Below are 230686 nucleotides of genomic sequence, written 5' to 3' on the forward strand. Positions count from 1 at the left end.
CGGTCCGTCGAGGTCAGAATGCTCGCCGGCATGACCGAGACCGAGCAGTCAGACGCGTTCCGGATCCTGCAGAGCATGATCCATTCCCTGCGCGACGGCAACGACGGCTCATAGCCCGTTCCCCGGCACACGTCTCGTCGCGCCCGGACAGGAGTGCGGGCGACCTCGAGAACCGACGGACCCCGACTACACCCTCTTCCGTGATGAGCCTCTTTGGCGAGGGGTCCGGGGTCGGCCGTGATGTCAGGGGCGATGTGCGGTCCGGAGAATGGCCTCCATGTCTTCCAGGGCGGCCAGAGTGTCGGGCAAGGGGGCGTTCCCAAGAAGCAGCCGGTGACGGATCGTCGTGCTGGATCCGGACCTGGAGGAGACCTGGCGCCGCATCATCCGCCCGCAACCCCGGCACCAGAGAGGGCATGCTCAAAGCCCTCTCCGCCACCGGTGGAGTCATCACCTTGGCAGGCCTGGTCCTGGCGGCCACGTTCGCGGTCCTCGCCACACTTCCGCTGGTGATGCTGATCGAGGTCGGGTTCCTGGTCGCCTTCGGCGTGCTGCTCGACGCCCTGCTGGTGCGGTCGGTCCTGGTGCCCGCCCTCACCTTGCTGATCGGCCGCCGGATCTGGTGGCCGAGCCGGCCGTCCCGTCCAGCGGCAAAGCTGCCGGACGGTCAACAGCCGCTCGCCGACGACGAGGAGCCCGCGCTGCAACGGTGAGCGCGGCGGCACGGACGAGATCCGAGACGGGGACCCAGGCCCGTCCCGGACTTTTCTCATGGGCCCGACAGTCGCCGCCCTTGATCCTGCGCCACACGCCGGGGCTGGGGTCGGCGCACCGCGGTGTCCAGCCCCGACGGTGAGCCGCGCGGGGCCGTGCCCGAGGGCCGCCGTCCTTTGTCCTGCGCCGCGCCGCCGGGGCGGGTCAGCGCGCCGCGGCGTCCTCCCCGGCGGTGAGCCGCGCGATCGGGGCGGGCGGGGCCGCGGCCGGAAGGTCGACCCGAAGCAGTGCGCCACCGCGTGCGGAGCGGGCGACGGTGGCCCGGCCGCCGTGGGCGTCGACGACCCGCTGCACGATCGACAGCCCCAGACCGGATCCCGGCAACGCCCGGGCGCTGTCGGCACGGTAGAACCGGTCGAACACCCGCGGTACGTCGGCGGCGTCGATGCCCGGTCCGGCGTCGTCGACCTCGAGCACCGCCGACGCGTCCTCGGCACGGAGCCGGACCTGGACCGGCTGGTCCGCGGGGGACCACTTGCCGGCGTTGTCGATGAGGTTGAGCACCGCCCGCTCGAGCGCAGCGGGACGCCCGCTCACCCACACGGAGGTCACGTTGAGCACGACCTCGATGTCGGGCACGCGGGAACGCGCCCGGGTCGCGGCGGCCACCACCACGTCGGCGAGGTCGAGCACCTCGGTGCTCTCGTCGCTGACGTCACCGCGCGCCAGGTCGGTCAGCTCGGCGACAAGGGTGCCCAACTCGGCCACCTGGGCGCCGAGATCGTTGAGCAGCCGGGTCCGGCTCTCCGCTGGCAGTGCGCTGTCCAGGGTGCCGCGCCGATCGAGCCGGATCAGCAGCTCGGCGTTGAGGCGCAGGCTGGTGAGCGGGGTCTTGAGCTCGTGGGCGGCGTCCTCGGCGAGCAGTCGCTGGGCCCGCCGGGAGTCCCGGAGCGCGGCGAGCATGTCGTTGATCGACTGGATCAGCCGCCGGATCTCCCCGCCGCCCTCATCCGGGATGTCGGCGTCGAGATCCCGGGTGTGCGCGACACGTACCGCGGCGGCGGTCAGCCGGTCGATCGGTGCCAGCCCGGTCCGTGCCACGGTCCGCCCGACAAGGGTGCCGCCGGCCACGCAGAGCAGCCCGATCAGCAGCATGCCGAACCCGAACTGGTTGATCGGGCTGTCGTCGGCGACCTGGGCCACCTGGACCGCGCCGTCGCCTGCCCGCAGCGTGTAGATGAGGTAGCCGTCCTCGTCGCTGTCGTTGGACTCCATCAGGTCGGCCGACGCGCCCTGCGCCACGCGCCCGGCGTGCTCGCTGACGGGGGGCAGCGCGGGTTGGCCGGCCGGCGTCCGGGTCGAGCCGTCGGGCAGGATGACCCGCACCAGGCGACCGGATCCGGGATACGGCGGTAGCCGGACCTGCGCCAGACCGGCGCGCTGCGCGTTCGTCGCCAGGACGCGGGAGTCGGCGCGCAGCTGATTCTCGGTGGTGTCCCGCAGCTCCCAGTCCAGTAGCTCGCTGGCCACCTGGAAGGCCACGAACACGCTGACCGCGATGGCCGTCGCCGCGATCACCGTCAGCCTGGTCCGCAGGGACCGCCGGCGCCACCATCGGGTCAGCCGGCGGGGTTCCCGGCCGGCGGGCCTGCTCACGGAGGAGTCTCCCGCAGCACGTAACCCAGGCCGCGCAGCGTGTAGATCAATCGCGGCTCACCCTCGGCCTCCATCTTACGGCGCAGGTAGCTCACGTATACCTGGAGGTTGTTGGCGGTGGCGCTCATGTCGAAGCCCCAGATCGCCTCGAACAGCGCGTCGCGGGTCAAGACCCGGGTCGCGTTGCTCATGAGGACCTGCAGGAGGGAGAACTCGGTCCGGGTCAGGCGCAGCGGCCGCCCGCCCCGCCACGCCTCGAACCTGTCGGGATCGAGCCGGACGTCGGCGAACGACAGGATCTGCGACTCCCCGTCGGTCGGCGCGCGCCGGCGCAGCAGGGCCCGCACCCGGGCCAGCAACTCCTCGGTGGCGAACGGCTTGGGCAGGTAGTCGTCGGCGCCCGCGTCCAGCCCCGTGACCCGGTCGGAGACCTGGTCACGGGCGGTCAGCATCAGCACTGGCAGATCCCGACCCGCGGCCCGTAACCGCTGGCAGGTCTCCAACCCGCCGAGGCGGGGCATCATCACGTCGAGGATCAGCAGATCCAGCGTGTCGCCGCTGGCCCCACCGACCCCGTCGAGCACGGCGAGACCGTTGGCGACGGTGCTGGTGTCGTAACCCTCGACCTGGAGCACCCGCTCCAGCGAGTCACGGATGGCCGCTTCATCATCCGCGATCATGATCCGCACGTCGGCCCCGCCCCCTTCCAGTCGATGTTTTTGCCGCTCATTGTCCCCGATCAACCTGAGGCCAGGATTAGAGCGTCGCTGGGGATCGCGCTCTGATGCCGGCGGCCGGCCTGGGGTGAACCGCACTCGTGGCATTTGAGGCCGGAGCCCGGTCAGTACAGCAGGCGCTATCCGTTCCGGGGTGAGTGCACCCCCATCGGTCGGCCCGCCTGCTTGATCGTGGCGCAGGGCCGCAGTTCCTAGCGTGGTGGTCATGTCAGGGCAGTGGCCTGAACGAACGCAAGGAGTCCGTGACTGATGAAGACCAGACCTGTCTCCCGTGTGGTGACCACGACATTGGCGACCACGCTGGCCGGTATCGCCCTGGCTGATGTACTCCGGCTTTCGTGGAGTCGCTTTGGTTGACTTGCATGCCTCCGCCCCCTTGGAGAGGTCGGCATGTCGAAGAGATATCCCCCTGAGTTTCGTCGTAAGGTCCTGGACCTGTTGAAGGCCGGTCGAACGGGGCGACGAGAGCCATATGCGACAGCGTCGGCCGTCGAGCATCCGTCCGGCCTCTGCATCGCGACGGTTTAAGGACGGGTTCTAACGTTCGTTTCAGGTTCGCTCGGTAGGAAGTAGGCATCCAAATAAGCGATGCAACCCGTATGTAGGAGGCTAGTGATGGCAGTCGACGCAGCGCCGTCAGGGAAAGCGCCGCCCGGGCGGTTGAGGTTCGGGGCGGCCACCATGGTGCTGGCGACGGCGTTCGCTGTCGTCGCCTGCGGGTCGGACGCCGACAACAGTGCGGCGCCCGCCGCGACCGGATCGCACGGCGCGCACGCGAGCGGGTCGTCGGCTCCACCGCAGCCGCTGCGCGCCGGCGAGCGGTTCGTCGACCTGAAGATGGCCGAGGCATACACGCCCGCGCCGCCGGAGGGCGGCACGGACGAGTACCGGTGCCAGATGATCGATCCGGGGCTGACCAAGGCGGCGTTCCTGACCGGGACCCAGTTCACGCCGGAGAACGTCGCCATCGCACACCACGCCATCGTGTACGCGGTGCCGCCGGGCGGCGCTGCCGCGGTGCGCGAGAAGGACGCGAAGACCCCCGGCCTCGGCTGGCAGTGTTTCGGCGGGACCGGCGTGGACGGCGCCGAGGTGGAAGAAGGGGAAGCGGCGTGGGTGGACACCTGGGCGCCGGGCGCCGAGGAGACGCTGCTCGACCAGGACGCCGGCTACAAGCTGGAGCCGGGCGGCCTGCTCGTCCTCCAGATCCACTACAACCTGCTCGCGACCGACGGCAAGTCGGCCGGGTCGGACCGCTCGGCGGTGCGGTTGCGGCTGACGGACGGCACGCCGCAGACCCGGGAACTCGAGACGTGGTCGCTCGACGCGCCGACCGACCTGCCCTGCGCCGCCGACGAGTCGGGTCCGCTCTGTGACCGGGCGGCCTCGATCGCGGACGTGACGAAGCGGTTCGGGCCGGATGTCGGCGAGATGGCGGACCGTCAGGTGGAGGAGTGCAACCAGGGCGGCGCGCCGAAGCCCGGTGACACCCAGACCTGCGACCACAAGGTGGAGGCGCCGATGACGCTGTTCGCCGGTTTCGGCCACATGCACATGCTCGGGCGGGCCATGAAGGTCGAACTCAACCCGGGCACGCCGAAGGCCAAGGTCGTGCTGGACGTGCCGCAGTTCGACTTCGACAACCAGCGGCTGATGAAGCTGCCGTCGCCGGTGGAGATCGGCCCGGGAGACACCCTGCGGGTGACGTGCACGCACGACGCGGGGCTGCGCAAACGCCTGCCGCACCTGAGCAAGCTGCCGCCGCGCTACGTGGTGTGGGGCGACGGCACCAGCGACGAGATGTGCATTGGCATCATGGCGGTCTCCCCCCGCAAGTCCTGACGAGGCGTCGAACGTGTGTGAGCTCACTGAGGTCAACAAGCCGAAAAACAGCTCTGAGTTCACACATGTCCGCACTGAACTCACACCCGTGCGGCGTCGTGGCGGTCGGACGGGCGGTGACGTGGGCGGCTGACCCGGCAGCGGAGCGGTCGATCACCTGCTCGGACGCTCCATGAAGGTCGAGGTCAACCCCGCCCCCACCGATGCCCACACCATTCTCGACGTGCCGTCGTTCAACTTCGACGACCAGAAATACGAGCAGTTGGGCACTCTCTTCGTCCTCAAGGCCGGAGACAACCTCCGGGTCACCTGCACCCACGACGCCGGGCTGCGCAAACTCCTGCCGCAGCTGAAAAAACTCCCGCTGCGATACGTCGTGTGGGGTGACGGCACCAGCGACGAAATGTGCACCGGGATTCTCGTCGCCACACCTGCGACATGAAAGGCGACTTCTCTTGTCCCCCACGCCCTCCCCCGGCGAAACAACGCCACGGGCCGATGCGCCACTACGGACACCGATCTGGGCGCTCCTGCCGCTACGCGTCTTCCTCGGCGGCACATTCCTCTATGCAGGCCTCTCCAAAATCCTCGACACCCACTACCTGGACCACACCTCACCCCTTGGCGTCCACGCTCAGATGCTGCACGCCGCGACAACCTCCCCGATCGGCCCGCTGGTGTCATTCGCGGCCGAACACCCGACCGTCACCGGCCTGGTTATCGCCTTCGGCGAGGTCGCTGTCGGGCTGGGTACTCTGCTCGGGCTGTTCACCCACATCGCCGCACTCGGCGGGTTTCTCCTCGCGCTGAGCTTCTTCCTCACCGTGAGCTGGACGACCCGCCCGTACTATTTCGGCGCCGACATCGTCTTCGCAGCCGCCTGGACCCCGCTGCTGGTTGCCGGCGACGCAGGCCTGTTCTCCACGACGGCCCGCCTGCGCGCCGCGATACGCCGTCGTCGCCAGCCGAACTCCACCCCAGGCGACGTCAAGCGACGCATTTTGCTCTGGGGCGGCCTGATCACCGCGACGACCGCCGCCCTCGGCGGCGGCGTCATCGCCCTTACCCGTCGCACCACCACCAACCCGAAACCAAGCCAGCCAACAGACCCAGGAACGAACTCCCCGACAGTGATCGCTGCGGTCTCTGCCGTCGCCGTCGGTTCGTCGACAAGCTTCACCACACCGAACGGTTCCGCCGCATACCTGTTACGCCCCTCGACCGACACCTTCATGGCATTCCTCGCCACCTGCACACACCAGGGCTGCCCCATCACGCCCGCAGGCTCCGGCTTCCGCTGCCCATGCCACGGCTCCACTTTCGACGGCAACGGCCAAGTCACCGGCGGGCCGGCAACAAAACCCCTGATCAACGTGCCAGTGCAAGTCGTCGACGGGCAGGTCACCACCGCATAACCGGACCCAAGCCCGGTGTCAAGCGTCCCAAAGGGATGGCGCCGGAAATACCGTCGAAGTTGAGCGATGGCCGCAGCGGCGAGACCGACAAGTCCAGAGTCCGGCTGCGCCTCACCGACGGCACCGCCGCCACCAAACCGCTGGCAACACCGGTGGTGCAGGCTCCGATCGAACTACCTTGCGCCACGACGAATCCGGCCCGCTGTGCGACCGGGCCGCTGCCGTCGCCGATGTCACCAAACGCTTCGGCGCCGAGGTCGCCGAACCCCTCCGTGTCAGGCTCAAGTGAGACAAAAAGGAACTAAATTCCTTAACTGGCATGAGTAGGGCGAGAATGGATATCGAGCACAGTGACCATGACCAGCCACGACCTTCAGCGCGGTAACGGCCCCCGAGGCGACCGGCCCAAGCGGAGGCACTTCTCGGCGGAGTACAAGTTGCGGATCGTCGCGGAGTACGAGGCCGCCCCGGCGGGGACAAGGGCGCGGTACTGCGCCGGGAAGGCCTGTATGACTCCAGCGTCCAACTGTGGCGGCGCCAACGGGACAACGGTGAGCTGACCTCGAACCCGGCCACCTCGCCACGCGTCCGCAAGACGCCCGAGTAACTGGAGTTGGAGCGGCTGCGCAAGGAGAACGCGGCGCTGACCAGGCAGAAGGCCAAGGCCGAGAAGAAGCTCGCCCAGCATCGGGCTGCCCTTGAGGCGGGCGCCGACCCGGCGCTCGTCGCTGGATGGATCCAGGAAGAGCTTGTCCGCAAGACCGCGGCCGAGCAACGCCTCGGCCGCGCGCACGTACTGCCTCAGAGGCGGATGGGGCGTGATGAGCTGGCGGAGATCACGCACAGGCTTGGAGACATGGTGCGAGTTCTCTCGAATGCCGACCCGATCCGGAAGGCCAAGATCTACGCGAACATCGGACTGCGGCTGATCTACCACCCGTCAAAACAGAAAGTCCTGGTCACGTCTACACATGACCAGGACCCCATAGGTGACCGGTTTGTGTCCGAGGGGGGACTTGAACCCCCATGCCCCGCAAAGGGCACTAGCACCTCAAGCTAGCGCGTCTGCCTATTCCGCCACCCGGACGTGGTGCCTGCACGTGGGACCGTCATCCCGCGTCGGCGGACTTAGGTTAGCAAACTCTTGAGCCGCCGTCATATCGGTAAGAGGGCAGGTGCGGGCGGGGTGCCGGGAAGGGGCGCTCGGCGGCAGGATGGGAGACGGAAGCCGTACCGAAACCCCAAGGAGTCCACCATGACGGCGATCAACGCTGAGGACGAGGTCGTCGGGCTGTGCCGCGACCTGATCAGGATCGACTCGACCAACGCGGGCGACAATTCGGGGCCCGGTGAGCGTGCCGCCGCCGAGTACGTGGCCGAGAAGCTGGCGGAGGTCGGGCTGGAGCCGAAGATCCTGGAGTCGGACAGCCGCAGGGCCAACGTGATCGCCCGCATCGCGGGGGAGGACTCCTCCCGTGACGCCCTGCTGCTCCACGGCCACCTGGACGTCGTCCCCTTCAACGCCGCCGACTGGACCCAGCACCCGCTCAGCGGCGAGATCGCCGACGGCTGCGTCTGGGGGCGCGGAGCGGTCGACATGAAGAACATGGACGCGATGATCCTCGCGGTGGTGCGGCAGCGGCTCGCCGAGGGGCGCAGGCCGCCGAGGGACGTGGTGCTGGCCTTCACCGCCGACGAGGAGGCGGGGGGCAAGTACGGCGCCCAGTGGCTCGCCGAGGAGCACAAGGACCTGTTCGACGGGTGCTCGGAGGCGATCGGCGAGGTGGGCGGGTTCAGCGTCTCCATCGACGAGGCGCGCAGGCTCTACCTGATCGAGGCCGCCGAGAAGGGCATCGCCTGGATGCGCCTGACCGCCACCGGCAGGGCCGGGCACGGCTCGATGCTCAACGCGGAGAACGCGGTCACCGAGCTGGCCGAGGCGGTGGGCCGCATCGGCCGGTACGAGTGGCCGGTCCGGATGACGCGGACGGTGAGGACGTTCCTTGAGGAGACCTCCAGGGTCCTGGAGCTGGAACTCGACCTGGACGACGCGGAGAAGACCGTCGCCAAGCTGGGGCCGCTCGCCCGGATGATCGGCGCCACGCTGCGCAACACCACCAATCCCACGATGCTGGAGGCGGGCTACAAGGCCAACGTGATCCCCCAGACCGCGACCGCGCACGTGGACGGCCGCTTCCTGCCGGGATACGAGGACGAGTTCTTCGAGACGCTCGACGAGCTGCTCGGCCCCAACGTGACCAGGGAGTTCGTCTACCACGACATCGCCATCGAGACCGGCTTCGACGGGCCGCTGGTGCGCGCGATGGCCGACGCGCTCCTCGCCGAGGACCCGGGCGCGCTGGCCGTGCCCTACACGCTGTCGGGGGGCACGGACCTCAAGGCGTTCAGCAGGCTGGGCATGCGGGGATTCGGCTTCGCGCCGCTGCGGCTCCCCGCCGACCTGGACTTCTCCGGGATGTTCCATGGCATCGATGAGAGGGTTCCGGTGGATTCGCTCCGGTTCGGGGTCCGGGTCCTTGACCGTTTCCTGGACGGCTGCTGAGCCTTTACCGGGAAAACCGTTGAGTTGACTCGGTGTGGTGCTACCGTAACTCTCCGTTGAGGGATGGTCCGCGTCCAAGCGGGCCCGTCCAGGAGTTTGGGGAGGTCACGTGGCACGCGTGCCGCACGAGCAGTGGAGGGCGTCATCGCCCGCTGTTCGACGCGCGCCCGTGACTCCTCCCGTCGACGACACGATCCCCGGCCGGGCTGACCGGATGGCGCGGTTCGCGGCCGGCACTCGGTGGGGTTTCATGCGAGCCCTCGCCATCGGCGGTCTCCTGGCCGTCGCATGGCTGCTCGCGGTCGTCTTCGGGCTCCTCGGCGCCGCTCCCGCGGTCGCGGACGCCACCGCGACGACAGGAGAGGCCCGCTCCCAGACCCCTCACACAGCTCACACCGCCGCCTCCGGACCGGCCCTCGGGGCCGGTGTCTTCCCCACGGTCGGCGGCGGGCCTTCGGCGACGGAAAACGCCGAGGCCATGGCGGGGCGAGGTGTGGACGGGCTCACCAGCCAGTCCCAGCCGGAGTTCCCGGCGCCCGCCCCCGTCGAGCACGGCTCTGGCGCGAACGGATTCGTGCCCCAGAGCGGTAGTGGATCCGGCACCCCAGGGCCGGGTCCGGGGGATGTCGCGTGGTTCGCCTACGACCCGCGGCCGACGACGCAGCGTGTCCCGCCCGCGTTCGTGCTTCCCCCTGTCGTCCGCACAGCGGCGGACGACCCTTCTTTCTCTCCTGACTGATCGCGTCTCGCGGACCGGCCCATCCCCTTTCTGGTGATCCGCCGGTCGCGGAGCCTGCCTTCATCCTCCGTCCCCAGGAGAACCGCTCCGTTCGGTGAGCGATCAGCAGGCCGAAGAAAAGGCAATTGCCATTCCTCGTGACGGCCCTCGGGGCCTCCGCTGTGCGGGCCTTTCCGGCCCTCCCATGGCCTCGCACACCCTCACGAGGGTCAGGTCCCCCCCGAAATGCTAGGAGCTTCAATAATGCGTACGTGGGTTACGGGTACGGCCCCCGCGGCACTGCTCGCACTGGGCGTCATGGCGATGGGCGGCGGTACGGCCTTCGCCGACACCGACGGTGACCATTCGATCGGCGGCGGCAACCAGGTCAACCTCCCGATCACCCTGCCGATCGACATCAGCGGCAACTCCGCCGCCGTGGCCGGGGAGTCGTCCGCCTCCTCGGAGGGCGGCGCCGCCGTCGAGAGCGACGGCGGCGGTGCGGGCGCCGGTGGCAACCGCACATCCGGCCGGGGTTCGGTGCTGGGCGGCAACCAGGTCGTCGCCCCCATCACCGCACCCGTCAACGCCTGTGGCAACGCGGTGTCGGTCTTCGGCCGCTCCGAGGCGGGCTGCCGTGGCGGCTCCTCGGTGCGGAACGAGGGCGGGAGCGGCGGCGGGGCCGGCGGCAACCGTACGAACGGCGACCACAGCATCGGCGGCGGCAACCAGGTGGTCGCGCCGATCACCGCGCCGATCAACGCCTGCGGCAACTCCTTCGCGATCTTCGGCGGGGCGACCGCCGGGTGCCGGGGCGGTGCCTCGGTGAGCGGCCAGGGCGGTGCCGGTGGAGCCGGTGGCAACCGCACGTCCGGCCGGGGGTCCGTGCTGGGCGGCAACCAGGTCGTCGCGCCGATCACCGCGCCGATCAACATCTGCGGCAACGCGGTCGCCGTCGTCGGCGAGGCCTTCTCCGGTTGCGAGGGCGGCGCCGAGGTCGGCGGCGGCACGCCCGGTGGCCCGGGTGGCCCGGGAGGTCCCGGTGGCCCGAGGAACCCTGGCGGTCCTGGCCACCCTGGCGGTCCCGGTCACCCCGGTGGGCCTGGGCACCCCGGCGGTCCTGGACACCCGGGTGGTCCGGGATGGCCGGGTAAGCCTGACGGTCACGGCGGACCCGGCCACGGCGACCACGGGAAGGGGCCGCGTCCCGGTGGCGGCTGGGACCACGGCCCGCGTCCGGGTGGCCACGGCGACGACTGGGAGCGCGGTCCCCGTCCCGGGGGCTACGGCCGGCCGGGGAACGACACCGACGGGCGCTTCGGCGCCGGTAGCGGCAACCAGGTGGTCGCGCCGATCACCGCCCCCGCCGAGGTCTGCGGCAACAGCGTCGGCAACGGCCCGGCGGGCTGCCCGGGAGGGGCGTCGGCCGGGACGGGCCGGGGTGGCGGTGCGGGTGGCGCCGGTGGCAACGTCACGTCCGGCCGGGGTTCGGTGCTGGGCGGTAACCAGGTGGTGGCGCCGATCACCGCGCCGATCAACGTCTGCGGCAACGCGGTGGCCGTCCTGGGCGGGGCGTTCGCCGGTTGCCAGGGTGGCGCGTCCGTCGTGGGCGGTGGCGCCGGCGCGGGCGGCAACGTCACGTCCGGCCGGGGTTCGGTGCTGGGCGGTAACCAGGTGGTGGCGCCGATCACCGCGCCGATCAACGTCTGCGGCAACGCCGTCGGCGTGCTCGGCCAGGCCGCGGCCGGGTGCAGGGGTGGCGCCTCGGTCTCGGGCGGTGCGGGCGCGGGTACGGGTGCCGGTGGCAACCGCACCTCGGGCCGGGGTTCGGTGCTGGGCGGTAACCAGGTGGTGGCGCCGATCACCGCGCCGATCAACATCTGCGGCAACGCCGTGGCGGTTCTGGGCGACGCCGCCGCGGGCTGCCTCGGAGGCTCCCGCGTCGGCGGCCCGTCCGGGCGTCCGGGCGGCGGCCAGTGGGGTGGCCCCGGTGGCCACGGCGGCCCTGGTGGGCACGGTGGGCACGGCGGTTACGGCAAGGGCCACGGTGACTGGGACTCCAAGCCCGGCAAGCACAGGACGAGCGGTCTGCTGCCCGCGTTCCCGGCCGTCCCGGCTCTCGGCGGCGCGGCCGGACAGGCGTCCGCCTCCGGCATGTCGTCGACGACCGCGGACCGGTCGCGCTTCCCTGCCGCCGAGAGGCTGCCCGAGTTCCCCGCCGCCCCCGCCGTTCCCGCGGCGCCCGCGAGCGAGGTGGGCGACCGGGCCACGAAGGCCGGAAAGGGCTCGCTGTCGGCTCCCGTCGCCGACCTGACCTCCTCGACCCCGGCCGGAGCCCTGCCGGTCGGTGACCTGGGCCTGATGAGCGCGGCCCAGCCCGTCGGCGTGACCGGGATGAACGTCGGTTCTCTGGTCACTCTCCTGGTCGGTGCGCTGGCCGCGGCTGCCGCGACGGTCTTCGGCACCACCCGCCGGATCCGTTTCGGCAAGAAGTAGGGGAACGGGAAGCAAGGCGAGAAGTAAGACATTAGTAACCCATTGGACATGCTTTCCCAGAGCCGCTGAGGAAGGCGCCTGAACGCCTCGAAGGCGGCGAGACAGGACGACCGCGCCCTCGTGGCGCGGCGTCCGCTCGGCCTGCGAGGCACCGAAGCTTTGCCCGTTCCGGGGGCGCGGCCCGGAGCGGGCAAAGCCATGTCCGGAGTCACCCGGAGTCACATCGTCCTGGTCACACGTATTATCTTTCGGCGCAGTCGAACGTCTCGGCGGCCGTCGGGATACAGTCGCAGGCGGTCGAGCTCCCAGTCGCCGTATTCTGCATGTTCGGTCAGTATCCGCCGGGCTGCGTCCCGGGATGTGCCACGCGGAAGGTGGAGGACCAAGTAGGAGTAGTCGAGCACAGCGATTAGTCTCCGAGGGTGAGCTGGGGGACGTCGACACTCATAGGGCTTTATTCTGCGTCCTTGCGGCTTCCCTTGGGAGTGTTCCCGGTCGAGACCGGGTAACCCGAGGGGAAGAAAACGGGGAACGAATGCGAACAGCGAGGTAGGAAGCAGCGTGCCAGCCAAGAACGGCAACGCCGGTGGAACCCGCCTGGTGATCGTCGAGTCGCCTTCCAAGGCGAAGACCATCGCCGGGTACCTCGGCCGCGGCTACGTCGTGGAGTCCAGCATCGGACATATTCGCGATCTCCCTGAGAAGGCCGACGACATCCCCGAGAAGTACAAGGGGGAGTCCTGGGCACGCCTCGGTGTCAACGTGGATCACGAGTTCGAGCCGCTCTATGTCGTCAACCACGACAAGAAGGCGCAGGTGAGCAAGCTCAAGCAGCTGCTCAAGGACGCCGACGAACTCTATCTCGCCACCGACGAGGATCGCGAGGGCGAGGCGATCGCCTGGCACCTTCGTGAGGTGCTCAATCCCAAGGTGCCGGTCCACCGCATGGTGTTCCACGAGATCACTCCCCGGGCGATCCAGGAGGCGGTGGCCAACCCCCGCGCCCTGAACCTGAGGCTGGTCGACGCCCAGGAGACCCGGCGCATCCTCGACCGCCTCTACGGCTACGAGGTCAGCCCGGTCCTGTGGAAGAAGGTCAAGCCCCGCCTGTCCGCCGGGCGGGTGCAGTCCGTGGCGACCCGGCTCGTCGTGGAGCGCGAGCGCGAGCGCCTCGCGTTCACCAGCGCGAGTTACTGGGACCTGCAGGCACTGCTCGACACCGGCCGCGACGAGATCCCGCACGAGTTCACCGCCATGCTGACCGGCGTGGACGGCAAGCGCGTCGCCCAGGGCCGTGACTTCGCGAGCAACGGCACCCTCAAGAGCGCCGACGTGCTCCACCTGGACGAGCAGGCGGCCCGTGCCCTGGCCGGGCGCCTCGCCGGCGTCTCGTACAAGGTCAAGTCCGTCGAGCGCAAGCCGTACACCCGCAAGCCGTACGCGCCGTTCAGGACGACCACGCTGCAGCAGGAGGCGAGCCGCAAGCTGGGCTTCTCCGCGAAGTCGACCATGCAGGTCGCCCAGCGCCTGTACGAGAACGGCTTCATCACCTACATGCGAACCGACAGCATCACGCTGTCGGAGACCGCCGTCGCGGCGGCCCGCAGCCAGGCGATCAAGCTGTACGGCGCGGCGTACGTGCCCGACAAGCCGCGCGTGTACGCGAGCAAGGTCAAGAACGCGCAGGAGGCGCACGAGGCGATCCGTCCCTCGGGCGAGGAGTTCCGCACGCCGGGCGAGACCGGGCTGAGCGGTGACATGTTCCGCCTGTACGAGCTGATCTGGCAGCGGACCGTGGCCTCCCAGATGAAGGACGCGGTCGGCGAGTCGGTCACCGTCAAGGTGAACGGCACGTCGAGCTCGGGCGAGCTGGCCGAGTTCACCGCCTCCGGCCGGACGATCACCTTCCACGGCTTCCTGAAGGCCTACGTCGAGGGCGCCGACGACCCGTCCACCGACCGGGACGACTCCGAGAAGCGCCTGCCGAACCTCACCGAGAACGACCCGCTCACCGCGTCCGCGCTCAACGTGCTGGCGCACGCGACCAAGCCGCCCGCGCGATACACCGAGGCGTCGCTGATCAAGGAGCTGGAGGACCGGGAGATCGGCCGCCCGTCGACGTACGCGTCGATCATCGGGACGATCCTGGACCGCGGTTACGTCTTCAAGAAGGGCACGGCCCTGGTGCCGTCCTTCCTGGCGTTCGCGGTGGTGAACCTGCTGGAGCGGCACTTCGGAAACCTCGTCGACTACGACTTCACCGCCGACATGGAGAAGGTCCTCGACGACATCGCGAACGACCGGGCGGAGCGGGTGCCCGAGCTGCGCCGGTTCTACTTCGGCGCGGAGGGCGACGAGGGCCTGAAGGAGCTGGTCACCGACCTCGGTGAGATCGACGCCAAGGAGATCAGCTCGTTCCCCATCAGGGGCACCGACATCATGATCCGGGTGGGTCGCTACGGTCCGTACCTGGACCGCGACGGCGCCCGGGTGAACGTGCCGGAGGACCTCGCGCCCGACGAGCTCACCGCCGAGATGGCCGAGGAGCTGTTCTCCCGTCCGACGGGTGACAGGGAGCTGGGCAAGGACCCGGTGACCGGGCACGTGATCGTGGCCAAGGACGGCCGCTACGGCCCGTACGTCACCGAGATCCTTCCCGAGGAGGCGCCGCCGGCCGACGGCGCCAAGAAGAAGACCAAGAAGGCCGACGCCGTCAAGCCGCGCACCGGCTCGCTGCTGAAGTCGATGTCCCTGGACACCGTCACCCTGGAAGACGCCCTGAAGCTCCTCTCGCTGCCCCGCGTGCTCGGGGTGATCGACGACCAGGAGGTCACCGCCCAGAACGGCAGATTCGGCCCGTACGTCAAGAAGGGCACCGACTCGCGCTCGCTGGCGTCCGAGGAGGAGATGTTCACGATCACCCTTGAGCGGGCCAAGGAGTTGTTCGCCCAGCCCAAGGCGAGGGGCAGGCAGGCCGCGGCGGCGCCCCCGTTGCGCGAGCTGGGCGAGGATCCCGTCTCCAAGAAGCCGATCGTGGTGAAGGAGGGGCGGTTCGGGCCGTACGTCACCGACGGCGAGACCAACGCCTCCCTGCGCAAGGGTGACGAGGTCGAGCAGATCACGACCGAGCGCGCCGCCGAGCTCCTCGCCGACCGTCGCGCCCGCGGCCCGGCGCCCAAGCGTCCCCGCACCACCCGTGCCAAGGCGAAGGCCTGACGTCCCGTTTCCAGGGTTTCGGGAGCTTCCAGGCACCTGGAAGCTTCGGGTCGTTGGAGCCCTCAGGCACCTGAGCTTCCGGGTTTTCGGGAGCTTCGGGGCTCCTGAGCCTCGGGAATCCGGACTTCTGGATTCCTGGGCTTTGGGGAGCCTGCGGGCTCCCGGGTTTCGGGGGCTCGCGGGCTTTTAGGGGCTTCCTGGCTTTTGAGCTTCCGGGCACCGGAACCCTTCTGGGTTTCTGAACTTCCGGCTTCCGGGAACGCATTCGTCGGCCCGGGCGTTCTTCGGAGCGCACCGGGAACGGCCGGTGGGCGCGGGAGGGGCGAGTGACGGTTGTGGGTTTCGTGTCGCTGGTCATCTGCGCGATCACGCTGGTCCACTTCTACCTGTGGCGTCGCCTGATCGGCTCGACCACGAGGCCCGGCCGGACCCGCCGGGTGCTGACGTGGGCTCTCGTCGCCCTGGCCGTGCTCGCCCCGGTGACGTTGGTCGCCTCCCGCAGTGAGTGGGGCCATTTCCTGGCCTGGCCGGGGTTCTTCTGGATCGCGGTGATGTTCTACCTCTTCGTGTTCCTGGTGATCCTGGAGATTCCCAGGAGCGTGGCCCTGCTGGTCCTGAGATGGACGGAGCGGCGGGCGGAGGGCCGCCCGGTTCCGCCGGACGCGACCGACGCTCGGGGGAAGCGGACCGCGTTCATGGCCGCCCAGCCGGTGCCCGCCGCCCGGTCGGTGCCCGCCGTTCGGCCCGATGTCGCCGACCGGTCCGATGCCGACGGTCGGTCCGGGTTCGAGGCGGGGTCCGGGAGGAGGGCCGAGGCGAGTTCGAAGCCGGGGACCGAGATCGGTGGCGTGATCGTCGTTCCGGGTGCCGGGGACGCGCGGCGCGACGGAGGGTTCCCAGGAGGGCCGTACGGCCCGGCAGGGATGAGCAGGAGGCTGTTCATCGCCCGTACGGCGGCGGTCGCCGCCGGGGCGGGGGCGCTGGGAACGGTCGGGTTCGGGGTGAGGACGGCTCTCGGCGACCCGGTGATCGAACCGGTCAAGGTCGTCCTGCCCAGACTGGATCCGCGCCTGAGCGGCCTGCGGTTCGCGGTGGTGAGCGACATCCACCTGGGGCCGCTCACCGGCACGGAACACGCCCGTCGCCTCGTCCGCATGATCAACTCACTGGAGGCCGACGTGGTCGCCGTCGTCGGTGACCTGGTCGACGGTACGGTGGCCGAACTCGGCTCGCTGGCCGTGCCGCTGAAGGACCTCGAATCCCGCTACGGCGCCTACTTCGTCACCGGCAACCACGAGTACTACACCGCCAACGGTCCGCAGGAGTGGATCGAGGAGTTGCGCGGGCTCGGCATCCGCCCTCTCGGCAACGAGCGCGTCGAGATCGCCCACCGGGGGGCCGTTCTCGACCTCGCCGGGGTCAACGATCTCGGCGGTGTCGTCTCGGGTGACGGTCCCGACTTCGAGCGGGCGCTGGGCGGTCGTGACCGTTCCCGGTCCACCGTCCTGCTCGCCCACCAGCCGGTCCAGGCCGTCCAGGCGGCGACGTACGGCGTGGACCTCCAGCTGTCCGGGCACACGCACGGAGGCCAGATGGTCCCGTTCAACCTGGTCATCCCGATGCAGCAACCGGTCGTCTCCGGCCTCGGCGAGGTGGACGGCACCCAGGTCTACGTGACGCGGGGCGCGGGCTTCTGGGGGCCGCCGGTCCGGGTGGGCGCACCGCCCGAGATCACTCTTCTGGAAGTCCGGAACGAGTGACCCCGGACACCCGGTCTTGGGCACACCTTTCAGGAAGTCCGCGGTGAGCACCCGGGGAACTCGGACAGGAGTGCTCCTCCGGGAGTCCGTGGCGAGCACCTACGGAAATTCCAGCGGAGAAATCTTTGGGAGCTCCAACGGCAGCACCTCTGGAAACAGTCGTACCGAGCGCCTCTTTTCGCGGGTGTGACCTGCGGGGGGCGGTGCCGGCGTATTACCCTCGTGCGACGGGCAGCCGGGTATTTCCGCCTGGCTCGTGTTTTCCCAAGCCCAGCGAGCATCTGGATACGCTGACACTATGACCACCCTTGGCCGGAGCACCGCGCGACGCAAGACCCCCCACGTGCTGGCCAACGCCCCGTTCCGCAAGCTGTGGACGGCGATGTCGGTATGCAGCCTGGGAGACTGGCTCAACCTCCTCGCGCTGACCGCCCTGGCGGGCAATCTCACCGCGGCGTCGGGCTACCAGGTTCAGAGCCTGGCCATCGGCGGCGTCTTCGTGGCGAAGATGCTTCCGGCCATCCTGCTGGGGCCGCTCGCGGGGGCGTTCGCCGACCGGTTCGACCGGCGGCTGACGATGTTCTTCTGCGATCTCCTGCGCTTCGCGCTGGTGCTGTCGATCCCGCTGGTCGGCAGCTACCAGTGGGTGATCATCGCAACGTTCCTGGTCGAGTGCGTCAACCTCTTCTGGGTTCCGGCCAAGGACGCCACGGTGCCCAACCTGGTGCCCAAGGAGCGGCTGGAGGAGGCCAACCAGCTCAACCTCCTGGTCACGTACGGCACGGCGCCCGTCGCCGCGCTGCTGTTCGCGCTGCTTTCCGTCGCCGACGACGTCCTGGGCAGGCTGGTGCCGTTCCTCGCCCAGCGCGAGACCTACCTGGCGCTGTTCATCAATGCGCTCGCCTACCTGGTCTCCGCCGTCATCATCTTCTCGCTCAAGGACATCCCGAAGAGCGGAGCGCGGGCCACCTCCACGCCGTCGGTGCTGCGGCAGATCTTCGAGGGCTGGCGGTTCGTCGGCGGCAACCGGCTGATCCGCGGTCTGATCATCGGCATGTTGGGCGCGTTCGCCGCCGGTGGCGCGGTGGTCGGGGTGGCCAAGATCTACGTGGAGGCGCTGGGCGGCGGTGACGCGGCGTACGGCGTGGTCTTCGGCGCGGTCTTCGTCGGTATGGCCTCCGGTATGTTCTTCGGGCCCAGGCTGCTGAGGGAGCTGTCGCGGCGGAGGTTGTTCGGCCTGTCGATCGTGGTGGCGGGGCTCGTCCTCGTCGCGGTCGCCCTCGTCCACAACCTGGTGATCGTCGTCCTGCTGACCGTGCTGCTCGGCGCGTGCGCGGGAATCGCCTGGATCATCGGCTACACCATGATCGGGCTGGAGGTGGACGACAGCCTGCGGGGCCGTACGTTCTCCTTCCTGCAGTCGCTGGCCCGGGTGACCCTGCTGCTGGTCGTCGCGGTCGCGCCGACCCTGGCGGGCCTGTTCGGCGAACGCCAGATCAGGGTCGGCCTGGAGCCGGTCTACCGGTTCGACGGCTCGAACCTGGTCCTGCTGGTCGGCGGGCTGCTCGCGGTGATCGTCGGGATCGTCGCGCTGCGGCAGATGGACGACCGCAGGGGCGTCTCGATCGTCGCCGACCTGTTCGCCGCGGTGCGCGGGGAGCGCTTCGCCCCCGAGAGCGCCGAGCAGGGGCGCGGGATGTTCATCGCGTTCGAGGGGGGTGAGGGGTCGGGGAAGACCACCCAGTCCAGGTTGCTCGCGATCTGGCTGCGCGACCAGGGCTTCGACGTCGTGCAGACCCGTGAGCCCGGCTCGACCAAGGTGGGGATGCGGCTGCGGGCGATCCTGCTCGACGCCGTGCACCAGGGACTGTCGGCGAGGTCCGAGGCGCTGCTGTACGCGGCGGACCGGGCCGAGCACGTGGAGAAGGTCATCCGCCCGGCGCTGTACCGGGGTTCGATGGTGATCTCCGATCGCTACGTCGACTCGTCGCTCGCCTACCAGGGCGCGGGCCGTGCCCTGGACACCGAGGACGTCACGATGATCAACAATTGGGCCACCGGGGGGCTCGTTCCCGATCTCACCGTGCTCATCGACACCCCGCCTTCGGTGGGGCTGGCCCGGCTGGGCGGGGCCGCCGACCGCATCGAGTCGGAGCCTCTGGAGTTTCACGAGCGCGTCCGCCGTGAGTTCCGGGCACTGGCCGCCGCCGAGCCCGACCGCTACCTGGTCGTCGACGGGACCCTGCCCCAGAACCAGATCTCCTCGATCGTCCACGACCGGATCCGCGAGATCCTGCCCGACCCGGTGCCGCAGGAGTCGGAGGACGTCACCGGGACGATGCCCGCGATCCGCGACTGAGCCCGCGTCCCCGGCGGTAGGTTGGGGGCGTGGGAGTCTTTGACGATCTTGTGGGGCAGGAGCGGGCCGCCGCGACGCTCCGCCGGGCGGCGGCGGCCGGGGCCGATCTGCTGGCCGGGGGGCGCGGCGCCGGGATGACCCACGCGTGGTTGTTCACCGGGCCGCCCGGATCCGGTCGTGAGGAGGCCGCGCGGGCGTTCACCGCCGCGCTGTTCTGCCCGGACCAGGGGTGCGGCCACTGCGACATGTGCCACCAGGTGGCGGTCGGCTCCCACCCCGACCTGGAGATCGTCCGCCCGCAGGGGCTCTCGTACGGCATCAAGGACACCCGGCGGCTCATCCTGCGCGCGGCCGGGGCGCCGACGCTGGGCCGCTGGCGGGTCGTGCTGTTCGAGGACGCCGACCGGGCGACCGAGGGGGCGTCCAACGCGCTGCTCAAGGCCATCGAGGAGCCGCCGCCGAGGACGGTGTGGCTGCTCTGCGCGCCCTCCCCGGACGACATGATGATCACCATCAGGTCCCGGTGCCGGATCGTCACGCTCGTCACCCCGCCCACCGCGGCGGTCGCCCACGTGCTGGCCACCCGTGAGAACGTGCCGCCGGCGATGGCGGAGTTCGCGGCGAGGGCCGCCCAGGGGCATATCGACCGTGCCCGCAGGCTCGCCCTGGACGGGGACGCGCGGGCGCGCCGCGAGGCGGTGCTGTCCATCCCCCGGTCGCTGACCGGTGTCGGGGATTGCGTGATGGCCGCCGAGCGGCTGGTGAAGACCGCCGAGGACGAGGCCGCCGCGGTCACCGCGGTGCTGAACGAGTCGGAGATCACCGAGTTGCGGCAGGCCTACGGAGAGGGCTCCACGGGCAAGGGGCTCAACAGGGGCCTGATCCGCGGCGGCGCCGGGGCGCTCAAGGATCTTGAGGACCGCCAGAAGTCCCGGGCGACCCGTACCAAGCGCGACGTCATCGATGCCGCTTTGCTCGACCTGGTGGCGTTCTACCGCGATGTGCTGGCGGTGCAGTTCGGCGCGTACGTGGAGCTGGCGAGTGAGGACCGCCGCGCCGACCTGGACGAACTGGCCCGTGCCTCCACACCGGAAGACACCCTGCGCAGGATCGACGCGATCATGCGCTGCCGGAGGCGACTGGCGTCCAACGTCAGTCCGCAGATGGCGGTGGAGTCGATGACCATCTCGCTGCACCGGCCCGGGCTCTGAGCCTCGGCCGTCCCCGGACCGTACCGGATGGGGTTCGCCGCCCCCGAACCGGCTTAAACCAGCCCGAACCGGCTTAAACCGGCTTGAATCGGTCCTGAACCAGCTATGAACCGGCCCTGATCGTCGTACCGGGTCGATTCCGGACCGGTCTTATCCGGTTGTACGGGGCCGGCGGACCCGGCTGTGAGATCGCGCGGGGCTCGGGGTGCCGCTTTCAGGGACTCCGTCCACGGGGCCGGTTCCACGCCGCGAGGGCCCGATTACCGCCCGCCGTCCCCGGGGCGCGGATCGACGGCGCGATGCTCGCTCGTTCGTCGCGACACCCGGGCCGGGGCCGTTCGGGGAAGGCTCTGGCCGACATCGGACATTTTCCAGTTTTCCTGGTCGGTGACTGAATATCTGCTGGTAGGAGGGTAGTTGGTAACCCTCATCAAGTAGTCGCTATCCGTCTGTTTCCGATTAGGTGGAACCATTCATCGCTAAGTCACCTCAAAGTACGAGTACGGGTCGTTAAGATTAACCGGCAAAATAGGTTATTTCGTTATAAATCGGTGGACAGTGTCCTGCTCTATGGGGATGTGAGCAGCGAGGACCGGGGGACTCTTGGTGAGCATTGGGGCACGTTACGGCGGGATTCCGCCCGCGAAGGAGCGGGCCGTCACGAGCCGTGTGGGCGACGACGACACGCTGAGAATCGAGTGGCCGCAGCCGGTCCACGGGGCCGACGGGAACGATCCCGGGATCGTTCTGCGGCACGTGGAGACCGGCGAGGAATGCGAGGCCACGAATCTGAAGGCACTCTCCGCGGGCATCTGGACGGCGTCGCGAGGCGGTGAACCCATCGCCACCGACGACCCGGGATTCTCGCTCGATGGCCTGTGGGCCTACGCGGAGACCCCCAGAAACCGAGAGATCAGGGCGTTTCGCACCTCTGTCGGGACGCTGGCCCTGCGGGTCCGCGAGGTCGAGCCGTACGTCGAGGTGATCCGCGTGACCGCGGAGGATGGGGTGATCGAGGTCGAGGGCGCCGTCGCGTACGGTGAACCGATCCGGGGGGCGGCGAAACTCGTGGCGGTGGCCCGCCGGGGACCCGAGCCCGTGAGCGGGCCCGCGAACTTCCAGGGGCGGTGGTTCGACGGCGGGATCGAGATCGCGCCGATGGCCGAGGCGCAGGTACGGCGCCGGGTCTTCTGGGATCTCTACGCGGAGTTCTCCGGAACCCGTCTGCCGCTCGCGACTCGCCTTGATGACATAACGGATAAGAAGACCAAAATTCGGTTCCCGGCCCAGCGCGTGGGACAGGTGAGGGTCCGGCCGTACTACACCGATACCGACAGCCTCGCCGTCGCGCTCAGCGTCGAGGAGGAGAGCGCGTGAAGATCTCCTTTCTCATCCTCAACGCCTACGGCATGGGCGGAACCATCCGCGCCACCTTCGACCTGGCCACGGCGATGTCCGAGCGGCACGAGGTCGAGATCGTCAGCGTCTTCCAGCACACCGACGTCCCCTTCCTGCCGTTGGGCTCCCAGGTTCGCCTGCGGTCGCTGGTGGACCTGCGGGAGGGGGCCAGGGTCCGCTGGCCGTACACGAAGAAGGCCGAGCGGCTGAGCGCGCGGGAGAGCGCGCTGATCCACCCCGAGGAGCGCGCGTACGCCTCCTTCAGCGCCTGGAGCGACGAGGTTCTCGTTCGCGAGCTGCGCAGGCTCCGTAGCGACGTGCTGATCACCACCCGCGCGGGGCTCAACATCATGGCCGCGAGGTACGCGCGCAAACGGGTCATCACGATCGCCCAGGAGCACCTGCACTTCGAGGCACACCAGCCCGGGATCTTCGAGGAGATCCGGACGTGGTATCCGAAGCTCGACGCCGTGGTGACCCTCACCGAGGCCGACGAGCACGACTACCGGAAGATGCTCGACGGGGCGCCCACCCAGGTGTTCACCATCGGCAACGGGCTGCCCGGCGGCCCGCGTCCGCGCTCCCGGCAGGAGAACCGGATCGTGCTGGCCGCGGGCAGGCTGGTGCCGGTCAAGGGGTACGACCGCCTGCTGAAGGCGTTCGCCCGGGTGGCCAAGGAGCGCCCGGACTGGAAGCTGCGCATCTACGGCGAGGGCCGGGTCGGCGACAAGCTGATCAAGCAGTCCGTCAAGCTGCGCCTGCACAACAACGTCACGTTCATGGGATCCACGGGAGACATCGAGGGCGAGCTCGCCAAGGCCTCGATCCACGTGGTCAGCTCTCGTTTCGAGGGCTTCGGCATGACCATCATCGAGGCGTTCGCCTCCGGGGTGCCGGTGGTCAGTTTCGACTGCCCCCGCGGGCCTCGCGAGATCATCACGCCCGGGATCGACGGGCTGCTCGTCCCCGCGGACGACGTGGACGCCCTGGCCGCCGGGCTGATCCAGATGATCGACGACGAGGAGGGCCGCCGCCGGATGGCCGAGAACGCCCTCCAGACGGCCAGGAGCTACGACATCTCCATGATCGCCGACCGCTGGGAGAAGTCCTTCGCCGAACTCGGCCGCTGAGCCGAGCCCGCGCGCCGGGCGGAGCGCACCGGACGGGACACGTGGGCCGGAAGGGGGCCGCAGGCGGGGAGAGCGCGGACGGGGCGGAACTCGTGGGCCGGGCGAAGCAGCAGAAGGCCCGGCACGGCGTCTCTGTGATGTGGAAGTCGAACTGCTCTCCCACGGAGAGCCCCGCGCCGGGGACCACGTCGACATCGCGACGCTGTTCGCCGAACATCACCTCGGGCTGGTACGGCTGGCGCTGCTCATGGTGGGCGACCAGGCCACCGCCGAGGACGTCGTACAGGAGGCGTTCACCCGCACCCACGCGGGACGGCGCCGGCTGCGTGACCCGGACAGGGCGCTGACCTACATCCGTTCGGCGGTACTCAACGGGTCGCGGTCGGTGCTGCGCCGTCGCGCGGTCGCCTTCCGACGGGCCGCGCCGTACGAGCCGCCGGTCTGGTCCGCCGAGCACGCGGCGCTGCTCGGCGAGGAACGCCGCGAGGTGCTCGTGGCCCTGCGTGCGCTGCCCAGGCGGCAGCGGGAGGCGCTGACCCTCCGTCACTACCTGGACCTGTCCGACCAGGAGATCGCCGAGACCATGGGTGTCGCCGCCGGCACCGCCCGTTCCACCCTCGCGCGTGGGCTGGCCGCCCTCGCCCGGATGCTCAAGGAGGAGTCATGACCGACATCGAGAACCGCCTCCGCGACGCCCTCTCCACCGCCGCCGCGACCGCCGCGGACGTTCGCCCGCTCACCGTCCCCGCCCGCCGCCGCTCCAGGACTCCCTTCAGGGGCGCCGCCGTGGCCCTGGCCATCGCCGTGACGGCCTTCGGAGTCGTACGGCTCGACAATGCCTCCTCGCTGTCGAGGGAGAACATCGTCGCCATGGCGATGAGCGGCCCCGAGCAGTCGGGATACGCCGATGTGTCGGTCTTCCTCTGCAAACAGGACGACCCCATCCCCACGTGCGGCCATGCGACAACCGAGGACGAGAAGGCGGAGATCCGACGGACACTGGAGGCCAGGCCCGAGGTGGACAGGGTCCTTTTCGAGGATCGCCGGCAGGCGTTGGAGAAATTCCGGCGCCAAAACGCGGACGATCCCACGTTGCTGAAGGCGATAGCCGTCGAGGACATGCCGGAGTCCTTCCGAGCCTGGCTCAGGCCGGAGGCGGACTCCAAGGCCGTCGCCCGCGCCATGGGCGAACAGCCGGGGGTGTCCAACGCGATCGATACGCCCTGCATGCTGAGAAACGCGTCGCTGTGGTCGCTCGTCGAGTACGTCCTTCCGTGGTCGGAGCCGGAGCAGTGCTCGTTCCCGGCGTTCGAGGTGCCGGAGCCGAGCTGAGCCGGCGACGGGGGTACGGATGGGTCGCGACCCACGACCGGGACGAGCCTGGTGTGCGGCACCGTCAGGCTCGTCCGGCATTGTCGGGTGGCTTGTCCATGATCGCCCTCGGATGGCACCCCACATCCGAGGGCATGACGCATAAGGTGAGCACGAGCCGTACCCCCAGGTTTGGAGCCATATGGGCATGATCATGGCGGTGAGTTTCACCCGCTACGGCAGGTTGTACTACCTCGATCCCGGTGAGCACACTCCCAAGGTCGGAGACAAGGTGCTGGTTCCCACCGATGCGGGCCCCGAGGTGGCCGAGTGCGTCTGGGCGCCCCAGTGGACGAGCGAGGAGGTCGGCGGGCTGCCGGTGTGCGAGGGCATCGCGACCGAGGAGCACCTCACCCGTGACGAGGGCAACAAGCGACGCCGCGCCGAGGCCCGCAGCGTCTCCAAGCGTCTGATCAAGCGGCACGCGCTGCCCATGAAGGTCGTCGGCGTCGACTACACCGACGCCGAGAACGTCTACACGGTCTATTTCTCCGCCCCACAGCGGGTCGACTTCCGTGCCCTCGTCCGCGACCTGGCCCGTAACCTGCGCGCCCGGGTGGAGCTGCGCCAGATCGGCCCCCGCGACGAGGCCCGCCTCCAGGGCGGCATCGGCCCCTGCGGCCGCGACCTGTGCTGCGCCACCTTCCTCAAGGACTTCGAGCCGGTCTCCGTCCGGATGGCCAAGGACCAGGACCTGCCGGTGAACCCGCTGCGCATCGCGGGGGCGTGTGGACGGCTGATGTGCTGCCTGAAGTACGAGCACCCCCTCTACCTCGACGCGCACAGCAGGATGCCCCGCCTCGGGCTGAAGGTCGACACCCCCGAGGGGGCGGGAACCGTCGTGGGCCGCAACGTACCCTCCGACTCCGTCGTGGTCCGCCTTGAGGAGGGCGGCCGCCGCTGCGCGTGCCCGTCCGCGTCGGTGTGCTCCCCGCGCAAGCAGCACGACGCGGCGTACGGGGACGCGGTGAAGGCCGCCGACGGCGGCCCTGAGGGATGACCGGAGGTCGCGTGGGCGCCCGGGTTTCAGCGGCCGCCCGAGCCCGTGCGGTCGCCGATCGCTCGAGCCCGCGCGAGGGTTCGCGTTTCGATGACCGCTGAGCCCGTGTGGCGCTCGGGTTCGACGGCCGACTGAGCCCGCGCGGGCGTAGGATGCGAGCGGTCAGCCTCTCCGCGCGCGTCGGCTCCCCCCGCCGGACCCGCGTGCGATCCCGACCCACGGACTACGGAGCGGACAAGGCGTGAGATCCCATGTGGCCGCCGTACTGGCGGCGGTGGCCCTGCTGGCGAGCGCGTGCACCGGAACCGGCGCCAACGCCGGCAGCGGCGACGGGGGCAGCGGTACGGGCGGTGGCGAGGTAGGGGGGTCGTCGCTCGTCTGGAAAGACTGCGGGGACGGATTCGAGTGCGCGAAACTTCCCGTTCCCCTCGACCACGGCAAGCCGGACGGCGAGAAGATCGAGATCAGCGTGATCCGGCTTCCCGCCTCCGGTGACCGGGTCGGCTCGATCCTCATCAACCCCGGCGGCCCCGGCGCCTCCGGGGTCCAGTACGCCCGAAGTGCCCGCACGGCGGTGAGCAAGGCCGTACGAGACCGCTTCGACGTCGTGGGCTTCGACCCGCGCGGGGTCGGCGACTCCTCGCCCGTCCGGTGCCTGTCGTCGAGCGAGCTGGACACCTACGTCGGCCTCGACAGCTCGCCCGACTCGCCGGGCGAGGTCACCATGCTGGAGGAGGGCTCGCGGAGGTTCGCCTCCGGCTGCCAGGCCCGCTCGGGCAAACTCCTGCCGTACGTCGGCACGGCCAACGCCGCCAGGGACATGGACCTGCTCCGCGCCGCCGTCGGCGACGACCGCCTCACCTACCTCGGCAAGTCGTACGGCACCCAGCTGGGCGCCGCCTACGCGGACCTCTTCCCCGACCGCGTCCGCGCCCTCGTCCTGGACGGCGCCGTGGACCCCTCGCTCGGCCCGCTGGAGATGAACACCGCGCAGGCACGCGGTTTCGAGGTCGCCCTCGACGCGTTCCTCGAAGACTGCCTCGCGGCCACCGACTGCCCCTTCCGCGGCTCCGTCGCCTCCGCCCGCGAGGAGATCGCCGCCCTGCTCCGCCGCGCGGACACGACCCCCCTGAGCAACGGGACGGGCGACGGCCGTACGGTGACCGAGGCCTGGACCACCCTCGGCCTGATCACCCCGCTCTACGACCGGCAGGCCTGGCCGGTGCTCAGGCAGGCGCTCGATCGGGCGCTGAAGGGTGACGGCACCACCCTGCTCCGCATGGCCGACCTGTTGATCGACCGCGAGGCGAGCGGCGAGTACACCAACCAGACCGAGTCCAACCTCGCCGTCAACTGCGTCGACGCCCCCTACCCCGCCGACTCGGCCGCCTACGCCGCGGCGGCCCGCGAGGCGGCCAAGGAGGCCCCTCTCTTCGGCGCGTACGTGATGTGGAGCTCGCTGCCCTGCGCGTACTGGCCGGTCAAGGGAGGCCCACGGGAGAAGATCGACGCCCCCGGAGCCCCGCCCATCATGGTCGTCGGCACCCTACGCGACCCGGCCACCCCCTATCAGTGGTCCGAGGCCCTCGCCTCCCAGCTCTCCTCCGGCGTCCTCGTCGGTTTCGACGGCGACGGGCACACCGCGTACCTGACCGGTTCGGCATGTGTGGACCGCCTGGTGGACGACTACCTGATCGATCTGGCCGTCCCCAAGACCGGGACCCGCTGCCCCAAGATCGGGTGATTCCAAGGCGCGAGAAGGCCCCGGGAGCCTGTAGACTGCCGTAGGCCGTGGTGAACACGGCACGCCGCCTTAGCTCAGTCGGCCAGAGCACTTCACTCGTAATGAAGGGGTCTGGGGTTCGATTCCCCAAGGCGGCTCCAGGTCAGAGGCCCCCACCGGGTTCCGGTGGGGGCCTTTTGCTAACACCCTTGCTAACAGCGGTAAGTCTGTTGGCATTGATGGTGTCACCGTTTAGAGCAGATGATCATCTGTCACGGTAGGTGCGGCATTGCCTACGCGCTTTACGCCATGACGGGTCTTACTTAGGAGGTGGAGCCTCGCTAGGCGTACCTGTACGCGAGGCTCCAACCTCACTCATCTCATTCAGCAAGCGGGTGGTTCAGGACACACGCTGCTGCCAGGGCTACAAGCGAAGCCACAACGATGGTGAGGATCTCCCCAACCTGCTCCGGGGTGTATTCGGCCTGGAAGCCGAGAACCAGAACGAGGACGATGATCAGCAAGGGGCGGGGAGCTTTGAACCTGGGTGAGGGTTCGGGGCGTGGATCGGTCATCATAGGTAGTGCACCTGTTCTTTGAGGATGGGTGAGCCGTCGGTCCCTGTGTTGCTGTGAGAGGTGGCCAGGGGCCGACGGACTCTGAGGTGGATGATCAAGTAGGCGTGTCGGACTCCGTTTGATCGATTACGGCCTGCCCTAGGCGGCGTGCTATGGCAGTTCGCTGATCGGGACGAAGGCGCCGATACAGCGCCCAAGCCTTCTCTGCGGGGGTGGGTGGCTTTTGATCTATGGCTATCCAGGCGAGCAAGCGAGCCCGATTCTGCGGAGAGAGCACGCTCACCAGGTTCCATACATCTTCCGTGTCGAGAAGCTTGTCTCGTTCCCGGTCAAAAACCATGTGGCAGTTGGCACAGAGCGTGATCAAGTTCTCGGGAGAGTTGCTGCCGCCAGCAGTGAGGGGCTTCAGGTAGGCAAGCTCAAGTACGGCTGTAACGGGTGCTTCGATGAATCCTTCGACGACTGAGAGCCCGCAGTTGGTACAGCTGTAGCCGTCGCGTGCAAGGACTTCGTCTCGGATTCGTCGGGTTGGGATACGCCTCGTGTGGACGGCGGGATCTGGCTCCCAGACGGGTTCGCCTGCTTTCGCAAAGAGCATCTCTGAGCCGCCCAGCTCCGAGGAGGTTCTGGAAGTTTGGATTACCCATCCTGACCTGCGAAGGTCCCGTAGACGCCGACTGACGTGCCCATCTTCAGGGAATGCCTCTTGTAGCTGATCAGTCGTGAAGGTCTTTCCTTCGCCAACCTCATCTAGAAGCCAGAGGGCAACCCGAACTCTCGTACCCAGCTTCCTGCTGCGCCAGCTAGGGCGCCCGCGAGAAGCGATGGGGTGCATCTGTCTCTCCTGTGACGATCGTGTTGAAGGTTGCCGGTTGAGGCTGTCTTAGAACAGCGTACACCAACCCTTGCCGCGGCATGCCGCGGCAAGGGTTGGTGGTTGACGAAAATTAAGAGCCCTCTACTTAAGGACGAGGCTTATGGGGTGCACGTATGTATTAAGTTCCTTCGTTGAGCTGGAGGCTATGAGCGAAGACGTCAGCGGCGGCGGTTTCCGCAGAGCGGATCACATGGGCGTAGACACGGAGGGTGATCGCCGGATCGGCATGGCCGAGGCGGGCGGCGACCACATGGACCGGGACGCCGGCTAATAGGAGCGTGGTCGCATGGATGTGCCGGAGGTCGTGAAGACGGGCGTAGGGCAGAGGTTCGGCCGGAACCTGGCTCTTGTTCTCTGGCTCGTTGTACGCCTTGATGAGCTTGCCCGGTAGCGCCGTCACGGTGGTCGGGTAGATGGGGCCGCCCCAGGCAGTCGTGAAGACGTGGCCATTCTCCTCGCCCTTCCAAACGTCACCGACCCGGAGCTTCTCGGCTTCTTGCGCTTCCAAGTGCGCCCGAAGGACGTTCACCGTCCCCTCGTCGAGGGTGATCACGCGAGTTCGGCCACTTTTCGTGGTGCCTGAGATGTGCTCACCGTCGACAACGCCCGTTGAGCCCTTGATGATGATTTGTCTTCCGTCCAAGTCGATGTCAGTCCACCGCAGATTCAGCAGCTCACCCCGCCTTGCGCCCGTATAGGCGGCCAGGTGAAAGAAGGGGAACAGCCGATGCGAGCGGGCTAGCCCCAGGAATGTCCGGAGCTGGGCCGGAGTCCAGATCATGCCTGGTTCCCGCCATTCCCCACGAGGACGCTTGGCCTTGTCGACGGGTGAACTGCTGAGGTACTCGTGGACTTCGACGGCGTCACGGAAAGCACGCCGCAGAATCGCGTGAGTGTGGACGACGGTGGAGACCGCCAGCGGCTTCCCGCCACGTCCACCCCTGGCAAGCAGATCCCGGTAGAGCTTGGTGATTGTGGAGGGCCGGACCGCCTGAAGCTTCGTTTTCCCGATGTGGGGCTTGATGTAGAGGCGGATGGTGATCCGGTAGTCCTCAAGCGTCCCCGGCTTGATCTCCATGGCGTGATCCTCGATCCAGTCATCGAGGTACTCACTCACGGTGATCTCGTTCCGGTCGACGTACTCGCCGCGCCGAGCGTTCACACGTGCCTCGTCGCGAGCGGCCTTGGCGGCTTCCTCGGTGGCGAAGCCGCCCACCCACTTGGGCTTGCTCTCGCCCGTCTCCGGGTCCTTGACGCGGATCACGTAGGACCAGGTGTTTCCGCGCTTCATGACGCCGTCGCGGAGTTTGGGCGTGCTCTTCTTGTTCGGCTTGTCAGGGGTGCCGACGAGGGACTTGGTCATGCCGCACGCTCCGCCGAGGTCAGGTGAGTGATGTAGTCCTGCAGAGCCGAGACCGGGACCCGTCGGGAGCCGTCGATCCGGACTGAGTCGACCGCGCCGGAGGCGATCAGCTGGTAGAGCTTGCTTCGGGAGACCGCCAGGGCAGCCGCGGCTTCGGGAACGGTGAGAAGGAGCCGAGTCATGAGCCACCCCCGGAGAGAGCGGACAGGCGATTTCCGGTGAGGGCGCTTACCAAAAGCGTCACCGGCTGAGTGGCCCTGTCCGGCGTACTCCCAGTGCGAGACGACGAGCACGGTGTCCTCGTCGAAGAACGGAAGCCGTCCGGTGGTGATCGCTTCGGCGCGCATGTAGTCGGTGCGTTCCTGGCGGATGTCGCCGAGGGTGGTGGAGTAGCGGCGGCTCTTGGTGGAGAAGTGGCCCCGGAAGCCCAGCATGTTCGCCCATTTGATGAGCCGGAGTTCGGCCAGTTCGTCGAGGGCGCCCAGGCGCAGGCACTCGGCGATGAGCCGTCGGGCGTGGTCGCGGATCGGGAGCGCGTCCAGGTTGTCGAGGGGGTTGATGCGCCGGTCCAGGGTGCCGACGCATTCGGCGGCTTTGGTGGCGTACTTGGCGATGTAGGCGGCTACGGCCTGCTCGGTGAGATCACCGGTCATGGTGATTTCGCGGACGTCGAGTTGGGCGCCCCACTGGAAGGCCCGCGCGGGTTCACCAGGCACCGCAGGGACGGTGACCGCCACGGCCGAGGCGGCGTGCCGTACGGCGTCGGTCATCAGGTCGGCCGTCGCCCAGGCCGGTGGAGGAGTAGCCGGCCCCTCGGGGCCGTCGACGCGGATGACCGCGTGAAAGTGGACGACGCCGCGCCGCTGGTACTCGGCGACTTTGGCGAAGGAGATCACGGCCTGTTGGCGCAGCTCCCGCTGGGTCAGTCCGGCGAGCTTGGCGAGGCGTCGGCGAAGAGCTTCGGTGAAGCGCCGCCACAACTCCGGGGACATGGCGTTGAACAGCACGCTTCCCGCGTAGTCGTAGCAGTCCGGGCACAGCGGTTCACCGAGGCATTGTTCGTCGGCCCCGTGTCGGGCGGTGCAGGACATGACGCGCCCGTGCGGGCAGGTGGTCGCATCGCGTCGAGCGTGACAGGGCAGGATTTTGCCGTTCTTCTCTCGGCGGGTGTGGACGGTGCCGAAGGAGGGAGCGGTGAGGGTGACGAACAGGCAGGGGTGCGCGGTGACCGTCTCCGGGACGCCCTTGCCTCCGACGAGGCCCGCGCGGATGAGGTGGTAGGTGTCGGCCCGGTAGGTCTCGGCGCAGGCCGGGCAGCGCGAGGCGCGGCGGGTCTTGCAGGGGACGCGCAGGATGCCGTCCGGTTCGGTCGCGGTGCTGTAGCTGTGCAGCCGGTTGCCGGTGGCGGGGTCGAGGTGGTGGACGTGGCCGCGAAGGTGGATGGGCTGTCGGCAGCCGCCGGTCCGGCGGATCTGGGCGGCCCAGCGGGCGTATTGGGGGTCGTGGAGCCGGTCGATCATCCCGGCTACCGCGTGGCTGCTTGGCATGATGGGGGTGTCCCTTCCGGGCTTTTCGGGTTCGGTGCGGGATGGCCCCCGACGTGGCGGACGTCTTGGCGGATGTGTGGTCACGCCGGGGGCGCCGAGGACTCTCAGGTGAAGCCGAGGCCCTCGCAGTGCTCGCAGGTCTGGCCGTGGCCATCGACGCCGGTCCCGCCGCAGCAGCACAGCCAGCGCTTGGGGACGATGTCGACGAGCGGGGAGTCTGAGGTGTCGGTCACGTGATCCACCTGCTTTCGGGGCGCTTGGGCGCGGTATCGAGGAACACACGCCAGGTGTGGGGCCGCTGTAGCGGCAGAACCGGGGAGACCGAGCCGATGGGGAGGATCGTGCGGATCTTGTTGACGGAGTGGACGATTTCGGCGTAGGTGCCGTCGATGCGGATGCGCATGGGGTCTCTTTTCTGGTCAGGCGGTACGGGAGGAGGGGACGGGGTCGGGGGTGATGCACCCCTCATAGGAGGTGTTGGCCCGGTGGCGAGCCCGAGAGGCGGCGAAGATGCCCACGGCCGTGTACTCGACCGGCCCGAAGGTGCGACAGGCCCGGTAGTGGGCGTGCTCGGAGTCGCCGGGGTCTGCCTGGGTGTCGAGGAGTTCGGCGATGGTGTCGATCTCGGCGCGGATGTCGAGGTCGGTTCCTTCGGCGAAGTAGGTGAGCCCGGCGAACGAGGGGACCGGGACGGTGCGGTTGGCCTCCAGGAAGGTGGCCAGTTCGCGCAGTCCCTTGATGAGAGCGGCGCGGGCAGTGGTGTCGGGCATGGGGTTCCCCTTCGTGGTCAGGCGGGGGTGGGGCTGTCGCGCAGGTTGCGCAGCAGGTCGGGGGCGAGCTGACTGGACACCCCAAGTCGGGTGCGCAGGGCATCGCGGGTGATGGGTCTGCCGTGCCGGGCGTGGTGTTCGTCGGCGACGCGACGCGCGTAGTCGAGGAGCTCGCTCGTTGGCGCTGTGCCGTTCTGGCCGTTCCCGGTGCCGTTCTGAGTCGGTACGGCGGGAGCGGGCGACGGGGAGAGTGCGGCAGGTTCGGCCGGGGGTTGCGGTACGGCGTCCGGAACGGGAACGGGTGCCGGGGACGGTTCGGAACGAGGGGCGGAGGAGCGGCGCTCCAGCATGGAGACCGCGATCAGGAACGCTCCGGCCGGGGTCGCGGCGGTGATCCAGCCCCAGGGCGACGGGTGGGCTTGGGCGAGGTTCGCGGCCAGGGAGAGGGTGATCCCGCCGATGAGGACGAGGGTTGGCCAGGAGATCCAGCCTTGTCGCATGCGTTCGTTCTTCTTGTCGCGCTGTCGTTCGCGGGCGGCCATGACACAGGTGAGATCGACGCAGACCGCTATGGCCCAGGCCATCCATCCGGACTGGCCGTGTTCGGTGGCGGTGTCGCGGATGTGGGTGAAGCTGCCGGCCCCGGCGATCGCGGCGAGGATCAGCACCGGTGCGGAGTCGGCCAGCCGTACGGCCAGACGAGGCGCGGTCGCGGTCACGGTGGTTCTCCCTTCCGAATTGCGGAGGTCAGGCGATGAGTTCGGGGATGTCGTCGACGCTGGGCAGTTCGTGACCGAGGCCGGAGGCGGCGACCTGGTTCCACGACGGGGTGATGTCCGCGTAGGTGTCCGCGGCTTGCTCTGCGGCAGTGGTGGAGACGTAGCCGGACCGCGCCCGGTACCACCGGCCGTCAGAACCGGTGATCACAGCCACCCCAGGCAGTTCCGGCGCGATGGACCGGGCGGCAACCAGCGCGTCGGGGTCGAGGTCGCCGAGCGTCATCACGGCGGTCTCGGGATCGTTGACCCGGTGACAGACCCGTCCGCCGATCTGGGCACGCAGCGCGGTCACGCCGGGACCCAGATCGGAGCCGATCCGTTGGCCGGACAGGATCAGGTGGATGCCGAACGCGCGGCCGAGCTGGGCGATGCGCAGCAGCGCGGTAGCGGTCCGGGTGACCTGATCCTTCTCGGCCTTGTCGGCGGTCAGGTACAACTCGGCGAGTTCGTCGACCAGGACCACGACCGGGATCGGACGGGAGGCGTCAGGCAGTTGCCAGATGTCGCGGACCCCGTAGCGGCGACAGGCCAGCATCCTCGCGCCCATCACCGCGATCAGGTCACCGAGCAGGTCGAGGCACTCGGCGCGACTGGTGGCCAGCGCGGTCAGCCGAGCGGCGTAGGCCGACAGTTCCACGCCGCCTTTGAGGTCGAAGCCGACCAGGGCGACCGGTTGCGGAGCCAGGCCGACGATGAGCGCGTTGATCAGGTTGGACTTGCCCGACTGAGTGGCGCCCGCGTTCATCCAGTGCGGGATCAGGCGCAGGTCCATGCGCCAGGCCGCGCCGGTCTCCAGCACTCCGACGATGGGGCGGAGCAGGTCCTCGGCCCGCCAGCCGTCGCGCGGTTCGGTCGGAGGGGAGGCGGGGGCGACGTGGGTTAACGGGTCTTGGGTGATGCCTTGGAGGGTGACGCGGCCAGGCCGGGAGGCGACGACGCGAACGGCCTCGATGCGCCAGGCGTGCGCGAGCCGTTCACAGACCTTGGCGTAGTCGTCGGGCACCTGGCCGTCGAGAAGGTGGAAGGTGATGCGGAAGCCGTGCCGTACGGGGCGGGGCAGGCCCATCCACGGTTTGGTGTCGACGGCGACCCGCTGGAAGCGCCGCTTGACCTGTACGACGCCGGTCGAGGCGACCAGGCCGGGGACGGTGGTGAACCACCAGCGGTGCCGCTTCTTGGTCAGGCCGCAGCCGGAGGCGACGTGCCGCCAGGACCAGCGCAGCCAGATGGCTTTACGGGGGAAGACCAGGGCGTACCAGTAGGAGGCCGGAGCCCAGCGCCGCCAGGCCAGCAGCACGAGCACGACGGCGAGGACCTTGAACAGGGGGTGGTCGAGGGTGATCACAGGTCCGCCCCCATTCCAGCGGAGAGGGAGGTGCCGACGGGGCGGAAGGAGGCGGCCCGGTAGGCGATGCCCCAGCGTCCGCCCTGCTCCCACACGTAGCCGACCAGGTCGACCGGGACGACCTCCTCGCCGGGGGTGATCTGCGGCTCCGGGGTGGTGCTGACCTTGACCAGCTCCATGCGGCCAAGCTCGTCCTCGAACAGGAAGGTGAGTTCGTACATGACGTTGCCGTCCTTGTCGCGCTTGATCTCGCCGGTGTCCTTGCTGACGAGGCGGGGCTTGGCGGCCTTGACGCAGGTGATCTGAAGCTTGGTGACGTCGACGGGGATGGGGATGGCGCGCATGATCGTTCCTTTGCTAGCTGGGATGCCTGGAACACATGGAACACTTGGAATTCTAAGTTGTCAATGAGTTCTTCGGCGGCTTGGTTGGTTTCTTTACGGGGGTGTGCTGAACTGGAGTCGTGGTGCACCATGCGGTACACGTCACGGTGCACCGTGTGGTGCAAGACGGTGCAGCAGACGCGACGAGACGAGACGTAGATGGTGGAGAAGACCGGCCAGCCGGCCTACTTGCAGATCGTCGACGAGCTGCGCGGCCAGATCCGCACCGGCTCACTCGCCCCCGGTACGGCCCTGCCCTCTATCGCCCAGTTGGGTGAGCGCTTCGACGTCTCCGCCAGCGTGGTCAAAGCCGCGATCAGCGTGCTTCGCACCGAGGGGTTGGTGATCGGTCAGCAAGGCAAGGGCGTGTTCGTCCGCCAACCCCCCGCCGAGCCCTCCAGGCCCGAGGCGCCGGATGTGAACGCCGAGATCCTGGACCAGCTTGCCCAGACACGCCAGAGCGTCAAGGAGCTGGGTGATCGACTCGCCGCTCTGGAGGCGGCAGTCTTCGCAAAGCCGAAGTGATCTCACCGATCCGGCATGCCAACTCGTCCAGCTCTGAGCGAATCGCGGTCAATTCCCAGATGATCCGCTGCGGGTCGACGTTCACCGGTTCCTCCCTTGCTCTGCGGTGCGTTGCGCCTTTCGGCATGGCTTAAGTTCACCGTGAGCTGGGGGTTTCCGGTATCACACCGATCTAGTTAAGCTTCTTCAGTTCCACTCAACGCCATTTACACAAGCGTTTTCATATGCACGACCGCACACCGCGCCACCTCCCCGAAGCGTGAAGGCGAAAGTATGCAACTGAAGACGACCCAGCGACCCGGCTGGAACCCCTCCCGCCTGCGCGAACACCGCGAAGCTCACGGCCTTACGCTGGAGGCCGCAGGCGAGCGGCTCCGCCAGGCCGCAGGCCGCCACGGTCTGGACCGTGCCCGCCGCGAACTTCCAAACGCTCTGGGGACATGAGCAAGGAAGCGTGTTCCCCGGACCGCATTACCGGCGCGCTTACTGCCTGCTTTACCAGGCCACCGAACCCGAACTAGGGTTTCGTCCCCCTCTGCCCGGTGAATCACAGAAAGCGGAAATCGTGATTTCCGATTTGCCTACGCCCGCCGATCCCGCAGCCGACAACGCCGCCGCCCAGGTCATCGAGGAGACGTTCACCAAGGTCTCCGTTGGCGGCATCGAGTCCAGCGATTCCCCGCCGGGGCTGCTGCGTAGCCGAGTGGTCGACGCCTGGCGCAGACGACATGGCGGAGGCAACCCCCGCCCCATCCTCACCTTGGTCGGCGGATACGCCGGATCGGGCAAGACGGAGTTCTCCCGCTTCTTGTCCGACATCACCGGATGGGCGTTCCTGGACAAGGACTCCCTGACCCGCTCCATCGTGGAGCGGCTCCTCGTCTCCCTCGGCGGCGACCCCAACGACCGCCACACCGATCTGTACCTCAAGGAGGTCCGCCCCCTGGAGTACCGGTGCCTGATGGAAACCGCGTGGGACAACCTCAACGTCGGCACCTCGGCCATCCTGGCGGCCCCGTTCATCACCGAACTCAAAGACGAGGCATGGTTCGCCCGCCTGGAGAACCGGTGCGCGGCCAAGGGAATCGATGTCGCGGCGATCTGGGTCCGCTGCGACCCCGAGTCGATGCGCGAGTACATCGAGTTCCGCGGAGCCGCCCGCGATGCGTGGAAGCTGAGCAACTGGGAGGAGTACGCCGCGAGTCTGAATGTCGAGGCCAGCCCGCCCACCGCACACGTCACCATCGACAACCGACTCGGCGCCGCGATCAGCCTTGCCGACCAGACCCGCGAAGCCCTCAAACGGATCTTGACGTGAGCCCGCAGGGAGTCGTCATCTACGGGCCGCCCGCCAGCGGCAAGGACACCATTACCGCCGCCCTCACCCGCTTGGATGCGCGGTTCACGTTGCTGCCCAAGCTGAAGGTCGGCGCCGGCCGCGCCGACGGCTACGAGTTCGTCAGCGCCGAGCACCTGGACAAGCTCCGCGACGCGGGCAGACTGGTCGCCGAGACCCACCGCTACGGCAACGTCTACGCCATCGACCGCCAGAGCATCGAAGACCGCCACGCCGCCGGCTACGTCCCCGTCGTGCACATGGGCAACCTCGACGACCTGCGCCGCCTGATTGGCCGCCCCTCGAATTCCTGGCTCACTGTGCTGCTGTGGGTGCCGCGCGAGGTCACCGAACAGCGCTCCCGAAGCCGCGGTGACCTCGACACCGGCAAGCGCCTTGCCGCATGGGACGAGACACTCACCGACCTGGAGCAAAGCCCTCTCGGCGCCGAGTTCTTTCAGCTGCGTATTCACACCGACCGTCGCAGCGCCAACGCCGCAGCACACGAGATCATGGGTGCCTACGATCGACTACGGCAGGCCGGTTGTCCTCAGCCGCAGGAGTGCCGCCCTTGAGACGAGCCTCCACCTCCGCCGGGATCAGGTCGAGCCGCCACCAGGTGTCGCACTGTCGACAACGCGCGCCATCGGGCAAAGGGTTCGGCCGGGTCCACTCCACATCATCGTGGGGACAGTCCGTCTCGGTGGCGTAGCTTCGGGCGCATTGCTCAGCGGTGACCGACTCGTTCATTGTCACGATCAGCGGCGCGTCTCCCTGACCGCGCCCGCAGTACGGGCACACCGGCGGTGTCTCGTTCAGCTGGGCCTCGATACGGCGCTGTTCGTCGGCTAGGTGGAGGAGTTCCTCGGCGGTTTCGGCGACCAGATGTGCGGTGAGTCCGGCGAGCGTCTCCTGTTCGGTCAGTACGCGGTCGGGGTCGCGGTGCGCGGAGAAGACGCCCCAGCCACTTTTTTCGGTTCGCCACCCCTCGATCACCGGCCCACCGGCCACCGCGGGCAGCGGCCAGGCCAGAAACCGGTCAGCACTGCGTTTGGGCATCGCGCGTCCTCGTTTCCGTTCCGTTTTGAGCCGGGCCGGTGTGGTGAGGCGTGACGGCGCCACCCCTCCCAGAGCCAACGCCGTCACGCCCGTTCAAGGGAGCGCCCCGCCCCGATGCGCGCGCCTGGGCCACAGCAGCACGGGGGACTGGTTGAACAAGGTGGTGATGATGGAGGCATCGCAGCAAAACGAGCAGGACACCGAGAGCAAGAACGTCGGCGGCCTCCACCAACGGCCGCCGCTACCCAAGCGGTCCAGTCCGGTGACCTGCCCCCACACGAGGTCGACCCCGCGAGGGTCGCGCTCGTAGTCGTCACCCCGGACCGGAGTGATCCGAAACGGCTGGTCGTCATCGCGCTCGAAGGCCAGCCAATCCCCGAGGCGAAGATGCTGCGCAGGCCGCACCAACGCCCCGACAACCACCCCGGGCGAACGAGGCGGCCACACCAGCGATCCCGTACGTCGGTCAGGCGCCGTCATAACGGATGCCCCACCCTCGATGCCGACTCCGGCTCCGGCAGCGGGTGAGTCTGCCGCAACTCCGCATATCGCAGGGCAACGCGGTAGGCGGCCCGCTCCGGTTCGTCCAGCGGGTGACGAGCGTAGACGGGACGACGCTGGCGAGGATTCCAGCCGGTACGCCACCAGAACTGATCCCCACGACACCACACGATCAGATCCACCCAGACCGACACGAGCGCCAGCCCGTACCCGTCATGCACATCAGCCACGATCCCGTGATGGCTCAGAGCATCCCGGAGTTCCTCGGCAGCGGTCAGCGTCATGTCGCCCGGAGAGAGCGCGGTCACCTCCCGCCCTTCTGCTGTGCTGGTCATCGCGTCGTGTCTCATCACGTCCCCAAGGTCGAGAGCATCGGGTACTGACGGCCGAGTCGAAGCCCACGCACCTCAGGGACCTCATCGACGGCTACGCGACAGCATAGGCAGGCATCATCACCCCTGCCTACCCCTCCACGCTTTTTCCTACCCATCACGACCGGTACGCACCGTAACGTCTCTTGACCTGGGGCTACCGGTCGCTTCCTATCGTTTTTCGTGTGATCCACTTCCGGCCTGATCAGCCCAAGTCAGAGCAGGTCCTCAACGAGATCCGCCGCCGCATCCAGGCCGGCGACTACAAGCCCGGCTATCCCATCCCGGGCGAACCCCGCATGGCGGAAGAGTTCGGGATCGCTCGACGCACCGCCCGCAAGGTGATCAACGCCCTCATCGCCGAGGGTCTGGTCTACACCGTCAGGAACATCGGAACCTTCGTCGCCGACCCCAAGACCGGCAAGGCACCCGAGCACATCGAACCCGAAGACGACCAGGACCACCCCGAGGCCGAGCCATCACCAGCCGAATGAGAACTTTCCATACGTCTTTAAAGGCGATCCGCCTACGGCGTCTCGCCGCGCGTCGGGCGGTCGCTGGCCGCGCTGCGGCTCTTCGGCCGGTCGCGGCCAGCGCCACCCACGCGCGAGGGACACCACGCAACCGACTCCAAACGGAAGATCACTGGCAGGCCCGAAGGAGATCCCTCTACTCCAGGCCCGCCGAGCCTCGACCCAGCGGAAGGGGCGAGACATCCATAACCTACCGGCGTATCCGCAACGGTCAAGAGCCCTCTGGACTCGCGGCCACTGACTCGGTAAATCGTCCTGTGCGCGATGTGGGCGAACTCGGCCGTCGGCACCAAGACGACCTGCCAGTTGGTATGCGACATCGAGTATTCGCGTAGTTAGCGACCACACTTCCGCCCGCCAGTGAGCCCTTCGATGAGCCTCACTGTCTTGTGTAGCCCGTCAGTGTGCTCCGCACTTTGAGCCGTTACGCTCTACGCGTGGATCCGCTCACCAGCACTGAGACCCGGCGCCAAGCTGCTCTCGGCAAACTAGACCCGAGTACTCAAGCGGTGCTAGGGCAGTTCTTCACTCCCGTGAAGGCCGCCACGCTGATGGCCTCAATGCTTCGAGTCGACGACCTCAGCGGCACAGTCCGGGTGCTCGATCCAGGCGCTGGCGCCGGGTCTCTGACCGCCGCACTCGTTGCTCGACTGCATGCCGAGCGCCCCGACGTTGCAGTCCACGTCGTGGCCGTGGAAACCGACCCCTTCATCACGCCCTACCTGCGCGCCACTCTGGAGGAATGCCAGACCGCCTATGGCATCTCCTACGACCTGGTCGAGGGTGACTACTTGCTTGACGAGGGCGCCAAGTTGGATGGTCCCTTCGACCTCGTGATCGCCAATCCGCCGTATGGAAAACTTTCCGCAGATTCGCCCGCACGGCTTGCAACGGCAGCGCGCGCCGTCGATACCCCCAACGTCTACGTGGCCTTTTGGGCACGGGCAGTCGCTTCACTCAAGGAGGGCGGGCAGGGATTGTTTATCGTTCCCCGCTCATGGGCAAACGGGACTTATTATCGTCCATTCCGTCACTGGCTACTATCGACCGCAAGTCTCGACATGCTCCATGAATTCGAAAGCCGTACCAAGATATTCGCGGACACGAGGGTAAAGCAGGAAAACGTCATTGTCGTTTTCAGTTTGAGGCCTCAAGATTCCAACGTGATCCTCTCAAAATCGGTTGCGCACGACGAGGATCCCATCGCACGTTCCGTGCCGTTCTCCGCGATTGTTCAAGGTAAAGACGACGACAAAGTCGTACACTTTGTCGAAGGAGCATCAGTGCCCTCGGCTGCGGGATTCACTTTGTCCGACCTCGGCATCGACGTCAGCACGGGAAAGGTGGTCGATTTTCGCAATCGCCAATACCTGACCGATAACCTCGATGCCCTCGGTGTCACCCCAATGATTTATCAGTCAAACATTCGATCTGGCGGGATCGAATGGCCGCAAGTAAACGCGAGAAAGCCGCAGGGATTCGTAGCCCTCGACGATGCTGCAATCCGTCAACTCCTCCCTCAAGGCCCGTATGTTGTCGTAAAACGGCAAACTGCGAAGGAGGATCCTCGACGTATCATTGCTGCGCTCTGGGATGGACCCAGTAGAGTCGCTTTTGACAACAAGACGAACTATCTACATGAATCGAATAATCCGCTTGAGATAAACCTTGCCCGCGGTCTTATGCTCTGGCTTAACTCGACCGTATTGGATCGATACTTCCGAGCATTCTCGGGCCATACCCAGGTCAACGCGGGAGATCTACGGCGCCTCCCGTTCCCCTCTCGTGAGGACCTAGTTCTTCTCGCCAAGACCGCACCTGATGGCCTGCCCAACCAGGAGGCGTTGGATGCCGTGGTAGCCAAACTCTTCTCGGAGATGCCAGACTCCACCGCGTGACCGACGGCAACAACATCGACGAGACGGTAGCGACCATCGACACCGCACGGGCGCTGCTGAAGAGCTTCGGGTTCGACGCACAACGACACAATGTCCGCAGTGCGGTGACGCTGCTCGCGCTTGCTGGCCTGAAGCCGGGAAACCGCTGGGCCGACTCGACCACCCCGCGTCTCGGTGTGCAGAAGATCATGGACTGGTCTGGCGCGCACTGGGCCAAGCCCTACGCCACCGGTAGTCGGGAAGATTTCCGCAAGAAGACCCTGCGTCAGTGGGTTGATAACGGATTCGCGATCCTTAACCCGGACAACCTAAATATCGCCACAAACTCGCAACTCAACGAGTACTGCCTGTCCGACGAGGCGGTTCAAGCAGTCAGGTCATATGGCACGGACACGTTCGAGAACGCTCTTGTGAGCTTTCTCAATGAAGCGTCGGAGGCAGTTAAAGCGCGGGCGGAAGCCCTCCACGCCGCGATGATCTCTGTTGATCTGCCTGACGGGGAAGCGTTCCTACTCTCTCCTGCTGGGCAGAATCCGTTGCTGAAGAAAATGGTCGAGGAGTTTGTGCCGCGCTTTGCGCCCGACGCAAAGGTACTCTACCTCGGAGATACCCGGGGGAAGCACGCTCTCTTCGAGGAAAGGATTTTCGAGGAGAGGTTTGGGCTGACTTTTGATCCCCATGGGCGAATGCCGGACCTCGTCCTATATGACGAAGTTCGTGAGTGGCTCTTCCTTATGGAAGCTGTAAAAAGCAAGGGTCCGTTCGATGATGAGCGCCACCGTACCCTACGAGAGATATTCGCAAATCCTGTAGCGGGACTCATTTTTGTAAATTGCTTCGAGAATCGTGAGGCGATGCGTCAGTGGCTCCCCGAGCTCGCTTGGGAGACTGAATCTTGGGTGGCGGACGACCCTGATCATATGATTCACCTAAATGGCTCACGCTTCCTCGGCCCTTACGAAGGTTAGCGCGACAGCTAGACTTTTGTGGATATCGGAGCGGCAGCGCATGACTGGCTGGTGCGGGCGCGATGTTGGTGTCGCCGGATGCAATCGACGAGGCGCTAGCACTGATCTGGACGGATATGGATCTTGTTCATGTGATTCGTAATGAAATGCTGCCGCACCGCTTCCGGTGCTCGGGCCTAGCGGCCCTGCGCTCCGGGTCGGCTTGCCACCGGATGACGCGGTGACCGTGGGCAGTGGGCGACGCGGGACATGCACGGGATGATCAAGCCATCCGCATGAGCCCGTGCCCGTGTTTCAGCAGGTAAACCTATCCATATGGCCGAGTCAACCCGCGTTCTCCTAATGCGGGTGTCTCGGGATCAAGTATTCCCTCATAAGGTGGGTTGCCGTGCAGCAACTCGTGCTCTTCGACTTGGACAACACGCTCATCAACCTGGACGATGCATTCCAGGTATGGGCCGAGGAATTCGCTGAGGAACACGAATTGGAGAGCGAGGCGGCTGACTGGTTGCTCTCTCTCGATCGCGCCGGCTACCCGCACCGTGAGATCTTCTTCACCGAGGTTCGTGACCGCTTCGCCCTGCCCGTGTCGGTCGATGAGCTGTGGAGCCGTTACCGCCAGCGCATGCCCTACCTCGTTCGCTGTCGACCCGAGGTGATGAACGGGCTGTCTCGACTCCGCGCGTCCGGCTGGAAGGTAGCGATCGTCACCAACGGCACCGCGGACAACCAGCTCGGCAAGATCCAGCGGACGGGACTGGCCGAGGCCGTCGACGCCTACGCGCTCTCAGGAGTCGACGGCATGCGTAAGCCCGACATTGATCTGTTCGAGGTCGCGGCCAAGCGCTGTGGCGTGGCTCTGGCCGATGGGGGGTGGATGGTCGGTGACCACCTCGTTGCCGACATCGGCGGAGGACGCGCAGCCGGTTTGCGTACGATCTGGGTCGACCGAGGCACGTGGCCCGACCACGATCACAACGCTGATCATGTCGTCACTGACGTGCTCCAAGCCCTGGAGATCCTGCACGCCGAGCGGTGATCGAGCGGCTGTGCGTAGGCCCGAGGAGACATGCTGTGGCCAGCCTTGGATGATGGCTGAGTGAATCACATTGTTCTTCAACGGTGTCCAGGCTGCAGGAGAAGCTCATAACTCTGGGGTTCGTTCACCACGAACTGCCCGAAGCTCAGATGAGTGGCTGGGCCTGCTTCCACCGCTCAACGAATTCCCTGCCAGCCTCGGTCACTTCCCAGAACTGTGTGATTGGGACTTCGAGGGAGAAAACGCCCTGAGTGCGCGTGTAGAAGTCTCCTTTAGGGTCGGATTTCTTGATGAATCCATCCTTCTTTAAATACAACAGTAGGAAGCCAATGTAAGGGGGCAGGCCAATGATGGTCTTTTCGGGGTTCTCGGCCACGTAGTCCAAAATGCGTCTCTCCAAGTCGCCATAACGACCGTTTACAACGGCCAGGTTGGCCTTGTACTGGCGAAGCGCCTTCCGATCGATCTTGCCGGGGCCGCTACCTTTACGTCCGTGACAATTGCGACACAGGACGATCATATTGTGAAACTCGTGCCTTCCAACTTTCGCCCAATCATTGATGTGCTCGAACTCCAATGGCTCCGCCGCCCGACACGCAGGGATGGCGCAGCGGTGGCCAGCCTCGATGAGGAGATCATTCTTGAGCTGAGCAGGGATGGCGGGGCGTCCGTTGGGCATGCAGTAATTCTATGGCTAGCAACCGACACCCTCTGAAATGCCGGTTTTCGCATTAGTTGGGTAGTTGGCGACGCGCCTCTTCCTTCCCAGCCGACACAAGGCCAACTCAGGCGAGGTGTCTATCCTGCGGGGGAAGCTCAGCGGCAATCGGCCAGGCGACTGGCCACGCGAATGGTGATCTTGCTAACGCGGATGCTAACAACGGGTCTGGACGGACCTGGACGACCGTGGACTGAGGGACCTCATGAAGCCCGCCCGAGCAGGCCCGGAAGACGGCTGTGGACGGCCCTGGACGGTCGTGATCTAACTCGTAATGAAGGGGTCTGGGGTTCGATTCCCCAAGGCGGCTCCCGAGTCAGAGGCCCTTCCGGTTCGTCCGGGAGGGCCTCTGTCGTGTCGCGTCCCGATCGTGCGCATGGGAAATATCGGCAACCTGCGCCGCCTCATGGCGCTCATTGATCGTTTGGGTCGAGAAACTCTAGGATGCCGTTCCATGCCCCCCGCGATCTTAGGCGGCCTCGCCGCCGCTCTTCTGCTGGCTTCCACCGCTCCCGCCATGGTCGCAGCCCCCGTCAAGCCTCTGGCTTCGGCCCAGCTGCGCGCCGCCCTCATCACTCCTGAGGACCTGGGCGATGATTACACCCCCAACTCGAAGCGCAACCGCGAGGCGCTGGACTCTGAAACGGCCCGCACAAAAAAGTGCGTGAAGGTTATCAAGGCGCTGAAACCCCTCCTTGGAAGTAAGGCGGCGGTCTTCATCGACGAGGAGGGCAAGCCGTCGGGCGTCAAGCAGTTCGCCATAAGCGGCACTCCCGCCCAGATGGCTCGTTGGCAGACGGTGGGCAAGGTCATGGTTCGTGACTGCACCAGGGGCAACACGAGTGCCGACGGTGTCAGGGAGAGGATCACCAAGCTCTCCATCGGCAAACTCGGGGACTGGGTGTATGGGATCAGGTACAGCGAGACGGTCCCGGAGGCGAAAATCAGTCCGGTCCACGCGATGGACGTTGTGCTCATCAGAGTCAAGAACACCGTCACGCTGCTGGTGAGCGACGGTTTTTTTGCGACGTTCGATCCCGGCCTCAGCAAGCGGGCCGCGAGGGTGGCGGTACCAAAACTGCGGGACGCCCAGTAAACGGTCTCGAAGTCAACGTTGAATCGACTTACGCAAACCTTCCAGGTGAAAGCCCGAGGCTAGGTTGAGGTCGTCGTGGGGAGAAGGAGGGTGGGGGAGGCTTCGGTGAATCGCAGGGGGACGGGGCCGTAGCGTTCGGGGAGTTCGGCGGTTGCCTTTCGGAGGTCGGTGGTGCCTATCTCTACGGCGGCGCCGTCGAAGCGGGCGGCCACCGTGGTGATGGGGACCCCCTTGCGGGTCCAGTAGTCGATGTCGTCGGTGATGCGCTGAGCCAGGGCCTCCAGGCGGCGAGCGGAGTGGGCAGCGTCACGAAGTTCGACGGGGGCGGCGGGGAACCTGCTACGCAGAGCGCTGTCCAGGGTGGAGGACGGGACGCGGTAGACGATCAGCTTGGAGCCGTCGACGGTTATCCCGGCATACTGGTCGGGGTAGGTCCGGCGTAGGTACTCGCTGACGCGGTCGGCCAGGAAGGGCGCCTCGGCCTGGCCCGTGGGTGTGGAACTCGCGGCGGTGAGGTGGGGAACGGAGGGCGTGGGGCCTTCGGGGGGCGCGGCCGTGTCGCCGCCGGGAGTCGCGCATGCCGCCGTGGTGGTGGCCAGGCAGAGGGTCGCGCCCAGGACGGTGGCCGTGGTGCGGATGTGATTCCTCGCATTCATGAGGACGCCTCCGATCATATTGTCCGACAAACAGTTAGAACGAAAAGCGGACGGGATGCGTTCGAACCGGGACTGAAAAGATGACCCGCCGTTTCCGGGGAACGATCGGCTCATGGCGCGAAAAAGGGGTCGGCGCTGAGCGCCGATCCCTTTCGGTCATCGCATGTCCCACCCAAGCTCGCCGATCATCCGGTGACGATGGTCATTCCAGGGAAGGCCGCGATCACGTTGCTCCACGGGGAGTGGTACATGCGCCAGGCGCGGGTACGGCCGGCTTTCACATGACCGGTGCACGGTACGGAGGTGCCGTTGTCGTGGGCGGAGGCCACACCGGCGGCGTACACCTGGGTGTTGCCGCCGGGGTTCACGACCTCGACCGGGCCGCCGCTGTCGCCCTCGCTGATCGCGTTGGTGAACGTCCGCTGCTCGGCCCGGACCATGCCGAAGAAAAATCCTCCAGGGACGCTCGGAATATTGAGAGTCACACCCACCGTGATGACCCGGATGTTGCAGTTGGTCTCGGAATAGGCGCTGGAGGGGCAGACGAGAAGGCCGACGTGGAAATTCTGAGTGCCGGTCACCGGGTTGCTGTCTTCCGTGAATATGTTGCCGGCCGGATTGAGGTCCTCCCTGCGGGAGTCGATGAAACGAAAGCGTTGGGGGGAACGACAAAGGGGACCGGAGCCTTGGCCCCGGTCCCGATCACTCGACTCAGAAAGGTGTCAGGTCGGTCATCCAGGGATGATGGCGATGCCGGGGAACGCCGTGGTCGCGTTGCTCCACGGGGAGTAGTAGATGCGCCAGGTGCAGACGCGGCCGGTGGGCCGGTAGCCGGTGCAGGGGACCTGGGTGCCGTAGTCGGTGGCGGCGATGGTGCCGGCGGCGTAAACCTGGTCGGTGTTGGCCGGGTTGGTGACCTCGACCGGGCCGCCGCTGTCACCGCCGCCGGCCGCGTTGGTGAACGCCTGCTGCTCGGCGCGGACGGTGCCCTGGATCAGCCAGCCCACGTTGATCGTGACGTTGACCGCAATGATCTTGATGGTGCAGTTGGTACCGGAGAAGCCGCCGGAGGTGCAGACGAACTGGCCGACGATCGAACCGGTGGTGCCGATCACGCTGCTGCTGAACTCCGTGGCGACGCTGCCGACGGGGTTGTTGAAGACTCGGCCCCCGGCGTTGGTGCCGATGAGGAGCACGTCACGGGAGGAGTTGCTGTGCGTGACGGTGCCGATGACCTGGCCGGTGGGGTCCACAGCGGTCTGGCCGACCGACGCGCAGTGCGCCGAGGTCAGCATCTTGGGGACGCCCTGGTAGGTCACCGCGAAACCGGTCGTGCAGGCGGGTGACGGAGTGCCCCACACCGAACCGCCCCACCACGGAGGGCTGTCGTTCCAGCGGCTGGCCACCTTGGGTTGCACACCGTGCTCAAGGGTGACCGGCACCGCCGCGCCGGAGATCGCCGTGCGGGTCGCGCCGACCGAGGCAGTGGTGGCCTTCAGGCCCGAGCCGTCCTGAAGGGGCTCGATGGAGGTGATCAGATCGCGGTTTGCCCGGATGAGGCGATTCGCCTCGCCCTCCAGCTCACGCGCCGAGTACCGCGCCGGCAGGACGCTGATCGCCACGTCGCGCCGCAACCGGTCCACGAGGTCGTTGATCGCCTTGGCAGGCTTGCCCTTCCAGTACACGCGCAGCTCGCGGTCCTCCGGCGCCGCGATGACGCCCGCGTAGCCGTCGCCGTCGTCCGCCAGCGCGGCGGTGATCCGGTCGGCGGCCTTGACCATCTTCTGCTGATCGAGCAGCAGGTCCTTCCACGAGGCGTAGCCACCCGGCACCGGTCCGGTGTGCTCCACGGATCCCGTGGTCCGGGGCTTGGCCGGGTCCGGTGCGCCGGCGGCCTGGGCGGTGCCCGTCCCGGCGGCGGCGATCATGACGACGACCGCCGTGGCCAGGTGACGGAATCGAGTTGACCTGCGGGTTCTCAGGGGGGTGCGCACTTTGGATCCTCCTAGGCGACGACCTCGGCACTTCCGGCAAGCGACGGCCGATCAGTACTTCGTCCACGTCGGCTGGGGTCTGGCCGGCCGCGTGCGGGCGACGATCAGGGACCGGCGCCTGCGCGCCGGTCCCTGATCGCTCGAATCAGATCTCGTCGATCATCCGAGGACGATGGCGATACCGGGGAACGCGGCGGTCGCGTTGCTCCACGGCGAGTAGTACATCCGCCAGGCGCAGACGCGGCCGCTGGTCACGTAACCGGTGCAGGCCACCGCGGTGCTGCCGTCGATCGCGGTGTTGACGCCCGCCGCGTACACCTGGGAGGTGTTGGCCGAATTGATGACCTGCACCGAGCCGCCGCTGTCGCCCTGGCCGACCGCGTTGGTGCGCGCCGACTGCTCGGCCCGCACCGTGCCCGTGATCAGGTAGCCCACATTGATCGTGACACCGACCTGCTGCACCTGGATGCTGCAGTTGGTGCCCGAGTACGCGCCGGAGGTGCACACCCACAGGCCCACGTAGGAACTGGAGGTGCCGATGACCGAGTTGCTGAACTCCGGCGAGGTGGAGCCAGGGTTGTTGTTGAAGACCCGGCCCGCGGAGGAGCCGTTGATCAGCAGCACGTCAAGGCCGTCGTTGTCCGGCGAGATCGAGCCGATCACCTGGCCGGTCGGGTCGGTGGCCGTCTGACCGGCGTTGCCACAGTGGCCCGCGGACAGCATCCTGCTCGTCCCGCCGTAGGTGACGGCGAAGCCCGTCGAGCAGCCGCCGCCGGTACTGGCGTTACGCCAGGCCGCGCCGCCCCACCAGGGCGGGGAGTCGTCCCAGCGGGTGGCCAGCGTCGGCTTGACGCCGGCCTCCACGGTGACCGGCACCGCCGAGTCGGCGACCTTCGAGCGGGTGAGGCCGAAGTCGGCGCCCGATACCGTGAGGCCCGAGCCGTCGACGTTCGGCGCGATCGCCGTGATCACGTCGCCGGACGTGCGGGTCAGGCGGTTCATTTCCCGCTCCAGCTCGCGGGCCGAGTAGGCGGCGGACAGGACGCTGACGGGCACCTCTTGGCGCACCTGGCCCAACAGGTCGCGGATGGGCTTGGGGGTGTTCCCCTTCCAGTAAACGCGCAGCTCATGGTTCTCCGGCGCGGCCACGATGCCGGCGAACCCGGCGCCGCCCTGAGCCTTGACCGCGGCGGTGACGCGGTCGGCGGCCTTGACCAGTTTCTCCTGGGTGGCCAGCAGGTCCTTCCAGGAGGCGAAACCGCCCGGGATCGCGCCGGCCGGCTCGATGGGCCGGGTGGTGGTGTCCTTGACGGGGGCGGGGGCGGGGGCGGGGGCTGCGACGGCCTGCCCGGCGCTCATCCCGACAAGGACGAGGGTGGTGCCAAGCGCCACTGCCAGACGACGGAAGGACCGTGGGGATCTTGCGGCAGTTGGGGGGATTTCCACCGGAATACTCCTCTGTGGGACGCTTGATCGGATGCATCCGGTATTCCATGTATTAAGTGGTTAATCAATGACTTGACTCTAGTTATTGTGGCTGGTAAAGCATCGGCTGCATGCCGGTTTTCCGGCTTTGTGCCCACAGGGAAGTGATAGCGCTAACTGCGACTTGACCTGCGGATATACATTTACAGGCCGTCATAATTCCAGCCAATAGCACATGTCATTAGTTGTCCGCTTTTGGACATGACGGAAAAGCGACGATCATCGGTTGAGGGCGCCCTTGGGTGGCCCGGCGCATAAGAAAGCCGTTACCGGCGGGTAGGCCTGGCGCACCGGCCTCGATGTTTCGTGAGGGTGTTTTGGGTCGCGTACTGCGTGCTTTTCAGCCTGCTTCATGGATCCGCGGGACGTGAATTTCTTGATCGGCCGACCTGCTCTTTTGGGAGGCAGCGTGACTTCCGCGGTATCCGCCGGCTCTTCGGCTGCGCATTGAACGATTTTCGTCCCCCTGTGACGGTCTGCTGATCACGGAGTGACCGTAGACTCGGTGTTCGCCTGAAGAATGTGGAAAGCTCCTGGTAGGCGGATTGATCATCACAATCAGGCCGTCGGAACCAGGAGCTTTGAGTGCTTTTCCAGCGCGCCGCCGTGGGTTTGTCGCGTTCGACGCCGAACTACGTGGCTGGGCTGATACGCCGGCGGCGGTGACCAGGACGGCGAGCGGTAAGCCGAGCGTGTCGGTGGCGATGCTGCGTTTGCGGCCGACGATCTCCTTGGCCGCTTCTGTGCCCTGACCGGTGGCAGGGACGTTGGTGGAGGTCTTGACGCTTTGCGCGTCGATCACGCACGCCGATGCTTCGGGGTTGCGTCCTTCGGCCTGGCGTACCTGGCGGCGTAGCAACCCGTTCGGCTCGGTGAACACCCCCTCGTCGCGTCAGGCGGCGCAGCACCTCCTGCACCGTGGCCCACGGCGGGTGGTCGCGCGGCAGGTAGCGCCAGGGGACGCCGGTGCGGTCCACGTACATGATCGCGTTCATGACGGTACGTAGATCGTGCTCGGCGGGCCGCCCAAAGCCCGGGGTGCCGGCCTGGCGGCGGGCGCGCCAGGCGGTCAGGACGGGTTCGATCAGCTGTCGGCGGGCATCGGACAGATCGCTGGGATAAGGGGGAGGCCCAGCCACGGCAGTGGTCTATCGCCGACCAGATCGTCGAGCCTGGAAACTCGCAGGTCACGACAGCGAACTACAGCGCCACCGTCGGCCACAAAAAACCCACAACAGATCATCTTTGAGCCAGACAGGAGAAAAGCCGTAAATCACTGTCGCATCCACAACAGATCACTATGGGTACCGACTTCTCCAGACGTTTCACTCCCTGTACTTTCCGCTGCTTGCAGAAACAAGCACAAAACACCCTACTTATCGGCCAAACGCTCTCGGAGAGGTCAGCCGAAGGCGGCGTGCGGTGCGTTGGTGCCCTGGGGTACGCGGAATGGGCCGGACGCGCCGGGGCGGATGTCGAAGTCGAAGATCGCGGTTGGCAGGTAGACGGTGGCGCAGGAGTTGGGAATGTCCACCACCCCCGACAGCCGGCCCTCGATCGGCGCGGCGCCGAGCAACAGGTATGCCTGTTCGGGGCTGTAGCCGAACGCCGTCAGGTAGTCGATCGCGTGCAGGCAGGCCCGCTGGTAGGCCAGCTGCGAGTCGAGATAGCGCTGCTCGCCGTCCAGGGTGACGGACACCCCGGAGAAGGCGAGCCACTCGCTGTACTGGGGGGCGGTGCGGCCCGGCATGAAGATGGCGTTCTCGTCGACACGGTACGTCCGCATGCCCTCCTTGATGACGTCGACCCGCAGATCGATGAAGCCGCCCATCTCGATGGCACCGCAAAAGGTGATCTCGCCGTCGCCCTGCGAGAAGTGCAGGTCGCCGACCGAGAGGTTCGCACCGGATACGTACACCGGATAGAACACGCGGGATCCCCGGGTGAGGTTTTTGATGTCCTGGTTGCCGCCGTTTTCTCGCGGTGGCGCGGTGCGGGCCGCCTCGGCTGCGATTCTGTCGAATTCGGAGGAGGAGACAGAGCCGAGGACGGCGTCCCGAGGCTCGGGAGGCAGGGCCAGCGGCGGCACTCTCTCCGGGTCTGTGGCCCTCAGCGCCGACTCTCGTGCGTTCCACTTCGACAGCAGCGCCGCTGACGGCGCGGTGCCCATGAGTCCGGGGTGGGTGATGCCGGTGAACGACACCGCCGGGACATGGCGTGATGTGGCGACCTGACCGGAGAAGTCCCAGATCGCCTTGTAAGCGTCGGGGAACTGCTCGGTGAGGAACCCACCGCCGTTCTTGGTGGGGAAGATCCCGGTGTAACCCCATCCTTGACCGGCCAGCGGGCCGCTGTCCTCCTGGAAGATGGGCCCCAGGTCGAGGATGTCCACGACCAGCAGGTCACCCGGCTCGGCCCCCTCGACCGCGAACGGGCCGCTGAGCGCATGCACCTTCGTCAACGGGGCATCGCGGATGTCCTCGGCGGAGTCGTCGTTGTGGATCGCACCGTCGAACCACTCCCGACAGTGGACCCGGAAGCTGTCGCCAGGCTTTACCCATGCCACAGGCGGGATCTCGGGGTGCCAGCGGTTGTGACCGATCTTGGCCTGATCGGTGAACCTTCTGGATGAGTCGAGCGGGAAAATCAGCTCCGGCACGGTTCGGATTCCTTTCGGCGCTGTGAGACAGAGACGGTCACGGCCGCGGCAGGCGGCTGGTAGCGGGATGGGCGGTCACCGCGCGTCCGGTGCGGCGCCGCGGCAGGGACGTGACGACTTCGGGCTCGTGGGCGCTGCGCTCCGCGTGCTGCAACAGGGTGGACACGGCGTCCGGGGAGCGCGCCAGCATCGGCGCCGAGAACATCCGAGCCGAGACCGCGCCGCAGTCTGGGCACCGCACCGCGGCGGATGCGGTTCCGATCGGAAAAGCGACCTCGATTTCGGAGCAGTGAGGGCACCGATAGGCATATACCGTCATAACGTGCGCCCTTCGAGCGACTTCGAACCTGTCCTCTTCGGTCGTGCATCCCGCCCTGTCGCCGTCACCTGGGAAAACAGTCTCAGAGTCGGATGTATCCGCAACTTAACGCGTGAATGGAACGCAATCCATCTCGCTTCCGTCAACTTGCCCGCACAGTAAGGTAGATATCTTGGTTTCCGGGCAAAAGTGCGAGGATATGTTCCCTTGCGATAAACGCATAAATATATTTCTGTTTGCCGACCGCCCCTCCTGGAGCGGGTGCCTCGCCGGCTACCTGCGAGATTCCCCGGGTAGTCCGGCACCGGCGTTGACCCCGGCCGCCCGACATCCGTCGTGCCGACCTTGAGTCAAGCGACAGTCGGCCCGATGTGCTCCAAGCCGCGCGCCGAACCGCCCGATCGGCTCTCGCCACACGGAGAGAAGTCCCTGGTCCCGCCGGAACGACGGGACCAGGGACTTCTTCAAGAGTCCGAGCCGTCTATTTCTTTGTCCGCTCAGCCGATCCACCGCTTTCCCGTTCGACCCCGAAGGTACGCGGTGGATCGCAGCTGGTTCGCGGCCCCGTTGCAAACCAGACTGTCTCTCCGATGCCGGCCCGGGTCCTGCGGGAGATCCGAGCCGGCACGACGGTGGCCGGTCCGGGTCCCGCGGCGGAACCGGACCGGCACGAGGGCGCCGGTCCGAGTCCTGCGGGAGATCCGAGCCGACGCCGTGGTGCTGTGAAGGATTCTGCGGTGACCCGGTATAGCGGCGGTATAACAGCCGTGCATCGCGCGTCCCCGTCGTGGACCCGCAGGTCGGAGCCATTCTCGCCGGACTGTTTCCGGCTCCGGGTTCCGGCTTCGAGGTCCCGGCCGGAAAACGGGACCAGGGCGCTGTCGGGAAAGCCGGATTTGTCGGGAAAAACGGGTGTGGGGAGGTCGCGCCAAGGTTCCGCTCCCCAGAAAACCCTCGCTGAGCAGGTGATATACCGCCGATATACACATGCTCCGTACTCTGGCGCAGCGTTTCGCTGGCGGGGCCTGGCGGCGCGTCGAGCAAGGAGACACTCATCATGTTGCGTAAGCGCTGGGCGACGCTCGCGATGCTGACCGTATTGACCACGTCGCTGTCCACCGCGGTTGTCGGTTTGTCCGCTCACAGCGCGGTCGCCGAGATTCCTCCCCTCGATTATCCCGACCCGTACGACTGGTTCAGGCCCATCATCGCCGAGAACCGGTCCGGTCCGGTCTTCGACGACTGCTACCTCTACGGCATCTGTCCCTGATCCGAACCAGTGAAGAGCCTGCCGTCCTCCGGGGAAGGGCGTCGGCTGCGCGGTTTCGCCGCGTTCGCCGACGTCGAGGACGCGCACTCTCCGCTCCAGGGTGCGGAAACGGCCCAGGGCACGGGAAAGACCCAGGGGATGGAGACGGTCCGGAGTACGGGAAAAGCCCGAGGCGCGGGAACGCCGGGATCAGCCGGTCAGCTCCCGCGAGAAGGGGGCCCCGATCTCCGCGTACAACTCCGTGGCGAGGCGTTCCTGGGTTTCCGCGGTGGGTGTGTCGCCGTTGTCACGCGAGATCGCGGAGAGTACGACCCAGGTCTGGGCCTCGCCCATCCGGTGCCCGGTCGCCCGGTGGTTGTCCAGGGCGCGACGGCCGTACTTCTCGGCTTCCGTCAGGAGCCCCCGCCGGTGACAGGCGTAGGCGAGCACGGTGAGCGCCCGTCCTTCGACGACGCGGAAATGGGGTTCGCCGACGAGTTCCAGCGCCTGCTCGGCGAGGTCGGCGGCGGCGGTGTGGTCGCCCGCGCGGTGGTGGGTGATGCCCAGCGCGAGGAGCGCCTCGCCCACGAGGTGGCGGGCGTTGATCTCCCTGGCGATGCCCAGCGCGGTCCGGTGGAGACGCAGGGCCTCCTCGGGGTTCCCGGAGTGGTCACGGATGGAGGCGAGCGTGTTCATCGCCTGGACCTCGGTGAATCGGTCGCCGATGTCCACCGCTATCCCCAGCGCGGCCTCGGCGGTGTCGTGGGCCTGCTCCAGCCGGCCGGAGTCGCGGCGTACCAGGGCGAGCCACGCCAGCGTGTCGGCCTCCAGATATCGGTCACCGAGCTCCCGGTGACGGACCAGGGCGGCGGTGAGGTGGTCGGCGGAGGCGGCGAGGTGGCCGAGCTGGCGGTGGAGTTCGCCGATGGTGGTCATCGCGACCGCTTCGGCTCTCGGTGCCGAGGTCTCGCGGATCAGCGTCAACGCCTGGACGGCGTGGTCGAGCCCTTCGCGGAGCCGGCCGGACTCTCTGCAGGCGTTCGCGAGGTTGTTCAGGATCTTGGCGCGTATCTGCTCGGAGCCGAGACGGCCATGGAGTTCGAGCGCCCTGGACAGGGGGCGGGTGGCCTCGTCGGGGAGCCCGACGAACATGAACGTGGTGCTCAGATTGCTCAGGGCGCTCGCCTCGCCCTGCGTCCATCCCGTCTCGTGGCTGAGGGCGATCGCCCTGTTCAGGTAGGTGATCGAACGGTTGTAGCGGGCGAGGCAGTGGTAGGCGTGGGCGAGGTTCAGGAACGCGGACGCCATCGCCCGCCGGTCCCGTTCCGCGTGGGCCGCGGCGAGTGCGGCGCGACCGGTGGCGAGCCAGTCGACCATGCGTCTGGAGAAGTTGTGATAGCCGCGGAGCCGGTCGGCCAGGAGCCAGGCCATGGGTCTGGGACCGTACCGGACCGCGTGACCGATCGCCGCGACCACGTTGTGGTGTTCGGCGCTCAACCACGCCATGGCGGCGGCGGGGTTGTCGATGACCGGCGTTCGCGCGGCGGCGGTGGTGTCGACGGTCGCCGTTCGTGGGGCGGCCGGGTCGTCGATGGCCGCCTGTGCCGCGGCCGGGTCGTCGACGGTCACGGTTCGCGTGGTGGCGGGGGTGCCGGTGGTCGCGGTCCGTGCCACGATCTCGTCGGGCGCGGGCAGCTGGAGCATGTCCGGGTAGAGCACCTTCGCGGCGTCGCCGGCCATTGACAGGTACCACTCGAACAGCCTGCCCGTCGCCTTCGCCCGTTCCTCCGCGCCGTCCTCGGCGGACGAGAGGTCGTCGGCGTACCGGCGGAGCAGGTCGTGCACGGTGAAGCGGTCGGGGCCGTGCTGGTCGACCAGGTGGACGCCGGTGAGCCGCTCCAGTGCCGCCGCCGCCTCCTGCTCGGAGACGTCCGCGAGGGCCGCCGCCGCGGCCGGGGTGAAGTCGGGGACCGCGACCGGACCGAGCCGCCGGAAGATCCGCCGTACGTGCTCGGGCAGGAGCCGGTACGACAGGTCGAAGGTGGCGCGGACGGCGGTCTCCTCGTCGCCCTCGATCGTGAGCGCGTTCACCGGGCTGCCGGTGCTCAGCTCGGTGACGTAGTCCCCGATCGGGAAGTTCGGGCGGTCCAGCAGGCGCGCCGCCGCTATGCGCAGCGCGAGGGGCAGGTGGGCGCACACCTCTCCCAGCCTGGCGACGGCCTCGGGCTCGGCCCGTACGCGGTCCGCGCCGAGAAGGTGGCCGAACAGGGCTTCGGTCTCGGCGGGGGCGAGCGTGTCGAGGGTGATGCGCTGGGCGCCCTCGCGGACGACCAGCCCGGTGAGCCGGTCACGGCTGGTGACGAGCACCGCGCAGCCGGCGTTGCCCGGCACCAGGGGCCGGACCTGTTCCGCCGAGCTCGCGTTGTCCAGCAGGATGAGGATCCGCCGTCCCGCCATGAGCGAGCGGTAGCGCGCGGCGGCCTCCGTCGCCTCGACGGGCACCTGTCCCGGCGAGACGCCCAGCGCCCGGAGGAAACCGGCGAGCGCGTCCGCGGGGTGTACCGGCGCTCCGGGCGAATACCCCCGCAGGTTGAGGTAGAGCTGCCCGTCGGGGAACCTGTCGGCCACCCGGTGTGCCCACCGCACCGCGAGTGCGGTCTTGCCGACGCCTCCCATCCCGGTGATGGCGGAGATGGTGATCGGGTCGGCGGCTCCGCCGGGCAGCATCCTGTCCAGAGCCTCGAACGCGTCCTGACGCCCGATGAAGCCGGGAATGTTCGTGGGCAGTTCTCTGGGCACCGGCGGTGTCGTACGGGCGGCGTCCGACGCCGTGACCGTCGTCGCGGGCGCGGCGCGCTCGGGTGCGGGGGGTCGGTCGTCGCCGCGGAGGATGTCCTGGTGCAGCCGCTGGAGCGTGGGGCCCGGCTCCACCCCGAGCTGCTCGTGGAGCAGGGCGCGCGTCTGCTGGAAGACCTCCAGTGCCTCGGCCTGGCGACCGCTGCGGTTCAGCGCGACCATGAGGTGGGCGCGCAACCCTTCGTGGTACGGGTGCGCGAGCGCGAGCCGGGTCAGTTCGCCGATCAGTTCGCCGTGCCTGCCCAGGGTGAGCTCCGCCTCCGCCCACCGTTCGTGGGTGACGAGCCGGAGTTGTTCCAGCTGCGCCGCCTCCTCGGCGATCGGCTCGCAGTCGCCGAACTCGGCGAACGCCGGACCTCGCCACAGGTCGATGGCGTCGCGCAGGATGCGGCCGGCCCGCGCGGGGTCGCCGTCGAGCGTCCGGCTCCCCTCCGCGGCGAGTTCACGGAAGCGGGTGGAGTCCAGTCCGTCGCCGGTGACGATCGTGTATCCGCCCGGCTGCCGGACGATGCGGTCGTTGCCGAGCACGCTCCGCAGCCGGTGCACGTACAGCTGGATGTTGCGCCGCGCGGAGGCCGGAGGGCTGTCGTTCCAGACGGTGGTGACGAGCTGGTCGACCGAGACCGTCCGCCCGGCTCCGCGGGCGAGGAGGACGGCGAGCACGAGCCGGGGCTTGTACGCGGCACCGACGAAGACCTCCTGACCGTCGCGGATCACCTGAAGCGGTCCCAGCACCTGGAACTCCATCAACGGCCACCCCGCTTCCTGGCTTCACCTGGTGGTCGGTCTTCAGGTTCGACGGCCCCGATCGTCTCTCGGAGGGCGTCGGTGTCCATGAGGCGTGATCATGGCATTTACCACCATCCGTGTACAGCTCATCCTGATGTGCGAAACAGCACCTCGCGCACCTCGGCCCTGCGGTCGTGGTGCGAACCCGGCGGAAAACCGTGCCGTGGTGACCGGGAATCACCGCCGTGAGGGGGATCGGGTATCGCGGATTACGGCGAGGAGCACCTGGAAAATCCCATAATCTATGGCTTATGTCTGAACGGGGTGAAGGACAGTCAGGGGTCGCGTCCAGTGTCGGGCGTCTCGCCGCCATCGCGGCGGCGGCGGGTCTGCTGGTCGCGGGGATCGCACTACCGGCGGTGGGAGGCGCGGGCCTCGGCATCGTCTCGGCGACCAACGAGCTGAACCTCAGGCCCGAGGATCTCAAAGAACCTCCGCCGGCGGAGGTCTCGATCGTGCAGGACGCCAAGGGCAACGAGATCGCGCGGTTCTACGAGGAGTATCGCGAGGTCGTCAAGCTCGACCAGGTCGCCGAGATCATGAAGACCGCGATCATCTCGATCGAGGACTACCGCTTCTACCAGCACGGGGCGATCGACCTTGAGGGCACGATCCGCGCGTTCGCCAAGAACCTGCACGCGGGCGGGGTGAGCCAGGGCGGCTCCAGCATCACCCAGCAGTACGTCAAGCAGGTCCTGCTCAACTCCGCGGCCACCGACGAGGAGAAGAACAAGGCGCTGGAGGCCAGCTACGCGCGCAAGCTCAACGAGCTGCGCTACGCGATGGCGGTGGAGGAGAAGTACTCCAAGGACGAGATCCTGGAGAAGTATCTGAACATCGCCTACTTCGGCGCGAGCGCCTACGGCGTGGAGGCGGCGGCGAAGCGGTTCTTCGGCGTCAAGGCCGAGAAGCTCACCCTGCCGCAGGCGGCGACGCTGGCCGGCGCCGTGCAGGATCCCAACGCCACCGACCCCAACCGGGGCAAGCAGTATCGCGAGCGGTTGCTGCACCGGCGCAACGTCGTGCTCGACCGGATGGCCGAGCTGGGCAAGATCACCCCGGAAGAGGCGCAGAAGGCGAAGAAGGCGAAGCTCGGCTACAAGGGGACGAAGCTTCCGGGCGGCTGCGAGTCCAGCGACTACCCGTACTTCTGCATCTACGCGCGCAACGAGGTCCTGAACAATCCCGACTTCGGCAAGACGGCCAAGGCCAGGGGACAGTTCCTCAACCGCGGCGGCCTGACGATCAGGACCACGCTCGACCCGTCCATGCAGGCGGCGGCGGACAAGGCGATCAGGAAGTTGGTCTTCCCCTCCGACAACCCGGTGGCGGCCGAGGCGCTGGTCCAGCCGGGCACCGGGGCGATCAAGGCCATGGCGGCCAGCAGGAAGTACGGCCGGAGCAAGGCCAAGAACGAGATGTCCTACAACCTCGTCGCGGACGCCGCGCACGGTGGCGGCGTCGGCTTCCAGGCGGGCTCGACCTTCAAGACGTTCACGCTGCTCACCGCGCTGAAGCAGGGCATGAAGGTGAACGACGGCTTCAGCGCGGGTGCCGGTTTCCGCGCCTCCGGCTACTCGGCGTTCAAGAACTGCAAGGGCGAGAACATCGGCGACCCGAGCCACACCGTCACCAACGACGAGGGCGCCCCCGGCTGGAAGACCCTGCAGACCGGCACCTGGGGCTCGGTGAACACGTTCTTCATGGAGTTGGAGCAGCGCGTCGGGCTCTGCGAGACGATCAAGACCGCGAAGTCGCTGGGCATCCACCGCTCCGACGGCCTCAAGCTCCTTGAGTACTCGACGTTCACGCTCGGCACCAACGAGATGGACCCGGTGACCGTGGCCAACGCGTACGCCGCGATCGGCGCGCGCGGCAAGTACTGCGCGCCGATGGCGATCACCCGGATCACCGACAGGAACGGCAAGGTCACCGACTACAAGCCCAAGTGCCGCCAGGCTCTCGACCCCGAGGTCGCCGACGCGGCGGCCCACGTGCTGTCCGGCGTGTTCACCAAGGGGACGATGCGGGGCGTCGGCGGCATCGGCCGCGATGCGGCGGGCAAGACCGGCACCACCGACAGTTACGCCACCGCGTGGTTCGCCGGGTTCACCCCCGACCTGGCCGGCGCGGTCAGCATCGGTGACCCGCGAGGCTCGCAGAAGTACAAGCTGAACGGCGTCACGATCGGTGGCCGCTACTACGGCTCGGTCGTCGGCGCCAGCATCTCGGGCCCGATCTGGAAGGAGACGATGCTGGCGGCGCTGAAGAACGTCGAGCCGACGTCCTTCACCCCGCTCAACACGGAGCGGTTCGGCGGATGTGGCCAGAGCTGCCAGCCCGCGCCGCCCCCGTCGAACAACGACGGCCCCGACAACAACGCCGACGGCCCCGACGGCGGCGGCGATGAGGTGCAGGTTCCCATCGGCCAGGGCGAGTAACGGCCGACGGCAGAGCGGGGGCGGGGCGGCCGTCCCGACCCCGCTCGGAGCGCGTCGATCAGGCGGTGCCAGGCTCCTCGTCCCGGCCCCGCTCGGAGCGTAGTGCCGGGCCCTTCGTCCCGCCCCCGGGAGCGCGTCGATCAGGCGGTGCCGGGCCCTTCACGGCGCCACAGACGCAGTTGCAGGTCGAGCACCACCCTGTCGTCGGGGTCGTCGAGGCGGTAGCCGCCCACCTGCTCCAGCCGTGCCACGCGATAGCGAACGGTGTTGGGATGCACGAGCAGTGAACGCGCCGTGGCGCCCACGTCGCCGAGCGCGCCGAGGTAGGCGGCGACGGTGTCGATGAGACTGCTGCCGTGGCTCCGGTCGTATTTGACCAGGCGAAGGAACCGGTCGTCGGCCAGCAGATCCGTCTCCCCCAGTGTCGTGAGCGCCTCCGACAGCAACACCGCCGTGCGCTGGCCGTCGAGACTGATCACCGGCCGGTCGGGTGTGTGGGCGACGGTCTCGCACACGCGGTCGGCCTCCGCGCGGGCCGCGGCCACGGTCGGCACCGACAGGGACGAGGCGATCGCCGCACGGAAGGTGGCTCCCCGGTGCCGCTCGAACGCCACCAGGGTGCGGCGGGCCCACTTCAGGTAGCGGTCCACCTCGACCTGGCCGGGGAGGACGGCGTACAGGCGGAGTCCGACCGGGGCGACCATCGACTCGTCACGGACGGAGTGGGCGTGCACCGTCAGCATCGTCACCGCCTCGGTGGAGGACAGCCACTGGCGCGCGTCGGCGTCACCGACCGCCTCGAAGGCGACCACGGCGAACTCCCGGGGAGCGTCGAGGCTCAACTGCCGCACGAACCCGGTCTCGTCGCGTTGGGAGCCGGGGGCGAGCATGCGCTGGACGAACTCGGTGCCCATGGTGTGGATGAGACGGCTCTGGCCGACGAGTCGCGCGGCGAAGATCGAGGCCGCGACGAGGTGCTCCTCGGTCTGTTGGGAGAAGGGCCGGTTCGTCTCCTGCATCCAGATGGTGCCGAGGTACTCGCCGGACCGCGGATCGTGCATGCCGACCCCGAGCCTGCGCCGGAACCCGTCCTTCTCGTTCAGCGTCACCGTGGCACGAGGACGCCGTAGCCGGTCGTAGACCCGCATGGCCTGCAGTTCCGCCATGTGTTCCGCCGGGGGTTCGCGCCCGAGGATGGTGAGACGCCGGATGTCGTCGGCCTGGTCGCTGTAGGGGGAGAAGGCGAGCACCCGTCCCTGCACGTCCTCGATGGAGATCAGCGTGCCGGTCATCATGCCGAGCGCCTTGGCCAGTCCGAAGAGGTCGTTGTGCTCGCCGAGCGCGGGACCGGTCCTCCGCGCCAGTCGCTCGTATCCATCGGATTCCCGGACGAAGCGTTCGACCATGGTGACCAGGCGCCACCACGGCGTCCGGTCGATGATCCCGATGATCGGGACCGGGAGTTCGCGCAGCGACCGCGGGTCGGCGTCCTTGAGCTTCACGACGAGCGCGGCGGGCCGGTGGCGGGCGAGATCGACGGCGGCCTCGACCGCGTCACGGCCGCGGACGCCGAGGAGCAGGACGACGGCGCCGTCCATTTCGTGGTCATCGGGCGGGGTCGTGCCGTCGGACACGTCGAGGGTGACGCAGCCGCCGATGGGAACGTCCAGGCCGCCGGGGGCGTGGACCACCGACACGAAGGGGTCGCGTACGACGTCGATGAGTTCGGCCAGGGTGGATGACCAGCGCGGATACACAGATTTCACAGGACCCCGCACTCTGTGACATGGGCGTGATCTACTTGTCCAACTATCTATCAAACAGGACAAAAATATATACATCCCCACAAAGCTTGTGAACAGTTCGTCGTTTTAAGGTGACAGCACCCCCAACGGTCGACCAACCGAAACTCCCAGAAACCAGGAGGACCAACATGGCGTTGGTTCGCATCCGACGCGCCCTCGGCGTTGTCGCCGTAGGCGTGCTCGGCACCACCGTCCTCTCGGCGTGCGGCGGTTCCTCGACGGAATCCGTGTCCGCCTCCGCTCCTACCTCCGGTACCTCCGAGTCGCAGGTCTACGTCATCCCTCAGCAGGTCGGTGTCCCGCCGTACAGCTTCCTCGACGACGGCGGCAAACTCGTCGGACTCCTGCCCGACCTGTCCACCGCGCTCGGCGAGGAGATGGGGGTGACCGTCAAGAACGAGCAGGCGTCGTTCGAGAACTCGCTCCTGGGCCTGCAGCGCGGCGCCTACGCCTGGGTGCCGGGCGCCGACGTCACGGCGGAACGGCTGAAGAAGTTCGACTTCGCCACCACCCTCGTCGAGAGCTACGGCTTCCGCGTCAAGGCCGACGGCATCACCATCGGCGACTCACTCGACGACCTGTGCGGCGTCTCCGTCGCGGTGACCGCGGGTTCGAGCCCGGTGTCGACACTTAAGGATCAGTCCAAGAAGTGCGAGGCCGCCGGGAAGAAGCCCGTCGACGTGCAGACCTTCGCCGACCAGGCGACCGCCGACCTCGCCGTCAAGAGCGGCAGGACCGACGCCTCCACGGCCACCTCCAGCGGCCTGGGCTACCAGACTCGCACCGAGCCCGGCGTGTGGAAGATCACCGGACCGATCTATCAGGCGATCGACATCGGGTTCGCCTCGATGAAGGGCGACGGCATGGCGGCCAAGCTGCAACAGGCCACCGAAGCGCTGATCAAGAACGGTACCTACGCCAAGATCCTCGCCAAGTACGGTACCGAGAACATGTCGATCAAGGCTTCCGTGATCAACCCAGAGCCGCACGCATGAGTGAGGTCAGCACGGCCGGGTCCCCCTCGGAACAGGCGGGAAAGGACGGGACGCCGGAGGACTGGCGCCGGCGGATGGAATCGATCTCACGGCTTCCCCACGGACGTCCGCTCCACCTCGGTCGGCTGACCTTCGCGGTACTGATGGTGGCCGCCGTCGTCGGCCTCGCGATCAGCGTCGCCCGCAACCCCGCCTTCGAGTGGGGCACGGTGGCCGACTACTTCTTCTCCGAGCAGGTCATGAACGGCCTGGTCAACACCATCACGCTGACCGCCCTGTCGATGGGGCTCGCCCTCGTGGTGTCGGTGGTCATCGCGAACATGCGGCTCTCGGCGAACCCCGTCCTGCGCGCCGTCAGCGGGACGTACGTCTGGTTCTTCCGATCCATCCCGCTGCTGGTCCTGCTCATCCTGTGGTTCAACGTCTCGTTGATCTATCCGACGTTCAGCCTCCCCAACCCCTTCGGCGGCGACCTGTTCGCGCTGGACACACGCAACCTCATGACCGCCTACTGGTCGGCCGTGCTGGCCTTCGGCCTTCAGCAGGCCGCCTACACCTCGGAGATCATCCGATCGTCACTGCTCGCGGTTCCCCAGGGGCAGCGCGAGGCGGCGCTCGCCCTGGGCATGACGCCGCTGGACACGTTCCGTCGCATCGTCTTCCCCCAGGCGATGAAGATCGCGGTGCCGCCGGTGAGCAACGACCTCATCAACCTGCTGAAGGCCACCTCCCTCGTCGCCTTCATCTCGGTCTCGGACCTGCTCTACAGCGTCCAGCAGATCTACAACCGTACGTTCGAGGTCGTCCCGCTGCTCATGGTGGCGACCATCTGGTACATGATCCTCGTCAGCCTGCTGTCGGTCGCCCAGTACCACCTGGAGCGCACGCTCGGCCGCAGCACCGCCACGACGCGCCGCACCGGGTGAACCGGGATGAGTGAGAGCCAGGTCATGACGACACCGCTGATCAGCGCACTGAACGTCCGCAAGTCCTTCGGCCGGCACACGGTCCTGCACGACGTGTCGCTGGACGTCCACCAGGGGGAGACGGTCTGCCTGCTCGGACGCTCCGGCAGCGGCAAGAGCACCTTTCTGCGCTGTCTCAACCTGCTCGAACGCACCGACTCGGGGGTGATCATGCTCGACGGTGAGCTGCTCGGCTACGAGGAACGCGGCGGCAAGATCCACCGGCTGTCGGCGCGACGGGAGGCGAGGCAGCGCCGACGCCTCGGCATGGTGTTCCAGCAGTTCAACCTGTTCTCGCACAAGACCGTGTTGGAGAACGTCATCGAAGCGCCCACCCGGGTGCTACGACGCCCGGGGGCGGACGCGCGCCGCCAGGCGCGCGAACTGCTCGCCAGGGTCGGCCTGGCCGAGAAGGCGGACGCCTATCCGGCCCAGCTCTCCGGCGGCCAGCAGCAACGCGTCGCGATCGCCCGTGCCCTCGCGATGAAGCCGCAGGTGCTGCTCTTCGACGAGCCGACCTCGGCGCTCGATCCAGAGATGGTCAACGAGGTGCTGCAGGTCATCCGCGAACTCGTGCTCGACGGGATGACCACCATCATCGTCACCCACGAGATCGGGTTCGCCCGCGAGGTCTGCGACCGGTTCGTGTTCATGGAGGACGGCCGCATCGTCGAGGAAGGCCCGTCCAGCCGGCTGTCCGGCGAGGCCGAGCATCCGAGCACCCGCGACTTCCTCAGCAAGGTCCTCTAGCCCCGGCGCCCGTGGGCGCCGCACATCGTCGTGCGCAGGCACGAGCTCGACAGCATCATCGTGCCCAGGCACGAGCCCGACAGACATCATCGTGCCCAGGCACGAGCTCGACAGAGAGAGGCAGTCATGCCATCGACGGGCGGAGCCATGCCCTCTGTGGCCGTGATCGGTGGCGGGTTCGCCGGACTCGCGGCGGCCCACCAACTGAAGCGGAACGGGTACTCGTTCACCGTGTTCGAGACCGAGGACGGGCCGGGCGGCACCTGGCGCGTCAATCGTTTCCCCGGTGCCGAGGTCGACACTCCGGCCCCGATGTACTCGTTCTCGTTCGCCCCGTACGACTGGTCACGCTCCTACCCCGGCCAGGCGGAACTGCAGTCCTACCTTGAGCACGTGGCCGACCGGTTCGGGCTCAGGGCCCACTTCCGGTTCGGCACCACCGTCCGGCGGCTGGTCTGGGAGGAGGACGGTCAGAGGTGGGCCGTGCACCTCGACACCGGTGAGGTGCTGCGTTTCACGGCCGTGGTGACCGCCGTCGGACTCCTGAACGTCCCGAACGAGCCCGCCTGGCCGGGCCGCGAGCTGTTCACCGGCGACATCTTCCACACGGCGCGGTGGCGCTCCGACGTGACGCTCGACGGACGCCGGGTGGGAGTAGTCGGCACCGGTTCGACGTCCGCCCAGATCGTCGCGGAGCTCGGCGGCCGAGCCAGGCATCTGACGGTGTTCCAGCGTCAGCCCGCATGGGTGGACCCGAAGGTCTCGCTCCCGTTCACCGAGAAGGAACGCGCTCGACGGCGTCACCCGGTGACGCGGCGACTCATCCGGTGGCGGTTGTTCCTGCAGCTGGAACGCAAGTGGCTCGGCGGCAGGATCATCCGGCCCGGCGGGACCGTCGACACCCGGGCGGTCAAGATCTGCCAGGACTACCTCGCAGAGGTCTTCGCCGACCACCCCGACCTCAGGGCGGCTCTGACACCGACCTCGGCCTACCTGGGCAAACGGGCGATCCACAGCTCCACCTTCTATCCGACCCTGCTGCGTGACGACGTCACCCTCGTTCCGCACGCCGTGGAACGAGTGACCGAGACCGGCGTGGTCGACGCCACCGGCCAGGAGCACGAACTCGACGTCGTGATCACCGCGACGGGATTCCGCGCGGCCGAGTTCCTCTGCGGCCTGGAGGTCCACGGGCGCGCGGGCCGTGACCTGAAGGAGAAGTGGGGCGACGACCCCATGGCGTTCCTCGGCATCATGGTGGACGAGATGCCGAACCTCTTCATGATGTACGGCCCCAACACCAACTACTACGCCCCGGTGTTCAACTTCGAGCAGCAGGCGAAGTTCGTGGTGCGCTCCCTGCGGGAGATGCGCCGCCGCGGTGCCAGCGCGGTCGAGGTCAGGCCGGAGGCGGTCAGACGGCTGAACCGCTGGCTGAAGCGTCGCCTGGACGCCAGCTCGTTCGCCCAGGCACCGAACTACTTCCGCTCGGCGAGCGGCCGGGTGGTCACCCAGTGGCCGGACGGCGCCTCGGTCTACTGGCTGCTCACCCGGACCCTGCACGCCCGCTCCGCGCGGTTCTTCCGCGCCCCCAGCGCGTCGGCGTCACCGGACAACCGGCACCTCTCCGTGCCGTGATGGCCTGTCCCGCGGATCCTGGGAGGGCGACGTCCCGGCCGTGAGAAGAACCGAACGGCCTCCGCGGCCCATCGGGCCGTCGCGATACACAGACGCACCCCGGACGACGTTCCCCGCATGCTCGTCGGGGACACCGTCCGAGCCCGCTGACCGGTTCCCCGTCCGGTTACGTCTGAACGCGTTCCGCTGTGCGGCGTTCGTGGACGGGTCAGATCTCTCCGCTGCGGATGCCCGTCAGGAAGTCGTTCCAGGCTGTCGGGGAGAAGGTGAGCATCGGACCGGACGGGTCCTTGCTGTCGCGTACGGCGACGAGGCCCGGCAGGTTCATGGCTACTTCCACGCAGTTGTCGCTGCTTCCGCCGCTGTAGCTGCTTTTACGCCATGCGGCACTGGTCAGGTCAGAGGGGGGCATGGTCACTCCTTATCGCAGCAATGAACGCCGCAGACTCCTCGGGGGACAAGCACGCACCAGCAAGACGCTCGAACGTCAGCTTAAGGTTCTCCACCTGATCTGTCGCCTCTACATAGACGTCTCCGCCTGGGCAGCCGGTGTAGCCCACCTCTGGATCTTCGGCATCGAACCCCAGCAGAGAGAAAGCGCCCTCCAGGCCACAGTGCGCACCGATCTGAAGCGGAAGAATCTGAACGGTGATATTGGGCCAGTCCGTGACCTGGAGGATGTCTCCAAGTTGGCGGGCCATGATGGCGGGCGAGCCGACAGGGCGACGCAGCGCGCATTCGTCCATGAGTACGTGCAGCGAGGGCGCCTTTGAGCTGAGAAGGCTGATTTTGCGTGCCATCCGAGCTGCCACATACCGCTCCAACTCTGTGACGGCCAGTCCGGGACGTGACGTGCGGATAAGTTCACGCGCGTAGTCCTCGTTCTGCAGGAGGCCCGGCACCAGCAGTGGTTCCCAGGTGCGGATGGTTATGGCCTCGGATTCCAGGCCGACGTAGGCGCCGGCGAACACGTCGCTGTAGGCGGTCCACCAGCCACGTTGACCGGCATCCTGGCCGAGTTGGATCAGCCCTGCCTTCGCCGAGGGGTCCACGGCGTACAGATCGCAAAGATCAGCGATGTCCGTGCTGCTGGGCATGGTTCGGGCGTTCTCGATGCGGCTCAGCTTGGCCGTGGACCAGCGGAGCGGAGTGGACACCTCCTCCAGTGTGAGTTCCGCTCTCTCGCGAAGTCTTCGCAGCTCACGGCCGAGGCGGCGGTGCCGGACGGTAGGACTCGCGGAAGCCATGCCGACCAGCATGCCTGATCACTGTCGTCGTGCGCCGAGCAAATTCCTAGAAGGCGCTTGTGGTCATGTAAGTTGCACGCCACACTGCAAGGAGTCAGACAGATACTAAGAGTGATGAAGGCAAGGGTGTCCGACCGGCGCCGCAACCTGCGCTGGTTGATTGCGGCCTGGTTCGTTAACTCACAGTGAGGACCCCATGACACTTGTGGGCCGATTTGTACAAGGGTTCCACCTGTTCGAGAAAGTCGCGACGGTGGGCTCAGTCCTTCTCGTCGGCGGGTGTCTTCGCTGGGCTGACGAACGAGCCGATCTGCGGGACGGTGTAGATCACCCCCTGTTCTCGGAGGTAAGCGACCACCTTCCTGGCCGTGCCCCGGGCGATGCCGAACTCCTGCACCATCTGCACCTCGGAGGGGATCAGATGGCGCGGCGGGTACTGGCCGCTCTCGATCCTCTCAGTGAGGGTCTCCGCGACCTGGATCCATATCGGCCGATCGCGCTCAAACTCGATCATGAAGAGACGATAGACGGACATGCTCATGGCCACTCATGTGAGTACGAGCATGGACGAGTACATATACGGGGAGGGCATGGAGGCTCGGTATCCGTCCCAAGACCGTTAAAGCGGGCCCGCCCGGAGTCGGAACACCATGACGGGTCCTCGATCAGGAAGGGACTCCCGCCCCGTGAGCACCCCTAATGCTGCGGTTCCCGACCGGACCACGGTGCACGACTGCGGTTGTTTCGCCGAGGTGCCGCCGATGCCGATGGGGTGTGCCACCTGCGGGCACGCTCCCTACGCGCACGGTTGTCCAGGTCAGGTCGCCGACCACGAGTACGCCCAGCCGTCCGCCGCGCTGATGGATGTTCGCCTTCGGGTCCGCCGCACCGGAGACCGTTCCCCGTCCTGCTTCGAGTCGCCTGTGCGCGTGGTTCCTGTCGAGGCGGTCACGGTCGTGCCCGCCCAGAGGTCTGGCGAGCGGTCCCAGGTCACGGCGATTACGCCGGTGCCTGCTCAGCTGTCAGATGCGCGAGCCTTGGTTGAGGGGGCGGCGCCGATCCCTGGCGAGCGGTCCCCGGTCGAAGCGGCTCCGCCGATACCGGCTCGGCGTCGCCCTGAGCAAGATCCGGCCGCCCTGCCTTTCTTGCCGGCATCGTCACCGTGTCGTCTTCGCCCGGCGCTCCCGTCCAGGTTCATCCATCTCGGACCGCCCCGGTCCGGCGCCGTACGTCGCCTCGCGGCTCGTTCCCGGAGATCAGCCGCCTGTGCCCCACGCCGGGTAGCGGTCATCCCGTCTCCGTACCGGCCACCCGGCCCATACGGCACACCCCTCCGCGTCTTCGCCCACCGTACGAAGCGGGCCCGTCCACCGCTACCAACGAACAGACGGGCCCTTGACCGGATCGAGGTCCAATCAATGAACGATGGTAAATCCACCACTCCCGAGCCGAGGCGGGAATCGACCATTCCCGGTTGGCGGCTCATCCTCAGCGACGCCGGACGGTTGTGGGCCAGCCGTGAGCAGCCCTTCTCCCCGGCCGCGTTCCACGCCGGAGCCGAGCGCACCGTCGACGCCGACAGTCTGGAGGCCCTGCGGGCCGAGACCGACCGGCAGGAGATCATCGCCCAGGAGGCCGACACCCAGGTCGACCCCGGCACGGAGACCCCGGTCGCGGAGAGCGCCGTCGGGCAGGTGATCTCATGATCCGGCGACGGCCCATCCGCTCTCGCGGACGCCACCGCGACGGCCAGGCCGCCCTGCCTGTGCCCCACCACACCTGGGACCACGAGGCGCGTGCCGAGGCCGCGATGCTGGAGATCACCCGGCCCGGCTGGTCCGTCCTGTACGGCACAGGCAGCCGCCTCTTCCACGCCATCGCCACCTGGCCCACCCCCGAACCGCTGATCATCTGTGACCGTACGGTCGAAGGGCTGAAGGCACAGATGCGCGAGGCCGAGACGACCGTGCTGCATCGCTGGGCACTGACCTCCACCTCGGTCACCATCGGTCACTTCTGACGAACGGGCACGGCGGCCCCGTCCCTTCCCCGGACCGGGGAAGACGGGGGCGCCGTGCCGGTGAAGACGTACCGCGTGCGGTGAAGCGCGGTGCGTGGCGGGGTGGGGCCGTGTCCGGTTCGGGCTACGCGTCGAAGCGGCGGCGGGAGTCCTCGATGTGGCCGAGATATCGGCTGGTCCAGTCGCACATGCCGTCAACCGTCTTGCGTAGCGCCTGGCCCGACTCCATGAGGGTGTACTCGACCCGTGGCGGCACGGTGGGGTGCACCTCCCGCTCGACCAGGCCGTTGCGCTCCAGCATGCGCAGGTTCTGGGTGAGCATCTTGTGGCTGATGCCGTCGATCTCGTTCCGCAACTCGCCGAAGCGCAGGGTGCGGTCCCCCAGGGTCTCGATGATCAGGAGTGCCCACTTGTTGGCGATGTCCGAGAAGATCTCCCGCGCCAGGGAGTCCGCGCGGGTCAGGTCCGCGTCCTGGGCCGAGCCGCTGAACTGCTTGGTCACCATAAGGTTCCCCAGTCACTGAAAAGTGCGTTCTTCCATGTCAGTGGACACTCTCCTATGGTTCCCAAGTAACTACAAGAGACCGAGAGTGTTCGGGGTCGCCGGAAGCGGGCCCGAGGGCTCTCCTGAGGAGGGAGCGGGCAGCATGGCCATCACCCTGGTGAACCCCGCCGGACTGCCGGAGATCGATGTCTACCGGCAGGTGTCGATCGTGACCGGGACGAAGCTGGTCTTCGTCGCCGGACAGGTCGCCTGGGACGCCGGTGGGGTCACGGTCGGCGAAGACGACCTCGCGGCTCAGGTCGAGCAGTGTTACCTCAACATCGGCACGGCCCTGGCCGAGGTCGGCGCGTCCTTCGAGGACGTGGCGAAACTGACCGCCTACGTCGTCGACTGGACCCCCGACAAGATGCCGCTGTTCCTGGAGGGGGTCGCTCGGGCGGCCGCGAAGCTGGGGGTCACCCCGGTCGCTCCGGCCACGCTGCTGGGTGTCGCGGCGCTGGCCGTACCCGACCTTCTCGTCGAGGTCGAGGCCACCGCGATCATCGACTGAGTTCGGCGCGACAGGGTCCGGATCGCCGTGTCATCGCCCGCGGACCACACCCCGTCCCCGCTCCGCGGGCGATCCGGGTGGGGTGAGGGTCAGGTGCGGCGTGCGGCCCAGACGGTGCGTTCGGTACGTACCGAGAGGTCGTCGCGGCGCAGGATGCTGTCGGGACCGCTCGTGTCGAGCAGCCGGTCGAGTGCGGCGAGGTCTTCGGCGGAGAGCGTGTCCGCGATGGCGCCGCGGACGCGCCGAAGGGTGCTCAGGGCGTAGCGGCCGACGGCTTCGCTGTGGGTGCCGTCGATGTTCACGGTGACGGTGCGCTCGCCGTCGAGGGTGAACCCGGCGGCGGTGAGCATCGGTCCCCAGTCGGCGCCCCGATGAGGCATGTGTTCGGCGTGGAAGCGGTCGGTCGCGGCGTGGCAGCGGTCCTCCAGGCCGGGCCGCTCTTCGGGGGCGTCTTCCGGCAGGAACCGGGGAAAGCCGGCCAGCTCGACGACGGCGAACAGACCGCCGGACGGGAGCATGTCGTGGACGTTGCGCAGGGCATGGCGGGGGTCGGCCATGTGATGCATCGAGGCCGAGGCCCAGACCAGGTCCGGCGTACCGAGGTCGGGCCAGTCGGCGGCGTCGAGGTCGGCCTGCACGGTGCGTACGCGGTCGTCCATGTCCCGGGCACATGCCTTCTTGCGCAGGCGCTGCAGGTGTTCGGGTGAGGCGTCGACGGCGATGACGTGCGCTTCGGGGAAACGGTCGAGGAGGGCGAAGGTGCCCGTTCCCGTGCCGCAGCCCAGGTCCACGATGTGGCGCGGGCCGGTCTTCAGCGGCAACCACGCGGTGATGGACGCGATGTGCTCGGCGAGGACTTCCGCGTCCAGGTCGAGGATCTCCGCCTGGTCGGCGTCGTCCTGCCGGTGACGGTCGTCTTGCGTGTGGTGGTCGTGTCGGTGGTGGTCGTGCTGCGCACCGTGGGAGGCGTGCGAGTGTGCTTGGGTCATGCCGTCACCGTAAGACGGATTTGCTGCAAAAGCATGATGGCTCCCGGAACACGCAAGTTATCGATGCGAGACGGTGCCCCATGCGCAAGGCGTATCCGTACACGGAGGGTGCCTGTCGCCGTCATCGGCGGCTTTCGGAGGTGTCGCCGTCGTTGTCGCGCTGGTGTCCTCGGCGGGCGTCGCGGTCGAAGATGCCCAGAAGTTCACACGGCCCGCCTTCGGCGCCGATGGCGTGCGGCAACATGGTCGGGAACTCGGCGGCCTGGTTGGTCTCAAGGCGGAAACGCCGGTGGCCCAGCATGAGGATCGCGGTGCCGGAGAGGACGACCAGCCACTCCCGGCCGGGGTGGGCGCGCATGCGGGAGAGGTTGTCGGGCGGTGGCTCGGTCATGCGCTGGCGTATGACGCTCATGTCGGGGTCGCTCTTCACGGACCAGCGCAGCCGGCCGTGGGCGCCGTCGACGATCGGGCTGATCACGACGTCGTCGGTCGCGTTCTCGATGAGCTGGTCGAGGGTGGTGTCCAAAGCACGGGCGAGGGTGACGAGCTGGTCCAGGGCGAGGCGTCGCTGCCCGTTCTCGATGCGGCTCAGTGAGGACTGGCTGAGGTTGGCGCGGCCGGCCAGCTCTTCCAGGGACCAGCCCTGTGCGACGCGCAGGGCGCGGATGCGTTTGCGGACGAGGCTGTCCAAGTCTCCGATTTCTTGCATCATGGGCAAAATAGTATGCCCATACTGCAAGGCAGGGTTGACGTCGTGCGCGGAAGACCGGCGCCGAGTTCGTCGAGAGCCGGGCAGGCAGCCACTTCATCTGTTCCGGCGACGACTATCCCGCCGTCGCCGACCGGATTCGCGACTTCGTGACCTCGAAACCGCCGCGTCACGGCTGAGCCGGTCAACGCCGCCACGGCGGTCTCGCCGGGTCTGCCACTGAGACCAGCTGAGAAGTGGTATCCGAACAACGCTTCTCAGTTGGCGCTCAGTGGCGTGTTCTTCCGTGGGGGTCACGTCCTGCCGGGGGTGATCCCGTACCTCCGGAGCCGTTCGGCCTCGCCGACGCGGCCCAGCCGTCTCAGCAGGTCGATCGCCGCGCGCAGGGCGCCGGGCAGGCCCAGCTCGGCGGCGCGTAGGTGGGCGAGGACCGCTCTCTCCGGCCGGCCGGTCTCGCGCAGCAGGACGGCGACCCAGGTCAGCGCACCGGCGTCACCCGCCTCGACGCGGGCGTTCAGCCAGGTGAGCGCCTCCTCGGCCCGGCCCGCCTCGTACATCAGGTCGACCGCGTGGTCCAGAGCGCGAGGGTCGCCGTCCTCGGCGCGGGTCCTGAGCCAGGCGATCGCCTCCTCGGAACGGTTCATCTGGTACAGCAGGGCGGTGAACCGGCCGAGGGCGTCGGTGTCGCCGTGCTCGGCGCGGGATCGCAGCCAGGCGATCGCCTCCTCGACTCGGCCCGCCTCCTGGAGCAGTTCGACCGCCTTCCACAGGGCGTCGGTGTCGCCGTGCTCGGCGCGGGTCCGCAGCCAGGTGATCGCCTCCTCGGTACGGCCACTCTCCTGGAGCAACTCGACCAGCCGCCAGACGGCGTCGGGGTTCCCCGCCTCGGCGGCGTTCCGGTACGCGGCCAGTGCCTCCTCGGTACGGCCCGTCTCCTCAAGGAGTTCGACCATTCCCCAGCCGTCGCCGGGGTGCCCGGTCTCGGTGGCGCGCCGGTACGCGGTCAGCGCCTCCTCCAGGCGGCCCTCCCGGTGCAGCAGGACGGCCATCGGCCAGTGTGAACCGTCGTTTCCCGCCTCGACGGCGCGCCGATAGGCGGCGATCGCCTCCTCGGTCCTGCCCACCTTCTCCAGCAGGCGGGAGAGCGGGTCGAGCGCGAAGCGGTCACCGGCCTGCGCGCGGGCGTTCAGCCAGGCGATCGCCTCCCCGGCCTGGTCGGACTCCCGCAGCAGGTCGACGGCCTCTTCGAGGGCGAGGCGGTCGCCGTGCTCGGCATGGGTCCGCAGCCAGGCGATCGCCTCCTCGATCCGTCCTGTCCGCCGCAGGAGGCCGATCGATCGCCGGTAGGAGTAGGTGTCGCCGTTCTCGGCGCGGGCGTTCAGCCAGGTGAGGGCCTCCACGGTCCGGCCGTTCTCCTGGAGCAGATCGACCGTCTTGGAGATCGCGCGACGGTCGCCCGACTCCGCGCGGGCGTACAGCCAGGTGATCGCCTCCTTGGCCCGTCCCGACTCCCGCAGCAGTTCGACCGCCTCCCAGAGGGCGTCGGTGTCGCCGTCCTCTGCGCGGGTCCGCAACCAGGTGATCGCCTCCTCGGTCCGGCCCATCTCCCGCAGCAGGGCGACGGCCTGCCTGAGGGCGTGGCCGTCACCGGTTCGCACGGCGCGGCGGCAGGCGACGAGCGCCTGCTGTCCGTGGCCCGTCCTGTACAGCAGGGACGCCAGCCACTCCGGGGCGTCGGCGTTCCCCAGCTTCGCGGCGTACCGGTAGGCGATGAGAGCCTCCTCGTAATATCCCGCCCTGTCGAGGAGGGCCGCCGTCCAGACGGGGAGGCCGACGTCGCCGAACCAGCCGTGGGCTCGCGGCCAGGCGATCGCCTCCCCGGTCCTTCCCTCGTCCACGAGCAGGGTGATCGCCTTCCTCGGGGCATCGGGGTCTCCCGCTTCCGCGGCGCGCAGGTAGGCGGTGATCGCCCTCTCGCGGTGACCGGCCCCGTCGAGGACGGCGGCGCTCCGGCCGAGTGCCCACGCGTCGTCCTGCTCGCCGTGGAACCTCAGCCAGGTGAGCGCCTCCTCGGTGCGTCCCGTCTCTCCGAGCAGGTCGATCGCCTGTCGTGGGGCGTCGGGGTCCCCGGCCGCGGTGGCGGCACCGTACAGCAGGAGGGCGTGATGGTAGAGGCCGCGAGTCCGAGCCTGGGCCGCGAGGCGGGGCAGGTCCTCGGGGGCGGCGTGGAAGGCGAGCGCGTCCCACAGGGCGGCGGGGACGGGACGCGTACGACGCTCGGCGCGACCGAGTTGTTCCAGGTGGTTCGCGAGCCGGTAGCGGCGGGAGGCGGACGGCTCGTCGTGGTGGGGGCCGACGCGGGTGAGGGGGCCGTGGACACCGCAGGCGTAGGCGAGGGCCCGTTCGAACCAGTCCCGGGGCAGGGCGCCGTACTCGTAGCCGGTCAGGCAGTCGAACGCGGCGGTCTTCAGGAGGGCGTGGGAGAGGGCGGGGCCGGCTCCCACCCGCCTGGCGTCCATCGCGGTCTCGATCACGGCTCTGGCCGGGGCGGGCGCGTTGCGATAGCGCTCGACCATGCCGGGCACGCCCGTCAGGTACTGGGTGATCCGGCCGTCGCGGGCCCCGACGTACGCGCGCTCCAGACGCGGATCGCCGCGCGCCGCGCCGTGCACCGCCTCCAGGTGGGAGCCGGTGAAACGGTCGGGGACGTGGATGGCGGCGCCGGTCACCAGCGCCCGTGCCTGGGCACGGGGGGCGCCACCCGTGGTGGGGACCTCGGTGAGGGCGGCCCAGTATTCGGGCCACAGGGTGCCCAGAACCAGCACCGGGCCGCGCTCCGGGTCGTCCACCAGGGCACGCAGCCCGGCCGCGACGCGCTCGCCCAGGTCACCCGCGGGGGTGAGCAGGTAGGACTGCGACTCGTCGAGCCACACGACGGTCCGCGGCGGGAGGGAGGCCAGGGCCACGGCGATCGCCTCCGGATGGACGGGATCGGCCGGGTGCCACAGCCGCCACCCACCGGGCAGGAGCCGCACCGCCTCCAGGCAGGCCCGGGTCTTGCCGGTCGACGAGTCGCCGACCAGCATCGCGACCGCACTGCGCCCGGCCACCGCCCGTCGTACGACGGCGGCGAGGTGGTCGTCGTGGGGGCGCGGCACGTAGACGGGCAGGACGCCCATTCCCACGGCCTCCGCGCCCGCGTCGATCGCCCGGTGCACCCCCAGCGAGAACGGGTCGGCCGACGATCTTCGGTGACCCGGCGACCCGGCCGCCGAGGTCAGGCGGGCGCTCCTCCACAGCTCGCGGCCCCGATCGGCGGCGACGGCGGGGTCCCGCCCGGCCAGACGGGCCAGCACGGTGATGACGGCCGTCAGGTCGGCCTGGTCGGAGGGGATCTCCGCCGAGGTCAGTATCCGGCGGACGGTGTCGCGTTCGGGAGCACCCGGGCCGGGGAGTTCGTGGGAGATCTCCCCGGCGATGTCGTCGAGTGCGGGGGCCCCGGCTTCCATGTACAGCTCGTACAGCAGGTCTCTGAGATCACGCAGCGGTCCGGGAGGGACCTGTGAGCGGGTGATCGGGAGCGGTCGTCGTCGTACCCGGCCGTTGTTTCCATCGCCGTTCGTCATCTTTCACCGCCACTCATCGCAACTTCATCGCTCGTCATACAGGTTGAGAAAGGCGGCAGTCATCACTAATAAGGTGACAAATATACTTCTGTCGTAAGAAGTAGCCCGATTTCGTGATGTATGAATCCGCAGCGTGAGCGCGCATCGGCGGGGTTGTCGATCGGGAAAGGCTCCTTTCTGCTGTCCGAGCCAATAAAGAGTATTTAGTCGTTTTTAATGCAAGATCAGGTGATATTTATGGGTTTGGTGTGCTACTCCCGGTCTTTCCCGCGGTGAGGGCAGACGTCCGTCACCGGATCCGTCCCCGATGAGTGCGGGCGTCCGCCGCCGGATCGGTCTCCGGCGAAAGGGATGTTCGTCGCCGGAGACCGATCCTCGACGAGGGGGACGTCCGTCGACGAGTTCGAATCCAGATGTTCTTCGGTGATCCCCGGTCCAGGCCAGGGCGGACGTTCTGCGGTGAGCCGGGCCCGCGATCCAGCGGTGCTAGCGGCGGTATCTGTCGAGCAGCTCGCTCCCGACGTCGACATAGCCGGAGAACAGCCCGATCACGTCCCTGAGCCGATCCTGCGCGGGCCCGGGGCTCACCAGGGCCTCGCCGTCGCGTAGTGCCGCGATCAGGGTCCTGGCCCGCGAATGGCTCGCCTCCAGCAGCGACTCGATCCCTCCCGTGGCCTCGACCAGGAGCCTGCGGCTGCCGGGCTGCGGGATCACCTTCGCGAGCCCCCAGGAGTCCAGCTGCCGTACCGCGGTGCTCACCGCTCCCTTGCTCAGTTCGAGCTCGGCGGCGATCGCGTCGAGGGAGATCGCCTCCTCGGTCACCAGTAGCAGTCCGTAGACGCGGCCGGTCGCGTGCGGGAGGTTCCACGAGGCCAGCAGGTCACCCACCGAGGTGATGAACGCGCGACGCCTGGTCGTGCTCACCGCCGTGCCCGCCTCATGCCGAGATCCTACGCAAGAACGCCTCGATCGCCACGTTCACCGCACGAGGGTCGTCCTGGTTGGCGATATGGCCCGCGCCGAGGATGACGACCTCCTCGACGCCCTCGGCCCTGGCCCACCTGGGCATCGCCGAGGCGATGTTGCCGGTACGGTCCCGTTCGCCGCGGATCAGGCACAGAGGTACGGGCGTGCGATAGCCGGGATCCGGGTCGAGGAGTTCGACGGTCGCCCGCCACACCTGGACGAACTCCTGCTTCGACAGCTGGGAGAACGCCCGCCGCGCGTCCGCCCGCGCCTCCTCCGTCGCCGCCGAGGCGTCGGCCATCATGCCGGGAAGGCGTTTGGCGGAGATCATCGAGAGGCTCGGCGCGGCCGCCTTCAGCAGCAGACGCTCATTCCAGGACAGCGGCGCGGTGTTCCACGTCGAGCCGATGACGATCAACGCTCGGGCGAGGCCCGGACGCCGCCTGACGACGGCCTGGCCGAGGTTGCCGCCGAGAGACTGTCCCACGAGTACGGGGCGGTCGAGCGCGAGGTGCTCGACGAGCGCGCACAGGTCCGCGATCGCCCGCTCGGCGGTGAACGGAGCCCCGGCCGGGCGAGAGCGGCCGTGGCCGCGCATGTCCCAGGTGATCACCCGGTATCCCCGGGCACGCAGGTGTTCGCGCTGGGCGTCGAACATCACATGATCGGCCCCCGCGCCGTGCGAGAACACCAGCGGCACACCGTCACCACCGCTGTCGGCATAGCGGAGAGCGCAACCGTGCAGTGAGAGCACCGAGGTTAGATTCACCATTTGCTAAATATAGTGAACATTCCTGGCGGGCGCGCACCGGCCCATCGCGCTCGCGAAGGTCACGGTGACGCCGGAGCACTCGCCGACGGCTCCAACTGGACCTGGGTCTCGGAGTCGGTGAAGCCCACCGAGCGGTACACGCGGATCGCGACGTAGGCCGGGTCGGCCACCATGACGAGCGTGTGCGCGTTCAGATTTTCCAGGGCGTGTCGGCCCGCCGTGTACACGAGGGTTCCGGAAAGGCCGCGGTTCCGATGGGCGGGGTGGGTGTCGACGGCCTGGTAACGCGCGAGGCCCGAGCCGTCGGTGAACAGGCCGAGCCCGGAGACCATGCGGTCGTTCACGAAGGCTCCGAACCACGCGCCGCGTCCGCGTTCCTGCAGTCGGCGCATCGCCGCCAGATTGCGCCGCGCGAACACCCGGTATCCCTCGACGTCGGTGCCCGGATTGGTGGCCTCCTGCAGTGCCAGCGCGGCGGCCCAGTCCTCGTCGCCGTCCAGGACGCGGAAGTGAGCCTCACGGTTCGGTCGCGGCGGCGGGTGCACCGCACCGGCCGTCATCACGGTGCTTCGCTCGGCATCGAGGTTCGCCGCGGCGAGCTCCTCCGGCTCGCCCGCGTCGCCGGTGACGCCGTCGACGCCGATGGCGACGTGGCCGGTGTCGGGAAACTCGCGGCGGAAGGTTTCCACCCACGAGAACACCGTTCCAGGGGCCGGCGGGGCGTCCAGCAGGATGAAGTTTCCCCAGTGATAGGTCGGATTGGCGGGCGTCCTGACGACCAGGTAACCCTCGCGCCGGTCGACGGTGCCGCCCTGCAGCCTGAGCAACATCAGATCGCTCCGAAACCCCAACGACCGCACCGTCATCGTGTCCCTTTCAGCGTGGAGACCCCGCCTTCAGGTGTGGGGAAGGAGGTCACGAGCAGAACATACCGGCGCCTTCGTGGTCTGAACAGGTCTCCGGAGCCGCTCGGCAGGCTGGTGAACGCAGGCCGGTGAGCTGGGAAGACGGTCAGGCGAGCTTGTCCAACCGGGCGATGTCGCTCTCGGTCAGTCGCAGGTCGGCCGCGGCGACGTTCTCCTCCAGGTGTGCCACGGAGCCCGTGCCGGGGATCGCGAGGATGACCGGGGAGCGGGCCAGCAGCCAGGCGAGCGCCACCTGCGTGCGGGTCGCGCCGTGACGGTCGGCCACCTCGTCGAGCGTCCGCTGCTGCTCCTCGGTGGGCGCCATACCCGGTGGGGCCTGCGAGGTGTCCAGCCCCGGCCTGAGCATTCCCGCCGCGAGGGGGAAGTAGGGAACGAAGGCGATGCCGTGCTCCTCGCAGGCGGCGAGGACGTCCTCGCCACCCCGGTCGAAGAGATGGAACCGGTTCTGCACCGCGACCACGGGGGCGATCTCGCGGGCCTCGGCGAGCTGGGCGGCGGTGACCCCGCTGAGTCCGAGATGCCGAATGAGACCGCGCCGGCGCAGGTCGGCGAGCGTGCCGAACGAGTCGGCGAAGGGGGTTTCGTCGGGGAAGAACAGGCCGTCGCCGCCGACTCGCAGATAGACCAGGTCGAGGCGGGCCCTGCCGAGCCGGGACAGGTTCTCCTCGACCTGTTCGCGCAGGTCGGCCGGTGTGGCGGCGGCGTTCCAGGACCGCCACTCGTCTCTGACGACGCCGACCTTGGTGGCTATCACGAGGTCGTCGGGGTAGGGGTGGAGCGCCTCGCGGATGAGGTCGTTGGCCACGTGCGGACCATAGAAGTCGCTGGTGTCGATGTGCCTGACGCCGAGTTCGACGGCTCGGCGCAGCACGGCCAGGGCGGTCGCGGGGTCTTCTGGAAGTCCCCAGACGCCGGGGCCCGGCAACTGCATCGCCCCGTAGCCGAGCCGGTTGACGGCCACCCCTCCGGCGAGGCGCAGCAAGCCTCCGGGAGCGGTGGTGGCACGGTCGACGGTCATGCGTGGTCCCTTCGTGCTGGGTGCGGTGCGCCTGTGGCTCGACCGGCGAGCCGGGCACGGATGGAGGCGGTGGTGATGCCGCCGTCGGGATGGCGTTCGAGCTTGCCGCGACTGGCGAGGTCGTGAACGCCCTGGCGCGTGATGCCGAGCATGGCCGCCGCCGCCGAGGAGGGCACCGCGACGGCGGCGGGATGCCCGACACGCCGGGCCACGGCCTGCCCAAAAGGAGTCGTCCACCATCCGGCCGGTGGATCAAAGGGCGTGTCACTGGGATACAGGGCGCTCACCAGGCGGATCGCGGTGTACGCGGCCGGAACGAGGGCTCCGTCGTCGGGGGCAGGACTTCGTGGCCTGATGACGTGAGCCGGTTACGACCGACCTCCAGGGCGGGCCGCTCGAATCGGGATCCCGATCCGAGCGGCCTCGATCACGCGGAACCGGTGACGGAGACGAAGCCGGAACCCGGCCGGTAGTCGGGGGACTGGTGCCTGAAGTAGGTGTTGTAGACCTGGCAGTAGTGGCCGCCGCGGGCCAGCAGCGTGGTGTGGTCGCCCTCCTCGACGATCCGGCCGTGATCCAGCACGATGATGCGGTCGACGTGCTCGATCGTGGAGAGCCGGTGGGCGATGACGATGGAGGTGCGCTCGGCCAGCACCCGGTCCAGGCCCTCCTGGATCTGGGCCTCGGTCAGCGGGTCGACGCTGGCGGTGGCCTCGTCCAGGACCACGATCGCCGGATCCTGGATGAGCAGGCGAGCCAGCGCGACGAGCTGGCGCTGGCCCATGGACAGGGCGCGGCCGTGCTCGCCCACATCGGTCCGCAGGCCGTCCGGCAGGGCGTCGATCCAGTCGCCCCCGCCGACCGCCGCGGCGGCGGCGAGCACCTCCTCGTCGCTCGCCTCCGGCCTCGGATAGCGGATGTTGTCGGCGACGGTGCCGCTGAACAGGAACGGAACCTGCGGCACCGCGCCGATCTGCCGCCGGTATCCGGCCAGGTCGAGCGTGCGGACGTCGCGATCGTCGATCGTCAACAGGCCGTCCTGGAACTCGTAGAACCGGGTGATGAGCTTGCTGAGCGTCGACTTGCCCGCCCCGGTGTGGCCGACCAGCGCGACGCTCTCGCCCGCCTCGATCGTGAGGTTGAAGTCCCGAAGGACGGTGCTTTCCGCTTCGTAGCCGAACTTGACGTCTCGGAACTCGATGCGGCCCGCGAGCCTGCCGACCGGCTGGGGATCGGTCTGCACCACCCGGGGTGGCGCGTCGATCAGGGCGAACACCCGCTCCGAGGCGGACAGGCCCTGCTGGAACTGCGACCAGAACGCGGCGATGGAGGTGAGCGGGAACCAGAAGAGCGCGACGCCCTGGAGGAAGAGGAACCAGTCGCCGCCGGACAGAGCGCCGCCGAGGACGGCGGTGCCGCCCAGCTGGACGAGCGCGACCGTGGCGAGCCCGGCGACGAGGAAGAGAACGGGGAAGATGCCGGAGAAGACGAAACCCTGTTTGAGCGTGACCTGGTAACTCTGCCGGTTGATGGGGCGGAACTCGTCGTAGACCCGCTGCTCCTGGCGGAAGTTCTTGGCGACGGTGATCCCGCCCATGGTCTCCTGCAGGGTGGCGTTCACCCGGCTCAGTGAGCGTTGTGCCTGGCGGGTGCTGCTGCGGGCGACCCGCCGGAACAGCAGGGCGATGCCCATCACGATCGGCGCCACGAGAAGGGTCAGCAGGGCGAGCTCGACGCTGCGCAGGAAGAGCATGACCGTGACGAAGCCGACCATCAGCACCTGGCTGATCAGGTCCATCGTCAGGGTGGAGACGGTGGCGAAGTCGTCGGTGTCGGAGGTGACCCGACTGACGATCTTGCCTGACGGGGTCTCGTCGTAGAACGACAGGTCACGCTTGAGCACGGCGTCGAACGCGTCCTCACGCAGGCGCAGGACGACGTCGCCGGTGACCTTCGCGCTGTGCCACTGGCGAACGAAGTTGAACAGCCAGCCGAGCACGCCGGAGATCAGCAGACCCGCGGTGAGCTGTGGGCCCACGTCGGCGATCGTGCCGTCCTCGATCCCGTCCACACCCCAGCTGACCAGCAACGGCATCGCCGCCTGGCTCAGCGAGAACAGTACGATCATGACCGCGACCACGATCATCGATCCGAGCTTCGGCCGGAAATAGGACAGGATCCGGCGAAGGAGCTCACGATCGCTGTAGCTGCGGTCGTAGTCCTCGGCGTCGAGGCCGTCCATGAGGAAGCCCATCAGCCCTGCCCTCCCTGCTCGCCCGCGAGGACCACGGCCGGATCGATGGTGTCGCCGGTCACGTCGGCCTCGTCGTAGTGGGAGAAGATCCGCCGGTAGAGGCGGCTCCTGGAGAGCAGCTCGTCGTGCGTGCCGTAGTCGACCAGCTCGCCTCGGCGGAGCAGCAGGACCTTGTCCGCCCACCGGATCTGGGAGAGCCTGTGGGTGATCAGCAGGGTGGTGCGCCCGTCGAGAAGGCGGCCGATGGCCCGCTGGATCCTGTCTTCCGTGGCGGAGTCGATCGCACTGGTCGAGTCGTCGAGCACGAGGATCGCCGGATCCGTCAGCAGCGCCCGTGCGATGGCGAGGCGCTGGCGCTGGCCGCCGGAGAGGGTGATGCCGCGCTCACCGATGACGGTGTCGTAGCCGTCGTCGAGCTCGCCGATGAACTCGGCGGCCTGAGCCTCCTCCGCCGCCCGGACGACGGCGTCTCGCTCCACTCGCTGGCCCAGCCCGAAGGCGATGTTCTCGGCGACCGACCGGGAGAAGAGCACGATGTCCTGCTCGATGGTGGAGATCTGGGAGCGCAGCGAGTCGAGATCCCACTCGCGTACGTCCACGCCGTCGACCAGGATCCGGCCCGCGGTGACGTCGTAGATCCGGGGGACCAGCTTGGTCAGGGTGCTCTTGCCGGAGCCGGTCTCGCCGACGATCGCCACGGTCTCGCCCGGCTTCACGGTGAACGTCACGTCGCGCAGCACGGGATCGTCGTCCCCGTAGCCGAACGTCACGTTCTCGAAGGCGATCGATCCGCTGATCGGCGCGGTGTGGCCGTCGTCGGGTTGCCGGAGCTCGGTCTCGGTGTTCATGATGCTCAGGATCCGGCGGGAGGACACGATGCCGATCTGGACCAGCGAGAAGGTGAAGATCGACATATTGGTAGGGAAGCCCAGCATGGCCACCAGACCCATGAAGGCGACCAGGTCGCCGATCGTGATGGCGCCCGCCGTGTGCAGGTGGAGGCCGTGCCAGAGCGAGCCGGCCATCGCGAAGGCGAAGAGCAGGGTCGGCAGGTAGCGGGCCTGGACCAGGCCGTTGTGGACGAAGGAGTCGCGGTAACGCCGCGCGCGTGTCTGGAACCGCCGCCGCTCCTGGCCCTCCTGCGCGGTCACCTTGATGACCTCGATGCCTCTGACCGCCTCGTTCAGCCCGGCGTTGAGATCGCCGAACTGCTCTCGCATGCGGGTCGCCACGGGGTTGAGCCGTCTCATGTAGTGCCGGAGCGCGAAGACGAAGACGACCGCGAAGACGCCGGGCACCAGCAGCAGGCGAGGATCGATCGCGGCGATGAAGACCAGGGGCACGAGGCCGCTCAGACCGGAGTCGACGATCAGGTCGACGCCAGGACTGATCATGGTGGAGAGCTGCCGGATGTCGTTGGCCGCCCGTGCCATCAGGTCGCCGACCCGCTGCCTGTTGTGGAAGGTCTGGCTCTTGCCGAGCAGGCTGATGTAGAGCTCGTCCCTCGCGTCCCGCTCCAGTCGCTTGGCGAGGACCTCGCTGGCCAGACGCGCGACGACGTCGAAGAGGCCGCGGGCGAGCACGATCGCCAGCAGCGCCAGCGAGATCATGCCCAGCGCCCGCGCCCCGCCGCCGTCCTCGCTCAGGACGGCGTCGAAGGCCTCGCCGGTGAACCCGGGGACCATGGCGTTGAGCACGACCATGATCAGTGATGCGCCGAGGAATCCGACCAGCTGGAGCGGGTGGCGGCGAACATGGGACCAGAGCCAGCGCACCGGCCCCCGCCTGTCATGCGGGCGGCCGGAGACGGAGAACTCCGAACTGCTGGTGGTCACCGGTTCGCTCCCGAGCAAGTCAAGGATGAAAGTCGAACTTGCTTTCTATCACCGGGCGCCGACACTTTCCCACGCATTTTCTCGCCCCCGCATGTCGCGGGTCCCGACCGGGTCCCGACCGGGTCCTCGGCCCTGTGTTCCTATGAGGGCGTGCGCCGATCCGGACCTCGTGCCCACGGCCGGCTGGAGGAGGCCGACGAGAACCTCCGGTTCTCCTGGGGGTCGCCGCGTACGGCGCGAATCCTGCTCCGGGAGGTCGCGGTCTCGGCGGTCGAACTGCTCACCCACGGGCCGTTGGACCGGCTCGGCGAGTGTCCGTCGTGCTGCTGGTTGTTCCTGGACGTCAGCAAGAATCGTCGCCGCCGGTGGTGCAGCATGGCGACGTGCGGCAGCCGCGACAAGTCGCGGCGCTACACGCGGGGCGCTCCTTCTGAGGTTCTCGGGCCTCAGGGCTCGGGCCTGGGAGTCCTGGGTTCGAAGGGCTCGGGCGGGAGGGGCCGGCCCGGTGGGTCTCGGTTCGCCGGAACCTCGGTCCGATGGGGCCCGGTCAGGCGGGGCCTGAAGGTCGGTCGCGGGTCTCGCCGGTTTCGCCGGGCCCGGTCAGGTTGGCCGACATCCGCGTCAGGACGTCGATCGTGGCCAGATACTCCTCGGCGCTGATTCCCTCGGTGAGGCGGGCGCGGTCGGTGTCCACCCGCCGTCGCAACTCCTCGTGCGCCCGGATCCCGGCGGCGGTGAGGGAGAGCCGCTCCGCTCCTTCCAGCCAGCCCCGCTCGCACAGATCGTCCACGAACGGGCGCAGGGAGGGGAACCGGTCGTCGAGGAAGGGGGCGAGGGCGGTGTCGAGGCCGGCGAGGGTGGGGGAGTCGACGGCGACGACGTTCAGCACCTGCCAGTGGCGGCGGGTCAGCCCCCGGTCGGCGAGGAGGTCGTCGAGAGAACTCTCGACGAGGCCGTGGAGGTGCTTGATCCAGTAGCCGATGGGACGCCTCTGGCCGGTGATCCGGGAGGTGTTCACGGTGCCGCCTCTCCCTGCTTCTCGATCTTCGGTAAATACATGTTCTTTGACAATAACATGTATTAATGCATGTATCATCGAGAGATGGAAGACCCTCAGGTGGCCGCCGTCGAACGAGCGATGGTGGCGATCCGGCGCAGCCAGACCCGCCGAGCCCTCCAGCGCCTCGCGGGTGACGTCGAGCTCGACCCCGCGCTCTTCGGGGTGATCGACGCCGTGGAGGAGGAAACGGAGGCCGCGACGGTGACCTCCGTCGCGGGCCGGATGGGCGTCGACCAGCCCCGTGCCAGCCGCCTGGTGGCCAGGGCCGTCGAGGCGGGGCTGGTTCGCCGGGTGGCCGACCCGGCCGACGGCCGCCGCAGCACGTTGGAACTCACCGAACTGGGCGTCGGGCACGCCGAGCGGGTCCATCGCTTCCGCCGCGAGATCTTCGACGCGGCGATGCGGGACTGGTCCGAGCGGGAAAGGAAGGAGTTCGCCCGCCTGCTCACGGCCTTCGTCGCGGAGCTGGGCCGACGTCACAGGGAAGGCTGACCCTGCTGACCGCGCTGACCGCGCGACGGCGCGATGGCGCGGGAAGGGGGCCGAGTGTCTTCTCGGACGTCGGTTGCGGATCCGTGGCGTGCCGGTTTTTCTTCCCGTCGAATGTCGGTGATCGACTCGCGAACTGCCGGTTCTTGTTCTCGTCACATGCCGGTTGGGCCCCCACGCCATGCTGCGGGGAGGGGCGCACATCCACCTCACTTCGCTGGGAAGGGGACCAATCCGCCGTCCCGAGGCAACCTGATCGACGGGATACGCATGGAGCAGGCATGCAGTCTGAGATCAGGAGTGTCGTGGAGAAACCGCCGCCGGAGCCTCACGCGGCGACCGCTCCGGCCGACGCCGTCGTCACCGATTTGTTCATGACCCACCGTCTCGGCCTCGTCCGCTTCGCCTTTCTGCTGGTGGGGGACCGGGAGACGGCCGAGGATGTCGTGCAGGACGCCTTCGCGGCGATTCACCGCCGGTGGAGCCGGTTGACCGACCACGACCAGATGCTCCCCTATCTGCGGACGGCGGTGCTCAACGGGTGCCGCATGGTCCACCGGCGCCGGGCGATCACTCGGCGTTTTGGTGGTGACCGGAAAGTGCCGTTCTGGTCCGCGGAGGCCGAGGTGTTGCTCGGGGAGACCAGGCGAGAGGTGTTCCTCGCCGTTCGAACACTGCCGCGCCGTCAGCGTGAGGCGGTGGTGCTGCGCTACTACCTCGACCTGTCGGAGGGGGAGATCGCCGAGGTGATGGGGGTCAGCCGCGGAACGGTGAAGTCGTCCACGTCCCGAGCCCTCAGGACGCTCGCCGCGAAACTGGAGGAGGACCGATGACCCCGCAGACCGAAGACCGGCTCCGTGACGCCTTCGCCGCCGGTGCCGAACTGGTGGGCGCCGAGACTCTGCGACCCGCCGACCAGGTGGTACGACCGAGGGCCGCTCGTCGCCTTCGTGGTTCCCTCCCTATGGCTCCGCTGCTGGCCGCACTGGCGGTCGTGGTGGTGAGCGTCGCCGTCGGGGCCGGGTTGCGCGGTTCGGGGGCGGTACAACCCGTGACGGAAGGTCCGCCCGGCCCCGCCTTCCTCCTGGTCGCGAGGAACGACGGGTTGACGGTCCGCGACGCCCACAGCGGTAAGGTCACCGACCGGGTTGTGATGCCTCGATCCCCGGAAGGGAGCACCCGGGGTGTGCGCGGCGGATATCTGCTCGCCGGAACCGGAGAGGGCAGAACGTTCTACGTCGCCCAGAGCGTGCTGTCCCGTCAGACGGCGGTGGGCACCACGTGGTTCCACCGGATACGGATCGACGAGCGGGGGAAGGTCACGGAGTTGGCACGCGACGTGATCTCCCCGGTGACCGGTACGGCCGCGTCCTCCCTCGCCGTCACCGACGACGGCACCCGACTGGCCTACAGCGTCGACGGTGAGGTGTGCGGCAAGGACGCGACGCTGCGCTTCTGCCCCGGAGCACGGCTCACGGTCGTCGATCTGCCCACCGGGAAGACGCGTACCTGGACGACGAACGCCACCGGCGACCTTTGGAGCCTGTCGTGGGCGGCCGACCGCCGCACACTGGGCTTCGTGACCATGTCGCAGGCCCGGGTCCTTGACACGGCCGCCGCCGGTGACACGCTCAAAGCCGGCCGGACGGTGGTTCAGGGGGTGGACGCCCCGGATGCCGCGACGATCAGCCCGGACGGTCACAGGATGCTGGTCGGCCGCAGGCATCTGTCCGACGGCCGGGGACCGCACCGCTACACGATCGAGGAGTACTCCGTCGTGGACGGCCGGAAGATCCGCACGCTGTTCGGCGCGGAACACGCCGGCAGGAGCATTCCCCGGTGGAAGCTGTTCCAGTACGACGCCACCGGACGCCACCTGCTCTTCACGGGAAACTTCTACCCGCTGAGCAGGCTGGACGAGAACGGACAGGTGACCGTCCTCGTTCGTCAGGAGCCCCTGGACTCCCTCGGGGCCCCGCAGGAGATGTCGGCGGCCTGGTAGCGACGGCCCGTCCCAACCCGTGATCGCGAACCACGCGGACCCACCTGGAGGGGGCGACTGAGAACCGGGTGACGGAGAAATTTCGTTGGCCGCGACATGGGGCGACCCAGCGCCTCCCGGCGGGCTCCGGTGTACCGGGTCACCGCCGGGAGGCGCTGGGTCGATTCGTCACCCGGAGGTCACTGCCAGCTGTCCAGGCGGCAGCCGTCGGTGGTCTTGCCGTTGTTGCAGTGGTTGAGCTGGAGGGCGTCGAGCTGGTAGGTGAAGGTCTGGCCGGCGGGGCTGACCACCGAGATCTGGACGCTGGCCGCTCCGGTCGGGGCGGTCGCCCTGTGCCGGTATTCCGTCCAGGTGGTGGTCAGCGCGGTGCTCGGACCGTCACTGGTGGAGATCAGGGTGTTGGACGAGTTGTACCACGACAGGCGCAGTTTCACGTTGCCGGAGGTGGCGGTGGTCATCTTGGCGAAGAACTTGTAGGTCTGGCCGGCGGTCACCGCGGGTTTGCGGGTGACCGATACGACGCCGTCGGCGTACGACTGCACGTTCATGGTGAGCGACCGGCGGCCGTCGTAGTGCTTGGCCGAGATCTGTGACGTCGGGCCGGGCGGGGTCACCTGGATCCAGCCGCCGCCCGAGACGCTGAACCCGGTCGGGGCGGCGTACGGCGCGTCGGCCTCGACGGTGCGTTCCTGCGCGGTCAGCAGGTCGTTGCTGTAGCCGATGTCGCAGCAGGTGGGGGTGGTGAAGTAGGGCCAGGCCGCGACGTTCACCTTGCGGGTGTCACCGGCCTCGTTGCCGGTGTAGAAGGTCGCCGTGGTCTCGCTCGGGTCGTAGTAGTTGTTGAAGTCATGGTCCAGTTGCCAGTCGTAGACCTGGCTGGACATGACGTCGGGATAGCTGAGGTAGTCGATGGTCTCGGTGACCTTGGGATGGTCCACGTAGAAACCGTCCGCGCCGAGGTGGATCAGTTCGTGCAGCATGGTGGCGCTGGACCATTCGTCGGCGGTCGCCGCGCACGTCGTCGTGCACCAGGCGGTCGCGGTCCCGTTGAAGTCCTCGAACACCACGTACTTGCGGTTGGCGTTGTCGTATCCCGCCGCGCCGAGATCATCGGTGATCTTGTCCACCGAGGTCTCGCCGCCGATCACGCCGGCCTCGATCTTCTCCGGTATCACCAGCGCGCGGGCGTAACCGGAGTAGGTGCTGGTGTCGTAGCCGGTGCGGCAGCTCAGCTTCAGGTGCTGGTCGTAGTCGGTGGACTCGTCCAGCTCCAGGTCCATCCGGTCGACCAGCTTGGCGATCTTCTCGACCTGGGCCTCGTAGTTGTTCCCTCCGCCGTCGTGCCAGGCGTAGATCACCTGGATGGCCGGGGTGCTCCCGCTCGCGTCCTTGGGGTCGGACAGCGTTGTGGTGCAGCCACGCTTGGGCACGTTGGCGTCCACCGGCAGTGTGTACGGACCGGTGGGTTCGTTGATGTACGGCGGCGCGAATGCGGCCACCGGACTCGCCATTGTCAGAACGACGAGTCCCCCCGCGGCGATCGCCGACATGATGCGACGCAGTTTCAGCGACAAAGGTGCTCCTCCCGTTGAGAACCCATGATCGGGAGAGTAATCAGCGCCACTGACGAAACAAATACCTCATTGCAAACATTTTCAGACTTATGAATAAACGTGCAGTCTTGCCTTGGTATCGGGTGGGCCGTAACCAAAAGTGCAATACCGATAACGGTTTCGGTTGATCATCTTTTTCTGACAAAAATCCTTATAAGTCACCTTAAATGGTTTTAATTACTCATGTCCACCAAAAGAGTGGTTTGTGTATTTTGTGCCGAATGACGGAGTTGGCGGACTGTTGGAGTCCCGTAGCAAACAGTGAAAATCCCACGGATATGGCGCTGAATCGCGGTTACTGAAGGTTTTCAGGACGATTGTCGATCTCTTCGGCTACCTCCCCGAAGCCCCCTGGGGCGTCTCAGTACGGGCTCATCTGGTCCAGCACCTTGGCGGCGAGTGCTACGAACTGCTCGGCTCTCTCCATGTCCCGCATGACGTCATCGGGAGTGATCTCCGGGGTGTCCGGGCGCGGATATTCGGCGCTGTTGCGACGGCGACGCATCCGGTCGAAGGACCGTAGTGCCTGCCCGAGCGGAGGGTCCAGTTGAGCCGTCACCACGTCCAGAACTGCGAGGTGCCCGCCCCGGCTCGTGGCACGCGGGCCCTGGTTTTCCAGGATCGACGCGAGAGCTTTCCGTGAGGCGTCGTAGACGAGTTGGTAGGCCCCGGTAGGGTCCGTCCTGACACCGCTACGGGCGAGAGCGATGTGCCGTTCGGCCTGGGTGAGCATGGTATCGGCGTGCTCTCGACTCGGTGGCACCCGCTCCAACTGACCGGCGGCCAGCATCGCGTCGATCCGGTCGCGTCCTTGCATCCATCTCACGATGTTCTCCGGTTCCGAATCAGGGGGTGGAGGGGCTTGCTCCGCAGGGACGTCACGAACGAATCGCCTTGGTCGGCGTTCCACGACGCCGGGGAGATCCGGCTGATGTTCACCTCGCGGCCGAGGAGGTGTTCCGCCGCTCGTGCCGCGTCGTACAGTTCGTCCTCGTCCGGGGATCCCACCACGAGGACGTCGATGTCACGCGGGGGCGGCCCGGCCTGGTTCGCGTGCCGGGCGGCCCAGGAGCCGTAGATGTACGCCTCGTCGATGTTCTGGATCGGCCGGAGGAGGCGCGGCAGGACGGCTGCCGGGCCGAAGGTCACCGCCAGCAGGTCGGTGAGCGGCTTGGCGACGATCGTGTCGGTGTCGGCGCGGATGAGGCGGAGGTTGCCGTACCGTCTCTCCTGGGTCAGCCCGGCGGCGGCGAAGCGGTCCATCTCACGGCTTACGGTCGGCTGGGATACGCCGGTCCGTTTGGCGAGATCGGTCGTCGAGTACTCCTTCTCCGGGTGGAGGTACAGCCAGGCGAGCAGTTCGCCGACGGCGTTGGACCGGAACACGGGAAGCAGCAACGGCGGAATGTCCCTCATAGATGAATAGTACTATGCATCTATAGCATACTTACTACTCTGGGTAGCCGTTTGATTTCAAATCACTCCTGTTTTTGGAAGTGGAGGACTGTCCGGTAGTGGCATCGATCGCGATGCCGTGTCGTACCAGCGGAATCCAGATGCCCATGGGGGAAACCGGCGGGTACCCTGCGCGAGGACCTTTTGAAAGGAAATCGTCGTGGGGCACGTTGAGGTCGGGCATCTGACGTACGTTCTGCCGGATGGGCGGCCGTTGCTGGACGACGTGTCCTTCCGGGTCGGCGAGGGGGTCAAGGCGGCGCTCGTCGGACCCAACGGGGCGGGCAAGACGACGCTGATGCGGCTGATCGCGGGCGACCTGCAGCCGGTCGACGGGAGCGTCGCCAGTTCCGGTGGCCTGGGCATCATGCGGCAGTTCATCGGCAGTATCCGCGACGGCAGGTCCGTGCACGACCTGCTGGTCAGCGTCGCCCCGCAGCGGGTGCGGCAGGCGGCCGAGCAGCTTGAGGCCGCCGAGCTCGTGATGATGGAGCGCGAGGACGAGAAGGCGCAGATGCGCTACGCGCAGGCCATCACCGACTACACCGACGCGGGCGGCTACGACATCGAGGTGCTCTGGGACACCTGCACGATGGCCGCTCTCGGCATGCCGTACGACGACTGCAAGTATCGCGAGGTCAACACGCTGTCGGGCGGTGAGCAGAAGCGGCTGGTGCTGGAGGCGCTACTGCGAGGACCCGACCAGACGCTGCTGCTCGACGAGCCGGACAACTACCTGGACGTGCCGGGCAAGCTCTGGCTGGAGCGGGCGCTGCGCGAGACGGCCAAGACGGTGTTGCTGGTCAGCCACGACAGGGAGCTCCTGGCCAACGCGGCCGACCGGATCATCACCGTCGAGTCCGGCAACATCTGGGTGCACGGCGGAGGGTTTCGCACGTACGCCCAGGCGCGCAGGGAGCGCAACGAGCGCCTCGACGAGCTGAAGAAGCGCTGGGACGAGGAGCACGCCAAGATCAAGCGCCTGGTCCTCATGCTGAAGCAGAAGGCCAAGTACATGGACACCATGGCCGCCGCGTACCACTCGGCCCAGACCAGGCTGCGCAGGTTCGAGGAGGCCGGGCCGCCGGAGGCGGCGCCCAAGGAGCAGTTCATCAGCATGCGGCTCAAGGGCGGCCGGACCGCGAAGCGGGCGGTGATCTGCGAGAAGCTGGAGCTCACCGGCCTGATGAAGCCGTTCGACCTGGAGATCTGGTACGGCGAGCGGGTCGCGGTGCTGGGTTCCAACGGCTCGGGCAAGTCACACTTCCTGCGTCTGATCGCCGGGGAGGAGGTCAGGCACACCGGTGTGGCCAGGCTCGGCGCACGGGTCGTCCCCGGCCATTTCGCCCAGACGCACGCACGCCCCGAGCTCATCGGCCGGACGCCCTGCGAGATCGTCATGACCGAGCACGCCCGGCTCAAGAACGAGGCGATGAAGGTGCTGTCCCGTTACGAGCTGGCCGGGACCATCGCCGAGCAGCGCTTCGAGACGCTCTCCGGCGGCCAGCAGGCGAGGCTGCAGATCCTGCTGCTCGAACTGTCGGGCACCACCCTGCTGCTGCTGGACGAGCCGACCGACAACCTCGACCTGGCCAGCGCCGAGGCTCTCCAGGAAGGGCTGGACGCCTTCGACGGGACCGTGGTCGCCGTCACCCACGACCGCTGGTTCGCCGATGACTTCGACCGGTACCTGGTCTTCGGCGCCGACGGAAAGGTCTACGAATCATCCGAACCGGTATGGGACGAGGCCAGAGTGGTCCGGCAGAGGTAAAGACTCCGGCCGTTTCCGGCGTGTCCAGGTGGGCCGGGGACCGCGGGCCGGTTATCACGGCTAGGTGACGCACAGCACCCGAATCGTCGGCGCCCTCGCCCTCCTCCTCATCGGATGCGCCGGATGCACCGAAGACGAGCAGACGAAGCAGGCCGCCGCGCTCCAACCGCTCGCGGTCAGGGAGCAGGCCTCCTCCATCGTCAAGGGTGACGATGGGTATGTGGTGAATTGGGCAGGAGTGCTGGCCAACACCAACCCGTGGCACTTCGGCGAGCACGTCGTGGCCACCGTGGTGGCCAAGAACTCCCAGGGCAAGGAGGTCGTCCGGCTCGAACAGCCGCTGGACGCCGTACCCCCCGCGGGGACGCTCCCCTTCACCGGCCAGGCGGTGACCCAGGACAAACCGGCCACCGTGAGCATCACGTACCGTCCGGCGCACTGGCACCAGGCGGGCCGGATCGTCTCGGCGTTCCAGCCCTTCCCGATCCGCGAGGTGCTGACCGACCGCACCGCCGACGGCGACTACCTCGTCACCGGCTACGTCGGCACCCCGTACGTGATACCGGCCCGCAGCCTGGCCGTCACCGCTCTCCTGCGCGACAAGCGGGGCAAGTTGCTCGGCGGCGGGAGCACGTTCGTGGACAACGTCCAGGCGGGGCAGAAGCGCCGGTTCATCATGCAGATCAAGAGTGTCCAGAACACCCGCGACATCGCCTCCGCCGAGGTGAGCGCACGCACCTGGGGATCGAGCAGCCGTCCCTTCGAGCAGCTCGCCCTCGGCGGTTCCCTGCCGCTGAACACGGTCAAGCCGAAGATGCCCCCGTTCGCCAAGGACCGGGGCAGGCAGGCGCCCCTCGCGGGTGCCGGCCACCCGTGAGTGATCGCCGAACGCCCTGACGGCCCGTGGTCGCTCGTCCGTGATCAGCCGGGTGTTCGGCACCGTCCGCCCGTGGTCGCGGGAGGTTCGGCACCGTCCGTCCGTGGTCGTCCGTCCGTGGTCGCGGGAGATTCGTCATCGTTCGCCCGTGATCGTTGGACGTTCCGGCCGTCCGCCCGTGGTCGTCCGTCCTCGGCCGCGGGGCCGGACGCCCGCGGTCGGGAGACCTTCCACAGTGCTCCGATATGCACGCTCAATTCGGGCTATATGGTCATTCTCTGATATTTATAATTGTCATTCACATCAGGTTCTTACTTGATTCGATGACATTTCAAAGACAATCGAAGTTGCCGTCCGTGAAGTGCTGCACTCGTGGTTACTCAGCGCTTACCTTCGATTACATGACTGACGGTGCCCTGGTCGCAGCGCTGTGCGCGAGGAGTCCCGGAGCCCTCGCCGATCTCTACGACTCATACGCGGAAAGCATCTACCGATACTGCCGTTCAATGCTCGCCACCTCCGGCGCCGCCGAGTCGGCGCTCCTCGACACCCTCATCGCCGCCGAGGCCCATATTCACGCGCTCACCGACGCCCGTCGGCTGGAGGCGTGGCTGTACGCACTCGCTCGGGGGGAGTGCGTACGGCGTGATCCCGACGAGGGGAACGGCCCGCAGGACCCCGCTTCGGCGGTCGCCGCCGGAGACGACGCGGACCTGCGGGTGATGGCCTGGAACGCCACGCGGAGCCTGTCGCCCGACGACCGGGAGATCCTCGACCTGAGCTGCCGCCACGGCTTCGGTCCCATCGACCTCGCCGCGGTGCTGGGCGTCACCCCCAAGGTCGCGGGCGCGCTGTACGAGTCGGCGAGGGAGCGCCTTCGCGACGTCGTCACCACGGAGGTCCTCGTCCGCAAGGGGCCCTACGACTGCGCGAGCCGGGCCCGCATGCTGACCGGCCTCGGCGGCGAGCTCACACCGGAGGCGCGTGAGCGGGTCATCCGCCACGTGAACCGCTGCGACACCTGCGCCCCGCACCGAGTCAGGCAGGTCTCCGCGGCGAAGGTCTACGACCTGCTCCCCCTCGTCGCGTTGCCGCCCACGCTGCGCGCGTGGGTGATGAGTCACTTCACCGACCCCCAGCGGGTTCCCTACCGGCGCGACGTCGCCGATCGAGCCGGTCCTCTCGACGGTGCCGGGTTCCCCGTCGGCAGGGTTCGCGGGAGCCGTCGCAGGCCCTACGCGCTCGCCGGCGCGGCGGCCGCGGTCGCCGCGGTGACGGCGCTGGCCCTGGTCCTGGTCCAGGCGGGGATCGGGTCGCAGGGCACGGGTTCCGATGCCGCCTCGGACGCGTTCCCGGCGGTGGTGGAGCCTTCGGACTCCTGGAGACCAGGAGAATCCCGGCGAGAGGGCGCGCCCGTGACGTCGGAACCCGTCGGGGAGGGGGCGGCCGTCGAGCGGATCGGTTCGCTCGGGGTGACGGAGCCGGTCAGTGCCACCGGACCCGACCTGCGGAGCGACCGGCGGCCGGGAGTGCCGGGCCCGGTCGGCCACCGGGGGGAGAGCCGGTCTCGGCAGCCGGGTGACGAACCTCCGGGCGAAGGGCCACCCGGTCCGGTCGGTGACGGGTCGTCCGGCGAAGGGCCTGCCGACGAAGGGGCATCCGATGACGGGTCGCCGGGTGATGGAGCGGCCGACCGTCCGGCCGCTCCCGCGGAGAACCCGGCTCCGCCCTCTCCGCCCCCGTCGCCGGTGCCGCCGGGGGCCCCCGGGATCGGCGCGCCGGACAGGCACCACCCATCCCGTGATCACCACGGACACTCCTCCCGCCGCTGCCGGACTCCTCATCGGCCGGCGACCCCGGCGCCCCCGTGGGCGGCACCAGGCTCTCCTCGGGAGGGCTCGGCACCTCCATGGGCGAATCCAAGGCCACCGGGCGACGTGACAGGCCCGAGGGGAGAGCACCGGCCTCCGCGCATGGCCCCGACACCTCGGCGGACCGACTTGAGGCCCCCGCGAGCCGACGCGAGACCTCCGCGTGCCGAGCCCGGACCTTCGCGAGCCACGTTCACCCACCCGCGACGTTCGCGTGCCAACCCCGACCACCTGACGTCCGGCCGAGGGCAGGCCCCTGACGATTTCCGGCCCGCGTCCACCGGTCCTGGACGGACCGGGGAGGAGGCGGGTCCGGAACGGATCTCGACCAGCGCGGATCGCGGGCAGACCCCTGCCGGCGAGGATAGTGTGGCGGGCGATGACTACGGTGAGTAAGTGACATGTGTGTGCAGAGTGACGAAGGGGAATGCTGAGGTAGGCCGCCTGGCACGCGGTGACGCGTCGTGTCGCGTCGCGCCGCGTCGCGCGGACAAGACCGCGACACGTGGCCGGACCGCGAAGAGGCGGTGACAAGGGGGACTCCGGGGGGAGACGCATGCATTCAGTCAGACGGCGCCGTCATGCCGCCGCGGTGGCGGGCCTCGCCTGTTGCCTGATCGCCGGGCCGGGGCTCCCCGCCGGCGCTGTTCCCGGCCGGCCGGGACCGGCCGACGACGCCGTACGGGGCGGCGTACCGGCTCCGTCGGCGGGTGAGGTCGCCGAAGCGCGGGCCGTCGCCCGCGAGCGCGGTGAGAGGCTCGGCGCGACCACGGTCCAGGTCGCCGAGGCGCAGGCCAGGCTGGAGGAGCTGGTCGCCGAGGCGGAGCGCCTCGTCGAGTCGTACAACGGGGAGCTGGTCAAGACGGCTCGCGCCAAGGAGCTCGCGGAGCAGGCGGCGGAGCGGGCGAGGACGGCGGGCCTGGAGGTCGGGGAGGCCCGTGAGGCGGTGGCCGCGATCACCGCTCAGAGCTACGGCGGCCTGGACATCACCCAGCCCATGATGGCGATGATGACCGACAGCGGCGGCCCCATGGACGACGGCTATCTGCGCCGGGCCAGCATCCTGGCCCACATGGGCGGAGGGCAGGCGGAGACGCTCAAGCAGCTGCGGGACGCCCAGGAGGTCTTCGCGATCCTGAAGGCGCAGGCGGACGACGCCTACACCGAGCGACAGGAGGCGCAGGCGAGGGCGGAGGAGGCGAAGCTCGCCGCCGAGGGGGCCGTCGCCGAGCAGGTCGAGGAGACCCGGCGGATCAAGGAGGAGCAGGCTCGGCTGGAGAAGCTGGCCGACGAGGCGCGCGACGCCGCCGACCTGCTCGCCAGGAGGCGCGAGGCGGCCCTGGAGCAGGCCAGGATCGCGAGGGAGAGCGCCGAGCGCGCTCGACAACAGGCCGCCGCGGTGCGCCGGGAGGCGGCGCGGATGGCGGTGGCCTCTGGGGAGGCCGCTTCGCGCTGGGCGCTCAATGTGACGGCCGGTTCCGCCAGGGGCGACATCGCCGCCGACTGGGCGCTCACCCAGCTCGACAAGCCGTACGTGTGGGCGGCGGCCGGGCCGTCCGCCTACGACTGCTCGGGGCTGACCATGCGGGCCTGGGAGCGGGTGGGGGTCGCCCTGGACCACTGGACCGGCACCCAGTGGACCGCGGGCCCGCACGTGCGGCTCAGTGAGCTCCAGCGGGGTGATCTGCTCTTCTACGGGCAGATCACCGGCGATCCCGGAGACATCCACCATGTGGGGATCTACGTCGGCCGAGGGCTGATGGTGCACGCCCCGCAGACGGGGGACGTGGTGAGGGTCGCGCCGATGTGGCGTAGCGATCTTGTCGGCGCGACCCGTCCCACGTGACGACCGGCCAGAGGACGACCGGCTGAGCGGTGACCGGTCGGAGGGCGACCGGTCGGGGAGCGACTGTTCGGGGGCGAACCGTCGGGGAGTGTGAGTCGGTCAGAGGATGATCGGTCAGGGGGCGAACGGTTGGGGAGCGGGCTGAGGACCGGGTAATAATCCGGTCAAGGATCAGTGCTTTCCGTGGGTGTCGTCCTTGGCGCGCTTGATGGAGCGGACGATCTCCTCTTCCGCCTCCACCCTGCCGACCCAGTTGGCGCCCTCGACCGACTTGCCGGGCTCCAGGTCCTTGTAGACCTCGAAGAAGTGCTGGATCTCCAGGCGGTCGAACTCGGGAACGTGGTGGATGTCGCGAATGTGTTCCATCCGGGGGTCGGTGGCGGGGACGCACAGGACCTTGTCGTCGCCGCCCTTCTCGTCGGTCATCCGGAACATGCCGACCGCCCGGCACTTGATCAGGCAGCCGGGAAAGGTCGGCTCCTGGAGCAGCACCAGGGCGTCGAGAGGATCACCGTCCTCGCCGAGGGTGTCTTCGATGAAGCCGTAGTCGGCGGGATACTGCGTGGAGGTGAAGAGCATGCGGTCGAGCCTGATGCGGCCTGACTCGTGGTCCACCTCGTACTTGTTCCGTTGCCCCTTGGGAATCTCAACGAGAACGTCGAACTCCACCGCGTTTCCTCCACTCAACCCCCCGGGCACCCCCGGTTGGGCGTTAATGTCTCGTAGGCGTTTTATGCCTTTTGGATACGGATGATGAGAGGACGGCGACGGTAATGCGGCGTGAGCGGTGGGTGGCCTTGGTCACTCTCGTCCTGCTGCAGGTTTTCGTCGTCGCGGCCGGGGCGCACCTGCTCGCCAGCGGTGTGCTGGTCGCGGGTGAACCTGAGACGGTCGTCGTGTCGGCCGAGCCGTCTCCCATCCCGGTCATCACCGCGGGTCCGGTGTTGGCTGCGGGGGGGAGCGGCCCTCTCCCCGCCAAGGGTACTTTGGCGGGGCGGCTGACCGAGGCGCTGGGTGACCCCGCGCTGGGACGAAGTGTCGGCGCCGCGGTTCTCGACGCGGAGACGGGCGCCCTGCTCTTCGACAGCGGGGCCGCCACGGGCATCACCCCCGCCTCCACCACCAAGGTCGTCACCGCGGTCGCGTCGATGGCCTCACTGGGACCCGACGCCAGGCTGAGCACCCGCGTGGTGCGGGGGGCCTCGCCGGGCTCGATCATCCTCGTCGGGGGCGGCGACCCCACCCTGGCGAGTCCCAGAACGGCGGCGAGCCCGGTCTATCCCCGGCCCGCCTCGCTCGCCGTCCTCGCCGCACGCACCGCCAGGGCGCTCAAGGAGGCCGGGGTGTCCAAGGTGACGGTCGCCTACGACGACTTCCTCTACACGGGGCCGCGCACCGCCGCCACGTGGAAGCCCGGTTACGTGCCCGAGGGGAGCGTCGCCCCCGTCACGGCGCTCATGGTCGACGAGGGCAGGGCCGCGCGGGGAAGCGACCGGCGGGTCTCCGACCCCTCCCGTACGGCGCACGGCGCGTTCGTGTCGCTGCTGTCGAAGTACGGGATCACGGTCTCCAAGTCCGCCAGGCGGTCCAAGGCCCCGGCGGGCGCGCAGGAGATCGCGAGGGTCGACTCCGCGCCGGTCTACGCCCTGGTCGAGCGGGCACTCACGCTCAGCGACAACGACCTGTCGGAGGCGCTGGCCAGGCATGTGGCGATCAAGGAGGGGGAGCCGGCCTCGTTCGACGGCGGCGCCGCGGCCGTCGGCAAGGTGCTGACCAGGCTCGGCGCGGCGAAGGGGGTGCTGGTGTTCGACGGCAGCGGGCTGTCGCCGAAGAACCGCATCGCCCCGGAGGCGCTCGCCCGACTGGTCGCGGCGGCGGCCTCCCCGGCCAATCCCGGCCTGCACCCGATCATCAGCGGTATGCCGGTCGCCGGCTTCAGCGGCACCCTCGGGCACCGGTTCGACAAGCTCCACTCCGCCTACGGGCTGATCCGCGCCAAGACGGGCACCCTCGACGGGGTCAACACGCTGGCGGGCATGACCACCACGCGGAGCGGACGCATGGTGACCTTCGCTTTCATGGCGGACAAGGTCCCGCCCGGCTGGGGCAAGGCGGAGGCGGCCCTCGACAGGCTCGCCGCCGCGGTCGCCGCCGGTTGATCACGGGTTCCGGGTGCGCGACTCGGGGGGAGAGCACGTACGGTGGACGGTATGCAGGTGATCGACTGGGATCTTGCCGTAGCGACCGGAACGCGCCTGGTGCGCCCCGGGCCGCAAGTGAGCCGAGAGGAGGCCCGGCAGGCCGTCGCCGACTTACGGCGGCTCTCGCGCGAGGCCGAGGGGCATGTCCGCGAGTTCACCCGAATCGACACCGAGACCGCGCCGCAGACCGCGACCGTTGTCGACAGGCCGGGTTGGATCAAGGCCAACATCGACGGGTTCCGGGTGGTGCTGGAGCCGCTCACCGAGCGGATGGCGGCGAGGGGGAGCCAGGCGCCGGCGATCGTGGGCGCCGTGGGTTCACGCATCACCGGGGTCGAGGTGGGCGCGGTGCTGGCCTTCCTCGCCTCCCGCGTCCTGGGGCAGTACGAGCTGTTCCTGCCGCCCGACCCGACGGGCCAGGCGCCCACGGGGCGCCTCACGCTGGTCGCGCCCAACATCGTCCACGCCGAGCAGGAACTCAACGTCAACCCGCGTGACTTCCGCCTCTGGGTCTGCCTGCACGAGGAGACCCACCGGGTGCAGTTCACCGGTGTCCCCTGGCTGCGCGAGTACGTCAGGTCGCAGACGACCGACTTCCTGCTCGCCTCCGACATCGACCTGCCCGCGCTGCTCGAGCGGCTGCGTTCGGCCGCCGGCACGTTCACGGACGTCGTCAGGGGCGGTGAGGGCAACCTGATCGACGCGATCCAGACGCCCGAGCAGAAGGTGATCCTCGACCGGCTCACCGCGGTGATGACCCTGGTCGAGGGGCACGGCGACTACGTGATGGACGCGGTCGGCCCGTCGGTGGTCCCCTCGGTCGCCGACATCCGCGCCAAGTTCCACCACCGTCGCGAGGGCGGGTCCCGTCTCGACCGCACGGTCCGAAGGCTGCTCGGCCTCGACCTCAAGATGAAGCAGTACGCCGAGGGCTCCGCCTTCGTCCGCACGGTCGCGGGACAGGTGGGCATCGACGGCTTCAACAAGGTCTGGACCTCGCCGGAGACGCTCCCCACCCAGGACGAGATCTCCAATCCCGAGCGCTGGATCGCCAGGGTGAACGGCACTCCGGCCATCCCCGCCGGGGGTGCGGTCGGCTGACCGGCTGACCGGCAGGGCGGACAATGGCGGGCATGGGTCCGCATCCCGCCGTCGCCGACGTCCGACGCGCCGTACGGCTCGCACTGGACGATCTGGAGCCCGGTGCTCTCGTACTGGCCGCGTGCAGCGGCGGCGCCGACTCCCTCGCCCTGGCCGCCGCGCTGGGCTTCGTCGCGCCCCGCGCTGGGCTCCGTGCCGGTCTGCTCAGCGTCGACCACGGCCTGCAGGAGGGCTCGGGCGAGCGTGCGGGCGACGTCGTGCGGCTCGCGCCAGGGCTGGGACTCGATCTCGCCGAGGCGCTGCCCGTCTCCGTCGGCACCTCGGGCGGACCCGAGGCGGCGGCGAGGCAGGCGAGGTACGCGGCCCTGTCCGAGGCCGCGGAACGCCTCGGGGCGGCGGCCGTGCTGCTCGGGCACACCAGGGATGACCAGGCGGAGACCGTACTGCTCGGGCTGGCCAGGGGGAGCGGCACCCGGTCGCTGGCCGGGATGCCCGCGCGGACCGGGATCTATCGGCGGCCGCTGCTGGAACTCGGCCGCGCGACCACCGTCGCGGCCTGCGCGGCGCTCGGCCTGTCCCCGTGGGGAGACCCGCACAACCTCGATCCGCGCTACACCCGGGTCCGGGTCCGGGAGCGGTTGCTGCCCGCCCTGGAGGACGAGCTCGGCCCCGGTGTCGCCGAGGCGCTCGCCAGGACCGCGTCCCTGTGCCGCGACGACGCCGACGCGCTCGACGCCTGGGCCGGGGAGTCCTACGCCCGCGTCGCCGTGAAAGATTGCGCTCTTAGCGATATCGCGACGGTGACGGTGGCCGTACGGGACCTGGAGGATCTTCCCGTCGCGGTGCGGCGGAGGGTGTTGCGCAGGGCGGCGATCGACGCGGGAGCGCCACCGGGCACGCTCGCCGCCTCGCACGTCCTCCAGGTCGACCGTCTGATCACCGCGTGGCGGGGGCAGCGGTGCGTAGAGGTGCCCGGGGGGGTGAGGGTGGTTCGCCGGTATGACACCCTGATACTCGCCAGACAGCCAGCCAGCCCCGTTTCGTAAGGAAAATTCCAGGTGGACGCAGCTGACATGGGCCGGGACCTCTCGAAGGTCCTCATTCCCGAGGAAGAGCTCCAGGCCAAGATCAAGGAGCTCGCGAGCCGGATAGACGAGGACTACGCGGGGCAGGACCTGCTGATCGTGGGCGTGCTCAAGGGCGCGGTCATGGTGATGGCGGACCTGGCCAGGGCCTTGCGCCTGCCCGTGCAGATGGACTGGATGGCCGTCTCGTCCTACGGGGCGGGCACCAGGTCGTCGGGTGTCGTGCGGGTGCTCAAGGACCTCGACACCGACATCGCGGGACGCCACGTGCTGGTCGTCGAGGACATCATCGACTCCGGTCTCACCCTGTCGTGGCTGGTCCACAACCTGAAGTCGCGCAACCCCGCCTCGGTGGAGATCTGCGCCGCGCTGCGCAAGCCCGACGCGATCAAGGTGCCGATCGACGTGAAGTACATCGGTTTCGACATTCCCAACGAGTTCGTGATCGGTTACGGCCTCGACTACGCCGAGCGCTATCGCAACCTTCCCTTCATCGGAACTCTCGCCCCTCACGTATACGGAGCGGGCTGAAAAGTACGCCCTGCGCGAAGTGCGTCATTCACAAACGCGACATTGCCCATAGCGGCGGGGAACACGGACCTACCTGACGTACGTTGGTAGGGCAAAGCCGGTCTGTCCGCGCGGTGACCCCGCGCGCCATGCCGGTGTACCTTCGGACAACCGAAGAGGTGGCCTCCCGCCGTCTCTGGGTAGTCAGTTGGAGCGGTTAGGGATACCGCGAGCCCCGGGTTCGCCCGGGGTTGCCAGGCTCTGGTCAGGAAGGGACGGGCCCGCCGGGGTTCCGCATCGGATGGATCTCAAGCGATTTACACGTGGGCCACTGCTGTGGATCCTGGGCATCGTCGTTCTGCTCCTTCTCGTCACCACGATGTGGGGCGGTGAGGGCGACTTCGAGAGGCGAGACACCTCACAGATCGTCAGCTGGATCGACGAGGGCAAGGTCTCCAACGCCAAGATCATCGACAAGGACCAGCGCATCGAGGTCACTCTGACCGACAAGAAGCGCTACTACTCCATGTGGGTGACCGGCCAGGGCATACAGCTCGCCGACAAGCTGCAGGCGGCGGAGTCGGCCAACAAGCTGCCCGGCGGATACAACGTCGAGGTGCCCAGGGAGAACTTCCTTCTCGGGCTCCTGGTGAGCTTCCTGCCGATCGTCATCATCGTGCTGATCTTCCTGTTCATCATGAACCAGATGCAGGGCGGCGGCTCACGGGTGATGAACTTCGGCAAGTCGAAGGCGAAACTCATCACCAAGGACACCCCCAAGACCACATTCGCCGACGTCGCGGGTGCCGACGAGGCGATCGAGGAGCTCCAGGAGATCAAGGAGTTCCTGCAGGCCCCGACGAAGTTCCAGGCGATCGGCGCCAAGATCCCCAAGGGCGTCCTGCTCTACGGCCCGCCGGGAACCGGTAAGACCCTGCTCGCCAGGGCCGTCGCCGGTGAGGCCGGGGTGCCGTTCTACTCCATCTCCGGTTCCGACTTCGTCGAGATGTTCGTCGGCGTCGGCGCCTCCCGGGTCCGCGACCTGTTCGAGCAGGCGAAGGCGAACGCTCCGGCGATCATCTTCATCGACGAGATCGACGCGGTGGGCCGCCACCGCGGTGCCGGTCTCGGCGGCGGCCACGACGAGCGCGAGCAGACGCTGAACCAGCTCCTCGTCGAGATGGACGGCTTCGACGTCAAGGGCGGCGTGATCCTGATCGCCGCGACGAACCGCCCCGACATCCTCGACCCGGCGCTGCTGCGCCCCGGTCGTTTCGACCGCCAGGTCACCGTCGACCGCCCGGACCTGGAGGGCCGCAAGGGCATCCTCAAGGTGCACGGCCGCGGCAAGCCCTTCGCCGAGGGCGTCGACCTCGACATCATCGCCCGCAGGACGCCCGGTTTCACCGGTGCCGACCTGGCCAACGTGATCAACGAGGCCGCGCTGCTCACCGCGCGGGCCGACCAGAAGCTGATCACGATGGAGCTGCTCGAAGAGTCCATCGACCGGGTGATGGCCGGTCCCGAGCGCAAGTCGCGCCTCATGTCGGACCAGGAAAAGAAGATCATCGCGTACCACGAGGGCGGACACGCCCTGGTCGCGCACGCGCTGCCCAACTCCGACCCGGTCCACAAGATCACGATCCTGTCCCGTGGACGCGCCCTCGGCTACACGATGACGCTGCCGATGGAGGACAAGTTCCTCGCGACCCGCTCGGAGATGCTGGACCAGCTCGCGATGCTCCTCGGTGGCCGTACGGCCGAAGAGCTCGTCTTCCACGAGCCCACCACCGGCGCCTCCAACGACATCGAGAAGGCCACCTCCATCGCCCGCCGCATGGTCACCGAGTACGGCATGAGCGAGCAGCTCGGCGCCCGTAAGTTCGGCAGCGGCAACGGCGAGGTCTTCCTCGGCCGCGAGATGGGTCACGAGCGCGACTACTCCGAGAAGATCGCCTCCACGATCGACGAGGAGGTCCGCCGCCTCATCGAGTCCGGCCACGACCAGGCATGGGAGATCCTCGTCGAATACCGCGACGTGCTCGACAACCTGGTGCTTGAGCTGATGGAGAAGGAGACCCTCTCCCGCGACCAGGTCCTGCAGATCTTCGCCCCGGTCGTCGTCAGGGAGAAGAGGCCCTCCTACTCCGGTTACGGCAAGCGGCTGCCCTCCAACCGCCCGCCGATCCTCTCCCGTAAGGAGCAGTCGGGCAACGGCACGCTCCCCCCGGGCGAGCAGGCCGACGGCAACGGCGCCCTTCCGGCGGGGACGGGCCACCCCGACACCGCGCCCAAGGACGTGAACTGAGCGTGGCGGGCGCCAGGCCGCTCCAGGTCGACACGGTCCGGCTGGAAAACGCTGTTCGTGAGATCCTCATCGCCATCGGTGAGGATCCCGACCGCGACGGGCTCCAGGCGACCCCCGCCAGGGTCGCCCGCGCCTACGCCGAGCAGTTCGCCGGGCTGGGGCAGACCCCGGAAGACGTCCTGACCACGGTCTTCGACGTCGACCACGACGAGATGGTGCTCGTCCGCGACATCGAGGTCTACTCGACCTGCGAGCACCACCTCGTGCCGTTCCACGGCGTCGCCCACGTCGGCTACATCCCCAACGAGAAAGGGCAGGTCACAGGCCTGTCCAAGCTCGCCCGCCTCGTCGACGTGTACGCCAGGCGTCCCCAGGTGCAGGAGAGGATGACCTCCCAGATCGCCGACGCGCTCATGAACGTGCTGGAGCCGCGGGGGGTGATCGTGGTGATCGAGTGTGAGCACCTCTGCATGACCATGCGGGGTGTGCGCAAGCCCGGTGCCAAGACGATCACCTCGGCCGTACGCGGAAGCTTCCGCGACAGTGACAAGACCCGCGCCGAGGCGATGGCCCTCATCATCCGCTGATCACCTTCACGCGTGCATTCGAGACACACCCCGTCAGGACCGCCGATCGGCGGCCCCGGCGGGGTTTCCGCGTTGTGGAGGGTTGTGGTCGGAAGCCCTGATTCTCCGCCACGGCCGACCGGTGCCTGGTACGTTGCTCGCGTCGGACGCCGCCGGGCGTACGCCGCCCGCGTCCGCAGGAGCTGGAGGAGAACGCATGCCGGCCAGACGTCCCCGAGGACCGTCCGCCCTGTGACGGGTGTGCGGATTCGTTATGGCACAAGCCGGACCCACGAGACGGGCGTATGGTGCGCAACGCCTAGGCTGGTCGCCATGACGACGTGGAGTGTGCCCGGGCTGCCGGACGCGGGCCGGTGCCTCGTTATGGGCGTGGTCAACGTCACTCCCGACTCCTTCTCCGACGGCGGCAGGTGGTTCGACCCGGCGGTGGCCGTGCGTCACGGCCTGGAGCTGGTCGAGCAGGGCGCCGACATCGTCGACGTGGGCGGCGAGTCCACCAGGCCCGGCGCCGCGCGGGTGCCCCTGGAGGAGGAGCTGGCCAGGGTCGAGCCGGTGATCAGGGAGCTGAGCCGCGAGGGCGTCACCGTGAGCGTCGACACCATGCGGGCCGAGGTCGCCCAGATGGCCGTGGAGGCCGGGGCGAAACTGGTCAACGACGTGAGCGGAGGGCTCGCCGACCCGGCGATGCCGAGGGTCGTGGCCGCCTCGGGCGTGCCGTACGTGGTGATGCACTGGCGGGGGCACAGCCACGCCATGGACCGCAGGGCCGTGTACGGCGACGTGGTGACCGAGGTGCGCGAGGAGCTCGCCAAGCGGGTCGCCTCCGTGCTGGCCGAAGGCGTGGCCGAGGAGCAGATCGTGCTCGATCCGGGGCTGGGCTTCTCCAAGAACCCCGAACACAACTGGGCTCTGATCGCGGGCATCGACAGGCTCGGAGAGCTGGGATACCCGCTGATCATCGGAGCCTCGCGGAAACGCTTCCTGGGTCGCCTCCTGGCCGACCGGGACGGCGCGCCGCGCCCTTTCAGTCGTAGTGACGACGCCACGCTCGCCGTGACCGCGCTCGCCGCGCAGGCGGGGGCCTGGTGTGTACGCGTGCACGACGTCCGCCCGAACGCGGACGCCGTCCGTGTGGCTGCCGCAGTTCAGGGAGCGAGATCATGAGCGTCGACACCACCGCCGTCGAAACGGTCAACCAGGCGTTCTACACCGCCATCGAGGACGCCGACCTCGACAGGATGACCGAGATCTGGGCCGAGGACATCGAGGGTGAGCAGGTGAGCTGTGTCCACCCCGGCTGGCCGATCGTGAACGGCCGGCAGGAGGTGCTGCGCTCGTGGGCGCTCATCATGGCCAACACGCCCTACATCCAGTTCGTGCTGACCGACGTCCGGGTCATGGTCCTGGGCGACGTCGCCATCCTCACCTGCGAGGAGAACATCCTCACCGCCGGCGACGAAGGTGACGCCAGCTTCGCGGCGGGCAAGGTGGTCGCGAGCAACACCTTCGTGCGGACGTCGGCGGGGTGGCGGCTCTGGCTGCACCACGGCTCGCCCGTGTTGCAGGGGGACGACGAGGACGAGGACGAGGAGGCCGCGTGATCGACGCCGAGACCCCCTCGTCCCCCGAGACGCCCCTGCGGATCGACGACGCCGTCAGCGACCTGATCGGGGATCCGGCCGACGAGCCGGTCGGCGGCCCGGCCGAGGGTTCGCTTCGAGACCCGCTGGAAGGTCCGGCCCCCGGCGTGTACGGGGACGCGGCGCACGGCCTGCCGCCGGGCGCGGCCGACCGGATCAGCCTGAAGGGGCTGCGGGTGCGCGGCCGGCACGGCGTGCTGGCCGCGGAGCGGGAGCTCGGCCAGGAGTTCGTCGTCGACGTCACCCTCTTCCTCGACACGGCGCCGGCGGCGGCCGGGGACGATCTGACCAGGACCGTCCACTACGGCGAGCTCGCCGAGGACCTTGCGGAGGTCGTGCGGGGCGAGCCGGTCGACCTGATCGAGACCCTCGCCCAGCGCCTCGCCGACGTCTGTCTCGCCCGCGAGCTCGTCCAGGTGGCGGAGGTGAGCGTGCACAAACCCGCCGCGCCGATCCCGCTGCCGTTCGACGACGTGATCGTGACGATCACCCGGGGCCGGGCATGAGGGTGGTCCTGGCGCTCGGCGGCAACCTGGGCGACCGGTTCGAGACCCTGAAGGGCGCGCTCGACGTCCTCTTCGAGAAGCCGGATCTCACGTTCGTCGCGGTGTCGCCGGTCTACGAGACCGACCCGGTCGGCGGTCCCGAACAGGGCGCCTATCTCAACGCGGTGGTGATCGCCGAGAGCGCGCTGGAACCTCGGGCGCTCCTCGATCGTGCTCACAGTGTGGAGAACACCTTCGGCAGGGTCCGGGTGGAGCGCTGGGGAGCGCGCACGCTGGACATCGACCTGATCACCGTGGGGGACGTCGTGATGGACGATCCCGACCTCACCCTGCCGCACCCCAGAGCGCACGAGCGCGCGTTCGTGCTGGTCCCCTGGGTGCGGGCCGATCCCGGGGCGGTCCTGTCCGGGCGCCGGGTGGCCGACCTGCTCGCCGGTCTCGACCAGGGTTACGTACGGCCGCGTCCCGACCTGATCCTGCGGGGGCCCGCGTGAGGCCGACCCGCCCCGGCGTTCTCGTCGGGCTTCTCATCGTGTTCGCGATCCTCACCTGGGCGCTGCTCAGGCCGCTCTACTCGTCCCTGCCGACCGTGCCGTGGACGGCGATCCCGACGGTGCTGCTGCTCGCGATCGGCGAGTTCTACACCGGCTGGATGACGAAGGCCAGGATCGAGCGCAAGCCCGACACCGAGCCGGTCGAGCCCCTCGCCGTGGCCCGTCTGGCCGCCCTCGCCAAGGCCTCCGCGTTCGGTGGCGCGGTCTTCGGCGGGATCTTCGCCGGGTTCACCGTCTACACGGTGGAGATGCTGGAGCAGGAGGTCCCCCGCAGGGACTTCTTCATCACCGGCGGGTCGCTGCTGGCGTGCGTGCTGCTGGTCTGCGCGGCCCTGTACCTGGAGCACTGCTGCCGGGTTCCCAAGGACTCCGCGGGCGACGAGCGCTGAGACCCCGCGCGCTGAGACGCCGCTAGCGGCGCCTCGCCGTCCACTGGCGTCCGAAGAGCATGATGACCGGAAGCGTGCAGATCAGCGCTCCGGCGATGGCGAGAGGGCGCTCCAGCCACCAGAACAGGTCCAGCCGTACCCTCTCGCCGGGTCCGCTGCCCACCAGCCACCAGGTGAGCGCCACCCAGATCGCCATACCGGTCGTGTGGAACAGGAACAGCGGGAGCGCGAACCGGTTCACCGTCTCGTTCACGCGCTGCCACCTGGGCCGTACGAGCAGGCGTTCCATGGACGGCCTCAGCACCTCCACCAGGCCGATCTGGAAGATCAGCAGGGCCACGATGACGAAGGTGGGCGGCGCCATGTTGGACAGCTTGTCGCCGGGAACGCCCACCATCGATCCGGGGTAGATGCCCGAGTAGACCAGGCCGAAGAGGGCGAACAGCCCGGTCCACAGGATGGCGACGTCGAAGCGGCGGGGAAGCGCCACCACCCGGTCGTAGAAGAATCCGGCCTGGTGGGCGAGTCCCCAGACGATGATCATGTTGAGCCAGCCCACGGCCTCGTACCCGTAGCGCAGCCGCAGCACGTCGACGACGAGCGCCGCCCCCGCCAGCCAGATCAGGGCGAGCACGTCGTAGTGCCGGTGCAGCCAGAGCGAGATCGGCAGCAGGGCGATCAGCACGAGGTAGACGCCGATGAACCAGAGCGGGCTGATGACGAGCAGGACCACGCGGCCCATCCACTCGATCCCGAACGCCCACGTCACGATCACACCGAACACGATCCAGGTCCCGGCGAGCGCGAGCGCGGGGATCGCGAGGCTCCGGATGCGCCGCCACACGAAGGTGCCGATGCCGACCCCGCGCTCGCAGGCCCGGTTCCACGACAGGAGGTGGACGTATCCGCCCACGTAGAAGAAGAGCGGCAGCACCTGCAGCAGCCAGGTGAGGATCCACAGCCCCGAGGTGAAGCCCAGCGGGCTCGTCGGCGAGGGGCCGTCGGGCCCCCACTGCAGGATCGTGAACGCCCAGTGCCAGACGACCACGACGATCAGGCTGAGCGCGCGCAGCCAGTCGACGTAGCGGTCCCGCCGCGGCCCGTCCGTGGCGGGAGGTACCTCGGCCGGTACGGAATCCGAGGGCGCGGTGCTTCCGGAGCGGCTCTCGGTGGTTTCCGAAGTCCCAGAGGTTCCTGGTGTCCCTGGCGTTCCGGGGGTTTCCCGGGATTTCGAGGCGGAGGGCGCGGGAGGAGGTGTGGAGGGTACAGGGGTCGCCCTCTCCTGGTCTCCACCGGATTCGATCATGCGGTTGCAACCGTGCCTTACTTGTCGATGTCGCCGACGACGAAGAACATCGAGCCCAAAATGGCGACCATGTCCGAGACCAGGTGGCCGGGGAGCATCTCGCGCAGCACCTGGACGTTGTTGAAGGAGGCCGAGCGGAGCTTCATCCGCCACGGCGTCTTCTCCCCGCGCGAGACCAGGTAGTAGCCGTTGAGGCCGAGCGGGCTCTCCGTCCAGGCGTAGGTGTGGCCCTCGGGCACCTTCAACACCTTGGGCAGGCGCTGGTTGACCGGCCCCGGGGGCAGGTCGACGAGCCGCTTCACGCAGGCGTCGGCCAGGTCGAGGGAGACCTTCACCTGTTCGAGCAGCACCTCGAACCGGGCGTGGCAGTCTCCCGCCGACCGGGTGACGACCTTCACCGGCACCTCGCCGTAGGCGAGGTACGGCTCGTCCCTGCGCAGGTCGAGGTCGACGCCGGAGGCGCGGGCGATCGGGCCGCTCACGCCGTACTGCATGATCGTCTCGCGGTCGAGGACGCCCACCCCGCGCGTGCGGGCGAGGAAGATCTCGTTGCCGGCGATCAGGTTCTCGATGTCGGGCAGTCGCCGCCGCACGTCGGCCACGGCCTGGGCGACCCGGCCCGTCCACCCCGCGGGGATCTCCTCCTTGAGGCCGCCGACCCGGTTGAACATGTAGTGCATGCGCCCGCCGGAGATCTCCTCCATCACGGCCTGGAGGGTCTCGCGCTCCCGGAACGCGTAGAAGACCGGGGTGATCGCGCCGAGCTCCAGCGGGTAGGAGCCGAGGAACATCAGGTGGCTGAGCACCCGGTTGAGCTCGGCCATCAGCGTGCGCGTCCAGACCGCCCTCGCCGGCACCTCCATGCCGAGCATCCGCTCCACCGCGAGCACGACGCCCAGCTCGTTGGCGAACGCCGACAGCCAGTCGTGCCGGTTCGCCAGCACGATGATCTGCCGGTAGTCACGCACCTCGAAGAGCTTCTCGGCGCCCCGGTGCATGTAGCCCACGATCGGCTCGGCGGAGCCGATCCGCTCCCCGTCCAGCGTGAGCCGCAGCCGCAGCACACCGTGCGTGGACGGGTGCTGCGGCCCGATGTTGAGGACCATGTCCTCGGTGGCGAGCTCCTTGCCGTCCGCCCCCCGTACGGCCTCGGCTCCAGCCCCCATCCCCACGCTCAGCTCACGGCGCGCGCCTTCAGTCATAGGGCCATGCTGTCACGTCAGCCGCGCGAGACAAGATCCCGCAGGGCGCCGATCAGTCGGTCGACGTGCTCGGAGGTGGTACCGATGCCGATGGAGGCGCGGACGGCGGAGGCGGTGACGTCGTCGCAGCCGCCGTCCTTGGCGCCCAGCAGGTGCCGTACGAAGGGGTGGGCGCAGAACTTGCCGTCGCGGACCCCGATGCCGTAGTCGCCGGACAGGGCCTCGGCGACCTCGCGGGCGGTGAAGCCGTCCACCACGAAGGAGACGATGCCGACGCGCGGGTGGTCCGGGCCCCACAGGGACAGCTCGTGGACGCCGGGGACACCCGCGAGGCCCGCCCTCAGGCGCCGGAGGAGGTGCTCCTCCTCGCGGACCAGCGGGGTCCAGCCGGTGGCGGACAGCGCGTCGCAGGCCGCGGCGAGCGCGATGGCGCCCAGCACGTTCGGGGTTCCGGCCTCGTGCCGCGCCTCCGGGTCGTCGTGCCACTCGGTGTCGTCGTCGTTCACGGCCTTCACCGCGCCGCCGCCCCGCAGGTACGGCTCGGCGTCGGCGAGCCAGTCGGAACGGCCGATCAGCGCGCCCGTGCCGAACGGCGCGTAGAGCTTGTGGCCGGAGAAGACCACGTAGTCCAGGTCGAGGGCCGTCAGGTTGAGGCGGCGGTGCGGGACGAGCTGCGCGGCGTCGACGAGGACGCGGGCATCGTGGCGGTGGGCGATGTGGGCGAGCGCCGCGATCGGCCACAGCTCCCCGGTGACGTTGGAGGCGGCGGTCACGACGAGCAGCTTGGGGCCGTCGATCGAGGCGAGGGCGTCGTCGACGGCGCGGACGGCCTCACCGGGGAAGGCGGGGGCCGCGAGCCGCACGACCCGCTCCCAGGGCAGCAGCGAGGCGTGGTGCTCGGTGTCGAAGACCACGGTGGTGGTGCCCTCGGGCAGGCTGCGGGCCAGCAGGTTGGTCGCGTCCGTGGTGTTGCGGGTGAAGATCACCGAGTCGTCGGGGCGGGCGCCGACGAAGGCCCGCACCGTGTGCCTGGCCTGCTCGTAGCGGGCCGTGGTCAGCTGGGACGCGTACCCGGCGCCGCGGTGGACGCTGGAGTAGGCCGGGAGCGCGGCGGCGACGGCGGCGCTCACCGGCTCCAGACAGGGGGCGCTCGCGGCGTAGTCGAGGTTGGCGTAGCGGACGAGCCTGCCGCCCCTGACCGGGACCTCCAGGTCCGAGCCGAGCACGGCCGGGATCGGCCGGTCACCGGACGCGCGGGTCTCGGGGACGGCGGTGGTGGCCGGGGTGACGGGGGTGGCGGGGGTGCCGATCGTGAGGGTGGACACGCCATGGCTCCTTCGAGGTCATCGGACCCCAACCCATGGCATAGGTGCCTGGAGCCCGCGCTTGCCCGGCACACCTCGTGCCGGACCAGGTCCTCACCCGGGGCACCCCGCCGCGGACGCGAGGGTTGCCGGCCAGCGAGCCGGGGCTTGTCACTGGCACTCATGACCTACGGAGGCACTATAACCGACGTCCCGCGGTGGCCCGCAAGTCCGAAAGGTGATCAACCCGGTGTCCGGGGCGGGAGCGAGCGCCTGGGCGCGTCCGGCGAATTGACGGCGAAGTTGTGATGAAAGGAAGGAACTCGGGGCCTTTCCCGGTCGTCCTGGAGTCAGCCGAAGAAGGTCAAGCCGGCTGGATGATCGCGCGTTCGAGCGTTGGCCGAAGAAATCGGCCGAAGAAGGAGAAGGCCATGGATTGGGTCACCAACCCCGAGATATGGATAGGTTTTTTCACCCTTGTCGCCCTGGAGATCGTCCTGGGGATCGACAACATCATCTTCATCTCGATCCTGGTGGGCAAGCTCCCGCCCGCGCAGCGTGACAGGGCACGCAAGATCGGTATTTCCGTCGCCCTGCTCAGCCGTCTCCTCCTGTTGTTCGCGCTGTCGTGGGTGGTGAGGCTCACGACGCCGATGTTCGAGGTCTTCGGGCAGGGGATATCGGGGCGCGACCTGATCCTGATACTCGGAGGCCTGTTCCTGCTGGGCAAGAGCGTCCACGAGATGCACAGCAGCCTGGAGGGGGACTCCCACCACTCCGAGGGCAAGGTGTCGGCGTCCTTCACCTCGGTGATCATCCAGATCATGATCCTCGACGTCGTCTTCTCGCTCGACTCGGTGATCACCGCGGTCGGCATGGTCGACGAGCTGGGCGTCATGATCGCGGCCGTCATCGTCTCGGTCATCGTGATGCTGATCGCCTCAGGGCCGATCAGCCGCTTCGTGGACCGGCACCCGAGCATCAAGATGCTCGCCCTGTCCTTCCTGGTGCTGATCGGCGTCGTGCTCATCGCCGAGGGGTTCGAGCAGCACATCCCCAAGGGCTACATCTACTTCGCGATGGCGTTCTCGCTGCTGGTGGAGCTGCTGAACATCCGGATGCGCGGCAAGGCGGGCAGGCGTAAGCCGGTCGAGCTGCGTTCTCGCTACGGTGCCGAGGACCAGGCGGGTCGTACGGACTCGGTGGACGGCACGGACCGGAAGGACTCGGTGGATCCTACGCACCGGGCCGGCTCGGAGGCGTCGGCGGTCGCGGTGCCTCAGGGGGTTCCGGCGAGCCAGACCGGTCCCGCGGACGGAGTGGATGAATCATCTAAAAAGGGAAATTCGGACAAGCGGCCCGACTCCTGACCAGGATTACGATGATTACGTGCGCTTTGATCCCTGGAATCCGGAATTCGTCGCCCACCCCTACGACGTCTACGACGAGCTGAGGCGGGAGCGGCCGGTCGGCTTCTTCGAGCCGACCGGCCAATGGCTGGTGGCGAGGCACGCCGACGTCAACGCGCTGCTGCGAGACCGCAGGCTCGGCCGGTCCTACCTGCACGTGGCCTCGCACCAGGAGTTCGGCAGGCCGGACGACCCCGAGTTCCAGGACCCGTTCTGGCGGGTGATCAGGGCAGGGATGCTCGACGTCGAGCCGCCGGTGCACACCAGGCTCCGGCGGCTGGTCTCGAAGGCGTTCACCCCCCGCATGGTCCAGGCCCTCCGCCCCAAGATCGCCCGCATGGCCGAGGAGCTCGTGGACGTCTTCGTCGAGCGCGGCGGAGGCGACCTGATCGCCGAGGTCGCCGAGCCGCTCCCGGTCACCGTGATCGCCGAGATGCTCGGCATCCCCGAGGCCGACCGGCACCTGCTGCGCCCCTGGTCGGCCGACATCTGCGGCATGTACGAGCTCCAGCCGTCGGTCGAGGCCCAGCACACCGCCGTACGGGCGGCCGAGGAGTTCTCCGCCTATCTCGTCGAGCTGGCCCGCGCCCGAAGGGCCGACCCCGGTGACGACCTGATCAGCGCGCTCGCCCTGGTGGCCGACGAGGGCGACCGGCTCACCGAGGAGGAGCTGGTCGGCACCTGCGTGTTGCTGCTCAACGCCGGACACGAGGCCACCGTGAACGTCACCGGCAACGGCTGGTGGTCGCTCTTCCGCAACCAGGCGGAACTCGACCGGCTCCGCGCCGACCACACCCTGCTGCCCACGGCGATCGAGGAGCTGATGCGCTGGGACACCCCGCTGCAGATGTTCGAACGCTGGGTGCTCGAGGACGTCTCGGTGGGCGGGATCGACATCCCGCGCGGCTCCGAGGTGGCGCTGCTGTTCGGCTCGGCCAACCGCGATCCCGAGGTCTTCGCCGACCCCGCCCGCCTGGACGTGGGCCGGGCCGACAACCCGCACATCTCCTTCGGCGCCGGCATCCACTTCTGCCTCGGGGCGCCGCTGGCCAGGGTGGAGCTGATCGAATCCTTCGGCGCCCTCCTGCGCAAGGCGCCGAAGATGGAACTCGTCACCGAACCCACCTGGGGTCCCGGCTACGTCATCCGGGGCCTCACCGCCCTCGATGTGCGGGTCTGAACCGGTCCGGAGCGGCGCTCTCAGTGGCGGCTCTGAGAGAGCCAGCCGAAGCCGCCGAGGCCGCCGGGGGCGATGAGCTCGGCCTCCTCGGAGGCCCTTGTGAGGGCCCGCAGGTAGCCGCGCGGGTCGTTTCCCGCCTGCTCGACCGGCGGACGGCTCCCGGTGACGCCCAGGGCGCGCAACGCCTCGCGCTGCGTGGTCAGCGCCGTCGTGACGGCTCCGGCGCTCTCGCCGGAGGCCGCGCAGGCGTCGAGCGCCACGTGGGCGGTGATGTCGCACGACCCGTCGGGCACGGGCGCGACCGTCGCTCCGTCCCGGTATCCGGCGAGCGTGCCGTACGGCGGCCGGTCGTCCAGCGCGTGGGAGTAGTCGATCGCGATCGCCCGGCCGCGCGCCAGCCGTACGATCACCGAGGCCCACGCCCTGTCGCGGGGCCTGCCGATCTCGGCACGCTCGCCGGGGACCCGCATCCGCCACCAGCGGGCCAGCCACGCGAGATCCGCCTCGGAGGGGCTGTCACCGAGCCGCTCCTCACCGTTCGTGATGTTGACCAGGACCAGCCGGGGGCCGTCGGCCGTCTGCTCCACGATGTCGACGGGGACGTTGTCGAGCCACTCGTTGGCGATCACCAGCCCGTGGATCCCGTCCGGCGCGGCCTTCGCCCAGACGATCTCCTCGGGCAGCGCCGAAGGCCGGGGCGCCAGGTCGACCGCGGTGACCCGCAGTCTCGACCGGAGCGCGGGCGGCGCCGCGGCGAGCACACCGGCCGCCAGCCTGCCCTCACCGGCGCCGATGTCGACCAGGTCGAGCACCTCGGGGCCGCCCAGAGCCTCGTCGATCGCGGCCAGCTCGCGCAGCACGGCCTCGGCGAAGACGGGGGAGGCGCCGACCGAGGTCCGGAAATGGCTGGAGGGACGCTCCCGGAGATAGAAGCCGCTCTCGCCGTAGAGGGCGTGCTCCATCGCGGCACGCCAGGTGAGCCACACGCTCTCAGACGCTACCCGCCGGGGCGAGGGAACGAGATCGACGCGCGCCGACGCTTCGAGTGAGTGCATGACCGCATTCTGTCATCGGTTTGCACGATCCTTGTCGACGCCACGTCGGCGCGTCGCCGTCCGAATCACCGTATGGGCCGGGTTTCCGGGCTCTTTCGTGGGTCACGTACGCTCCCGGTGTGCCCGATCCGGGCATACCGGGAGGAGATGTCGCCTCCGTTGCCGAACACGCGTCTTGACGCGGTCGCGACAGCACGGCCCGTTACTCTGGTCAATCGGGCACGGAACCCACATGGTCGAAGGACGGGACGTCATGGACGCAGTCGATCGCCCGGCACGGCTGGCCGTCGGAGTGGTTGGAGCGGGCAAGGTCGGTTCGGCGCTCGGCGCCGCGCTCGTCAGGGCGGGGCACCGGGTGGTCGCGACGAGCGGCGTCTCCGACGCCTCCAGGGAGCGGGCGGTCGAGCGGCTCGGGCTCGTCCCCGCGAGACCCGAGGACGTGGTGGCGGGCGCGGATCTCGTCCTGCTCACCGTCCCCGACGACGTACTGCCGGACCTGGTCTCCGGCCTGGTGGAGACCGGTGCCGACCTGCGCGGCAAGCTGGTGGCGCACACCAGCGGCGCGTACGGCCTCGCCGTGCTGAACCCGGCGATCAAGGCCGGGGCGCTACCGCTCGCGCTGCACCCCGTGATGACCTTCACCGGCCGCGACGACGACCTGCGCCGCCTCACCGGGATCTCGTACGGGGTGACCGCTCCCGACGCGCTTCGCCCGGTGGCCGAGGCCCTCGTCATCGAGATGGAGGGCGAGCCGGTCTGGATCGCCGACGAGGACCGGCCGCTCTACCACGCGGCCCTGGCGGGGGCGGCCAACCACATGGTGACGCTCGTCGCGGAGTCCTCGGAACTGCTGGAGAGGATCGGCGTGGAGCAGCCGGGCAGGATGCTCGGCCCGCTGCTCGGCGCGGCCCTGGAGAACGTGCTGCGGCTCGGCATCGCGGGGCTGACCGGCCCGGTGGTGCGCGGCGACGCGGGGACCGTCCGCAGACACGTGGACGCGCTCATCCTCGCCGCCCCCGAGGCGGCGGACGCCTACGTGGCGCTGGCCAGGCTCACCGCCGACCGGGCGCTGGCGGCCGGGTTGCTCAAGCCCGAGGCCGCCGAGCGCCTTCTGGACGCCCTCGGCGGCAACAAATGGACCTGAACCCCGGGAGGTTCCAATGATCGTGGCGGACGACCGTGCGGGGCTGCTCAAGGCCCGCGAGACCCTGGGGATCGGCGCGGGCGCCTTTTCCGGGGGAAGCGCGCTGGCACTCGTACCGACGATGGGCGCGCTGCACGAGGGACACCGCTCGCTCATCCGGCTGGCCCGAGAGAGAGCCGCGCACGTGGCGGTGAGCATCTTCGTGAACCCGCTCCAGTTCGGGCCCACCGAGGACTACTCCCGCTATCCCCGTACGTTCGACGCCGACCTCGAAGCCTGCGCGGCCGAGGGGGTGGGCGTGGTGTTCGCCCCCTCGGCCGAGGACATGTACCTGCCGGACAGGCAGGTCGGCGTGTCCGCGGGCGAGATGGGCTCGGTCGTCGAGGGGGAGTTCAGGCCGGGCCACCTCGACGGCGTGCTGACCGTGGTGCTGAAGCTGTTCAACCTGGTCCAGCCGGACGTGGCGGTGTTCGGGCAGAAGGACGCCCAGCAGCTCGCGATGATCCGCAGGATGGTCGCCGACCTGAACCTGCCGGTCTCGATCGTCGGGGGGCCCACGGTCCGCGAGCCGGACGGTCTGGCGCTGTCCAGTCGCAACCGCTACCTGTCGCGGGACGACCGGGTGGCGGCCCTCGCCCTGTCCCGTGCCCTTGAGGCCGGGGCCGGGCAGGCTCTCGACCGCGGCGACGGCGCGGACGAGACCCGTGTCCTTGCCGCGGAGGCCGGGCGGCGCGCGCCCGCGGAGATCCGCCGGGCCGCCCTCGCCGTCCTGGAGGCCGAGCCGTCGCTCGTGGTCGACTACCTCGTCCTGGTCGACCCGGCGACCTTCGCGGAGGTCGGCGACGACCACACGGGTGAGGCGATCCTCGCGGTGGCCGCGAGGGTGGGGTCCACCAGGTTGATCGACAACGTCACGCTCGACATTCGCTGATCCGCGGCCGTTCGGCGGTGGGGCCCGTGAGTCGCGGAGGAGGGCTCCCGTTTCGACCTCCGTCGGGGTGTACGGTCCCGAGCTGCCATGATTTCGGCATTCGGGCGAAATGTCCTACCCCGGGGAACAGCCGATTCGCGGGGGGCGTTATCGTCACACTGACGAAATGAACGGCCTCTAACGAGCCCCGCGAGGAGGCGGCTATGAGCATCCCGGCCATTCCCCAGAGGTTGACCGCTCCCGCTCCGGGCTGGACGGTACGGGCGGACGTGGTCGTGGTGGGCTCCGGCATCGCCGGCCTCACCCTGGCACTGCGGTCCGCCGCCCTCGACCCCGGGGCGAAGGTCCTCGTCGTCACCAAGGACGTCCTGTCCTCGGGATCGACCCGCTGGGCACAGGGCGGCATCGCCGCCGTGCTCGATCCGCAGGACACCCCGGAGGAACACCTCTCCGACACGCTCGTCGCCGGAGTGGGCCTCTGCGACGAGGAGGCCGTCCGGACCCTGGTGACCGAGGGGCCCGACGCGCTGCGCGGCCTGATCGCGATGGGCGCCCGGTTCGACACCGACGACTCGGGGGCACTCCAGCTCACCAGGGAGGGCGGCCACCGGCGCGACCGCATCGTGCACGCGGGAGGCGACGCCACCGGGGCCGAGGTGCAGAGGGCGCTCGTCCAGGCCGTGAGGGAGTCGGGGATCGAGGTGATCGAGCACGCGCTCGTCCTCGACCTCCTCAAAGACGCCGAGGGCCGCACCGCGGGGGTGACCCTGCACGTCATGGGCGAGGGTGAGCGCGACGGGGTGGGCGCGGTCACGGCTGGGGCCGTGGTGCTGGCCACGGGAGGCATGGGGCAGGTCTACTCGGCCACCACCAACCCCCTCGTCTCCACCGGCGACGGAGTGGCGCTCGCGCTGCGCGCGGGCGCCGTCGTCAGGGACCTGGAGTTCGTCCAGTTCCACCCGACCGTCCTCTGGCTCGGCGAGCACTCCACCGGCCAGCAGCCGCTGATCTCCGAGGCGGTGAGGGGCGAGGGGGCCGTACTGGTCGACGCGGACGGCACCCGCTTCATGCGCGACGTTCACGAGCTCGCGGACCTCGCCCCCCGCGACGTCGTGGCGAAGGCGATCATGCGACGGATGCGCGCCACCGGCGCCGACCACGTCTACCTCGACGCCCGCCACTTCGGCGAGGAGAAGTGGCGCACCCGCTTCCCGACGATCCACGCGGTCTGCCTGGAACACGGCATCGACCCGGTCACCCAGCCGATCCCCGTCGCGCCCGCCGCCCACTACGCCAGCGGCGGTGTCCGCGCCGACCTGCGCGGCCGTACCAGCGTGCCCGGCCTGTACGCGTGCGGCGAGGTCGCCTGCACCGGCGTGCACGGCGCCAACCGGCTCGCCTCCAACTCCCTGCTGGAAGGTCTGGTCTTCGCCGGGCGCATCGCCGCCGACATCCACAAGGCGCGTACCGTCCTCGCCGGGAGTGCCGGGAGTGCCGGGAGTGCCGGGAGTGCCGGGAGTGCCGGGAGTGCCGGGAGTGCCGGGAGTGCCGGGAGTGCCGGGAGTGCCGGGAGCGCCGGGAGCGCCGGGAGCGCCGGGAGCGCGACGCGGCCGGTCGAAGACGAGCCGGCCGCGAGCGGGGCGGTCGTGGGTGAGCCGGCGACGGGTGAGCCGGTCGCCGATGACCGGCCCACCGGCTTGATCGACCCCAGGGCCCGGAGCAGGATCCAGGGACACATGAGCCGGGGAGCGAGCGTGCTGCGCGGCCAGGAGTCCCTGGGAGAGGTCGCCAGGGCCCTGCTGAACCTCAGGTGGACCCCGGTGGTGGTCGAGCCGTGCACCGAGTCCTGGGAGACCACCAACCTGCTGACGGTCGCCTCCGCGCTCGTGGCAGCCGCCCGCGAACGCGAGGAGACCCGGGGGTCACACTGGCGTGAGGACTTTCCCGAGCGGAACGACGACCGGTGGCTGGGCCACCTCGACATCACCCTGACAGCGGAGGGGCTGGCCATGACATACGCACCGCACGGGCAGCGCGCGAGCGCGCTGCCGCCCCAGGTGGAGAACGACCTGGTCGAGGCGGGCCTGGACCCGAGGGCGGTGACCGCGGTCCTGGAGGCCGCCGCGGCCGAGGACCTGCAGGAGGGGGGCGACGTCACCAGTGTCGCCACCATCCCCGCCGACCAGACCGCCACCGCCGACGTGGTGGCCCGCGCCGACGGCGTGGTCGCGGGGCTGGCCGTGGCCGAGGGCGCGTTCTCCCACCTCAGCCAGGGCCGCCTGGTGACCGAGCGCAGGGTCAAGGACGGCGAGCGCGTCGCCACCGGCGACGTGCTGATGACCGTCACCGGTCCCACCAGGGACCTGCTGACCGCCGAGCGCACCGCGCTCAACCTGCTCACCCACCTGTCCGGCATCGCGACCCTGACCGGCCGCTGGGTCCGGGCCGTCGAGGGGACCGGGGCCAGGATCAGGGACAGCCGCAAGACGCTGCCGGGACTGCGGGCCCTGGAGAAGTACGCCGTCCGGTGCGGCGGCGGAACCAATCACCGCATGTCGCTTTCGGACGCCGCGCTGATCAAGGACAATCACGTGGTGGCCTCGGGTGGGGTCGCCGAGGCGTTCCGGGCGGTCCGTGACGCCTTTCCCGGCCTGCCGATCGAGGTCGAGGTCGATCGGATCGACCAGATCGAGCCGGTGCTGGCCGAGGGAGCGGAGGAGATCCTGTTGGACAATTTCACCGTCGAGGAGCTGGCGCGGGCCGTACGGCTGGTGGACGGCAGGGCGCGGCTGGAGTCCAGCGGGGGATTGACCCTCCAGGTCGCTCGTGCCGTGGCGGAAACGGGTGTTGACTACCTTGCCGTGGGCGCGCTCACGCATTCGGCGCCGGCGCTGGACATCGCCTTGGACCTTCGGGGGAATTGATGCTGCTTGCCATCGACGTCGGCAACACTCACACCGTTCTCGGACTCTTCGAGGGTGAGGACGTCATCGAGCACTGGCGGATCGCCACGGACGCCCGGCGCACGGCTGACGAGATCGCCGTCGTGCTCCAGGGGCTGCTCGGGCAGTCGCCGCTGCTCAAGGGCGCCGACGTCAACGGCATCGTGATCTGTTCCACCGTCCCCTCGGTGCTCAACGAGATGCGTGAGATGTGCCGCCGCTACTACGGCGACGTGAACGCGGTGATCGTCGAGCCGGGCGTCCGCACCGGGGTGCCGGTGCGGATGGACAACCCGAAGGAGGTCGGCAGCGACCGCATCGTCAACGCGCTGGCGGCGATCCAGCTGTACGGCGGGCCGTGCGTCATCGTCGACTTCGGCACCGCGACCTCCTTCGACGCCGTCTCCGCCAAGGGGGAGTACGTCGGCGCGGTGACCGCCCCCGGCATCGAGATCTCGGTGGACGCGCTCGCCACGGCGGGGGCGCAACTCCACAAGGTGGAGCTGATCCGTCCTCGCTCCGTGATCGCGAAGAACACCGTCGAGGCGCTTCAGGCCGGCATCATCTACGGCTTCGCCGGTCAGGTCGACGGGATCGTCGAGCGGATGGCGGCGGAGCTCGCCGACGACCCCGACGACGTCACCGTGGTCGCCACCGGCGGTGCGGCGCCGCTCGTGGTGAGCGAGGCCCGCTCGATCGACATGCACGAGCCCTGGCTCACGCTGATCGGCCTGCGCCTGATCTACCACCGCAACACGCCCTGAGGACGCCGGGGCACCGGGAGAGTCCCTCCCGGTGCCGGACGGGGGGAACTCACGGGGTTCGCCGCATCGGTACCCTTTGGAACTGTGACCGATGACGTGACCACCCCCGCCGAGGATCTGCCCGAGCAGATGCGTGTACGCCGGGAGAAGCTCGACCGCCTCCGTTCCGAGGACGTCGACCCCTATCCGGTGAACTTCCCGCGCACCGCGACCAACGCCGAGATCCGCCAGAAATACGCCGATCTCTCCGCTGACACCGCGACGGGCGACAAAGTGGGTGTCACCGGCCGCGTGATGCTGTCCAGGACCGGAGGCAAGCTCTGCTTCGCCACCATCCGCGACGGCTCAGGCGATCTCCAGATCATGGTCTCCCTGGACAGGGTGGGCGAGGAGTCCCTCGCCGCGTGGAAGCGCGACGTCGACCTGGGTGACCACGTGGGCATCGAGGGCGAGGTCATCACCTCCCGCAGGGGCGAGCTGTCCATCCTCGCCGACCGCTGGGCGATCACGTCGAAGTGCCTGCGCCCGATGCCGGAGAAGCACGCCGGGCTCACCGACCCCGAGGCGCGGGTCCGTCAGCGCTACGTCGACCTCATCGTCAACGACGAGGCCAGGAAGATGGCCCACACCCGCAGCGCCGTGGTCCGGGCCGTCCGCGACTTCTGGCACGAGGAGGGCTACCTGGAGGTCGAGACGCCGATGCTTCAGCCGATCCACGGCGGAGCCACGGCCAGGCCCTTCAGGACCCACATCAACGCGTACGACATGGAGCTCTACCTCCGGATCGCGATCGAGCTCTACCTCAAGCGGCTGGTGGTCGGCGGCCTGGAGAAGGTCTTCGAGATCAACCGCAACTTCCGCAACGAGGGCGCCGACTCCACCCACAACCCCGAGTTCACGATGCTGGAGGCGTACGGCACGTATCTCGACTACAACGACATCGCCGACCTGACCCAGCGGATGATCCAGAAGGCCGTGATAGCGGCCCTCGGCCACTCCGTCGTCGTCCACCAGGGCCAGGAGGTCGATCTCGGGCTGGCGAAGTGGCCGCGGATCACCCTGTACGGATCGGTCTCCGAGGCGCTGGGCGAGGAGGTCACCACCGAGACGCCCCTGGAGCACGTCCGCAAGCTCGCGGACGCGCGGGAGATCCACTGGGACGCCAAGTGGGGTCAGGGCAAGCTGGTCCAGGAGATCTTCGAGGCCCTCGTCGAGCACACGCTCATCCAGCCCACGTTCGTCATGGACTATCCGCTGGAGACCTCCCCGCTGGCACGCAACCACCGGGACAACCCCCTCCTCACCGAGAAGTGGGACCTGATCGGCTTCGGTACCGAGCTGGGCACCGGTTACTCGGAGCTGAACGACCCGATCGAGCAGCGCCGCCGCCTGACCGAGCAGTCCCTGCTCGCCGCGGGCGGCGACGCGGAGGCCATGCAGCTTGACGAGGATTTCCTCACGGCCCTGGAATATGCGATGCCGCCCACCGGTGGCATGGGGCTCGGGATCGACCGTCTCATCATGGCCTTCACCGGCAAGAACATTCGCGAGACCATCCTGTTCCCGCTGGTGAAGCCGACCGCCTGAGCACGGCGAAGGGCGGCACGCAGGGATTTCGCGATGGCGTCGGCCCCGGGCACCGCCCGGGGCCGGCGCCGTTTTCATGTGGTGGCGTGGTGAGACCGCCGTGAGTGCCGCGGGGCCGTCGACGAAACGGACGAAACGAACGAAACGAGAGTGGAGGGCTGGAAACGGTCGTCGCGCCCATGGTCCCCCATAATGCCGGACGCCTTTCCGTGCGGATCAGAAATCCATTTCCAGCACGTCCAATATCGCTTTCGCGTCCCATCGTCACCGCGTGATACTTCACGAATGCCGCGAAGCTGCTTCCTCGACCCCTATATTTCTGTCTTTTTCGCGGCGTGCCGTCAAGGTGGCGGATGGTGATGGCCGCCGAAGACTATCGGGAAGAGATCGGTTTTTACCGAGAAATGCGGGCAGTCCGGATCTCCGGAGGACCCGCTCCGGCGCGCCCGGCGGGGCGAGGGCTCCCGCGAAACCTTGTTCTGCCAGGACTTCGATCACCGCAGCCAGGGGTGCCTGCCGGCTCGTGCTCGGGATGGGTCATGACATAGCCGCAAAGGCACTGACATATCATGAGTACTTCATGTAGCGCCTACTATGTCAATACTGGACGCGCGCTATGAAGAGCGGAACTTGACGACCTTTGAACAAGGCGTTTACCGTTCCTGGCGGACGGTATTCATTTCCGGCGTCTCGCACCCGGTTTCCAGAGTGGGGGGAGTGACTCTTGATGGCATATCCAGAAGTGGATTCACGCCATGGCGACAGCCCCCTGGGCATGAGCGATATCGGTCTCAGCGATGACGACCTCGTGCTGCTGGCTGAGCTCGCCAAGGGTGTCACGGTCGATCGGGTGGGGCGTCGCCTCGACATCAGCGGGCGGACCGTCAGGCGCAGGCTGAGAGGCATCTGCGACCGCATCGGTGTCGCCACGGCGATCGAGGCCGTCGCCTGGGCCGCACGCCGTCGCCTGATCTGACACGGCACCGCACGCGTGCCCGGCAGGTCGGGCCGGGCACGCGTGCGGGCAGGACAGGGTGGGGCGGGGTGGGGCACGCTCAGGCGGCGATGCGGACGCCTCCGACGAAGGGCCGGTTGTCGATCGTGGTGATGTGGACGACGTCACCCGTCCGGGGCGCGTGGACCATCAGGCCCGCGCCGATGTAGATCCCGACATGGTGCAGGTCGCTGTAGAAGAAGACCAGGTCTCCGGGGCGTAGCTCTTTCCTGGAGACGTGGGTGCCGGCGGTCCACTGGTCGCCGGTGTAGTGCGGCAGGCTGATGCCGACCTTCTGGTAGGCCCACATGACCAGCCCGGAGCAGTCGAAGGAGTTGGGACCCTCGGCGCCCCAGACGTACGGCTTGAGCTGCTGGGTGAGCGCCCAGCGGGTCGCCTCCGCGGCCTTGCCGCTGCCCACGATGGGCACGTTGGTCTTCACCCGGGCGCCCCTGTTGCCGACGGCCCTGGCACGCACCTCGCTGAACAGGTCGCTCTCGACCCGCGCGACCAGACGCTCGATCTTGGTCCGATTGCCGTCGATCTCCACCAGGAGCTTCTTGACCTCCGCCGTCCTCGCCTTGGCGCCGGCCTTCGCCCGCTCGGCGGTCTCGATCGCCCGGGCGACCTGGGCGACCTCCTCGCTCTGCTGCTGCTGGAGCGCGTAGTTGGTGGTGGCCTGATCGAGGAAGGTGTCGGGGTCCGTCGCCTGTGTGAAGGCGAGTCCGGAGTTCAGGCCGCCCGACATGTAGGTGCTCTGCGCCAGGAGGGTGGCCTTGGTGCGACGGGAGGCCAGCTCCGACTCGCTCGACGCGAGGATCTTCTCGGCGCTCTCCGCGGCCCGCTGGGCCTGCCTGAGCTTGACCCGCTCGCCGTTGTACCGCTCGGCGAGGACGCCGATCTCCTCGTGCAGTTTCTCGGCCTGCTTGGCCAGCTGCTGGAGGCTGGGTTCGGGGTCGGCGGTGGCCGCGACCGTCGGTGTGCCGAGAGTGAGGGTGGCGAATGCCAGGCCGATCACCGCCATGCGGCGGCGCAGCCCGCGCGGCGCGCGTTCTCGACGGCGGGCGTCGTCGCCCGCGTTCTTTCCTCCGCGGTCGCGCTCGCGCTTCACCAACGGGCTCCTCTCCTCGGCCGCCTACCGGGTTAGCTGACGGGTTCGGGCCGGAGGCAGCCCTACCGAGTGCGCCGTTGGCACTCGGATTCACCCCCAAGGACGTGGTGGGTCCCCGGTTCCCCGTGGTGAGGGATTCGGCGGGTCAGGCTTTTACGTCTCTGACATCGAGCACGGAGATTAGTGCACCCGTGGTTCCTGCTCAACCAGAACTGCGAATTCAGTGGAGGTTCCGCAACTGAAGTGTCACGGAAAGATCACATGTCAATATGATCAACATGGCCATTACGCTGCCTTTACCTCCCCGGCGGGGGTGTGGGGAAGGTCTTCCCAGGTCCGGGACCGTACCAAAGGTGAGTTGTGGCACACGTGAGATGCCGCGCGCCCAGTGTGGTAAAGCGATTACCGGCGGTCATGTGAGGGGGGTGTGCCGCGAGTTAAGGAGGAGCCGTAATTGAAGACCGGTGAGGACGTACGCTGAACGGTCATGGAGCAGCTTGCTGAGCATTCTCCCGTGCCGGTCGTGCGCACCCCGGGCGGCGGGGAGCGACGCGCGGGACCCGAGGGGGCGGAGCCTGACCCGCCCCTGCCCGAGGCGGCCGAGGTCGCGGAGATCGTCAAGGCCACAGGGGCCCCAGGGGTCGCCGAGGTCTCGGTCCGTCGTGCCCGGACCCCGGACGTCCGCGCGATCAGGCGGCTCGTCGACACCTACGGCGGCGTCGGCCCCCGCCTGCTGGAGAAGGCCACCGTCACCCTGTACGAGGACGTTCAGGAGTTCTGGGTCGCCACCGACAAGGAGGGGGCGGTCATCGGCTGCGGGGCTCTCCACGTCCTCTGGGAGGATCTGGCCGAGATCCGCACCGTGGCCGTCGATCCGACCCGTCGCGGGATGGGAATCGGCCACCGGATCGTCTCCGCCCTCATTCGCACGGCCGCGGAGCTGGGCCTGCGCCGGGTCTTCTGTCTCACCTTCGAGGTCGACTTCTTCGCCAGGCACGGTTTCCGCGAGATCCAGGGCACGCCCGTCGCCCCCGCGGTCTACGCGGAGCTTCTCGCCTCCTACGACGAGGGCGTGGCGGAGTTTCTCGATCTGGAGCACGTCAAGCCCAACACCTTGGGAAACACCCGGATGTTGCTCCACCTGACACGTGAGCCCGACTGTGATGACTTTGGAGCTGACTGATCGGAAAGGTGACTGTCGATACCTATGTCGATACCTTGTGCAGCAGCAAGCATGTGCGTCTGACATTTGCCACATGCGCAGTCTAAGTGAGGTGACGCGGTGAGCACCGGACAGCCGCCGTATCCACAGGATGATCCCGACCGCGATCGCACACCGTCGGGACACCCGGATTACGGACAGCACAACGCGGGTCGAGCCGCTGGCGAACTCGATCCCGACGTAACGGTTATGGGATATCGGTCGGAGGCCTCACAGCCGAACACCGGCCCAGGACAGAGCCAGCCCGGCTACGGTCAGGGTTACGGGCAGCAGGGCTACGGCCAGCAGCCCGGTTACGGTCAGCAGGGTTACGGCCAGCAGTCCGACTACGGGCAGCAGTCCCAGCAGCAGGGCTACGGCCAGCAGGGCGGGACGGGGTCGTACGGGCAGCAGCAGCAGCCCGGCTACGGCCAGCAGTCCCAGCAGCAGGGTTACGGCCAGCAGCCCGGCTACGGCCAGCAGGGCGGGACCGGCGGGTACGGCCAGCAGGGCGGGACGGGGTCGTACGGGCAGCAGCAGCCCGGCTACGGCCAGCAGGCGTCCCACGAGCAGTCGGGCTACGGCCAGCAGTCCCAGCCCGGTTACGGCCAGCAGGGTTACGGCCAGCAGTCGGGCTACGGCCAGCAGGGGGCCCAGCAGCCCGGCTACGGTCAGCAGCCGGACTACGGGCAGCAGTACGGCCAGCAGGGTTACGGCCAGCAGCCCGACTACGGGCAGCAGGGCTACGGCCAGCAGCCCGGGTACGGGCAGCAGGGCTACGGCCAGCCGTACGGCGGTCCTCCCGGAGCGCCCGCCCCGCTCGCGGAGTGGTGGCAGCGTCTGCTGGCGAGGTTGGTCGACGGGATCATCCTGGCGATCCCGGGGGTCATCATCAGCCTGGTGCTGACCGCGATGCTGGTGACCGCCCCCACCTTCGACGGCACGTCGATCACGGAGGGGAGCGGGACCTTCCTCGCCGGGCTCCTCATCGCGTTGGTCAGCGCGTCGATCTACATGGCCTACGAGTTCCTCATGCTCAGCAGGGGCGGCCAGACGGTCGGCAAGATGGTCATGGGCATCAAGGTCGTGCCGGTCGGCAGTGCCCTGCCGCCCGGCGGGCTCGGCTCCGACCTGGCGGTCAAGCGCGCCGGGGTGTTCTTCGGCCCGCAGTTCCTGAGCTGGATCCCCTTCGTCGGCTTCCTCTTCAACATCTTCAGCCTCGTGAACGTCCTGTGGCTGCTGTGGGACAAGCCGCTGCAGCAGGCCCTGCACGACAAGGTGGCGGGGACGGTCGTCGTCAAGATCAAGTAGTCCCCTGAATAAGCGGGGCCGGCGGTTCAACCGCCGGCCCCGTTTTCGTGCGCGGGTGAGAAAACGGGGGCCCTTAGGGGCCCGTAAGGGTCTCGGGGGCCGGGGCGCGGAAGCCTCAAAACCATTTGCCGCGCCCTGAGCAACGCGGGGGAAGTTATGACCGAGTCTCGACCCGCTCGCCGGAATATTCGCGTACGTTGCCCACAACGGGCTCACGTCCGCCCTGGGCGCCCTATGAGGGGTCAATGCCGGATCCGTCCCCGTCGGGGGTTCGCGCACTACTCGCCGAATGGTCGGCGCCGCGCGCCTCCGGCATCCTCGGTGACCTCGCGTCGGATTCTCTTCTTCGCCTTCCGCCGTGTGTTCGGGGCGGCCGGTGAAGACCTTCTTACGGATCCGGATCGGGGCGCCCGGTGTTGGCGAGGTTGTCTGAGGAGTGCATCGCGTTTGGTGGTTATACGGTCTACGACTATGTACTCCGTGCCAGAGTGGGTCGTACTCTTGGCAAGAAAGTGTTGAAGATCCGTCTTGTTCCATACACTTGTGTCACATCGGTTCACACCGAGGTGATGAAGCGAGCAGCTCCCCGTCCGGGCGTTCTGTCGACGGAGGGCATTCTCGCGATGAAGTCGTCGGCGGCGATCTCAGGCTCCATGGCAAGGTGTTGTTCATCCCGGCGGACAGCCCCCTTCAGCAGGGACTTCGTCGCCGGGAGGTCGATGGCGCAGCGGCGCGGAAGCCGTGCGGCATTGGTATTACGGCGACGATGATGATCACCTGATCGTCCACCTGGTTTTTCCTCGTGCCTTTACGACCACAACCGGTAAGAGAGCTGGAGAGAAGCATTAGGCTGGAGGAAGACGGCATGGTCGCCCCTGCGCGCGTGTCGCCGGTCGGTGGCGCTATGGTCATCTATGGGCGGTTCCAGCGATCGGGTGCGCTCGCGAGGCCCGGAGAGCCGCCGCCACATTTTCATGGTCCCCAGAAAGCCACCCACGGTGCGGAGCGAGGGCGAATGTACGACGTATTGTCCGCGTTGATACCCCCGGCGGTCGTCGGCGGGGCCTTCATCTTCGGAGTCGTCAAGCTACTTCGGAGTGAAGCCGCCGGCCGACGTCCGGCAAAACGGCCCGACCCCGAGTCGCAGAAGAGCTGATCCACCGGAGGCTCGACCGGTGAGTCTCGGTTGCCTGTGAGAATCGCCGAGCTCCTGGAATTGCCGCTCTTCGATCGCGGGTATATGTTTAGCTTGCGAATGAAACAATACTCCGCGAAAGGATTGTGTAGATGGCCAAGCAGATCCAGGAGATTCTCATCGACGACCTCGATGGGGGCGAGGCCAATGAGACTGTCGCCTTCGCGATTGACGGCACCAGCTATGAGATTGACCTGAGTGACGTTAACGCGAAGAAGCTCCGCGACTCCCTGTCGCCTTTCGTGCAGAGCGCCCGCCGTTCCGGCGCCCTGGCTCCCCGCCGCCGTCGCGCGGGCGGAGCGCGGGCACTCACGCGAGAGAAGAGCGCCGACATCCGGGCGTGGGCGAAGTCCCACGGACTCAATGTCAGCGAGCGCGGTCGGATCGCCTCGAAGATCGTCGAGCAGTACGAGCAGGCTCACTAGATCGGCTCAGTAGATCGAGTGAATCATGCGGTTATGGCGGTCACGGTGGGGTCCGGTGGCGGCCATGACCGCATGATGCGTTTTACTGGAAGACAAACGTCGTTCGCTTGCGGCGTAGCGGGAACATCGCACCCCCCATAAGTAGTTGGATGGAGGGTGAACGCCCTGCGCTCGGGGAACGTCTTCTGCATAGAGCGGTCGCCGGGTCGGGGCTACCATGCGGGATGACAGGGCTCGGATATCCCGGACCTGCCTGACCGCTCTGTGAGGAGCGACGAGATGTTCGAGAGGTTCACCGACCGCGCACGGCGGGTTGTCGTCCTGGCCCAAGAAGAGGCCCGGATGCTCAACCACAACTACATCGGTACGGAGCACATTCTTCTTGGCTTGATCCATGAAGGTGAAGGCGTTGCCGCCAAGGCTCTGGAGAGCCTCGGCATCAGTCTTGAAGGTGTGCGTCAGCAGGTCGAGGAGATCATCGGCCAGGGTCAGTCTGCGCCGTCGGGGCACATTCCGTTCACCCCGCGTGCCAAGAAGGTCCTTGAGCTGTCGCTCCGCGAAGCCCTGCAGCTGGGACACAACTACATCGGCACCGAGCACATCCTGCTCGGCCTCATCCGTGAGGGCGAGGGCGTCGCCGCCCAGGTGCTGGTGAAGCTGGGAGCCGATCTCAACCGGGTCCGGCAGCAGGTCATCCAGTTGCTCCACGGCTACCAGGGCAAGGAGCCGGCCGCCGCGGGCGGTCCGACCGAGGCCGCACCGTCGACCTCCCTTGTGCTGGACCAGTTCGGACGCAACCTGACCCAGGCCGCCCGTGAGGGCAAGCTCGACCCGGTCATCGGCCGGGAGAAGGAGATCGAGCGGGTCATGCAGGTCCTGTCCCGCAGGACCAAGAACAATCCGGTCCTGGTGGGAGAGCCCGGCGTCGGCAAGACCGCCGTCGTGGAGGGCCTGTCCCAGAAGATTGTCAAGGGCGAGGTGCCGGAGACGCTCAAGGACAAGCAGCTCTACACCCTCGACCTGGGCGCCCTCGTGGCCGGTTCCCGTTACCGCGGTGACTTCGAGGAGCGGCTGAAGAAGGTCCTCAAGGAGATCCGCACCCGAGGCGACATCATCCTGTTCATCGACGAGCTTCACACGCTCGTCGGCGCGGGTGCCGCCGAGGGCGCGATCGACGCCGCCAGCATCCTGAAGCCGATGCTGGCCCGAGGCGAGCTGCAGACCATCGGAGCCACCACCCTCGACGAATACCGCAAGCACCTGGAGAAGGACGCGGCGCTCGAGCGACGCTTCCAGCCGATCCAGGTGGCCGAGCCCAGCCTCAGCCACACGATCGAGATCCTCAAGGGCCTGCGCGACCGTTACGAGGCACACCACCGCGTCTCCATCACGGACGGCGCCCTGGTGGCCGCCGCGCAGCTGGCCGATCGCTACATCAGCGACCGGTTCCTGCCGGACAAGGCGATCGACCTCATCGACGAGGCCGGCTCGCGCATGCGCATCCGCCGCATGACCGCGCCGCCGGACCTCCGCGAGTACGACGAGAAGATCGCCAACGTGCGGCGCGACAAGGAGTCCGCGATCGACGCGCAGGACTTCGAGAAGGCCGCCGCGCTGCGTGACCAGGAGAAGCAGCTCCAGCTCAAGCGCGAGCGCCGTGAGAAGGAGTGGAAGGCCGGCGACATGGACGTCGTCGCCGAGGTCACCGAGGAGCTCATCGCGGAGGTCCTGGCGACCGCCACCGGCATCCCGGTCTTCAAGCTCACCGAGGAGGAGTCCCAGCGACTGCTCCGCATGGAGGACGAGCTCCACAAGCGGATCATCGGCCAGGACGACGCCATCAAGGGTCTGTCCCGCTCGATCCGCCGTACGCGCGCCGGTCTGAAGGACCCGCGCCGTCCGGGTGGCTCGTTCATCTTCGCCGGTCCGTCCGGTGTCGGTAAGACCGAGCTGTCCAAGGCGCTGGCCGAGTTCCTGTTCGGGGACGAGGACGCGCTGATCATGCTGGACATGTCGGAGTTCATGGAGAAGCACACCGTCTCCCGTCTCTTCGGCTCGCCTCCCGGCTATGTCGGATACGAGGAGGGCGGTCAGCTGACGGAGAAGGTGCGGCGCAAGCCGTTCTCGGTCGTCCTGTTCGACGAGATCGAGAAGGCCCACCCCGACATCTTCAACTCGCTGCTGCAGATCCTGGAGGACGGTCGCCTGACCGACGCCCAGGGCCGGGTGGTCGACTTCAAGAACACCGTCATCATCATGACGACGAACCTCGGCACCCGAGACATCTCCAAGGGTCAGGGCGTCGGCTTCGCGAAGAACAACGACGCCGAGTCCAACTACGACCGGATGAAGTCGAAGGTCCAGGAGGAGCTCAAGCAGCACTTCCGGCCGGAGTTCCTCAACCGTGTCGACGACATCGTGGTCTTCCACCAGCTCACGCCGAAGGAGATCATCCGCATCGTCGACCTGATGCTGGCCCAGGTGAGCCTGCGTCTGAAGGACCGCGACATGGGGATGGAGCTCACGCAGGAGGCCAAGCAGCTGCTGGCCGACCGTGGCTACGACCCCGTGATGGGCGCCCGTCCGCTCCGCCGTACGATCCAGCGCGAGCTGGAGGACATCCTGTCCGAGAAGATCCTGTACGGGGAGCTCCGTCCCGGCCAGATCGTGAAGATCGGGATCGAGGGCGAGGGGGAGAACGCGAAGTTCACCTTCATCGGTGAGAACGCGCCGTCTCCCCAGGTCCCCGACTCGGCCGCGGCCATCGTGTAGCCGATCCAGGACCGGGGCAGGCCGGACATGGCCTGATCCAGGCCGAATGAGCAGACCCCGCCGTGAGGAGACTCACGGCGGGGTCTGCTCATTTGTTATCTAAGACGGTATTTCGCCACGACAGGTAGTACTACACTCTGTAGAGTGAGTTCGGTGACTCTCACCCGGACGATCTGAAAGCAGTACCGGCTGCGGTGAGAGCGGTATCGAGGTAAGCCCGGCGACGTACCGAGGAATCAGCTCCGAGAGTGACGCGGAGATCGGTGCCCGCGCGGGATGCTTCAGACGACCGGGCCGGACTCCCGGCCGGGAGGGCTCCGGCTCGCGCCGCCGTCGACGAGCGGCGCGGGGATCATCGGGGACGCTTACACGGAAGCACGCTTTGGAGGCACGCATGCGTTTACGGCACGAGGACGGGACGCTCGTTCACCTGGCCTACAACGCGGGCGTGCACCCCGCCGAGGATCTGGAGAACCTCATCGCGCACCTCACCCGGTACGCGGTGCCGGTGCGCAAGCGCCTCGGGGTGGAGCGCATGGGGGTCGGCCTCTGGCTCTCCCCGAGCGTCGCCGACCATCTCACCTCCGACAGGATCGAGCTGGTGCGCCTGCGCCGATCCCTTGAGGAGCGCGGCCTGGAGGTCGTCAGCCTCAACGGCACCGGCGGCAGGAACCAGGAGGTCCCCGGTCCCGACTGGGCCAAGCCCGAGCGTTACCGCTACACGATGGCGCTGGCCAGGATCCTCGCCTTCCTGCTCCCGCAGGACGTCCGCTTCGGGAGCATCTCCACCATCCCCATCGGCTGGCGCCGCGACTGGCCCGCCGACCTGCACTCGATCGCCTCGCGACGGATGGAGCGCCTCGCCCGCGAGCTGCGCGGTCTGTACAGCGTCACCGGCAAGACGATCAGGGTCGGTTTCGAGCCGTGGCCCGGATGCGTGCTGGAGACCACCAAGCAGGCCCTCGACCGGGTCGGCGGCATCGACTCCGAGCACCTGGGCATCTGCCTGGACGCCTGCTATCTCGCGGGCGGCTCTGAGGAGCCGGGAGCCGCCCTGCGCGGCCTGGCGGACACCGGAGCCCCCGTGGTGAAGCTCGGCCACGTACACAACCACATGGCCGCCGCGTGCCAGGAGCTTCCCAGCACCCGCCCGGTCCTGGAGGACACCCTCACCGCGATGCTCTCCGGCGCGGTGAACGGCACCGCCCACATCGAGGTGGAGACCCACGATCTGGCCGTGCCCCTGCGGGGCAAGGGCCCCGGCGCCCTGGTCAACGTGATCGCCGAGGAGCTCGACTGGGCCCGCACCAGCCTCACCGCCCTCGGTCTGCGCCTCGCCGCCTGACCTTCCCGGCCCGACACCCCGTTGTGTCGAGCCTCGCTCGACGCCCTGTCGTGTCGATGTCGAGGGCGGACTCACCGCCCTCGGCGCCGGACGGCTCCGAGAGAGGTGTCCTGATCTCTCCGTGCCACGGCGCCCATCACCGGGAAGTGTCACGGCGCTCATCACCGGGAAATCGTCGAAGCCCTCGGCTCCAGGAAAAGCCGAGGGCTTTCGCGGCGTCGGGACGGCACACCTCAGACGTACGAGAACTCCGGATGCGGGTGCATCAGGAAATCGTGGTGGGAGATGTTCCAGGCGTAGGCGCCGGCCATCAGGAACTGCACCAGATCGCCGGTCGCCAAAGCCGCCGGGACCCGGCGCGCGAGGGTGTCCTTGGGAGTGCAGAGCTGGCCGACGATCGTCACCGGCTCGCCCTCCATGGCGATGACCATCGGCTGGTCGTGGCCCTTGGTCGCGGGCGTGCGGATGTGGTGGGTCCCACCCGCCACGATGGCGAACAACTCGCCGTGGACCCGCTTGACGTCCAGCACACGGGTCACGTACCGCCCGCAGTAGACCGACACGGACCGGCCGGGCTCGACGCGCAGCGTCTCACCGGGGCGGCGCAGCCCCGCCAGGCCCTTGCCGTAGGTCTCCCAGTCGAAGACGGCGCCGGGGTCGGCGTAGTCGACGGCCATGCCGCCACCGAGGTTGATCTCGGTCAGGCCAAGACCGCGGGCGTAGCCGAGCACGCCGTCGGCGACCTCCAGCATGCGCGGGGCGTCCAGACCGCTGGCCAGGTGGGCGTGAACGCCGCGCAGGCGCACCGCGTCCTGGCGATCCAGGAGCGCGAGGCACTCCTCGACGCCGGCCGGGTCCATACCGAAGGGGGTCGCGCCGCCGCCCATCGCCAGGGCCACGTCCCCCAGCGAGAGGGCCAGGTTGGCGCGGAGCAGCACGTCGGCCTCCCGCCCGGTGGCGATCAGTCGGCGCAACTCGTTCGGGCTTTCCACGTGCAGCCGTTCGACGCCGTGATCGAGGGCGAGCCGGAGCTCGTCGTCGGTCTTGCCGGGGCCGCCGAACGCGATCCTGGCCGAGGGGAGCACACCCCGCACATGCTCCAGCTCGCCACCGGAGGCGACCTCGACCCCGTCCACGTGCCGGGCCAGCACCCGCAGCAACTCCGGGTCCGGGTTGGCCTTCGCCGCGTAGTACAGCTCGACTCCCGGAAGCGCCGCCCGCACCGCCGCCGCGTGCGCGTCCAGGGCGGCCAGGTCGTACACATAGGCGGGTAGCCTTCCGGCCGCCGCCAGCTCACGGGCTCTTACGGTGAGAGCGTCCACAAAAAAATCTCCGATGGATGTGGGATGCCGAAGATCAGGTGAGAGAGAACGTGGATTCGACGTACCGCACCGGTTGGTGACTCAGCCGGGGAGGCGGTAGGTGCCGTCGTCGAGGACCTCGGCCAGGCCGTCCGCGATCAGACCGTCGAGGGCGCGTTCGCGCTGCGGGGCGTCGTCCCAGACCACGTCGAGGGCGTCCTTGGGTACGGCGCCGTGGGCTTGGCGCAGCACCGCGAGGAGGCGGCCACGGCACTGGCGGTCCGTTCCCGCGTACGTCTGGCCCTTGCGCGCCGGGCCGTCGTGGGCCGGTTTGCCCGCGAGGCGCCAGGCGCACAGGTCGCTGATCGGGCAGTCGGCGCAGCGGGCGGCGCGGGCGGTGCAGACCAGGGCGCCCAGTTCCATCACGGCGACCGCCCAGACGGGTGCGCGGTCGGCGTCGGGGAGCAGGGAGGCGGCGAGCCTGCGTTCCGGGGGCGTGGTGGCCTTGGGCGGATACTCCTGCCCGCTGACGGCCCGCGCCAGGACCCGCCGCACGTTGGTGTCGAGAACCGCGTGGCGGCCCTTGAAGGCGAAGCTGGCGACCGCGGCGGCGGTGTACTCGCCGACGCCGGGAAGCGCGAGCAGGGCGTCGTGGCCGGTGGGGACCTCTCCGCCGTGCCGTTCGGTGATCGCGCGGGCGCACGCGTGCAGGTTCAGTGCCCGGCGGGGGTAGCCGAGGCGGCCCCAGTGGCGTACCGCCTCGCCGGGGGACTCGCGGGCGAGGGAGGCGGGCGTGGGCCAGCGCTCCATCCATTCGGTCCAGACGGGAAGCACCCTGACCACCGGGGTCTGCTGCAACATGATCTCGCTGACCAGGATCGACCAGGGGGAGGCGCCGGGCGTACGCCAGGGAAGGTCGCGGGCGTTGCCGGCGTACCAGTCGAGGACGGGTTCGAGTAAGCGGTTCGGCTCGGGCACCTTTCGACGATAGTGCGGGTACGGACAGGCGCGGGCAGGCGCGGACGCCTCGGCCCGGCTTCGTCTGTCTGCACCTGTCTGCACTTGGCGGTTTCCGTCCGCGCCTGGCCGCGCCTGCTCCATGCCTGTTCCGTGCCCGCCCCGACCATTGACCTGCGGCCGAAACAGGCCGGAAGCGGCGGGTCGTCTCCTGTGGTTCGCCAGGACTAACCATACTGAGCGTATGGATCCCGACACGTTCCGTGGTGACGTCGGAGCCGACGTCTACTGGCGGCGCCGGATAGCCGCGCTTGTCGGTGTGCTCGTGGTGGTCGCCGTCGTGGCGTGGGCCTGCTCGTCGACGGGCGGGCCGGATGACGTCAGGGAGAGGAGCACCTCGGCCGCCGGACAGCAGACACCTGACCCGCTGACGGCCGTCCTGCCGACCATGACGGTCGTCCCCTCGACGTCCGCGAGCCCGACGCCCACGCCGAAGGCGGCCGCGCGGCCCAGACGGCCGGGCGAGGCCTGCGTCTCCCCGCAGCTCGTGCTGAGCATGGAGGGCAAGGGGACGATCTACCCGGCGGGAGTCCAGCCGCGCTTCGTCCTCACCCTCGTCAACGTCGGCAAGGTGATGTGCACCACCGACGTCGGGCCGCGCGCGATGGAGATGCGCATCACCTCCGGCAACGACCGCGTGTGGTCGTCCTCCGACTGCGTCGGCGGCGACGCCGTCAAGATCCGCGAACTCGACCGGGGCATCCCGTACGTCAGGGAGCTGGTGTGGGACCGCCGCCGGTCCGGCGGCGACTGCACCGCCGACCGCGCCGCCGCCCTGCCGGGCACCTACGTCGCGGTGGTGCACGCTCCCGGCCTGAAGAGCCGCAAGGCGGTCTTCCACCTCAGGTAGTCGCCTGGCGAGGGCCGGGGTCTCAGACGTAGCGTTCCAGGATGGACGACTCCGCGAGCCGGGAGAGGCCCTCCCGGATGTGGCGGGCCCTCGCCTCGCCCACCCCGCCCACCTCCTGGAGCTCGCCGATGCTGGCGGCGAGGAGCTTCTGCAGGCTGGCGAAGTGGTCGACGAGGCGATCGACCACCGTGTTCGGCAGACGCGGGACCTTGGCCAGCAGGCGGTAGCCCCGCGGGCTCACCGGGGTCTCCAGGGCGTCGTTGCCCGCGTGGCCGAGGATCTGGGCGACGACCGAGAGGTCGAGAAGCTCGGCGGAGGAGAGCTGGTCGAGCTCGTGCAACGCCTCGGCGAACTTGCGCGGGCGGCGGCCGGCCGCGGGCAGGTAGTCGCGCACGATCAGCTCACGGTCGCTCTCCGTGCCGGCGACGAGCTCGTCCAGCTGCAGGGAGAGCAGCCGGCCGTCGGTGCCAAGCTCGACCACGTATCCCGCGATCTCCTCGGAGATGCGCCTGACCATCTCCAGCCGCTGGGCGACCACCGCGATGTCGCGGACCGTCACCAGGTCCTCGATCTCCAGCGCGGAGAGCGTGCCGGAGACCTCGTCCAGGCGGAGCTTGTAGCGCTCCAGTGTGGCGAGGGCCTGGTTGGACTTGGACAGGATGACCGCCGACTCCTCCACCACGTAGCGGATGCCGTCGAGGTAAAGAGCGATGATCCGCATGGACTTGCTGAGCGAGATGACCGGCAGTGACGTCTGCAGGGCCACACGCTGGGCGGTGCGGTGCCGGGTGCCGGACTCGTCGGTGGGAATGGACGGATCGGGCATCAGGTGCACGGCCGCGCGTACGATCCTGAGATCGCCGGAGTTGAGGACGATCGCGCCGTCCATCTTGGCCAGCTCGCGCAGCCGCGTCGCGGAGAACTCGACGTCCAGCTCGAAGCCGCCGCTGCATATCTCCTCGACCGTGCCGTCGTATCCCAGCACGATCAGGCCACCCGTGTGCCCGCGGAGAATGCGCTCCAGTCCGTCGCGCAGCGCGGTGCCGGGTGCGACCGCGGCCAGGACGGCTCTGCGACGTTCGTCGAGTCCTTTGTAGTTTGCTGGCACATGACCCCCGTGGTCTGCGTATAGCGCTCAAGCTTACCGGCGGAGGATCCGCGCGGTCCGGAATCGGTGGATGCCACGCGCCGTGCGGAGCCCGTGACGCGCCGCACCGGCGTGGGCGCCGGGGAGCCGCCGGGCGCGCCCCGCGTGGATCTCGTGGCGGCGGGTGTCGCGGGGTCGCCGACCGCGTTCCTTGCGGTGCCGGTGACCGGTCGCGCCGTCGCGGGGCCGCCGGCCGCGCCGCGCCTGGAGCCCGTGGCGCGTCTCAGGTGACATGGGTGAGGGCGTCCCAGACGTTCTCCGCCTCGACGACGTCGAAGCCGGGCGCGAAGGGCGCTCCGCGTCCGGCCATGCGGACCAGGGAGTGGTCGCCGTTGCGCTTCTTGCCCGTGTCGAGGGAGCCGGTGGGGACGAGCGCGCGGGTGAAGCCCAGCCGGGCGGCCTCCGACAGGCGGCGCCGCACGTCGCGCACCGGGCGCAACTCTCCCGCCAGGCCCACCTCACCGAGCACCACCAGGCCGGAGGGGAGCGCCTTGTCGCCCGCCGCGCTGGCGACCGCGAGCATCACCGACAGGTCCACGGCGGGATCGCTGAGTTTGATCCCTCCGACGGTGGCGGTGAAGACGTCGCATCCGCCCAGCTTGGCGTTGAGCCGCCGCTCCAGCACGGCGAGGACCATCGTGACCCGGTAGGTGTCGAGCCCGGAGGAGGATCGGCGCGGCTGCTGGGCCTCGGTCCTCGCGACCAGGGCCTGCACCTCGGCGGGCAGTGGCCGGGTGCCCTCCAGGGTGACCGTGACGCACGTGCCGGGCACCGGGTCGGTGCGGTGGGAGACGAACAGGCCGCTGGCGTCGGTGATGCCCTCGATGCCGCTCTCGTGGAGGTCGAAGCAGCCGACCTCGTCGACCGGGCCGTACCGGTTCTTGATCGCACGGACGAGGCGGAGCCGGGAGTGCCGGTCGCCCTCGAAGTGGAGCACGACGTCGACCAGGTGCTCCAGGGTGCGGGGGCCGGCGATCGAGCCCTCCTTGGTGACGTGGCCGACCAGCACGGTGGCCATGCCGCGCTCCTTGGCGAGCCGCACCAGGTTTCCCGCGACCTCCCTGACCTGGGTCACCCCGCCGGGCACGCCCGTCGCCTGGGTGGAGCCGATCGTCTGCACCGAGTCGACGATGAGCAGGTCGGGCTGGACCTTCTCGACATGTGACACCAGCGCGCCCAGGTCGGTCTCGGCGGCGAGGTAGAGGCGGTCCTGGATCGCGCCGATCCGGTCGGCCCTGATCCGCACCTGGGCGGCCGACTCCTCACCCGTGATGTAGAGGACCGTCTGCTGCCGGGCGATCTTGGCTGCCGCCTCCAGCAGGAGGGTCGACTTGCCGATGCCGGGCTCGCCGGCCAGCAGCACGACGGCTCCGGGAACCAGACCGCCGCCGAGGACCCGGTCGAGCTCGGGCACACCGGTGCCGCGCGCGTGCGCCACCTCGGCCTTGACCTGGCCGATCGGCACCGCCGGTGCCGAGACCGCCCCGGCGGAGGCCACGCGTGCCCCCGCGGGAGCCGTCTCCTCCTCGACCGTGCCCCAGGCCTGGCACTCGCCGCAGCGCCCCACCCATTTGGCCGTCTGCCACCCGCACTCGGCACAGCGGTAGCCACCAGCCTTCTTCGCCATGGCCGCACGTTACCGGCAGAGCCCGACAACTTTCACCCGGTACGGCATGCCGTACCGGGTGAAAGTCGCGGGGAGGTACGGAGCGCGCTTTCCTCAGATGTGGCCTTCGAGCTCGGCGAGGAGCAGGCGCTTGGGCTTGGCGCCCTTGATCTGCTGCACGACCTCGCCGCCCTTGTAGAGGTTGAGCGTCGGCAGGCCGAGGACGCCGTACCTCGCGGTGATCTCGGGATAGTCGTCGGCGTTGAGCTTCGCGATCGTGACGCGGTCGCCGAGCTCGGCCTCGATCTCCGTGAGGATCGGCGCGATCATCTTGCACGGCCCGCACCACTCGGCCCAGAAGTCGACCAGAACGGGCTTGTCGCTCCGCAGCACCTGCTCGTCGAAGTTCTCCGCGGTCAATGTGATCATGATTTTCCCACTTTCCTCAGTACGCATCCTGGGCAGGCGGTGGTCAGCTGCGCCGCCACCTCCGCCCTCCGGGTGAGAAGCGTGCGGATCTCGTCGTCGATCTCCGCCAGTTTGCGCTGGTAGACGGCGACGGACTCCGGGCACGATCCCCCTGACTCGTGACCGGCCCGCAGGCAGGCGACGAACGGACGGGCGTCGTCCAGGGTGAAGCCGACGGCGAGCAGCGAGCGGATCTCGGAGACGAGCTTGAGATCCTCCTCCCCGTACTCCCGGTAGCCGTTGGCCGAGCGCCGGGCCGTGATCAGTCCCTGCTGCTCGTAGTAGCGCAGTGCCCGGGTGCTGACACCCGCCCGCCGCGCCAGCTCACCGATCCGCATCCGGCCCTCCCCACGGCACGACGATAGACCTTGACATCAACGTCAAGGTCAAGGCCCCGTCCCGTTGTTCCCGGTCGGCCCCGCGGAGGTCGTCGCCGTTTCAGAACCGCTTCCAGCGCAGCAGGTTGGGGTAGGCGATTTCCAGGCCGGGGGTCTCGGCGATGGCCAGGTCGGCGACCGCGGGGGTGAACTCGATGCGGAGCACGGCCTCCAGGTCGGCGCGGCGCTCGAAGGACATGCGCAGATCGAGCTTGTCCGTCTGCCAGCCCTGGCGGCTCCAGAAGTTCTCGACGGACCTGGCGGAGTAGGCGGGGATGGACTGGCCGAACCAGCGGCCGAAGGCGCCGCGGGTGGTGTCGATGTCGATCACGAAGGCCGCGCCGCCGCGCCGCATCACCCGGGAGAGTTCGGCCAGGCCCGGCTCGCACCCGGGGCCGAAGAAGTACGCCCAGCGGGCGACGGCCACGTCCACGGAGGCGCCGGGCAGCGGGATCGCCTGGGCGGTGGCGGTGTGGATCTCGACGTTCCGCAGGGCGCGGCAGCGGCGCCTGGCCAGCAGGACGAGGTCCTCGTGCGGCTCCACGCCGATCACCCGGGCGGCGGTCGAGGCGAGGGCGGGCAGGTGGTAGCCGGTACCGCAGCCGATGTCGAGGACCGTCGCCCCGGTCCACGACCGGATCGCCGACATCGCCGCCTCGGCGTGTCCCTCGGGGTCCACCGCCCGGTTTTCCAACTCGTAGATCTGGGGGGTGTTCCAGATGTTGGGGCTGGGGATGGAGCCCCTCAAGAACCTCGGCATGCCCTCACCGTAATGGTGTGATCTAGGCCGTGTCGGTGGTGGCGGACAGCACTGCTCTCCGGACCCGCTTAGGCTGGCAAATGTGAGCGACGTGAGCGATCGGGCCGGTCGGCCCGGCGGTGTTCGCGAGTGTGCGCTCCGAGCCGGAGACGAGGAAGCGGTATGAGCGTCCGTGTATCCAGCGCGAAGATCGCGCTGTCCACCGCGTCGGTGTATCCCGAACGTACTCCCGACGCCTTCGAACTGGCCGCGCGCCTGGGGTACGACGGTGTGGAGATCATGGTGGGCGCCGACCCCGTGAGCCAGGACGTCGATGTCCTGGAGCGGCTGTCGGACCACTATCACCTGCCGATTCTGGCCATTCACGCACCGTGCCTGCTGGTGACGCAGCGTGTGTGGGGCAAGGACCCGTGGGCCAAGCTCCAGCGCGCGCAGCGCGCCGCCGAGCGGGTCGGCGCCAAGACGGTCGTGGTGCATCCACCGTTCCGCTGGCAGCGCGACTACGCGCGCGACTTCGAGATCGGCCTGGCCAGGATGCGTGAGGAGACCGACGTGGTCTTCGCGGTGGAGAACATGTTCCCGCTGAGGGCGAGGGGCAACGAGGTCGTCCCCTACTCTCCCGACTGGAACCCGGTCGACTACGACTTCCCGCAGGTCACGCTGGATCTGTCGCACACGGCGGTGTCCGGGTCCGACGCCCTGGAGATGTTCACCAAGCTCGGCGACCGGCTCGCCCACCTGCACCTGGCCGACGGCCTCGGGGTGCCGAACAAGGACGAGCACCTGGTTCCCGGGCGGGGCAACCAGCCGTGCGCGCCGATCCTGGAGCGGATGGCGGGCAACGGATATTCGGGGCTGGTCGTGCTGGAGATCAATACACGCAAGGCGGCCAGCCGTTCCGAGCGGATCGACGACCTCGCGGAGGCGCTCGCGTTCGCCCGGCTGCACCTCGCGGCCTCCACCCCCGCGTGAGTGGGCCTGTCATGAGCATCACGGGCAGGCCCTCCAACGGCTCCTCGGACGGGTCCGTGGACGCGCCCGCGAACGGATCCTCGGAGAGGTCGACGGACGCCCCCGCGAACGGTCCCTCCGGGAGGTCAACGGCCACGCCCGCGAACGGGTCCGCGGACGGACCTGCGGAGAGGTCCGCGGACGGACCTGCGGAGGGGAGAAGGCGTCCGGGGCGCAGGCCGGGCTCGGCCGACACGCGAGGGCAGATCCTCGCGGCGGCGCGCGAGACCTTCGCGGAGAAGGGGTTCGACAAGGCGACCATCCGGGGCATCGCCCGGCGGGCGGAGGTGGACCCGGCGCTGGTCCACCACTACTTCTCCGGCAAGGAGAAGATGTTCGTCGAGGCGATGGAGCTGCCGATCAACCCCGAGAACGTCCTCGCGGCGATCATGGCGGGGCCCCGCGAGGAGGTCGGCGAGCGGCTGGTCAGGCTCATCCTGACGATCACCTCGGAGGCCGGGGCGCGCCAGCCGGTGCTGGCGCTGGCCCGCACCGCGATGACGAACGAGCGGATGGTCGTCATGATCCGCGAGTTCGTGACCCGCGCGCTGCTCAACCGGGTCGCGGAGAGCCTGGACATCCCGCTGATCCGGATGGAGGCGGCCTTCGCGCAGATGTTCGGCGTGGTCCTGATGCGCTACGTCCTCCAACTGGAGCCGCTCGCCTCGGTGGATCTTGAAGAGTTGGTGAAATTGCTCACACCCACGATCCAGGGTTATCTCGACCCGCCGCGGTAGGCTTCCCCGCCCTCCGGAGGCGCCCATAGAGGTCTTCCCGCCATATACCGCCGTATCTCCCGCATTCCCACCATTCGGGCCGAGGTACCGGCACGCCTCGCCGAGTCCCCATCCTGGCGATGTCCAGGCCGCGCCCGCCGAGCCCCATGAATCTCGAAGGTCACTTCGATGCCGTTCGGAGGCATGCAGAGCATTGTTCTGGGAACGGTGTTGACCGTAGGGTGACGACGGTCACCGGGGGTCTCCCGGCGAAGAGAAGTTACTCGCCGGTAGTATCTGTGGGGACCCTCTGTCATCGTGGATGACCGGCGGTCGTACGCTGGCAGCCAACGCCGTCTGTGGGAGGACCAGTGCTCTGGGTAGCGATCATCGGGCTGGTCATGACAGCCGTCGCGCTCGCGCTCGCCGCGCGCCGCGTGTTGTTCCTGTACAACCTCGCCACCGTAGGGCCTCCCGCGCCCGAGCGCGTCGAGTACGCCAGGGCCAACCTGGGTGAGGAGATCAAGGCCCAGCTGGTCGAGGTGTTCGGGCAGCGGAAGCTGCTGAAGTGGACGGCCTCCGGTGTCGCGCACTTCTTCGTCATGTGGGCGTTCCTCATCCTGGCGACCGTCTATCTGGAGGCGTACGGCGCGCTGATCCAGGGGGCCGTCACCGGTACCTCCGACTTCCACATCCCGCTCATCGGGACGTGGCCGATCCTGGGCTTCCTGCAGGACTTCATCGCGGTCGCGGCCCTGCTCGGACTCATCGCCTTCGCGGTCATCAGGATCAAGAACTCGCCGAAGAAGCTGGGCCGCAGGTCCCGGTTCTTCGGCTCGCACCTCGGCGGTGCCTGGCTCGTCCTCTTCATGATCTTCAACGTGATCTGGACGATGCTCCTCTTCCGCGGCGCGGCGGCGAACACCGGCAACCTGCCGTACGCCTCGGGAGCGTTCGCCTCCGAGGCGACCGCCGCCCTGCTGCGCCCGCTGGGCCCTTCGGCCAACGAGACGCTCGAACACGTCGGGCTGCTCCTGCACATCGGCGTGATGCTGGTCTTCCTCGTGATCGTGGTGAACTCCAAGCACCTGCACATCTTCACCGCGCCGCTGAACGTGGCGTTCTCCCGGCGTCCCGACGGCAACGGCCCCGCCCAGCCGATGCGGATCGACGGCAAGCTCGTCGACTTCGAGGACGAGGAGCTCGACGGCGACCGGCTCGGCCGCGGCAAGATCGAGGACACCACCTGGAAGGGCTTCCTCGACTTCTACACCTGCACCGAGTGCGGACGCTGCCAGGACCAGTGCCCGGCCTGGAACACCGACAAGCCGCTCTCGCCGAAGATGCTCATCCTTGAGCAGCGCGACCACGCCTTCAAGGTCGCCCCGTACCTGATGGCCACCGGGGAGCAGCGCGCGGGCCTGCACGAGGACGTGCTGGCCCTGCTGGACAAGCCGCTGGTGGGCGAGGAAGGTGTGATCCACCCCGACGTGCTGTGGTCCTGCACCAACTGCGGCGCCTGCGTCGAGCAGTGCCCGGTCGACATCGAGCACATCGACCACATCCTCGACATGCGCCGCTACCAGGCGATGGTGGAGTCCAACTTCCCCTCCGAGGCCGGCGTCATGGTCAAGAACCTGGAGAACAAGGGCAACCCGTGGGGGATGTCCGAGATGAAGCGGGCCGACTGGGTCGAGGAGCTGGCGAGCCGCGAGGTCGACCCCATCGAGATCACGCTCATCGACGAGAAGATGCCCGACGACACCGAGTACCTCTTCTGGGTCGGCTGTGCCGGAGCGCTGGAGGACCGGGCGAAGAAGACCACCAAGGCGGTCGCGGAGCTGCTGCACGTCGCCGGGGTGAAGTTCGCGGTGCTCGGCCCGATGGAGGCGTGCACCGGCGACCCGGCGCGCCGCCTGGGCATGGAGTATCTGTTCGACATGCTGGCCAAGCAGAACATCGAGACGCTGAACGAGGCGGGGGTCAAAAAGATCGTCGCGACCTGCCCGCACTGCTTCAACACCCTCGCCAACGAATATCCCCAGCTCGGCGGCACCTACGAGGTGGTGCACCACACCCAGCTGCTCGCCAAGCTCGTGGACGAGGGCAGGCTGGTCCCGATCACGCCGATCGAGGAGAAGATCACCTACCACGACCCGTGCTTCCTGGGCCGCCACAACAAGGTCTACTCCCAGCCCCGCGACATCATGGCCAAGGTGCCCGGTGTGCAGACCCAGGAGATGCACCGCCACAAGGACCGCGGCTTCTGCTGCGGCGCCGGCGGCGCGCGGATGTGGATGGAGGAGCGGCTCGGCAAGCGCATCAACACCGAGCGGGTGGACGAGGCGCTCACCACCGAGCCGGACACCATCTCCACGGCGTGCCCGTTCTGTCTGGTCATGCTCGGCGACTCGATCAACGAGAAGAAGAACACGGGCGAGGCCAAGGAGACGCTGGAGGTCGTCGACGTCTCCCAGCTCCTGATCAAATCGATCAAAGGCCGGCCGGTAGAGGCGCCCTGACAGCGGGTGTGTCATCCGTCAGAGGGGACATTTTCCCGATGTTCCCTCTGACATAGGGTCAAGTCATCGTGAAAAGGATGTAAGGTCCGAAAACCTTTCTCCACATAACGGGAAAATCACGGTAACCTCAACGTCGCGTAGCTCATTCAACGGGGAGGGGGCTTGACGATGCCAGCCGTCGTCAGCGATGCCGAGGTTACCCTGGCCGATGTTCTCTCACTTCGGCTGGCCGTCGACGAACCCTTGGCCGACGGCACCGAACTGGTCCTGCGTAACCGGGCCACCTCGGTCGAGAGCCGGGTGCCGCTGGGCACTCCGGACGCACGGATGCGCAAGGCGGAGCTGGCGGTCTCACTCGCCCCGCTCGCCCTCGGTCCCGGCCGCTGGGACACCTACCTGCAACAGGGCAAGGCGCGCACGCGGCTGCGCAGCGTCGACCCCGGATTCTCCCTCGACCATCTCGAGGCGTACGCGCTGAGCCGCCGCACACTGGCCTACCGCGCCTACCGGACCCGCAACGGCTTCCTCGCCCTGAAGATCGACGACGCCCGGCCGACGGCGGAGGTCCGTTCCGTCTGGTTCAGGGAGGGGCGCTTCGAGGTCACCGGGCTGCTCGCCTTCACCGGCCTCGACGACGACGAGGCGAGGCACGAGGCGAAGCTCGCCCTGCGCCGCAGCCGGCCCGACGCCGAGCTGACCTCCATTGCAACGGTCCAGGGCGTACGCTTCCACGCGGCGCTCTCGCTGTGCGACGTGCTCGCCGCCGCCCCCGACCAGACCGGCACCTGGGAGCCCTCCCTGGAGGTACGCGGCGTGGCCACGCCGCTGCGGCTGGGCTCCCGGCTGGACGACGTCGACGGCAAGCGCCGCCGCCTGCACTACCCCGCCGCGCAGATCGACGGGGTGCCGATCCGTCCCTGCTACACGGCGGACGACGAGCTCAGGATCGAGGTCGGCGGGTGAGGATCTGCCTGCTCACCCCATCCGTCTACGGCATGCGCGGTGACGTACGCTCGATCGTCAACCTCGCGGGAGAGCTGGCAGAACGTCACGAGGTCGAGATCATCAGCGTCCGCCGCCAGCGGGAGAAACCGTTCTTCCCCGTGGCGTCCGGTGTGAAGCTCTCCTGGGTGGTCGACGCCCAGCCGGGAGGCAGATCCCTGCTTCCCCGGGGCCAGATGCGCACCGAGGTCGCCCTCTGGCGGCGGCTGCGCGGGCTGCGGGCCGACGTGCTCGTCAGCACCCGGCCGGTGCTGAGCGTCCAGGTGGCCAGGCACGCGCCGCGCGACATCACGCGGATCGCCCGGGAGTGGGGCCGGCCGCCCGTACCGGGGCCGATCAGGAAGTTCTACCCGCGCCTGGACGCGGTCGCCACCGCCACCGAGACGAGCCGGCAGGAGTGGGACCACCTCCTGGGCGGGAACGTGCCGGTCAACGTGATCCCCGACGCGCTGCCCGCGGGGCCGTGGCCGCGCTCGCGGATGGACAACCGCATCGTCGCCGCCGGAGGGCGTCTGGTGCCGGCGAAGGCACACGACCGGCTGATCCGCGCGTTCGCCGTCGTCGCGGGCAAACGCCCCGACTGGCGGCTGCGCCTGTACGGCGGGGGCCCGGAGGAGAAGCGCCTGCGCGCCCTCGTCGGTGACCTCGACCTGCACAACCACGTCTACTTCATGGGAACGACCTCCGACCTCACCGGCGAGTTCGCCAAGGCGTCGATCGTGGCGAGCACCTCCAGGACGGAGGTGCTCGGCATGGCCGTGATCGAGGCGATGGCGAGCGGGGTACCGGTGATCGCGTTCGGCGGCCCCCGTGGACCGGGCGAGCTCGTGGCCGACGGCAGGAACGGAGTGCTGGTCGCCGAGGGGGAGGACGAGATCGAGGCGTACGCGTCCGCGATGCTCGCGCTCATCGACGACGAGCGGCGGCGCAGGGAGCTGGCCGCGGGGGCGCTGGAGGTCGCGGCGGGCCACGGCGCGTCCTCGGTGGCCGACCGCTGGGAGAAACTGATCGCGGCGACATCCCGCCGCGCCTGACACCGGTACCGTTGGGACATGCATGGGTACAGCGGTGACAAACAGGCTTATCTGACCCGGTTGCGGCGTGTCGAGGGGCAGATCAGGGGCCTGCAGCGGATGGTCGAAGAGGATGCCTACTGCATCGACGTGCTGACCCAGGTCTCGGCCGCCACGCGGGCGCTCCAGGCGGTGGCGCTCGGCCTGCTGGAGGACCACATCGGGCACTGTGTCGCCGACGCCATCAGCGCCGGGGGGCCGGAGGCGGAGGAGAAGGTCAAGGAGGCGTCGGCCGCGATCGCCCGTCTCGTCCGTTCGTGACTAGTCACATGACTATCTTTTCCGACCACGTCCCGGACCCCGTCGAAGGGTCCGGGACAAGGTCTTGGAAACGGTTCTTCCCGAGGCCTCAGCAAACAGCCGAAGCGCTCAATCCGAGCGCGTTGTCGAGCTCCACCGAGGTGAGGGGCCGTTCGCTCATCGCGACGGCGGACAGCACCTCGGCATAGAGCGCGATCTCGTCCAACGCGACACGGTCGTGGACCCTAGAGTCCAGGTCGTCGTGCCCCACCGCGTCGTCCTTCCTTCCGCAGCCCACACCCACTTCGAGGTTACGGCGGGCGGTCATCGGTGCCCATGGCCCATCGGGACCATTCCTCGCCCCGCCCGACACGTCCTCACGGAGGATCATTTCCCGTTTAGGAGATCACAATTCAGCTAATTGTCCGATGCGCAGGGGGCTAGAAGGATATAGGGGGAGTAAGGATGAAATAACTGAATTTGTGGTTTAAGCATACTGATGTGGGTCAGAAGTGGCGGGGGTAAGTCCCTGACACAGGAGGGACCGGGTCGTCGCGCTCGTGCGTCAGACGGTGCACCACCGCCGAGGCCGTCGCGAACCCGCGCTCCGGTATCTCGGTCCCGGTGAGGCGGCACCACGCGAGCCCCGTGGCGTAGGCGGCACCGAGCAGAGCCGCGGCGGCGTTACGGTCCGGCGGGTGCAGCGCGGAAGGCAGCTCGCCCGAGCGCGGCCAGCATCCCCTCAGCGGATGCGAGGCGTCGGTGAGCACCACGTGGAGGATGTGCCGCAGCTCGGGATCCAGCCACGGGTAGAGATGGTCGGCCGCCCTGGGCGCGACACCCGACAGGTCGGCGGCGAGCAGTGAGGCGGCCACCGCCCGCGGGTCGGCGCCCATCGGGGCGAGGAACCCCAGCGACTGGACCAGGTCGTAGAGCGCGTGCTGGAAGTGCTCGCCCGGCGAGTCGTCGGGCAGCGTCATGTGGGGCGGGCAGCGGGAAAGCCACGCGTTCCGCACCGCGTCGTCGCCCTGGTGCGCGATGGCGGGATCCTGACAGGCCCGGCGGAGCAACGGCTCGATCATGGACAGCAGGGCGTCGGCCTTCGGCCTGAACCTCGGATCCGCACGCACCACGGTGGCGGTGTCGGCCATCAGCGCGACCAGCCGCAGGCCCGCCTCGGGGTGCCCGGCCCTGACCCGCTCGCCGTAGAGCGCGACCAGGTCGTCCAGCGAGGTGGGCGGCAGCCAGCGGACCCACTCGTCGCCGGGCAGCGGGCGGGCCAGGAACTCCCCGAACATCGACAGCAACACCTCGTTGCCGTCGAAGGCCGGGGCGTAGGCGCACCACATGAGCGTGCCCCAGATCGCGGCGACGGGACTGGCCACCTCCCCGGCGAAGAGTCCGGCGAACGGCCCGGTGACGGGGAAGTCCTCCCTGCGCCTGCCGCGCTGGGCGATCACCAGCTCGCGGACCCTCTCGGTGATCTCGTACGGCACGTCGGGGCCGACGAACCCCTGGACCGACCCCCGGTCGACGGCGAAGTCGGCGCCGGTCGGTATCAGGTGCTGCATGATCATCGAGGTGACGTTGACCACGTGCGCCGCGGCGCGGAAGCCCCGGTCGGCGGGGGGAGCGGTGAGGTGCCAGCGGCCGTCGGCGGGATCCTGGCGGTACCAGCGGGCGTGGGCGCCGAACAGCCAGCGCCCGCCGTCCGGGGTGGACAGCGTGCGCTGGGCGATGGCCTGGGCGCGTGCGAGCGGCGGCAGCGCCGTCCACCGTGGGTCGGTGACCATGGTCCGCACGTCGTTCTCGACGGCGTCGAACCCATCCCACTGCCACATGCCGGTCATCGGCATTCCGGGGCGAGTACCCACAGCCTGGTGCCACGGGCGGGACGCCCCTGCCTCCCTTCGGTCAAGCGGTCAAGGTCGTTGCCAGGCCCAGCGATCCCCCGATCGGGCCTCGCACGATCGTAAGGCTCTCCCCGCCACCGTGTCGGGGAGCGTGCGCCACGACCCGGGTCGGGAGTCAGACCGGTGGCACGGGGGTCGCGGCCCGGTGGCGGGCCGCCTTGGCGATGTAGCCGGCCGGAGTACCGGCGAACAGGGCGCGGTCGTCGTCGGTGAGCTCACGGACGATCTTTCCGGGGACACCCGAGACGAGCACCCCGGCGGGGATCCGCTTCCCCGGCGCCACCAGGGCACCCGCCGCGATCAGCGATCCCGCGCCGACCCTGGCGCCGCCCAGCACGATCGCGCCGATGCCCACGAGCGCACCGGTCTCCACATGGGCCCCGTGCACCATGGCCTTGTGCCCGAGGCTCACCCGGGGCTCCAGCACGGCGGGCTGACCGGGATCGGCGTGCAGGCAGCACAGGTCCTGGATGTTGCACTCCTCCCCGACCTCGACGTCCTCGTCGTCGCCGCGCAGGACCGAGCCGTACCAGACGTTCGCGGCACGGCCCAGCCGTACCCTCCCGACGACCACCGCTCCGGGGGCGATGTAGGCGTCCGGATGGATCTGCGGGATCGCGTCGCCGTCGAGGGCCGCGATGTAGGGCGTGACGTTCATGTGAACGATGTTACGAGGAGTCGATCTGTCCGGTATTTCCGCAAGCACGTCGGGCGTTCCGGTTGCAGACTTGGGCAGTAAGCAGGAAAGTCGTCTCCTGACGTCTCCTTTTCCGCCACACAACCTCCACGGGTAGTGCTATGACAAACCAGCACGAGAGCTTTCCCGACCTGATGCATGAGGACTCGTTCGAGGTCGTCATGCGCGGCTACAGCCGTCGTCAGGTTCACGACTATATGGACCGCCACCGCCACCAGATCCGCGACCTGGAGGAGCGGCTCGGGCGCGCGATCGACCAGGCCGAACAGAGCCGGATCGAGCTGGCCGAGGCTCGTAAGAGGCTTTCCGACGCCCCGCAGGACTACGACGAGCTCGGCCAGCGGCTCAGCCAGATACTGAAACTCGGGGAGGAGGAGGCCACCTCCAAGAAGCAGGTCGCCGAGGCCGAGGCGATCAAGCTCCGCGACGACGCGGCGATGGAGGCCGAGCGGCTGATCACCTCCGCGCAGGATCGGGCCGAGGGCATCCTGAACGCCGCGCAGCAGGAGGCCGAGCGCCGGGTGGCCGAGGCCACCGCGGCCGCCGAGCAGATGCTGTCCCAGGCGGGCAACGACGCCGAGGAGACGCTCAACGCGGCCCGCGCCGAGTCCGAGGACACCTTGCGCAGCGCCCGCACCGAGGCCGACCGGATGGTCACCTCGGCGCGGAACGAGGCCGAGCGGACGGTCCAGGAGGCCCGCGCCGAGGCCGACTCCACGCTGAGCGCCGCCCGCGCCGAGGCGGAGGCGACCGTGCTCGCCGCCAACAACGACGCGCACTCCACCCTGTCGGCGGCACAGCAGCGCGCCGCCGCCCTGGACGAGACCACCGGCCGCCGGGTCGTCTACCTCACCGACACCCACCACGAGGTCATGCGCCGTCTGCACGAGATGGGCACCGTCCTGGGCGACCTGCTCCACCGTGAGAGTTCGGCGGGACCTCTGATCGACGAGAGCTCCGTGCTGCCCCCGGCCCGCGTCCAGCCGGCGCTGGCCGCCCCCGCCGCGGGGCCTGACGCCGTCTCCGGGGCCGCCTCCGAGGAGACACCCGACGACGTCCACGGCACACCCGGCGCGGCGGACGCCGTCGCGTCCTCCGACGCGGAGGCGTCGTCGGGACAGGCCGGGCCCACCGGATCCGGGGACGCGTCCATGAGCGGGCGGAACGCCGGGTTCGACTCACCCGACCTGGAGTCCGTACGCGTGATCGTGGACGACGACACCGTCGGGGGCGCGGACGAGCGGCGTGGCAAGGGCGAGGACCGTGCCGAGGAGACGCGCGTCGAGGTGTACGACGACACCGACCTCGCCGGCGACACCGACCTCGGTCCGGCCACGGAGAAAACCGGCAAGGACGAGGACAAGTACGCCACCCCCAGAAGAAAGTAAGAGCCCTCGCCCTCGGAGGCATGAGGGGGAACCCGCACGGCCGTGGAGACGTCGGCCCCGAAGACCATGAGGGGCTCGCACGGCCGTGCAGACGGGTGAGGAGACTCGCGGAAGCCTCCGCCCCGACGGGGTGAGGATCAAGCGGAAGCCCCCGCCCCCGATCGGGTCGGGGACTTCCGCGATTGGGGGCCCGGCGCCGGGACCGCATCGGATCCGCTCATCCCGGCACCGGGCGGTCTTCAGGGGTCCGTCTCCGGCTCGGTGTCGCCGGAACGTTCCCGTTGGTCGAGTAGCTGCTCACGCAGCCCTTCCGGATCGTCCGCGTCGATGGTCATCGCGCAGCCGACATCACGCTGGGCGGAGGTCAGCGGGTGGTGGCGGGTTGCCCACCACCGACCCGCGTCGCTCCGCCAGATCGTCCAGTCGGGAAACTCCCGGGCGATCTCAGCGAGATGTCGGTCGAGAGACATCTGTGCACCTTCCCCGCGCCCAGGCCCGTCTGTGCGACGCTCCACCTCTGACGGTGAGGCACTTCTCTAGAGAAATCAATGATCGCGGGGGACAGGTCAACCTATCGGTTGACGGATGGTCTTGATCTATGAGTCGAAGTCGTATTGAAGTACGTAAGAGGCGGCGTCGAGAGTCATCTCGTTCACCTCGACGGCGACGCCGTCCACGGTGCGGGCGACCCGGGCGATCACGATGACCGGGGTGCCCGCGGGCAGGTCGAGCTGGACGGTCTCGTGGGGATGGGGCATGCGGGCCCTGATCTCCTCGGTGAAGTGCGCCGGGGCGTGGCCGAGCTCGCCGAGGCGCGCGTAGACGCCTCCGGGGCCCGTGTCCTCTCTCGTGATCGCGGTTCCGTCCACCAGGAGGGCGGGGAAGTGGGAGACCGACAGTTGCACCGGCCGCTCGTCCACCGAGTAGCGTCGCCTGCGGACCCACACCTCGGAGCTGCCCAGCACTCTGGCCACGGCGTCCTCGGCGGTCTCCCGGTCGATGTCCACCTGGTCCACGGTGTAGGGGCGCCCCCTGGTGTCGGAGTCCCAGATCGCCTCACCGCGCTCCCAATGGTCACGGGAGAGCCGCCGGGAGCCGTGCCGCCTGATGGGGCGGAACTGCCTGACGTACACCCCTGAGCCGCGCTTGGGGACGGCGAGGCCTTCGTTGATTAGTACGGACAGGGCCTGCCTGGCGGTGGCACGGGCTATGCCGTGACTGGCCATCAGGGCGTTCTCGCCCGGAAGCCGATCCCCGTCCCGGAGATCGCCGGACAGGATCGCTTCGCGAAGCCCGTCGGCGATGCGCCGATAGATCGGGGGCTCGGGAGGTACCGGGGAATGCTGCACGTTCGATCACCCTCTGTCACCAACCGGGTTTGGCGTCTCCAGAGAACTTGCCCCGCCTTGTCCACGATCGCACAGATACGGAGGTTGGTATCGTGCTTCTTTTGGGAGGATCGTGCCCGTGTGGCGATCTTAAAGAGTTTTCCCGGTCCGTTACCGTGGAACGGTCCTGACCGGTATTCGTACGGCCCACCATCGGCGCGTGACGGCCGCGGCCAGCACGGCCCCCGCCGCGTTGAGGATCACGTCGTCGACGGAGCTGACCCGCCCCAGGCGCAGGGCGTACTGGAGGACCTCCACGGTGAGCGACGCCCCGGCCGCCACGGCCGCGATCCGGGTGAGCGAGGCGAACCGCGCCGAACGGACGGGAAGCATCGCCCCGAGCGCGGCGAAGACCATGAGGTTCCCCCCGACCTGCACGAACGCCGTCTGTCCCGGTCCGTGAAGTGTCGCCCACAGATCCGAGAACGGAACAAGACTGACGCCGGAGATCCCCGCTCCGGGGGTGAGGATCATCCAGATCCAGGGCGCGGTCCCCGCCACCGCGACCACGTCGGCCAGGGCGGTGCGCGCCGGGAAGGGGTGGCCGGAGCGGGTGCGGCGGAGGGTGAGCAGGCGGACGGCGACGACGACCGCGGGGACCGCGAGCAAGGCCGCCAGAACGACATTCCCCCACTGCTGCCACGCCTGGTGCACAAGACAAATGATGGGGTGCGCGGAGTCCCCTCGGGCGGCCTTCGAGGTTACGAGAAGGTGACCTCCAGGCAAGGGTCGTTCTCATCCTCGTGAGCGGCTCCCCGAACGGCGAAAGGGTGCCCGGGCGCGAGGAGAGGCCGTCGGCGCGTTCGCGCGTACGGAGGCCCCGAGCCGAGGAGGCACCCCGGGGAAGGGAGGCCGGGGCGGCATGTGCCCGGGTGATGCGCCTCAGGGGAGGGTGGACCCTCGCGCGGTACGCGCCAGGGCGATGCGCCCCAAGGAGGGGCGGGCTCCCCGCGTGGTATGCGCCTCAAGGAAGGGCGGGCAACGGGAGGTTGCGTCCGAGGAAGTGCACGGCCTGGTCCCAGGCGGCCCGCGCGGCCTCCTGGTCGTAGAACTGGGGGGCCTCGTGGTTGTGGAAGGCGTGCCCGGCCTCCTCGGCGACGTACACCCTGACGTTCGGCCGGCCGGACGCGGCCTCCTCCACCACGGCGACCCGCTCCCGAGGGATGTAGGGGTCGGAACCGCCGAAGACGAGCAGCAGCGGGCAGGTGATCTTCTCCAGCATGCCCGAGGCGTCGGGGACGGCGGACCCGTAGAACGACAGGACCGCGTCCACCTCGACCGTGGCCGCGAGCAGGTAGCCGATGGAACCCCCGAGGCAGAACCCGACCACCCCGGCCCCACCCTCGGCCTCGGGCAGTTCCCGCAGGTGCGTCAGGGCGACGGCGGAGTCGGCCACCCCCTGGGGGACGTCGAACGTGGAGACCATCTCGACCGACAGGGCCGTTCCCGCGTCGTCGTGGCCGGACACCCAGTTGGGCCGGATCCGCCAGAACAGGTCGGGCGCGCCGACGACGTAGCCGAGCGCGGCCAGGTCCTCGGCGACCTTCCTGATGTACGGTCCCACCCCGTAGATCTCCTGGACCAGCAGGATGACCGGGCCCCGGCCGCTCGGGGGAAGCCACAGGTGCAGGTCGAACGAGCCGTCGGCGACGGTGACCGTCTCGGTGCGAACTTCCACGGGATCCTCCTGCTGGCGTGTCGACCGCCGGCGTTCCGGCGTATGACGGACGAACGGTCGGCGAACCGTATACCCGCCGAACGCGGACAGATGTGCGGTATCGAATCGGCCCCTTTGCCGGAGAACGGATGGTTGGTCGCGCAGGCCCGGAAAACCCGCCGAGTGTGGACGTGTTCCGCCGATAAGGTGCGCCTGTGGACACCCTGGAAAGCCTCGTCATCACCAGGCGGCTTCGAGTTCCCGTCGACGCTCCCGCCGCATCCACCCCGGGCTGGGGAGAGGTGGCCGCACGTCAACTCGACGCCGCTCTGCTGAGCGTCGGCTTCACGTGTTCGCCGGCCCTGCTCGAACGCCTGGCCGGCCTGCCCGGGGAGACGGTGGTCGATCTCGGCGTGCGGGTCCTGGCGGCGGTACGACACCTGGTGGGCGACCATGTCCGGCACAACGCGTACTTCATCGACTTCCCGAAGAACGTGCCCGACACCGTGGAGTTCTGGGCAGGGCTGCTGCGTCAGGCCATGCTCGACCCGGTCGCCGACGCCTCCGTCCAGCACTCGCCGGCGCTCAACCTGCTCACCCTGCCCGGTTACGGCGGCTACCGGCACACCTACGCCGACCTGCTGGGCGCGCACGCCGAGCTCGTCGCGTCGGCCGGCGACCGGGTGACCGTGCTGGAGTTGGGCGCGAGCCTGGAGTCGGAGGCGCGCGAGTGGTACTTCTCGCTGGCGGGCTCGGAGGTGCCGCCGGCGGAGGAGGACCTGGCGGCGCTGCGGTCGCTGGCCGAGTTCTGCGCCGAGGAACCCGACCGTATCCCGGTGCGGGAGAACCGCGCCGTCATCAACCAGGCGCGTCTGGTCGCGGGTCGCCCGCTGCTCGTCGACACGGTGACCGACGTGCTGCGGCTCGCCTGCGGACTCTTCGGCGGCGACGTCACGCTGGCCACCCCCACCAGGTTCCTCTCGTTCCCGCGGGCTCGGCGCAGGGCTCTCCTGCAGGCCCTGGACGCGGTCGCCACCCCGGCCAGGCTCGGCGACGTCTCAAGGCACCGGGAGCAGTGGAAGCGGCTCGGCGAACGACTCCACCCCGGCGAGTATCCGCGGTTCCCGCGCGCCGCACACGTCTTCGAGGTGGCCCGAGGCGTACGCGAGGCGCCCGGTCTCGACAGCCGGGTGGAGGCGGCGCTGTCGGCAGGCCGTACCGGAGAGGCGGTCGAGCTTCTGGAGAGGGCGCCCGGCGCGTTGCTGCGCCGTCTGGACCACCTGCTGCGGTCCGGCACCTCGGTCTCGGCTGTGCTGGACGCCGCGGAAAAGGCCGCGGCGGGCGCTTCCGGCCGGGTCCTGCTGTCGTTGCGCGAACACCTGCAGAACCGGCTCGCCTCCGCGGCCGGGCGGGTCTTCGTCAACCGGAACGGCAGGGCGTGGGCGGCGCCCGACGCCCGCGCTCCGATCGAGGAGACCGTCGTGTCGCGGGCGGTGGCCATCCTGGACGAGGAGATCACCCGGCGGCTTCCCGACCTCGGCGAGCTGGTCGTCGATCCCGAGGTGCTCGACGTCGCCCTGCCGCTGTCGGGTAAGGCCGTCGCGCCCGGGCTGGGCATGTTGCCGCGGGGCTCGCTGTCGGCGGTGGACGGGGAGCTGCTGCGGTTCTTCGTCCACTGGCGGCAGGCCGAGCGGTCCACCGACTACGACCTGTCGGCCCTGATGCTGGACGCCTCCTACGGCGACGCCGAGCACATCTCGTGGACGGAGTACCGCAACAGTTTCGCCGTGTACTCCGGCGACCTCACCGACGCCTCCGACGGCGCGAGCGAGTTCATCGACATCCGTCTCGCCGAGGCGAAGCGGTCGATCATCATTCCGCAGGTGAACATCTACGACGGAGAGGCGTTCGACGAGGCCGCGGAGGCGTTCTTCGGCTACATGAGCCGGGATGCCGAGCAGGAGGGCAGGCCGTTCGAGCCGCGTACCGTGCGCATGAAGTCCGACCTGCGGGGCGCGGGCCGGGTCGCTCTGCCGCTCGTCTTCCTGCGCGGCGACGACGGCGCCTGGCGGGTGAAGTGGCTGCACCTCTATCTGAGGGGGCGCGCCGGCTTCAACCAGGTCGAGGGCAACCGCGTCACGACCTCCCTGCTGGTGCGCTCGATCGTCGAACGTGACTACCTGCGCGTCCGCCATCTGGTCGACCTGCTGCGGCGAAAGGGGACGTCGGGTGGGCACACCACGTACATCGGTTTGCAGGCGCCGGCCGATCTCCCCGAGGGGGCGCGGGTGATCACGCCTGGGACGCTGCACGAGCTGATCCCCGCCTGATACGGTGGCGGTCGCGAGGCCATGGGAGGGCTTCCTTCTCACCTTATGGACAAGTCCAGTCTTCCCGCCTTCCTCGCATTCCGGTCGTGAGGCCGTCCGAGAGCCTCATCGGCGCGGCCGACCGCCCGTCAGATGGTCCTGGCCAGAGCGCGGGAAATGCCCAGGGCGGCGGCCTTGACGGCCGGGGCGAGCCGGGTGGGCTGGAAGCGGGCCAGCGGCACCGAGACCGAGAGCGCGGCCACGGCCACGCCGTCGCCGAACACCGGGGCCGCGATGCAGGCGCCGCCCAGCTGGGCCTCCTCCCGCTCGTAGGCGAGCCCCGCCGCCTGGATCTCGCCGATCGCCTCCTCCAGGCGCCGGGGGTCGACGATCGAATGCGGGGTCAACCGGCGCAGCGGGCGGCCGAGGACCTCGTCGATCAGGTCGGGCCCCGAGTAGGCGAGCAGGGCCTTGCCGATCCCGGTGCACGTCAGCGGGAGGCGCCCGCCGACGCGCGAGGGCAGGGCGAAGGTCTCCTGACCGCGGATCTTCTCGACGTAGACGACGTCGAGGCCGTCGCGCACACCGAGGTGGACGGTCTCGTGGGTCGCCTCGTAAAGGTCGTGCATGAAGGGGAGCGCAGCGTGTCTCAGGTCGCGCTCCAGGGGCACGATGCTCCCGAGCTCGAAGAGGCGGCGGCCGAGATAGTAGCCGTCGGGGCGGCGGGTGATCGCGCCGATCGCGGTCAGTTCGGTGAGCAGCCGGAAGGCGGTGGTCTTGGGCAGGTGGCAGCGCTCGGCGACGTCGGCCAGCCGCAGCGGTCCTCCCGTGGGGCGGAACGCGTCGAGTACGAGCCAGGATTTCTCCAGCAGGGACAGACGGTCGGGGTTCCGTTTCACGGAACCCATTCTTGCCTATGGCCGTTTGCGGCCCTATACCCGTACGTAGTGACCTGAAGGAGTACCTTCCCGAGGAGCAGACTTGTCTGACCAGGTGAACCACTTCATCGGTGGGGTGCCGGTCGCCGAGGGCGCGACGTTCGCCACCCATGATCCGGTGACCGGCCGGCCGGTGCGCGAGGTCCGCGAGGCGGACCGGGGCGTCGTCGACAGGGCGGTCGCCGCGGCCCGCGAAGCCCTGCCCGGATGGGCCGCGCTGCCGGTGGCGGAGCGCGCCACCTGGATGCGCCGCCTCGCCGACGCGATCGAGGAGCGGTTCGAGGACCTGGTGGCGGCGGAGATCGCCGACACGGGGAAGTCGATCACCCAGACCCGCACCCTGGACATCCCGCGCGGAGCCGCGAACTTCCGGTCGTTCTCCGAGATCGCGGCCCAGCACCCGGAGGACGTGTTCCACCTCACGGACGTGCTGAGCTACACCGTGCGCAAGCCACTCGGCGTGGTGGCGGTGATCGTGCCGTGGAACCTGCCGTTCCTGCTGGCGACCTGGAAGCTCGGTCCCGCGCTCGTCGCGGGCAACACCGTCGTGGTCAAGCCCTCGGAGCACACGCCGGGCTCGGTCGCGGTGCTCGCGGAGATCGCCGCCTCGATCGGTCTGCCGCCCGGTGTCCTCAACGTCGTGAACGGCTTCGGCGGCGGCTCCACCGGCCAGTTCCTGGTGGAGCACCCCGGCGTGGACGCGGTCACCTTCACCGGCGAGAGCCGTACCGGATCGACGATCATGAAGGCGGTCGCGGACCGGGTCAAGCCCGTCTCGTTCGAGCTGGGCGGCAAGAACGCCGGGCTGGTCTTCGCCGACGCCGACCTGGACGCGGCCGTCGAGGGAAGCGTGCGGTCGGTCTTCACCAACGGCGGCCAGGTCTGCCTGTGCACCGAGCGGCTCTACGTGGAGCGGCCCGTCTTCGAGGAGTTCACCGCACGGCTGGCCAGGCGCGCCGGTGACCTGCGGTTCGGCCGCCCCTCCGACGAGGACGCCACGATGATGCCGATGATCTCCGCCGAGCACCGGGACAAGGTGCTCTCCTACTACGAGCTGGCCAAGCGCGAGGGCGCCGAGATCCGCGCGGGTGGCGGGGTGCCGAGTTTCGGCGACGACCGCGACGGCGGCTACTACGTCGAGCCGACCGTGCTGACCGGCCTGCCGCACGACTCCCGGGTGAACCGGGAGGAGATCTTCGGCCCCGTCTGCCACGTCGCCCCGTTCGACACCGAGGCCGAGGCGGTCGGGCTCGCCAACGACAGCGAGTACGGCCTGGCTGCGACCGTCTGGACCTCCAACCTGAGCCGGGCCCACCGGGTCGCCAGGTCGCTGGAGGCCGGGCTGGTCTGGGTCAACACCTGGTACCTGCGCGACCTGCGCACCCCCTTCGGCGGGGTGAAGCTGTCCGGCATCGGCCGCGAGGGCGGCACGCGCTCGCTGGACTTCTACTCCGAGCCCACCACGATCACCATCAAGCTGGAGCCTGGACATGACTGAGTGGAGCGAGGCCACCGACGTGCGGGTGGAGGCGGCCGACCGGTTGCTCGACGCGGCCAGGAGCGGCAAGCCGTGCGCCCCGGTGCGCGAGATGCTGCCGAGCGGGAGCGCCGAGACCGGCTACGCCGTACAGGAGATCAACACCAGGCGGGCGCTGGAGGAGGGCAGGAGGCTGGTCGGCAGGAAGATCGGGCTCACCTCCGCCGCGGTCCAGCGCCAGCTCGGCGTGGACCAGCCGGACTTCGGGATGCTCTTCGCCGACATGGCCTATCTCGACGGTCTGCCCGTGCCGACCGGCCGTTTCCTGCAGCCCAAGGTCGAGGCGGAGGTCGCGCTCGTCCTCGGGAGCGACCTGGAGGGTGGCCCGTTCACGGTCGCCGACGTCATCCGGGCGGTCGACTTCGCGCTGCCCGCGATCGAGATCGTCGACAGTCGCGTCGCGGGGTGGGACATCGCCCTCGTCGACACGATCGCCGACAACGCCTCCAGCGGCGCGTTCGTCCTCGGCAACACCCCGGTGAGCCTGCGCGGCCTGGACCTGCGCCTCGCCGGGATGACCATGAACCGGCACGGGGAGGAGGTCTCCACCGGGGTGGGCGCGGCCTGCCTGGGGCATCCGCTCAACGCCGCGGTCTGGCTCGCCGACGCGCTGGGCGGTACGGACTTCCCACTGCGCGCCGGGGACGTCGTGCTCACCGGCGCGCTCGGCCCGATGGTCGGCGTCGAGCCGGGCGACGTGTTCGAGGCCCACATCGAGGGCCTCGGCTCGGTCAGGACGGTCTTCTCGTGAGAGCCCACGAACCTCGCCCTCAGCCGGGAGTCGGCCGCCACCCCGCCGCCCACGACCTTCTCGTGAGAGCCCACGAACCGGACCGGCCCGTGAAGTCCGTGAAGCCAGGGGAGCCCGGCAAGTCCTGGGGAGCCGGCAATCCCGGAGAGCTCGGGGAGTCCGGCAAGTCCTGGGAGTTCGGGGAGTTCGGAGAGCTCGAAGGACCAGGGGAACTCGTACGACGTGTGAAAGCGGGCCTGTTGTGAAGATCGCCATCATCGGTTCAGGGAACATCGGCACCGACCTGATGTTCAAGGCACTGCTGTCGAAGAAGGTCGAGGTCGTCGCGATGGCGGGCATCGACCCCGACTCCGACGGACTGGCCCGCGCCCGCCGCCGCGGGGTCGCCACCACCCACGAGGGTGTCGAAGGACTGGTCGCGCTGCCCGGGTTCGCCGAGGTGGACGTCGTCCTCGACGCGACCTCGGCCGGGGCGCACCGGCACAACGACCGGGTGCTCAGGGCGCACGGCAAGCGCGTCATCGACCTCACCCCCGCCGCGATCGGCCCCTACGTGGTGCCTCCGGTCAACCTGGAGGACCACCTCACCGAACCGAACCTCAACATGGTCACCTGCGGCGGGCAGGCCACCATCCCGATCGTCGCGGCGGTCGCCTCGCGGGTGCCCGTCCGGTACGCGGAGATCGTCGCCTCCATCTCCTCCCGGTCGGCGGGGCCCGGCACACGGGCCAACATCGACGAGTTCACCGAGACGACCTCCCGGGCGATCGAGCGGGTCGGCGGGGCGGCGAAGGGCAAGGCGATCATCATCCTCAACCCGGCGGAGCCGCCGCTGATCATGCGGGACACGGTCTACTGCCTGGTGGACGAGTGCGACGAGGCGACCGTGGCGGAGGTGAAGGACGCCGTGCTGGAGATGGTGGCGCGGGTCAACGACTACGTGCCCGGCTACCGCCTCAAACAGGACATACAGCTTGAGACGCTTCCGGCTGGGGAGCCGCTCCCCGACGGCACCCGCGACGGCGGCGTGAAGGTGACCGTCTTCCTGGAGGTGGAGGGCGCCGCCCACTACCTGCCCGCCTACGCCGGCAACCTCGACATCATGACCTCCGCCGCGCTGCGCACCGCCGAGCGGCTCGCCGAGGTGACGGAGCGGGCCGCGGACGCGGGCCGCACGCAAGACCGGGACCGCACGGACCTGGCCGCTCGTACGGACGCGGAGGTGGGCGCGTGAAGCTCTACGTGCAGGACGTGACACTGCGGGACGGCATGCACGCCATCCGGCACCGCTACACCGTCGCCCAGGCCGCCGAGATCGCCGCGGCCCTCGACGCCGCCGGGGTGGCGGCGATCGAGATCGCGCACGGCGACGGCCTCTCCGGGGGCAGTTTCAACTACGGCGCGGGCGCGCACACCGACGACGAGTGGATCGAGGCGGTCGCCGGTGCCGTACGGCGGGCGAAGCTGACCACCCTGCTGCTGCCCGGCATCGGCACCATCGACGACCTCAGGCGCGCGCACGCCCTCGGTGTCACCTCGGTCAGGGTCGCCACCCACTGCACCGAGGCCGACATCTCCGCCCAGCACATCTCCACCGCGCGCGAGCTCGGGATGGACGTGGCCGGGTTCCTGATGATGTCCCACATGACCTCCGCCGACGAACTGGCGCGGCAGGCGGCGCTCATGGAGTCGTACGGCGCCCACTGCGTCTACGTGACCGACTCCGGCGGCCGGTTGACCATGGACGGGGTGCGGGAGCGGGTCAGGGCCTACCGCTCGGTGCTCGACGAGGGTACGGAGATCGGCATCCACGCCCACCACAACCTGGGCCTCGGCGTGGCCAACTCGGTCGTCGCGGTGGAGAACGGCACCTACCGGGTGGACGCCTCCCTGGCGGGGATGGGCGCGGGGGCGGGCAACTGCCCGATCGAGGTGTTCGTCGCGGTGGCCGACCTGATGGGCTGGGAGCACGGCTGTGACCTGCACGCCCTGATGGACGCGGCCGACGACCTGGTCAGGCCGCTGCAGGACCGGCCGGTCCGGGTGGACAGGGAGACGCTGACGCTCGGCTACGCGGGGGTCTACTCCAGCTTCCTGCGGCACGCGGAGGCGGCCTCGGCGCGCTACGGGGTCGACACCCGGACCATCCTCACCGAGGTGGGCCGCCGCCGGATGGTGGGCGGCCAGGAGGACATGATCGTGGACATCGCGCTGGACCTGGCACGGACCGGGGAGCCGTCGTGACACGGGCGGTCCTCCGGCTCTTCCCGGCTCCCGTCGAGCTCTTTCGTCGAGCGTCGTAGTGGTGTCACCGTCCTCGGGCTCCCGCCGGACCCTTTCACCGAGCGCCGTAGCGATGTCACCGTCCCCCGGCTCCCGCCGAGTCCCTTCACCGAGCGCCGCAGTGGCGCCCGCGAGAAAGATGGTGTCCCAGTGACCGACCTGCACAAGCTCGCCGCCGTCCTGGACGAGGCCGCCCGCACCGGTCGCGCGGTGCCGAGGCCCGAGCAGGACTACGGCGTGGCCGACGCCTACCGGGTCCAGGAGGAGCTGATTCGGCTCCGCCTGGAGCGCGGGGACCGGCTCGCCGGGGTGAAGCTGGGCTTCACCAGCGAGGGTAAGCGCCGCCAGATGGGGGTGCACGACGTCATCTTCGGCCGGGTGCCGGAGTCGTCGGCCATCCTCGACGGCTCGTACGCGGATATTTCTGGATTCATCCATCCGAGGGTGGAGCCGGAGGTCGTCTACCTCATCGGCCGGCGCATCGCGTCGCCGGGCGACGCGCTCGCGCCGGACGCCGTCGCGGCCGTCGCGGCCGGTATCGAGGTGATCGACTCGCGCTACGAGGACTTCAGGTTCTCGCTGCCCGACGTGATCGCCGACAACACCTCGGCCGCCGGGTACGTCGTCGGCCCCTGGCAGCCGTACGACCCGTCGCGCTGGAACCTGGGCGTCGTCCTGGAGATCGACGGGCGCGTGGTCCAGACCGGATCGACCGGCGCGATCCTGGGCGACCCGCGCAGGGCACTCGCCGAGGCCGTGCGCCTCGCCCTCCAGGCGGGGATGGTCCTGGAGCCGGGCTGGGTCCTGCTCGCCGGTGCCGCCACGCCCGCCGAGCCGCTGGTGCCCGGTGCGCGGGTGCGGGCCGAGATCCAGCACCTGGGCTCGGTCTCGTTCACCGCCTCCGTGCCCGAATCCGCCTCCGCGCCGGAACCCGCCTCCGCGCCGGAACCCGCCTCCGCGTCCGAATCCGCCTCCGCACCCGGTCCGACGACGCCGGGAGCCTCGGCGGAGACGCCGGGGGTTTCCGGGGTACAGGGGGCTTCGGAGAGGCCGGGCACTTCTGGGGAGGAATCATGAGCGAAGGGCTCGTCGTCGAGGGAAAGGCGACGCCGCGAGGAAGGTTTCCGCACGTCAAGCGTGCGGGAGACCTCCTGTACGTGTCCGGGACCAGCTCACGCAGGCCCGACAACACGATTGTGGGAGCCGAGGTCGACGAGTTCGGCACGGTGAAGCTCGACATCGCCGAGCAGACCAGGGCGGTGATAGAGAACATCGGAGACATCCTCAAGGCGGCGGGAGCCGACCTGAGCGATCTCGTGCAGATCACCACCTACCTGGTGAACATCAATGACTTCGGCGGATACAACGCGGTCTACGCGGAGTACTTCGACGAGACCGGCCCGGCACGCACCACCGTGGCCGTCCACCAACTGCCCCACCCGCACCTGCTCATCGAGATTCAGGCCGTGGCCCATCGACCGGAGGTTCGCCCATGACCGCCCCCATCGACCTCACCAAGTGGATCGACGAGCACGCCCACCTGCTCAAGCCGCCGGTGGGCAACAAGATGGTCTTCGAGAACACCGGCGACTTCATCGTCATGGTCGTCGGAGGCCCGAACGCGCGGACCGATTTCCACATCGACCCGTACGAGGAGCTCTTCTACCAGATCCGCGGCAACATGCACGTCAACATCATGACCCCCGAGGGGCCGGAGACCGTGCACGTGCGCGAGGGCCAGATGTGGCTGCTCCCGGGGAACACGCCGCACTCGCCGCAGCGCCCCGAGGAGGGGTCGATCGGCCTGGTGGTGGAGCGGATCAGGCCGGAGGGCGTGCTGGAGAAGTTCCTCTGGTACTGCCCGCGGTGCAGCGGCGTGGTCCACGAGGTGGAACTCCAGGTCCGTGACATCGTGACCGACCTGCCGCCGATCTTCCAGGCGTTCTACGACGACGAGAAGGCGCGTACCTGCGGGAACTGCGGCACCGTCCACCCCGGCAAGGGATAGCCGTTGATCATCGACGTTCACACGCACCACGTCCCCAAGGGCTGGCCCGATCTCGGCTGGCCGGGGGCGCCCCGGCTGAGGGTCGACTCCGAGCGGGAGGCGGTGATCCTGCTCGGGGATCGGGAGTTCCGCCGGATCGCCGACGACTGCTGGAATCCCTCGGTCCGCCTGGAACGGATGGACGCCGACGGGGTGGACGTCCAGGTCGTCTCCCCGACGCCGGTCTTCTTCTCCTACGAGCGCCCGGCGGCCGAGGCCGTACGGGTCGCGAGGGTGTTCAACGACCTGGCGCTGGAGATCTGCGCGTCCGAGCGGCTGGTGCCGTTCTGCCAGGTGCCGCTCCAGGATCCCGACCTGGCCTGCGCCGAGCTGGACCGGTGCCTCGCCGCTGGTCACGCGGGCGTCGAGATCGGCAACCACGTCGGCGACCGCGACCTCGACGACGAGGGAATCGTCCAGTTCCTCCAGCACTGCGCCTCGGTGGGGGCGCCCGTCTTCGTCCACCCCTGGGACATGGGGGGTGGTCCCCGGCTGGAGCGCTGGATGGCGCAGTGGCTGGTCGGCATGCCCGCCGAGACGCACCTGTCGGTGCTCGCCCTGATCCTGGGCGGCGTCCTCGACCGGGTGCCGAAGACGCTGCGCCTGTGCTTCGCGCACGGCGGCGGCTCGTTCGCCTTCTGGCTCGGCCGCTTCGAGAACGCCTGGCACCGTCGCAACGACCTGGTGGGGGTCTCGGAGTTTCCCCCGTCGCACTATCTCGACCGGTTCAGCGTGGACTCGGTGGTGTTCGACGAGCGGGCGCTGCGGCTGCTGGTCGACACGATGGGAGAGGACGGGGTGATGCTCGGCTCCGACTTCCCCTACCCGCTGGGCGAGTCACCGGTGGGCTCGCTGATCCGCCGGGCGGGGTTTCTCTCCGACACCGCCCGCGCCAAGCTGCTCGGCGGCAACGCCGTCCGGTTCCTCGGACGCTGAGCGGGACCGGTCGCCGGGCCGAAGTCCGGAAGGAACGCGCCGCCGGGAGACCGGGAGGCTCAGCGCTTGCTCAGGCGGCGTCCCTTGTACATCGGGTGGTTGGTCTCCCAGTATTTCCAGCCCTCCACCCGCGCGGGGACGTTGGCCACTCCGGCGGCGATCTTGCGCACCCGGCAGGTGTAGACCTGGCGCCACGCGGAGAATCCCACCCGGTAGCCGAAAACGCGATACCACATGTTTCCGTACTTGCCGGCGGTGATCTCCTGTGAGTATTGGTGCCCGGTCTCGACGATGTATTCCTCGGCGAGCAGCGGACTGACCATGTTTCTCAACTGGCGGATCAACTCGCCCCTGTCGATCTCGCTGAGTTTTTCCCTTTCCAGCTCCATCTCGGCGTAGACACGGTGCTGCCGGGTGACGGAAACCGTCATCGTGCCGCCGGGGCCGTCGATGAAGCGCGTGCGGGGAACGAAGAAATTCCTCGGTCTGAAGGAGTGGAACCTGAAGAAGGACCTCGGCCTGCATTTCTTGCGCGCCTGGTCCGAAAGCGTGTGGCGGGGGCCGTCGGTGTCGGTCCCGGTTTCCGTGCCCGTCGCGGTGTTGCCGGTTCCGGTGCCGACCCCGTTGTCGGTGTCTCTGTCTCTGTCTCTGGAGGAGGGGGAGGCGCTGGTGGAGGTGCTGGTCGACGTGATGGACGAGTCGGAGCCGGGTGACGGGTCGCCGAGCGCGGACGAGTCGGAGGACGGGTCGCCGAGCGCGGGCGAATTGGAGCCGGGTGACGGGTCGCCGAGCGCGGACGCGGTGGCGGGTGCGGGGAGGGCGGAGGGCACGGTGACCGTGAGGGCCAGACAGAGGAATCCGGTGAGGGCCGGCATCGCCGGCCCTTTCTTCGGCCGGTACCCTTTCCGTCGTTTACGTATGGTTGCGGCGCTTTTTTGAGGATGGGGAGTGAGCATGAAGACACCATTCCCTTCGAGGCACGGTCTGTGGCCGCGACCAATCCGCTGACCGGAATGCGGTTTTTACCGGTGCGCCGAGCCGCTTCAGCGTGACAGTGACGATGCTTACAGCCTCACGTGAGGGCCATGTGATGACACGCCGAGACCAAGTCCACTGGAAAAGGAAAGGGTGCACGGAAGGGAACTACAGTGATCGATCGTCCACGGGTGACGGTTCGTCGCCGATCTGTGAGGGCGCGTCGAGCGTGGCGACGAGCCTCTTGGGAGCGATGGCGCGGTAGCTCTCCTCGACCCAGTCGAGGAGTATCTCGGTCTCCAGGAGCGCGCTCGCGTTCATCAGGGAGATCGAGACCCATCCCGTTTTGGCCAGTCCGTAGCCGGACGGCTTGACGCCGTGGAACGCCAACGCGTGGCCGCTCGACTCCGGCAGCTTCATCCCGACTCTCGGTCTCCATTTCTCGGTCGGCTCTTCGACGCCGAGGAAGAGGAAGATCTTCTTGTTGACTTTGACGACCGTGTCGTCCCAGGGGTGGTCCTCGTAGGTCTCCGGCAGGCGCAACGCGAACTCGCGCAGCGTCTCGCGGACCTCACGCCAGTTGTCCATGGCGCCCATTCTGAACCTCTGCGCCGACGATTCCACCCCGAGCCGGTGTGGATCCACCGGGATCGTCCCGGGTCGGCCAGGCTTCGGCCCCGCCTCGGGTCGGCTTCGGGGCGGTCCGGATCTCAAAACGATCGCGACCGGACGGCCGGACCCGTCGGTTTCGTCTCGGAACGATGGTGACCGGACGGCCGGACCAGCCGGTTTCATGGACGGGGGATGTTGCGCAGGTTCGCCTTCGCCATGTCGATCATGCGCCCCACCCCGCCGTTGAGCACGATCTTGCTTGCGGCGAGGGCGAACCCCTTCACCTGCGCCCCGCTGACGCTCGGAGGCATGGCGAGCACGTCCGGGTCGGTGACCACATCCAGCAGGAAGGGGCCGGGGGTCGAGAAGGCCGTGGCGAGGGCCTCCCGTACGTCCGAGGGATTCTCCACCCGCAACGCCCCGATCCCGGCCGCGCCGGCGATCGCCGCGTAGTCGACGGGGGCGTGGTCGGTGCCGAAGTCGGGCATCCCCTCCACCATCATCTCCAGCTTCACCATGCCGAGCGAGGAGTTGTTGAACACCACCGTCTTCACCGGCAGATCGTGCTGCCGGACGGTGAGAAGCTCCCCGAGGAGCATGGCGAGCCCGCCGTCCCCGGAGAGCGAGACGACCTGGCGGCGCCGGTCCGCGAACTGGGCGCCGACGGCCTGCGGGAGCGCGTTGGCCATGCTCCCGTGCACGAACGAGCCGATCACCCGGCGACGCCCGTTGGGGCTGAGGTAACGGGCGGCCCAGACGCAGCACATCCCGGTGTCCACGGTGAACACGGCGTCGTCCGCGGCCAGTTCGTCGATCAGGTTCGCGACGTACTCGGGGTGGATCGGCAGGTGGTGCTCGATGTCGTGGGTGTACGCCTCCACGACGTTCTCCAGCACCTTCAGGTGCTTGCGCAGCGTCTTGTCGAGATGGCGGCGGTCCGTCTTCTGGGTGACATGGGGCAGCACCGCGCGGATCGTCGCGCCGACGTCGCCGTGCACGGCCAGCTCCAGCGGGGTCCTGCGGCCCAGTCGCCCCGCGTCGTGGTCGATCTGGATCGTCCGCGCGCCCGGCAGGAAGTCGTCGTACGGGAAGTCGGTCCCGGCCAGCACCACCAGATCGGCGTCGTGCATCGCCTCGTGGCAGGCGCCGTACCCGAGCAGCCCGCTCATCCCCACGTCGTACGGGTTGTCGTACTGGATCCACTCCTTGCCGCGCAGCGCGTGCCCGACCGGTGCCAGGACGCGCCCGGCCAGCGCCATGACCTCGTCGCGGGCGTGACGTGTCCCCGCGCCGCAGAACAGCATCACCTTCTCGGCGCGGTTCAACGCCGCCGCCAGCTCGGCCACCTGGTCGGCGGGGGGTACGACCGTGCCGGTCCTGGTCAGGAAGTCGTGCTCGCCGGTGGGACGGGTGGCGGACAGCTCCGCCACGTCACCGGGAAGCACCACGACGGAGACGCCACCAAGGCCGAGCGCCTGCTGGACGGCGGTACGCAGCACCCGGGGCATCTGCTCGGGTGTGCTGATCATGTCGCAGAAGTGGCTGCACTCCACGAACAGTCGTCCGGGGTGGGTCTCCTGGAAGAAGCCCGTGCCGATCTGCGCGGAGGGGATGTGCGAGGCGATCGCGAGCACCGGGGCACCGCTGCGGTGGGCGTCGTAGAGGCCCTGGAGCAGGTGGGTGTTGCCGGGCCCGCAACTGCCCGCGCAGACCGCGAGGCGCCCGGTGACCTGTGCTTCGGCCGAGGCGGCGAACGCCCCGGCCTCCTCGTTCTGCACGTGGATCCACTCGATGCCATCGGCCTTCCTGATGGCGTCGACCACCGGGTTGAGGCTGTCGCCCACCACCCCGTAGATCCGTTCCACCCCGGCCTGGCGGAGAACCTCGATGAACTGCTCGGCGACGGTCGCCATGGTGCCCCCTCATGTCCGGCGTCACCGGGGTACCTCACCGTATTTCGCCGGATCACTCGGGATCGCCCGGGAAGAGTCAGGGCCGCGTGTGTCGGGGGACTCGTGTCTCGCGACACAGCGTCGTTCGTATATCGAACAAAAGTTCTTTATGTGTACAGAGTGTAACCGGAGGGATAGGTTCTCCAGAGAAGACGGTCGGGTCCGGCCGGATGCCTGTCACTTTCCGTGGCACCCTGCTTACCATTCGGGCGAGGTAACCGCTCTCGGAAGGGGCCAGATGACCGGGCAGAACTCGGCGACCGCGTCCGACTACGTCTTCGACAACGACGGGGACCACTCGTCCGACCAGCACCGCTACCTCGCCCGGCTTCTCGACCCGCTCACGTTCGAGCGTCTCGCCCTCACCGGTGTCGGACCCGGCTGGCGGTGTCTGGAGGTCGGGGCGGGCGGTGGCAGTGTGGCCCTCTGGCTGGCCGAACGGGTCGCGCCGGGTGGACACGTGCTGGCGACCGACATCAAGCCCGGCCTGATCCCGTCCAGACCGGGGCTGACCGTGGCCCGCCACGACATCGTCGTCGACCCGCTGCCGCAGGACGCGTTCGACCTGATCCACGCCAGGCTCGTGCTCAGCCACCTGCCGCAGCGCCGCCAGGTCCTGAGGCGCCTGCGCGCCGCGCTGCGGCCCGGCGGCCGACTGCAGATCGACGAGATCGACATCACCCGCTGGGTGGCGCCGCCCACCTCCGGCGGGCGCGAAGAAGAGGTGTACGGGATCTACGTCACGGCCATGGCCCGGGTCCTGGGCGCGGCGGGCAGCGACCCGACCTGGGGGAGTGTGGCCGCGCGGGACATCGCGGCGGCGGGCCTGGTCGACATCGACCAGGTGCGCTGGACCGAGGTGTGGGAGCGCGGGTCCGCCGGGCTCGGCCTCCTGATCAGCAACAGCCACCATCTGGAGGAGCACCTGATGGCGGCGGGGATGACCTCGGGGCAGCTCAGGGAGGTCCGGGAGGTCATGTCGGCTCCGGGCTTCAGCGCCCCCTCCTTCGAGATCCACTCGATCCTCGCCCGCAGGGCCGACGACTGAGCGCTCCGCGAGGGAGCGGAAGGGCGCCGGCATCGCCCCGGGAGACGACGGATCCGGTGCCGGGCGCTCCGCGAGGGCCGGCTCAGACCCGGGAGACGACGGATCCGGTGTCGAGCACTCCGCAGGGGAACGGAGGGACCGGCACCGCCCCGGGAGACGACGGATCCGCCGTCGCCACTGCGCGAGGGGGCGGAGGGGCCCGGCGCCTGACCGGCGGTCCATCGGCGGATGGTGACGAAACCGTCTCGATCAGTGGTGACGGCGGAGAGTGCTCACTCGCGGTCCGCACCCGGTGTGAGCTGGGCGATCATCAGAAATCCCGCTTTTTAGGGATAAGAAACCGCCCTACCCACCCTGAACATTGATATTCAATCTTCGCTCTGGTGACTTGAAGCGTGATAAGTCCCATGGGCATAGTGTGTCGAATCACACACGCACCAGTCGCGGCGTGCGACCGCGGGGCCCGTTCGGCCTGCGGGCGCCGGCCAGGCGCAGGAACCGCGGATTGGAAAGTCCGAATGAGCAACCCCCCTCCGATTCGCTCGAAGATCCTCGCGATCCTGCTCCTTCCCATCCTCTCGCTGATCGTCCTGTGGGGATTCGTCGCCTACTCGACCGTCGCGCAGGTCGCCGGCATCGCCCAGACCCAGAGCCGCTGGCAGGTGATCGGAGAGCCGATCCGGCAGTTGATCTTCGAGATCCAGCGGGAACGTCAGATCTCCGCCGAGGCGGCCGGCGCCACCGTCCAGAACGAGACACTCTCCAAGCAACGGCGAATCACGAACGTCCAACTGGACCGGGTACGCCAGGCGGTCGCGTCCGCCGAGGCATACGAGCCCGACAACGCCCCGACGGACATCCGGGCGTTGATCGCGGCGATGGAAGGGCTCAGCCAGGTCCGTACCCTCACCGACCGCGGTGCGCTCAGCCCCGTCCAGGTGACCGACGGCTACAACGAGTTCGTCGGCGCCGCCAACCGGCAGATCGGTGACGCCACCGCGATCGCGGACCTGGAGGCATTCCGTAACGTCCGCGGCATGGGCGCCTACAGCACCACCGCCGAGTTCGCGAGCAGGGAGCACGCCGTCCTCACCGCCGCGCTGAAGCGCGGCGCGATGACGCCCGCGGAACACGCGGCCTTCGTCTCGGCGATGACCAGCCGGAGAAACTACCTGGTCTACGCGGAGCGGGACATGAGCCCGGACCTGAAAGCGGATCACGAGGCCTTCCTGCAGAGCCCCGCCTACAAGCGGTTCACCGCGGGCGAGGACAGGATCTTCTCGTGGAACCTCGCCGGTAAGCCCCCGCTGGACGCCGCCGAGTGGAAGCGTGACGCCGAGGCCGTTCTGGTCGCCGTCAACAAGCAGAGCGTGCGGGAGTTCGCCCGCTCGGCGACCAGGGGCGAGGCGCTCAGGAACGACACCTACCTGCGGATCGGGCTGATCCTGGGACTGGGCCTGCTCGCGATCGTCGTCTCGATCCTCGCCTCCTACCGGTTCGGCCGCTCCCTGGTCGCCGAGCTGAAGCGGCTTCAGGCGTCCGCCGTGGAACTGGCCGAGGAGCGGTTGCCCCGGCTGGTGGAGCGGCTGCGCAGGGGCGACGACGTGAACCCGGCGATCGAGGCCCCCGAGCTCGCCCCCGCGAGGACCGCCGAGGTCGACCGCGTCGTGCACGCGTTCTCCGCCGTGCGACGCACCGCGGTGGAGGCCGCGGTCGGCCAGGCGACGCTCCGCAAGGGCGTCGGCCTGGTCTTCCTGAACCTCGCCTGGCGCAACCAGGCGCTGCTGCACCGCCAGCTCACGCTCCTCGACACGATGGAGCGCCGCGTCGAAGAACCGGAGATCCTGGAGGATCTCTTCAAGCTCGACCACCTGACCACCCGCATGCGGCGGCACGCGGAGAACCTGATCATCCTGTCCGACGCGGCTCCGTCCCGCAGGTGGCGCGACCCGGTGCCCATCTTCGACGTGGTGCGCAGCGCCATCCTGGAGGTCGAGGACTACACCCGCGTCACCGTGCTCCCCATGCCGCACGCGCCGCTGCTGGTCGGCGCCGCGGTCACCGACGTGATCCACCTGATCGCCGAGCTGGTGGAGAACGCCACCACCTTCTCGCCGCCGAACACCGCGGTCCACGTACGGAGCATGGCCGCGGCGAACGGCTTCGCGCTGGAAGTCGAGGACCGCGGCCTGGGACTGAGCCAGGCCAACCTCGACGAGCTCAACGCCAAGCTCGCCGACCCGCCGGAGTTCGACCTGGCGGACAGCGACAGGCTCGGCCTGTTCGTCGTGGCCAGGCTCGCCGCCCGGCACGGGATCAAGGTCGTACTGCGCCCCTCGCCGTACGACGGCACCACCGCGATCGTGTTGCTGCCGCAGAGTCTGCTCGCCACCTGCGAGTCACTCGCCGCCGAGACCATGCCGAACCGGGCGCGTCAGGACGGCGCGCACCCGGGCGGACCGGCACGGGCGCTGAGCGCGGCAGCGGAAGACTGGCCCAGGGCGCTCTCCGGCACCCAGGACCACGGGACGACCCACACTCCCGAGACCACGTCGAGCTGGTTCCCCACCCAGGAGCGGCGCGAGGCTCCCGATGTCCCCGCCTCGATACCGGTGCGGCGGGCCGTCTTCATCCCGGACACCGACGACGACCTGGACGGGCTGCCGATGCGGGTACGGCAGGCTAATCTGGCCCCCCAGCTCCGCCAGACACGCTCCCCCGAACCGTGCGACACCACCGCGCGAACCCCCGAGGAGCTCTCACACCTCATGTCCTCCATGCAGCGAGGCTGGCAGCAGGGCCGCAGCCATGCGGAGCAGGAAACGGACGTGTGGAAGCGAAAGGACGGCCACTCCGATGCCCGACCCCAGATCTGAACTGAGCTGGTTGCTCGACGACCTGACCCAGCGGGTCACCGGTATCCGGCACGCCATCGTGCTGTCCGCCGACGGCCTGGCGATGGGCGGCTCTCGAGGGCTGACCCGGGAGGACGCCGAACACCTGTCCGCCATATCGGCGGGAAGCCACAGCCTCGCACTGGGTGCGGGGCGGCACTTCGGCCTCGGCGGCGTACGGCAGACCATCATCGAGATGGAGGGGGGTTTCCTGTTCGTCACCGCGGCGGGACAGGGAGCCAGGCTGGCCGTACTCGCCGCGGGCGACGCCGAACTGGGCATGGTGACCTACGAGATGGCGCTGCTGGTCAAGCGCGTCGGCGAGCACCTGTCCGCTCAGCCGAGGGGAGCCGCCCCAGCGCCCGCTTGGAACGGTACGAGGACGTGATGGGGGAGGATCCCGGGCCTCTGGTCAGGCTCTTCGGGGTGACCGGAGGCAGGGCGCGCCCGGTCGGGGAGAGCTTCGACCTGGTGGCCATCGTCACGACCGTCGAGATGCCCTTCGAGCCGGTCGGGCTGATGCCCGAACATCTCAACGTGCTGCACGCGTGCCGTCGGCCCACCACCGTGGCCGACGTCGCCGCGCATCTCAAGCTGCCACTCAACATCACCCGCGTACTCCTCAGCGAGCTGCGACGCGAGGGCCTGGTCACCATCGACAAGCCCCGGCCGATGGGGAAGACGATCGACGAACGCATCTACAGGGAAGTGCTGCATGGAATACGCGGCCTCTGAGCCGGGCATGCCCCCGGGCGACACCCCCGCGATGGCCATCAAGATCCTTGTCGCCGGTGGTTTCGGGGTCGGCAAGACGACCATGGTCGGCACGATCAGCGAGATCAGGCCTCTGCACACCGAGGAACTGCTGAGCGAGCGCGGCATCCACGTGGACGACACCGCGGGCGTGGAGTCAAAGATCACCACGACCGTCGCGCTGGACTTCGGCCGGATCACCATCCGCGACGGGCTCTGGCTCTACCTGTTCGGCACCCCGGGCCAGGACAGGTTCTGGTTCATGTGGGACGAGCTGTCCGTCGGCGCCCTCGGCGCGGTCGTCCTCGCCGACACCCGCCGCTTGCAGGACTGTTTCCCCGCCGTGGACTACTTCGAGCAGCGCGGGCTCCCGTTCGTCGTCGCGGTCAACTGCTTCGACGGCGCGCGCCGGCACGACCCGATCAAGGTACGGCGGGCACTGGGCCTGGACGGCGTGGCACCGATCATCCTCTGTGACGTGCGCAGACGCGACTCGGTCAAGGAGGTGCTGACCACGCTGGTCACCTATGCGGCGGGAGGCGCCTTCCAGGCGGCCCACGCGGGAGCCTGAGACCCGTCGCGCTCTTCCGGGGGGCCGGCCGGACCTCCCCCGACCGCGTCGCCGAGCGTACGATCGCGGCGTACCGGAGTACGGGCTCGACCAACGCCGCCACCGGAGGGCTGCCCCTGTGAACACGGAGAATACGAGCGCGGAGGCTGTGAGCGCGGAGAGGCCGGGCGCGGGTGCGGAGGTCGGCCTCACCGGGGGCGGGCTGCTCAGCGGGCTGGGAACGGGGAGCCAGGTGAGCCCGGCGGAGGCGTTCAACGTGGTCCGCGCCGACGAGCTGGAGGGCAGGGTCGCCCTCGTCACCGGCGGCGGCAACGGCATCGGCGCGGGAGTGGCCCGGCGGCTGGCCGAGGGCGGTGCCCGCGTCGTCCTCGCCGACATCGACGACGTCGCGGGCGGCAGGCTCGCGGACGAGCTGGGAGCGACGTACGTCCACTGCGACGTGTCCCGGCTGGAGGACAACGAGACGGCGGTGGCGACCGCGGTCGAGCGGTACGGCCGGCTCGACCTCGCCTTCCTCAACGCGGGCATCGCCTCGGGCTGCGGCCTGGGGGAGGACTTCGACATCCGGCGCTACCGCCTCGCGATGGGTGTGAACCTCGACGGCGTCGTCTTCGGGGCGCACGCCGCGATCCCGGCCCTGCGGGCGTCGGGTGGCGGCACGATCGTGGCGACCGCGAGCATGGCGGGCATCGTCGGCATCCCGTCCGACCCCGTCTACGCCGCCAACAAGCACGCCGTCGTCGGACTCGTCCGCTCGCTCGGCGAGGACCTCCGGCCGCACGGCATCAGGGTTCAGGCGCTCTGCCCGTCCTTCGCCGACACCGCGATCCTCGGCGAGAGCAAGGCGGTGCTGGAGGGACTCGGCTTCCCGATCCTCGACGTCTCGTCCGTCGTCGACACCTTCTTCCGGCTGCTCGACGGCGACGGCACCGGTGAGTGCTGGTTCGTCGTCCCAGGCCGAGAGAGCCAGCCCTTCGCCTTCCGCCGGGCCCCGGGACCGCGCACCTGATCCGAACGGTCAGGGGCGGCGGGTCGCCTAGCCGGGCCGAGTGGGCCGGGCCGACGACGGCGCGCCTGTCGGCGGCGTGGATACGACGTTCTCGTCGTCGGCGAAGAGGGGCGGACAGGGGATCGGCCTCGCCCGCCGGGCCGCGACACGCTCACCGGCCACGGCGATCTCCCTCACGCCCGCGATGACCGAACGTAAGATCGCGAACGTGAAGAGTAGCCGCAAGGTGATCCCGCCCCAGGAGGCGGCATCCGGCGGGCTCCGTCGCGTCCTGCTGCTGGCCGGGCAGTTGGGAGTCGGTGGCACCGAGAAGCAGATCTTCCTCCTGGCCACGGGCCTGGCCCGCGACGGCGTGGAGGTCGACGTGGTCACCCTGCACTCGGGAGGTCCGTACGGTGACGCGCTCGAACGCGCCGGCGTCCCCGTGCACAACGCCGGGTTCACAGCGTTGTCGACGGGAATCACCGCTCTTCCCCGCAACCTGCTCGCGGCGGTACGCCTCGTCAGGCTGATACGGCGGCTCAGGCCGGACGTGTTCCACGCCTTCCTGTACCACGCCTATGTGATCGGCACGCCGATCGCCTGGCTAGCCCGGGTCCCCGTCATCGTGGCGGGACGACGCAGCCTGAGCCTCTTCAAGAGACTTCCGCACGGGATCCACGCGCTGGAGCGCCTCGCCGTCCGGCTGGCGCGGCACGTGGTGGCCAACGCCGTGGTCGTGGCGGAGGACGCCAGGAGAGTGGAGGGTCTCGCCCCGGAGAAGATCAGCGTGATCTACAACGGGCTCCCCGAGTCGGCCTTCCTGCCCGTCGCGCCCGCGTCGATCACGACCGACCTGCCGGTCGTGTGCTGCGTCGCCAACCTGATGACGTACAAGGGCCACCGCCACCTCATCGAGGCGATGGCGCTGCTGGCGGACCGGGGCACGCCGTGCACGCTGGTGCTCGCGGGAGAGGGACCCGAGCGCGACGCCCTGACACCGCAGGCGGAGAGCCTGGGGGTGGACCTGCGCCTTCTGGGCCTTCGCGGGGACGTCCAGGCCCTGGTGCACCGGGCGTCGGTGGTGGTGCTCGCCTCGCTCCAGGAGGGGATGAGCAACGCGGTCATGGAGGCGATGGCGGCGGGCAGGCCGATCGTCGCCACCGCGGTGGGCGGAACCCGCGAGCTGCTGAACGGGCGCGGGCTGCTGGTCCCCCCGCAGGATCCCCGGGCACTGGCCGACGCCCTGGAGCGCGTGCTGCGCGACCCTCGCCTGGGAGCGTCCCTCGGCGGCGCCGCCCGCGCCTGGGCACTGGACAACCTTCGCGTGGACTCCATGATCGACCGGCACCTGACGCTGTACCGGCGCCTTCTGGAGGAGCGATGTGCGCGATAGCCGGTGCCGCTCGACCGGTCGGGCAGTCGGTCGCGCGACCTGCCGTGGAACCGGTCGCGCGATCGGCCGAACAACCCGCCGTACAACCGGCCGAGGACCGTTGTCGGCGACCGCGGCTCACGTGAGTGCCACGGTCGCGACGGGGCGCGGCGGAGACGCGACCGCCACTCGCCTGGCCCACCTGCTCCTCACCCACCTCACGCTCACCGTCGCCGGAGGACTCACCAGCGTGATCGTGGCCCGCGCCCTGGGGCCGGGGGACCGTGGCGCCTACTGGGTGATCGTCACCATCGCGACCACGGCGGCGGCGATGGGAAACCTGTCGGTGGAGAAGTCACAGACGACGCTGTGGACACGGGAGGAGAATCGGCCCGCGATCGCGGCGAACTCCCCGTGGCTGGGGCTCGCCGTGGGCGCGGTGGCGGCGGGGATCGCCTTCCTCACGGTCGCGCCCCTGCCGGGCGTCGGCGCCGACCGTTCCACGCTGGTCTGGGGGCTGGCCGCGGTACCCGTCATGATGACGATCGTCTACGTCAACAACGTGCACGTCCTGCGCGCCTGCACCGGGGTCGTCAACCGGGGCTCGCTGGCCGGAGCCGCCCTGCAGTGCTCCGCCCTCGCGGCCCTCGGATTTCCCGGATGGCTCACCGTCGAGGGAGTGGTGATCGTCTGGACCCTTTCCTTCGTGGTGAACCTGCTGCTCCTGCTGCCGTCCCTGCCCGTACGCCGCCCGAGCGAGGGGCGGCTGGTCGCCCGTACGCTGTCGTGCGGGCTGCGCTACCACCCGGGTTACGTCTGTCATTTCCTGCTGCTGCGGCTCGACGTCCTCATCCTGAACGCGATGAGCACACCCGCCTCGGTGGGGATCTACTCCATGGCGGTGACACCGGCCGAACTCCTGCGGGCGATGACCGGCGCGGTGGTTCAGGTCGCCCTGCCCCGGCAGATGGAGTCGAGCCGGGAGACGGCCGCCGCGTACACGGCGCGGACGATCCGGATCACCGCCGTTCTCGCCGCCTCGTCGGTCGTCCTCCTCTGCCTGGCGGGACCGTTCCTGCTGGTCGCCGCGGCCGGTCCGGCCTTCGCGGGGTCCGTTGTCCCGATGCTGGTGCTCGCACCGGGCGTGGCCGCCGCCGCGACCGCGGCTCCGGCCGCGGCCTACCTGCTCCGCCTCGACCGGCCTCTCGTCACCTCTCTGATGTACGGCGCGGCGCTGCCGGCGAACCTCGTCCTGAACGTCCTGCTCATCCCCGAAGCGGGCGTCGTGGGGTGCGCCCTGGCGTCCGCGATCGCCTACACGGCCCTCGCCGCGACCCAACTGGTCTGGTTCGCGCGATCGGCGGGAGTGCCCCTGCGGAGGTTGAGCCCGGGTGCCGCCGAGGTGCGCGAGATCGCCCACCGGGTCCACGGACTCCTGCGCGTCCGCTGATCCATCTGATCGGGGGCGACCCGTCTGATCAGGCTGATCCGGTGGATACGGCTGACCCGACTGATACGGCTGATCGCGCTGGTTCGGCCGGTCGCCTGAGCAGGTACTCGTTGCAGCCGAGCCCGCCCGCGCACGTCTTGAGGAGCAGGAGGCTGAGATCGTGCGCGCGGGCGCGGGCGAGGACCTGCTCGGGCCTGGAGACCTCGAACGGGTACCCGCCCACCCAGTCGAGCATGTCGTGCCGGCGCGACATGCCCCGCGGCTGGGGGGCCGTGGGATCGGCCCGGCCACGGAGCAGCCGCGCGACCTTGACCAGGGGCCAGGCCCGGTAGATGTACGCCGCGCTCCCGGCGACCAGGGCGCAACGGGTCACCGGCCCCGACCGGTTGTAGCGCCGCTTCACGGCGGTCCAGACCTTGCTCTGCCTGCCCTGGTCGTTGTAGAGCGAGACGAACAGCAGCCCGCCGGGGGCGACGAGCCCGACGGTGGCGTTGAAGGCCCGCCACATGGCCCCGGTGTGGTGCAACACCCCCCAGGAGTAGACCACGTCGAAGGTCCCCAACCCCGCGAGGTAACCGTCGTCCAGAATCGACCCCCGCTCGATCGTCCAGGAGGCGTCTCTTTCTTCGACCATCTGAGAGGTGTCGGCCGCTTCCCGTTCGGTCATCCGCGGGGCGCCGGTCGCTCCCCCTTCAACGGTCCGGGAGCTGTCGGGAGCGAAGGCGCGCCGTAGCCGCACGGCGGACTCCACCGCCTCGGCGTCGGAGTCGAAGGAGTGCACGCGTGCCCCGAGGCGATGCGCGGCGAGTGAGAACAGGCCACTGCCGCAGCCCACGTCGAGGAAGGTGCGCCCGGCAAGATCCTCGACCTCCAGGGTCGCCCGCAGCGAGTCGATCGCGCGTTGGACGCGACTCTCGTCGACAAGATCGACGAAGGACCTCCAGTTGCGGCCGAAGGCGAATCTTTCACCCCGGCTGACCTGCAGAAGGGTCTCGTCCACCATCGTCTCCTGCCACATGCCGCACGAGGACTTCCCAAACGATGATCCGTAACCTACCGCATCCGATCGATCACACTAAGAAGACATTCCGGGACGGCAACAGTGACGCCACGTCATACGTTCACCCGATAAATGTCATGACAAGCTCATGACGTGGTCGCACTGCCCGATGAGCGCGGCGGCTGGTGAGATCGACGCATGTCCTCGACACCGGTTATCGACGTTGAACGTCTGAATCTCGCCTACGGCGACTTCCACGCCGTGAAGGACCTCTCCTTCCAGGTACGGCAGGGAGAGCTCTACGCGCTGCTCGGCACGAACGGGGCGGGGAAGACCTCGACCCTGGAGACCGTCGAAGGCCACCGCAGGGCCACCTCGGGCACCGTGCGGGTCTTCGGGCAGAGCCCGAACGACAGGAACGCCGTACGGCCCAGGATGGGCATCATGCTGCAGGAAAGCGGCTTTTCCCCGGACCTGACGGTGAGGGAATCGGTCCGGCTGATCGGGAAGCTCACCCGGCGTACGGACACGGTCGACCGCGTCCTCGGCGTCGTGAACCTCACCCGCAAGGCCGACACCAAGGTGGCCCAGCTCTCCGGCGGCGAGAAGCGACGCCTGGACTTCGCCACCGCCGTGTACGGAACGCCTGAGCTGATCTTCCTGGACGAGCCCACCACCGGCCTGGACATCCAGTCCAGGGACGACCTGTGGAAGACCGTCGGCCGGCTGCGCGAAGACGGCGCCACCATCGTTCTCACCACGCACTACCTGGAAGAGGCGCAGCAGTACGCGGACCGCATCGGCCTCATGCACCGGGGCACCCTTCAGCGGGAGGGGACCGTCTCCGAACTGACGCGTACCCTCCCCTCCACCATCCGCTTCTCCCTGCCGGGCACCCTCCCCGAGGCGCCGCTCCCGCTGCAGGCCGCCCGCGACGCCGAAGGCACGTTCCTGATCGAGACCTTCGGCCTGCAGAAGGACCTGCACACCCTGCTCCGCTGGGCGCAGGACCATTCGGTGGAACTGCGGGACCTCCAGGCCGGATCGACCCGGCTCGACGACGTCTTCCGCGCCCTCGGCAGCGAGTAGACCTCCGTCCCCTCAAGCGCGTGGACACCCGAACCCTTCAGTAGACCCCGAACCCTCATCAGACCCCTCGAAGGAAAGAAGCTTCGCCATGCTCTCGATCGCTCTCAGCGAGCTGATCCAGATCTTCAGGAACCGTCTGGTCCTGGTCACCAGTCTCATCATGCCCGTGGTGATCAGCGGGTTCTTCGTCTACCAGCACGAGGTCTTCACGGCCATCGGCAGCCTCGGATACATCGCGGCGATCACGATGTTCACCGTGGGGGCGTTCGGGCTTTACACCACCACGGTGACGACCCTCGCCTCGCGTCGGCAGAACCTCTTCCTCAAGCGGCTCCGTTCCACCGCGGCGAGCGACGGCGACATCATCTCCGGGCTGATCCTCCCGGTCACCGTCATCGCGCTCGTCCAGGTGGCCGTGATCATGACCGCGTTGGCCGCCGTCACAGGCCGGCCGGACAACGTCCTCCTCCTGGTGGCGGCCGTCCTCTCGATGCTGGTCATGATGCTCGGCCTGGGACTGGCCACGGCGGGAGTGACGAACTCCCCGGAACACGCCCAGGTGACCACGCTGCCCGTCAGCCTCGGCGCCATCGCCGTGGCCAGCTGGGTGGGAATCACCGGCACCGAGGAACTCGCCATGCTCAAACGGCTGCTCCCCGGCGGCTCGGCCACCGAACTCGCCGTCAACGCCTGGAACGGCGGCGTCCCCTTCACCGACTCCCTGATCCTCCTCGCGCCCACCCTGGGCTGGGTGATCGTCGCCATCGCGCTCGCCTCCCGGATCTTCCGCTGGGAGCCGCGCCGATGACGTCCCTCGGCGTCGCCGACCGTACGAGAGTGCCTCGTGTGCTCCCGCCGCGGCGGGACGTGAGGGGCTGTCGTGACGTTTCCGCAGGTCAATCCATTTAATCCATGAAACGGTGTCACCGGTGGTGCCCCGGAGCGAGAGGAATGCCGGGACGGACTCCGCTGTTCGACCCTGGAGAGCCGTTCTTGCGGGACCACCGCGCGATGCCACCGGCTGTGGACACGGCCGACGCGTACGACCTGCGGTTGTGTACGACCCGCGGCCCAGCGGCCCGACCGCGAGGACCGACCGTCCGGTGACCAGGTGAGGATCAGTGAGCCCGACACACGCGGTGTCCCAGGACACCGAGCCCACGCGTGGGCGGCTGCGCAGGCTCAACCTCACCCTGTTCCTCCCGATGCTCATCGGCGTCGGGGTCCTGACGGTGGTGAAGGACGCCCAGACCTGGGGGGAGGCCCTCGTCCTGAGCGCGGGCGTGGTGGCGGCCCTGGTGGTCTTCGTACGGTGGGCGGCGGGCGACGTCCTGCGCGTCGCGATCCCCGGCCTGATCGTCACCGCGGCCGTGTGGCCCTTCTCCGTGTTCGTGGTCGGCGGCGGCATGGCGTTCTACGGCATCTCGATCGTGGCCTCCCACGTCATCCCCCAGCTACCGCGCCACCGGATCGCGGCGGCCCTGGGAGTGGTCGCCTACGTCGCCGCGGTGGGGGCGACAAGGCTGCTGATCACCCAGGAGGTCGACTCCTCCGCTCTGATCGAGTACGTCGTCTTTCCCACGGGCGGCACGGCCGCACTCATCGGCCTCATGTTTCCCAACAAGCGGTTCTACGGCCTCGTCGAGGAACTGGAGGAGGCACGAGAGCGCGAAGCGGAGCTGGCCGTCATCCGCGAACGCGTCCGGTTCGCCAGCGACCTGCACGACATCCAGGGCCACACCCTGCACGTGGTGAAGCTCAAGATCGCGCTGGCGCAGAGACTCGTCCGCAGCGACGCCGAACGGGCCGAGCAGGAGCTACGCGAGGTGCACGCCCTGGTCAGCGACACCATCAACCAGACCAAGGAGCTCGCCTACGCCCAGCGGCGGCTCAACCTCTCCGCGGAGCTGGAGAACGCGAAGAACCTCTTCGAGGCCGCGGGCATCCACGTACGCGTCGACCGCGAGGCCGAGGTCGACGCCCGCGCGGGCGAACTGCTCGGCCTGGTCCTGCGGGAGACGACGACCAACATCCTGCGGCACGCGCAGGCCAGGCAGGTGCGCGTCACCCTCTCGGAGTCGGGCATCGTCATCGTGAACGACGGCGTGCCGGACGCCCCGCTTCCCCCGCTCCGAGGGCTCGCCACCCTCAGGGAACGGGTGGCGACCAGCGGGGGCGAGCTGACGGTGGAGCAGCAGGACGGACGTTTCCTCACGGCCGCGACATTCCTCCACGGCCTTTCGAACGCCACTCCCTGACCTGTGGAAGGAGAATCGACCATGACCACCGTGGTGCTCGCCGACGACGAGGCCCTCCTCCGCAAGGCGCTGGCCGCGTTGCTCCCCCTCGAAGGCGACATCACCGTACTCGCCGAAGCGGAGGACGGGGAGACAGCCGTCCAGGCCACCCTGCGACACCGGCCCGACGTGCTCGTCATCGACCTGGAGATGCCCGGCGTGGACGGACTCGGCGCCGTCGCGGAGATCCGCCGTACCCGGCCCGAGCAGGTGATTCTCATGCTCACCCGCCACGCCAGACCCGGCGTGCTGCGCAGGGCGCTCAGGCTCGGCGTTCAGGGCTTCGTCAGCAAGTCCGCCGAACCGGCACACATCGTCTCGGTCATCACCACCCTGCACGAGGGCAGACGATGGATCGACCCGGACGTCTCCGCCCTCGCCGTGATCGACGACTGCCCGCTCACCGACCGCGAGCTCGACGTCCTGCGCGCGACCGGCGAAGGCTACTCGGTCGCCGACATCGCCACCCGGCTCCACCTGGCCGAGGGCACGGTCCGCAACTACCTCTCGAACGCGATGCAGAAGACCCAGACCCGCACCCGCCACGAAGCGGCCAGATACGCCCGCGAACACGACTGGCTGTAACCGTCCGAGGCGGATCCTCGCCTCGCCGATCTCCGCTCGCGACCCCTCGTCAGGGCGATGAGGGCCGGTTCTTATTGGTCAGGGTCGGCGATCGGCACCCCTCACGGGAGCGATGAGGGCTTCCAAGGCTGAGCGGGCAGCCTTGCCGGTCTTGGAACACCGGCGGGGTCGGGGCTGAGAGTGAGCTCGAACCTGGTCGAGCAGGCCGCTCGACGTACGAAACCGGCCGCGGGATTGTGGCCGGGGTGTCAGGCGGCCGCGCGTTCGCCGACGGGGCGGCGGCGCAGGACCGCGGTCTGCAGGGCGGGCGGCAGGTAGTCCTGGTCGAGGGCGCCGACGTCGGTGCCGGGCGGGACGATCTCGTCGATCCGATCCAGGACGTCGTCGCCGAGCCGGACGTCGATGCCGGCGAGGAGGTCGTCAAGGTGGGCCATCGTGCGGGCTCCGGCGAGGGCGCTGGTGACACCCGGGTGGGCGATGGTGAATGCCATGGCGAGGTGGGTCAGGGGCATGCCCGCTTCCTCGGCGACAGGGATGAGTCGTTCGACGACGTCGATGCGGCGCTCGTCGTTGAGGTGCCTGAAGAAGCCCGCGCGGCTCAGGTCGTTCTCCCCGTTCTTGCGCACGCGGCCGGTGAGCATGCCCTGACCGAGCGGACCCCAGACCATGACGCCCATGCCGTAGCTCTGCGCGACGGGCAGGACCTCGCGCTCGATGCCGCGGTTGAGCAGGGAGTAGGGCGGCTGCTCGGTCCGGAATCGCTCCAGGTTCCGGCGCTCGGCGACCCACTGCGCCTCGACGATGTCGGAGGCCGGGGTGGTGGAGGAGCCGATCGCGCGGATCTTGCCGCTGCGGATCAGGTCGGTGAGTGCGGAGAGGGTCTCCTCGACATCGGTCGTGGGGTCGAGGCGGTGGATCTGGTAGACGTCGATGTAGTCCGTCCGCAGCCGTCGCAGCGAGTTCTCGACGGCGGTCGTGATCCAGCGCCGGGAGGTGCCCCGGTGGTTGGGGTCCTCGCCCATCGGATTGCCGAACTTGGTCGCGAGGACGACGCTGTCACGGCGTCCCTTGAGGGCCCTGCCCACCACTTCCTCCGAGTCGCCGTAGGCGTCGGCGGTGTCGATGAAGTTGATGCCGGCGTCCAGAGCCTTGTGAATGATGCGTGCTGACTCCTCGGGCTCGTTGCCCATGCGCGTGGCGTACATGAGGGTGCCCAGCGCGTAGGGGCTGACCTTGATGCCGGTGCGCCCCAGGGGACGGTACTGCATGGGGTTTCTCCTCGGGGTGTGGTGGAGCGTCCGCGGGGTGCTCTACGCTCCATCTAAGCGGAAAAGCTTTCCGGAACTATACGGAAAGCTTTTCCGGTTACGCAACCGGAGGGATCTCATGACCAAGAAGACAGGGCCGTCCCGCCGCATGCGCGCGGACGCGCAGCGCAACGTCGACGCCCTGATCGAGGCGGCGAAGACGGTCTTCGACACGACCGGTGTCGACGCACCCGCGAAAGAGATCACCGACCTGGCCGGGCTCGGCGTCGGAACCCTCTACCGGCACTTCCCGCTGCGCTCGGACCTGGTCAAAGCGGTCGTGGAAAGCGGGATCGACGCCGTCGCCGCGGCAGGACCCGAGCTCAGCGCCGCCCACGAGCCCGCGGAAGCGCTCGCCCGGTGGCTGCGCCGGTACGCCGAACTCCTGGGGACCAAACGAGGACTGGCCCCCGCCCTCCACTCCGGCGACCCGGCCTACGAGACCCTCTCCGGCTACTTCATCGACAAGACAGGCCCCGTTCTCGCGGCACTGCTCGATGCCGCCGTGGCCGACGGATCAGTGCGCGACGACGTCAGCGCCCGGGACCTCCTGTACGCCGTCGCCAACCTGTGCATGCCCGTACCCGGCGAAGGCCACGACCATAGCCGGCGCATGGTCGCGCTGCTCATCGACGGGCTGCGCACCCCACACCGGCGTGTTTCCTCCGACTCGTCGCACTGACCGGACGGGGGTTGTAAGAAACTTGGTCGCCGTTTGTCCGGCCTGGGAGTGATGTAGTGGGGCGCAGCCTCAAGCGGAGTGGGCTGGGCTCAGGTATACCGCTGGGCGGTCGAGCAGGCGATCGCCCGCTGCGCTGGTTTCGCCGTCTACGTATCCGTTGAGAGGGAGGCACGCGATGATATTCACAAGGTCTTCATGACCCTCGCGATTGGCTGTCGGCGACGCCTTACCTTCTGTTGGGACCCCTGAGCGGGCTGCCTCTCACAGCACGATGTGATCCACCCGCACGGCCCGGTCGCCGGGGATGACGATCGGATCCGCGACCTCGACGACACGTTTCTTTGAGTACATCAGCCGAGTGATCGCGAAGACCGGCACTCCAGCCGCGATCCTGAGCAACTCGGTCTCCTCCGGTGTCGGCATACGCGTCGCGGTCTCTTCGGTGATCTTGTCGACCTCGATCCCGAGAGTCCGCAGCTGACCGATGTTGCCGCCCGGCCACGGCTCATTCTGCGGGTTGGCGACCGGCGTGCCCTCCGCATCAGCGGCCAACAGGCACGAGCGCGCCATCTGGCTCGGATTGCCCGAGGCGTAGAAGACGAACCGGCGCTCAAGGACCCGGGTTCCGGTCGGGACTCCGAACAGGCTGGCCAGGCGCTCGTCGGCTCCGATCATCCGGTAAGCCTTGTCGAGACGGTACTGCGACCAGGTGATCCCGACATCATGTGTGAAACTCGTCTGCGGACTGTCCTGCGGCCCCGCATCGACCAGGTATCGGTCCATGCAGATGCGGCGTACGGGCAGACGCTCCCGGACGTACGTTCCGGAGCCCTGCCTCGATTCGACCAAGCCCTCGTTGCGAAGGATCTCCAACGCCCGCCGGATGAGGATGTCGGAGACCCCGTGCTCTTCGGCAAGTAGCCGTTGCGTCGGCAGCTTCGCTCCTGGGGCGAGCTCGCCCGACGAGATCAGTTCTCGCAGGTGATCGGCAATACGGAGATAGGCATGTGGCCTTTCGGTCACGTCTACCTCCTGGATTTCAGTTTGGCTTGACAGGAGCGTACACGGTCGGGCAAGTTCGTATACGAACTCGATTGGCCAGTATACAGCGTCGCCTTTGAGTGCTCATGTCTGCTTTCGTCCCTCATGATCAGGAAGGTTCTCCGGGCCAGTGAACGTTTCCAGCGCTCCGGTTCTCGACCGGGCCATGCCGAGTGGATGCGGCTGTTTCGCGGAGGTCGCACCGTTGCCGATGGGGTGTGCCGTCTGCGGGCACGCGCCGTACGCGCACGGTTGTCCCGGTCAACCCGCTGATCACGAGTACGCGCAGCCGTCCGGTGAGCTGATGGCGGTGCGCCTGGAAGCCCGTCGCCTAGGTCTTCCTATGCCGGTCTCCAAGTCGGCAGCCGACGAGGCCCCCGTCGAGGTGATTCCTCTGGTGCCCGTGCAGCGTGGCCCCGGCCGGTCCGAGACCGACGCGGTTGTACCCACCGGGCGCACACCGCTTCCCCGGCGAGTGCATCGATCTCGGGGGACAGGTCCCGCAGCCATGCCGCCCCGGCGTGGAGGCACTCGATGCCCGGTCGGTAGAGGACGTCCGGCCACCCGGCGTTCTTGCCTGAGGACCGCTCCACCCAGGCCGCCGTACGGCGGCGCATGTCAGACCCCTCCTGCCCATATAAGCCGGACCCGCCCGGCGCTCGCGACGTCCGGGCGGGTCCTTGATCGGATGGAGGTCCGATCCATGGACGATGGTAAGTCAACGACTCCTGAGCCGGTGATTTCCGGTTGGCGGGTCATTCTCAGTGACAAGGGGCGGTTGTGGGCGTCTCGTGTCGTTCCGTTCACCGACGCGGAGTTCGATGCCGGGGCGGCGCGTACGGTCGACGCCGACACTCTCGACGAGTTGCGGGAGGAGGTCGAGCGGCAGGAGAGTGCCGCTCGGCAGGTGAGCGGGCAGGCGGTCTCGTGATCCGGCGCAGGCCCGCGTCCGCCGGAGGGCGGCACCGTGACGGTATGGCCCCCGCGCCCGTTCCCCGTCGTACGTGGGATCACCGTGCCCGTGGTGAGGCGGAGCGGCTGGATCGCGAGTGGAAGGACTGGACGGTCTTCTACGGCACGCACTCGCGGTTGTTCTACGCGATCGCGGCCTGGCCGGTGCCCGGCCCGGTGATCCTCCAGGGGGCCACGGTTGATGATCTCGAAGCCCAGATGTACGGGATCGTGATGGCTCTGGCGGTCCGGCCCGTGGTGGAGGGCTCTGGTACGTCTCCCGGACGGGCGCGGCGGCGGTCTCGTGATCGTCGTGCCGATGACTCCCGCGAGCGCGAGCGGTGGTGCGAACCTTCCGGGATCGCTCGCGGGGCCGGGGGCGACCGGGACTCATGACCCCGGTCGCCGTGGCGGTGCCCTTGTCAGGGGTGGCGAGGGCACCGCTGCCGGTCGTTCCCGGCAAGAGCAGTGCTCCGGAGGAGATCCGGCGATCGGCCCGACATGGGGGCGCCGCTTTCCAAGGGCGGTGCCCTGCCCCCGGCGAGGGCACCACCACGGGACGGCCCGGTGGACGCGGGACGAGGCGTTCACCGGACCCTCGTCAGCCGGGCAGGCCGAGCTTGCCGGTGAGGGCCTCCAGCAGTTCGATCTGATCGTCCGGGGAGACGGGCTTGAGGTTGAGGGTGAGGTGCATCTCGTCCGCGCCGGCTTTCGCGGCGCGTTCGAGGTCGTTCAGCGTGGCGTCCGTGAGCGTGGCGGGGGTGATCGGGGTGTCGGGGTAGGCCTGGATCGTGTTCACCACGACCGTGCCGGTGCCGCCCGCCTCCCGGTACCACTGGATCTTGGTCCGGGTCTCCTCCCAGTCCAGGGCCACGACGATGAAGCCGTCACCGACGCGCGCCGCCCGTTCGATGGTGTGCCGGGTGAGCGCGCCGATGAACAGCGGGATGGTGCCCCTGAACGGTTTCGGCCCGACCAGGGACGACGGGATGCGGTAGTACCGGCCGTGATGCGCGACGGGATCCGGACCCCAGCAGGCCCGCATCGCGGCGATGTGCTCGACGAACCCGGCGCCCCTGCGCGAGGCCGACACTCCCGCCGCGACGAACTCCTCGGGGATGTAGTACGGCGGTTCCATCGTGCCGCCCCCCTGGCCGATACCGGCGTCGAGGCGGCCACCGGACAGTCGGTCGAGGGTGGCCAGCCTGCGGGCGAGGATGACGGGCGACTGGAAGATCGAGTTGACGATTCCGGTGCTCACCCGGATCCGCTCCGTGTGGGCGGCGGCCCAGGTCAGGATCTCCAGTGAGTCCCAGACATGGGACTCGGGCAGGCCGGCGTCGTTGGTCCAGTCCGGCGCGGCGGGCATGAGCAGCCGTTCGCTGACGGACACGGCGTGGAATCCGAGCCGCTCCGTCGCCCGTGCCACGGCGACGACGGCGTCCGGGCCCGCGTACGGTCCGAAGTGCGGCAGGCTGACGCCGATACGAGGAAGGTTCATCTCGTTCTCCGATGCTCGTTGAGGTGTGTCCTTTCGATGGGTAGTCGGAGCGGGCATGAGATTTTTGCGCTCTTCCCGGGAGGGATGTCGAAATCTCCGTGTGGATTCGGCCGGGCGGCGGCGGGGGTGCCGTCCTGCCTGGTGAAGCGGGTGACCCGACCGGTCAGGATCGGAGAAGCGCCCACCCCCGAGCCGCATCTAGCGTGAACGTCATGGGCATCACCATTCACGCGAGCTTCCTCCCGCATGACGACCCGGACGCCTCCCTGGCCTTCTACCGCGACATCCTCGGCTTCGAGGTCCGCAACGACGCCGGATACGCCGGGATGCGCTGGATCACGGTCGGTCCTCCAGGGCAGCCGGACACCTCCATCGTGCTGCAACCGCCGGTCGCCGACCCCGGAGTCACCGACGACGAGCGCCGCACCATCGTCGAGATGATGGCGAAGGGCACCTACGCCGGTATTGTCCTCTCCACCGACGATCTCGATAGTATTTTCGAACGGCTGCGTGCCGGTGGCGCCGAGATCAGTCAGGAGCCGACCGAGCAGCCGTACGGCGTTCGAGACTGCGCCGTCCGCGATCCCGCGGGCAACCTGATCCGTATCCAGGAGCTGCGCTGATCCCTCCGGCGATCGCAGCCAAGAACTCGCACAGCCGCCCCCGCAGACAGTTGGAGAGCCGATGAGCATGACCGAGAGGTCGTCCGAGCCACACGCCGCCGACAGCCACGATCTGATCCGCGTGCTCGGCGCGCGGGTGAACAACCTCAAGGACGTGAGCGTCGAGATCCCGAAGCGACGGCTCACGGTGTTCACCGGTGTCTCCGGCTCGGGCAAGAGCTCTCTGGTCTTCGGTACGATCGCCGCCGAGTCGCAGCGGATGATCAACGAGACCTACAGCGCCTTCGTGCAGGGCTTCATGCCGACGCAGGCGCGGCCCGAGGTCGATGTCCTCGAAGGGCTGACGACCGCGATCATCGTGGACCAGCAGCGGCTGGGCGCCGATCCCCGCTCCACGGTCGGCACCGCCACCGACGCGAACGCGATGCTGCGCATCCTCTTCAGCCGGCTCGGGCAGCCGCACATCGGCTCGCCGCAGGCGTTCTCCTTCAACATCGCCACGGTCCGGGCGAGCGGTGCGATCACGGTCGAGCGCGGTGCCCGTAAGACCGAGAAGGCGACCTTCACCCGTATCGGCGGCATGTGCGTGCGCTGCGAGGGCCGGGGCGCGGTCTCCGACATCGACCTCACCCAGCTCTACGACGACTCCAAGTCGCTCGCCGAGGGCGCGTTCACCATCCCCGGCTGGAAGTCGGACAGCTTCTGGACCGTACGGGTCTACGCCGAGTCGGGGTTCGTCGACCCGGACAAGCCGATCCGCGACTACACCAAGAAGGAGTTGCACGACTTCCTCTACGGGGAGCCGGTCAAGGTGAAGGTCGACGGCGTCAACCTCACCTACGAGGGGTTGATCCCGAAGATCCAGAAGTCGTTCCTGTCCAAGGACCGGGAGGGGATGCAGCCGCACATCCGGGCGTTCGTGGACCGGGCGGTCACCTTCACCACCTGCCCCGAGTGCGACGGCACCCGGCTCAGCGAGGCGGCGAGGTCCTCGCGCATCGGCGGGGTCAGCATCGCCGACGCGTGCGCGATGCAGATCAGCGACCTGGCCGGATGGGTACGCGGCCTGGACGAGCCCTCGGTGGCTCCGCTGCTCGGCACGCTGGCGCACACCCTCGACTCGTTCGTGGAGATCGGGCTGGGCTACCTCTCGCTCGACCGGCCCGCGGGCACGCTGTCGGGCGGCGAGGCGCAGCGCGTGAAGATGATCCGTCACCTCGGCTCCTCGCTCACCGACGTCACCTACGTCTTCGACGAGCCCACCATCGGCCTGCACCCCCACGACATCCAGCGGATGAACAACCTGCTGCTGCGGCTGCGGGACAAGGGCAACACGGTCCTCGTCGTGGAGCACAAGCCGGAGACGATCGTGATCGCCGACCACGTCGTCGACCTCGGCCCCGGAGCCGGTACGGCGGGCGGCACCGTCTGCTTCGAGGGCACCGTCGAGGGGCTGCGTTCCGGCGGCACGATCACCGGCCGCCACTTCGACGACCGGTCCACGCTCAAGGAGACGGTGCGGACGCCCAAGGGCACGCTGGAGATCCGCGGCGCCGACCGCCACAACCTCCAGAACGTCGACGTCGACATCCCGCTCGGGGTGCTCGTCGTCGTCACCGGCGTCGCGGGGTCCGGCAAGAGCTCGCTCATCCACGGGTCGATCCCCCGGGGCGCGGGGGTGGTCTCGGTCGACCAGAGCGCGATCCGCGGCTCGCGGCGCAGCAACCCGGCGACGTACACCGGCCTGCTCGACCCGATCCGCAAGGCGTTCGCGAAGGCGAACGGCGTGAAGCCGGCGTTGTTCAGCGCGAACTCCGAGGGCGCCTGCCCCGAGTGCAACGGCGCGGGCGTCATCTACACCGACCTGGCGATGATGGCGGGCGTCGCCACCGTCTGCGAGGAGTGCGAGGGGAAGCGGTTCCAGGCGTCGGTGCTGGAATACCGCTTCGGCGGTCGCGACATCAGCGAGGTGCTCGCGATGTCGGTGGTCGAGGCCGAGGAGTTCTTCGGCGCGGGCGAGGCGCGCACCCCGGCCGCGCACGCCATCCTCGGCAGGCTCGCCGACGTCGGGCTCGGCTACCTCAGCCTCGGTCAGCCGCTCACCACGCTGTCCGGCGGCGAGCGGCAGCGGCTCAAGCTCGCCACCCACATGGCCGAGAAGGGCGGTGTCTACGTCCTCGACGAGCCGACCACCGGCCTGCACCTCGCCGACGTCGAGCAGCTGCTCGGCCTGCTGGACCGGCTCGTCGACTCCGGCAAGTCGGTCATCGTCATCGAGCACCACCAGGCGGTGATGGCGCACGCCGACTGGATCATCGACCTCGGTCCGGGTGCCGGCCACGACGGCGGCCGGATCGTCTTCGAGGGCACCCCCGCCGAGCTCGTCGCCGCCCGCTCCACCCTCACCGGCGAACACCTCGCGGCCTACGTCGGCACCTGATCGGGGAGAGGGGCGTTCCTGATCCGCCGGCAGCGTTCGCGGTGTCGTCACATGGTCACTTCGCCGATATTCGCGGTTTCCGCAAATGATTGCCGGAGGCTTCGTCGGTTGGAAAGGGTGAAGCCCGTGTCAGGTCGATCTGGGGTGTCGCACTCCACCCAGTGTGATACCGGCTGGTGCTGAAAGAGCGAGCGGTTCGGATGGTGCGGGAAGCCGCCGGGTAGTCCGGAGAGTTGTTCGGCGTTCATCACCCGCGTTGCCTGGTAGCCGGGCAACGGATGGAAAAGGCCGGGCGTCCCATGGGACGCCCGGCCCGCCGCCGGCCCTCTCTCACGAGGCCGGTCACTCAGAGCTCGCAGTTTTCCTCGATCTCGCCGATGCAGGTGTCGGTGTCGGCGCCGCCGTCGGTCGTGTCGTTGCCGCCACGGCCGTTCAGGAAGTCGTCGCCGGTGCCGCCGACGAGGACGTCGCGGCCGCTGCCGCCCCAGAGGGTGTCGTGGCCGGCCGAGCCGAAGATCTCGGTGAACCGGTTGACGGTGTCGTTGTTGACGATGTCGTCGCCCTGGCGCATGTTGACCACGATCGTGTTGGCGTTCTTGCAGCTGACCCCGCCGGAGATCGGCTGGCAGTCGCTGTCGCTGGAGGTGACGCCCGCCCCGGTCACCTTGATGGCGCCCCCGGTGCCCTCGGCCAGGGTGATCAGGTCGGATTCGGTCGTGCCGGTGACCGACATGCTGCCGAGGCTCACGGTCACGGTGATCGGCGAGGCCGCCTGGGCGGGAGCGGACAGGGACGCCATGCCGGCGAAACCGGCGATGGTGAGGGTGAGGGCGGCGATGTGACGACGCATTTCATTTGGTCCTTCGATTCGGTGATCCCGGCCCCCGTCGGGCCGATGACCTAAGGAAAGCGCCTCGCCTCTCTCTGGTCTGTGTAGAAATGCGCGCCCGGTACCGGCAAAAATACCTACAGGGCGGAAGCGGAGCAATTCCCGTATGACGAGAGGACTGCCGGTCGTCGATCTGTTGTCGATGGTTCGGAGTGCGCGACAAACAAGCGATTAGAAAGTACTTATAAATCATCTAAACGCGCAAGATCTACATAAGGCATAAATGGGGCATGCGGTGGACGGGTTCGGAAAAGATGAAGATCTGTCCCGTGTGTGAATGATCACTTCAGGTGACCGCTGTCCGTCATCGAAGGCCGGGTGGCCTGGGCGTTTCCCGGTCCTTCGGGGTTCGAGCCGGTCGGGTCTCGCGGGTCAGGTGCCCGCGGTCACCGCTCTGAGTCCTTCGAACGACTCCTTGACGAACCGGGAGAGGTCCCCCTGACCGGACTGCTCGACCCAGAGGCGGGTCGCGATCTTGAAGACGGCGATGCCCGCCTCCGCGGCGAGGTTCGCGCAGGCGTCCTCGACTCCGCGTTGCCGCAGCGCGTCGGCGAGTGTGGCCGACAGTGAGGCGAGTTTGATCAGCTCGCGTTCCTGCAGCTCGACGCTGGCGGCGATGACGGTCTGGCGCCGGAGGGTGTACTCCCGGCGTTCCTGGAGCACGGCCGCGGTGGCTTCGATGGCCGCCGCCACGGCTTCTATCGGGGTGGCGGACTTGGGGGCCTGGGTGACCGCGTCCGCGAAAAGTTGCTGCAGCAGGCTCGGACATGAGAACAGCACTTCGCGCTTGTCCGCGTAGTGGCGGAAGAACGTCCGCTCGGTCAGCCCCGCCCGCTGGGCGATCTCCGCGACCGAGGTGCGTTCGAAGCCGTGTTCAAGGTAGAGATCCAGCGCCGCCTGTTCGAGCCGAGATCGTGCGTTCGGCTCCCATCTCCCCATGCCGGGCAGTGTACCCGATGGCAGTGGCTGACATCGGTCGGCGTCGCGTGATGACAGTCGCTGACATTATTCGCCGCCATGTGATGACAGCGACTGACATCGGTTGCTACGGTGTGATGACAGCGACTGACATTACCCGGTCGTCCGACGCGCCTTCTCCGCGCGAGGGCGACCGACTGGGCTGGAGGCATGACTCATGCGCGTTTTCGTCACCGGAGCATCCGGATGGATCGGCTCCGCACTCGTCCCCGAACTCATCGACGCGGGTCACGGGGTCGTGGGGCTCGCCCGTTCCGACGCCTCGGCCGCGGCCCTCACCAGGGCCGGGGCCGAGGTGGTCCGCGGCACGCTCGACGACCTCGACGTCCTGCGCGACGAGGCCGCCGCCTCGGACGGGGTGATCCACCTCGCGTTCAAGCACGAGATCGCCTTCACGGGAGACTTCCAGGGCGCCGCCGACGCGGACCGCCGCGTCGTCGAGACGTTCGGGGAGGCGCTCGCCGGGTCCGCCCGGCCGTTCGTGCTCGCCTCCGGGGTGCTCGGGCTCACCCCGGGCCGTACGAGCACGGAAGAGGACGGGCTCACTCCTGAGGCGTTGCCCGCGGACCTGGACAGCGGCCCGCGGACCCGGTTGAGCACCGCGCACGTCACCCTCGCCCTCGCCGACCGGAACATCCGCTCGTCCGTCGTGCGACTTCCGCCGACCGTGCACGGCGAGGGCGACAACGGGTTCGTGCCGGCCCTGGTCGGCATCGCCCGCGACAAGGGCTTCTCCGGCTACGTCGGCGACGGCTCCCAGCGCTGGCCGGCCACGCACCGCGTCGACGCCGCGAAGCTGTTCCAGCTCGCCCTGGAGGGCGCGCCGCCCGGATCGGTCCTGCACGCGGTCGCCGAACAGGGCGTGCCGATCCGCTCGATCGCCGAGGTCGTCGGCCGCCACCTCGACCTGCCGACCCGCTCCGTCCCCGTCGACGACGCGGCCGGACACTTCGGCTGGCTGTCGTGGTTCCTCGCCACCGACAACCCCGCCTCCGGCGAACTCACCCGCGAACTGCTGGGATGGCAGCCGACCCAGCCGGGCCTGATCGAGGACCTGGAGAAGGGGCACTACTTCAGGACCGGCGGGCCCGCGTAGCCTCGGCCCTCCCGGTCAGGGCCGACGAACCGGCCGGCCTCAGCTCTCCCGTTCAGGGCCGACCGGTCCGTTTGCCTCAGCTCTCCGGATCGCTCACCGAGATCGCGCCCGAGGGGCACAACTGCACGGCCCGGCGGACGGCGGCGTGCAACTCGGGCGGGGGCGTCTCGTCGAGGAGCACGACGGTGCCCTCGTCCTCGCTCTGGTCGAAGACCTCGGGCGCGGTGAGCACGCACATGCCCGCTCCGATGCACCGCGCCACGTCCGTGGTGACCTTCATCTCGCCTCCTACCATCTGACCGGCAGCTCCCGTACACCGTAGATGGACATCTTCTCGCGCATGGGGACCTCCTCCGCCGGTACGGCGAGGCGCAGGCCGGGGAAGCGGTCGAACAGCATCGGGAACGCGGTGCGCATCTCCACGCGGGCGAGCTGCTGGCCGAGGCACTGGTGCAGTCCGTGGCCGAACGTGAGGTGCCCGGCCGCGGGGTTGGTGATGTCCAGGTGCTCGGGGTCGGCGAAGCGGGCGGGGTCGCGGTTGGCGGCCATGAGTGAGAGGGTCACCGGGTCTCCCGCCTTGATGAGCCGCCCCTCGACCTCGACGTCCTCCAGGGCCGCGCGGAGCGGGCCGACGTGGATGATCGTGAGATGGCGCAGCAATTCCTCGACCGTGTTGTCGATCAGCGAGGGGTCGGCGCGCAGCGCTGCGAGCTGGTCGGGGTGCTGGAGCAGGGCGAACGTGCCCAGGCCGAGCATGTTCGCCGTCGTCTCGTGTCCGGCGACGAGCAGCAGGAACCCGACGTTGCCCAGCTCCTCGTCGGTCAGCTCGCCGCCCTCGATCAGCCCGCTGAGCAGGTCGTCGGCGGGGTCGGCCCGCTTGGCTTCGATGAGCCGGGCGAAGAACGCGCTGAAGCCGGCGATCGTCGCGCGGATGTCCTCGACGGAGGACTCCAGGTTCAGCAACACCGCGGTGGATCGCTGGAACTCGTCGCGGTCGGCGTACGGGACGCCGAGCAGCTCACAGATCACCAGGGAGGGGATGGGCAGCGCGAACTCCTTCACCAGGTCCTGGGGAGGCCCGGCCTTCTCCATCGCGTCGAGCCGCTCCTCGGTGATCTCACGGATCCTCGGCTCCAGCTGCTTCATCCGCCGCACCGTGAACTGCGCGGTGAGCGGCTTGCGGTAGCGGGTGTGGTCGGGTGGGTCCATCCGGATGAACATGCCGGGGTCGGCCGGTCGGCGCATCTCCTGCATCAGCGGGAAGGGCACGGGGATGTGCAGCAGCTCGCGCCGGGAGCTGAAGCGGGGGTCGGCCAGGATCGACCGTACGGCGGAGTAGCCGGTCACGAGCCAGCCCGTCGCCCCGTCCGGGTAGACCATCGGGGTGATGGGCCCCTCCTCGCGCAGCGAGGTGAGGCGCTCGGGCGGTTCGAAGGGGCTGGGACGTCCGAAGGGGAAGGTGACGGCTTCCTGGTGGGCCTGTGCTTCCGGTTGGGACTGGGTCATCTCACGCTCCTCTGCGATGACGCGCTTCGTCCCATCCAGAAAACTACATCAAGTGCAAAGTTTCAATAGATGCAAAGTATGGTCTGATGTACTAAACTGCCCGCATGTGTGAGGTTCTGGGCTTGCGCGAACGCAAGAAACTGCGCACCCGGCACGCGCTCATCGCCGCCGCGCTGGAGCTCTTCATGGACAAGGGCTACGAGCAGACCACCGTCTCGGAGATCGCCGCGGCCGCCGACGTCTCGACGCGCACCTTCTTCAGCTACTTCGCGAGCAAGGAGGACGTGATCTTCTACAACTCGCGCGACGGCATCGAGCGCGTGCTGCGGGTGATCGCGGAGCCCCGTCCGGGAGACCGGGCGATCGACCTGCTGACCCACGCCCTCGACTCCGGTTTCTCCGCGCTCACCCTCGACGAGCAGCTCCAGGGCGAGATAGGCCTGATCAACCACCTCGTCATGACCGTCCCCTCGCTGCGGGCACGCGGCCTGCTGCTCCTCTTCGAGAGCCAGCGGGAGCTCGCCGAGGCCCTGCACCGGGCATGTCCGGAGGAGCTGAGCCTCGTCGAGGCGTCGGCGATCGTCGGCGCGGTGATCGGCGGGGGCAAGCTCGCCGCCGTCGTCAGCATGAGCAACGGCGCGTCGGCGGAGGAGATGCTGAAGGCCGGCCGCGAGGCGACCCAACTCGTCCTCTCCGCCCTCCGCACCGCCTCCGCGCAGCCGCTCTGACCACGCCTCCGTCTTCGGCCCCGACGATGATCCGTACACCTCGGACCGGCCGGTCTTCCCCGGGTTCCTTCAGGGGGAGAGGTCGGCTGTTCTCGCGGTGAGGAGCGTTCCCCGAAGGTGCCGGGGTGGGCATGAGTCCCGGCATCTTCGCTATTCGATGGCAGCCAGGTCCACGACGTACATCTCCTTGCCGACCTGATAGGCCATCAGCCGGTCGAAGCCGCCGTCGGGGATGGTCGTCACCCCCTGTTTGTCCTGCCGTACGCCCAGGTCGGCGGAGGTGCCGGTAAGCGCGTCGTGGAGGACGACGCCTTTCATGAGCGTCCCCTTGTAGAACCGCTCCAGGCCAGGATCGTCACCTACCTCGATCACGGAGGGCAGCGTCTGCTCCCGGGAGCCGTCGCGGTCGCGGGCGAAGACGCGCGGGCCGGGCCCGCCGGACGAGCTGTGGCCATAGCATCGGTTGACGCCGCACCTGACGAACTTCTCGCCGGGCCTGACGACGGCGTCGCGCCGCTCCCGCGTCTTGATATTGAACAGCTTGGCGAAGACGGCCTGTTTGCTGTGGGAGCCGACCCAGGGCCACCGCAGGAGGTGCTGTCCTTCGGTGCCCGGCACCAGGTGCGGAGTGCCGCCGCGTAGCGGTGCCGTGTACACTCCGCCGCTCTCGCGGGAGAAGACCACGTCCGAGCCCACCACTTCCAATGCCCGGATGTGACCCTTCTTCATGACGTCCTCCAGCGGGACGTCGGTCACCTTACGGGGAGTGCCGCCGCCGACGGGCACCGTCCAGATCCGCGCGACCCGCTGCTTGCCCGGCTCCTTGTACGATGCCCACCAGGCGATGTTTCCGCCGTTCACGGTGACGTTTTCGGCGATGAGCGTCGAATTCCGGTTCGGGAACTCGGCGATCCGCCGGAGCTTGCCGCTCACCAGGTCGTAGCTCCACAGGAGCCGCCTTTTCTCGGCGCCCACTCTCGTTATGACGAGCAGCGTCCGATCGTCGAGAAGCAACTGCGGATGGTAGAGCGGAGCAGCGCCTCGCCTCGCTCGACCACGAAGTCGTCAAAGCCGGGTTCGTCGGCCAACTGTCGTCCTTTCTGCGTCGTTACGGCCTAGACGGCGCAGGGACCGGAATTGTTGCAGCGCCGTCGAGACGTACGGACCGCGCTGGCTGTCGGCGGAGGGCTCGGCTACGTTCGTTCACGTGACGAGCACTTCGGCGGTTACGGCCGGGGACGACCCGACGACCTCCCTCGACGACCTGGTGGTCAGGGCGCGCTCCCTCGTACGGGAGGGGCACCGCGCGCTGCTCGGCGTCACAGGGAGCCCGGGGGCGGGCAAGACCACCCTCGCCGAGCACCTGGTCGGCCTGCTGCGGTCCGCGCCTCCGGAGGGACTGCCGGAGCGGGAGTGGGTGGCGTACGTGCCGATGGACGGCTTCCACCTCGCCGACGTCGAGCTCGACCGGCTCGGGCGCCGCGAGCGCAAGGGCGCCCCCGACACCTTCGACGCCGCCGGATACGCCGCTCTCCTCCGCCGCCTGCGCGAGGACGAGGACGACATGGTCTACGCGCCCGCGTTCGAGCGTGACCTGGAGCAGCCGATCGCGGGAAGCATCCCGGTCCCTCGGGCCGCCAGGCTCGTCGTCACCGAGGGAAACTACCTGCTGCTCGACCGGGGCGACTGGGCACGCGTGCGATCGCGGCTCCACGAGGTCTGGTACTGCGACCTCGACCCGGACGAGCGCGTACGCCGCCTCGTCGCCCGGCACGAGCGCTTCGGCAAGGACCCCGAGGCCGCCGCGGCCTGGGCGCTGGGCACCGACCAGCGCAACGCCGACCTCATCGCCACCACCCGCTTCCGCGCCGACCTCGTCGTCCCCGACGCCGTCCTGCGCTCGATCGGCGAGGTCAGCGGAAGTCCGCCACCGGCCTCCCCGCCCTCGCGATGACCTCCTCGGTGCTGAGCGGGTCTTTCGGATGATGGCTCAGGCACATGGGGACCTGCACCTTCACGAACGCCGAACCCTCGGAGGCCGCGTAGAACTGGCCCGTCCGCAGCCGCGAGATGTCGGTGACGTCGCTCCCCTTGGCCTGGGCCATCTCCCTCGCGGCGGAGATCTGGATCGGGCTGTTCAGCAGGCCGAAGAACTGGGTCGCGGCGTTACCGGGAATCCGGTTGTGCAGTCCCTTGGGTGCCTGGGTCGCGAACACGAGACCGAGCCCGTACTTGCGGGCCTGGGAGGCGAGCGCGAGCGTGCTGTGCGTGCAGGGCGTCATCGTGCCGGACGGCGCGAACGTCTGGGCCTCGTCCATCACGAACAGCCCGCCCAGCGGCCGGTCACCGGCCGGGTTCTTCTTGATCCAGGCGAACAGGGCCATCTGCAGTTGGTTCACGAAGCTCTGCCGCTGGTGGTCCGACTGCAACCCGACAAGGCTGATCACCGAGACGCGCGCCCGCTTTCCCGGAGGAGGGGTGAGCAGGAGTCCGGCATCCACCGGCGTACCCTCACCGCCGAACAACGGGTCGTTCACCATGGCCGCGGTCAGGTTCTGGGCCAGCTCGGACGCGATCTTCTCCGCGTTGTCGAGCCCGCTCACCCCGTCCGGCAGTGCCGACAGCATCGCGATGAGACCTCTGAGGCCGCTCGCCCCCCGCCTTCCGTAGTGTCTGAGCGTCTCCCTGAGCACCGCCTGCCCGAGCTGGGCCTTGGCCGTTCTCGCATCCAGTTTGACCCGCGGCACGATGGACGCGACGGCCACCTCCACGGCCTCGGTGAACTCGTCGGGGTTGTCGACGACGCTCGCGAAGTCGGGCAGGGGCTGGAAGCTGAGGGGACGTCCCGCGCTGCGACGCGGCGTCCAGATCACGACATCGGTGTCGGCGAGATACCTCTCGGCCTTCGCGGGGGCATCGGCGTCCCAGTGTGCCGGCGGGTACGGCCAGGGGTCTCCCAGACGTGCCAGGTCGTTGTTGGGATCGAGCACGATGGTCGACACGCCCTGGAGCGCGCACCTCTCGATCAGACCGCGAATGAGCACGGTCTTCCCCGACCCGGACCCGGCGAAGATCGCGGTGTGTTTCCTGAGCGATTCCAGGTCGAGGTCGAGGGGGGTGCCGTCGGTCATCATCCTGCCGAGGGTGACGGAAGGCGCGCGGTTCGCGTCGGGTCTCGTACGAGGGCTCGTGTTGGATTCCGTGCCGGTTCCCGTACGGCGGTCCGTGTGGTTCACGGGTCCGTGATTTGCGGGTGTCGCGTGAGGGCTCGCGTCGGACTCCGTGTCGGGCCTCACAGCGGGTCTTGCCACGGGGGAGACCTGCGGTGAGGAAGCGGCCTGGCCGGGGTGTCCTCCGGCGGCGGTGTGTCCGGGCTCGGCCTCGGCGAGTACGGCGGCGTGCCCCGCCGTCTCGGCATCTTCGAGAGCGACCTGGCCGGACGGCTCGTCGGAGGTGACGGGAGAGGGCGGACCTTTGGGACCTGGAAGCTCTCCGGGAACGGTCCACCCGTCCCCCAGCGCCTCGCTGAACAGCTTGACGTCACCGCTGGGCTTCCGCGAGACGAGCCAGGCCCGCAGGTTCGCGGGGTCCTCAACGAACAGGTCGCGGAGCGCCGTGAGGATCCTGAGGTCCTCGTCGTCCACGCGGAGCACCCTGCCGCCCGCCCGCTCGAACTCCGCGAGGACCTCCCGGGTGCGCGGTCCCTTCGCCCACTCCGCGTTCCGCAGCACGAACAGTTTCCGCTTCGGGACCCCGGCGTCCAGGCCCGCCGCCACCGAGGCGTTGCGCAGGCGGACCAGCGCGGCGTTGGCGTGCTTGGTGGCGATCGCGCGGAAGCACCAATGCGCCTCGTCCTCGGTGGTCTCGTCCAGACTGCGCCGCAGACGCGCGTGCAGGGGAGGCTTCGAACTCGGCGGGGGATCCTGGCTGAACACACGTCCCGCGTCGCCCTGTTCGGTGATCCAGGCGTTGAGTCCGGCTGACAACAGCGCGGGCATCGTCATGTCCTCGGTCAAGGGACCAGTCGCCGAGGTCACGTCCGCCCTGTCTCGCAGCACGGCGAAGCGGGCGTCCAGCGCCGCGAACTCCTGCGGGGAGACAGGGGGTCCGGGGACGGGGGTCGGATCCGTGATGGGGCGGGAGCTGAGGCTTTCCAGCTCCCTGATCTCGCCGTTGACCAGGCAGGAGTGGAGGTGCCGGTCGACGACCTTCAGTAGCTGCCGTGGGGTGAAGTTGGGTGCGTCCTCGAACGCGGACGGTCGCACCGGCCACGTCGGATAGGGCAACGTGAAGTCGACCCCTCGGAACGGCGGAGCGAACCGCCGCTCGACCAGCTCGCGGCCCACCTTGGCATCGGGAATGGTCATGAGCTGGACTGTCTTCCGGAACCGGTCCTGGACGGTGCCGGTCGCGAGCCTCTCGATGAGGATCCAGGTCTTCGGGAGGCAGGAGACGACCGTGAGTGTCCTGCGAGTGACCTCCCGCAGCGCCATCAGACCACCTGCCACCTGCTCGATGACGAGGGCTTGGCGCCAGTCCTGTTCCGAGTCGTTGACGTCGATGAGCGATGACTGCGCGATGAGCATGTCGATCTGGTCGACCGCGATCACGGTGGGGCCGGTGAGCGCCATGAGCCGCGAGATGTCCCGCACGATCTCCTGAGGTGTCTTCTCCCCCCGCCGGATGCCCCACGGGGCGCGCTCGCCTGGCTCCTCCTCGGGGATAGAGGAGAGGTAGGAGGTTCCGATGTCCTGTGTCGCGAGGCCGCCGGAGGCGAGCAGGACGAGTGCCCGTACGGTGTTCTGGGTATCCAGGCACAGCGGTCCGTCGAAGCGGTGCAGCGCCTCGACGAAGGCGTCGAGGGCCTCCCTCGTCAGCGCCGTGTTCCCGGTCACCGCGCGTCGCACCATCCGGGGGACTTCGACCAGCTCCGACAGGTGCTCCAGGAAGATTTTGAGCTGGCTCGCCCCGTCTTCCTCCCTGACCTTGCGGGAGAGGCTGTCGAGCATCGACACCACGACGCTCTCCCAGAAGCTCCTGGCGTCCAGCAGGCTCACCAGGAAGAAGTATCCGCCCTCCCGCAGGACTCGGCTCCGTGCCCAGCCCAGCAGGTGCGTCTTACCTGTGCCCCGCTGGCCCTGGACGACCACGCCTATCGGGCTCGGGCCTCGGCTCTCCCCGGCCTCGCCCAGCCCGTCGAGCAGGAGCTGGCCGGTCTGGCGGTGCAGGCCCTTCACGTGGAACGGCGAGGTGTTCCACACATCGTCGATGGTCAGCACCGAGTTCAGCCTGAACTTGAGCTCCGTCAGTAACCTGCGCTCTTCGTCCCTCATCACGCCTCGATCCAGAGGAGGTGCTTCTCCTGCTCGCCGATGGTCACCGCCGCGTCCCTGTCCTCTTTGGAAAGCATCTTCTGGTCGTCATCAGGGACGATGTTCACGTCATTCATGCGGTTCATCTCGATGAGGGTCTCGTCGACCGTTGCCCTCGGTACCTCACCCAGCAGAGGGCGGAGCTTCGTGAGGCTCACCCAGGCGTCCGGCTTGGCGGCCAGCTCGCGGTAGGCGGCACGAATGCGCTGCTCGACATCCGGCGCCGCCGATACCGGAGGAGCTGCGGGGGTGTCTGCGGAAGCTGGGGTCATGGGGGCCTCTGCAAGGAGGGCTGCGGAAGTCGTGAGCGCGGGATCGTCCGAGGAGGCTGCGGGTGCCATCGCGGAGTCACCGGAAGAGCTCTCGGACACAGGGGCGGTGTTTCCGCCGAAGATGTCGGCGAGGCTGCGATCAGATCGTTCCATGAAGCTCTGCAGTCCGAACAGGACGGCGCGGAGCGCGACCCCCGCCGAGCCCGAGCGCTCAGGGAGGACGACCCCGGCTCGGAGTTCGGTAGCCAGGGCGGCCCATCCGGCGTCGGTCAACACGTGGGTGAACGAGCGCCCTTCCTTTCGGCTCTTGACCAGCTTCAGATCGTTCAAGTTCAGGCGCTCCTTTCCTGTGATCGTCAGACCGTGACGTTCCTTGAGCTCCGGATTGGAGATCTCTCTCGCCTCGATCATCAACACCAGCAGTGCGGCGATTTCCGGCAGTGAAAGTGCTTTATCGGGCATGTTCTAATCCTTCCAACGCTCCGGGGCGACGGTCCCGGAGAAATCGCCTTATCTGGTGAAGCACGGTTTTCGTATCGGTGATGACCTGCGCGTTGGTGAAGCGCAGCACGGCGTAGCCGTCGAGTTGGAGCCGTACGTCCCGTTGCCTGTCCGCCGCGTACGCGCGCGGGGAGTGGTGCTCGGGGCCGTCGATCTCGATCACGCACCGCTCGTCCCGCCAGAGCAGGTCCACCCGGATGGGGTTGACGAGCGGGTGCGGCCGGTGGGTCTGGTTCCACGCGCGTCCCGTCGCCCAGTCGCACGTGGCGAGCGCGGCCTCCAGCGTCCGTTCGGCGACGCTCGCCGGATGCGGCCTTCCCGCCAACGCCGGGTAGGTGACCGTGTGCGCCGTACGGGCCTCGGGCTGGGGATCCGCCGGTTCCGGTAGGCCGCGGAGGAGGTCCGTCACCTCGGCGGGCAGTCGCAGGTGCGTCACGGCGATCCGGTCCACGGTGGCCAGGGGGGCGCCGATGAGCCAGATTCCCAGGCCACCGTGGTGGGCGAGCCATTCGCACCCCGCGACGAGCGCCTCCTCCGCCGAGGGAGAGAGGTCTGCGGGGACGTGTACGAGGATCGCCGCGCGGGACCGGCCGAAGCTGGCGGCGATCACTCGCCCGAGGCCGGCGGCCCGCGTCTCGGCGGTGAATCTGGAGGGGCGCCGCGCTCTCGCCTCGCGAGAGGCTCCTCGTAGCGCTTCCCGAGCGGCCCGCGACGCCCCGCGAAGTGCCTCCCGAGTCGCGGCCTCCCGCGATGCCCGGAGCGCCTCCCGAGCCGTGGCCTCCCGTGACGCCCCTTGTGGCGCGGGAGGTTCGACCTCGTGGAGTGCCCGCTCGGCGAGGTCGGCGAGGAAGGGGCCGAAGTGCTCGGTCGCGGACGCGGCCCGCAGGGCGAGCACGCGTACGGCGCGCCCGCCCGCGCCACCGGGGCCGCCGATGCCCTCGGCGCCGGGCAGCCACGCGGGGAACAGATCGACGGCGGCTTTTTCCAGCTCACTCAGTACCGAGGAGACCGTTTCCCCCGCGGATCGCGTGTCACCCGCGTAGTAGGTGACAATCGCCGGCGCGTCGTCGGGAAGCGGGTCGATCGAAAGGGCGATGGCATCGGGGTCCGCGCCGCGAACGCGCACGACGCGTCCCGTCGGCAGCTCCGCCCATGATCCTGCCACGCCACTTCCTTTTCCGCGTGTTGAGACTTCGCGAGGTTATACGCCAGTGCTGGGTGATGCAGGTGTTTTGCGAGAAGCGATAAAATTCACCCGTTTCCAATGCCCGAAATTTCGTATTTGAGATGATTTATCCCCTGGTCGTGGAAGGTGTGATTCCAGGCGGTGGACAAATCCGGATGATCCGAATGTGACTCGGTGTGAATCTTGATGGTCGGCGTGGTTCGGCTTTCCGGAAAAAAGGCGATATCTCCGTCGGATCATCCGCACGTCATGGGAGAACCCATGCCTGTTGCCCGCCGTATCACCGCTGCCATCGCCCTCACCGGCGCCGCCCTCACCGCCTCCACGGTGGTGATCGCCGCGCCGGTCGCGTCCGCCGCCCTCATCCCGCCCACGCCCGCCGTGGCGATCGAATGCTCGCTCTTCGGGAAGAAGATCGTCAAAAACGGCGATCGTACGGAGACCTGGACGTGGGGACCGGGCTACCAGAGCTACCAGAGCAGTGAGAGCAACTCCCGGACGTTCACCGAGAGCATGTAGGAAGTTCTCCCGAACGCGCTCCTGAAAGAGCTCGGGGGCGCGACGCCGGTTGGTGATCATGGCGAGTAGGGGTATTCGCGCCGGAATTCCCAAACATTCTCCAACCGTGGGCCTGAACCGGTCATTTCTTGGCAGCACGCCCTCGCCCTCACGAGGGAGCCCGCCCACCGGCCTTAACGTCGAACGATGAAGATCGACGTGGTGCCGCAGTGCCCGTACGGGGAGGCGGTTCTGACGCGCCGGGTCATGGCCGATCGAGCGGACGCATGAGCCGTGCCGGGAGCGGGCGGTACGGCAGCGGCCCGTTCCCTCACATCTGGAACACCGGGAACACCGGGAACGAGACACCTCATGGCGAGGCGTCCAGGAGCCGACGAGCCTGGGGCGGGCCGTCGCGGCGCGTACCGTCCCAGGGCGGGCCGCCCGAGGGGCAGGTGGTGGTGATCGCGAGGGAGCCGGTGCCGGGACAGGTGAAGACCCGGCTGATCCCGCCCTTCACCGCGCGTGAGGCGGCCGCGCTGGCCGCCGCCGCCCTCGAGGATACGCTGCGCGCGGTCGCCCGCGTTCCCGTCGACAGGAGGGTGCTCGCGCTCGACGGCGCCCCCGGCCCCTGGCTTCCCCACGGTTTCACGGTGCTGCCGCAGCGCGGGGAAGCGCCGGACGAGCGGCTCGCCGCGGCCTTCGACGACGCCCACCGGCTCCTGCCCGTACCGGTCGTGCTCATCGGCGCCGACACCCCGCAGGTCACCCCGGACATGCTCGTCTACGCCCTGTCCATGCTCAGCGCCTACGACGCGGTGTTCGGCCCGACGACGGCCGGCGGGTTCTGGCTGCTCGGGCTGCGCGCTCCCGAGCCCGCACCCCTGCTCGGCATCCCGATGTCGGAGCCGACCGTCGGAGAGATCCAGCTGCGGAGGCTGGAGGAGGCCGGGCTGAGCGTCGCCCTGATGCCCCGCCTCACCGACGTGGACACCGCGGCCGACGCGTTCGTCGTGGCCGCGCAGGCCCCGCGGTCCTTCTTCGCCGCCGCTCTCGCGAGGATGAGCGCGCTGCGGTGATCCGGAGTCCAGGAAGGCCGCACGCACGGAATCGAGGGGCGCGGTCACGGAGACCGGGACCGCGGGGAAGCCGGGAGGTCGCGGTCAGCGGGGTTGGGTGTCGGGGCAGCGGGCCTGAAGGCGGTGTCTCGAAGGCGGGGCCTGAAAGGTGGGGACCTGGAAAGCAGTGCCTGGCAGACGGGGCTGGTGGCCCGTCTCCGAACGTTGACCGGATATCACGACCGGGTGACCGGCTCTCTTCAGGTCTGGTTTCCCCGGCAAGGTTGTGTGAGGCCCACTAGAAAAGCGTCGGGGCGGTCTCTTCGCGCGCCCGCTCCAGCTCGCCCGGTTCGAAGAGCCGGATCACGCCGTACGTGCCGTCGTACCCGGGTTCCCTGATCACCTCGCCGCGGCGCAGCCGTCCGACGGCCTCGGCGAGCGGCGGTGAGAGGTCCGCGATGTCCTCGACCGGCACGTCCTCCAGGATCCCCAACTCGGGGCCCAGCGCGGCGGTGAGCCTGTCGACCTCCCTGAGGACCTTCTTGCTCTTCGGCCCCACGTCGAGGATCTCGCCGACGATCTCCGGCAGCGGTACGAGGTTGCGGAAGCCCGCGACGCCCTCGGGCCGGAAACCGTCGGGCCGGTCGGCCAGCTCCTGGACCCGGTTCAGCACGCCCACCGTGAGCGGCTTCCCGCACACCGGGCAGATCCCGTCGCGCCCGCGCGTCTCCTCGGGACCCATCCGGACGTCGCACCTGCGGTGCCCGTCGACGTGGTACCTCCCCTCCTCGGGGAAGAACTCGGTCGTTCCCGCGTACCCGGTCCCGGTCCGGAGCGCCCGCAGGACGGCGAAGTAGTCGAGGTCGGTCTCGAACACCGTGGTCTCGCGGCCGACCATGGGCGGCGAGTGGGCGTCGGAGTAACTGACCAGCCGGTAGCGGTCGAGGGCGGAGACCCGCCAGTTCATGGCCGGGTCGCTGGACAGGCCGGTCTCCAGCGCGAAGATGTGGCCGGAGAGCTCGCCGTAGCACTCCTCGATCGTGTCGAAGCCCGACTTCGAGCCGAAGACGCCGAACCACGGCGTCCAGACGTGGGCGGGCACCAGGTAGGCGCCGTCACCGCTGCTCAGGGTGATCTCCAGCAGGGCACGGGAGTCGAGGCCGAGGATGGGGCGTCCGTCCGAGCTCAGGTCGCCGATCCGGTCGAGCCTGGCGTTGAACGTCGCGGCCTCGTCGAAGCCCGGCATGTAGACCAGGTGATGGATCTTGCGGGTGTGCTCGCCGCGCCGGTAGATCGTGGAGATCTCCGCGGACAGCATGAACCGCACCTCACCGGGGCCGACACCGGCGGGCAGCGGTCCGAGGGCCTCCGGGGCGATCTCCTCACGGGGCCGGAACAGCCCCGGCTCCGCCGGTACGAGATTTTCGCGTAAATGCTCGAACCACGCCGGATGCGTGAAATCACCGGTGCCCATCAACGCGACGCCCTTGCGCCGCGCCCACCACGTCAGGTGCTCCAGGTCGCTGTCTTTGCTGCAGGCCCGCGCGTATTTCGAGTGAATGTGCAAATCCGCATGAAAACGCATCCATCGCTTCCTGTCCTGGGAAAGCCGGCTCGGCGAGGGCCACCCGTAGGCGTCGGTGAATCCCTCATACCCAGACCGTCATGACCCAGACCGCCACAGCCCAGGAAAAAGGATCATGGCCGTACGTCGCCGAAGGTGACCGGCCGGGGAAGGTGATCGACCTGTGCGGCGGTCGGGAAAGCGGCCGATGCGTGCGGCACCGGCCCGAGTGCGACGACCGGTCGTTTTCCCAGGGCGTGCGACAGGGCGTGCGACGGTCAGGAAAGGCAGCCGACGTGGGCGAGGGCCTGCTTCAGCAGGAGGCCCTGCCCGCCGAGCATCTCCTGCTGCACCACCGGTGAGGAAGCCTCCTCGGGGGTGAACCAGACGAGGTCGAGGGCGTCCTGCCGGGGACGGCAGTCGCCGGTGACCGGGACGACGTAGGCGAGGGAGACCGCGTGCTGCCGGGGGTCGTGATAGGGCGTGACGCCGTGGGTCGGAAAGTACTCGGCGATGGTGAACGGCTGCGGGGAAGGGGGGATGCAGGGCAGTGCCGTCGGACCGAGATCCTTCTCCAGGTGCCGCATGAGCGCGTCGCGGACGCGCTCATGGTGAAGCACGCGGCCGGAGACGAGGGCGCGGCTGACCGCTCCGTCCGCTCCGATGCGCAGCAGCAGGCCGACGCGCGTGACCGTTCCCGTCTCGTCGACCCGTACGGGGACGGCGTCGACGTAGAGGATCGGCATCCGCGCGCGGGTCGCCTCCAGTTCTTCCGGAGCGAGCCAGCCGGGCGTGGTTTCGGTCATTTCGGTCATTGACCGATGGTACTTCGCGGTCGGCTCGGAAAGACGTCGGAGCGGCCGGTTCTTCCCGACGAGCGCGGTCGGATCGGCATTCCGGGACACGACCAGACCGTAGGTCAAGGCGAAGCTCGCCGCGGGATGCTCCACCGGCTACAGGCCGTCCCCCGGCGACTTGAACCATGATCTACGAATGTAGTTAAAACCTTAGGGGTGTCCAGTGCATCATGATCGCGGTTGTCGTCAAAAGAGTCAATCCCTCGCACGCATTTTTTCGTGGGGACTGCAATGGGCGATGCATTTGCCTGTTCTTCATGCTCGGGAAGGGAAAGGAAATGCTGGGCACCGTAGAGATAGTGGTCGGTCTTTTCCCGGGTCAAGGCGCATATGTGCCGAACGCCCTGCGATGGTTGAAGGACCATGGAAATGGTGCGACAGAAGCGATTGAAATCATCGACGAAGTGGCCAGGGGAATGCTGGGCAAGGGCCTGGACCGCGCTTTTTCCGGTGATTCCCCGGAGCAGCTGCTGAATGAGGCGCCGGATGTCCTGCAGCTGGCCGTGTTCGCCGCGTCCACCGCGGCTCACCGCGCGCTCACCGAGGAGGGAGCACGGTTCAGCGTGCTCGTCGGGCACAGCCTCGGCGAGATCGCGGCACTGGTCGCCGGCGGCGCGCTGAACATCGCCGAGGGGGCGGAGATCCTCTGCCACCGCATCATCGTGCTGCGCGAGCACGACAGCAGCGGCGGCGGGCTGCTGGCGCTGGGCTGCGCGGCGGAGCGGACCCAGCAGATCCTGGATCTGCTGCCCACCTCCGGGGCCGTGATCGCGGTGGACAACGGGCCGGATCAGACGGTGGTGGCGGGGCCGGCTGACGCGCTGCGGCGCACGTCCGCGATCGCCGACGCCGTGGGACTTTCCGTCACCGAGCTGCGCGCGCCGCACCCGTTCCACAGCCCGCTGCTCGATCCTGCCGGGCGGGAACTGGGCCGTAGGCTCACCGGGTACGGGCGGCGCGGGCTGGACGTGCCCGTCTTCTCGCCCATCCTGAGCCGTTACTATCGCGACTCGGACGACCTCGGCGAACTGCTCGCCTCCCACCTCGTCACCCCGGTGCGCTTCGGCGCGGCCGTCGAGCGGCTGCACCGTTCCGGCGCGGGCGTCTGGGTGGAGGTGGGCGCGGGGCGGGCACTGACGTCACGGGTGCGGTCGGCGCACCGGGCCGCGTCCGTGTGCACGCCGCTGCTTCAGGACGTGAACACGTTGCGGGAGACCGGACGTTTCCTGGCTCCCGCCGCCACCTCCCGGTCGGTGACCGCGGAGAATCCCGTCACTCGGTCGACGATCATCGAGAACCCCGCTGTCCAGACGATTTCCGCCGACAGCGCCGTCGCCCGGCCGGTGACCGTCGATGTCCCCACCACTCAGGTGGCCGTCGAAGAAAGGACCGCCGTCTCCGCCGGAGGCGCGGCCTCGCAGTCGAGGGAGGCGATCGCCGCCCGCGTGCGTGACCTCTACGCCACCGCCCTGGAGTACCCGGAAGAGGTCTTCGAGGACCATGCCGAGCTGGAGGCCGACCTCGGTGTCGACTCGGTCAAACGCGTGGAGCTCATGAGCCGGCTCAACCTCCTGTTCGAGCTGGGCAGGCGCCCCGAGGACCTGCGAGTGTCCGACTACCGCACGTTCGGCCAGGTGGTGGACTTCACGGTCGACTCGCTGGCCAAGTCGGACGTGGCATGACGGCGTTCGAGGGCCGGGTGGCCCTCGTCACGGGCGGGGCGGGCAGCGTGGGAGCGCACCTCGTGCGCTCGCTCGCCGAGGCAGGCGCCACGGTGGTGCTGAACTGTTTCCACTCCTACGACGCGGCCAAAGAGCTCGCGGCCGAGCTGGGCGGCGGCGTCCGGGTGATCCGGGCGTCGGTGGCCAAGCAAGACCAGGTGCGCCGGATGTTCGACGAGGTGACCTCGGCGTACGGACGGCTGGACCTGCTGGTCAACAACGCCGCCACGGGCACCTTCGTCGGCTGGGACGAACTCACCGAGGAGCACCTGGACCAGGCGTACGAAACCAATGTCAAGGGCGCGCTGTGGTGTGCTCGCGCAGCCCGTCCGCTGCTGGCGCGCTCGGACAAGGGCTGCGTCGTCAACGTCTCCTCGGTCGGGGCGGCGTACACACCGGCGAACTACCTGCCGGTGGGGTTGTCCAAGGCGGCGCTGGAGGCGCTGACCCGCTACCTGGCCGCCGAGTTCGCGCCGGACGGGATCCGCGTGAACACCGCCTCCGCAGGGCTGCTGGACAACCCTGTCGGACGGATGTTCCCGGGCTTCGACTCGATGAGCGCGAACGCCGTGGCCGCGACCCCGATGGGCCGGCTGGCGACCCCGGCCGACCTGGCGGACCTGGTGCTGCTGCTGGCGTCGCCGGGTGCGGCCTGGGTCACGGGACAGACGGTGGTCGCGGACGGCGGCCTGTCGCTGCACCGCGCGGCACTGTCCCCGGGCCCCGGGCCGGAGCCCGCGCGGTCGCGACCGGAACCCGGGCCGGAACCCGGATCCGAGTTCAGACCCGTGCCCGAGGCGCGCACAGAGCGGATCCAGGGCGTGGATCCGATCGCGGTGGTCGGCATGGGGCTGGCCGTGCCGGGAGCCAACGATCCCGACGCGTTCTGGCGGCTGCTCACCGAGGGCGCCGACCTGTTCGTGGACGTCCCACCGGACCGTTGGCCGCTGGCAAGCTTCCACGACGACGACCCCGGCGCCCCCGACAAGACCTACCAGCGCCGCTCCGGCTTCATCACCGACTTCACCCCGCACCCCGCCCTGGCCGCGGAACGCCCGGACGCCGGGCTCGACCACACCACGCTGTGGCTGCGGCACAGCGTCCACCAGGCGCTGGAGGGTGTGACCAGGCGGGACGCCGATCGTTTCACCGCCTGCTTCGGCTACACCCCCGACGGCAGCCAGCACCTGGTGGAGGCGCTGGTGGACCTGGAGCTCGGCGGCCCCGGTGTGCTGCCGCACGGCGACGCCCTCGGGTCGGAGCCGCTCCCGCACCGGGTGGGCGCGAGCGCGATCGACGGCCTGCTCCCGGCGGACACGCGGCTGCTCATGGTGGACACCGCGTGCTCGTCATCCCTCTACGCCGTCGATCTGGGGGTACGCGACCTCCTGGCGGACCGGGCCGAGGTCGCCGTGTGCGGCGGTGCGTTCGCGCTGGCCCCCGGCGGTTCTGTGCTGTTCTCCAAGCTCCACGGCCTGTCGCGTGGTGGCGAGGTGCGCGCCCTGGACAGGAACGCGGACGGCGTGCTGTTCTCCGACGGCGCCGGCGTCGTGGTGCTGAAGCGGCTGTCGCGGGCGCTGGCGGACGGCGACACCGTGCACGGCCTCATCGCGGGCGTCGGACTGTCGGCGGACGGCAAGGGCAAAGCGATCTACGCGCCTTCCAGCGCGGGCCAGGAACTCGCGATCGCCCGCGCCTTCGACAAGTCGGGTGTCGGCGCCGACGACGTCGACTGGGTGATCGCGCACGCCACAGGCACCCCGGCGGGTGACGAGGCCGAGTTCCTCAGCCTGCGTGCCGCCTATGCCGGCACCCGTCAGGTGCGGGTGACCTCGAACAAGTCGCTGATCGGCCACACCGGCTGGGCGGCGGGCGTGGTGTCGGTCATCCACGCGCTGCTGGGGCTGCGGCACGAGACGATCCCTCCCCAGCATCGCTTCTCGGCCGCGCCGGACTCCTTCGGATTGGCGACCTGCAATCTGACCATCCCCACGCGGCCGGTGCGGTGGCCGTCCCGGCCCGATGGGCCGCGCACGGCTGCCGTGTCCGGATTCGGGTTCGGCGGCACGAACGCGCACCTGCTGGTGCAGGAGTTCCTCCAGGACCGGCCCGCTCGTGCGGGTTACGGGGCCAGGAACGACGAGCCCATGGTGATCGTCGGTTGGTCGGCGCACACGCCGGGGGCCGAGGACAACGAGCAGGTAGGCGCCTGGGCGCGCGGACGGCACCTCCAGCCGGACTCGTTCGGCGACCGCTATCCGCATCCGCCGTTCGCCCGCCTGCGGTTGCCGGCGTCCACGATCCGGGCGACCGACCGTACCCAGCTCATGATCATCGAGTGCATGCAGCGGCTGGAGCCGCGCGTCCGCGAGTTCTGCGCCCGTCACAGCCGCACGACCGGCGTGGTCGTGGGCCACACCGGTCCCACACGCAACGCCGTCCTGTACGCCGTGCGCGCCTACCTGGACGAGCTCGATCACCTGGCGGGCGAGCGGGCGGTGGAGCTGCGCGAGCGCGTGGAGGGGCTCATCGGGCCGCCGGACGAGGACTCCTTTCCCGGTGAGATGCCGAACGTCATCGCCGCCCGCCTGTGTGGCTATTTCGACCTGCGCGGGCTCAACATCGCCGTGGACGGCGGTGCCGCCTCGCTGGCCGACGCCTTCGACCTGGCCGGACGCTACCTGGGCTTCGGCGACGTGGACGTCGTTCTGGTGGCGGGAAGTAACGGCAACAGCCTGCGGTCGTGGGGCGACCTGCTCGGCTGCGGGCCGATCGGCGAGGGCACGTTCCTGTTCGCGGTCACCCGCGAGTCGCTGGCTCTGGCCGAGGGACTGCCGGTGCTGGCCGTGGTGTCCGTCGAGGCGGTCGCCGAGGACAGGCTGGAGGCCACGGCATGAGCAGGGCGAATCTGCTGGGCGCGCAGGGCGCCCGCGAGTTGATCGCGTTCCTGGAGGGCGGCGGAGACGGGGCGATCGAGCTCAGGCCCGACCCCGGCGCCGGCGCGCGCCTCATCAAACTGAGGAGACCTGACACGCGGGACCCGCGGAAGGCCGGGGCCGCCGTGCGGGACGCGCGGTCTCCGGGGTCCGCCGCACAGCACGAACCGCAACGGCTGCTGGACCGTCACGTGTTCGAGCTGGCCCCCGACCCGCGCCGCCCTGTCCGCACGGCACCCCCCGCGATCCCGGCGGACGCCGTCGTGCTGACCAACGCACCGCGCTTCAGGACGGGCCGCGACGACGGTGTGTCCGCGCACGTCAGGGTGCTTGTGGACGCGACCGACCCCCGTCTGCGCGCGGCTCGCCGGTCGGAAGTGGTCGATGAGCTGCTCGACCTGCACGAACGCGTGTTCTTGAAGGCCAAGGAGTGCGCCGCGTATCTGGACGGCGGCTCGTTCGTGGTGAGCGTCGTGGGCGGTGTGACGGAGGCGGGCGTGCCGCTGCCGTTCACGGGCCTGTTCACGGGCCTGGTCAAGAGCCTGGCGCTGGAGTTCCCCGGCGCCGACGTGCTGGCCACCGTGCACGAGGACGTGCCGCTCGACGAGGTGCTGGCCACGGTGAGCGCCGAGCTGGGCGCGCGGCGGCTCATCCCGGTGACCTACCACGCGGGAGGCATGCGGCTCACACCGAGAGCGGTGCCCACCCCGGCCCCGCCGTCCGAGGTCCCGGCGCTGGGCGAGGACGCCCTGGTCGTGGCAGCCGGAGGGGCGCGGGGCATCGGCGCGCCGATACTGGAGGCGCTGGCCGCGCGCCACCGTCCGCGCCTGGTGGTGCTGGGCAGTTCCGAGTTGCCCGACGACGCCGGTGAGGAGCTCGACCGCAGCGCGTTCATCCGCATCCAGGTGCGGCGGGGAGTCTCGGTGCCGGAGGCGAACGCCCGGTACGACCGGCTCGGTGAGGCGCGGCAGACCCGGCGTACGCTGGCCGGGCTGGAACGGCTGTGCGGGCCGGGACGCGTCCGCTACCTGCGCTGCGACCTGCGTGACGGCGACGAGGTCGGGCGGGCCCTCGCCACCGTGGACGGCCCCATCGACCTGCTGCTCAACATCGCGGGTACGAACCGGGCCTCCGACGTCACCGCCAAGTCCGTCCAGGACTTCCGGGCGGTGCGCGACCTCAAGGTGCGTGCGTACCTGAACCTGAAGGAGGCGACCCGGGGCCGCGAGCCACGCCTGTGGTGTAACTTCGGCTCGTTCATCGGGCTGACGGGCCAGCGTGGCGAGACCGACTACGGCGCCGCCAACGACTTCCTCAACACGGCCGCCGTGAACGCCGCCGGGGAGTTCACCATCGGCTGGACGCTCTGGCGCGACATCGGCCTGGGCGCGTCGCCGTTGATGCGCGACTTTTTGGAGGGCAGCGGGGAGTTCACGCCGACGCCGACCGAGGAGGGCGTCGAGCACTTCATGGCCGAGCTGGCCGCCGCCCCGGACGCGCCCGTCACCGTGTTCTTCGGCGCCAAGGAGCGGGCCGCGATCAGGGCCGCCGTACCGGAGTTCCTGGAGTTCTCCGCGGGCGCGAAGCGGCCCCTGCCGTTCATCGACCGGACGTTGCGCCACGACGCCGCGGAGCTGGTGGCCGAGCGGACGTTCTCCCTGGACCGGGACGGATACCTCGACCTCCACCGGGTCCGCGGCTACCCGACACTGCCTGGCACGTTCGTCCCTGAGCTGGCGGCGCAGGCCGCGGTCTCACTCGTGCCCGACCGGGTGCCCGTCGTCTTCGAGGACCTGCGGCTGGAGTCGTTCCTGCGCGTCTACCGCGCGGACCGGCCGGAGGTGAAGCGGCTCACCGCCAGGCTGGTGCGCGCCGACGAGCGTGAGTCGGTGGTGGCCGTGCGGGTGCTGGGGGACGTGGTCGCCCCGAACGGTGTCGTGGTCGCTCGCGACCGGCTGCACTTCTCGGTCACGGTGCGGCTGCGCGACGCGGCGGTGCCCGGTCCTTCGTGGACGCACTGGGACGAGCACGGGAGCCGGCCACTGCGCGATCCGTACCACGTGCCGGGATCCGACGTCCTGCTGCGCGAGGTGTTCGTGTCCACGACCGACACGCGGACGCATCCGCTGGGGCGGCGCGGCCGGCTCGCACTCGACGCGCCCGCGCTGCGCCGCTGGTTTCCCGACCTGCTGGTCCCGTCCGTGACGCTGGACGGCCTGGTGCGAGTGGCCGTCCTGGAGCGGGCGGGGGGCCGCTGGACGCCGGTCGCGATCCCCCGCTCGATCCGCCGCGTCGACCTGTACGGCGGGCACACCGACCTGACGCTGGCCGCGCTGACCGAGCCGGTGGAGTTGTACGTCACCCCGGTCGACCTTGACCTGGAGGACCCCGAACCGGACAACCGGGCCATCGCGGTCGCGTCGAACGGTGAGGTGCTGCTACAGGCGAAGGACATCGTCGGCGCCATTGTCGGCTACGTGGACCAGGAGACCGGTGAGTACGTCGACAGAGAGAGATTCGACCGCGAGGAGCGCCGATGACCCCCGAAGGGACCTGCCCGGTCGCCCACGGCCCGCGAGGGCTGCCGGTGATCGGCGACGCCATCCCCTACTTCAAGGACCCGCTGGCCTACACGCTGCGCATGCAGGAGCGCGACTCGCTGGTGTCGGTCCAGCTGCCCATCCCGTTCGTCCAGGTCACCGAGCCGGAGGCGATCGAGCGGGTGCTGCGCGTCAACCCGGACAACTATCGGCGCGGCACTCTCTACAAGGGGTTCGTCGGCACGATGGGAACGGGCCTGCTCACGCTCGACACCGATGGCTGGCGCGGCCCGCGCAAGGCGGTGCAGCCGGCCTTCACCCCGCAACGGGTGACCGGCAGCGCCCGCGAGGCGATCACGGCCACGGAGAAACTGCTGCGGCGCTGGTCGGAGCATGCCGCCTCGGGCGCGGTCGTGGACGTCGCGCCGGGCCTGATGGACGTGTCCGCACGGGTGATGGGCATGGCCCTGATCAGCCGAGACCTGTCGGGCACCGACTACTCCCGGGCCGCGGGGATCGCCAACAAGGTCATGTACACCAGCACGATCAAGGGCATCTCCGCGCTGATCCCGTCCTTCGTGCCGACGCGTTATCACCGCGACCGCAAGTGGGCGGAAGGGGTGCTCGACGCCATCGTCAGCCAGGTGATCGAGGAGCGGCGGGCCGCGGGCGAGCATGGCACGGACGCCGCCGGACTGCTGCTGGACGCCGGACTGTCCGACGCGGAGGTGTCGGACAACCTGCGCACGCTGCTGCTGGCCGGCTCCGACACCACCGGCCAGGCGCTAGCCTGGACCATGTACGAGCTGGCCCGCCACCCGCAGGCCCGACGTGCCGTCGAGCGCGAGGTGGACGAGGTACTGGCCGAAGGGCCGCCCGACCTCGAACGGCTTGGCGAGCTGCCCCAGACGACGGCGGCGGTGAACGAGGCTCTCCGCCTGCACCCGCCGGTCTGGCAGTTCCCCCGCGACGCCATCGAGCCGGACACCCTGGCCGGGCGGCACGTCCCCGCGGGCACGACGGTCCTGCTCAGCGTGTACGGCACGCATCGCTCGCCCGAGCACTGGGCGGACCCGGAGGCGTACGACCCGCAGCGTTTCCTGGGCGACGCCCAGGACGAGCGGCACAAGCACGCCTTCCTGCCGTTCGGTGGCGGGCGGCGTATGTGCGTCGGCAAGGGACTGGCGATGGCGACGCTGGTGACGGCGGTGGCGATGCTGTCGCGGCGCTACCGGCTGCGGCTGCCGGGCACGCGCCAGGTGCGCAGCGGCCACTACATCACGCTCTTCCCCAGCTCGGGGCTTCCGGCGGTCGTGCGGGAACGGACGTGACCGTGACGGCGGTCCGGCCGCATCTGGTGTCGTTCGAGACCGGCTCCTTCGTCAGGCCCGTGCGTCGCATGGTCTGGGAGCCGGTGCCCCACCCGCTCCCGCCCCCGTCCCCCGTGGCGCGGCGGCTGCTGGTCGTCGGCTCGGACCCGGACCTGGCCGTGCGGCTGGCGAGCCGCCTCGGCGCCGACGTGTGCGCCCCCGGTCGCGAGCCGGAGCACGACGACTGGGACGGAATCGTCGACCTGAACGTCACCGGCGTCCCGTACCGGCTCGGCGGTGGCGAGTGGCGGGGCGCGCTGGACAGGACCACCCGCATGGTGCAGCGCCGCTACGCCTCCTGGCGGGCGGAGTCGCGCGCCGATCGATGCTGCTACGTCGCGGTCACCCACCTGGGGGGCCTGATGGGCTACGACGACGGGCGGATCGGCACGCCCCTGGGCGGTATCTGGGCGGGGTTCGCCAAGTGCCTGCCACGCGAGCTGCCCAACCTCGCGGTGAAGGTGCTGGACGTCGACACCGCCGACCCGGACGGGCTCGCAGGGCTTCTGGAGTCCGAGCTGGCGGCGTGGGACCTGTTCGAGATCGGCTACCGGCGGGGCGTGCGCCACGCGCTCACCGCCCTGCCGAGCCCGGAACCGCAGCCGCGCCTGGACCTGGACGCCGACGACGTGGTGCTGATCTCGGGAGGCGCGCGAGGCGTCGGCTTCGCCCTGGCGCGCGGACTGGCCGAGCGGTTCGGCTGTCGCGTCGTGGTGACGGGCCGCGACGAGCTGCCCACCGCGGACTGGCTCACGCTGCCGGACGACCGCTACGCCGCCCACCGCCACGCCCGGATCGCGGCCGCCCGCACCGCCGACGCCCTGAGGAAGACGCGGGCGGCGCTCAAGCGCGAGTCGGAGCTGCGCCAGGTCGCAGCCAATCTGGCCGCCGCCGAGCGGGACGGCCTGCGCATCGCGTACGAGGCGTGCGACTGCGTTCGGCAGGAGCAGGTGGACGCCCTGTTCGCTCGTCTCCCGGCTCCGACCGTGGTGGTGCACAACGCGGGCATCGACGTGCCGACCAGGCTCGACATGAAGAGCCCCGAGGAGGTCGTGCGCACCGTGGAGGTGAAGGTGTCGGGGTTCGAGTCCCTGACCAGGGCGGTGCTCGCCACCCCGGAGCGGCGGGCGGCGCTCAAGGTCTTCTGCAACGTGGGGTCGCTGGCCGGCCGGATGGGCGGCATGATCGGCCAGATCGACTACGCGGCGGGCAACGAGGCGTTGCCGAGGCTGGGATTCTGGGCGCGGAACACCTACGGGCTGCCGACTCAGACGCTCTGCTGGCCGACGTGGGAGCGCCTGGGCGTGATCGCCAACTACGACGCGGCGGTCCGGTACGTGTCCACCCTCGACCCCGACGAGGGCGTGCGCCGCTGGATCGACGAGCTGCGCTCCGGCGGAACCGGCGAGGTCATGTTCATCGGTCAGGTGGGCGGCGCGCTGGTGCCCACGCAGCTGCGCGGTTTCTGGCTGTTCACCGGCCACCCCGACCTGCCCCGGCTGCACGGCCTGGCGCACTTCCTCGGCGACGTCGAGGACTTCCGGCCCTTCCACTCACTGCGCGGCTCGATCGTCCACCGGCAGGGCTCCCATCCGTGCCTGACCGACTTCACGGTGGACGGCCGACCGGCGCTGCCGGTGTCGGTGCTGGTGGAGCAGGCGTGCTCGGTCGCCGACTGGGTGGTGCCGCCCGGCTGGCCGCCGCAGCACCTGGCCTCGATGCGTGACGTGCGGGTGCACCTGTCGGCGCTGGTCCTGGAGGGCGGCCGCTTCACCACGTCGGCGGTGGGCGAGACGACGGAGGAGGGCTGGACGGTCAACGTCACGATCACCGCCGCCGACGGCGCGGTCGCCGGTTCGATGCGCCTGCTTTACGAACCGGAGCCTCCAGCGCTCCCTCCTCACCAGCCGGAGCCTCCCGCGCCCTCTCCCCTGATCCCCGCCCCATCCGCGGTCAAGGCGCGCGGCGGTGGCCGCCTGGCCTGGTCGGGGCTCGTTCTCGGAACGGCGGAGGACCCGCTGCCCGTCGTGACGGCCGCCGACCTGTGGACGACACCCTTCCCGCCGGTCCACGGCATCTCGCCCGCCGCTCTGGAGGCCGCCGTCCGCGCGGCAGGCCCGGTGAGCGGCGATCTCCTCACCATCGACCGGATCGTGCCCTGCCCAGGGGCGCAGCACGTGGACCGGCTGCTGCCCGTGGAAGGTGGCTGGGTCGGGTCGCGGGCGGGCGAGCCCGTACTGTTCGTCGCAGAGGTGATCCCCGGCAGCCGAAGGACTGGGAGATCGGCGGCAGGTTCCCCGCGACATCGGTCGGGGTGAGGAGCCGATCGTTCGTCAGGCGGTCTCCGGCCGCACTTCCCGGCCGGCTCGGAAACGCGTCATTCTCCGATGACCTTTACCGGAGGGCGGGCTGGGCCAGGTCGCGGACGGTCTCCCGCAGGCGCGACGCCTCGTCCGGGTCCACCGTGAGATCAATGGGCCTGCCCCTCTTCCGGACCGTGAGCGGCTCGGCCGGCGGCTCGTCGATGAGCGCGATGATCGGCGGTATGGCCTTCGCGACCGGCTGGGCGAACACCGCGGAGGCCGCCCGTACGAGACCGCGCATCGGCTGCCTGAAGGGCTCGTGCAGTGCGGTCGCGACGACGCCCGGGTTGTACAGCACGTACTTGATGCGCTCGGAGGCGTAGACCGTCCCCAGCAACTCGCACGCCTTGGCTCCCTGCAGGGTCGCGGCGAACCCCCGGTACCTGTTCTTCATCTGGAGGTCGTCCCAGTGGATCCGGCTGCCCTGCCCGGCACCGCACAGGTTGACGATCACCGGTGCCGGTGCTTTCTCCAGCGGGCCGCGTAGCCCTTCCGCCATGAGCCAGCGGTTGAGCACGTAGAGGGCGAAGGTGCGCTCGAATCCGTCCTCGGTCTCCGCCCGCACCGGATTGTGCCGGTACGCGGCGATCACCAGCGCGTCGATCGCCGGGTACTCGGCGTTGAGCCGTTTCAGCAGGTCTCGGGTCTGACCGAGTGAGCCGAGGTCGCACCTGACGAAGCGGGCGCTTGGCGCCGCCTCGCGCAGGCGGCGTTCGCCCTCCTCGGTGCTGCCCACGGCGACGACCTGGTCGCCCTGTTCGGCGTAGTGGCGGGCGAGGGCTTTGCCGATGCCGTTGGTGCCACCGGTGATCACGATGGTCCGGGTCATAAGTTGAGGCACTCCTCAAGTTGAGATCGACCTCAACTTAGCTAGGATCGAGGGCATGCGCAAGGACGCGGCACAGAACCGGGAGCGACTCCTGCGGGCGGCCCGGCGGCTGTTCGCGGATCAAGGGCTCGACGTGCCGCTCGAAGAGATCGCCCGCTCGGCCGGGGTGAGCATCGGGACGCTCTACAACCGCTTCCCCACCCGGGGCGCCCTGGTGGACGCGGCCTTCGCGGATCGAATGGCGATCGTGGACGGATTGGCCGAGCAGGCGCTGGCGATGGACGACGCCTGGGAAGGGTTCGTCGCGTTCCTGACCGGCGTGTGCGAGCTACAGGCGGTCGACCTCGGCTACAACGAGCTCGCCGCGCGCGGGGCGGCCGTGGACTGGGAGCGCGGGTACGGCCTGATGAGCGGGATCCTCGAACGCGCGCAGCGATCCGGGGACCTGCGCGACGACATCACCCTCGCCGACGTGGCCTTCGTGGCCCGGGGCGTGACCGCGATCATCAAGGCGACGTACCGGGTGGCGCCGGGGGCCTGGCGGCGGCACCTCGCCCTCGCCCTGGACGGCCTGCGCGCCGTCGCCGCCCGGCCGCTGCCCGTCCCGCCGCTGTCGGCCGAGCAGACCCGCGCCACGATGGGGGAGGACTGCTGACGTCCCCCGGCCCTCCCGGCCGGTGAGCCCTTCCTGACCTGCTAAAAGGTGGCCTTCGTCTCGGACCGGGCCAGGGTCAGCCGGCGGGTATTCGCCGCTGCGTGTCGGAGAACAGGTTGTGCATGGCGCCGCGGAAGATCTCCGCCTGCAGCGGGCCGATGAAGGAGGTGTGCCCGAACACCTCAAGGACCACGAGGCCGTGCAGGTGGCCCCAGACGCTGACGAAGAGGGCGGCGCCCTGCGGCGGAAGCCCGCCGAACATTTCAGGCGGCATCTGCTCGAGGCGGGTACGTAGCGCCGGGCTCAGCGGTGGAACCTCGGTGCGGCCCAGTTGCTCGTGGGTGAACGCACCGAACAACTCCCGGTGGAAGAGGGCTGCGATCCTGCGGGCACCGGCGGTCGTGCGGCCGTCGGCGGGCGCCTCGTAACGCAGCAGCGGTGTCCCGTAGATGAGCTGGAACCGTGAGGGGTTGTCCAGACCCCACCTGCGGAAGGCTTCCGCGGCGACGACGAACCTCGGCAGGTCGCCATGCGGTGGTGCGCCGTCGACCGCCGACCGGACGGCGTCGGCGAGCTCGTGGTACGCCTCCGTGATCAGTGCCGTGACGAGCTCGTCGCGGCTGGGGAAATAGTGGTAGAGCGCCTGCACCGTCATGCCGAGACCGCGGGCGATCGATCGCAGGGACAGGCCGAAGGGGCCGTGCAGCGCGATCTGCTCCTGTGCCGCGTCGAGGATCTCGCGGGTCGCGGTGGCCCGCCGGCGCCGGCCCGCGACCTCGACCGGGTGACGCGCGTCGATCGGGTCGTCTCGGACGTGCCCGCCGAACCCGCGGTCGATCCTCGTCCGTCGGACAGGCTCCGATCACGAACGGCGCGGCTTCACCGGCTCCACGGACTCCACGGACTCCGGGGACTTCAGCGGCCGAGGCCGGCGTCCCGGGCGCGGATGATGGCCTCCGCCCGGTCGGCCGCCTGAAGTTTGGTGAGGACCGCGTGGACGTGATTGCGTACGGTCTTCTGGGACAGGAACAGGCGTGCGGCGATCTGGCCGTTGGACAGACCGGCGGCCACCAGGTCGAGGACCTCGTGCTCCCTCGCGGTCAGGCCGGGGAACGCCGTGGTGCCGGCCTGCGGCTTCCCGGTCATGAAGGCGGCCGGAACCGGCTCCCCGATCTCGCACCGGGCCGTTATTCGCCGGTGGCACCGTCGATGCGCTCGCGCAGCAGGTCCGCGTGACCGTTGTGCCTGGCGTACTCCTCGATCATGTGGACGAGGATCCAGCGATGGGTGCAGTCCTGGCCGTTGCGGTCACCGAAGGCGTCCAGGGGTTTGGCCGCGGAGATGACGCGGGCGTGTTCGATCTCGGACCGCCAGGTGGCGAAGGCATCCTCGACGGAGGCGGTGTCGGCCTCGTTGAAGTCGGCGTCGTTGTCGCGGTCCTTGTCCCAGAGCTTGGGGATGTCCTCGCCGTTCAACACGCGGCGGAACCAGCCGCGTTCGACGTGTGCCATATGCCTGACCAGGCCGAGCAGGGACATGGCCGAGGGCGGCACGGAGCGCAGGCGCAGCTGGTCGTCCGTCAGGCCCGCGCATTTCACGGCGAGGGTGGCCCTGTGCCATTCGAGCCAGTTGGTGAGCATGGTGAACTCGTCACCGATGAAGGGCGGCGAAACGCGCGTGTCGATCACGGACACAACCTATCCGCCGCCGCCGACGACAGCCCGGTGACGCGGGCATCGACGCTTCAGGGGGAGCTTGACCGATCCGGGCGGCGAGTCCGGCACACCATGTGGTCCCTGCGATGTCGGCGCGAGCGGTGAGTCCGGCACACCACCTGGTCCCTGCGACGTCGGCGCGGGCGGCGAGTTGTCCGATGGTGAGCCCCTGGCATCGGAAGGAGACTTGGTCGCGCCCACGGGCCGAAGGTTGACCTCATCTTTGGTTGAGGTTTCATGATTGATGAGTGACAAGATCTTCTGCGGACCCCGACCCGGCTGTCCTTGACCGCGCTGGGCGACGAGAGTGGATCGGGCTCGCCGTTCTCTCCCTCCCCGCTTTCCTCGCCTCCCTCGAATTGACCGTGACTCATCTGGCGTTGCCCGCCATCGGCAGGGCGTTGGCGGCCGACAGCGCTGAGCTGTTGTGGATCGTGGATGTTTACGCCTTTCTGCTCGCCGGATCGCTGATCACCATGGGTACGCTGGGCGACCGGATCGGCCGCCGACGACTCCTGTTGATCGGTGCGGCCGCGTACGGCATCGCCTCCGTGCTCGCGGCCTACGCGCCCAGCGCGGGTGCGCTCATCGCGATCCGCGCACTGCTCGGAATCTCCGGTGCCACGTTGATGCCGTCCGTGCTCTCCCTGACCGTCGCCATGTTCCGGGACCCGCGGCAACGCACTGTCGCCGTCGGGATCGTCATCGCGAGCGTGTCCGGAGGCACCGCGATCGGGCCTCTCGTGGGCGGCTGGTTGCTTGAGCGCTTCTGGTGGGGGTCGGTGTTCCTGCTCGGCGTGCCGGTGATGGCGCTGCTTCTGGTGCTGGGGCCGATCCTGCTGCCGGAGCGACGCTATGCCGGGGCAGGGCGGTTGGACCCGATCAGCGCAGTACTGTCGTTGGCCGCGGTCTTGGTGGCGGTCTACGGTCTCAAACAGATGGCCGCCGACGGTCCCGGCCCGTTGCCCGTGTTCTCCGTCACGGCCGGATTGCTGTTCGCCGTCATCTTCGTACGCAGGCAGCGTGCGCTCCGCGACCCGTTGATCAACCTGAGGTTGTTCGCGAACCGGGCGTTCAGCACCGCGGTGGCCACGCTGGCGTTCGGCATCTTCGTGCTGTGGGGTTTCAATTACGCCTTCGCGCAGTACTTGCAGTTGGTACGCGGACTCTCTCCGCTGGAGGCGGGTCTGTGGACGGCGCCTTCGGCGGTCGGGGTGATCATTGGGTCGACGCTGGCCTCCAGGATCGTGCGATGGACGGCCCCGGGACCGGTCATCGCGGTCGGACTGGCTCTCGCCGCCACCGGCTTCGTGGTGGTCGCGCAGGTGGGCGTCCCGCCGGTAGGCATGACAGCCGGGACAGGCGACCTGGCCATCCTGGTGGCCGGGGCCGTCATCGTGTCCGCCGGGCTCGGTCCGATGATGGCGCTCGCCACCGACATGGCCGTGGGTGTCGCGCCGCCCGAGCAGGCCGGCGCCGCCTCGGCGATCTCCTCGACCGCTCCCCAGCTGGGCGGCGCACTCGGCATCGCCGTTCTCGGCAGCGCCATCACCGCGGTCTATCGAGACGAAATGAGCGGCGGCGTTGTGGTGGGTTTCCCCGCGGGGGCCGCGTCCGCCGCGACGGAGAGCCTGGCCGGTGCTGTGGCGGCGAGTCGCATGCTCCCCGACCGGCTCGGGGACACGCTGCTCGGCGCGGCCCGTCAGGCGTTCACCGCGGGATTCCAGTTGAGCGCCCTGGTCAGCGCCGCGATCGTGGCGGTCATGGCCGTCACGGTCGCGGTCATGCTCGGGCGCGGCAGAGTCGGTCCCAAGCCGACCACAGGACGTTGATCGGACCGCATGTGCCGGAGGCCACGGCGGCCAACGCCGGCGGCCGGCGGGAGATCCTCGGTCCGGAGGTCACCTCCGCCGAGGACGGCACCGACCGGCCGGCGGTTCGTTCTGGTTCAGGCGACCAGGATCGTCCTCAGGTAGTCGACCACCGCATCGGCTGACCGGGTCCGTACGGCCACATAGCCGTCCGGCCGGACGAGGACGAGCGTGCCCCCGCCGGCGCCGTAGCGCTTGCTCGGAGGTCCTGGCTCCAGCCGGTAGACGCGGATGTCGTCGCCGTGAAGCCTGTTCAGGCGCTCGGCCGGATCCGGCGTCACCGCGCCGAACTGGAGCAGGGTGAAGTGGGAGCCGCGGAAGAGGTCGAACAGCCGCGACCGCTCGCCGGTCACCGGGTGCCGACACGGCGAGTCGGGCGCCCGGTCACCGGGACGGACCTTGCCCTTGTCGCCGACCGACAGCTCGGAGGCGCGGTAGTTCACGTTGAGCTGGGAGGTCTTGCCGACGATCGCCCTGGTCACCGCGGGGCTGCGCATCAGCGGCAGGATGATCCGGTCGCGCAGGAAGGTCATCAGAGGTTTGGTGGAGAACAGCGCGGTCATGCCGGCGCCGCTGGCCTTGAGCACGGATTCGGCCACCGGGCGGCGCTCCAGCTCGTACGTGTCGAGCAGGCTGTCGGGGGCTTGGCCGCGTACCGCGAGGGCCAGCTTCCAGCCGAGGTTGTAGGCGTCCTGGATGCCGGTGTTCATGCCGAGCCCGCCCGCGATCGGGTGGACGTGGGCGGCGTCTCCGGCGATGAAGACGCGGCCGGCACGGTAACGGTCGGCGAGCCGTACCTTGTAGCTGAAGCGCGACAGCCAGGTGGCGTTGTGCAGGCGCACGTCCGTCCGGCCGGTGCGCTGCTCGAACAGGCGCTGGAAAAGCTCAAGTGAGGGCTCCTGACCGGCGCCCTCCTCGCCAGGGCGTACGGTGAGGCCGAACTGCCACGACGGCGTACCGGGCAGCAGCGCGAGGCCCACGGAGGACTCGTCCGCTGCGTACCAGACATAGGAGCCGTCGCGGGGCAGACCGTCGACCTCCACGTCGCCGAGCAGGTAGTGCTCGGTCTCCGACACCAGCCCGGGGAAGGTGATCCCGGCGGCCTCGCGTACCGCGCTACCGCCGCCGTCGCAGCCTACGAGGTAGGAGGCGTGGATCATCTCACCCGTGGCGAGCCGTGCGACGACCTGGCTGTCGGACTGCTTGAGGTCGGTCAGTCGCAGGCCGAGCTCCACGTGGCCGCCCAGCTCGGCCAGGCGGGCGCGGAGGATCTGCTCGGTGCGCCACTGCGGCAGCAGGACGAGCGTCGGGTAGGGCACATCCGGCCGCGGGCGGACACCGGCCAGGAGGTGCAGCTCCGCGACGAACCGGCGGTCCATGTGAATCCGCGCCGGCATCTCGGACGCCCCGGCGTCCAGAAAGTCCTGGACCACGCCGAGGTCGTCGAACACCTCCAGGCTGCGTGGCTGGATGCCCTTGCCCCGGGACTGACGGTGGAATTCGGGAGATCTGTCGATCACCCGGAAGGTGACGCCGCGCCGGGCCAGCTCGCAGGCCAGCGTCAGCCCGGTCGGTCCGCCTCCGACGATGAGTACGTCTACGTCGGTCATGTCTTCCCCCGATTCCGGAACGGAACCTATCCGTTCCGTTTGGAGGATAGGCGGCTCTGAAGCCGGGACGCAACCGTTCCGTCTCGTGTTAATGTCGCCGACATGGCCGAGATCCGCCCGCGTGGTCGCGGCGCAGCCGTACTGCGCCGGACAGTCACCGACACCATCCTCGCGGCGGCGGTCGCCGAGCTGGCGGAGACAGGTTATGCCGGGATGTCAATGGGCGCGGTGGCCCGACGGGCCGGTACGGGAAAGGCCGCGCTCTACCGGCGGTGGTCGTCGAAAGAGGAGATGGTGGTCGACCTCATCGACGTCGTCGCCTCCCGGCAGGTCCCGGTCGGCGGAGCCGGCGACCTGAACGGCGACGTGCGAGCCTACGTCCGAGCGGTGGCGGACACGCTGTCGGATCCCGCGGTCATGTGCATCGTGCTCGATCTGACAGCCGAGGCCGCTCGCAACCCCGAACTCGCCGAGGCGTTCGACACCGCGATCCGGCAACCGCGCAGGGCCGCGTGCGAGCGGTTGCTGAGGAGCGCGATGGAACGCGGCCAGTTGCCCGCCGACCTCGACCTCGACCTGGCCCTCGACCTACTGGTCGGGCTCACCCAGTGGCGTGTCCTCAACACCGGCCGGACCGTCGACGACTCCTGCGTCGAGGCGACGAGCAAGCTGATCATCCAGGCGCTTCCGCTCTGCGTGGGCGTGGGCGTCGGCGATGAGCGTGGTGTGCCGGGATGACGGCTCCTGCGCGGGCCGAAAACCCGGTGCCCGAAGTTCTGCGCGCCGGACGGCGCCAAGGACGCCCCATCCTGTGCTGAGCGTGTGGGCGGGTGGCTGTTCGTCAAGTCGAGGGCGGGGAACAGGCGAACCGTCTCCATCGAGTGCGGCACCGTTTCGTGCGCTCGCAACGGTGCCGCGGAACCAGACCGCTACCCGTCGATCCAGCCGAGCTCAACCGCCCACCCGTACGTCATGGCTTCGGCCGCGGGCAGCGTGAGGAACGAAACGGCATACAGAACGACAAGGAGCCCGATCGGAACGGCCCAGGCGCGAGGGCGGGCTTCCGGCGGACCTGCCTCATCCTGTCCGGCGTCGGTACGGCGCTCCCGCCGGAGACACGTCCCCGGGAGCCGGCGGTCGTCAGGCCTTAGCGCCCACGACGCGATGGCGCACACCCCGAACACCAGCGGCACCCCCCACGTCCGAAGACCGTCGCCGACCGTCAGATGCGACACCACGGCACTCGACCACAGGAAAAAGGCGCCCGCGTACGCCCATTCCTTGATCAGTGGCAGTCCGGGCGCGATGATCGCGATGGCCGCGCCCGCCTGCCACGCGGCCAGAACATAGGCGAAGAATTGGGGGTATCCCAGGTGGCGTAACTGGGCTTCCACCCATTCGATCGGCACAAGGTTCCACACCGATCCGGCAACCAACTCGAAGACGATGACAAACGTGGTGGCCCAGAAGGCGACAGGGCGGATCCTGCCCCAACTCCAGCCGCTTCGTGCGGAGGCCGACTTCTCGCCCGTCGCGTGCTGGAACGCTGCGGTCGTTCGAGTTCTCATCGCGGTCTCCTCGTCACATCGGTCTGCCGTGTTCATGGGACTCTCCTGGCGTTGCGAGCGACTTCGGTTCGAAGTCGCAGGTGGCGATTGATTCCACAACGGAGCGGCCGGCCGGGGCTGCCGGCCCGGCGGGGTCGCTGAACGCGACATTCGCCCGCGTGCTCGTCAACCCCCGTGAACCGTCCGGGGTGCTCGTCGGTGGTCACGGGGACGCGACCCTTCGCGGAGCGGAGGCGGGCTGCTCGGGACGTGGGCCGCCCTTGGGCCAGAAACCGGAACCCGGCTTGCGGGCCTCACGGCGGATCCTCGACACCCCGAGCCTGCAGGTCACCTCCTTGATCACCGCGGCCATGCGCCCGGCGACATAGAGGTTCACCGCCGTGTCGTCTTTGCGGGCGAGCTGCCGGATGCCGGCGCGCCGGCCGAGGCTGACGCACGATCCGGTGAGGGCCTGGTCGATCACTGCCGGTTCGGTTCCCGCGATGCGGCTCAACACGGTGTTGGCAGCCTGCGCCCCGAGCGGCTGTGCGGCCTGGGAGCTCATCCGCAGCGGCCGGCCCGACGGTGCGGCGGCGTCCCCGGCCGCGACGATGCGGTCGTCGTCGACGCTGGTCAGCGTCTCGTCGGTGAGCAACCGGCCAAGCGCGTCGGTCCGCAGCCCGCTCACGGACGCCAGCTCCGGTACGCCGAAACCGGCCGTCCAGATGGTCAGTGCGCTCGCACGCATCTCACCGTCGCCCAAAACCACCGCATCCGGCCGGACCTCGGTCACCACGCCGGCCCCAAGCACGGTGACACCGTGCCGGGAAAGCCACGTGGCCACGGATCGGCGAGCGGGCACACTCAGTGTCGGCGCGAGGGCTCGGCCACACACCAGCGTGACCGTGCGTCCTTGTTCGGCCAGCTCGGCGGCCGTCTCGATGCCGGTCAATCCGGCGCCCACCACAGTGACCGGAGCATCGAACGGCAACTCGGCCAGCCGGGCGCGCAGCCGCTGGGCGGATTCGAGTTCAGCGATGGGGAAAGCGAATTCGGCCGCTCCGGGTACCGACGACGGTATCGCCGCGATGCTGCCGACGGCGTAGACGACGTAGTCATAGACCAGCGCGCGCCCCGACGCCAGCCGTACTGTGCGGGCGGCGGCGTCGATGCGCGTGGCGCTGTCGACCACCAACCGGATGTCCTCTCCCAGCAGTGAGCCGTAGTCCACCGTGGCCCCGCCGGTGTCGGCCACGAACTGGTGCAGCCGGATTCGTTCGACGAAATCCGGGCGGGGATTGACAAGGGTGATGTCGACGTCGGCACGCATCCGCAGGTGGTTGGCCGCGAGTGCTCCGGCGTAACCACCACCGATGACGACGACCTTGTGGGGTGTGTGGTCTTCGTGCGTGGACATGGCGAGGCCTTTCCTTCTCGACTTCAAGTGGTTTGTGAAACCGGCCTTACGCGGCACGGTGGCGTCAGACGATTTCAAGGTTGGCCATCATCCCCATGTCCTCGTGTTCGGCGTTGTGGCAGTGGAAGAGATAGCGGCCGCGATAGCCGTCGAAGCGGGTGATGATCTCCACTGATTCGCCCGGCCGCAGGGAGACGGTGTCCTTCAGACCGGCGTCGTGGGGCAGCGGCGGCCGGTCGCGGCGCGAAAGCACCCGGAAGCCGACCAGGTGCAGGTGGACGGGATGGTGGACGTCGGCGATCAGCCGCCACACTTCCACGTCGCCGAGTTCGGTGGTGACGTCGGAGCGGGCGGGGTCGAACGGCAGCCCGCCGATCAGCCATCCGTGACCGCCGTGCATGCGCCCGGTGCGGAAGGAGAGGTCGCGCACCCTGACGGCGTCCGACCGGCGCCAGGTCGGGAGATCGCTGGAAAGGACACGCGGGATGCGGCTGTCGTCGGTGGCCTCGCGCGCGACCCGGAAGGCCATCACGTCGCGGGTGCGGCCGGAGCCGAGCCGGTTGACGACTCTGACGCGGCTGCCGACCGGGACGCCGGAGAAGTCGACGACCACGTCGTAGCGTTCGGCCGGCGCGATCGGCAGGGACCGGTGGACGACCGGCGCCGCGAGCAGTCCCTGGTCGGCCCCGATCTGCACGAGGTCGAGCCGGCGTCCGTCGTCGGTGATCGCCTCAAGCTCGTAGTGCCGGGCGTTGGAGGCGTTCAGGACGCGCAGCCGGTAGCGGGCCGCGTCGATCTCGTGCACGGGCCACGGGGCCCCGTTGACCAGGATCACGTCACCGAGGACCCCGGCAAGGTACGGCTCGCGCACGCCCGGCCGCTCCCGCGACGAGGGATCGAGGGCGGGGTAGTCGAGGCCGCCGTCGGCGGCGAACGCGCGGTCCGCGATCATGAGAGGCAGCTCGCGCCGCCCGGCGGGCAGGCCGAGCGAGTCCTCGGCATCGTCACGGACGACGTGCAGCCCGGCCAGGCCCCGCCAGACGGCGGGGGCGGTGAAGTCCATCCGGTGGTCGTGGTACCACAGCAGCGTCGGCCGCTGGTCCAGCGGGAACGTGTAGTCCCGCGACAACTTGGTCACCACCGCCCGCGGATCGTGCATGACATGCCCCGGCCCGCCCGGACCCGGGTGCGTGACGTGGGCGGCGTCCGGCCAGCCCTCGGGCAGGACGAGGTCGGTCGGGTACCCGTCGGACTCCGCCGGGGTTCGGCCGCCGTGCAGATGCACGACGGTCGGCACGGGAAGGTCGTTGCGATGTGTCACGGTGACCGGCCGACCGCGGCGCGACTCGATCGTCGGCCCCGGGAAGGCACCCTCGTACGTCCACAGCGGCGTCCTGACACCGGGCAGGATCTCCACGGTCGCCTCGCGCTGGGTGATCTCGTAACGGTCGACCCCGCCCGAAGTGCTGACCGGCGCCAGTACGGAGGGAAGCGGCAGCGGCACCTGGAACGCGGGCGGCAGCGGCACGGCGCTGCGCAGTTCGGCCCCGGTGAACGGCGTACGGCGGGCCAGCGCGGCCGAGACCGACAGCCCGCCGGCCGCCACCAGGCCGAGCGCCCCGCCGATGCCCAGCGCCTGACGCCTGGTCACCGTACGGGCACGGCCGGATCGGTCGTCGTACGGCTCACGCATCGTCGGCTCCCTGTCGCTTCGGCTCCCGTGCGCTCGACTCCCGCGCGCTCGGCTCCCGCCCGCTCCGCTCCCGCTCCCGCCCGCCCCGCTCCCGCCCGCTCCGGGAGGGCTGTCGCCTCCGGAGGGGGCGGCTCCACACGGCGACGAACAGCGCGACGAGCGCGACGACGGTCATCACCCCCAGCGGGAAGTGCAACCACAGGGCGCCCTCCAGCCCGGCGAAGTACTGCACCGACTCGGCCGCCAGCAGAGCCGACGCGGCAAGGAACGGCCAGGCCTGACGCAGCCGTACCCAGATCACGATCCCCACGATCACCTGCACAAAGCCGACATAGGTGACCGCGTCGGCGCCGGCCGCATGCCAGCGCAAGCCGTCGTAGTCACCGCTCATGTACACCCCGGCGAACACCGGCTGACCGGCGATCGCGATCACGTGCGCGCTGACGACGGCCCGCAGCACCCAGTCGGCGGGCCCTGTCCGATGCCCTGTCCGATGCGTGGCATCGGATCGCGCCGCCATGGCCGCGCGGAGCCGGTTGGCCGCGGTAACCATCAAGCGTTCTCCTCACACTGTTCTCGACAAGCCGGTCGTCCGCCACCTGCTGGACCTGAAGGCCGATCGACCTGCTTCTTTTCGTGTTCTCCTGGCGCCGTTGGAGCCGGGCCGCAGCGGGGCCGGTGCGCCGCCTGGCAAGACGACCGGTGGAAAGGTGTTGGTCTGACCGGTATGACAAGACGGCCCCGCGAAATGTGAGGCGATGCGTCAGGCTCACATTTCGAAGGGCTGTCTTGTCGTCCTACTGACAGCGACCGAGACCAGAGAAGTCGGGGGACACCATGACCACCCAGCCCGGGCCAGGAGACAGACCGCTCGATCCAAGCCTGAGCGCGATCACGAGCGAGCGGCGGCGGCTGACCAATCTCGCCTACCGGCTCCTCGGCTCGCTGTCGGAGGCCGAGGACGTCGTCCAGGAGACCTACGCCCGCTGGTACGCCATGCCCCGGCAGCAGCAGGACGACATCGCGTCCCCCGGCGCCTGGCTGTCCACGGTCGCCGGCCGGATCTGTCTCAACGTGCTCACCTCGGCACGGGCCCGGCGAGAGACCTACGTGGGCGAGTGGATCCCCGAGCCGCTCCCCGAAACCACGGAGTGGCTCGGCGGGCGGCCGGACGGCATCACCGTCGATCCGGCCGACCGGGTCACCCTCGACGAGTCGGTCAACATGGCCTTCCTCGTCGTGCTCGAATCGATGACCCCGGCCGAGCGCGTCGCGTTCGTCCTGCACGACGTCTTCCGCTACTCCTTCGCCGAGGTGGCCGAGATCGTCGGCCGTACCCCGGCGGCCTGCCGCCAGCTGGCATCCTCGGCCCGCCGCCGCATCCGCGCCTCACAGGTCCCCGCGACCCCGGCGGCCCGGCAGGCCCGGATCGTCAGGGAGTTCAAACAGGCATGGGAGGCCAAGGACATCGACGCCCTCGTCGCCCTGCTCGACCCCGGCGCCACGGCGACCGCCGACGGCGGCGGCGTCGTCGGCGCGCTGCTCCGCCCGGTCGAAGGCGCCGAGCGGATCGTGCGCTCCCTGGTCCAGCTTGAGGGAAGGCTCCACGACCTGACGTTCCTGGAGCGTACGGTCAACGGCCGGCCCGGCCTGATCGCCCAGGAAGACGGCGTCACCGTGTCGGTCTACGCGTTCGAGGTGGCAGACGACCGGATCAAGCACATCTGGGCGGTACGCAACCCCGACAAGCTCCGCTCATGGACGGCGGAACCGCGGCGGCCACCACTGGG

Annotated in this window: 204 protein-coding genes, 2 tRNA genes, 2 pseudogenes and 2 riboswitches (1 of these 210 cut by a window edge); of the genes and pseudogenes, 118 read left to right on the forward strand and 90 right to left on the reverse strand. The window is 69.0% G+C overall.

The window, feature by feature from the left end; genetic code table 11:
- Window positions 1–401 precede the first annotated feature (401 nt).
- Window positions 402–713, forward strand: a pseudogene (locus ACFY3D_RS10745) (MMPL family transporter); the annotation flags it as partial.
- Window positions 714–918: 205 nt separating this feature from the next.
- On the opposite strand, the gene ACFY3D_RS10750 reads toward ACFY3D_RS10745, so the two are convergent.
- Both ACFY3D_RS10750 and ACFY3D_RS10755 read right to left on the reverse strand, forming a co-directional pair.
- Window positions 919–2370 carry an ATP-binding protein gene (locus ACFY3D_RS10750; protein ID WP_389977580.1) on the reverse strand — a complete coding sequence of 484 codons (1452 nt, stop codon included), beginning with the start codon at window positions 2368–2370 and terminating at the stop codon, window positions 919–921.
- Window positions 2367–3059, reverse strand: coding sequence for a response regulator transcription factor (locus ACFY3D_RS10755; protein WP_389977583.1), 693 nt, complete (start codon window positions 3057–3059; stop codon window positions 2367–2369). The genes ACFY3D_RS10750 and ACFY3D_RS10755 overlap by 4 nt, the downstream gene beginning before the upstream one ends.
- 663 nt (window positions 3060–3722) lie before the next feature.
- Between ACFY3D_RS10755 and ACFY3D_RS10760 the strand changes: the two genes are divergently transcribed.
- The 3 genes from ACFY3D_RS10760 to ACFY3D_RS10770 all read left to right on the forward strand — a co-directional run bounded on the left by ACFY3D_RS10760 (window position 3723) and on the right by ACFY3D_RS10770 (window position 6364).
- Window positions 3723–4949 (forward strand): monooxygenase, encoded by a 1227-nt coding sequence (locus tag ACFY3D_RS10760; RefSeq protein WP_389977586.1) that lies wholly within the window; start codon window positions 3723–3725, stop codon window positions 4947–4949.
- A gap of 172 nt (window positions 4950–5121) precedes the next feature.
- The gene (locus tag ACFY3D_RS10765) at window positions 5122–5391 is read left to right on the forward strand and encodes a hypothetical protein (protein WP_389977589.1); all 270 of its coding nucleotides are present in this window, start codon (window positions 5122–5124) and stop codon (window positions 5389–5391) included.
- Window positions 5392–5404: 13 nt separating this feature from the next.
- Window positions 5405–6364, forward strand: coding sequence for a Rieske 2Fe-2S domain-containing protein (locus ACFY3D_RS10770; protein WP_389977592.1), 960 nt, complete (start codon window positions 5405–5407; stop codon window positions 6362–6364).
- A gap of 1001 nt (window positions 6365–7365) precedes the next feature.
- On the opposite strand, the gene ACFY3D_RS10775 is transcribed toward ACFY3D_RS10770, so the two are convergent.
- Window positions 7366–7451, reverse strand: a tRNA-Leu gene (locus ACFY3D_RS10775).
- Window positions 7452–7619: 168 nt separating this feature from the next.
- Here ACFY3D_RS10775 and ACFY3D_RS10780 point away from each other — a divergent pair.
- The 3 genes from ACFY3D_RS10780 (at window position 7620) to ACFY3D_RS10790 (ending at window position 12141) form a co-directional block, all read left to right on the forward strand.
- Window positions 7620–8927, forward strand: coding sequence for a M20/M25/M40 family metallo-hydrolase (locus ACFY3D_RS10780; protein WP_389977595.1), 1308 nt, complete (start codon window positions 7620–7622; stop codon window positions 8925–8927).
- A 250-nt stretch (window positions 8928–9177) separates the two neighbouring features.
- A complete protein-coding gene (locus ACFY3D_RS10785) occupies window positions 9178–9666 on the forward strand; it encodes a hypothetical protein (protein WP_389977598.1) in 489 nt (162 codons plus the stop codon).
- Between the two features lie 243 nt (window positions 9667–9909).
- The gene (locus tag ACFY3D_RS10790) at window positions 9910–12141 is read left to right on the forward strand and encodes a chaplin family protein (RefSeq protein WP_389977601.1); all 2232 of its coding nucleotides are present in this window, start codon (window positions 9910–9912) and stop codon (window positions 12139–12141) included.
- A 218-nt stretch (window positions 12142–12359) separates the two neighbouring features.
- Here ACFY3D_RS10790 and ACFY3D_RS10795 read toward each other — a convergent pair whose 3' ends face one another.
- Entirely contained in the window at window positions 12360–12545 is a 186-nt protein-coding gene (locus tag ACFY3D_RS10795; protein WP_084195129.1) for a DUF5703 family protein, read from the reverse strand.
- 157 nt (window positions 12546–12702) lie between these two features.
- On the opposite strand from ACFY3D_RS10795, the gene topA reads away from it, so the two are divergent.
- From topA to ACFY3D_RS10850, 11 genes are all read left to right on the forward strand, one after another.
- Window positions 12703–15357 (forward strand): type I DNA topoisomerase, encoded by a 2655-nt coding sequence (topA, locus tag ACFY3D_RS10800; RefSeq protein ID WP_389977603.1) that lies wholly within the window; start codon window positions 12703–12705, stop codon window positions 15355–15357.
- 326 nt (window positions 15358–15683) lie between these two features.
- On the forward strand, window positions 15684–17117 hold the full coding sequence (locus ACFY3D_RS10805; protein WP_389977606.1) for a metallophosphoesterase: 1434 nt from the start codon (window positions 15684–15686) through the stop codon (window positions 17115–17117).
- Window positions 17118–17415: 298 nt separating this feature from the next.
- On the forward strand, window positions 17416–19476 hold the full coding sequence (gene tmk, locus ACFY3D_RS10810) for a dTMP kinase (RefSeq protein ID WP_389977609.1): 2061 nt from the start codon (window positions 17416–17418) through the stop codon (window positions 19474–19476).
- Between the two features lie 29 nt (window positions 19477–19505).
- Entirely contained in the window at window positions 19506–20687 is a 1182-nt protein-coding gene (locus ACFY3D_RS10815) for a DNA polymerase III subunit delta' (RefSeq protein ID WP_389977612.1), read from the forward strand.
- 606 nt (window positions 20688–21293) lie between these two features.
- Window positions 21294–22064, forward strand: a complete 771-nt coding sequence (locus ACFY3D_RS10820; RefSeq protein ID WP_389977615.1) for a hypothetical protein — start codon at window positions 21294–21296, stop codon at window positions 22062–22064.
- Window positions 22061–23215 carry a glycosyltransferase family 4 protein gene (locus ACFY3D_RS10825; protein WP_389977618.1) on the forward strand — a complete coding sequence of 385 codons (1155 nt, stop codon included), beginning with the start codon at window positions 22061–22063 and terminating at the stop codon, window positions 23213–23215. The genes ACFY3D_RS10820 and ACFY3D_RS10825 overlap by 4 nt, the downstream gene beginning before the upstream one ends.
- Before the next feature lie 139 nt (window positions 23216–23354).
- Window positions 23355–23882, forward strand: coding sequence for a SigE family RNA polymerase sigma factor (locus ACFY3D_RS10830; protein WP_389977621.1), 528 nt, complete (start codon window positions 23355–23357; stop codon window positions 23880–23882).
- Window positions 23879–24547: a permease-like cell division protein FtsX gene (locus tag ACFY3D_RS10835; RefSeq protein ID WP_389977624.1), complete on the forward strand. Its 669-nt coding sequence runs from the start codon at window positions 23879–23881 to the stop codon at window positions 24545–24547. Before ACFY3D_RS10830 ends, ACFY3D_RS10835 begins: the two co-directional genes overlap by 4 nt.
- A 181-nt stretch (window positions 24548–24728) precedes the next feature.
- A complete protein-coding gene (locus ACFY3D_RS10840; protein ID WP_389977627.1) occupies window positions 24729–25586 on the forward strand; it encodes a stage 0 sporulation family protein in 858 nt (285 codons plus the stop codon).
- A 241-nt stretch (window positions 25587–25827) separates the two neighbouring features.
- Window positions 25828–27330: an alpha/beta hydrolase gene (locus ACFY3D_RS10845; protein ID WP_389977630.1), complete on the forward strand. Its 1503-nt coding sequence runs from the start codon at window positions 25828–25830 to the stop codon at window positions 27328–27330.
- 63 nt (window positions 27331–27393) lie between these two features.
- Window positions 27394–27470 (forward strand) — tRNA-Thr (locus ACFY3D_RS10850).
- Window positions 27471–27689: 219 nt separating this feature from the next.
- On the opposite strand, the gene ACFY3D_RS10855 is transcribed toward ACFY3D_RS10850, so the two are convergent.
- From ACFY3D_RS10855 to ACFY3D_RS10900, 10 genes are all read right to left on the reverse strand, one after another.
- On the reverse strand, window positions 27690–27887 hold the full coding sequence (locus ACFY3D_RS10855) for a hypothetical protein (protein ID WP_389977633.1): 198 nt from the start codon (window positions 27885–27887) through the stop codon (window positions 27690–27692).
- A 94-nt stretch (window positions 27888–27981) separates the two neighbouring features.
- Entirely contained in the window at window positions 27982–28722 is a 741-nt protein-coding gene (locus ACFY3D_RS10860; protein ID WP_389977636.1) for an HNH endonuclease, read from the reverse strand.
- A 160-nt stretch (window positions 28723–28882) separates the two neighbouring features.
- Window positions 28883–30127 carry a tyrosine-type recombinase/integrase gene (locus tag ACFY3D_RS10865; protein WP_389977639.1) on the reverse strand — a complete coding sequence of 415 codons (1245 nt, stop codon included), beginning with the start codon at window positions 30125–30127 and terminating at the stop codon, window positions 28883–28885.
- Entirely contained in the window at window positions 30124–31674 is a 1551-nt protein-coding gene (locus tag ACFY3D_RS10870; RefSeq protein WP_389977643.1) for a replication initiator, read from the reverse strand. Before ACFY3D_RS10870 ends, ACFY3D_RS10865 begins: the two co-directional genes overlap by 4 nt.
- A gap of 104 nt (window positions 31675–31778) precedes the next feature.
- Complete coding sequence (locus tag ACFY3D_RS10875) at window positions 31779–31907, reverse strand: hypothetical protein (protein ID WP_389977646.1); 129 nt, start codon at window positions 31905–31907, stop codon at window positions 31779–31781.
- Entirely contained in the window at window positions 31904–32077 is a 174-nt protein-coding gene (locus tag ACFY3D_RS10880; protein WP_389778905.1) for a hypothetical protein, read from the reverse strand. Before ACFY3D_RS10880 ends, ACFY3D_RS10875 begins: the two co-directional genes overlap by 4 nt.
- A 16-nt stretch (window positions 32078–32093) precedes the next feature.
- Window positions 32094–32444: a hypothetical protein gene (locus tag ACFY3D_RS10885; protein ID WP_389977649.1), complete on the reverse strand. Its 351-nt coding sequence runs from the start codon at window positions 32442–32444 to the stop codon at window positions 32094–32096.
- A 17-nt stretch (window positions 32445–32461) separates the two neighbouring features.
- Window positions 32462–33163 (reverse strand): DUF2637 domain-containing protein, encoded by a 702-nt coding sequence (locus tag ACFY3D_RS10890; protein ID WP_389977652.1) that lies wholly within the window; start codon window positions 33161–33163, stop codon window positions 32462–32464.
- Between the two features lie 28 nt (window positions 33164–33191).
- On the reverse strand, window positions 33192–34568 hold the full coding sequence (locus ACFY3D_RS10895; RefSeq protein WP_389977655.1) for an FtsK/SpoIIIE domain-containing protein: 1377 nt from the start codon (window positions 34566–34568) through the stop codon (window positions 33192–33194).
- Window positions 34565–34912, reverse strand: coding sequence for a hypothetical protein (locus ACFY3D_RS10900; protein WP_389977658.1), 348 nt, complete (start codon window positions 34910–34912; stop codon window positions 34565–34567). The genes ACFY3D_RS10895 and ACFY3D_RS10900 overlap by 4 nt, the downstream gene beginning before the upstream one ends.
- 198 nt (window positions 34913–35110) lie before the next feature.
- Here ACFY3D_RS10900 and ACFY3D_RS10905 point away from each other — a divergent pair, with 198 nt between their 5' ends.
- From ACFY3D_RS10905 to ACFY3D_RS10915, 3 genes are all read left to right on the forward strand, one after another.
- Window positions 35111–35476 (forward strand): GntR family transcriptional regulator, encoded by a 366-nt coding sequence (locus ACFY3D_RS10905; protein ID WP_386198932.1) that lies wholly within the window; start codon window positions 35111–35113, stop codon window positions 35474–35476.
- Between the two features lie 406 nt (window positions 35477–35882).
- Window positions 35883–36794 carry an AAA family ATPase gene (locus ACFY3D_RS10910; protein ID WP_389977663.1) on the forward strand — a complete coding sequence of 304 codons (912 nt, stop codon included), beginning with the start codon at window positions 35883–35885 and terminating at the stop codon, window positions 36792–36794.
- Window positions 36791–37387: a guanylate kinase gene (locus ACFY3D_RS10915; RefSeq protein ID WP_389977666.1), complete on the forward strand. Its 597-nt coding sequence runs from the start codon at window positions 36791–36793 to the stop codon at window positions 37385–37387. Before ACFY3D_RS10910 ends, ACFY3D_RS10915 begins: the two co-directional genes overlap by 4 nt.
- Here the strand turns inward: ACFY3D_RS10915 and ACFY3D_RS10920 are convergent.
- A complete protein-coding gene (locus ACFY3D_RS10920) occupies window positions 37323–37871 on the reverse strand; it encodes a hypothetical protein (RefSeq protein WP_389977669.1) in 549 nt (182 codons plus the stop codon). The genes ACFY3D_RS10915 and ACFY3D_RS10920 overlap by 65 nt on opposite strands.
- Window positions 37872–38347: 476 nt before the next feature.
- Window positions 38348–38707, reverse strand: coding sequence for a hypothetical protein (locus ACFY3D_RS10925; RefSeq protein ID WP_389977672.1), 360 nt, complete (start codon window positions 38705–38707; stop codon window positions 38348–38350).
- A 182-nt stretch (window positions 38708–38889) separates the two neighbouring features.
- Between ACFY3D_RS10925 and ACFY3D_RS10930 the strand changes: the two genes are divergently transcribed.
- The 4 genes from ACFY3D_RS10930 (at window position 38890) to ACFY3D_RS10945 (ending at window position 43181) form a co-directional block, all read left to right on the forward strand.
- Entirely contained in the window at window positions 38890–39237 is a 348-nt protein-coding gene (locus tag ACFY3D_RS10930; RefSeq protein WP_389977675.1) for a winged helix-turn-helix domain-containing protein, read from the forward strand.
- Window positions 39238–39713: 476 nt separating this feature from the next.
- Window positions 39714–41174 (forward strand): Eco57I restriction-modification methylase domain-containing protein, encoded by a 1461-nt coding sequence (locus ACFY3D_RS10935; protein WP_389977678.1) that lies wholly within the window; start codon window positions 39714–39716, stop codon window positions 41172–41174.
- Entirely contained in the window at window positions 41171–42142 is a 972-nt protein-coding gene (locus ACFY3D_RS10940; RefSeq protein WP_389977681.1) for a BsuBI/PstI family type II restriction endonuclease, read from the forward strand. Before ACFY3D_RS10935 ends, ACFY3D_RS10940 begins: the two co-directional genes overlap by 4 nt.
- Window positions 42143–42530: 388 nt before the next feature.
- Entirely contained in the window at window positions 42531–43181 is a 651-nt protein-coding gene (locus ACFY3D_RS10945) for an HAD family hydrolase (protein ID WP_389977684.1), read from the forward strand.
- Window positions 43182–43326: 145 nt separating this feature from the next.
- On the opposite strand, the gene ACFY3D_RS10950 is transcribed toward ACFY3D_RS10945, so the two are convergent.
- Window positions 43327–43860, reverse strand: coding sequence for an HNH endonuclease (locus ACFY3D_RS10950; RefSeq protein WP_389977687.1), 534 nt, complete (start codon window positions 43858–43860; stop codon window positions 43327–43329).
- 493 nt (window positions 43861–44353) lie between these two features.
- Here ACFY3D_RS10950 and ACFY3D_RS10955 point away from each other — a divergent pair, with 493 nt between their 5' ends.
- Window positions 44354–44995: a hypothetical protein gene (locus ACFY3D_RS10955; protein ID WP_389977690.1), complete on the forward strand. Its 642-nt coding sequence runs from the start codon at window positions 44354–44356 to the stop codon at window positions 44993–44995.
- A gap of 59 nt (window positions 44996–45054) precedes the next feature.
- Here the strand turns inward: ACFY3D_RS10955 and ACFY3D_RS10960 are convergent, their stop codons facing one another.
- The 7 genes and pseudogenes from ACFY3D_RS10960 to ACFY3D_RS10990 all read right to left on the reverse strand — a co-directional run bounded on the left by ACFY3D_RS10960 (window position 45055) and on the right by ACFY3D_RS10990 (window position 52108).
- A complete protein-coding gene (locus tag ACFY3D_RS10960; protein WP_389977693.1) occupies window positions 45055–45651 on the reverse strand; it encodes a hypothetical protein in 597 nt (198 codons plus the stop codon).
- Window positions 45652–45836: 185 nt separating this feature from the next.
- Window positions 45837–46091 carry a hypothetical protein gene (locus ACFY3D_RS10965; protein ID WP_389977697.1) on the reverse strand — a complete coding sequence of 85 codons (255 nt, stop codon included), beginning with the start codon at window positions 46089–46091 and terminating at the stop codon, window positions 45837–45839.
- Window positions 46092–46382: 291 nt separating this feature from the next.
- Entirely contained in the window at window positions 46383–47645 is a 1263-nt protein-coding gene (locus ACFY3D_RS10970) for a hypothetical protein (RefSeq protein ID WP_389977700.1), read from the reverse strand.
- 159 nt (window positions 47646–47804) lie between these two features.
- The gene (locus tag ACFY3D_RS10975) at window positions 47805–49037 is read right to left on the reverse strand and encodes a hypothetical protein (protein WP_389977703.1); all 1233 of its coding nucleotides are present in this window, start codon (window positions 49035–49037) and stop codon (window positions 47805–47807) included.
- Window positions 49038–49776: 739 nt separating this feature from the next.
- Window positions 49777–50269 (reverse strand): annotated as a pseudogene (locus ACFY3D_RS10980) (transposase); the annotation flags it as partial.
- A 263-nt stretch (window positions 50270–50532) separates the two neighbouring features.
- A complete protein-coding gene (gene fmdA, locus ACFY3D_RS10985; protein WP_389977706.1) occupies window positions 50533–51789 on the reverse strand; it encodes a formamidase in 1257 nt (418 codons plus the stop codon).
- Window positions 51790–51826: 37 nt separating this feature from the next.
- Window positions 51827–52108, reverse strand: coding sequence for an FmdB family zinc ribbon protein (locus tag ACFY3D_RS10990; protein WP_389777681.1), 282 nt, complete (start codon window positions 52106–52108; stop codon window positions 51827–51829).
- A gap of 1057 nt (window positions 52109–53165) precedes the next feature.
- Here ACFY3D_RS10990 and ACFY3D_RS10995 point away from each other — a divergent pair.
- The gene (locus tag ACFY3D_RS10995; RefSeq protein ID WP_389977709.1) at window positions 53166–53378 is read left to right on the forward strand and encodes a hypothetical protein; all 213 of its coding nucleotides are present in this window, start codon (window positions 53166–53168) and stop codon (window positions 53376–53378) included.
- A gap of 189 nt (window positions 53379–53567) precedes the next feature.
- Here the strand turns inward: ACFY3D_RS10995 and ACFY3D_RS11000 are convergent, their stop codons facing one another.
- Window positions 53568–56960 carry a BTAD domain-containing putative transcriptional regulator gene (locus tag ACFY3D_RS11000; RefSeq protein WP_389977712.1) on the reverse strand — a complete coding sequence of 1131 codons (3393 nt, stop codon included), beginning with the start codon at window positions 56958–56960 and terminating at the stop codon, window positions 53568–53570.
- A 293-nt stretch (window positions 56961–57253) separates the two neighbouring features.
- Here ACFY3D_RS11000 and ACFY3D_RS11005 point away from each other — a divergent pair, with 293 nt between their 5' ends.
- Window positions 57254–59443: a transglycosylase domain-containing protein gene (locus ACFY3D_RS11005; RefSeq protein WP_389977715.1), complete on the forward strand. Its 2190-nt coding sequence runs from the start codon at window positions 57254–57256 to the stop codon at window positions 59441–59443.
- Between the two features lie 140 nt (window positions 59444–59583).
- On the opposite strand, the gene ACFY3D_RS11010 is transcribed toward ACFY3D_RS11005, so the two are convergent.
- Entirely contained in the window at window positions 59584–61209 is a 1626-nt protein-coding gene (locus ACFY3D_RS11010) for a PucR family transcriptional regulator (protein ID WP_389977718.1), read from the reverse strand.
- Window positions 61210–61376: 167 nt separating this feature from the next.
- Between ACFY3D_RS11010 and ACFY3D_RS11015 the strand changes: the two genes are divergently transcribed.
- The 4 genes from ACFY3D_RS11015 to ACFY3D_RS11030 all read left to right on the forward strand — a co-directional run bounded on the left by ACFY3D_RS11015 (window position 61377) and on the right by ACFY3D_RS11030 (window position 65596).
- The gene (locus ACFY3D_RS11015) at window positions 61377–62243 is read left to right on the forward strand and encodes a transporter substrate-binding domain-containing protein (RefSeq protein ID WP_389977721.1); all 867 of its coding nucleotides are present in this window, start codon (window positions 61377–61379) and stop codon (window positions 62241–62243) included.
- Window positions 62240–63169 carry an amino acid ABC transporter permease gene (locus ACFY3D_RS11020; RefSeq protein WP_389977724.1) on the forward strand — a complete coding sequence of 310 codons (930 nt, stop codon included), beginning with the start codon at window positions 62240–62242 and terminating at the stop codon, window positions 63167–63169. Before ACFY3D_RS11015 ends, ACFY3D_RS11020 begins: the two co-directional genes overlap by 4 nt.
- Window positions 63170–63175: 6 nt before the next feature.
- On the forward strand, window positions 63176–63958 hold the full coding sequence (locus ACFY3D_RS11025; protein WP_350941593.1) for an amino acid ABC transporter ATP-binding protein: 783 nt from the start codon (window positions 63176–63178) through the stop codon (window positions 63956–63958).
- A gap of 126 nt (window positions 63959–64084) precedes the next feature.
- The gene (locus ACFY3D_RS11030) at window positions 64085–65596 is read left to right on the forward strand and encodes a flavin-containing monooxygenase (RefSeq protein ID WP_389977728.1); all 1512 of its coding nucleotides are present in this window, start codon (window positions 64085–64087) and stop codon (window positions 65594–65596) included.
- 208 nt (window positions 65597–65804) lie between these two features.
- Here the strand turns inward: ACFY3D_RS11030 and ACFY3D_RS11035 are convergent, their stop codons facing one another.
- From ACFY3D_RS11035 to ACFY3D_RS11045, 3 genes are all read right to left on the reverse strand, one after another.
- Complete coding sequence (locus ACFY3D_RS11035) at window positions 65805–66008, reverse strand: DUF397 domain-containing protein (RefSeq protein WP_389977731.1); 204 nt, start codon at window positions 66006–66008, stop codon at window positions 65805–65807.
- Window positions 65995–66855, reverse strand: a complete 861-nt coding sequence (locus ACFY3D_RS11040) for a helix-turn-helix domain-containing protein (RefSeq protein ID WP_389977734.1) — start codon at window positions 66853–66855, stop codon at window positions 65995–65997. The genes ACFY3D_RS11035 and ACFY3D_RS11040 overlap by 14 nt, the downstream gene beginning before the upstream one ends.
- A gap of 247 nt (window positions 66856–67102) precedes the next feature.
- A complete protein-coding gene (locus ACFY3D_RS11045; protein WP_389977738.1) occupies window positions 67103–67357 on the reverse strand; it encodes a GntR family transcriptional regulator in 255 nt (84 codons plus the stop codon).
- 904 nt (window positions 67358–68261) lie between these two features.
- Between ACFY3D_RS11045 and ACFY3D_RS11050 the strand changes: the two genes are divergently transcribed.
- Both ACFY3D_RS11050 and ACFY3D_RS11055 read left to right on the forward strand, forming a co-directional pair.
- Window positions 68262–68549, forward strand: coding sequence for a hypothetical protein (locus ACFY3D_RS11050; RefSeq protein ID WP_389977741.1), 288 nt, complete (start codon window positions 68262–68264; stop codon window positions 68547–68549).
- Complete coding sequence (locus tag ACFY3D_RS11055; RefSeq protein ID WP_350941587.1) at window positions 68546–68863, forward strand: hypothetical protein; 318 nt, start codon at window positions 68546–68548, stop codon at window positions 68861–68863. The genes ACFY3D_RS11050 and ACFY3D_RS11055 overlap by 4 nt, the downstream gene beginning before the upstream one ends.
- Window positions 68864–68987: 124 nt before the next feature.
- Here the strand turns inward: ACFY3D_RS11055 and ACFY3D_RS11060 are convergent, their stop codons facing one another.
- Window positions 68988–69368, reverse strand: a complete 381-nt coding sequence (locus ACFY3D_RS11060) for a helix-turn-helix domain-containing protein (protein ID WP_350941585.1) — start codon at window positions 69366–69368, stop codon at window positions 68988–68990.
- A 142-nt stretch (window positions 69369–69510) separates the two neighbouring features.
- Here ACFY3D_RS11060 and ACFY3D_RS11065 point away from each other — a divergent pair, with 142 nt between their 5' ends.
- Window positions 69511–69918, forward strand: a complete 408-nt coding sequence (locus ACFY3D_RS11065) for a RidA family protein (RefSeq protein WP_389977746.1) — start codon at window positions 69511–69513, stop codon at window positions 69916–69918.
- A gap of 89 nt (window positions 69919–70007) precedes the next feature.
- Here ACFY3D_RS11065 and ACFY3D_RS11070 read toward each other — a convergent pair whose 3' ends face one another.
- The 10 genes from ACFY3D_RS11070 to ACFY3D_RS11115 form a co-directional block, all read right to left on the reverse strand.
- Window positions 70008–70907: a class I SAM-dependent methyltransferase gene (locus ACFY3D_RS11070; RefSeq protein WP_389977749.1), complete on the reverse strand. Its 900-nt coding sequence runs from the start codon at window positions 70905–70907 to the stop codon at window positions 70008–70010.
- A gap of 121 nt (window positions 70908–71028) precedes the next feature.
- Entirely contained in the window at window positions 71029–71619 is a 591-nt protein-coding gene (locus ACFY3D_RS11075; RefSeq protein ID WP_389977752.1) for a helix-turn-helix domain-containing protein, read from the reverse strand.
- Window positions 71620–71909: 290 nt separating this feature from the next.
- Window positions 71910–75242: a tetratricopeptide repeat protein gene (locus ACFY3D_RS11080; RefSeq protein WP_389977755.1), complete on the reverse strand. Its 3333-nt coding sequence runs from the start codon at window positions 75240–75242 to the stop codon at window positions 71910–71912.
- A 486-nt stretch (window positions 75243–75728) separates the two neighbouring features.
- Entirely contained in the window at window positions 75729–76166 is a 438-nt protein-coding gene (locus ACFY3D_RS11085) for a GbsR/MarR family transcriptional regulator (protein ID WP_389977758.1), read from the reverse strand.
- 13 nt (window positions 76167–76179) lie between these two features.
- Complete coding sequence (locus ACFY3D_RS11090) at window positions 76180–76980, reverse strand: alpha/beta fold hydrolase (RefSeq protein WP_389977761.1); 801 nt, start codon at window positions 76978–76980, stop codon at window positions 76180–76182.
- Between the two features lie 59 nt (window positions 76981–77039).
- Window positions 77040–77810 carry a GNAT family N-acetyltransferase gene (locus ACFY3D_RS11095; RefSeq protein WP_389977764.1) on the reverse strand — a complete coding sequence of 257 codons (771 nt, stop codon included), beginning with the start codon at window positions 77808–77810 and terminating at the stop codon, window positions 77040–77042.
- A 181-nt stretch (window positions 77811–77991) separates the two neighbouring features.
- Window positions 77992–78924, reverse strand: coding sequence for an oxidoreductase (locus tag ACFY3D_RS11100; protein WP_389977766.1), 933 nt, complete (start codon window positions 78922–78924; stop codon window positions 77992–77994).
- Complete coding sequence (locus ACFY3D_RS11105; protein ID WP_389977770.1) at window positions 78921–79211, reverse strand: hypothetical protein; 291 nt, start codon at window positions 79209–79211, stop codon at window positions 78921–78923. The genes ACFY3D_RS11100 and ACFY3D_RS11105 overlap by 4 nt, the downstream gene beginning before the upstream one ends.
- Window positions 79212–79351: 140 nt before the next feature.
- Window positions 79352–81178 (reverse strand): ABC transporter ATP-binding protein, encoded by a 1827-nt coding sequence (locus ACFY3D_RS11110; protein WP_389977773.1) that lies wholly within the window; start codon window positions 81176–81178, stop codon window positions 79352–79354.
- The gene (locus ACFY3D_RS11115) at window positions 81178–83013 is read right to left on the reverse strand and encodes an ABC transporter ATP-binding protein (RefSeq protein WP_389977776.1); all 1836 of its coding nucleotides are present in this window, start codon (window positions 83011–83013) and stop codon (window positions 81178–81180) included. The genes ACFY3D_RS11110 and ACFY3D_RS11115 overlap by 1 nt, the downstream gene beginning before the upstream one ends.
- On the opposite strand from ACFY3D_RS11115, the gene ACFY3D_RS11120 reads away from it, so the two are divergent.
- A complete protein-coding gene (locus tag ACFY3D_RS11120; RefSeq protein ID WP_389977779.1) occupies window positions 82969–83673 on the forward strand; it encodes a CGNR zinc finger domain-containing protein in 705 nt (234 codons plus the stop codon). The two genes, ACFY3D_RS11115 and ACFY3D_RS11120, sit on opposite strands and share 45 nt — an antisense overlap.
- Here the strand turns inward: ACFY3D_RS11120 and ACFY3D_RS11125 are convergent.
- Window positions 83561–84031, reverse strand: coding sequence for a MarR family winged helix-turn-helix transcriptional regulator (locus tag ACFY3D_RS11125; RefSeq protein ID WP_389977782.1), 471 nt, complete (start codon window positions 84029–84031; stop codon window positions 83561–83563). The genes ACFY3D_RS11120 and ACFY3D_RS11125 overlap by 113 nt on opposite strands.
- An 84-nt stretch (window positions 84032–84115) precedes the next feature.
- On the opposite strand from ACFY3D_RS11125, the gene ACFY3D_RS11130 reads away from it, so the two are divergent.
- From ACFY3D_RS11130 to ACFY3D_RS11140, 3 genes are all read left to right on the forward strand, one after another.
- A complete protein-coding gene (locus ACFY3D_RS11130) occupies window positions 84116–84565 on the forward strand; it encodes a MarR family transcriptional regulator (RefSeq protein WP_350941572.1) in 450 nt (149 codons plus the stop codon).
- A gap of 278 nt (window positions 84566–84843) precedes the next feature.
- On the forward strand, window positions 84844–85395 hold the full coding sequence (locus ACFY3D_RS11135) for a SigE family RNA polymerase sigma factor (RefSeq protein WP_389977786.1): 552 nt from the start codon (window positions 84844–84846) through the stop codon (window positions 85393–85395).
- Window positions 85392–86564 carry a hypothetical protein gene (locus ACFY3D_RS11140; protein ID WP_389977789.1) on the forward strand — a complete coding sequence of 391 codons (1173 nt, stop codon included), beginning with the start codon at window positions 85392–85394 and terminating at the stop codon, window positions 86562–86564. The genes ACFY3D_RS11135 and ACFY3D_RS11140 overlap by 4 nt, the downstream gene beginning before the upstream one ends.
- Window positions 86565–86743: 179 nt before the next feature.
- On the opposite strand, the gene ACFY3D_RS11145 is transcribed toward ACFY3D_RS11140, so the two are convergent.
- The 3 genes from ACFY3D_RS11145 to ACFY3D_RS11155 form a co-directional block, all read right to left on the reverse strand.
- Window positions 86744–88138 carry a hypothetical protein gene (locus tag ACFY3D_RS11145; RefSeq protein ID WP_389977792.1) on the reverse strand — a complete coding sequence of 465 codons (1395 nt, stop codon included), beginning with the start codon at window positions 88136–88138 and terminating at the stop codon, window positions 86744–86746.
- Window positions 88139–88538: 400 nt separating this feature from the next.
- On the reverse strand, window positions 88539–88994 hold the full coding sequence (locus tag ACFY3D_RS11150; protein WP_389977795.1) for a hypothetical protein: 456 nt from the start codon (window positions 88992–88994) through the stop codon (window positions 88539–88541).
- 5 nt (window positions 88995–88999) lie between these two features.
- Window positions 89000–89593, reverse strand: a complete 594-nt coding sequence (locus ACFY3D_RS11155; RefSeq protein ID WP_389977798.1) for a MarR family transcriptional regulator — start codon at window positions 89591–89593, stop codon at window positions 89000–89002.
- 199 nt (window positions 89594–89792) lie between these two features.
- Here ACFY3D_RS11155 and ACFY3D_RS11160 point away from each other — a divergent pair, with 199 nt between their 5' ends.
- The 4 genes from ACFY3D_RS11160 (at window position 89793) to ACFY3D_RS11175 (ending at window position 95997) form a co-directional block, all read left to right on the forward strand.
- Window positions 89793–91403 (forward strand): ATP-binding cassette domain-containing protein, encoded by a 1611-nt coding sequence (locus ACFY3D_RS11160; RefSeq protein ID WP_350941564.1) that lies wholly within the window; start codon window positions 89793–89795, stop codon window positions 91401–91403.
- Between the two features lie 64 nt (window positions 91404–91467).
- Window positions 91468–92280 carry a hypothetical protein gene (locus ACFY3D_RS11165; protein ID WP_362898012.1) on the forward strand — a complete coding sequence of 271 codons (813 nt, stop codon included), beginning with the start codon at window positions 91468–91470 and terminating at the stop codon, window positions 92278–92280.
- A 401-nt stretch (window positions 92281–92681) separates the two neighbouring features.
- Complete coding sequence (locus ACFY3D_RS11170; protein WP_389977802.1) at window positions 92682–94547, forward strand: RNA polymerase sigma factor; 1866 nt, start codon at window positions 92682–92684, stop codon at window positions 94545–94547.
- 160 nt (window positions 94548–94707) lie between these two features.
- Window positions 94708–95997: an NlpC/P60 family protein gene (locus tag ACFY3D_RS11175; RefSeq protein WP_389977805.1), complete on the forward strand. Its 1290-nt coding sequence runs from the start codon at window positions 94708–94710 to the stop codon at window positions 95995–95997.
- Between the two features lie 171 nt (window positions 95998–96168).
- Here the strand turns inward: ACFY3D_RS11175 and ACFY3D_RS11180 are convergent, their stop codons facing one another.
- Entirely contained in the window at window positions 96169–96666 is a 498-nt protein-coding gene (locus tag ACFY3D_RS11180; protein ID WP_350941556.1) for an inorganic diphosphatase, read from the reverse strand.
- Window positions 96667–96788: 122 nt separating this feature from the next.
- Here ACFY3D_RS11180 and dacB point away from each other — a divergent pair, with 122 nt between their 5' ends.
- The 11 genes from dacB to ACFY3D_RS11235 all read left to right on the forward strand — a co-directional run bounded on the left by dacB (window position 96789) and on the right by ACFY3D_RS11235 (window position 106878).
- On the forward strand, window positions 96789–98156 hold the full coding sequence (gene dacB, locus ACFY3D_RS11185) for a D-alanyl-D-alanine carboxypeptidase/D-alanyl-D-alanine-endopeptidase (RefSeq protein WP_389977808.1): 1368 nt from the start codon (window positions 96789–96791) through the stop codon (window positions 98154–98156).
- 51 nt (window positions 98157–98207) lie between these two features.
- Window positions 98208–99299, forward strand: a complete 1092-nt coding sequence (locus ACFY3D_RS11190) for a zinc-dependent metalloprotease (RefSeq protein WP_389978446.1) — start codon at window positions 98208–98210, stop codon at window positions 99297–99299.
- A 32-nt stretch (window positions 99300–99331) separates the two neighbouring features.
- The gene (gene tilS / locus ACFY3D_RS11195) at window positions 99332–100345 is read left to right on the forward strand and encodes a tRNA lysidine(34) synthetase TilS (RefSeq protein ID WP_350941552.1); all 1014 of its coding nucleotides are present in this window, start codon (window positions 99332–99334) and stop codon (window positions 100343–100345) included.
- A 12-nt stretch (window positions 100346–100357) separates the two neighbouring features.
- Window positions 100358–100915 carry a hypoxanthine phosphoribosyltransferase gene (gene hpt / locus ACFY3D_RS11200; RefSeq protein WP_362510266.1) on the forward strand — a complete coding sequence of 186 codons (558 nt, stop codon included), beginning with the start codon at window positions 100358–100360 and terminating at the stop codon, window positions 100913–100915.
- Between the two features lie 280 nt (window positions 100916–101195).
- Window positions 101196–103202, forward strand: a complete 2007-nt coding sequence (gene ftsH / locus ACFY3D_RS11205; protein ID WP_350941550.1) for an ATP-dependent zinc metalloprotease FtsH — start codon at window positions 101196–101198, stop codon at window positions 103200–103202.
- Window positions 103203–103204: 2 nt separating this feature from the next.
- On the forward strand, window positions 103205–103789 hold the full coding sequence (folE, locus tag ACFY3D_RS11210; RefSeq protein WP_362898000.1) for a GTP cyclohydrolase I FolE: 585 nt from the start codon (window positions 103205–103207) through the stop codon (window positions 103787–103789).
- Window positions 103790–104101: 312 nt separating this feature from the next.
- Window positions 104102–104953, forward strand: coding sequence for a dihydropteroate synthase (folP, locus tag ACFY3D_RS11215; RefSeq protein WP_362897998.1), 852 nt, complete (start codon window positions 104102–104104; stop codon window positions 104951–104953).
- Window positions 104950–105390, forward strand: coding sequence for a nuclear transport factor 2 family protein (locus tag ACFY3D_RS11220; protein WP_350941547.1), 441 nt, complete (start codon window positions 104950–104952; stop codon window positions 105388–105390). Before folP ends, ACFY3D_RS11220 begins: the two co-directional genes overlap by 4 nt.
- 170 nt (window positions 105391–105560) lie before the next feature.
- Complete coding sequence (gene folB / locus ACFY3D_RS11225) at window positions 105561–105935, forward strand: dihydroneopterin aldolase (RefSeq protein WP_350943518.1); 375 nt, start codon at window positions 105561–105563, stop codon at window positions 105933–105935.
- Entirely contained in the window at window positions 105932–106429 is a 498-nt protein-coding gene (gene folK / locus ACFY3D_RS11230) for a 2-amino-4-hydroxy-6-hydroxymethyldihydropteridine diphosphokinase (protein WP_389977812.1), read from the forward strand. Before folB ends, folK begins: the two co-directional genes overlap by 4 nt.
- Window positions 106426–106878 (forward strand): DUF3180 domain-containing protein, encoded by a 453-nt coding sequence (locus ACFY3D_RS11235; protein WP_362897995.1) that lies wholly within the window; start codon window positions 106426–106428, stop codon window positions 106876–106878. Before folK ends, ACFY3D_RS11235 begins: the two co-directional genes overlap by 4 nt.
- A gap of 22 nt (window positions 106879–106900) precedes the next feature.
- Here the strand turns inward: ACFY3D_RS11235 and ACFY3D_RS11240 are convergent, their stop codons facing one another.
- From ACFY3D_RS11240 to ACFY3D_RS11250, 3 genes are read right to left on the reverse strand one after another with little or no spacing between them, the layout of a single operon-like run.
- The gene (locus ACFY3D_RS11240) at window positions 106901–108184 is read right to left on the reverse strand and encodes an acyltransferase (protein ID WP_389977815.1); all 1284 of its coding nucleotides are present in this window, start codon (window positions 108182–108184) and stop codon (window positions 106901–106903) included.
- A gap of 17 nt (window positions 108185–108201) precedes the next feature.
- The gene (locus ACFY3D_RS11245; RefSeq protein WP_389977818.1) at window positions 108202–109386 is read right to left on the reverse strand and encodes an NADH-quinone oxidoreductase subunit D; all 1185 of its coding nucleotides are present in this window, start codon (window positions 109384–109386) and stop codon (window positions 108202–108204) included.
- A 17-nt stretch (window positions 109387–109403) separates the two neighbouring features.
- Entirely contained in the window at window positions 109404–110711 is a 1308-nt protein-coding gene (locus ACFY3D_RS11250; protein ID WP_389977821.1) for an aminotransferase class V-fold PLP-dependent enzyme, read from the reverse strand.
- A 52-nt stretch (window positions 110712–110763) separates the two neighbouring features.
- Window positions 110764–110879: riboswitch (SAM riboswitch) on the reverse strand.
- Window positions 110880–111121: 242 nt separating this feature from the next.
- On the opposite strand from ACFY3D_RS11250, the gene ACFY3D_RS11255 reads away from it, so the two are divergent.
- Window positions 111122–112060 (forward strand): TerC family protein, encoded by a 939-nt coding sequence (locus ACFY3D_RS11255; RefSeq protein WP_389977824.1) that lies wholly within the window; start codon window positions 111122–111124, stop codon window positions 112058–112060.
- A gap of 19 nt (window positions 112061–112079) precedes the next feature.
- Window positions 112080–113279, forward strand: a complete 1200-nt coding sequence (locus ACFY3D_RS11260) for a cytochrome P450 (protein ID WP_389777745.1) — start codon at window positions 112080–112082, stop codon at window positions 113277–113279.
- A gap of 20 nt (window positions 113280–113299) precedes the next feature.
- Here ACFY3D_RS11260 and ACFY3D_RS11265 read toward each other — a convergent pair whose 3' ends face one another.
- Window positions 113300–114334: an SAM-dependent methyltransferase gene (locus tag ACFY3D_RS11265; protein WP_389977827.1), complete on the reverse strand. Its 1035-nt coding sequence runs from the start codon at window positions 114332–114334 to the stop codon at window positions 113300–113302.
- Window positions 114335–114587: 253 nt separating this feature from the next.
- On the opposite strand from ACFY3D_RS11265, the gene ACFY3D_RS11270 reads away from it, so the two are divergent.
- From ACFY3D_RS11270 to ACFY3D_RS11295, 6 genes are all read left to right on the forward strand, one after another.
- Entirely contained in the window at window positions 114588–115478 is an 891-nt protein-coding gene (locus tag ACFY3D_RS11270) for a DUF2520 domain-containing protein (protein WP_350941534.1), read from the forward strand.
- A 16-nt stretch (window positions 115479–115494) separates the two neighbouring features.
- Entirely contained in the window at window positions 115495–116409 is a 915-nt protein-coding gene (gene panC / locus ACFY3D_RS11275) for a pantoate--beta-alanine ligase (protein ID WP_389977830.1), read from the forward strand.
- Window positions 116410–116612: 203 nt separating this feature from the next.
- Window positions 116613–119333 carry an L-aspartate oxidase gene (locus ACFY3D_RS11280; RefSeq protein WP_389977833.1) on the forward strand — a complete coding sequence of 907 codons (2721 nt, stop codon included), beginning with the start codon at window positions 116613–116615 and terminating at the stop codon, window positions 119331–119333.
- Window positions 119333–120115 (forward strand): type III pantothenate kinase, encoded by a 783-nt coding sequence (locus tag ACFY3D_RS11285; RefSeq protein ID WP_350941530.1) that lies wholly within the window; start codon window positions 119333–119335, stop codon window positions 120113–120115. The genes ACFY3D_RS11280 and ACFY3D_RS11285 overlap by 1 nt, the downstream gene beginning before the upstream one ends.
- A gap of 84 nt (window positions 120116–120199) precedes the next feature.
- Window positions 120200–121702 (forward strand): bifunctional lysylphosphatidylglycerol synthetase/lysine--tRNA ligase LysX, encoded by a 1503-nt coding sequence (gene lysX, locus ACFY3D_RS11290; RefSeq protein ID WP_389977835.1) that lies wholly within the window; start codon window positions 120200–120202, stop codon window positions 121700–121702.
- Between the two features lie 775 nt (window positions 121703–122477).
- Entirely contained in the window at window positions 122478–122678 is a 201-nt protein-coding gene (locus ACFY3D_RS11295; RefSeq protein ID WP_030905642.1) for a LuxR C-terminal-related transcriptional regulator, read from the forward strand.
- A gap of 79 nt (window positions 122679–122757) precedes the next feature.
- Here the strand turns inward: ACFY3D_RS11295 and ACFY3D_RS11300 are convergent, their stop codons facing one another.
- The gene (locus tag ACFY3D_RS11300; protein ID WP_389977838.1) at window positions 122758–123807 is read right to left on the reverse strand and encodes an NlpC/P60 family protein; all 1050 of its coding nucleotides are present in this window, start codon (window positions 123805–123807) and stop codon (window positions 122758–122760) included.
- A 5-nt stretch (window positions 123808–123812) separates the two neighbouring features.
- A riboswitch (cyclic di-AMP (ydaO/yuaA leader) is annotated at window positions 123813–123960 on the reverse strand.
- A 460-nt stretch (window positions 123961–124420) separates the two neighbouring features.
- On the opposite strand from ACFY3D_RS11300, the gene ACFY3D_RS11305 reads away from it, so the two are divergent.
- The 5 genes from ACFY3D_RS11305 (at window position 124421) to ACFY3D_RS11325 (ending at window position 132056) form a co-directional block, all read left to right on the forward strand.
- On the forward strand, window positions 124421–124990 hold the full coding sequence (locus ACFY3D_RS11305) for an amino-acid N-acetyltransferase (protein ID WP_389978449.1): 570 nt from the start codon (window positions 124421–124423) through the stop codon (window positions 124988–124990).
- Between the two features lie 228 nt (window positions 124991–125218).
- A complete protein-coding gene (locus ACFY3D_RS11310; protein WP_389977841.1) occupies window positions 125219–126319 on the forward strand; it encodes an RDD family protein in 1101 nt (366 codons plus the stop codon).
- Between the two features lie 1287 nt (window positions 126320–127606).
- The gene (locus ACFY3D_RS11315) at window positions 127607–127939 is read left to right on the forward strand and encodes an Lsr2 family protein (protein ID WP_350941526.1); all 333 of its coding nucleotides are present in this window, start codon (window positions 127607–127609) and stop codon (window positions 127937–127939) included.
- A 279-nt stretch (window positions 127940–128218) separates the two neighbouring features.
- On the forward strand, window positions 128219–130711 hold the full coding sequence (locus tag ACFY3D_RS11320) for an ATP-dependent Clp protease ATP-binding subunit (RefSeq protein ID WP_350941525.1): 2493 nt from the start codon (window positions 128219–128221) through the stop codon (window positions 130709–130711).
- 394 nt (window positions 130712–131105) lie between these two features.
- On the forward strand, window positions 131106–132056 hold the full coding sequence (locus ACFY3D_RS11325; RefSeq protein WP_350941523.1) for a TIM barrel protein: 951 nt from the start codon (window positions 131106–131108) through the stop codon (window positions 132054–132056).
- Window positions 132057–132289: 233 nt separating this feature from the next.
- Here ACFY3D_RS11325 and ACFY3D_RS11330 read toward each other — a convergent pair whose 3' ends face one another.
- Together ACFY3D_RS11330 and ACFY3D_RS11335 are read right to left on the reverse strand one after the other, a co-directional pair.
- Entirely contained in the window at window positions 132290–133378 is a 1089-nt protein-coding gene (locus ACFY3D_RS11330) for an alanine racemase (protein ID WP_389977844.1), read from the reverse strand.
- Window positions 133379–133459: 81 nt separating this feature from the next.
- Window positions 133460–134335: an A/G-specific adenine glycosylase gene (locus ACFY3D_RS11335; RefSeq protein ID WP_350941521.1), complete on the reverse strand. Its 876-nt coding sequence runs from the start codon at window positions 134333–134335 to the stop codon at window positions 133460–133462.
- Between the two features lie 223 nt (window positions 134336–134558).
- Between ACFY3D_RS11335 and ACFY3D_RS11340 the strand changes: the two genes are divergently transcribed.
- Window positions 134559–135224, forward strand: coding sequence for a hypothetical protein (locus ACFY3D_RS11340; protein ID WP_389977847.1), 666 nt, complete (start codon window positions 134559–134561; stop codon window positions 135222–135224).
- Window positions 135225–135246: 22 nt separating this feature from the next.
- Here the strand turns inward: ACFY3D_RS11340 and disA are convergent, their stop codons facing one another.
- A complete protein-coding gene (disA, locus tag ACFY3D_RS11345; RefSeq protein ID WP_362897966.1) occupies window positions 135247–136332 on the reverse strand; it encodes a DNA integrity scanning diadenylate cyclase DisA in 1086 nt (361 codons plus the stop codon).
- A gap of 93 nt (window positions 136333–136425) precedes the next feature.
- Between disA and ACFY3D_RS11350 the strand changes: the two genes are divergently transcribed.
- A complete protein-coding gene (locus ACFY3D_RS11350; protein ID WP_389977850.1) occupies window positions 136426–136602 on the forward strand; it encodes a hypothetical protein in 177 nt (58 codons plus the stop codon).
- Here the strand turns inward: ACFY3D_RS11350 and radA are convergent.
- From radA to ACFY3D_RS11370, 4 genes are all read right to left on the reverse strand, one after another.
- Entirely contained in the window at window positions 136595–137998 is a 1404-nt protein-coding gene (gene radA / locus ACFY3D_RS11355; protein WP_350941518.1) for a DNA repair protein RadA, read from the reverse strand. The two genes, ACFY3D_RS11350 and radA, sit on opposite strands and share 8 nt — an antisense overlap.
- Window positions 137999–138091: 93 nt before the next feature.
- Window positions 138092–138406 carry a thioredoxin gene (gene trxA / locus ACFY3D_RS11360; RefSeq protein WP_350941517.1) on the reverse strand — a complete coding sequence of 105 codons (315 nt, stop codon included), beginning with the start codon at window positions 138404–138406 and terminating at the stop codon, window positions 138092–138094.
- Window positions 138403–138783, reverse strand: a complete 381-nt coding sequence (locus tag ACFY3D_RS11365; protein WP_362897959.1) for a MerR family transcriptional regulator — start codon at window positions 138781–138783, stop codon at window positions 138403–138405. Before ACFY3D_RS11365 ends, trxA begins: the two co-directional genes overlap by 4 nt.
- Before the next feature lie 100 nt (window positions 138784–138883).
- On the reverse strand, window positions 138884–139582 hold the full coding sequence (locus tag ACFY3D_RS11370; RefSeq protein WP_389977853.1) for a class I SAM-dependent methyltransferase: 699 nt from the start codon (window positions 139580–139582) through the stop codon (window positions 138884–138886).
- Between the two features lie 162 nt (window positions 139583–139744).
- On the opposite strand from ACFY3D_RS11370, the gene ACFY3D_RS11375 reads away from it, so the two are divergent.
- The 6 genes from ACFY3D_RS11375 to ACFY3D_RS11400 all read left to right on the forward strand — a co-directional run bounded on the left by ACFY3D_RS11375 (window position 139745) and on the right by ACFY3D_RS11400 (window position 146167).
- Window positions 139745–140554 carry a sugar phosphate isomerase/epimerase family protein gene (locus ACFY3D_RS11375; RefSeq protein ID WP_389977856.1) on the forward strand — a complete coding sequence of 270 codons (810 nt, stop codon included), beginning with the start codon at window positions 139745–139747 and terminating at the stop codon, window positions 140552–140554.
- 11 nt (window positions 140555–140565) lie between these two features.
- Window positions 140566–141330: a TetR family transcriptional regulator gene (locus ACFY3D_RS11380; protein WP_389977858.1), complete on the forward strand. Its 765-nt coding sequence runs from the start codon at window positions 140566–140568 to the stop codon at window positions 141328–141330.
- A gap of 350 nt (window positions 141331–141680) precedes the next feature.
- Window positions 141681–143831, forward strand: a complete 2151-nt coding sequence (locus tag ACFY3D_RS11385; RefSeq protein ID WP_389977861.1) for a heterodisulfide reductase-related iron-sulfur binding cluster — start codon at window positions 141681–141683, stop codon at window positions 143829–143831.
- Window positions 143832–143999: 168 nt separating this feature from the next.
- Entirely contained in the window at window positions 144000–144794 is a 795-nt protein-coding gene (locus tag ACFY3D_RS11390; protein ID WP_350943515.1) for a hypothetical protein, read from the forward strand.
- Window positions 144791–145867 (forward strand): glycosyltransferase, encoded by a 1077-nt coding sequence (locus tag ACFY3D_RS11395; RefSeq protein WP_350941510.1) that lies wholly within the window; start codon window positions 144791–144793, stop codon window positions 145865–145867. The genes ACFY3D_RS11390 and ACFY3D_RS11395 overlap by 4 nt, the downstream gene beginning before the upstream one ends.
- Before the next feature lie 18 nt (window positions 145868–145885).
- Complete coding sequence (locus tag ACFY3D_RS11400) at window positions 145886–146167, forward strand: metal-sensitive transcriptional regulator (protein WP_350941509.1); 282 nt, start codon at window positions 145886–145888, stop codon at window positions 146165–146167.
- 485 nt (window positions 146168–146652) lie between these two features.
- Here the strand turns inward: ACFY3D_RS11400 and ACFY3D_RS11405 are convergent, their stop codons facing one another.
- Window positions 146653–147996 carry a hypothetical protein gene (locus tag ACFY3D_RS11405; RefSeq protein WP_389977863.1) on the reverse strand — a complete coding sequence of 448 codons (1344 nt, stop codon included), beginning with the start codon at window positions 147994–147996 and terminating at the stop codon, window positions 146653–146655.
- Window positions 147997–148174: 178 nt separating this feature from the next.
- Window positions 148175–148717: a gamma carbonic anhydrase family protein gene (locus tag ACFY3D_RS11410; protein WP_389977866.1), complete on the reverse strand. Its 543-nt coding sequence runs from the start codon at window positions 148715–148717 to the stop codon at window positions 148175–148177.
- Window positions 148718–148857: 140 nt separating this feature from the next.
- On the opposite strand from ACFY3D_RS11410, the gene ACFY3D_RS11415 reads away from it, so the two are divergent.
- Window positions 148858–150144, forward strand: coding sequence for a hypothetical protein (locus tag ACFY3D_RS11415; protein WP_389977869.1), 1287 nt, complete (start codon window positions 148858–148860; stop codon window positions 150142–150144).
- A gap of 239 nt (window positions 150145–150383) precedes the next feature.
- Here ACFY3D_RS11415 and ACFY3D_RS11420 read toward each other — a convergent pair whose 3' ends face one another.
- The 4 genes from ACFY3D_RS11420 to ACFY3D_RS11435 all read right to left on the reverse strand — a co-directional run bounded on the left by ACFY3D_RS11420 (window position 150384) and on the right by ACFY3D_RS11435 (window position 153210).
- The gene (locus tag ACFY3D_RS11420) at window positions 150384–150614 is read right to left on the reverse strand and encodes a hypothetical protein (RefSeq protein WP_350941501.1); all 231 of its coding nucleotides are present in this window, start codon (window positions 150612–150614) and stop codon (window positions 150384–150386) included.
- A 126-nt stretch (window positions 150615–150740) separates the two neighbouring features.
- Window positions 150741–151493 (reverse strand): GntR family transcriptional regulator, encoded by a 753-nt coding sequence (locus ACFY3D_RS11425; RefSeq protein WP_350941500.1) that lies wholly within the window; start codon window positions 151491–151493, stop codon window positions 150741–150743.
- Between the two features lie 150 nt (window positions 151494–151643).
- Window positions 151644–152186 carry a VanZ family protein gene (locus ACFY3D_RS11430; RefSeq protein ID WP_389977872.1) on the reverse strand — a complete coding sequence of 181 codons (543 nt, stop codon included), beginning with the start codon at window positions 152184–152186 and terminating at the stop codon, window positions 151644–151646.
- A 310-nt stretch (window positions 152187–152496) separates the two neighbouring features.
- Complete coding sequence (locus ACFY3D_RS11435; RefSeq protein ID WP_389777773.1) at window positions 152497–153210, reverse strand: dienelactone hydrolase family protein; 714 nt, start codon at window positions 153208–153210, stop codon at window positions 152497–152499.
- A 194-nt stretch (window positions 153211–153404) separates the two neighbouring features.
- On the opposite strand from ACFY3D_RS11435, the gene ACFY3D_RS11440 reads away from it, so the two are divergent.
- The gene (locus tag ACFY3D_RS11440) at window positions 153405–155519 is read left to right on the forward strand and encodes a hypothetical protein (protein ID WP_389977874.1); all 2115 of its coding nucleotides are present in this window, start codon (window positions 153405–153407) and stop codon (window positions 155517–155519) included.
- Window positions 155520–155647: 128 nt separating this feature from the next.
- On the opposite strand, the gene ACFY3D_RS11445 is transcribed toward ACFY3D_RS11440, so the two are convergent.
- Window positions 155648–156406 carry an IclR family transcriptional regulator gene (locus tag ACFY3D_RS11445; RefSeq protein ID WP_362897939.1) on the reverse strand — a complete coding sequence of 253 codons (759 nt, stop codon included), beginning with the start codon at window positions 156404–156406 and terminating at the stop codon, window positions 155648–155650.
- A 73-nt stretch (window positions 156407–156479) separates the two neighbouring features.
- On the opposite strand from ACFY3D_RS11445, the gene ACFY3D_RS11450 reads away from it, so the two are divergent.
- The 9 genes from ACFY3D_RS11450 to ACFY3D_RS11490 all read left to right on the forward strand — a co-directional run bounded on the left by ACFY3D_RS11450 (window position 156480) and on the right by ACFY3D_RS11490 (window position 163990).
- Window positions 156480–157934, forward strand: coding sequence for a 2-hydroxymuconic semialdehyde dehydrogenase (locus ACFY3D_RS11450; RefSeq protein WP_389977877.1), 1455 nt, complete (start codon window positions 156480–156482; stop codon window positions 157932–157934).
- A complete protein-coding gene (locus ACFY3D_RS11455) occupies window positions 157927–158724 on the forward strand; it encodes a 2-keto-4-pentenoate hydratase (RefSeq protein WP_389977880.1) in 798 nt (265 codons plus the stop codon). The genes ACFY3D_RS11450 and ACFY3D_RS11455 overlap by 8 nt, the downstream gene beginning before the upstream one ends.
- 89 nt (window positions 158725–158813) lie before the next feature.
- The gene (locus tag ACFY3D_RS11460) at window positions 158814–158969 is read left to right on the forward strand and encodes a hypothetical protein (RefSeq protein ID WP_389977883.1); all 156 of its coding nucleotides are present in this window, start codon (window positions 158814–158816) and stop codon (window positions 158967–158969) included.
- A complete protein-coding gene (locus ACFY3D_RS11465) occupies window positions 158966–159958 on the forward strand; it encodes an acetaldehyde dehydrogenase (acetylating) (RefSeq protein ID WP_389977886.1) in 993 nt (330 codons plus the stop codon). The genes ACFY3D_RS11460 and ACFY3D_RS11465 overlap by 4 nt, the downstream gene beginning before the upstream one ends.
- A complete protein-coding gene (gene dmpG / locus ACFY3D_RS11470; RefSeq protein ID WP_350941487.1) occupies window positions 159955–160968 on the forward strand; it encodes a 4-hydroxy-2-oxovalerate aldolase in 1014 nt (337 codons plus the stop codon). The genes ACFY3D_RS11465 and dmpG overlap by 4 nt, the downstream gene beginning before the upstream one ends.
- Window positions 160969–161157: 189 nt before the next feature.
- Entirely contained in the window at window positions 161158–162084 is a 927-nt protein-coding gene (locus tag ACFY3D_RS11475) for a 2-keto-4-pentenoate hydratase (protein ID WP_389977889.1), read from the forward strand.
- A complete protein-coding gene (locus tag ACFY3D_RS11480) occupies window positions 162081–162503 on the forward strand; it encodes a RidA family protein (protein ID WP_350941483.1) in 423 nt (140 codons plus the stop codon). The genes ACFY3D_RS11475 and ACFY3D_RS11480 overlap by 4 nt, the downstream gene beginning before the upstream one ends.
- Window positions 162500–163015: a 3-hydroxyanthranilate 3,4-dioxygenase gene (locus tag ACFY3D_RS11485; RefSeq protein WP_350941482.1), complete on the forward strand. Its 516-nt coding sequence runs from the start codon at window positions 162500–162502 to the stop codon at window positions 163013–163015. Before ACFY3D_RS11480 ends, ACFY3D_RS11485 begins: the two co-directional genes overlap by 4 nt.
- Before the next feature lie 3 nt (window positions 163016–163018).
- Window positions 163019–163990: an amidohydrolase family protein gene (locus ACFY3D_RS11490; RefSeq protein ID WP_389977892.1), complete on the forward strand. Its 972-nt coding sequence runs from the start codon at window positions 163019–163021 to the stop codon at window positions 163988–163990.
- A 59-nt stretch (window positions 163991–164049) separates the two neighbouring features.
- On the opposite strand, the gene ACFY3D_RS11495 is transcribed toward ACFY3D_RS11490, so the two are convergent.
- Entirely contained in the window at window positions 164050–164421 is a 372-nt protein-coding gene (locus ACFY3D_RS11495; protein ID WP_389977895.1) for a hypothetical protein, read from the reverse strand.
- Here ACFY3D_RS11495 and ACFY3D_RS11500 point away from each other — a divergent pair.
- Window positions 164405–164929, forward strand: a complete 525-nt coding sequence (locus ACFY3D_RS11500; protein ID WP_389977898.1) for a hypothetical protein — start codon at window positions 164405–164407, stop codon at window positions 164927–164929. The two genes, ACFY3D_RS11495 and ACFY3D_RS11500, sit on opposite strands and share 17 nt — an antisense overlap.
- Before the next feature lie 204 nt (window positions 164930–165133).
- Here ACFY3D_RS11500 and ACFY3D_RS11505 read toward each other — a convergent pair whose 3' ends face one another.
- Entirely contained in the window at window positions 165134–165553 is a 420-nt protein-coding gene (locus ACFY3D_RS11505; protein ID WP_389977901.1) for an MmcQ/YjbR family DNA-binding protein, read from the reverse strand.
- 203 nt (window positions 165554–165756) lie between these two features.
- Window positions 165757–167490: a pyruvate dehydrogenase gene (locus ACFY3D_RS11510; RefSeq protein ID WP_389977904.1), complete on the reverse strand. Its 1734-nt coding sequence runs from the start codon at window positions 167488–167490 to the stop codon at window positions 165757–165759.
- 277 nt (window positions 167491–167767) lie between these two features.
- On the opposite strand from ACFY3D_RS11510, the gene ACFY3D_RS11515 reads away from it, so the two are divergent.
- The 8 genes from ACFY3D_RS11515 to ACFY3D_RS11550 all read left to right on the forward strand — a co-directional run bounded on the left by ACFY3D_RS11515 (window position 167768) and on the right by ACFY3D_RS11550 (window position 176608).
- On the forward strand, window positions 167768–168577 hold the full coding sequence (locus ACFY3D_RS11515; protein ID WP_389977907.1) for a class I SAM-dependent methyltransferase: 810 nt from the start codon (window positions 167768–167770) through the stop codon (window positions 168575–168577).
- A gap of 518 nt (window positions 168578–169095) precedes the next feature.
- Window positions 169096–171453 carry a nitrate- and nitrite sensing domain-containing protein gene (locus tag ACFY3D_RS11520; RefSeq protein ID WP_389977910.1) on the forward strand — a complete coding sequence of 786 codons (2358 nt, stop codon included), beginning with the start codon at window positions 169096–169098 and terminating at the stop codon, window positions 171451–171453.
- Window positions 171434–171859: a roadblock/LC7 domain-containing protein gene (locus ACFY3D_RS11525; protein WP_350941470.1), complete on the forward strand. Its 426-nt coding sequence runs from the start codon at window positions 171434–171436 to the stop codon at window positions 171857–171859. Before ACFY3D_RS11520 ends, ACFY3D_RS11525 begins: the two co-directional genes overlap by 20 nt.
- Complete coding sequence (locus ACFY3D_RS11530) at window positions 171859–172206, forward strand: DUF742 domain-containing protein (protein ID WP_350941469.1); 348 nt, start codon at window positions 171859–171861, stop codon at window positions 172204–172206. The genes ACFY3D_RS11525 and ACFY3D_RS11530 overlap by 1 nt, the downstream gene beginning before the upstream one ends.
- Window positions 172187–172795, forward strand: coding sequence for an ATP/GTP-binding protein (locus tag ACFY3D_RS11535; protein WP_350941467.1), 609 nt, complete (start codon window positions 172187–172189; stop codon window positions 172793–172795). Before ACFY3D_RS11530 ends, ACFY3D_RS11535 begins: the two co-directional genes overlap by 20 nt.
- A gap of 148 nt (window positions 172796–172943) precedes the next feature.
- Window positions 172944–173804, forward strand: coding sequence for an SDR family oxidoreductase (locus tag ACFY3D_RS11540; RefSeq protein ID WP_389977914.1), 861 nt, complete (start codon window positions 172944–172946; stop codon window positions 173802–173804).
- Window positions 173805–174012: 208 nt separating this feature from the next.
- On the forward strand, window positions 174013–175179 hold the full coding sequence (locus tag ACFY3D_RS11545; protein ID WP_389977917.1) for a glycosyltransferase: 1167 nt from the start codon (window positions 174013–174015) through the stop codon (window positions 175177–175179).
- A 121-nt stretch (window positions 175180–175300) separates the two neighbouring features.
- Window positions 175301–176608 (forward strand): lipopolysaccharide biosynthesis protein, encoded by a 1308-nt coding sequence (locus tag ACFY3D_RS11550; RefSeq protein ID WP_389977920.1) that lies wholly within the window; start codon window positions 175301–175303, stop codon window positions 176606–176608.
- Between the two features lie 28 nt (window positions 176609–176636).
- Here the strand turns inward: ACFY3D_RS11550 and ACFY3D_RS11555 are convergent, their stop codons facing one another.
- Window positions 176637–177608 carry a class I SAM-dependent methyltransferase gene (locus ACFY3D_RS11555; protein ID WP_389977923.1) on the reverse strand — a complete coding sequence of 324 codons (972 nt, stop codon included), beginning with the start codon at window positions 177606–177608 and terminating at the stop codon, window positions 176637–176639.
- 198 nt (window positions 177609–177806) lie between these two features.
- Between ACFY3D_RS11555 and ACFY3D_RS11560 the strand changes: the two genes are divergently transcribed.
- The 4 genes from ACFY3D_RS11560 (at window position 177807) to ACFY3D_RS11575 (ending at window position 181579) form a co-directional block, all read left to right on the forward strand.
- Complete coding sequence (locus ACFY3D_RS11560; RefSeq protein WP_389977925.1) at window positions 177807–178697, forward strand: ABC transporter ATP-binding protein; 891 nt, start codon at window positions 177807–177809, stop codon at window positions 178695–178697.
- Window positions 178698–178785: 88 nt separating this feature from the next.
- The gene (locus ACFY3D_RS11565; protein ID WP_389977928.1) at window positions 178786–179505 is read left to right on the forward strand and encodes an ABC transporter permease; all 720 of its coding nucleotides are present in this window, start codon (window positions 178786–178788) and stop codon (window positions 179503–179505) included.
- A gap of 313 nt (window positions 179506–179818) precedes the next feature.
- Window positions 179819–180955 (forward strand): sensor histidine kinase, encoded by a 1137-nt coding sequence (locus ACFY3D_RS11570; RefSeq protein WP_389977931.1) that lies wholly within the window; start codon window positions 179819–179821, stop codon window positions 180953–180955.
- A 21-nt stretch (window positions 180956–180976) separates the two neighbouring features.
- Window positions 180977–181579 carry a response regulator gene (locus ACFY3D_RS11575; RefSeq protein ID WP_389977934.1) on the forward strand — a complete coding sequence of 201 codons (603 nt, stop codon included), beginning with the start codon at window positions 180977–180979 and terminating at the stop codon, window positions 181577–181579.
- Between the two features lie 248 nt (window positions 181580–181827).
- Here ACFY3D_RS11575 and ACFY3D_RS11580 read toward each other — a convergent pair whose 3' ends face one another.
- The gene (locus ACFY3D_RS11580; protein WP_389977937.1) at window positions 181828–182847 is read right to left on the reverse strand and encodes an aldo/keto reductase; all 1020 of its coding nucleotides are present in this window, start codon (window positions 182845–182847) and stop codon (window positions 181828–181830) included.
- Window positions 182848–182965: 118 nt separating this feature from the next.
- Here ACFY3D_RS11580 and ACFY3D_RS11585 point away from each other — a divergent pair, with 118 nt between their 5' ends.
- Complete coding sequence (locus ACFY3D_RS11585; RefSeq protein WP_389977939.1) at window positions 182966–183568, forward strand: TetR/AcrR family transcriptional regulator; 603 nt, start codon at window positions 182966–182968, stop codon at window positions 183566–183568.
- Window positions 183569–183829: 261 nt separating this feature from the next.
- Here ACFY3D_RS11585 and ACFY3D_RS11590 read toward each other — a convergent pair whose 3' ends face one another.
- The gene (locus ACFY3D_RS11590; RefSeq protein WP_389977941.1) at window positions 183830–184591 is read right to left on the reverse strand and encodes a GntR family transcriptional regulator; all 762 of its coding nucleotides are present in this window, start codon (window positions 184589–184591) and stop codon (window positions 183830–183832) included.
- 721 nt (window positions 184592–185312) lie between these two features.
- Between ACFY3D_RS11590 and ACFY3D_RS11595 the strand changes: the two genes are divergently transcribed.
- Both ACFY3D_RS11595 and ACFY3D_RS11600 read left to right on the forward strand, forming a co-directional pair.
- Window positions 185313–185540, forward strand: a complete 228-nt coding sequence (locus tag ACFY3D_RS11595; RefSeq protein WP_362764622.1) for a hypothetical protein — start codon at window positions 185313–185315, stop codon at window positions 185538–185540.
- Between the two features lie 44 nt (window positions 185541–185584).
- Window positions 185585–185956 (forward strand): hypothetical protein, encoded by a 372-nt coding sequence (locus ACFY3D_RS11600; protein ID WP_389977945.1) that lies wholly within the window; start codon window positions 185585–185587, stop codon window positions 185954–185956.
- 205 nt (window positions 185957–186161) lie between these two features.
- Here the strand turns inward: ACFY3D_RS11600 and ACFY3D_RS11605 are convergent, their stop codons facing one another.
- Window positions 186162–187061, reverse strand: coding sequence for a TIGR03619 family F420-dependent LLM class oxidoreductase (locus ACFY3D_RS11605; RefSeq protein WP_389977948.1), 900 nt, complete (start codon window positions 187059–187061; stop codon window positions 186162–186164).
- Between the two features lie 212 nt (window positions 187062–187273).
- Here ACFY3D_RS11605 and ACFY3D_RS11610 point away from each other — a divergent pair, with 212 nt between their 5' ends.
- Both ACFY3D_RS11610 and ACFY3D_RS11615 read left to right on the forward strand, forming a co-directional pair.
- Window positions 187274–187684: a VOC family protein gene (locus tag ACFY3D_RS11610; protein ID WP_389977951.1), complete on the forward strand. Its 411-nt coding sequence runs from the start codon at window positions 187274–187276 to the stop codon at window positions 187682–187684.
- Window positions 187685–187745: 61 nt separating this feature from the next.
- A complete protein-coding gene (locus tag ACFY3D_RS11615; protein ID WP_389977954.1) occupies window positions 187746–190124 on the forward strand; it encodes an ATP-binding cassette domain-containing protein in 2379 nt (792 codons plus the stop codon).
- 346 nt (window positions 190125–190470) lie between these two features.
- Here the strand turns inward: ACFY3D_RS11615 and ACFY3D_RS11620 are convergent, their stop codons facing one another.
- Window positions 190471–190974 carry a hypothetical protein gene (locus ACFY3D_RS11620; RefSeq protein WP_389977957.1) on the reverse strand — a complete coding sequence of 168 codons (504 nt, stop codon included), beginning with the start codon at window positions 190972–190974 and terminating at the stop codon, window positions 190471–190473.
- Window positions 190975–191385: 411 nt separating this feature from the next.
- Entirely contained in the window at window positions 191386–191952 is a 567-nt protein-coding gene (locus ACFY3D_RS11625) for a TetR/AcrR family transcriptional regulator (protein ID WP_389977960.1), read from the reverse strand.
- 196 nt (window positions 191953–192148) lie between these two features.
- Here ACFY3D_RS11625 and ACFY3D_RS11630 point away from each other — a divergent pair, with 196 nt between their 5' ends.
- On the forward strand, window positions 192149–193087 hold the full coding sequence (locus tag ACFY3D_RS11630) for an SDR family oxidoreductase (RefSeq protein WP_389977963.1): 939 nt from the start codon (window positions 192149–192151) through the stop codon (window positions 193085–193087).
- A 76-nt stretch (window positions 193088–193163) separates the two neighbouring features.
- Here the strand turns inward: ACFY3D_RS11630 and ACFY3D_RS11635 are convergent, their stop codons facing one another.
- Window positions 193164–193367, reverse strand: a complete 204-nt coding sequence (locus ACFY3D_RS11635; RefSeq protein WP_350941432.1) for a ferredoxin — start codon at window positions 193365–193367, stop codon at window positions 193164–193166.
- A gap of 8 nt (window positions 193368–193375) precedes the next feature.
- Window positions 193376–194593 (reverse strand): cytochrome P450, encoded by a 1218-nt coding sequence (locus tag ACFY3D_RS11640; RefSeq protein ID WP_389977967.1) that lies wholly within the window; start codon window positions 194591–194593, stop codon window positions 193376–193378.
- A gap of 104 nt (window positions 194594–194697) precedes the next feature.
- Between ACFY3D_RS11640 and ACFY3D_RS11645 the strand changes: the two genes are divergently transcribed.
- Entirely contained in the window at window positions 194698–195321 is a 624-nt protein-coding gene (locus ACFY3D_RS11645; protein WP_389977970.1) for a TetR/AcrR family transcriptional regulator, read from the forward strand.
- A gap of 150 nt (window positions 195322–195471) precedes the next feature.
- On the opposite strand, the gene ACFY3D_RS11650 is transcribed toward ACFY3D_RS11645, so the two are convergent.
- The gene (locus ACFY3D_RS11650; protein ID WP_389977973.1) at window positions 195472–196335 is read right to left on the reverse strand and encodes a hypothetical protein; all 864 of its coding nucleotides are present in this window, start codon (window positions 196333–196335) and stop codon (window positions 195472–195474) included.
- 193 nt (window positions 196336–196528) lie between these two features.
- On the opposite strand from ACFY3D_RS11650, the gene ACFY3D_RS11655 reads away from it, so the two are divergent.
- Window positions 196529–197275, forward strand: a complete 747-nt coding sequence (locus ACFY3D_RS11655; protein ID WP_389977975.1) for a nucleoside/nucleotide kinase family protein — start codon at window positions 196529–196531, stop codon at window positions 197273–197275.
- Here ACFY3D_RS11655 and ACFY3D_RS11660 read toward each other — a convergent pair.
- The 3 genes from ACFY3D_RS11660 to ACFY3D_RS11670 are packed head-to-tail and all read right to left on the reverse strand — an operon-like array spanning window position 197235 to window position 202631.
- The gene (locus ACFY3D_RS11660; protein ID WP_389977978.1) at window positions 197235–200654 is read right to left on the reverse strand and encodes a helicase HerA domain-containing protein; all 3420 of its coding nucleotides are present in this window, start codon (window positions 200652–200654) and stop codon (window positions 197235–197237) included. The two genes, ACFY3D_RS11655 and ACFY3D_RS11660, sit on opposite strands and share 41 nt — an antisense overlap.
- On the reverse strand, window positions 200654–201427 hold the full coding sequence (locus ACFY3D_RS11665; protein ID WP_389977980.1) for a hypothetical protein: 774 nt from the start codon (window positions 201425–201427) through the stop codon (window positions 200654–200656). The genes ACFY3D_RS11660 and ACFY3D_RS11665 overlap by 1 nt, the downstream gene beginning before the upstream one ends.
- Complete coding sequence (locus ACFY3D_RS11670; RefSeq protein ID WP_389977983.1) at window positions 201417–202631, reverse strand: endonuclease domain-containing protein; 1215 nt, start codon at window positions 202629–202631, stop codon at window positions 201417–201419. The genes ACFY3D_RS11665 and ACFY3D_RS11670 overlap by 11 nt, the downstream gene beginning before the upstream one ends.
- 282 nt (window positions 202632–202913) lie before the next feature.
- Between ACFY3D_RS11670 and ACFY3D_RS11675 the strand changes: the two genes are divergently transcribed.
- Together ACFY3D_RS11675 and ACFY3D_RS11680 are read left to right on the forward strand one after the other, a co-directional pair.
- Window positions 202914–203171, forward strand: coding sequence for a hypothetical protein (locus ACFY3D_RS11675; protein ID WP_389977986.1), 258 nt, complete (start codon window positions 202914–202916; stop codon window positions 203169–203171).
- A 266-nt stretch (window positions 203172–203437) separates the two neighbouring features.
- Window positions 203438–204229 (forward strand): DUF2064 domain-containing protein, encoded by a 792-nt coding sequence (locus tag ACFY3D_RS11680; RefSeq protein WP_389977989.1) that lies wholly within the window; start codon window positions 203438–203440, stop codon window positions 204227–204229.
- A gap of 277 nt (window positions 204230–204506) precedes the next feature.
- Here the strand turns inward: ACFY3D_RS11680 and ACFY3D_RS11685 are convergent, their stop codons facing one another.
- The gene (locus ACFY3D_RS11685) at window positions 204507–205775 is read right to left on the reverse strand and encodes an endonuclease Q family protein (RefSeq protein WP_389977992.1); all 1269 of its coding nucleotides are present in this window, start codon (window positions 205773–205775) and stop codon (window positions 204507–204509) included.
- Window positions 205776–206050: 275 nt separating this feature from the next.
- Window positions 206051–206587 (reverse strand): NUDIX hydrolase family protein, encoded by a 537-nt coding sequence (locus ACFY3D_RS11690; RefSeq protein ID WP_350941413.1) that lies wholly within the window; start codon window positions 206585–206587, stop codon window positions 206051–206053.
- Window positions 206588–207033: 446 nt separating this feature from the next.
- Between ACFY3D_RS11690 and ACFY3D_RS11695 the strand changes: the two genes are divergently transcribed.
- From ACFY3D_RS11695 to ACFY3D_RS11715, 5 genes are read left to right on the forward strand one after another with little or no spacing between them, the layout of a single operon-like run.
- Entirely contained in the window at window positions 207034–208311 is a 1278-nt protein-coding gene (locus tag ACFY3D_RS11695) for an acyltransferase domain-containing protein (RefSeq protein ID WP_389977995.1), read from the forward strand.
- Window positions 208308–211247 carry an SDR family oxidoreductase gene (locus ACFY3D_RS11700; protein WP_389977998.1) on the forward strand — a complete coding sequence of 980 codons (2940 nt, stop codon included), beginning with the start codon at window positions 208308–208310 and terminating at the stop codon, window positions 211245–211247. Before ACFY3D_RS11695 ends, ACFY3D_RS11700 begins: the two co-directional genes overlap by 4 nt.
- The gene (locus ACFY3D_RS11705) at window positions 211244–213826 is read left to right on the forward strand and encodes a KR domain-containing protein (RefSeq protein ID WP_389978001.1); all 2583 of its coding nucleotides are present in this window, start codon (window positions 211244–211246) and stop codon (window positions 213824–213826) included. The genes ACFY3D_RS11700 and ACFY3D_RS11705 overlap by 4 nt, the downstream gene beginning before the upstream one ends.
- The gene (locus ACFY3D_RS11710; protein ID WP_389978004.1) at window positions 213823–215157 is read left to right on the forward strand and encodes a cytochrome P450; all 1335 of its coding nucleotides are present in this window, start codon (window positions 213823–213825) and stop codon (window positions 215155–215157) included. The genes ACFY3D_RS11705 and ACFY3D_RS11710 overlap by 4 nt, the downstream gene beginning before the upstream one ends.
- Window positions 215154–217514, forward strand: coding sequence for an SDR family NAD(P)-dependent oxidoreductase (locus tag ACFY3D_RS11715; RefSeq protein ID WP_389978007.1), 2361 nt, complete (start codon window positions 215154–215156; stop codon window positions 217512–217514). The genes ACFY3D_RS11710 and ACFY3D_RS11715 overlap by 4 nt, the downstream gene beginning before the upstream one ends.
- A gap of 76 nt (window positions 217515–217590) precedes the next feature.
- Here the strand turns inward: ACFY3D_RS11715 and ACFY3D_RS11720 are convergent, their stop codons facing one another.
- A complete protein-coding gene (locus tag ACFY3D_RS11720; protein WP_389978010.1) occupies window positions 217591–218388 on the reverse strand; it encodes an SDR family NAD(P)-dependent oxidoreductase in 798 nt (265 codons plus the stop codon).
- Between the two features lie 55 nt (window positions 218389–218443).
- Here ACFY3D_RS11720 and ACFY3D_RS11725 point away from each other — a divergent pair, with 55 nt between their 5' ends.
- A complete protein-coding gene (locus tag ACFY3D_RS11725) occupies window positions 218444–219043 on the forward strand; it encodes a TetR/AcrR family transcriptional regulator (protein ID WP_389978013.1) in 600 nt (199 codons plus the stop codon).
- A gap of 76 nt (window positions 219044–219119) precedes the next feature.
- On the opposite strand, the gene ACFY3D_RS11730 is transcribed toward ACFY3D_RS11725, so the two are convergent.
- The 3 genes from ACFY3D_RS11730 to ACFY3D_RS11740 form a co-directional block, all read right to left on the reverse strand.
- Entirely contained in the window at window positions 219120–219881 is a 762-nt protein-coding gene (locus ACFY3D_RS11730; protein ID WP_389978452.1) for a TetR/AcrR family transcriptional regulator, read from the reverse strand.
- A gap of 77 nt (window positions 219882–219958) precedes the next feature.
- Window positions 219959–220189 (reverse strand): LuxR C-terminal-related transcriptional regulator, encoded by a 231-nt coding sequence (locus tag ACFY3D_RS11735; RefSeq protein ID WP_389978016.1) that lies wholly within the window; start codon window positions 220187–220189, stop codon window positions 219959–219961.
- A 41-nt stretch (window positions 220190–220230) separates the two neighbouring features.
- A complete protein-coding gene (locus ACFY3D_RS11740; RefSeq protein ID WP_389978018.1) occupies window positions 220231–220731 on the reverse strand; it encodes a DinB family protein in 501 nt (166 codons plus the stop codon).
- Window positions 220732–221006: 275 nt separating this feature from the next.
- Between ACFY3D_RS11740 and ACFY3D_RS11745 the strand changes: the two genes are divergently transcribed.
- Window positions 221007–222590 carry an MFS transporter gene (locus ACFY3D_RS11745; protein ID WP_389978021.1) on the forward strand — a complete coding sequence of 528 codons (1584 nt, stop codon included), beginning with the start codon at window positions 221007–221009 and terminating at the stop codon, window positions 222588–222590.
- Between the two features lie 116 nt (window positions 222591–222706).
- Here the strand turns inward: ACFY3D_RS11745 and ACFY3D_RS11750 are convergent, their stop codons facing one another.
- Window positions 222707–224239 carry an FAD-dependent monooxygenase gene (locus ACFY3D_RS11750; RefSeq protein ID WP_389978024.1) on the reverse strand — a complete coding sequence of 511 codons (1533 nt, stop codon included), beginning with the start codon at window positions 224237–224239 and terminating at the stop codon, window positions 222707–222709.
- A gap of 102 nt (window positions 224240–224341) precedes the next feature.
- On the opposite strand from ACFY3D_RS11750, the gene ACFY3D_RS11755 reads away from it, so the two are divergent.
- Complete coding sequence (locus ACFY3D_RS11755; RefSeq protein ID WP_389978026.1) at window positions 224342–224977, forward strand: TetR/AcrR family transcriptional regulator; 636 nt, start codon at window positions 224342–224344, stop codon at window positions 224975–224977.
- A 191-nt stretch (window positions 224978–225168) separates the two neighbouring features.
- Here the strand turns inward: ACFY3D_RS11755 and ACFY3D_RS11760 are convergent, their stop codons facing one another.
- The 4 genes from ACFY3D_RS11760 to ACFY3D_RS11775 form a co-directional block, all read right to left on the reverse strand.
- Window positions 225169–225843, reverse strand: a complete 675-nt coding sequence (locus tag ACFY3D_RS11760) for a DoxX family protein (protein WP_389978029.1) — start codon at window positions 225841–225843, stop codon at window positions 225169–225171.
- Between the two features lie 166 nt (window positions 225844–226009).
- The gene (locus tag ACFY3D_RS11765) at window positions 226010–227203 is read right to left on the reverse strand and encodes an NAD(P)/FAD-dependent oxidoreductase (protein ID WP_389978032.1); all 1194 of its coding nucleotides are present in this window, start codon (window positions 227201–227203) and stop codon (window positions 226010–226012) included.
- 64 nt (window positions 227204–227267) lie between these two features.
- Complete coding sequence (locus ACFY3D_RS11770; RefSeq protein ID WP_389978035.1) at window positions 227268–228896, reverse strand: multicopper oxidase family protein; 1629 nt, start codon at window positions 228894–228896, stop codon at window positions 227268–227270.
- The gene (locus ACFY3D_RS11775) at window positions 228889–229452 is read right to left on the reverse strand and encodes a hypothetical protein (protein WP_389978038.1); all 564 of its coding nucleotides are present in this window, start codon (window positions 229450–229452) and stop codon (window positions 228889–228891) included. The genes ACFY3D_RS11770 and ACFY3D_RS11775 overlap by 8 nt, the downstream gene beginning before the upstream one ends.
- A gap of 281 nt (window positions 229453–229733) precedes the next feature.
- Between ACFY3D_RS11775 and sigJ the strand changes: the two genes are divergently transcribed.
- A protein-coding gene (gene sigJ / locus ACFY3D_RS11780; RefSeq protein ID WP_389978041.1) for an RNA polymerase sigma factor SigJ crosses the window boundary here: on the forward strand, window positions 229734–230686 show its 5' portion. It continues 58 nt past the right edge of the window; the window shows 953 of its 1011 coding nt (coding positions 1–953); its start codon is at window positions 229734–229736; the stop codon falls past the right edge of the window.

The sequence above is a fragment of the Streptosporangium sp. NPDC000509 genome (genome assembly GCF_042898365.1).
Taxonomy (GTDB): Bacteria; Actinomycetota; Actinomycetes; order Streptosporangiales; family Streptosporangiaceae; genus Streptosporangium.

Coding starts and splice junctions, on each gene's coding strand:
- ACFY3D_RS10760 (WP_389977586.1), top strand. CDS start 3,723: ATGGCAGTCGACGCAGCGCCGTCAGGGAAAGCGCCGCCCGGGCGGTTG.
- ACFY3D_RS10765 (WP_389977589.1), top strand. CDS start 5,122: ATGAAGGTCGAGGTCAACCCCGCCCCCACCGATGCCCACACCATTCTC.
- ACFY3D_RS10780 (WP_389977595.1), top strand. CDS start 7,620: ATGACGGCGATCAACGCTGAGGACGAGGTCGTCGGGCTGTGCCGCGAC.
- ACFY3D_RS10785 (WP_389977598.1), top strand. CDS start 9,178: ATGCGAGCCCTCGCCATCGGCGGTCTCCTGGCCGTCGCATGGCTGCTC.
- ACFY3D_RS10790 (WP_389977601.1), top strand. CDS start 9,910: ATGCGTACGTGGGTTACGGGTACGGCCCCCGCGGCACTGCTCGCACTG.
- tmk (WP_389977609.1), top strand. CDS start 17,416: ATGACCACCCTTGGCCGGAGCACCGCGCGACGCAAGACCCCCCACGTG.
- ACFY3D_RS10835 (WP_389977624.1), top strand. CDS start 23,879: ATGACCGACATCGAGAACCGCCTCCGCGACGCCCTCTCCACCGCCGCC.
- ACFY3D_RS10840 (WP_389977627.1), top strand. CDS start 24,729: ATGGGCATGATCATGGCGGTGAGTTTCACCCGCTACGGCAGGTTGTAC.
- ACFY3D_RS10855 (WP_389977633.1), bottom strand. CDS start 27,887: ATGATGACCGATCCACGCCCCGAACCCTCACCCAGGTTCAAAGCTCCC.
- ACFY3D_RS10860 (WP_389977636.1), bottom strand. CDS start 28,722: ATGCACCCCATCGCTTCTCGCGGGCGCCCTAGCTGGCGCAGCAGGAAG.
- ACFY3D_RS10865 (WP_389977639.1), bottom strand. CDS start 30,127: ATGACCAAGTCCCTCGTCGGCACCCCTGACAAGCCGAACAAGAAGAGC.
- ACFY3D_RS10870 (WP_389977643.1), bottom strand. CDS start 31,674: ATGCCAAGCAGCCACGCGGTAGCCGGGATGATCGACCGGCTCCACGAC.
- ACFY3D_RS10880 (WP_389778905.1), bottom strand. CDS start 32,077: ATGCGCATCCGCATCGACGGCACCTACGCCGAAATCGTCCACTCCGTC.
- ACFY3D_RS10885 (WP_389977649.1), bottom strand. CDS start 32,444: ATGCCCGACACCACTGCCCGCGCCGCTCTCATCAAGGGACTGCGCGAA.
- ACFY3D_RS10900 (WP_389977658.1), bottom strand. CDS start 34,912: ATGCGCGCCATCCCCATCCCCGTCGACGTCACCAAGCTTCAGATCACC.
- ACFY3D_RS10905 (WP_386198932.1), top strand. CDS start 35,111: ATGGTGGAGAAGACCGGCCAGCCGGCCTACTTGCAGATCGTCGACGAG.
- ACFY3D_RS10920 (WP_389977669.1), bottom strand. CDS start 37,871: ATGCCCAAACGCAGTGCTGACCGGTTTCTGGCCTGGCCGCTGCCCGCG.
- ACFY3D_RS10925 (WP_389977672.1), bottom strand. CDS start 38,707: ATGACCAGCACAGCAGAAGGGCGGGAGGTGACCGCGCTCTCTCCGGGC.
- ACFY3D_RS10950 (WP_389977687.1), bottom strand. CDS start 43,860: ATGCCCAACGGACGCCCCGCCATCCCTGCTCAGCTCAAGAATGATCTC.
- ACFY3D_RS10955 (WP_389977690.1), top strand. CDS start 44,354: ATGCCCCCCGCGATCTTAGGCGGCCTCGCCGCCGCTCTTCTGCTGGCT.
- ACFY3D_RS10960 (WP_389977693.1), bottom strand. CDS start 45,651: ATGAATGCGAGGAATCACATCCGCACCACGGCCACCGTCCTGGGCGCG.
- ACFY3D_RS10965 (WP_389977697.1), bottom strand. CDS start 46,091: ATGGTCCGGGCCGAGCAGCGGACGTTCACCAACGCGATCAGCGAGGGC.
- ACFY3D_RS10990 (WP_389777681.1), bottom strand. CDS start 52,108: ATGACGGTATATGCCTATCGGTGCCCTCACTGCTCCGAAATCGAGGTC.
- ACFY3D_RS10995 (WP_389977709.1), top strand. CDS start 53,166: ATGTTGCGTAAGCGCTGGGCGACGCTCGCGATGCTGACCGTATTGACC.
- ACFY3D_RS11000 (WP_389977712.1), bottom strand. CDS start 56,960: ATGGAGTTCCAGGTGCTGGGACCGCTTCAGGTGATCCGCGACGGTCAG.
- ACFY3D_RS11005 (WP_389977715.1), top strand. CDS start 57,254: ATGTCTGAACGGGGTGAAGGACAGTCAGGGGTCGCGTCCAGTGTCGGG.
- ACFY3D_RS11015 (WP_389977721.1), top strand. CDS start 61,377: ATGGCGTTGGTTCGCATCCGACGCGCCCTCGGCGTTGTCGCCGTAGGC.
- ACFY3D_RS11020 (WP_389977724.1), top strand. CDS start 62,240: ATGAGTGAGGTCAGCACGGCCGGGTCCCCCTCGGAACAGGCGGGAAAG.
- ACFY3D_RS11025 (WP_350941593.1), top strand. CDS start 63,176: ATGAGTGAGAGCCAGGTCATGACGACACCGCTGATCAGCGCACTGAAC.
- ACFY3D_RS11030 (WP_389977728.1), top strand. CDS start 64,085: ATGCCATCGACGGGCGGAGCCATGCCCTCTGTGGCCGTGATCGGTGGC.
- ACFY3D_RS11035 (WP_389977731.1), bottom strand. CDS start 66,008: ATGCCCCCCTCTGACCTGACCAGTGCCGCATGGCGTAAAAGCAGCTAC.
- ACFY3D_RS11040 (WP_389977734.1), bottom strand. CDS start 66,855: ATGCTGGTCGGCATGGCTTCCGCGAGTCCTACCGTCCGGCACCGCCGC.
- ACFY3D_RS11045 (WP_389977738.1), bottom strand. CDS start 67,357: ATGATCGAGTTTGAGCGCGATCGGCCGATATGGATCCAGGTCGCGGAG.
- ACFY3D_RS11050 (WP_389977741.1), top strand. CDS start 68,262: ATGAACGATGGTAAATCCACCACTCCCGAGCCGAGGCGGGAATCGACC.
- ACFY3D_RS11055 (WP_350941587.1), top strand. CDS start 68,546: ATGATCCGGCGACGGCCCATCCGCTCTCGCGGACGCCACCGCGACGGC.
- ACFY3D_RS11060 (WP_350941585.1), bottom strand. CDS start 69,368: ATGGTGACCAAGCAGTTCAGCGGCTCGGCCCAGGACGCGGACCTGACC.
- ACFY3D_RS11065 (WP_389977746.1), top strand. CDS start 69,511: ATGGCCATCACCCTGGTGAACCCCGCCGGACTGCCGGAGATCGATGTC.
- ACFY3D_RS11070 (WP_389977749.1), bottom strand. CDS start 70,907: ATGACCCAAGCACACTCGCACGCCTCCCACGGTGCGCAGCACGACCAC.
- ACFY3D_RS11075 (WP_389977752.1), bottom strand. CDS start 71,619: ATGATGCAAGAAATCGGAGACTTGGACAGCCTCGTCCGCAAACGCATC.
- ACFY3D_RS11080 (WP_389977755.1), bottom strand. CDS start 75,242: ATGACGAACGGCGATGGAAACAACGGCCGGGTACGACGACGACCGCTC.
- ACFY3D_RS11090 (WP_389977761.1), bottom strand. CDS start 76,980: ATGGTGAATCTAACCTCGGTGCTCTCACTGCACGGTTGCGCTCTCCGC.
- ACFY3D_RS11095 (WP_389977764.1), bottom strand. CDS start 77,810: ATGTTGCTCAGGCTGCAGGGCGGCACCGTCGACCGGCGCGAGGGTTAC.
- ACFY3D_RS11100 (WP_389977766.1), bottom strand. CDS start 78,924: ATGACCGTCGACCGTGCCACCACCGCTCCCGGAGGCTTGCTGCGCCTC.
- ACFY3D_RS11110 (WP_389977773.1), bottom strand. CDS start 81,178: ATGGGCTTCCTCATGGACGGCCTCGACGCCGAGGACTACGACCGCAGC.
- ACFY3D_RS11120 (WP_389977779.1), top strand. CDS start 82,969: ATGCGGGCGGCCGGAGACGGAGAACTCCGAACTGCTGGTGGTCACCGG.
- ACFY3D_RS11130 (WP_350941572.1), top strand. CDS start 84,116: ATGGAAGACCCTCAGGTGGCCGCCGTCGAACGAGCGATGGTGGCGATC.
- ACFY3D_RS11135 (WP_389977786.1), top strand. CDS start 84,844: ATGCAGTCTGAGATCAGGAGTGTCGTGGAGAAACCGCCGCCGGAGCCT.
- ACFY3D_RS11140 (WP_389977789.1), top strand. CDS start 85,392: ATGACCCCGCAGACCGAAGACCGGCTCCGTGACGCCTTCGCCGCCGGT.
- ACFY3D_RS11150 (WP_389977795.1), bottom strand. CDS start 88,994: ATGCAAGGACGCGACCGGATCGACGCGATGCTGGCCGCCGGTCAGTTG.
- ACFY3D_RS11155 (WP_389977798.1), bottom strand. CDS start 89,593: ATGAGGGACATTCCGCCGTTGCTGCTTCCCGTGTTCCGGTCCAACGCC.
- ACFY3D_RS11170 (WP_389977802.1), top strand. CDS start 92,682: ATGACTGACGGTGCCCTGGTCGCAGCGCTGTGCGCGAGGAGTCCCGGA.
- ACFY3D_RS11175 (WP_389977805.1), top strand. CDS start 94,708: ATGCATTCAGTCAGACGGCGCCGTCATGCCGCCGCGGTGGCGGGCCTC.
- ACFY3D_RS11190 (WP_389978446.1), top strand. CDS start 98,208: ATGCAGGTGATCGACTGGGATCTTGCCGTAGCGACCGGAACGCGCCTG.
- tilS (WP_350941552.1), top strand. CDS start 99,332: ATGGGTCCGCATCCCGCCGTCGCCGACGTCCGACGCGCCGTACGGCTC.
- ftsH (WP_350941550.1), top strand. CDS start 101,196: ATGGATCTCAAGCGATTTACACGTGGGCCACTGCTGTGGATCCTGGGC.
- folP (WP_362897998.1), top strand. CDS start 104,102: ATGACGACGTGGAGTGTGCCCGGGCTGCCGGACGCGGGCCGGTGCCTC.
- ACFY3D_RS11220 (WP_350941547.1), top strand. CDS start 104,950: ATGAGCGTCGACACCACCGCCGTCGAAACGGTCAACCAGGCGTTCTAC.
- folK (WP_389977812.1), top strand. CDS start 105,932: ATGAGGGTGGTCCTGGCGCTCGGCGGCAACCTGGGCGACCGGTTCGAG.
- ACFY3D_RS11240 (WP_389977815.1), bottom strand. CDS start 108,184: ATGATCGAATCCGGTGGAGACCAGGAGAGGGCGACCCCTGTACCCTCC.
- ACFY3D_RS11245 (WP_389977818.1), bottom strand. CDS start 109,386: ATGACTGAAGGCGCGCGCCGTGAGCTGAGCGTGGGGATGGGGGCTGGA.
- ACFY3D_RS11255 (WP_389977824.1), top strand. CDS start 111,122: ATGGATTGGGTCACCAACCCCGAGATATGGATAGGTTTTTTCACCCTT.
- ACFY3D_RS11265 (WP_389977827.1), bottom strand. CDS start 114,334: ATGCACTCACTCGAAGCGTCGGCGCGCGTCGATCTCGTTCCCTCGCCC.
- ACFY3D_RS11270 (WP_350941534.1), top strand. CDS start 114,588: ATGGACGCAGTCGATCGCCCGGCACGGCTGGCCGTCGGAGTGGTTGGA.
- panC (WP_389977830.1), top strand. CDS start 115,495: ATGATCGTGGCGGACGACCGTGCGGGGCTGCTCAAGGCCCGCGAGACC.
- ACFY3D_RS11280 (WP_389977833.1), top strand. CDS start 116,613: ATGAGCATCCCGGCCATTCCCCAGAGGTTGACCGCTCCCGCTCCGGGC.
- ACFY3D_RS11285 (WP_350941530.1), top strand. CDS start 119,333: ATGCTGCTTGCCATCGACGTCGGCAACACTCACACCGTTCTCGGACTC.
- ACFY3D_RS11295 (WP_030905642.1), top strand. CDS start 122,478: ATGAGCGATATCGGTCTCAGCGATGACGACCTCGTGCTGCTGGCTGAG.
- ACFY3D_RS11310 (WP_389977841.1), top strand. CDS start 125,219: ATGGGATATCGGTCGGAGGCCTCACAGCCGAACACCGGCCCAGGACAG.
- ACFY3D_RS11315 (WP_350941526.1), top strand. CDS start 127,607: ATGGCCAAGCAGATCCAGGAGATTCTCATCGACGACCTCGATGGGGGC.
- ACFY3D_RS11320 (WP_350941525.1), top strand. CDS start 128,219: ATGTTCGAGAGGTTCACCGACCGCGCACGGCGGGTTGTCGTCCTGGCC.
- ACFY3D_RS11325 (WP_350941523.1), top strand. CDS start 131,106: ATGCGTTTACGGCACGAGGACGGGACGCTCGTTCACCTGGCCTACAAC.
- ACFY3D_RS11340 (WP_389977847.1), top strand. CDS start 134,559: ATGGATCCCGACACGTTCCGTGGTGACGTCGGAGCCGACGTCTACTGG.
- radA (WP_350941518.1), bottom strand. CDS start 137,998: ATGGCGAAGAAGGCTGGTGGCTACCGCTGTGCCGAGTGCGGGTGGCAG.
- trxA (WP_350941517.1), bottom strand. CDS start 138,406: ATGATCACATTGACCGCGGAGAACTTCGACGAGCAGGTGCTGCGGAGC.
- ACFY3D_RS11365 (WP_362897959.1), bottom strand. CDS start 138,783: ATGCGGATCGGTGAGCTGGCGCGGCGGGCGGGTGTCAGCACCCGGGCA.
- ACFY3D_RS11370 (WP_389977853.1), bottom strand. CDS start 139,582: ATGCCGAGGTTCTTGAGGGGCTCCATCCCCAGCCCCAACATCTGGAAC.
- ACFY3D_RS11375 (WP_389977856.1), top strand. CDS start 139,745: ATGAGCGTCCGTGTATCCAGCGCGAAGATCGCGCTGTCCACCGCGTCG.
- ACFY3D_RS11380 (WP_389977858.1), top strand. CDS start 140,566: ATGAGCATCACGGGCAGGCCCTCCAACGGCTCCTCGGACGGGTCCGTG.
- ACFY3D_RS11390 (WP_350943515.1), top strand. CDS start 144,000: ATGCCAGCCGTCGTCAGCGATGCCGAGGTTACCCTGGCCGATGTTCTC.
- ACFY3D_RS11400 (WP_350941509.1), top strand. CDS start 145,886: ATGCATGGGTACAGCGGTGACAAACAGGCTTATCTGACCCGGTTGCGG.
- ACFY3D_RS11405 (WP_389977863.1), bottom strand. CDS start 147,996: ATGACCGGCATGTGGCAGTGGGATGGGTTCGACGCCGTCGAGAACGAC.
- ACFY3D_RS11410 (WP_389977866.1), bottom strand. CDS start 148,717: ATGAACGTCACGCCCTACATCGCGGCCCTCGACGGCGACGCGATCCCG.
- ACFY3D_RS11415 (WP_389977869.1), top strand. CDS start 148,858: ATGACAAACCAGCACGAGAGCTTTCCCGACCTGATGCATGAGGACTCG.
- ACFY3D_RS11420 (WP_350941501.1), bottom strand. CDS start 150,614: ATGTCTCTCGACCGACATCTCGCTGAGATCGCCCGGGAGTTTCCCGAC.
- ACFY3D_RS11445 (WP_362897939.1), bottom strand. CDS start 156,406: ATGGGTTCCGTGAAACGGAACCCCGACCGTCTGTCCCTGCTGGAGAAA.
- ACFY3D_RS11455 (WP_389977880.1), top strand. CDS start 157,927: ATGACTGAGTGGAGCGAGGCCACCGACGTGCGGGTGGAGGCGGCCGAC.
- ACFY3D_RS11480 (WP_350941483.1), top strand. CDS start 162,081: ATGAGCGAAGGGCTCGTCGTCGAGGGAAAGGCGACGCCGCGAGGAAGG.
- ACFY3D_RS11485 (WP_350941482.1), top strand. CDS start 162,500: ATGACCGCCCCCATCGACCTCACCAAGTGGATCGACGAGCACGCCCAC.
- ACFY3D_RS11495 (WP_389977895.1), bottom strand. CDS start 164,421: ATGACGGTTTCCGTCACCCGGCAGCACCGTGTCTACGCCGAGATGGAG.
- ACFY3D_RS11505 (WP_389977901.1), bottom strand. CDS start 165,553: ATGGACAACTGGCGTGAGGTCCGCGAGACGCTGCGCGAGTTCGCGTTG.
- ACFY3D_RS11510 (WP_389977904.1), bottom strand. CDS start 167,490: ATGGCGACCGTCGCCGAGCAGTTCATCGAGGTTCTCCGCCAGGCCGGG.
- ACFY3D_RS11515 (WP_389977907.1), top strand. CDS start 167,768: ATGACCGGGCAGAACTCGGCGACCGCGTCCGACTACGTCTTCGACAAC.
- ACFY3D_RS11520 (WP_389977910.1), top strand. CDS start 169,096: ATGAGCAACCCCCCTCCGATTCGCTCGAAGATCCTCGCGATCCTGCTC.
- ACFY3D_RS11525 (WP_350941470.1), top strand. CDS start 171,434: ATGCCCGACCCCAGATCTGAACTGAGCTGGTTGCTCGACGACCTGACC.
- ACFY3D_RS11530 (WP_350941469.1), top strand. CDS start 171,859: ATGGGGGAGGATCCCGGGCCTCTGGTCAGGCTCTTCGGGGTGACCGGA.
- ACFY3D_RS11535 (WP_350941467.1), top strand. CDS start 172,187: ATGGAATACGCGGCCTCTGAGCCGGGCATGCCCCCGGGCGACACCCCC.
- ACFY3D_RS11560 (WP_389977925.1), top strand. CDS start 177,807: ATGTCCTCGACACCGGTTATCGACGTTGAACGTCTGAATCTCGCCTAC.
- ACFY3D_RS11565 (WP_389977928.1), top strand. CDS start 178,786: ATGCTCTCGATCGCTCTCAGCGAGCTGATCCAGATCTTCAGGAACCGT.
- ACFY3D_RS11575 (WP_389977934.1), top strand. CDS start 180,977: ATGACCACCGTGGTGCTCGCCGACGACGAGGCCCTCCTCCGCAAGGCG.
- ACFY3D_RS11580 (WP_389977937.1), bottom strand. CDS start 182,847: ATGCAGTACCGTCCCCTGGGGCGCACCGGCATCAAGGTCAGCCCCTAC.
- ACFY3D_RS11585 (WP_389977939.1), top strand. CDS start 182,966: ATGACCAAGAAGACAGGGCCGTCCCGCCGCATGCGCGCGGACGCGCAG.
- ACFY3D_RS11595 (WP_362764622.1), top strand. CDS start 185,313: ATGGACGATGGTAAGTCAACGACTCCTGAGCCGGTGATTTCCGGTTGG.
- ACFY3D_RS11600 (WP_389977945.1), top strand. CDS start 185,585: ATGGCCCCCGCGCCCGTTCCCCGTCGTACGTGGGATCACCGTGCCCGT.
- ACFY3D_RS11605 (WP_389977948.1), bottom strand. CDS start 187,061: ATGAACCTTCCTCGTATCGGCGTCAGCCTGCCGCACTTCGGACCGTAC.
- ACFY3D_RS11610 (WP_389977951.1), top strand. CDS start 187,274: ATGGGCATCACCATTCACGCGAGCTTCCTCCCGCATGACGACCCGGAC.
- ACFY3D_RS11615 (WP_389977954.1), top strand. CDS start 187,746: ATGAGCATGACCGAGAGGTCGTCCGAGCCACACGCCGCCGACAGCCAC.
- ACFY3D_RS11620 (WP_389977957.1), bottom strand. CDS start 190,974: ATGCGTCGTCACATCGCCGCCCTCACCCTCACCATCGCCGGTTTCGCC.
- ACFY3D_RS11625 (WP_389977960.1), bottom strand. CDS start 191,952: ATGGGGAGATGGGAGCCGAACGCACGATCTCGGCTCGAACAGGCGGCG.
- ACFY3D_RS11630 (WP_389977963.1), top strand. CDS start 192,149: ATGCGCGTTTTCGTCACCGGAGCATCCGGATGGATCGGCTCCGCACTC.
- ACFY3D_RS11635 (WP_350941432.1), bottom strand. CDS start 193,367: ATGAAGGTCACCACGGACGTGGCGCGGTGCATCGGAGCGGGCATGTGC.
- ACFY3D_RS11640 (WP_389977967.1), bottom strand. CDS start 194,593: ATGACCCAGTCCCAACCGGAAGCACAGGCCCACCAGGAAGCCGTCACC.
- ACFY3D_RS11645 (WP_389977970.1), top strand. CDS start 194,698: ATGTGTGAGGTTCTGGGCTTGCGCGAACGCAAGAAACTGCGCACCCGG.
- ACFY3D_RS11660 (WP_389977978.1), bottom strand. CDS start 200,654: ATGAGGGACGAAGAGCGCAGGTTACTGACGGAGCTCAAGTTCAGGCTG.
- ACFY3D_RS11665 (WP_389977980.1), bottom strand. CDS start 201,427: ATGCCCGATAAAGCACTTTCACTGCCGGAAATCGCCGCACTGCTGGTG.
- ACFY3D_RS11675 (WP_389977986.1), top strand. CDS start 202,914: ATGCCTGTTGCCCGCCGTATCACCGCTGCCATCGCCCTCACCGGCGCC.
- ACFY3D_RS11680 (WP_389977989.1), top strand. CDS start 203,438: ATGAGCCGTGCCGGGAGCGGGCGGTACGGCAGCGGCCCGTTCCCTCAC.
- ACFY3D_RS11690 (WP_350941413.1), bottom strand. CDS start 206,587: ATGACCGAAATGACCGAAACCACGCCCGGCTGGCTCGCTCCGGAAGAA.
- ACFY3D_RS11700 (WP_389977998.1), top strand. CDS start 208,308: ATGACGGCGTTCGAGGGCCGGGTGGCCCTCGTCACGGGCGGGGCGGGC.
- ACFY3D_RS11705 (WP_389978001.1), top strand. CDS start 211,244: ATGAGCAGGGCGAATCTGCTGGGCGCGCAGGGCGCCCGCGAGTTGATC.
- ACFY3D_RS11710 (WP_389978004.1), top strand. CDS start 213,823: ATGACCCCCGAAGGGACCTGCCCGGTCGCCCACGGCCCGCGAGGGCTG.
- ACFY3D_RS11720 (WP_389978010.1), bottom strand. CDS start 218,388: ATGACCCGGACCATCGTGATCACCGGTGGCACCAACGGCATCGGCAAA.
- ACFY3D_RS11725 (WP_389978013.1), top strand. CDS start 218,444: ATGCGCAAGGACGCGGCACAGAACCGGGAGCGACTCCTGCGGGCGGCC.
- ACFY3D_RS11735 (WP_389978016.1), bottom strand. CDS start 220,189: ATGACCGGGAAGCCGCAGGCCGGCACCACGGCGTTCCCCGGCCTGACC.
- ACFY3D_RS11750 (WP_389978024.1), bottom strand. CDS start 224,239: ATGACCGACGTAGACGTACTCATCGTCGGAGGCGGACCGACCGGGCTG.
- ACFY3D_RS11755 (WP_389978026.1), top strand. CDS start 224,342: ATGGCCGAGATCCGCCCGCGTGGTCGCGGCGCAGCCGTACTGCGCCGG.
- ACFY3D_RS11760 (WP_389978029.1), bottom strand. CDS start 225,843: ATGAACACGGCAGACCGATGTGACGAGGAGACCGCGATGAGAACTCGA.
- ACFY3D_RS11765 (WP_389978032.1), bottom strand. CDS start 227,203: ATGTCCACGCACGAAGACCACACACCCCACAAGGTCGTCGTCATCGGT.
- ACFY3D_RS11770 (WP_389978035.1), bottom strand. CDS start 228,896: ATGCGTGAGCCGTACGACGACCGATCCGGCCGTGCCCGTACGGTGACC.